The 226985-nt window shown below is 68.1% G+C and carries 184 protein-coding genes, 2 tRNA genes and 2 pseudogenes; 123 read left to right on the top strand and 65 right to left on the bottom strand.

The genetic code is table 11. From position 1 onward, the window contains the following. From M2421_RS10395 to M2421_RS10385, 3 genes are all read left to right on the top strand, one after another. Window positions 1-3039, top strand: a 3039-nt coding sequence (locus M2421_RS10395) for a YadA-like family protein (protein ID WP_259206504.1), incomplete at its 5' end; no start/stop codon positions are given. A 92-nt stretch (window positions 3040-3131) separates the two neighbouring features. Further along, on the top strand, window positions 3132-3578 hold the full coding sequence (locus M2421_RS10390; protein ID WP_259206502.1) for a hypothetical protein: 447 nt from the start codon (window positions 3132-3134) through the stop codon (window positions 3576-3578). Next, entirely contained in the window at window positions 3563-4396 is an 834-nt protein-coding gene (locus M2421_RS10385; RefSeq protein WP_259206501.1) for a toll/interleukin-1 receptor domain-containing protein, read from the top strand. The genes M2421_RS10390 and M2421_RS10385 overlap by 16 nt, the downstream gene beginning before the upstream one ends. Before the next feature lie 97 nt (window positions 4397-4493). Here M2421_RS10385 and M2421_RS10380 read toward each other — a convergent pair whose 3' ends face one another. Both M2421_RS10380 and M2421_RS10375 read right to left on the bottom strand, forming a co-directional pair. Continuing rightward, window positions 4494-5138 carry a hypothetical protein gene (locus M2421_RS10380; protein WP_259206500.1) on the bottom strand — a complete coding sequence of 215 codons (645 nt, stop codon included), beginning with the start codon at window positions 5136-5138 and terminating at the stop codon, window positions 4494-4496. 217 nt (window positions 5139-5355) lie between these two features. Further along, window positions 5356-7782, bottom strand: a complete 2427-nt coding sequence (locus tag M2421_RS10375) for a penicillin-binding protein 1A (protein WP_310439720.1) — start codon at window positions 7780-7782, stop codon at window positions 5356-5358. A gap of 223 nt (window positions 7783-8005) precedes the next feature. On the opposite strand from M2421_RS10375, the gene M2421_RS10370 reads away from it, so the two are divergent. The 13 genes from M2421_RS10370 to tkt all read left to right on the top strand — a co-directional run bounded on the left by M2421_RS10370 (window position 8006) and on the right by tkt (window position 23666). Continuing rightward, complete coding sequence (locus tag M2421_RS10370; RefSeq protein ID WP_345780465.1) at window positions 8006-9064, top strand: pilus assembly protein PilM; 1059 nt, start codon at window positions 8006-8008, stop codon at window positions 9062-9064. Continuing rightward, complete coding sequence (locus M2421_RS10365) at window positions 9064-9888, top strand: PilN domain-containing protein (protein ID WP_259206499.1); 825 nt, start codon at window positions 9064-9066, stop codon at window positions 9886-9888. Before M2421_RS10370 ends, M2421_RS10365 begins: the two co-directional genes overlap by 1 nt. Then, window positions 9885-10571, top strand: a complete 687-nt coding sequence (gene pilO, locus M2421_RS10360; RefSeq protein ID WP_259206498.1) for a type 4a pilus biogenesis protein PilO — start codon at window positions 9885-9887, stop codon at window positions 10569-10571. Before M2421_RS10365 ends, pilO begins: the two co-directional genes overlap by 4 nt. After that, window positions 10568-11101: a pilus assembly protein PilP gene (locus tag M2421_RS10355; RefSeq protein ID WP_259206497.1), complete on the top strand. Its 534-nt coding sequence runs from the start codon at window positions 10568-10570 to the stop codon at window positions 11099-11101. Before pilO ends, M2421_RS10355 begins: the two co-directional genes overlap by 4 nt. Before the next feature lie 20 nt (window positions 11102-11121). Continuing rightward, a complete protein-coding gene (locus tag M2421_RS10350; protein ID WP_259206496.1) occupies window positions 11122-13089 on the top strand; it encodes a type IV pilus secretin PilQ family protein in 1968 nt (655 codons plus the stop codon). Between the two features lie 157 nt (window positions 13090-13246). After that, window positions 13247-14263: a MoxR family ATPase gene (locus M2421_RS10345; protein WP_259206542.1), complete on the top strand. Its 1017-nt coding sequence runs from the start codon at window positions 13247-13249 to the stop codon at window positions 14261-14263. A gap of 17 nt (window positions 14264-14280) precedes the next feature. Further along, complete coding sequence (locus M2421_RS10340) at window positions 14281-15195, top strand: DUF58 domain-containing protein (RefSeq protein WP_259206493.1); 915 nt, start codon at window positions 14281-14283, stop codon at window positions 15193-15195. Further along, complete coding sequence (locus tag M2421_RS10335; protein ID WP_259206490.1) at window positions 15192-15653, top strand: DUF4381 domain-containing protein; 462 nt, start codon at window positions 15192-15194, stop codon at window positions 15651-15653. The genes M2421_RS10340 and M2421_RS10335 overlap by 4 nt, the downstream gene beginning before the upstream one ends. An 80-nt stretch (window positions 15654-15733) precedes the next feature. Beyond that, a complete protein-coding gene (locus M2421_RS10330; RefSeq protein ID WP_259206540.1) occupies window positions 15734-16681 on the top strand; it encodes a VWA domain-containing protein in 948 nt (315 codons plus the stop codon). After that, window positions 16678-18417, top strand: coding sequence for a VWA domain-containing protein (locus M2421_RS10325; protein WP_259206539.1), 1740 nt, complete (start codon window positions 16678-16680; stop codon window positions 18415-18417). The genes M2421_RS10330 and M2421_RS10325 overlap by 4 nt, the downstream gene beginning before the upstream one ends. Before the next feature lie 26 nt (window positions 18418-18443). Next, window positions 18444-20114: a BatD family protein gene (locus M2421_RS10320; RefSeq protein ID WP_259206536.1), complete on the top strand. Its 1671-nt coding sequence runs from the start codon at window positions 18444-18446 to the stop codon at window positions 20112-20114. Window positions 20115-20180: 66 nt separating this feature from the next. After that, window positions 20181-21503, top strand: coding sequence for a dicarboxylate/amino acid:cation symporter (locus M2421_RS10315; RefSeq protein WP_259206488.1), 1323 nt, complete (start codon window positions 20181-20183; stop codon window positions 21501-21503). A gap of 162 nt (window positions 21504-21665) precedes the next feature. Continuing rightward, window positions 21666-23666, top strand: coding sequence for a transketolase (gene tkt / locus M2421_RS10310; RefSeq protein WP_259206486.1), 2001 nt, complete (start codon window positions 21666-21668; stop codon window positions 23664-23666). A 596-nt stretch (window positions 23667-24262) separates the two neighbouring features. Here tkt and M2421_RS10305 read toward each other — a convergent pair. Together M2421_RS10305 and M2421_RS10300 are read right to left on the bottom strand one after the other, a co-directional pair. Further along, a complete protein-coding gene (locus M2421_RS10305; RefSeq protein ID WP_259206484.1) occupies window positions 24263-26221 on the bottom strand; it encodes an acetyl-CoA hydrolase/transferase C-terminal domain-containing protein in 1959 nt (652 codons plus the stop codon). Window positions 26222-26252: 31 nt separating this feature from the next. Next, window positions 26253-26810: a flavin reductase family protein gene (locus M2421_RS10300; RefSeq protein ID WP_259206483.1), complete on the bottom strand. Its 558-nt coding sequence runs from the start codon at window positions 26808-26810 to the stop codon at window positions 26253-26255. Between the two features lie 118 nt (window positions 26811-26928). Here M2421_RS10300 and M2421_RS10295 point away from each other — a divergent pair, with 118 nt between their 5' ends. Genes M2421_RS10295 through M2421_RS10285 form a run of 3 tightly spaced genes read left to right on the top strand, consistent with a single transcriptional unit; the run spans window position 26929 to window position 29085 of the window. After that, complete coding sequence (locus M2421_RS10295) at window positions 26929-27294, top strand: BlaI/MecI/CopY family transcriptional regulator (RefSeq protein ID WP_259206481.1); 366 nt, start codon at window positions 26929-26931, stop codon at window positions 27292-27294. Next, window positions 27287-28522 (top strand): TonB family protein, encoded by a 1236-nt coding sequence (locus M2421_RS10290; RefSeq protein ID WP_259206479.1) that lies wholly within the window; start codon window positions 27287-27289, stop codon window positions 28520-28522. The genes M2421_RS10295 and M2421_RS10290 overlap by 8 nt, the downstream gene beginning before the upstream one ends. Further along, window positions 28519-29085, top strand: coding sequence for a hypothetical protein (locus M2421_RS10285; RefSeq protein WP_259206476.1), 567 nt, complete (start codon window positions 28519-28521; stop codon window positions 29083-29085). The genes M2421_RS10290 and M2421_RS10285 overlap by 4 nt, the downstream gene beginning before the upstream one ends. A gap of 73 nt (window positions 29086-29158) precedes the next feature. On the opposite strand, the gene M2421_RS10280 is transcribed toward M2421_RS10285, so the two are convergent. Both M2421_RS10280 and M2421_RS10275 read right to left on the bottom strand, forming a co-directional pair. Beyond that, window positions 29159-29968 (bottom strand): MBL fold metallo-hydrolase, encoded by an 810-nt coding sequence (locus M2421_RS10280; protein WP_259206475.1) that lies wholly within the window; start codon window positions 29966-29968, stop codon window positions 29159-29161. 10 nt (window positions 29969-29978) lie between these two features. Beyond that, entirely contained in the window at window positions 29979-30803 is an 825-nt protein-coding gene (locus M2421_RS10275) for a S1/P1 nuclease (protein ID WP_259206472.1), read from the bottom strand. A 97-nt stretch (window positions 30804-30900) separates the two neighbouring features. Here M2421_RS10275 and M2421_RS10270 point away from each other — a divergent pair, with 97 nt between their 5' ends. After that, the gene (locus M2421_RS10270) at window positions 30901-31602 is read left to right on the top strand and encodes an aspartate/glutamate racemase family protein (RefSeq protein WP_259206534.1); all 702 of its coding nucleotides are present in this window, start codon (window positions 30901-30903) and stop codon (window positions 31600-31602) included. A 571-nt stretch (window positions 31603-32173) separates the two neighbouring features. On the opposite strand, the gene M2421_RS10265 is transcribed toward M2421_RS10270, so the two are convergent. After that, entirely contained in the window at window positions 32174-32803 is a 630-nt protein-coding gene (locus M2421_RS10265; RefSeq protein ID WP_259206471.1) for an OmpW family outer membrane protein, read from the bottom strand. 199 nt (window positions 32804-33002) lie between these two features. On the opposite strand from M2421_RS10265, the gene gap reads away from it, so the two are divergent. The 8 genes from gap (at window position 33003) to M2421_RS10225 (ending at window position 44642) form a co-directional block, all read left to right on the top strand. Next, entirely contained in the window at window positions 33003-34007 is a 1005-nt protein-coding gene (gap, locus tag M2421_RS10260) for a type I glyceraldehyde-3-phosphate dehydrogenase (protein ID WP_259206470.1), read from the top strand. A 187-nt stretch (window positions 34008-34194) separates the two neighbouring features. Further along, entirely contained in the window at window positions 34195-36861 is a 2667-nt protein-coding gene (locus M2421_RS10255) for a DUF2339 domain-containing protein (protein ID WP_259206469.1), read from the top strand. Window positions 36862-36866: 5 nt separating this feature from the next. Beyond that, window positions 36867-38225 (top strand): DUF3999 domain-containing protein, encoded by a 1359-nt coding sequence (locus tag M2421_RS10250; protein WP_259206532.1) that lies wholly within the window; start codon window positions 36867-36869, stop codon window positions 38223-38225. 232 nt (window positions 38226-38457) lie between these two features. After that, window positions 38458-39633, top strand: coding sequence for a phosphoglycerate kinase (locus M2421_RS10245; RefSeq protein ID WP_259206468.1), 1176 nt, complete (start codon window positions 38458-38460; stop codon window positions 39631-39633). Continuing rightward, window positions 39633-40301 (top strand): HAD hydrolase-like protein, encoded by a 669-nt coding sequence (locus M2421_RS10240; protein WP_259206467.1) that lies wholly within the window; start codon window positions 39633-39635, stop codon window positions 40299-40301. The genes M2421_RS10245 and M2421_RS10240 overlap by 1 nt, the downstream gene beginning before the upstream one ends. A 213-nt stretch (window positions 40302-40514) precedes the next feature. After that, window positions 40515-41981: a pyruvate kinase gene (gene pyk, locus M2421_RS10235; protein ID WP_259206466.1), complete on the top strand. Its 1467-nt coding sequence runs from the start codon at window positions 40515-40517 to the stop codon at window positions 41979-41981. Between the two features lie 166 nt (window positions 41982-42147). Then, window positions 42148-43152: a class I fructose-bisphosphate aldolase gene (locus M2421_RS10230; RefSeq protein ID WP_259206465.1), complete on the top strand. Its 1005-nt coding sequence runs from the start codon at window positions 42148-42150 to the stop codon at window positions 43150-43152. A gap of 221 nt (window positions 43153-43373) precedes the next feature. Then, on the top strand, window positions 43374-44642 hold the full coding sequence (locus tag M2421_RS10225; RefSeq protein ID WP_259206464.1) for a M1 family metallopeptidase: 1269 nt from the start codon (window positions 43374-43376) through the stop codon (window positions 44640-44642). Between the two features lie 111 nt (window positions 44643-44753). Here M2421_RS10225 and M2421_RS10220 read toward each other — a convergent pair whose 3' ends face one another. Continuing rightward, entirely contained in the window at window positions 44754-45353 is a 600-nt protein-coding gene (locus M2421_RS10220; RefSeq protein WP_259206463.1) for an O-acetyl-ADP-ribose deacetylase, read from the bottom strand. A gap of 245 nt (window positions 45354-45598) precedes the next feature. Next, a complete protein-coding gene (gene cysK / locus M2421_RS10215; RefSeq protein WP_259206461.1) occupies window positions 45599-46558 on the bottom strand; it encodes a cysteine synthase A in 960 nt (319 codons plus the stop codon). A gap of 249 nt (window positions 46559-46807) precedes the next feature. On the opposite strand from cysK, the gene M2421_RS10210 reads away from it, so the two are divergent. The 8 genes from M2421_RS10210 (at window position 46808) to M2421_RS10175 (ending at window position 58162) form a co-directional block, all read left to right on the top strand. Then, on the top strand, window positions 46808-47791 hold the full coding sequence (locus tag M2421_RS10210) for a LysR family transcriptional regulator (protein WP_259206460.1): 984 nt from the start codon (window positions 46808-46810) through the stop codon (window positions 47789-47791). Window positions 47792-47976: 185 nt separating this feature from the next. Then, on the top strand, window positions 47977-48489 hold the full coding sequence (locus tag M2421_RS10205; RefSeq protein ID WP_259206459.1) for a hypothetical protein: 513 nt from the start codon (window positions 47977-47979) through the stop codon (window positions 48487-48489). Between the two features lie 71 nt (window positions 48490-48560). After that, the gene (locus M2421_RS10200) at window positions 48561-50618 is read left to right on the top strand and encodes a TonB-dependent copper receptor (protein WP_259206458.1); all 2058 of its coding nucleotides are present in this window, start codon (window positions 48561-48563) and stop codon (window positions 50616-50618) included. Window positions 50619-50931: 313 nt separating this feature from the next. Continuing rightward, on the top strand, window positions 50932-52011 hold the full coding sequence (locus M2421_RS10195) for an efflux RND transporter periplasmic adaptor subunit (protein WP_259206457.1): 1080 nt from the start codon (window positions 50932-50934) through the stop codon (window positions 52009-52011). Then, window positions 52008-55133, top strand: a complete 3126-nt coding sequence (locus M2421_RS10190) for an efflux RND transporter permease subunit (protein ID WP_259206456.1) — start codon at window positions 52008-52010, stop codon at window positions 55131-55133. Before M2421_RS10195 ends, M2421_RS10190 begins: the two co-directional genes overlap by 4 nt. Next, window positions 55126-55668 carry a GNAT family protein gene (locus tag M2421_RS10185; RefSeq protein WP_259206455.1) on the top strand — a complete coding sequence of 181 codons (543 nt, stop codon included), beginning with the start codon at window positions 55126-55128 and terminating at the stop codon, window positions 55666-55668. The genes M2421_RS10190 and M2421_RS10185 overlap by 8 nt, the downstream gene beginning before the upstream one ends. A 144-nt stretch (window positions 55669-55812) precedes the next feature. Next, window positions 55813-57330, top strand: coding sequence for an alanine/glycine:cation symporter family protein (locus tag M2421_RS10180; RefSeq protein ID WP_259206454.1), 1518 nt, complete (start codon window positions 55813-55815; stop codon window positions 57328-57330). Between the two features lie 52 nt (window positions 57331-57382). Further along, complete coding sequence (locus M2421_RS10175) at window positions 57383-58162, top strand: TrmH family RNA methyltransferase (RefSeq protein WP_259206530.1); 780 nt, start codon at window positions 57383-57385, stop codon at window positions 58160-58162. Between the two features lie 577 nt (window positions 58163-58739). On the opposite strand, the gene M2421_RS10170 is transcribed toward M2421_RS10175, so the two are convergent. The 4 genes from M2421_RS10170 to M2421_RS10155 all read right to left on the bottom strand — a co-directional run bounded on the left by M2421_RS10170 (window position 58740) and on the right by M2421_RS10155 (window position 61968). Next, a complete protein-coding gene (locus tag M2421_RS10170) occupies window positions 58740-60161 on the bottom strand; it encodes a M28 family peptidase (protein WP_259206453.1) in 1422 nt (473 codons plus the stop codon). Between the two features lie 232 nt (window positions 60162-60393). Beyond that, entirely contained in the window at window positions 60394-60798 is a 405-nt protein-coding gene (mscL, locus tag M2421_RS10165) for a large-conductance mechanosensitive channel protein MscL (protein WP_259206452.1), read from the bottom strand. 55 nt (window positions 60799-60853) lie between these two features. Then, on the bottom strand, window positions 60854-61561 hold the full coding sequence (locus tag M2421_RS10160; protein WP_259206451.1) for a fumarylacetoacetate hydrolase family protein: 708 nt from the start codon (window positions 61559-61561) through the stop codon (window positions 60854-60856). Window positions 61562-61689: 128 nt separating this feature from the next. After that, window positions 61690-61968 (bottom strand): hypothetical protein, encoded by a 279-nt coding sequence (locus tag M2421_RS10155; RefSeq protein ID WP_259206450.1) that lies wholly within the window; start codon window positions 61966-61968, stop codon window positions 61690-61692. Window positions 61969-62150: 182 nt separating this feature from the next. Between M2421_RS10155 and M2421_RS10150 the strand changes: the two genes are divergently transcribed. Continuing rightward, complete coding sequence (locus M2421_RS10150; RefSeq protein WP_259206448.1) at window positions 62151-62492, top strand: Rieske 2Fe-2S domain-containing protein; 342 nt, start codon at window positions 62151-62153, stop codon at window positions 62490-62492. Between the two features lie 110 nt (window positions 62493-62602). Here the strand turns inward: M2421_RS10150 and M2421_RS10145 are convergent, their stop codons facing one another. The 4 genes from M2421_RS10145 to thiS are packed head-to-tail and all read right to left on the bottom strand — an operon-like array spanning window position 62603 to window position 66249. Next, entirely contained in the window at window positions 62603-64450 is a 1848-nt protein-coding gene (locus M2421_RS10145) for an SLC13 family permease (protein ID WP_259206446.1), read from the bottom strand. Between the two features lie 27 nt (window positions 64451-64477). Next, a complete protein-coding gene (gene trmB / locus M2421_RS10140) occupies window positions 64478-65212 on the bottom strand; it encodes a tRNA (guanosine(46)-N7)-methyltransferase TrmB (RefSeq protein WP_259206444.1) in 735 nt (244 codons plus the stop codon). Further along, window positions 65212-66006 carry a thiazole synthase gene (locus tag M2421_RS10135; protein ID WP_259206443.1) on the bottom strand — a complete coding sequence of 265 codons (795 nt, stop codon included), beginning with the start codon at window positions 66004-66006 and terminating at the stop codon, window positions 65212-65214. Before M2421_RS10135 ends, trmB begins: the two co-directional genes overlap by 1 nt. Window positions 66007-66048: 42 nt before the next feature. Further along, window positions 66049-66249: a sulfur carrier protein ThiS gene (thiS, locus tag M2421_RS10130; protein WP_259206441.1), complete on the bottom strand. Its 201-nt coding sequence runs from the start codon at window positions 66247-66249 to the stop codon at window positions 66049-66051. Between the two features lie 233 nt (window positions 66250-66482). Here thiS and M2421_RS10125 point away from each other — a divergent pair, with 233 nt between their 5' ends. From M2421_RS10125 to M2421_RS10110, 4 genes and pseudogenes are all read left to right on the top strand, one after another. Then, window positions 66483-68291 (top strand): autotransporter domain-containing protein, encoded by a 1809-nt coding sequence (locus M2421_RS10125; protein ID WP_259206529.1) that lies wholly within the window; start codon window positions 66483-66485, stop codon window positions 68289-68291. Between the two features lie 126 nt (window positions 68292-68417). Further along, window positions 68418-68491, top strand: a tRNA-Gly gene (locus tag M2421_RS10120). A 927-nt stretch (window positions 68492-69418) separates the two neighbouring features. Continuing rightward, window positions 69419-69631, top strand: a pseudogene (locus M2421_RS10115) (RHS repeat-associated core domain-containing protein); the annotation flags it as partial. 207 nt (window positions 69632-69838) lie between these two features. After that, a complete protein-coding gene (locus tag M2421_RS10110; protein ID WP_259206527.1) occupies window positions 69839-70171 on the top strand; it encodes a colicin immunity domain-containing protein in 333 nt (110 codons plus the stop codon). A gap of 606 nt (window positions 70172-70777) precedes the next feature. On the opposite strand, the gene M2421_RS10105 is transcribed toward M2421_RS10110, so the two are convergent. Both M2421_RS10105 and M2421_RS10100 read right to left on the bottom strand, forming a co-directional pair. Beyond that, a complete protein-coding gene (locus M2421_RS10105; RefSeq protein WP_259206440.1) occupies window positions 70778-71362 on the bottom strand; it encodes a hypothetical protein in 585 nt (194 codons plus the stop codon). 350 nt (window positions 71363-71712) lie between these two features. Next, window positions 71713-72450 (bottom strand): hypothetical protein, encoded by a 738-nt coding sequence (locus tag M2421_RS10100; RefSeq protein ID WP_259206439.1) that lies wholly within the window; start codon window positions 72448-72450, stop codon window positions 71713-71715. 290 nt (window positions 72451-72740) lie between these two features. Here M2421_RS10100 and rimK point away from each other — a divergent pair, with 290 nt between their 5' ends. From rimK to M2421_RS10080, 4 genes are all read left to right on the top strand, one after another. Further along, the gene (gene rimK / locus M2421_RS10095) at window positions 72741-73634 is read left to right on the top strand and encodes a 30S ribosomal protein S6--L-glutamate ligase (RefSeq protein WP_259206438.1); all 894 of its coding nucleotides are present in this window, start codon (window positions 72741-72743) and stop codon (window positions 73632-73634) included. A gap of 261 nt (window positions 73635-73895) precedes the next feature. Then, complete coding sequence (locus tag M2421_RS10090; protein WP_259206437.1) at window positions 73896-74366, top strand: hypothetical protein; 471 nt, start codon at window positions 73896-73898, stop codon at window positions 74364-74366. A gap of 144 nt (window positions 74367-74510) precedes the next feature. Further along, complete coding sequence (locus M2421_RS10085; RefSeq protein ID WP_017356179.1) at window positions 74511-75188, top strand: response regulator transcription factor; 678 nt, start codon at window positions 74511-74513, stop codon at window positions 75186-75188. Continuing rightward, window positions 75151-76515 (top strand): HAMP domain-containing sensor histidine kinase, encoded by a 1365-nt coding sequence (locus M2421_RS10080; RefSeq protein WP_259206435.1) that lies wholly within the window; start codon window positions 75151-75153, stop codon window positions 76513-76515. Before M2421_RS10085 ends, M2421_RS10080 begins: the two co-directional genes overlap by 38 nt. Before the next feature lie 71 nt (window positions 76516-76586). Here the strand turns inward: M2421_RS10080 and coaE are convergent, their stop codons facing one another. The 3 genes from coaE to M2421_RS10065 are packed head-to-tail and all read right to left on the bottom strand — an operon-like array spanning window position 76587 to window position 79345. Continuing rightward, window positions 76587-77207 (bottom strand): dephospho-CoA kinase, encoded by a 621-nt coding sequence (coaE, locus tag M2421_RS10075; protein WP_259206433.1) that lies wholly within the window; start codon window positions 77205-77207, stop codon window positions 76587-76589. 10 nt (window positions 77208-77217) lie between these two features. Further along, a complete protein-coding gene (locus M2421_RS10070) occupies window positions 77218-78081 on the bottom strand; it encodes an A24 family peptidase (protein WP_259206432.1) in 864 nt (287 codons plus the stop codon). Between the two features lie 7 nt (window positions 78082-78088). Continuing rightward, a complete protein-coding gene (locus tag M2421_RS10065; RefSeq protein ID WP_259206431.1) occupies window positions 78089-79345 on the bottom strand; it encodes a type II secretion system F family protein in 1257 nt (418 codons plus the stop codon). A 358-nt stretch (window positions 79346-79703) separates the two neighbouring features. On the opposite strand from M2421_RS10065, the gene M2421_RS10060 reads away from it, so the two are divergent. The 3 genes from M2421_RS10060 (at window position 79704) to M2421_RS10050 (ending at window position 82542) form a co-directional block, all read left to right on the top strand. Then, window positions 79704-80117, top strand: a complete 414-nt coding sequence (locus tag M2421_RS10060; protein ID WP_259206430.1) for a pilin — start codon at window positions 79704-79706, stop codon at window positions 80115-80117. Between the two features lie 91 nt (window positions 80118-80208). Next, window positions 80209-80613 (top strand): pilin, encoded by a 405-nt coding sequence (locus tag M2421_RS10055; protein WP_259206429.1) that lies wholly within the window; start codon window positions 80209-80211, stop codon window positions 80611-80613. Between the two features lie 27 nt (window positions 80614-80640). Continuing rightward, window positions 80641-82542, top strand: a complete 1902-nt coding sequence (locus M2421_RS10050; protein WP_259206428.1) for a hypothetical protein — start codon at window positions 80641-80643, stop codon at window positions 82540-82542. A 23-nt stretch (window positions 82543-82565) separates the two neighbouring features. Here M2421_RS10050 and M2421_RS10045 read toward each other — a convergent pair whose 3' ends face one another. Beyond that, window positions 82566-83678, bottom strand: coding sequence for a glycosyltransferase family 4 protein (locus tag M2421_RS10045; RefSeq protein WP_259206427.1), 1113 nt, complete (start codon window positions 83676-83678; stop codon window positions 82566-82568). A gap of 133 nt (window positions 83679-83811) precedes the next feature. Here M2421_RS10045 and M2421_RS10040 point away from each other — a divergent pair, with 133 nt between their 5' ends. Both M2421_RS10040 and M2421_RS10035 read left to right on the top strand, forming a co-directional pair. Continuing rightward, window positions 83812-84663 carry an FkbM family methyltransferase gene (locus tag M2421_RS10040; RefSeq protein ID WP_259206426.1) on the top strand — a complete coding sequence of 284 codons (852 nt, stop codon included), beginning with the start codon at window positions 83812-83814 and terminating at the stop codon, window positions 84661-84663. After that, a complete protein-coding gene (locus M2421_RS10035) occupies window positions 84660-85787 on the top strand; it encodes a glycosyltransferase (protein ID WP_259206424.1) in 1128 nt (375 codons plus the stop codon). The genes M2421_RS10040 and M2421_RS10035 overlap by 4 nt, the downstream gene beginning before the upstream one ends. Here the strand turns inward: M2421_RS10035 and M2421_RS10030 are convergent. Genes M2421_RS10030 through M2421_RS10020 form a run of 3 tightly spaced genes read right to left on the bottom strand, consistent with a single transcriptional unit; the run spans window position 85744 to window position 89137 of the window. After that, window positions 85744-87003: an oligosaccharide flippase family protein gene (locus M2421_RS10030; protein WP_259206422.1), complete on the bottom strand. Its 1260-nt coding sequence runs from the start codon at window positions 87001-87003 to the stop codon at window positions 85744-85746. The two genes, M2421_RS10035 and M2421_RS10030, sit on opposite strands and share 44 nt — an antisense overlap. Further along, a complete protein-coding gene (locus M2421_RS10025) occupies window positions 87000-88265 on the bottom strand; it encodes a glycosyltransferase family 4 protein (protein ID WP_259206421.1) in 1266 nt (421 codons plus the stop codon). The genes M2421_RS10030 and M2421_RS10025 overlap by 4 nt, the downstream gene beginning before the upstream one ends. Beyond that, window positions 88262-89137, bottom strand: a complete 876-nt coding sequence (locus M2421_RS10020; protein WP_259206420.1) for a glycosyltransferase family 2 protein — start codon at window positions 89135-89137, stop codon at window positions 88262-88264. The genes M2421_RS10025 and M2421_RS10020 overlap by 4 nt, the downstream gene beginning before the upstream one ends. Before the next feature lie 157 nt (window positions 89138-89294). On the opposite strand from M2421_RS10020, the gene pilB reads away from it, so the two are divergent. Then, window positions 89295-91022 carry a type IV-A pilus assembly ATPase PilB gene (gene pilB, locus M2421_RS10015; RefSeq protein WP_259206419.1) on the top strand — a complete coding sequence of 576 codons (1728 nt, stop codon included), beginning with the start codon at window positions 89295-89297 and terminating at the stop codon, window positions 91020-91022. Between the two features lie 104 nt (window positions 91023-91126). Here the strand turns inward: pilB and M2421_RS10010 are convergent, their stop codons facing one another. Continuing rightward, entirely contained in the window at window positions 91127-92509 is a 1383-nt protein-coding gene (locus M2421_RS10010) for a sigma-54 dependent transcriptional regulator (protein ID WP_259206418.1), read from the bottom strand. Window positions 92510-92582: 73 nt separating this feature from the next. Continuing rightward, complete coding sequence (locus M2421_RS10005; protein WP_259206526.1) at window positions 92583-94196, bottom strand: HAMP domain-containing sensor histidine kinase; 1614 nt, start codon at window positions 94194-94196, stop codon at window positions 92583-92585. Between the two features lie 352 nt (window positions 94197-94548). On the opposite strand from M2421_RS10005, the gene sucC reads away from it, so the two are divergent. From sucC to M2421_RS09985, 4 genes are all read left to right on the top strand, one after another. Further along, window positions 94549-95718, top strand: coding sequence for an ADP-forming succinate--CoA ligase subunit beta (gene sucC, locus M2421_RS10000; protein WP_259206417.1), 1170 nt, complete (start codon window positions 94549-94551; stop codon window positions 95716-95718). Between the two features lie 175 nt (window positions 95719-95893). Further along, on the top strand, window positions 95894-96769 hold the full coding sequence (sucD, locus tag M2421_RS09995) for a succinate--CoA ligase subunit alpha (RefSeq protein ID WP_128097080.1): 876 nt from the start codon (window positions 95894-95896) through the stop codon (window positions 96767-96769). Window positions 96770-96850: 81 nt separating this feature from the next. Beyond that, window positions 96851-98770, top strand: coding sequence for an acyltransferase family protein (locus M2421_RS09990; protein ID WP_259206415.1), 1920 nt, complete (start codon window positions 96851-96853; stop codon window positions 98768-98770). A 99-nt stretch (window positions 98771-98869) separates the two neighbouring features. Beyond that, entirely contained in the window at window positions 98870-100504 is a 1635-nt protein-coding gene (locus M2421_RS09985) for an NAD+ synthase (RefSeq protein ID WP_259206414.1), read from the top strand. 629 nt (window positions 100505-101133) lie between these two features. Here the strand turns inward: M2421_RS09985 and M2421_RS09980 are convergent. Then, window positions 101134-102018 carry an outer membrane protein assembly factor BamD gene (locus M2421_RS09980; RefSeq protein ID WP_259206413.1) on the bottom strand — a complete coding sequence of 295 codons (885 nt, stop codon included), beginning with the start codon at window positions 102016-102018 and terminating at the stop codon, window positions 101134-101136. Between the two features lie 116 nt (window positions 102019-102134). Here M2421_RS09980 and rluD point away from each other — a divergent pair, with 116 nt between their 5' ends. The 3 genes from rluD to M2421_RS09965 are packed head-to-tail and all read left to right on the top strand — an operon-like array spanning window position 102135 to window position 104333. Then, complete coding sequence (gene rluD / locus M2421_RS09975) at window positions 102135-103130, top strand: 23S rRNA pseudouridine(1911/1915/1917) synthase RluD (RefSeq protein WP_259206412.1); 996 nt, start codon at window positions 102135-102137, stop codon at window positions 103128-103130. Further along, window positions 103127-103909: a peptidoglycan editing factor PgeF gene (gene pgeF / locus M2421_RS09970; protein ID WP_259206411.1), complete on the top strand. Its 783-nt coding sequence runs from the start codon at window positions 103127-103129 to the stop codon at window positions 103907-103909. Before rluD ends, pgeF begins: the two co-directional genes overlap by 4 nt. A 4-nt stretch (window positions 103910-103913) precedes the next feature. After that, the gene (locus tag M2421_RS09965) at window positions 103914-104333 is read left to right on the top strand and encodes a thiol-disulfide oxidoreductase DCC family protein (RefSeq protein WP_259206408.1); all 420 of its coding nucleotides are present in this window, start codon (window positions 103914-103916) and stop codon (window positions 104331-104333) included. Window positions 104334-104458: 125 nt separating this feature from the next. Here the strand turns inward: M2421_RS09965 and otsA are convergent, their stop codons facing one another. The 4 genes from otsA to M2421_RS09945 form a co-directional block, all read right to left on the bottom strand. After that, entirely contained in the window at window positions 104459-105823 is a 1365-nt protein-coding gene (gene otsA, locus M2421_RS09960) for an alpha,alpha-trehalose-phosphate synthase (UDP-forming) (RefSeq protein ID WP_259206406.1), read from the bottom strand. Further along, the gene (locus M2421_RS09955) at window positions 105820-107601 is read right to left on the bottom strand and encodes a glycoside hydrolase family 15 protein (RefSeq protein ID WP_259206403.1); all 1782 of its coding nucleotides are present in this window, start codon (window positions 107599-107601) and stop codon (window positions 105820-105822) included. The genes otsA and M2421_RS09955 overlap by 4 nt, the downstream gene beginning before the upstream one ends. Before the next feature lie 68 nt (window positions 107602-107669). Beyond that, on the bottom strand, window positions 107670-108428 hold the full coding sequence (otsB, locus tag M2421_RS09950) for a trehalose-phosphatase (protein ID WP_259206401.1): 759 nt from the start codon (window positions 108426-108428) through the stop codon (window positions 107670-107672). A gap of 679 nt (window positions 108429-109107) precedes the next feature. Continuing rightward, complete coding sequence (locus tag M2421_RS09945) at window positions 109108-111558, bottom strand: TonB-dependent receptor (protein WP_259206400.1); 2451 nt, start codon at window positions 111556-111558, stop codon at window positions 109108-109110. Window positions 111559-111804: 246 nt separating this feature from the next. Between M2421_RS09945 and M2421_RS09940 the strand changes: the two genes are divergently transcribed. The 4 genes from M2421_RS09940 to M2421_RS09925 all read left to right on the top strand — a co-directional run bounded on the left by M2421_RS09940 (window position 111805) and on the right by M2421_RS09925 (window position 116819). Continuing rightward, window positions 111805-112287: a DUF3574 domain-containing protein gene (locus M2421_RS09940; protein ID WP_259206398.1), complete on the top strand. Its 483-nt coding sequence runs from the start codon at window positions 111805-111807 to the stop codon at window positions 112285-112287. Between the two features lie 35 nt (window positions 112288-112322). Continuing rightward, window positions 112323-113183, top strand: coding sequence for an SH3 domain-containing protein (locus tag M2421_RS09935; protein ID WP_259206396.1), 861 nt, complete (start codon window positions 112323-112325; stop codon window positions 113181-113183). 107 nt (window positions 113184-113290) lie between these two features. Continuing rightward, complete coding sequence (locus tag M2421_RS09930; RefSeq protein ID WP_259206393.1) at window positions 113291-115012, top strand: thiamine pyrophosphate-dependent enzyme; 1722 nt, start codon at window positions 113291-113293, stop codon at window positions 115010-115012. Window positions 115013-115229: 217 nt separating this feature from the next. Beyond that, a complete protein-coding gene (locus tag M2421_RS09925) occupies window positions 115230-116819 on the top strand; it encodes a hypothetical protein (protein ID WP_259206392.1) in 1590 nt (529 codons plus the stop codon). A 106-nt stretch (window positions 116820-116925) separates the two neighbouring features. Here M2421_RS09925 and M2421_RS09920 read toward each other — a convergent pair whose 3' ends face one another. Continuing rightward, complete coding sequence (locus tag M2421_RS09920; RefSeq protein ID WP_259206390.1) at window positions 116926-117636, bottom strand: glutathione S-transferase; 711 nt, start codon at window positions 117634-117636, stop codon at window positions 116926-116928. Between the two features lie 120 nt (window positions 117637-117756). On the opposite strand from M2421_RS09920, the gene M2421_RS09915 reads away from it, so the two are divergent. Then, window positions 117757-119097 (top strand): retropepsin-like aspartic protease, encoded by a 1341-nt coding sequence (locus M2421_RS09915; protein WP_259206388.1) that lies wholly within the window; start codon window positions 117757-117759, stop codon window positions 119095-119097. Here the strand turns inward: M2421_RS09915 and M2421_RS09910 are convergent. The 4 genes from M2421_RS09910 to M2421_RS09895 all read right to left on the bottom strand — a co-directional run bounded on the left by M2421_RS09910 (window position 119092) and on the right by M2421_RS09895 (window position 124565). Then, window positions 119092-120204, bottom strand: coding sequence for a cytochrome c peroxidase (locus M2421_RS09910; RefSeq protein ID WP_259206387.1), 1113 nt, complete (start codon window positions 120202-120204; stop codon window positions 119092-119094). The genes M2421_RS09915 and M2421_RS09910 overlap by 6 nt on opposite strands. A gap of 49 nt (window positions 120205-120253) precedes the next feature. Continuing rightward, on the bottom strand, window positions 120254-123022 hold the full coding sequence (locus tag M2421_RS09905; RefSeq protein WP_259206386.1) for a secretin and TonB N-terminal domain-containing protein: 2769 nt from the start codon (window positions 123020-123022) through the stop codon (window positions 120254-120256). Window positions 123023-123109: 87 nt separating this feature from the next. After that, the gene (locus M2421_RS09900; protein WP_259206385.1) at window positions 123110-124081 is read right to left on the bottom strand and encodes a FecR family protein; all 972 of its coding nucleotides are present in this window, start codon (window positions 124079-124081) and stop codon (window positions 123110-123112) included. After that, complete coding sequence (locus M2421_RS09895; RefSeq protein ID WP_259206384.1) at window positions 124071-124565, bottom strand: sigma-70 family RNA polymerase sigma factor; 495 nt, start codon at window positions 124563-124565, stop codon at window positions 124071-124073. The genes M2421_RS09900 and M2421_RS09895 overlap by 11 nt, the downstream gene beginning before the upstream one ends. Window positions 124566-124747: 182 nt before the next feature. Between M2421_RS09895 and clpB the strand changes: the two genes are divergently transcribed. Then, window positions 124748-127333: an ATP-dependent chaperone ClpB gene (gene clpB, locus M2421_RS09890; protein WP_259206383.1), complete on the top strand. Its 2586-nt coding sequence runs from the start codon at window positions 124748-124750 to the stop codon at window positions 127331-127333. 267 nt (window positions 127334-127600) lie between these two features. On the opposite strand, the gene M2421_RS09885 is transcribed toward clpB, so the two are convergent. Beyond that, the gene (locus tag M2421_RS09885; RefSeq protein WP_259206382.1) at window positions 127601-128251 is read right to left on the bottom strand and encodes a hypothetical protein; all 651 of its coding nucleotides are present in this window, start codon (window positions 128249-128251) and stop codon (window positions 127601-127603) included. Window positions 128252-128480: 229 nt separating this feature from the next. On the opposite strand from M2421_RS09885, the gene M2421_RS09880 reads away from it, so the two are divergent. Together M2421_RS09880 and M2421_RS09875 are read left to right on the top strand one after the other, a co-directional pair. Further along, the gene (locus M2421_RS09880) at window positions 128481-129053 is read left to right on the top strand and encodes a hypothetical protein (protein ID WP_259206381.1); all 573 of its coding nucleotides are present in this window, start codon (window positions 128481-128483) and stop codon (window positions 129051-129053) included. Window positions 129054-129176: 123 nt separating this feature from the next. Further along, window positions 129177-130490: an aminotransferase class I/II-fold pyridoxal phosphate-dependent enzyme gene (locus M2421_RS09875; RefSeq protein ID WP_259206380.1), complete on the top strand. Its 1314-nt coding sequence runs from the start codon at window positions 129177-129179 to the stop codon at window positions 130488-130490. Between the two features lie 104 nt (window positions 130491-130594). Here M2421_RS09875 and ybaL read toward each other — a convergent pair whose 3' ends face one another. Continuing rightward, window positions 130595-132295, bottom strand: a complete 1701-nt coding sequence (gene ybaL / locus M2421_RS09870; protein ID WP_259206378.1) for a YbaL family putative K(+) efflux transporter — start codon at window positions 132293-132295, stop codon at window positions 130595-130597. A gap of 218 nt (window positions 132296-132513) precedes the next feature. Next, entirely contained in the window at window positions 132514-134907 is a 2394-nt protein-coding gene (locus M2421_RS09865) for a TonB-dependent receptor (RefSeq protein WP_259206377.1), read from the bottom strand. Window positions 134908-135263: 356 nt separating this feature from the next. Between M2421_RS09865 and M2421_RS09860 the strand changes: the two genes are divergently transcribed. Further along, complete coding sequence (locus M2421_RS09860) at window positions 135264-137120, top strand: ABC-F family ATP-binding cassette domain-containing protein (RefSeq protein ID WP_259206376.1); 1857 nt, start codon at window positions 135264-135266, stop codon at window positions 137118-137120. 117 nt (window positions 137121-137237) lie between these two features. Here M2421_RS09860 and M2421_RS09855 read toward each other — a convergent pair whose 3' ends face one another. Beyond that, window positions 137238-138110: a LysR family transcriptional regulator gene (locus tag M2421_RS09855; protein ID WP_259206375.1), complete on the bottom strand. Its 873-nt coding sequence runs from the start codon at window positions 138108-138110 to the stop codon at window positions 137238-137240. Between the two features lie 206 nt (window positions 138111-138316). On the opposite strand from M2421_RS09855, the gene blaL2 reads away from it, so the two are divergent. Further along, the gene (gene blaL2 / locus M2421_RS09850; RefSeq protein ID WP_259206374.1) at window positions 138317-139219 is read left to right on the top strand and encodes a L2 family extended-spectrum class A beta-lactamase; all 903 of its coding nucleotides are present in this window, start codon (window positions 138317-138319) and stop codon (window positions 139217-139219) included. A gap of 39 nt (window positions 139220-139258) precedes the next feature. Here the strand turns inward: blaL2 and ggpS are convergent, their stop codons facing one another. Both ggpS and M2421_RS09840 read right to left on the bottom strand, forming a co-directional pair. Further along, on the bottom strand, window positions 139259-141544 hold the full coding sequence (gene ggpS, locus M2421_RS09845) for a glucosylglycerol-phosphate synthase (RefSeq protein WP_310439731.1): 2286 nt from the start codon (window positions 141542-141544) through the stop codon (window positions 139259-139261). Between the two features lie 23 nt (window positions 141545-141567). Beyond that, entirely contained in the window at window positions 141568-142833 is a 1266-nt protein-coding gene (locus M2421_RS09840) for an MFS transporter (RefSeq protein WP_259206371.1), read from the bottom strand. Between the two features lie 222 nt (window positions 142834-143055). Between M2421_RS09840 and M2421_RS09835 the strand changes: the two genes are divergently transcribed. Together M2421_RS09835 and M2421_RS09830 are read left to right on the top strand one after the other, a co-directional pair. After that, the gene (locus M2421_RS09835; protein WP_259206370.1) at window positions 143056-144627 is read left to right on the top strand and encodes a hypothetical protein; all 1572 of its coding nucleotides are present in this window, start codon (window positions 143056-143058) and stop codon (window positions 144625-144627) included. A 61-nt stretch (window positions 144628-144688) separates the two neighbouring features. Then, window positions 144689-145318: a hypothetical protein gene (locus M2421_RS09830; RefSeq protein ID WP_259206369.1), complete on the top strand. Its 630-nt coding sequence runs from the start codon at window positions 144689-144691 to the stop codon at window positions 145316-145318. 69 nt (window positions 145319-145387) lie between these two features. On the opposite strand, the gene M2421_RS09825 is transcribed toward M2421_RS09830, so the two are convergent. Next, window positions 145388-146347: a DUF3011 domain-containing protein gene (locus tag M2421_RS09825; protein ID WP_259206367.1), complete on the bottom strand. Its 960-nt coding sequence runs from the start codon at window positions 146345-146347 to the stop codon at window positions 145388-145390. Window positions 146348-146551: 204 nt separating this feature from the next. On the opposite strand from M2421_RS09825, the gene aspS reads away from it, so the two are divergent. The 24 genes and pseudogenes from aspS to M2421_RS09705 all read left to right on the top strand — a co-directional run bounded on the left by aspS (window position 146552) and on the right by M2421_RS09705 (window position 166426). Beyond that, entirely contained in the window at window positions 146552-148303 is a 1752-nt protein-coding gene (aspS, locus tag M2421_RS09820; protein ID WP_259206365.1) for an aspartate--tRNA ligase, read from the top strand. 30 nt (window positions 148304-148333) lie between these two features. Then, on the top strand, window positions 148334-148669 hold the full coding sequence (locus M2421_RS09815) for a DNA primase (protein ID WP_259206364.1): 336 nt from the start codon (window positions 148334-148336) through the stop codon (window positions 148667-148669). A 19-nt stretch (window positions 148670-148688) separates the two neighbouring features. Then, window positions 148689-149213: a GNAT family N-acetyltransferase gene (locus M2421_RS09810; protein WP_259206363.1), complete on the top strand. Its 525-nt coding sequence runs from the start codon at window positions 148689-148691 to the stop codon at window positions 149211-149213. A gap of 142 nt (window positions 149214-149355) precedes the next feature. After that, window positions 149356-149988: an alpha/beta hydrolase gene (locus tag M2421_RS09805; RefSeq protein WP_259206361.1), complete on the top strand. Its 633-nt coding sequence runs from the start codon at window positions 149356-149358 to the stop codon at window positions 149986-149988. 82 nt (window positions 149989-150070) lie between these two features. Beyond that, window positions 150071-150802, top strand: a complete 732-nt coding sequence (locus M2421_RS09800; protein ID WP_259206359.1) for a YebC/PmpR family DNA-binding transcriptional regulator — start codon at window positions 150071-150073, stop codon at window positions 150800-150802. Between the two features lie 129 nt (window positions 150803-150931). Next, complete coding sequence (gene ruvC, locus M2421_RS09795; RefSeq protein WP_259206357.1) at window positions 150932-151453, top strand: crossover junction endodeoxyribonuclease RuvC; 522 nt, start codon at window positions 150932-150934, stop codon at window positions 151451-151453. Between the two features lie 10 nt (window positions 151454-151463). Next, window positions 151464-152054: a Holliday junction branch migration protein RuvA gene (gene ruvA, locus M2421_RS09790; RefSeq protein WP_259206356.1), complete on the top strand. Its 591-nt coding sequence runs from the start codon at window positions 151464-151466 to the stop codon at window positions 152052-152054. Between the two features lie 118 nt (window positions 152055-152172). Then, window positions 152173-154023 (top strand): potassium transporter Kup, encoded by a 1851-nt coding sequence (locus M2421_RS09785; RefSeq protein ID WP_259206524.1) that lies wholly within the window; start codon window positions 152173-152175, stop codon window positions 154021-154023. 545 nt (window positions 154024-154568) lie between these two features. After that, complete coding sequence (ruvB, locus tag M2421_RS09780) at window positions 154569-155609, top strand: Holliday junction branch migration DNA helicase RuvB (protein ID WP_259206352.1); 1041 nt, start codon at window positions 154569-154571, stop codon at window positions 155607-155609. Next, complete coding sequence (gene ybgC / locus M2421_RS09775; protein ID WP_259206350.1) at window positions 155599-156030, top strand: tol-pal system-associated acyl-CoA thioesterase; 432 nt, start codon at window positions 155599-155601, stop codon at window positions 156028-156030. Before ruvB ends, ybgC begins: the two co-directional genes overlap by 11 nt. A gap of 10 nt (window positions 156031-156040) precedes the next feature. Further along, window positions 156041-156820, top strand: a complete 780-nt coding sequence (tolQ, locus tag M2421_RS09770) for a protein TolQ (RefSeq protein WP_259206347.1) — start codon at window positions 156041-156043, stop codon at window positions 156818-156820. A gap of 24 nt (window positions 156821-156844) precedes the next feature. Continuing rightward, the gene (gene tolR, locus M2421_RS09765; RefSeq protein ID WP_259206344.1) at window positions 156845-157273 is read left to right on the top strand and encodes a protein TolR; all 429 of its coding nucleotides are present in this window, start codon (window positions 156845-156847) and stop codon (window positions 157271-157273) included. Then, on the top strand, window positions 157263-158324 hold the full coding sequence (tolA, locus tag M2421_RS09760) for a cell envelope integrity protein TolA (RefSeq protein WP_259206342.1): 1062 nt from the start codon (window positions 157263-157265) through the stop codon (window positions 158322-158324). The genes tolR and tolA overlap by 11 nt, the downstream gene beginning before the upstream one ends. A gap of 45 nt (window positions 158325-158369) precedes the next feature. Further along, window positions 158370-158792 carry a hypothetical protein gene (locus tag M2421_RS09755; protein WP_259206340.1) on the top strand — a complete coding sequence of 141 codons (423 nt, stop codon included), beginning with the start codon at window positions 158370-158372 and terminating at the stop codon, window positions 158790-158792. Between the two features lie 120 nt (window positions 158793-158912). Beyond that, window positions 158913-160232 carry a Tol-Pal system beta propeller repeat protein TolB gene (gene tolB, locus M2421_RS09750; protein ID WP_259206339.1) on the top strand — a complete coding sequence of 440 codons (1320 nt, stop codon included), beginning with the start codon at window positions 158913-158915 and terminating at the stop codon, window positions 160230-160232. A gap of 65 nt (window positions 160233-160297) precedes the next feature. Then, a complete protein-coding gene (gene pal / locus M2421_RS09745) occupies window positions 160298-160816 on the top strand; it encodes a peptidoglycan-associated lipoprotein Pal (protein ID WP_259206338.1) in 519 nt (172 codons plus the stop codon). Window positions 160817-160819: 3 nt separating this feature from the next. After that, window positions 160820-161629 (top strand): tol-pal system protein YbgF, encoded by an 810-nt coding sequence (ybgF, locus tag M2421_RS09740; RefSeq protein ID WP_259206337.1) that lies wholly within the window; start codon window positions 160820-160822, stop codon window positions 161627-161629. 132 nt (window positions 161630-161761) lie between these two features. Then, window positions 161762-162460: a 7-carboxy-7-deazaguanine synthase QueE gene (gene queE, locus M2421_RS09735; protein ID WP_259206336.1), complete on the top strand. Its 699-nt coding sequence runs from the start codon at window positions 161762-161764 to the stop codon at window positions 162458-162460. 96 nt (window positions 162461-162556) lie between these two features. After that, window positions 162557-163222: a 7-cyano-7-deazaguanine synthase QueC gene (gene queC, locus M2421_RS09730; protein WP_259206335.1), complete on the top strand. Its 666-nt coding sequence runs from the start codon at window positions 162557-162559 to the stop codon at window positions 163220-163222. Window positions 163223-163297: 75 nt separating this feature from the next. Next, a tRNA-Lys gene (locus tag M2421_RS09725) sits at window positions 163298-163373 on the top strand. A 261-nt stretch (window positions 163374-163634) separates the two neighbouring features. Continuing rightward, window positions 163635-164240 (top strand): annotated as a pseudogene (locus tag M2421_RS09720) (Presumed portal vertex protein); the annotation flags it as partial. Window positions 164241-164574: 334 nt separating this feature from the next. Then, on the top strand, window positions 164575-165411 hold the full coding sequence (locus M2421_RS09715) for a hypothetical protein (protein WP_259206334.1): 837 nt from the start codon (window positions 164575-164577) through the stop codon (window positions 165409-165411). Between the two features lie 14 nt (window positions 165412-165425). After that, window positions 165426-165986, top strand: a complete 561-nt coding sequence (locus tag M2421_RS09710) for a hypothetical protein (RefSeq protein WP_259206333.1) — start codon at window positions 165426-165428, stop codon at window positions 165984-165986. Further along, window positions 165983-166426, top strand: coding sequence for a hypothetical protein (locus M2421_RS09705; RefSeq protein WP_259206331.1), 444 nt, complete (start codon window positions 165983-165985; stop codon window positions 166424-166426). Before M2421_RS09710 ends, M2421_RS09705 begins: the two co-directional genes overlap by 4 nt. 788 nt (window positions 166427-167214) lie before the next feature. On the opposite strand, the gene M2421_RS09700 is transcribed toward M2421_RS09705, so the two are convergent. Together M2421_RS09700 and M2421_RS09695 are read right to left on the bottom strand one after the other, a co-directional pair. Beyond that, a complete protein-coding gene (locus M2421_RS09700; protein WP_259206329.1) occupies window positions 167215-168042 on the bottom strand; it encodes a hypothetical protein in 828 nt (275 codons plus the stop codon). A gap of 282 nt (window positions 168043-168324) precedes the next feature. After that, window positions 168325-169197, bottom strand: coding sequence for a hypothetical protein (locus M2421_RS09695; protein WP_259206327.1), 873 nt, complete (start codon window positions 169195-169197; stop codon window positions 168325-168327). Between the two features lie 138 nt (window positions 169198-169335). Here M2421_RS09695 and M2421_RS09690 point away from each other — a divergent pair, with 138 nt between their 5' ends. Together M2421_RS09690 and M2421_RS09685 are read left to right on the top strand one after the other, a co-directional pair. Then, window positions 169336-169773, top strand: coding sequence for a hypothetical protein (locus M2421_RS09690; protein ID WP_259206326.1), 438 nt, complete (start codon window positions 169336-169338; stop codon window positions 169771-169773). A 94-nt stretch (window positions 169774-169867) separates the two neighbouring features. Further along, window positions 169868-170758, top strand: a complete 891-nt coding sequence (locus M2421_RS09685; protein ID WP_259206324.1) for an NAD(P)-dependent oxidoreductase — start codon at window positions 169868-169870, stop codon at window positions 170756-170758. Window positions 170759-170769: 11 nt separating this feature from the next. Here M2421_RS09685 and M2421_RS09680 read toward each other — a convergent pair whose 3' ends face one another. Both M2421_RS09680 and M2421_RS09675 read right to left on the bottom strand, forming a co-directional pair. Then, window positions 170770-172212, bottom strand: a complete 1443-nt coding sequence (locus M2421_RS09680) for a S41 family peptidase (RefSeq protein ID WP_259206322.1) — start codon at window positions 172210-172212, stop codon at window positions 170770-170772. A gap of 294 nt (window positions 172213-172506) precedes the next feature. Beyond that, entirely contained in the window at window positions 172507-172662 is a 156-nt protein-coding gene (locus M2421_RS09675; RefSeq protein WP_259206320.1) for a hypothetical protein, read from the bottom strand. A gap of 279 nt (window positions 172663-172941) precedes the next feature. Between M2421_RS09675 and M2421_RS09670 the strand changes: the two genes are divergently transcribed. Next, on the top strand, window positions 172942-173616 hold the full coding sequence (locus tag M2421_RS09670; RefSeq protein ID WP_259206317.1) for an MliC family protein: 675 nt from the start codon (window positions 172942-172944) through the stop codon (window positions 173614-173616). A gap of 28 nt (window positions 173617-173644) precedes the next feature. On the opposite strand, the gene M2421_RS09665 is transcribed toward M2421_RS09670, so the two are convergent. From M2421_RS09665 to M2421_RS09655, 3 genes are all read right to left on the bottom strand, one after another. Next, the gene (locus M2421_RS09665) at window positions 173645-174307 is read right to left on the bottom strand and encodes a DUF3011 domain-containing protein (RefSeq protein WP_259206316.1); all 663 of its coding nucleotides are present in this window, start codon (window positions 174305-174307) and stop codon (window positions 173645-173647) included. Window positions 174308-174769: 462 nt separating this feature from the next. Further along, the gene (locus M2421_RS09660) at window positions 174770-175171 is read right to left on the bottom strand and encodes a response regulator (RefSeq protein WP_259206314.1); all 402 of its coding nucleotides are present in this window, start codon (window positions 175169-175171) and stop codon (window positions 174770-174772) included. Window positions 175172-175256: 85 nt separating this feature from the next. Next, window positions 175257-176021: a CPBP family glutamic-type intramembrane protease gene (locus M2421_RS09655; protein ID WP_259206313.1), complete on the bottom strand. Its 765-nt coding sequence runs from the start codon at window positions 176019-176021 to the stop codon at window positions 175257-175259. A 161-nt stretch (window positions 176022-176182) separates the two neighbouring features. Between M2421_RS09655 and M2421_RS09650 the strand changes: the two genes are divergently transcribed. Further along, window positions 176183-176482, top strand: coding sequence for a zf-TFIIB domain-containing protein (locus M2421_RS09650; protein ID WP_259206312.1), 300 nt, complete (start codon window positions 176183-176185; stop codon window positions 176480-176482). Between the two features lie 21 nt (window positions 176483-176503). Here the strand turns inward: M2421_RS09650 and M2421_RS09645 are convergent, their stop codons facing one another. The 6 genes from M2421_RS09645 to M2421_RS09620 all read right to left on the bottom strand — a co-directional run bounded on the left by M2421_RS09645 (window position 176504) and on the right by M2421_RS09620 (window position 183895). Further along, on the bottom strand, window positions 176504-177016 hold the full coding sequence (locus M2421_RS09645; protein ID WP_259206311.1) for a GNAT family N-acetyltransferase: 513 nt from the start codon (window positions 177014-177016) through the stop codon (window positions 176504-176506). 268 nt (window positions 177017-177284) lie between these two features. Beyond that, window positions 177285-178409 carry a copper resistance protein B gene (locus tag M2421_RS09640; RefSeq protein WP_259206310.1) on the bottom strand — a complete coding sequence of 375 codons (1125 nt, stop codon included), beginning with the start codon at window positions 178407-178409 and terminating at the stop codon, window positions 177285-177287. Next, window positions 178406-180205: a copper resistance system multicopper oxidase gene (locus M2421_RS09635; protein WP_259206309.1), complete on the bottom strand. Its 1800-nt coding sequence runs from the start codon at window positions 180203-180205 to the stop codon at window positions 178406-178408. Before M2421_RS09635 ends, M2421_RS09640 begins: the two co-directional genes overlap by 4 nt. Window positions 180206-180301: 96 nt before the next feature. Continuing rightward, window positions 180302-180694, bottom strand: a complete 393-nt coding sequence (locus M2421_RS09630; RefSeq protein ID WP_259206308.1) for a CopL family metal-binding regulatory protein — start codon at window positions 180692-180694, stop codon at window positions 180302-180304. 95 nt (window positions 180695-180789) lie between these two features. After that, window positions 180790-182592 carry a DNA helicase RecQ gene (recQ, locus tag M2421_RS09625; protein WP_259206307.1) on the bottom strand — a complete coding sequence of 601 codons (1803 nt, stop codon included), beginning with the start codon at window positions 182590-182592 and terminating at the stop codon, window positions 180790-180792. A gap of 751 nt (window positions 182593-183343) precedes the next feature. Next, on the bottom strand, window positions 183344-183895 hold the full coding sequence (locus M2421_RS09620) for a Dps family protein (protein WP_259206306.1): 552 nt from the start codon (window positions 183893-183895) through the stop codon (window positions 183344-183346). 89 nt (window positions 183896-183984) lie between these two features. Between M2421_RS09620 and hrpA the strand changes: the two genes are divergently transcribed. After that, window positions 183985-188082: an ATP-dependent RNA helicase HrpA gene (hrpA, locus tag M2421_RS09615; RefSeq protein ID WP_259206305.1), complete on the top strand. Its 4098-nt coding sequence runs from the start codon at window positions 183985-183987 to the stop codon at window positions 188080-188082. A gap of 52 nt (window positions 188083-188134) precedes the next feature. Here the strand turns inward: hrpA and M2421_RS09610 are convergent, their stop codons facing one another. After that, on the bottom strand, window positions 188135-188659 hold the full coding sequence (locus M2421_RS09610; RefSeq protein ID WP_259206304.1) for a hypothetical protein: 525 nt from the start codon (window positions 188657-188659) through the stop codon (window positions 188135-188137). Between the two features lie 170 nt (window positions 188660-188829). Between M2421_RS09610 and M2421_RS09605 the strand changes: the two genes are divergently transcribed. Both M2421_RS09605 and M2421_RS09600 read left to right on the top strand, forming a co-directional pair. Beyond that, the gene (locus M2421_RS09605) at window positions 188830-191010 is read left to right on the top strand and encodes a bifunctional (p)ppGpp synthetase/guanosine-3',5'-bis(diphosphate) 3'-pyrophosphohydrolase (protein ID WP_259206302.1); all 2181 of its coding nucleotides are present in this window, start codon (window positions 188830-188832) and stop codon (window positions 191008-191010) included. Window positions 191011-191039: 29 nt separating this feature from the next. After that, a complete protein-coding gene (locus tag M2421_RS09600) occupies window positions 191040-192596 on the top strand; it encodes a hypothetical protein (RefSeq protein ID WP_259206301.1) in 1557 nt (518 codons plus the stop codon). 4 nt (window positions 192597-192600) lie between these two features. Here the strand turns inward: M2421_RS09600 and M2421_RS09595 are convergent, their stop codons facing one another. Beyond that, window positions 192601-194700 (bottom strand): glycosyltransferase, encoded by a 2100-nt coding sequence (locus M2421_RS09595; protein ID WP_259206299.1) that lies wholly within the window; start codon window positions 194698-194700, stop codon window positions 192601-192603. A gap of 104 nt (window positions 194701-194804) precedes the next feature. Between M2421_RS09595 and mrcB the strand changes: the two genes are divergently transcribed. The 4 genes from mrcB to tsaB are packed head-to-tail and all read left to right on the top strand — an operon-like array spanning window position 194805 to window position 200610. After that, a complete protein-coding gene (mrcB, locus tag M2421_RS09590) occupies window positions 194805-197243 on the top strand; it encodes a penicillin-binding protein 1B (RefSeq protein WP_259206297.1) in 2439 nt (812 codons plus the stop codon). 22 nt (window positions 197244-197265) lie between these two features. After that, window positions 197266-197796 (top strand): hypothetical protein, encoded by a 531-nt coding sequence (locus M2421_RS09585; RefSeq protein WP_259206295.1) that lies wholly within the window; start codon window positions 197266-197268, stop codon window positions 197794-197796. Between the two features lie 37 nt (window positions 197797-197833). Then, window positions 197834-199897 (top strand): ATP-dependent DNA helicase, encoded by a 2064-nt coding sequence (locus tag M2421_RS09580; protein ID WP_259206294.1) that lies wholly within the window; start codon window positions 197834-197836, stop codon window positions 199895-199897. 5 nt (window positions 199898-199902) lie between these two features. Then, window positions 199903-200610, top strand: coding sequence for a tRNA (adenosine(37)-N6)-threonylcarbamoyltransferase complex dimerization subunit type 1 TsaB (tsaB, locus tag M2421_RS09575; protein ID WP_259206292.1), 708 nt, complete (start codon window positions 199903-199905; stop codon window positions 200608-200610). Between the two features lie 144 nt (window positions 200611-200754). On the opposite strand, the gene M2421_RS09570 is transcribed toward tsaB, so the two are convergent. Continuing rightward, window positions 200755-201642, bottom strand: a complete 888-nt coding sequence (locus tag M2421_RS09570; protein ID WP_259206290.1) for an energy transducer TonB — start codon at window positions 201640-201642, stop codon at window positions 200755-200757. Continuing rightward, the gene (gene gshB / locus M2421_RS09565) at window positions 201639-202589 is read right to left on the bottom strand and encodes a glutathione synthase (RefSeq protein WP_259206289.1); all 951 of its coding nucleotides are present in this window, start codon (window positions 202587-202589) and stop codon (window positions 201639-201641) included. Before gshB ends, M2421_RS09570 begins: the two co-directional genes overlap by 4 nt. Before the next feature lie 250 nt (window positions 202590-202839). Here gshB and pilG point away from each other — a divergent pair, with 250 nt between their 5' ends. The 7 genes from pilG to M2421_RS09530 all read left to right on the top strand — a co-directional run bounded on the left by pilG (window position 202840) and on the right by M2421_RS09530 (window position 215148). Continuing rightward, window positions 202840-203241: a twitching motility response regulator PilG gene (pilG, locus tag M2421_RS09560; protein ID WP_017356958.1), complete on the top strand. Its 402-nt coding sequence runs from the start codon at window positions 202840-202842 to the stop codon at window positions 203239-203241. Window positions 203242-203259: 18 nt separating this feature from the next. Next, on the top strand, window positions 203260-203622 hold the full coding sequence (locus M2421_RS09555; RefSeq protein WP_259206287.1) for a response regulator: 363 nt from the start codon (window positions 203260-203262) through the stop codon (window positions 203620-203622). After that, complete coding sequence (locus tag M2421_RS09550) at window positions 203622-204152, top strand: chemotaxis protein CheW (RefSeq protein WP_259206286.1); 531 nt, start codon at window positions 203622-203624, stop codon at window positions 204150-204152. The genes M2421_RS09555 and M2421_RS09550 overlap by 1 nt, the downstream gene beginning before the upstream one ends. Before the next feature lie 43 nt (window positions 204153-204195). After that, window positions 204196-206232: a methyl-accepting chemotaxis protein gene (locus M2421_RS09545; RefSeq protein ID WP_259206284.1), complete on the top strand. Its 2037-nt coding sequence runs from the start codon at window positions 204196-204198 to the stop codon at window positions 206230-206232. A gap of 94 nt (window positions 206233-206326) precedes the next feature. After that, the gene (locus M2421_RS09540) at window positions 206327-213328 is read left to right on the top strand and encodes an Hpt domain-containing protein (RefSeq protein ID WP_259206282.1); all 7002 of its coding nucleotides are present in this window, start codon (window positions 206327-206329) and stop codon (window positions 213326-213328) included. Beyond that, window positions 213315-214640, top strand: a complete 1326-nt coding sequence (locus M2421_RS09535; protein ID WP_259206279.1) for a chemotaxis protein CheB — start codon at window positions 213315-213317, stop codon at window positions 214638-214640. The genes M2421_RS09540 and M2421_RS09535 overlap by 14 nt, the downstream gene beginning before the upstream one ends. A gap of 34 nt (window positions 214641-214674) precedes the next feature. Next, window positions 214675-215148 (top strand): chemotaxis protein CheW, encoded by a 474-nt coding sequence (locus M2421_RS09530; RefSeq protein ID WP_259206278.1) that lies wholly within the window; start codon window positions 214675-214677, stop codon window positions 215146-215148. 288 nt (window positions 215149-215436) lie between these two features. Here the strand turns inward: M2421_RS09530 and M2421_RS09525 are convergent, their stop codons facing one another. Together M2421_RS09525 and bioA are read right to left on the bottom strand one after the other, a co-directional pair. Continuing rightward, on the bottom strand, window positions 215437-216171 hold the full coding sequence (locus M2421_RS09525) for a 16S rRNA (uracil(1498)-N(3))-methyltransferase (protein ID WP_259206277.1): 735 nt from the start codon (window positions 216169-216171) through the stop codon (window positions 215437-215439). Continuing rightward, the gene (gene bioA, locus M2421_RS09520) at window positions 216162-217553 is read right to left on the bottom strand and encodes an adenosylmethionine--8-amino-7-oxononanoate transaminase (protein ID WP_259206276.1); all 1392 of its coding nucleotides are present in this window, start codon (window positions 217551-217553) and stop codon (window positions 216162-216164) included. Before bioA ends, M2421_RS09525 begins: the two co-directional genes overlap by 10 nt. A gap of 50 nt (window positions 217554-217603) precedes the next feature. Here bioA and nudE point away from each other — a divergent pair, with 50 nt between their 5' ends. From nudE to M2421_RS09465, 11 genes are all read left to right on the top strand, one after another. After that, window positions 217604-218152 (top strand): ADP compounds hydrolase NudE, encoded by a 549-nt coding sequence (gene nudE, locus M2421_RS09515; RefSeq protein WP_259206275.1) that lies wholly within the window; start codon window positions 217604-217606, stop codon window positions 218150-218152. Further along, window positions 218149-218952: a 3'(2'),5'-bisphosphate nucleotidase CysQ gene (gene cysQ, locus M2421_RS09510; protein ID WP_259206274.1), complete on the top strand. Its 804-nt coding sequence runs from the start codon at window positions 218149-218151 to the stop codon at window positions 218950-218952. Before nudE ends, cysQ begins: the two co-directional genes overlap by 4 nt. Before the next feature lie 20 nt (window positions 218953-218972). Beyond that, window positions 218973-219785: a nucleoside triphosphate pyrophosphohydrolase gene (gene mazG / locus M2421_RS09505; RefSeq protein ID WP_259206273.1), complete on the top strand. Its 813-nt coding sequence runs from the start codon at window positions 218973-218975 to the stop codon at window positions 219783-219785. Further along, window positions 219782-220105, top strand: coding sequence for a YnfA family protein (locus M2421_RS09500; protein WP_259206272.1), 324 nt, complete (start codon window positions 219782-219784; stop codon window positions 220103-220105). The genes mazG and M2421_RS09500 overlap by 4 nt, the downstream gene beginning before the upstream one ends. Before the next feature lie 109 nt (window positions 220106-220214). Then, the gene (locus tag M2421_RS09495; RefSeq protein WP_259206271.1) at window positions 220215-220517 is read left to right on the top strand and encodes a DUF962 domain-containing protein; all 303 of its coding nucleotides are present in this window, start codon (window positions 220215-220217) and stop codon (window positions 220515-220517) included. A gap of 50 nt (window positions 220518-220567) precedes the next feature. Continuing rightward, complete coding sequence (locus tag M2421_RS09490; RefSeq protein ID WP_259206269.1) at window positions 220568-221530, top strand: SPFH domain-containing protein; 963 nt, start codon at window positions 220568-220570, stop codon at window positions 221528-221530. Between the two features lies 1 nt (window position 221531). Then, window positions 221532-221963, top strand: coding sequence for an NfeD family protein (locus M2421_RS09485; RefSeq protein WP_259206267.1), 432 nt, complete (start codon window positions 221532-221534; stop codon window positions 221961-221963). Between the two features lie 75 nt (window positions 221964-222038). Next, complete coding sequence (gcvT, locus tag M2421_RS09480) at window positions 222039-223151, top strand: glycine cleavage system aminomethyltransferase GcvT (RefSeq protein WP_259206264.1); 1113 nt, start codon at window positions 222039-222041, stop codon at window positions 223149-223151. A gap of 89 nt (window positions 223152-223240) precedes the next feature. After that, on the top strand, window positions 223241-223636 hold the full coding sequence (gene gcvH / locus M2421_RS09475; protein ID WP_259206262.1) for a glycine cleavage system protein GcvH: 396 nt from the start codon (window positions 223241-223243) through the stop codon (window positions 223634-223636). Window positions 223637-223853: 217 nt separating this feature from the next. Next, a complete protein-coding gene (locus M2421_RS09470) occupies window positions 223854-224213 on the top strand; it encodes a hypothetical protein (RefSeq protein ID WP_259206259.1) in 360 nt (119 codons plus the stop codon). A gap of 383 nt (window positions 224214-224596) precedes the next feature. Next, complete coding sequence (locus M2421_RS09465; RefSeq protein WP_128097885.1) at window positions 224597-225148, top strand: histone; 552 nt, start codon at window positions 224597-224599, stop codon at window positions 225146-225148. Window positions 225149-225532: 384 nt separating this feature from the next. Here M2421_RS09465 and M2421_RS09460 read toward each other — a convergent pair whose 3' ends face one another. Next, window positions 225533-226906, bottom strand: a complete 1374-nt coding sequence (locus M2421_RS09460; RefSeq protein WP_259206255.1) for a serine hydrolase domain-containing protein — start codon at window positions 226904-226906, stop codon at window positions 225533-225535. Window positions 226907-226985 lie beyond the last annotated feature (79 nt).

Below are 226985 nucleotides of genomic sequence, written 5' to 3'. Positions count from 1 at the left end.
GAGAAGGCCGGCGCTGCACAGACGGCCGCGGCGGCGGCTACCACGGCGGCAGGCACTGCCCAGGCCGGTGCGGATCTGGCCAACAGCCTGGTCCGCCAGGTATCTGCGTCGGGCGATCTGCGGTTGGGCGCGCAGAACACAGGTCGCGTCGTTGATGTGCGCAATCAGGGCAGCTTGACCCGCACCTTGTCGGGCGTCAGCGACGCGGCGCTCGCTACGGATAGCAGCGAAGCGGTTACCGGCAGGCAGCTGTTTGCCACCAACGAGATCGCGCGGCAGCAACAGGTGGTGGTGGAAGACAACGCGCGCCACATCGCGGATAACCGCGGCGACATCGATAGCAACCAGACGGGCATTGGCGACAACCGGACGGCGATCGATGGCAATCGGGCGGCGATTGGAATCAATGGCACCAGCATCGACGCCAACCGTCTGAATATCGGTGTAAACCGCGACAGCATTGCGGCATTGCGTAGCGAGTTCGAGGACTTTGCGCCGGATCTGGATGGGGTGGTTACGTTCAATGAAGATCGAACGGAAGTGGGCCTGGAAGGGGCGCGGATTGGTGGGCTGGCGACGGGTGATATCAGTAGTGCCGACAGCAAGGAGGCGGTAAACGGCGGGCAGCTGTTCTTGACTAATTCCAGGCTCTCCTCGGTTGAACAGATGAATCAATTCTTAGCCATCGGAACTGATGGGGATAGTGAAGGTGCGCAGGCATCACTACTCGGAGTGGCCATTGGCGACAGTGCTCGCGCACTGGAGAATGGCGCACTGGCACTTGGCAGCTACTCCTCCGCGCTTGGTATTAGTTCCGTTGCGGTGGGACGCGGATCTTACGTTGATATCCGAGGCGAAGATGGCTTCGCGCTGGGTACGTTGACACGAGTTTCCGCTCACGGAGGCCTCGCCATCGGGGCTCGTAGTGTGGTGGACGCAGGGGCCGATCTAGGCGTGGCACTCGGCAATCAATCGACTGTGTACGAGAGCAGAGTGGTTTCGCTTGGTAATGACAACTTGAAGCGGCGAGTGACAAACATGAATCATGGAATCGGTGATCATGATGGCGCCACCATTGGTCAGCTTAAAGGCACCCTGGACGGCTTGGGCGGTGGTGCTGCCGTAGATAGCGCTGGAAAAATCACTCCGCCCGAGTATGTGCTGGCTGGCGCCGGTTACAACAACGTAGGCGACGCGCTTCTGGCACTCGACACTGCCATTGATACAAACCGGAATGACGTTGATGCGGTGGCTGGCCAGGTTGGTCGCCTATTTCAAGAGTCAGTCGTAAGTTCTGACTCCCCAGGCCATCTGTTGCTGGCTGGGTCCCATGGGATGGTGCTGGGAAATGTGGCTGATGGACGTATTGCCGCCGGCAGCCGCGACGCCGTCAACGGTAGCCAGCTACATGCAACCAATCAGAAGGTCGGCGAGAATCGCACCGAGATCTCCGATCTGCGCGCTGCGCTGGACGGGATGCAGCCTCATGCCGGACGCAACCTGATGGCGGCGGGCGAACCAGTAATCGACTTTGGCGGTGCCCGCCTTGCTGGTGTGGGAGCGGGCGATATCTCGTCGGCCGATAGCAAGGATGCGGTAAATGGCGGACAGCTTTACGCAACAAATTCTCGGTTAACAAAAATTGAAAATCGGAATCAGTATTTTGCTATCGGTCACAATGCTGACGGTGAGCTGGCAAGCGCCACAGAGTATGCGATAGCGATTGGTGGTAGCGCCGAGGCGTCAGCAAATGGCGCGCTTGCCATCGGCAGCTTCTCAATTGCCGCCGGTACAAGTTCCGTAGCTCTCGGACGTGGTTCATACGTTGCAGAGGAGGGTCTGGAGGGATTTGCACTTGGGACAGCAACGCGTGTATCTGCTGACTCTGGCCTTGCGATTGGTGCGAAAAGCGTTGTGGATAAGGGGGCCGAAGGTGGGGTAGCACTGGGGAACAGGTCGGTAGCCACTGAACGAAACACCGTCTCACTTGGTAACGACACGCTGACGCGCCGCATCGTCAACGTAGCCAACGGCACCGCCGACCACGACGCCGCCACCGTCGGCCAGCTCAAGCGCATCGCCACGGTCTTCGGCGGCAGCGTGGATGCCAACGGCACCCCGGTCAGTCCGTCGTTCAATGTGCAGGGTAGCCAATACCGCACCGTCGGAGACGCGCTGACCGCGCTGGATACCTCGGTGCAGGACAACGAAAAATCGCTGTCCTCGCTGGACCGAAATCTCAATCGCCTCTTCCAGGAAGACCCCGCCTCCCGCTCCGATGGTCCCGGCCGCCTGAATCTCGGCGGCACCCACGGCATGGTCCTGGGCAACGTCGCCAACGGCTTGATCGCCGCCGGCAGCCGCGATGCGGTGAACGGTGGCCAGCTGTACGAGGTGCAGAAGAACCTGCAGGGTCAGATCGACACGCTGGAAGGCCGCGACAATGCGCCGGTCGCGATGATGGGCCGGAAGGGCGCTCCGCTGGCGCTGTCCAGCGATGCCCCGACGACCACCGGCGACGCACCCACGACCACCAGCGAGGTGGCCCCACCGACGGCCCCGGCGGACACCCCGGTCGCCAAGGTCGATACGCCCGCGCCGGTGGTCAAGGCGGAGGGCGACACCGCCGTCGCCGTGGGCAGCGAGGGCAAGGAGCGCAGCGTCAAGCACGTGGCCAAGGGCACGGCGGACACCGATGCGGTCAACGTGCGCCAGCTCAACGATGTGCTGGAGCGTGCCAACGAGTACACCGATGTGGCGGTAGAGGGCTTGAACAAGCGGCTGGACGGCATGGACAAGCGCTTCAACCGCATGGCGGCGATGAGCAGCGCGCAGAGTGCGATGGCCATGAATACTGCCGGCCTGAACACCTACAACCGCCTCGGTGCGGGCGTGGGCCACTCCGATGGCGAATCGGCGCTGGCGGTGGGCTATCAGCGGGTGATGAACGAGCGCGGCTCGGCCACCTTCAGCCTCAACGGTGCGTTCACCAACAGCGGCGAGAAGACCGTTGGCGTCGGTGTGGGTATCGGCTGGTAATGCAGGGGAGGGCGGGGCCGCACTACGCGGCGGCCCTGCCCTTGTGTCGCTACACGGCGTGGCGGCGGCATGCCGCCACGCGGAGGGTTTTCATGCAGACCGTGTCCGATCAGATTGCGTTACGCCTGGGCTATCTCAACGTGCTGCAGGGTGTGATCACGCGCCTGGCCAATGGCGCCCTGGCGATCAAGGGCGGCAGCATCGCGGTGATGACGGCGGTGCTGGCCTGTTCGCTGGGCGAGAACGTGCAGTTCCACTGGGCGCTTTTCCTGGCACCGGGTGCGCTGTTCATGGGTTTCCACGCGTACTTCCTGCAGCAGGAGCGAGCGTTCATCGCGTTGTACAACCACGCCGCCGACCGCCCGCTGGCGGAGGTGGTGGGGCTGCGCATCGATGCGGCGCGGCTGCGGGCCGTGCGCGAACCGTTTTTCCAGGTGCTGCGCCGCCCTGCGGTGGTGGGCTTCCATGTTGTTCTGGTCACCTGTTGCGTGGCCATTTTCCTGCTCGCCAACGGAGCGAACCGATGTTGCTTGACCTGAAGATCAAAAACTTCGCCACGCCGCCGATGGCCGTGGATGCGGCGGCCGTTGCCGCGTTCGAACAGCGCACGCCGTCGCCGCTCGTGGCGTTGGGGTCCTACCTGAAGGGCAAGGACACCCTGCTCGATGCCGACACCGTGCAGAAACACCTGTTTCCCAGCGTGAAGGCCGATGTGTTCCTGTCGCACGCGTCCGGTGATCGCCAGCAGGTGATGCAGCTGGCGGTGGCACTGGAGCGGCTTGGACTTACGGTGTTCGTGGATTCGTGCGTCTGGGGCAACGTGTACGCGCTGCTCAACGACGTGGACGATCATTTCTCCCGCAAGAAGGACGAGCCGGGCAGCTATCACTACCGCAAGGTCACCCGCACCGCTGCCAACGTCTACATGATCCTCAGCGCGGCCTTGCAGCGGATGATCGACGGCTGCGAGTTGTTCCTGTACCTGGACAGCCCTGCCGTGCGGATCAAGGACTATGTGGACGGTGGCGACTACATCGGCTCGCCCTGGGTGTTTTCCGAGCTGATGTTCGCGCGCCACGTCGCGCGACGCGGGCGGCCACGACCGTCCTTGGAGGTCTACAACGAAGGGGCGGGCATCAAGGCCGCCGACAGCACCGAGCGGATGGCACGTTTTCTACCGCCGGCGTCGACGCATGCGCTGGAGTGGAAAGTGCTGGCGCGCGCCATGGAAGACATGGCGGGGTTGCCGGCCTCGGCGCGCTGGCGGGATGGCCCATGGTTCCTGGATCACCTGTATCGCAAGTTGTCGTTGAGCGCGCAGGAAAGGCAGTTGCTGGGGTGGTCGCCGGCATCGTGATCGATGGCGGCGTGCCGGCCAGCACTCGGTAGACTCGCCCGTTGGGGAGCCTAGTGCCTGCATCCGCGGACCGCGCCTTCGTGCACGGTGGACCGCCTCAATCGGCGAGATAGCCCTCGATTTCAGCTTCGGCCAGCAGCTCGCGCAGCTGCACGGCCGATGCCCGCCGCATCGGCTTCTCATCGATCGCCGACAGCGGTGGTTGGCGCAACGCGTCGTAGGGCAGTACGGCGATGTCGAAGGTCAGCTCTTCGGCGCTGAACACCCATACCGGCACATCCAGTACGCGCTCGCGGTCCATCCGCATGCGGCGCGTACGCGATTCGGCCGGGACGCCGTGTTCGTCGAAATAACGCTGCACCGCATCGGCGTCTTCGCTGTGCACCTGCAGCTGCACGGGGCTGTTGGCGTCGGCGGTGCCGTCCAGCACCGGGCCGCACAGCCGCGGCGCGAACCCGCGCAGGAACTCCATCGCGCGCAGGGCGGCTTCGCGGCGCTGGCGCAGCTGGCTGCCATGGTCGGCACCGGCGAAAAGACGCTGGTACTCGCGCAGCGCATCTTCGATCTCCGCATTGCGCGGCAGCGAGGCGTCGTCGTGGATGTCCAGCCGGGCGGCGGCCTTGAGTTTGGCCTGGTGGTAGTCGCGGATGCCGCCTTCGGCCATCAGCCGGGCCGCTTCGTGGGCGAGCCGGTGGCGACGCTCGCGGGTCTGGGTGGCTGCATGCTGACGGGCTCGATGCATGACCGGAATTCCTGGGCGACCTGCACGGCAATGTACACCGGCGATGTGACAACGGGGTAGAGCCACCCCATGGGGGGCTGCGCCTGCGATCAACAATTACGTGCAGCCACCCGTGGGGTGGCTCTACCTGGGCCATGATGCGGGCGGCGAACAAAAAGGCCGGGCATTGCCCGGCCTGTCTGCGTCCACGGTGCCGGGACATGCCCGGCACTGGCGATCAGAAGATATCGAACGCGGCGTCGTCGGCCTGCTGCACATGGGTGTCGAAGCTGAAGTCCTCGATCTTGTCCATGTCTTCCACCTTGACCCATTCGGTGGCGCCGTTGAGGGTGGCCTGGACCATGCCCGACGGCGGGTCGTTCTTGGCGACCGGGGTGTCCCTCAACGCCACGCGCATGTAGTCGATCCAGATCGGCAGCGCCGCCTTGCCGCCGTATTCGCGGTAGCCCAGCGAGCGGAAGTCGTCGCGGCCCACCCAGACGGTGGTGGCGTAGGGCCCGCCGAAGCCGGAGAACCAGGCATCGCGGTGGTCGTTGGTGGAGCCGGTCTTGCCGCCCACGTCCTCGCGGCCAAGCACCTTGGCCGCCGTACCGGTGCCGCGCTGGACCACGTCGCGCATCATCGACACCAGCTGGTAGGCGGTGCGGGCGTCGATCGCGCGCGGGGCCACCTTGGCATCCGGGTTGACCGGCTTGGGCGCCTCTACCGGCTGCTGCGGCTTGGCCGCCGCGGTCGCCGCCGGCGCCGGCGCCGCAGCCGCACCGAAGTTGAAGCCGTCCACGACCTGGCTGACCGGGGCACCGCCGCTGGAGCCGGCGCACTCGCGGCAGGCCATGGCCGGGTTTTCCTTGAACACCAGGTTGCCGTCGCGGTCGGTGACCTGGTCGATCACCCAGGTATCCACGCGCGAGCCGCCGTTGGCGAACACCGCATAGCCGCGGGCCACCGACAGCGGCGTCAGCGAGGCGGTGCCGAGAGACATCGACAGGTTGGGCGGCAGCTCGGCCTCGGCGAAGCCGAACTCGCTGATGTACTTGCGCGCGTAGTCCACGCCCATGCCATCGAGCAGGCGCACCGAGACCAGGTTGCGCGACTGCACCAGCGCTTCGCGCAGGCGCATCGGGCCACGGAAGCCGCCGCCATCGTTCTGCGGCGACCAGGTCTTGCCGCGACGGTCGCGGAACACCACCGGCGCGTCTAGCACGATCGAGGCCGGGTTGAAGCCCTTGTCGAACGCGGCCGCGTAGATGAAGGGCTTGAAGCTGGAGCCCGGCTGGCGGCGTGCCTGGGTGGCGCGGTTGAACTTGTTGCCGGAGAAGCTGAAGCCGCCGACCAGCGCCTTCAGCGCGCCGCTTTCGGCATCCAGCGAGACCAGCGCGGACTGGCCGCGCGGGATCTGGTCGATCAGCCACTCGCCTTCCTTCTCGCCGGCGCGCACGCGGACCAGGTCGCCGCGGGTCAGCAGCTTGGCCGGGGCCTTGTTGACCCAGCGGCTGGCCGCGACCGGCAGCACCAGTTCGCTGCGGTTGGCCAGCACGACCGTGGCGCTGCCGTCGGCAGCGGTGGAGGCCACGATCGCCGGCAGCAGCCCGGACTGGGACGGGATCCCGACCAGCTTGGCGGCCAGGGCCTTGGCGTCGGCGTCGGCGGGCACATCGAAATGCTGCTCCACCCCGTGCCAGCCATGGCGGTGGTCATACACGCGCAGGCCATCGCGCACGGCGATGTTGGCGGCCGTCTGCAGCTCGGCGTTGATCGTGGTGGTGACGTGGTAGCCCTTGTTGACCACGTCGCCGCCGAAGCGGGCGATCATTTCCTGGCGGACCAGCTCGGCCACGTACGGCGCGTCGACCTGCACCGGCGGCTCGTGCGCGCTGGCGTGCATCGGCACCGCCTTGGCCGCGTCCGCCTCGGCCTGGGAGATGAAGCCCAGGCTGGCCATGCGCTGCAGTACGTAGAAGTCGCGGCGCTCACGGGCGCGCTCGGGGTTGCTGATCGGGTTGCCCGAGGAGGGGAACTTGGGGATGCCGGCCAGCGAGGCCATCTCGTCCAGGTCCAGTTCGCCCAGCTTCTTGCCGTAGTAGAACTCGGCCGCAGCGGCCACGCCGTAGGCGCGGTTGCCGAAGAAACTCTTGTTCAGGTACAGCTCGAAGATCTCGTCCTTGCTCAGCTCGGACTCGATCTTGCGCGCCAGCAGGATCTCGGCCAGCTTGCGGGTGTAGCTGTACTCCGAGCTCAGGAAGAACTGCCGGGCGACCTGCTGGGTGATGGTGGACCCACCCGGCACGCGCTTGTCGTTGGTGGTGGCCAGCAGCCACACCGCGCGCCCGATGCCCTTGTAATCCACGCCCCCGTGCTCGTAGAAGCGGGCGTCCTCGGTGGCCAGGAAGGCCTGCTTGAGGCGCTCGGGGACCTCCTTCATGGTGATCGGGGTGCGCCGGGACTCGCCGAACACCGCCATCAGCTTGCCATCGCTGGCATAGACGTACATGGGCTCCTGCATCTCGATGTCGCGCAGGCTCTGCACGTCCGGAAGCTTGGAGGAAACAGCGTAATAGAGGCCACCTGCGACGGCGGCGCCGATCAGGCCCAGGACCAGGAAGGCGACCAGCAACCAGCGCAGCCAGCGGCGAAAGCGTGTCATCAGTGACAGATTCCGATTGCGAATTTCGTGGCCGCAGAGTATAGATTACGCAAGGGAACGGCTGGGGCCGTTCCTGGGGAGAGCAGGTCGATCATCGTTTGGGGACGTGTGAAACGTGTCGTAGTGCACGTTTTGCCGCGAACGGTTGCGCTTTGCTAAAAAAACGTTATTAATGCGCGGGCGCAGGTTCTGCGTCCAAGTGCCCGTCGGCAGGGGAGAAACCGTGGGGCTTATCCCAAAAAGCCAGTCGCCGCTTATTGGCGTCGACATCAGCTCGACTGCAGTAAAGCTTTTGCAGCTTTCCCGCAGTGGCAATCGTTTCCGCGTGGAACATTACGCTGTGGAACCACTACCGCCGAATGCGGTGGTGGAGAAGAACATCGTTGAGGTCGAGGCTGTCGGAGAGGCTATCCGGCGCGCCGTGAACCGTTCCGGTACCAAGGCCCGGCACGCCGCCGCGGCCGTGGCCGGTTCGGCGGTGATCACCAAATTGATCCCGATGCCGGCCGACCTGGACGAGAACGACATGGAAGCCCAGGTCGAGCTCGAAGCGGTCAACTACATCCCGTACCCGATCGAGGAAGTGAACCTCGACTTCGAAGTGCTGGGCGCCATTCCCAACAACCCGGAGATGGTCCAGGTGCTGTTGGCGGCGTCGCGGTCGGAGAACGTGGAGCTGCGCCAGTCGGCGCTGGAACTGGGCGGCCTGACCGCCAGGGTCATGGACGTGGAGGCCTTCGCGGTCGAAAACGCCTTTGCCCTGGTCGCCAGCGAGCTGCCGATCGCCAGCGACGGCGTGGTGGCCCTGGTGGACATCGGCGCCACCATGACCACCCTGAACGTCCTGCGCGGCGGGCGGAGCCTGTACAGCCGCGAACAGGTGTTCGGTGGCAAGCAGCTCACCGACGAGGTGATGCGCCGCTATGGCCTCACCTACGAGGAGGCTGGCCTGGCCAAGCGCCAGGGCGGGTTGCCGGAAAGCTACGAAATGGAAGTGCTGGAGCCGTTCAAGGAAGCCACGGTCCAGCAGATCAGCCGTCTGCTGCAGTTCTTCTACGCCGGCAGTGAATTCAACCGCGTGGACTACATCGTGCTGGCCGGCGGTTGCGCGGCGCTGGCCGGGCTGCCGGAGATGGTGGAAGAACAGCTGGGCGTGGCCACCGTGGTGGCCAATCCGCTGGCACAGATGACGCTGGGTCCGAAGGTGCAGGCGCATGCCCTGGCCCAGGACGCCCCGGCGCTGATGATTGCCACCGGTCTGGCCCTGAGGAGCTTTGACTGATGGCAAGAATCAATCTATTGCCTTGGCGCGCCGAGCGGCGCAAGCAACGCCAGCGCGACTTCTACGGCATGCTCGGCTTCGCCGCCATCGGCGGGGTCCTGCTGTCGTTGATGATCTGGTTCTACTACGACCGCCAGGTCAGCGGCCAGGCCGAGCGCAACAGCTTCCTCACCGCCGAGATCGCCAAGGTCAAGGACCAGAACAAGGAGATCGACCGGCTTGACCGCCAGAAGGATCGCCTGCTGGCGCGCAAGAAGGTGATCGAGGAGCTGCAGGCCAAGCGCTCGCAGATGGTCCACCTGTTCGACGCGCTGGTGCGCACGATCCCGGACGGGGTGGTGCTGACCGCGCTCAAGCAGGAAGGCGACATCCTCACCCTGGAAGGCCGCACCCAGTCCAACGCCCGGGTCAGCGCGTACATGCGCAACCTGGAAAGCTCGGGCTGGATGAGCAAGCCGGAACTGTCGGTGATCGAAGCCAAGAAGCCTGACCAGAAGGCAGGCACCGTGGGTCCTGTCACCGACATCAGCGCCTTGCCGTACATGTTCGTGGTCAAGGTGACGCTGCCGGCACAGAGCGCACCGGTCGATGGCGTGGCGCCTGATGGCAGCGTGATCGTTCCTGCGGAGACGGCCGACCCGGCCGCCAATCCCGCCGCAGCGCCGGTGGCGCCGTTGTCGCCGGGCACCGCGCCCGCTCCGGCCACCGCACCTGCGACCGATCCGGCCGCTCCGCCCGGCAAGCCCGGCGGCAGCCGTCTCGCTCCGACCGCCGCACCCGCACAACCGGCGGCGTCCAGTACGCCGCAGAAGGGGGCCGCATGAGCCAGAAGATCAACCTCAAAGAGCTGGACTTCAACAACATCGGCAATTGGCCGCAGAAGGCCAAGGTGGTGTTCTGCGTGCTGCTGTCGGCCCTGATCGTGCTGCTGGCCTGGTTCGCCCTGATCAGCGGCAAGCGTGAAGAGCTGGCCGGCCTGGAGCGTACCGAATCCGGCCTGCGCGCCGAGTTCGAGAAGGAGCAGGGGCGTGCGGTCAACCTGGAGCCGCTCAAGCAGCAGCTGAGCCAGATGGAGCAGGTGCTGCAGCAGATGCTTCGCCAGCTGCCCAGCAAGACCGAAATGCCGGACCTGATCATCGACATCTCCCAGACTGCGTTGTCCAGCGGCCTGGTCAATGAACTGTTCCAGCCCGGTGCCGAGCAGCCCAAGGAGTTCTACGCCGAGAAGCCGATCGCCCTGCGCATGGTGGGCAGCTACCACCAGTTCGGTGCGTTCGTCAGTGGCGTGGCCTCGCTGCCGCGCGTGGTCATCCTGACCATGCACGACATCAACCTGAAGCCCAAGGACCCCAAGACCGGCATCACCGCGCGCAGCGGTGCGCTGGAGCTGTCCGGCACGGTCAAGACCTACCGTTACCTGGACGAGCTGGAAATGGAAGCGCAGGAGAAGGCAGCCGCCGCCAAAGACGCCAAAGACAAGAAGTCCAAGTCCGGAGGCCGGAAATGAGCCTGGCGATGACCGCACGGATCTGTGGACTGCTGGCGCTGGCCTTGCTGGCCGGCTGCGCGCGCGGGGTGAGCAGTACCCCGGGCGATGCACCGAACCTGGCCAAGTGGGTGGAGGACGTGCGTGCACGTCCGGCGCCGCCGCTGGAGCCCCTGCCGGTGATGCAGCAGTTCGAAACGTTTGAATACTCCGCCCAGGGGATGCGCGATCCGTTCACGGATGCCTGGACCAATCCACAGGGCGGCTCGGGGCTGCGTCCCGATCCGAACCGTCGCAAGGAGCCGCTGGAAGTCTTCCCGCTGGATGCCTTGGACATGGTGGGTTCGATCGGCAACGGGGGCGGGCTGGTCGCGCTGGTGATGGCGCCGGACAAGGTCACCTATCGGGTGCGTCCAGGCGTGTACATGGGGCAGAGCGACGGCCGCGTGACCGGGGTCTTCGAAGACCGGATCGAACTGATTGAACTGGTGCCGGATGGCGCGGGCGGCTGGCTGGAACGGCCTGCATCGCTTGCGCTTGAAGATCAATGATTGATTATGGGGATAGCACGATGACCTTTTCCAATGCCATGCGGCAGCGTCCCAACCGGCGCCCGAAGCTGATCCACCTGTGCGCGCTGGGAGTCGCGCTCATGGTGGCCAATGGCACGCTGCTGGCGGCAACGCCAGTGGCAGCACCCACGCCGGCAGCGGCTGCGCCGGCGATCGCGCCGGCCTCGCTGGCGGTATCCAAGATCGACTTCAAGCGCGGTGAAGACGGCGCCGGCCGCCTGATCCTGAAGTTCGACGGCCAGGGCGCCAGCCCGGACCTGCGGACCCAGGGCAACAACGTCGTCATCGACGTCGGCAACGTGCGCCTGCCGGAGAACCTGCAGAAGTCGATCAACGTGACCGACTTCGCCACGCCGGTGCAGCGCATCGATCCCAAGCCCTATGGCGGCGGTACCCAGCTGGTGCTCAGCACCAACACCGCCTTCGAGTCGCTGGCCTACCAGTCCGGCAACGAGTACGTGGTGGAGATCAGCGCGCGCAAGGAGGCCCCGGCCACCGGTGCGATCAATGCCACCACCGTGAGCCAGGCAGCGGCAGCGGTCGGCCAGCGCGGTTACAGCGGCAAGCCGGTGACCTTCAACTTCCAGGACGTGCCGGTGCGCACCGTGCTGCAGTTGATCGCCGAGGAGTCGAACCTGAATGTCGTTGCCTCCGACAGCGTCGAAGGCAATGTCACCCTGCGCCTGGTCAATGTGCCGTGGGACCAGGCACTGGACATCGTGCTGCGGGCCAAGGGCCTGGACAAGCGTCGCGAAGGCGGCGTGGTGTGGGTTGCCCCGCAGCCGGAACTGGCCAAGTTCGAGCAGGACAAGGAAGACGCCCGCATCGCGATCGAAAACCGCGAAGACCTGGTGACCGATTACATCCAGATCAACTACCACAACGCAGTGCAGATCTTCAAAGCACTGACCGAGGCCAAGGGCATCGGCGGCGGCGGTGGTGGTGGCGGTGGTGGCGGCAGCAGCTCGCAGGAAGACAGTGGCTTCCTGTCCTCGCGCGGTCGCATCGTGGCCGACGAGCGTACCAATACGCTGATGATCAGCGACATCCCGAAGAAGCTGGCGCGCATGCGCGAGCTGATCAACGTCATCGACCGCCCGGTCGACCAGGTGTTGATCGAAAGCCGCATCGTCATCGCCACCGATACCTTCGCGCGCGAACTGGGTGCCAAGTTCGGCATCAGCGGCAGCCGCGACAACGTGTACTTCAGCGGCGACCTGGCGGCCAATGCGGCCACCCGCAGCTCGCAGGTCAATTCGCAGACCGAGTACAACAAGGCGGTCAACGAATGGCTGGCGGGCGGCGGCACGGGCCCGGCACCGGTCAGGACGCCGTCCACGATCACCCGTGGCTTGAACTGGAACCTGCCGGTGGCCGCGGCCAGCAACCCGGGCTCGCTGGCATTGTCGATCCTCAACGCCGGCTACCTGCTGGACGTGGAACTGTCGGCCATGCAGCAGGAGTCGCGTGGTGAAGTGATCTCCAACCCGCGTGTGGTCACCACCAACCAGCGCGAAGCCACGATCAAGCAGGGTAAGGAAATCGGCTACGTCACCATCAGTGGCGGCGGCGGTGTGGGCACGGTTGCCACCCCGAACGTGCAGTTCAAGGAAGTGCTGCTGGAGCTGAAGGTCACCCCGACCATCACCAACGACAACCGCGTGTTCCTGAACATGGCGGTCAAGAAGGATGAAGTCGAGAGCTACATCGTGCTGGAAGGCTACGGCCAGGTGCCGACCATCAACCGTCGCGAAGTGAACACCGCGGTGCTGGTGGAAGACGGCCAGACGGTGGTGATCGGTGGCGTGTACGAGTTCACCGACCGCAACAGCGTGAACAAGGTGCCGTTCCTGGGCGATGTGCCCTTCCTGGGCAACCTGTTCAAGAAGCGCAGCCGCAACAAGGACAAGGCCGAACTGCTGGTCTTCGTCACCCCGAAGGTGCTGCGCGTGGCCAAGACCAACTAAGGCCGCCGCACTGCCTGCAGCGAAAGGGCCGCCTCGTGCGGCCCTTTTCGCGTTCAGGCAATCTTGATCCCGCTCCGGGGCCAGCCCTGCCATCATGTCGGCGGAACCTTGCGCACCTCGCGTGGGTCACATGGACGCCATGAACCTGCCTCCCCCGATGCCCGACACCCAGACCGATACCCCCGCCGCCGCCGACGCGTCCCTTGGCCGCCTCCACGATGGCTTCCGCGCGCTGCGCGATGCGCTGTCCAGCGAGATCGTGGGCCAGGCCGCGCTGGTCGACCGCCTGCTGATCGCCCTGCTTGCCGATGGCCACCTGTTGGTGGAAGGCGCGCCGGGGCTGGCCAAGACCACGGCGATCCGCGCACTGGCTGCCCGCCTGGAAGCGGACTTCTCGCGCGTGCAGTTCACCCCGGACCTGCTGCCGGCCGACCTGACCGGCACCGAGATCTGGCGGCCGCAGGAAGGGCGCTTCGAGTTCGTGCCCGGTCCGATCTTCCACCCGATCCTGCTGGCCGACGAGATCAACCGCGCGCCGGCCAAGGTGCAGTCGGCGCTGCTCGAGGCGATGGGCGAGCGCCAGGTCACGGTGGGCCGCCACACGTATGCGCTGCCGGCGCTGTTCCTGGTGATGGCCACGCAGAACCCGATCGAACAGGAAGGCACCTTCCCGCTGCCCGAAGCGCAGTTGGACCGCTTCCTGATGCACGTGCGCATCGGTTATCCGGATTCGGACGCCGAGGCGGAGATCCTGCGGTTGGCGCGCGACCGCGCGCGCGACGCACTGGGCACGCCGCCGCCGATGCCGGCGCGGATGCCGTTGGAGGATGTCTTCGCCGCCCGCAAGGCGGTGCTGTCGCTGCACATGGCGCCGGCGCTGGAACGCTATCTGATCGAGATCGTACTGGCCTCGCGCGATGCCAGCCGCTACGACCCGGCGCTGGGCCGTCGCATCGCCTGGGGCGCCAGTCCGCGCGGCTCGATCGCGCTGGAGCGCTGCGCCCGCGCCCGCGCCTGGCTTGCCGGCCGCGACTTCGTCACCCCCGATGACGTCCGCAGCGTCGCCCCCGATGTGCTGCGCCACCGCGTGCTGCCCAGCTACGAGGCGACCGCCGAAGGCTGGGATGGCGACCGCCTGGTCGCGGAGCTGCTGGCACGCGTGCCGGCGCCCTGACCCCGATGGGCTCGAACGTGGACGACCCCGCAGGCGTCAGCCAGGGCGACGGCCTGCGCCCCAGCCTGGCCGAACTGGTCGCGCTGCGCCGCAATGCGCATCGCCTCGCACCGGCCCGGCGCGGGCGGCTCGGGCATGCCGGCAGCGCGCCGGCGCCGATGCGCGGCCGCGGCATGGAGTACGCCGAATCGCGTGAGTACGTGGCCGGCGACGATGCGCGGCATATCGACTGGCGCGTTACCGCGCGCACCGGGCGGGCGCATACCAAGCTGTTCCAGGCCGAGCGCGAGCGCTTGACCCTGCTGGTGGCCGACACCGATCCGGTGCTGTATTTCGGCACCCGCGTGCGCTTCAAGTCGGTGCAGGCGGCCCGCGTGGGTGCAATTGCGGCGTGGCTGGCGCAACGCCAGGGCGACCGGCTGGGCGCACTGCGCGGCAGTGCGGTGGAGGCCCCGCTGCCGCCCGCGGGCGGCACCCGCGGCGTGCTGCGCGTGCTCGATGCATTGACCCGCTGGTACGCGCAGCCTCCCGCGGAGGACGCCGGGCTGGACCGGGCGCTCGAACAGGCCTCACGCCTGCTGCGCCCCGGCGCACGCGTGGTGGTGCTGGCCGACCCGGGCCAGGCCGCGGCGATCAGCGTCTCGCGCTGGACCGCGCTGGCGATGCACCACGAAGTCCTGGTGATGCTGCTGGTGGACCCGCTGGAACTCGCCCCGCCGTCGGCGCCGCTGGCCTTCCTGTCGGAGGGCCGCCGCGTGCTGCTCGACCTGGACCGGGCCAGCGTGCGCGAGCACTGGCGCGAACGCTTCGTGACGCCGCTGGAGGCGTTGCAGAAACAGCTCGCATCGCGCCGCATCCAGGTGCATGTGGTGGCCACCGATGACGCCAGCGATTGCTGGCTGACCCCGATGCCCTCGGCGGTGGTGGCATGAGTACGCCCACGTCACTCCCGCTGCGCGACGTGCACCTGCCGGCGGCGCCGTCGTTGTGGCCGCCGGCCCCGGGCTGGTGGCTGCTGGCGGCCGCGCTGCTCGCCCTGTGCCTGCTGGCGGGCGGGTGGCGGCTGCATCGCCAGCGTCGCCAGCAGCGGTGGGAACGCAGTTTCGACGAGGCGGTGGCGCAGGCCGGCACGCCGGTGGAAACCGTCGCCACGATCGCCGCCCTGTTGCGCCGCGCCGCGCGCCTGCGCCAACCCGGCGCCGAGCTGCTGCAGGGGCAGGCGTGGCTGGAATTCCTCGATGCACCGGGCAGCCGCGCCTTCTCCGATGGCGACGGGCGCCTGCTGCTGGACGGCGGCTATCGCCCCCACGTCGATGCCGAGGCAGTGCGCCGGTTGCAGGTGCTGGCCCGCACGCGCTTCCTGGCGCTGGTCTCGGGGCGACGCCGATGATCGCGATGAGCGTGCCGCAGGACCTGGCCGGCGCGTTGCCCGGCTGGCTGTCATGGCTGGACGTGCTGGCCTGGCCATGGATGCTGGCGGCGTTGCCGCTGCCGGTGCTGATGCACTGGTGGCCGCAGCGCAATGCCACCGCCGCGGCGCTGCGCGTGCCGTATGCAGCGGCGCAGTTGCAGGCACTGGGCGCGGGCGCGGGCGGGCGCGCGTTCGGGGTCGGTCGGGTGCTGTTGTGGTTGGCGTGGGCATGCCTGTGCGTGGCCGCATCGCGGCCACAGCAACTCGGCGAGGCGGTCACTCCGCCGCAGCAGGGCCGGCAGATGATGCTGGCGGTGGACGTGTCCGGCAGCATGAGCGAGGCGGACATGCTGCTCGGCAACCGGGTCGTGGAGCGCCTGACGGCGGCCAAGGCCGTGTTGGCCGACTTCCTCGACCGCCGGGCCGGCGACCGCGTGGGCCTGCTGATCTTCGGCGAACGCGCCTACACGCTGACCCCGCTGACCAGCGACCTGGCCAGCGTGCGCCAGCAGTTGGGTGACAGCGTGGTCGGCCTTGCCGGGCGCGAGACCGCGATCGGCGATGCGATCGCGCTGGCGGTCAAGCGCCTGCGCGAGCAACCGCAGGGCCAGCGCGTGCTGATCCTGCTCACCGACGGGGTCAGCAACGCCGGCGTCCTCGAGCCGCTGCGCGCGGCCGAGCTGGCCAAGGCCGAAGGCGTGCGCGTGTACACGGTGGCCTTCGGCGGGGATGGGGGCTTCAGCCTGTTCGGGATGACCATCGCCCCCGGCGAGGATCCGGTGGATGAAGCGACCCTGCAGAAAATAGCCGCGCAGACCGGCGGGCGTTCCTTCCGCGCGCGCAACACCGATGAGCTGGCCGGCATCTATGCCGAACTGCAGCGCCTGGAGCCGGTGGTTTCGGCCGGGCCGGCGGTGCGGCCGCGGATCGAACGCTACGCCTGGCCATTGGCGCTCGCGCTGTTGCTGGCGTCACTGGCGTGGCTGCTGCCAAGGCGGTGGGCATGAACATCGACTGGACTGCGCTGCACCTGGTGCGCCCGCAGGCGCTGTGGGCCCTGTTGGCGCTGCCGCTGATCGCGGCGCTGTGGTACTGGCGCCGCCGCCGTGGCAGCGCTTGGCATGGCGCGGTCGATGCGCACCTGCTGCGCCACCTGCTGGTGGCCGGCGGGCAGCGCGCCTGGGGCGGACTGGTGCTGCTGATGCTCGGCTGGACGCTGGCGGTGTTGGCCCTGGCCGGGCCGAGCTGGCGCCAGGTGGCGCAGCCACTGTGGCAGTCGCCTTCGCCGCTGGTGGTAGCGCTGGACCTGTCCACGCGGATCACCGCCACCGACCTGCCACCCTCGCGCCTGCTGCAGGCGCGCGCCAAGCTGGCCACGCTGCTGCGCGAGCGCCAGGGCGGTGAGGTGGCGCTGCTGGCGTATGCCGACGATGCGTACACCGTGGCGCCGCTGACCGCGGACGCTGCCAACGTGGCGCTGTACCTGGACGCGCTTGGCCCGGACGTGATGCCGCGCGATGGCCAGCGCGCCGAGCGCGCGCTGGATGCCGCGGTCCTGCTGCTGCAGCAGTCCGGCGCACATGACGGCGACATCCTGCTGCTCACCGACCGCGCCGACGCTGCGGCCACCCCGGCGGCCGCGGCGGCACGCCGGCAGGGTATCCGCGTGTCGGTGCTTGGCCTGGGGACACCGGCCGGCGCGGCGTACCGCAGCGGCGATGGCCAGATTGCCCAGGCCAGGCTGGAGGAGGCGCCCCTGCAGGCGATCGCCAGCGCGGGCGGAGGGCGCTACGTGCGTATCGCAAGCGACGATGCCGACCTGAAGCAGCTCGGCGTGCTCACGCCGACGCTCAGCCAGGCCGATCGCCGCGACGGCGATGGGCTGGCCTGGCGCGATGAAGGATTCTGGCTGTTGCCGCCGCTGATGCTCCTCGCGCTGTGGGCGTTCCGTCGTCGCGGGCTGGCGATGGCGCTGGTGCTGTGCACCGCGCTGCCGCTGGCCGCGCCGGCGCCGGTGTACGCCGCCGAGGGCACCTGGTGGCAACGTGCGGACCAGGCCACCCAGGAGCGCCTTGGCGCCGGCGTGGATGCGTACCGGAAGGGCGACTTCAAGGCCGCCCAGCAGCAGTTCGACGGGATCGACACCGCGACCGGCTGGTACAACCTGGGCAACGCGCTGGCGCGCCAGGGCCAATACGACGCGGCTATCGCGGCCTACGACAAGGCCCTGCAGCGGTCGCCGGGGATGGCCGATGCCGTGGCCAACCGCACCGCGGTGGAGGCCGCGCGCAGGCGCAAGCCGCCGTCGCCGCCGCAGGGCAAGGACGGACAGCCCGCGAAGACCCCGCCGTCGTCGGGGCAGGGCGGACAACCCGGGCAGGATCAGGCACCGCCCAAGCAGCAGGGCAAGCAGGACCCGGGCGAGGCGCCGCCCACGCCAGGGCAGTCACCCGGCACCCCGCAGGAGGCCAAGGGCGAATCCGGGCAGCCGAACCCGGCCGCGCAGGCGCAGGCCGATGCCGCCCAGCGCCAGCGCATGCAGCAGGCGCTGCAGCGGCAGGACACGCCCGGCAAGGCCGGGCAGGACACGGCGGCCCAGCGCCAGGCCGCCGAGACCCCGCAACAGCGCGAACAGCGCCAGGCCGTCGAGGCGTGGATGCGGCGCGTGCCGGACGATCCGGGCAGTCTGTTGCGGGCCAAGTTCCAGTTGGAAAACGAACGCAGGAAACGGGAAGGACGATGAGCATCCACTCCATCACGCGGCGCTGGATGCAGGCCGGTTGCTGGCTGCTGCTGGTGCTGTGCGCCACGGCGCAGGCGCAGACACGGGCCTGGCTTGACCGGCAGGACATCAGCGACACCGATACGGTCACCCTCACTATCGAGAGCGATGCCGCCGGCGCGCCGGATTACGCGCCGCTGCGCGCCGATTTCGACCTGAGCGCCCAGACCAGCAGCCGCCAGGTGCAGTGGAGCAATGGCGGGGCCAGCACGCGCAATCTGTTTGCCGTGGTGCTGGCGCCGCGCCGCACGGGCACCCTGCAGATTCCGAGCCTGCAGGTCGGCTCCCAGCGCACCGCGCCGTTGCAGCTGCAGGTGGCTGCCGGGGCCGGGGCCGGGGCGTCGGCGGCGGTACCGGGCAATGCCGCGGTGTTCATGGAAACCGAGGTCGATGACGCCACGCCGTATGTGCAGCAGAGCGTGGGCGTGGTGGTGCGGCTGTTCTACGTGGCCCAACTGGTGTCCGGCGAACTGGTGCTGGATACCCCCGACGGCGCCTCCATGCAGCGCGTGGGCGAGGACCGCAGCCTGGTGCGCGAGGTCAATGGCCGCCGCTACAACCTGGTCGAGCGCCGCTTCCTGCTGATCCCCGAGCGCAGCGGGCCGTTGCAGGTGCCGGCGGCCCAGTTCAACGGACGTGCGGCCGGGGGGTTCTTCGATGACATGTTCGGTGGCGACGGGCGGCTGCGCGCGAGTGCGCCGGCGCGCACGTTGCAGGTGCAGCCGCAGCCGGCGAGTGCGCCGCAGCCGTGGCTGCCGCTGCACGACCTGCGCCTGCGCTACACCGCCGCGCCCGACAGCGGGCGGGCCGGCGAAGCGGCCACGGTGGTGGTGGAAGCCGTCGCCGTGGGTGCCACCCGTGCGCAGTTCCCGGAGCTGCCCTCGCTGGACGTGGGCCCGGATGCGCAGGTGTTTGCCGAGCCGGCCCAATACGATGAGACCTTCAACGGCGGCACCCCACAGCTCAAACTGACCCGACGCTATTCGATCGTGCCGCGCGGCCCCGGCACCCTGCGCGTACCTGGTCCGCGCATGGCGTGGTGGGACGTGCAGGCGGGCGAGGCACGTGTGACGGCCCTGCCGGACCTGACCCTGGCCGTGGCGGCGGGTGGCGCGGGCGGCTCGGCACCCGCGCCGCTCCCGGTGGATACGCGCTCGGCGCTTCCCGGGCAGGCGCCGGCGGCGTCCAATGCGCTGCCGTTGGCGGCGCTGCCGGCGCCCACCCGGCCCTGGGGCTGGATCGCGGCGGCCTGCTTCGCGTTGCTGTGGCTGCTCACGCTGGCGTGGGGCTGGCGCCGGAGGCGGCATGACGGCCGTCGCGCACCCGCGCCGGTCGGCGTGGCGGCCGCGCCGGTTGCGCCGGTGTCGCGGGCCGAACTGCGCCGGGCCATGGAAAGCCAGGGCCTGGACGAGATCATCGCGTTGTTGGCGGCGATGGGCCGGGTGCAGGGGCTGGAGGGCGTGATCGCGCGGCTGGCCGACCCCGTCCAGCGCGAGGCCCTGCTGGCCATGCAGCAGGCGCGCTGGTCCGGCCAGGGCGGCGATGTGGCCGCCGCCCGCCAGGCCCTGCGCCGGGCGTTCCATGACGGACCGCACTGGCAGCCGGCCACGGTGGCGGAAAACAATGGGCTGGCGCCTCTATATCCTTCAGGACCTTGATGCGCCGCCGGGCCTGCGGGACCGGCTTTGCTAAGCTGATTCACTTCTTTACAGGAAAGCCGCTACATGACTGAGGCCGCAACGACCCGGAAGAAACTGCCCTTGCACTGGAAAATGGGCATTGGCTTCGCGCTGGGCCTGGTGCTCGGCCTGATCGTGCATGCCGCCGGCCCGGGCGTCCCCGGCCTGACCGATGCCGCCAAGGGCGTGATGGCCTGGGTGACCACGCCGCTGTCGGGCCTGTTCCTCAACCTGATCTTCATGCTCATCGTGCCGCTGATCTTCTCGGCGTTGATCATGGGCGTGTCGGAGATGGGCGACATCCGCGCGCTCGGCCGGATCGGCTGGAAGACCCTGGCCTACACGGTGCTGCTGTCGGGCATCGCGGTGGGCATCGGCCTGGTGCTGGTCAACGTGCTCAAGCCCGGCGCTGGCATGGACCCGCAGGTGGCGGCGCAGATGCTGTCGGAGAACGCCGAGCGCAGCAAGGAAATCGTCGCCGGCATCCATGAAACGCCCAAGGGCATGGACATGCTGCTGTCGATCGTGCCCAGCAACGTGCTGCAGGCCGCATCGGACAACGGCGCGATCCTGTCGCTGATGTTCTTCGCGCTGATGTTCGGCATCGGCATGGTGCTGAGCCCGGAAGAAAAGGTCGCGCCGCTGCGCCGCGCCATCGAAGGCGTGTTCGAAGTCTCTATGACCCTGATCAATCTGGTCATCCGCCTGGCGCCGTATGCGGTGGCCTGCTTCATGTTCAACCTGGCCGCGCTGTTCGGCTTCGACCTGATCATCCGCCTGGGCGCATACGTGGGCGTGGTGGTGCTGGCGCTGGGCCTGCACATGGTGGTGACCTACGGCACGGCGGTGTGGCTGTCCGGGCGTTCGCCGCTGTCGTTCTTCCGCGATACCCAGGAAGCGACGGTGATGGCCTTCTCCACCGCCTCCAGCAATGCCACCCTGCCGACCGCGCTGCGCGTGGCCGACCAGATGGGGCTGCCGCAGAAGGTCTCGCGCTTCGTGCTGACCGTGGGCGCCACCGCCAACCAGAACGGCACCGCGTTGTTCGAGGGCGTGACGGTGATCTTCCTGGCGCAGTTCTTCGGCGTGGACCTGAGCATCGGCCAGCAGGTGATGGTGATGGCGGTCTGCATCCTCGGTGGCATCGGCACGGCCGGCGTGCCGTCCGGCTCGCTGCCGGTGGTGGCGATGATCTGCGCCATGGTCGGGGTGAACCCGCTGGGCATCGGCCTGATCCTGGGCGTGAACCACTTCCTGGACATGTGCCGTACCGCCCTCAACGTCACCGGTGACCTGGCCCTGACCACGCTGGTGGCCAAGGGCGAGACCGACGACAGCCCGGTCCCGGTGCAGGTCGGCCGCGACTGACTCCCCGCCGGGCACCGCCGCCGCGCCAGCCCCGATCAACGCCCCGCCCCGAGCGGGGCGTTTTTTGTTCAGGAAGCAGACGCACGGCCTGACCCCGCTGGACGTCTGTGGGACAATGACGCGCCCGCACGTTCGCGGCCGCCTCCCGATTCCGACAGAACCATGACGCAGCCTACCCGCCGCCAGTTGGCCAATGCCATCCGCTTCCTCGCCGCTGATGCGGTCGAAACCGCCAAGTCCGGGCATCCCGGCATGCCGATGGGCATGGCCGATATCGCCGAGGTCCTCTGGAACGACTATCTCCGTCACAACCCGAACAATCCGAAGTGGTTCAACCGCGACCGCTTCGTGTTGTCCAACGGCCACGGCTCGATGCTGCAGTACGCGCTGCTGCACCTGAGCGGTTACGACCTGCCGATCGAACAGCTCAAGCAGTTCCGCCAGCTGGGCAGCAAGACCGCCGGCCACCCGGAACACCATGAAACCCCCGGCGTGGAGACCACCACCGGTCCGCTCGGCCAGGGCCTGGCCAACGCCGTGGGCTTCGCGCTCGCCGAGAAGTTGCTGGCACAGCGCTACAACCGCCCCGAGCACGAGATCGTCGACCACCGCACCTGGGTGTTCCTGGGCGACGGCTGCCTGATGGAAGGCATCTCGCACGAAGCCGCCTCGCTGGCCGGCACCTGGGGCCTGGGCAAGCTGGTCTGCTTCTGGGATGACAACCACATCTCCATCGACGGCAACACCGAAGGCTGGTTCACCGACAACACCCCCGAGCGTTTCGAAGCCTATGGCTGGAACGTGGTGCGCGGCGTCGATGGCCACGATCCGGAGAGCATCAAGGCCGCCATCGACAGCGCCCTGGCCCAGTTCGACAAGCCGACCCTGATCTGCTGCCGCACCACCATCGGCTTCGGTTCGCCGGGCAAGGCCGGCAAGGAATCCAGCCACGGCGCGCCGCTGGGCAAGGACGAGCTGGAAGCCACCCGCAAGCAGCTGGGCTGGAACTACGGTCCGTTCGAGATTCCCGAAGAGATCTACGCCGGCTGGCGTGCCGGCGGTACCGGCACCCTGCGCCAGGCCGAATGGGAACTGCAGTTCGACAAGTACGCCGCGCAGTTCCCGGCCGAAGCCGAAGAGCTGACCCGTCGTTCGCATGGTGAGCTGCCGGCCGATTTCATCGCCAAGGCCGATGCCTACATCGCCAAGGTCCAGGAAGAAGGCCAGACCATCGCCTCGCGCAAGGCCTCGCAGCTGGCGATCGAAGCGTTCGCGCCGCTGCTGCCGGAGCTGGTGGGCGGCTCGGCCGACCTGGCCCACTCCAACCTGACCCTGTGGAAGGCCAGCAAGTCGGTCGCCACCGATGACCCGAACGCCAACTACGTGTATTACGGCGTGCGCGAATTCGGCATGACCGCCATTGCCAATGGCCTGGCCCTGCATGGCGGGTTCATTCCCTTCGATGCCACCTTCCTGGTGTTCAGCGACTACGCCCGCAACGGCGTGCGCATGAGCGCGCTGATCCCGGCGCACGCCATCCACGTCTATACCCACGACTCGATCGGCCTGGGCGAAGACGGCCCGACCCACCAGCCGGTGGAGCACCTGGCCTCGCTGCGCTACATCCCCAACAACGATGTGTGGCGCCCGTGCGATGCGGTCGAGTCGGCGGTCAGCTGGAAGTCGGCGATCACCCGCACCGACGGCCCGAGCTGCCTGGTGTTCAGCCGCCAGAACCTGCCGCACCAGCCGCGCAGCACCGAGCAGGTCGCGCAGATCGCGCGCGGTGGCTACGTGCTGGCCGACGCCGAAGGCGGCGTGCCCGACGTGATCCTGATCGGTACCGGTTCGGAAGTGGGCCTGGCCGTGGCCGCCAAGGCCGAGCTGGATGCTGCCGGGATCAAGACCCGCGTGGTGTCCATGCCGTCCACCGACGTGTTCGATCGCCAGGACGCGGCGTATCGCGAGTCGGTGCTGCCCAACGCGGTGCGCAAGCGCGTGGCGGTGGAAGCCGGCGTCACCGGTTTCTGGCGCCAGTACGTGGGCCTGGACGGTGCGGTGGTCGGTATCGACACCTTCGGTGCCTCGGCCCCGGCCGAAGCGTTGTACAAGCACTTCGGCATCACCACCGACCACGTGGTGGCCGCTGCCAAGGCGCTCTGATGCACTGAGTGCCGTTGCAGGGTTTGCAGCAGAAGGCCGGGGATTTCCCCGGCCTTCTGCGTTTCCGGGAGAGCAGCCGAGCATGGCTCGGCTCTACCACCCCGATCGATGCACGGCCCGGGGTAGAGCCGAGCCATGCTCGGCTGCGCCAGACGACGCGCCTTGTCACCCTCGGACGATGCGAGGATCGCCGGTAGAGCCGAGCCATGCTCGGCTGCGCCAGACGACGCGCCTTGTCACCCTGGGGACGATGCGTGGCTCGCCGGTAGAGCCGAGCCATGCTCGGCTGCTCCATACGACGCGCCTTGTCACCCTCGGACGATGCGAGGCTCGCCGGTAGAGCCGAGCCATGCTCGGCTGCTCCAGGCGATGCGCCTTGTCACCCTGGGGACGATGCGTGGATCGCCGGTAGAGCCGAGCCATGCTCGGCTGCTCCATACGACGCGCCTTGTCACCCTCGGACGATGCGTGGCTCGGCGGTAGAGCCGAGCCATGCTCGGCTGCTCCAGACGACGCGCCTTGTCACCCTGGGACGATGCGTGGCTCGCCGGTAGAGCCGAGCCATGCTCGGCTGCGCCAGACGACGCGCCCCGCGCTCAGGCGGCTGCCGTCCGCGCCAACGCCAACCGCACCAACCGCGCTTCGATCCGCTCGCCAAAACTCGTCGGTGCATCCAGTCCCATCCGCTGCAGGTACACCGCATCGCCATCGCCGGCCGGCTGGGTCAAGGCGGCCAGGACCGTGCGCAGCTTGCTGCCGCGCGTCTGCGTGTTCTGCTTCAACCAGCCCAAGGCCTTGACCAGGTGCTGTTCGACCTCGGTGAAGTCGCTGCCCAGCGGGTAGTCGGGCAACAGGCCCGAGTGGCGGAACGGGGCCAACGCGGCACTGACGGCCGCGGCACTGTTGCGCCGTTGCCAGTGCTCGGGCGCGGCGAAGGCGGCGTCCAGCTTCTTCGATGCCTTGGCCGTCTGCAGCAGCTCGGCCTGGAAGGCCGCATCGGTGATCCCGGCCATGCCGATCACGCAGTCCTCGTCGGTGAGGTTGCGCAGGTCGGCAATGCCGTACTCGTTGATGTAGATGTCGCGCAGGTGCCGCGGGATGGTGGTGTGGCCGTAATTCCAGCGCACGTTGGACTGCAGCCGGCCCTTGTCCTCGCGCACGGCGCGGAACATCAACGCGCTGCGTGCCTCCGGCAGCGCGTGCGCCATCGCCACGAAGTTGTACTGGCCGCCCACGCCGGACACCACGCGGCCGTCTTCCAGGGCGTCGGATACTGCCGCGCCCAATGCGGTGGCGATCATGCACGAGTTGAAGAAGCGGGCATGGCGGCGCTGCAGGCGTTCGAGCACTTCATCGCCGCCGTAGAGCTGGTTGATCTCGCTGATCCGGCGCATGCCGATGGCCCGGCGTTCGTCGTCGGGCAGGTCGCGCAGCCACTGGTAGAACTCCGGCGAGCCCAGGTAGAACGCACCATGCAGGTACTCGCCCTCGGCGGCGAGGGTGGCGTGGTCGATGGTCAGGGTGCTGCCGTTCTCGATGCGCTGCATCAGGGCCACGTCATCGTGCACCTTGCGCCGGATCACGCCGGTCTGGACGAGGCGGCGGAAACCTTCGTTGAGCATTTCGCTGCAGCCGTACAGGCCGATCTCGAACGGCTCCAGGCCACCGCATTCGCGCACGGTGGGGTGGCTGGACAGGGTCGGGTCGAGCGCGTGCAGCAGCTGCCGGTAGCGCGCGTTGTCGGTATGCCGCAGCACCAGCGCATGGCTGATCGCATCGGCGAGGGTGCCGATGCCGATCTGCAGCGTGCCACCGTCGCGGACCAGCGCGCTGGCGTACAGGCCGATGGCGTAGTCGGCGTCGCTCACCGGCTGCCGCGGCAGGCCGAACAGGTCGGGGTAGGGCGGTGGCGGGCTGATCACCAGGTCGAAGAAGCTCACATCCACCGTGGCCGAGCCGGCCAGGTACGGCAGCTGCGGGTCGATCTCGGCGATCATCAACGGGCGCGGCAGGCCGCGCGCGACCATCGCGTCCAGCGTGTCCTGGGTGATGTCGTTGTTGCACGACAGCGACAGCCGCCGGTCATCCGGGCGCACCGCCACCTTCTGCACGATCGCGTGCGGCGCGCGCTGGGCCACCGCATCGGCGGCGTGGGTGTAATTGAGGCTGGTGTAGCTGCGCTGTGCCTGCGAGGAAGTGAGCAGCGCGCCGGACTGCATGTAGAACTCCTCCACCTGCACGTGCGCGGGCAGGCGGTCGCGGGCAACGGCGTCGGCATAGGCCAGGCGCGGGAAATCCTCACCGAAGTGGCGCGCGGCGAACGGCGCCATGAAGCGCGCCTCCAGCCCGGTGCCGCTGGGCTTGGGCGGGTTCAACGACAGCGCGGTGTAGATCTGCAGCGGGCGCGACGGATCGTTCTCCACCCGCGCATACAGCGCGTTGAGCAACCGGTGCGGCTTGCCCAGCGCCAGCGGCGCGCCGATGCGCAACGGGCCCTCCACGCGCTGCAGCAGCCAGTCGGTCGCCGCGTCGAGGTCGGTGAGGTGTTCGGTCATCCAGCGCCATCCTGCAGGTATATGCGGGCCATTACAGCATCTCGGGCTTGAACAGACGGCGACGCGAGACCTCATCGCCGGACAGCATGAACTGGCCATCGCCCCGGTAGTGCACGGTGCGAGGCACCTTCGGCGTGCGCGCGACGTGCGCCTTGACCACCTCCCAGATGAACATGCCATGCCGCGAGACCTGGCTGCGGTCGGCCAGCCGGCACTCGAAACTGGCATGGCACTGGGCCAAGAGCGGTGCCGCCACCGCGCTGGCGGCGACGGTGTCCAGGCCGAAGTGCTCGAACTTGTCGATCGCCGCGCCGCTGCTGTTGCCGATGCCCACGACGGTGTCGAGCATGGCGGCCGTGGGAACATTGATGACGCATTCGCCACTGCGGCGGATCAGCTCGAAGCTGTGGTTGCCGCTGGAAATCATGGTCGCCAGCCGCGAGGGAGTGAATGCCAGCACCATGTGCCAGCCGAGCGTCATGACGTTGCGCTGGTCCTTCCAGGCCGAGGTGACCAGCACGATCGGGCCGGGTTCAAGGAAGTGGCGCACGTCCTCGACCGGGTAGTCGAATTTTCGGTAGCGTCTCATCGAGGGCTCCGTGGGGCGTCGCCCGATGCTGGCAGCGAGGGGATGAACCGGCTGTCGAAGGGGTTGACACGGGTTTCGATTACGTGCGTAATCGGTTCATCGATTACGGATGTAAATGATGAGCCAGATCAGCGAAGCAGAAGCCGTGGTGATGGATGTGCTCTGGGGCGAGCATCCGTTGGGCGCGGATGAGGTGGTGGCCGCGCTGGCCGGGCGTGGCTGGGCCGAACCCACCATCAAGACCTTGCTCAACCGGCTGCTGACCAAGGGCGCGATCAGTGCCAGCCGCGATGGGCGCCGCTACCTCTACTCGCCGGTACTGCAGCGCCAGGCCTGGGTGGCCGAGCAGAGCAGCGGCCTGCTGGACAAGCTGTTCGATGGCCGCGTGGCGCCGCTGGTCGCCCATTTCAGCCAGCGCGGGGAACTCAGTGCGCAGGACATCGCCGAGCTGAAGGCGCTCATCGAGGGACTGGACCATGACTGAGCTGCTCACCGGACTGATGCAGGCCAGCGTATGGCTGGCGATCGCGGTGCTGCTGCTGGCCGCGTCGCGCCCGTTGCTGCTGGCCCTGGGCGGGGCGGCGCTGGTCTATCGCAGCTGGTGGTGCGTGCCGGTGCTGCTGCTGACCTTGCACCTGCCGTTGCCGGTGGCGCCGTTGGCCGATGCGCTGCCGATGCTTGCCGCCGCCGCGGCCTGGAGCGCGCCGGTCGTGGCCCCGGCCGCGCCTGCCTGGCCGTGGCTGCTGCTGGTGGCGTGGGCACTCGGCGCGCTGGGCAACGGCGCCGTCGCCTGGCGCGCGCAACGCCGCTTCGAGCGCGCCCTGGGCACGCTGCGGCCGCGTGCCGACGGCAGTTGGCAGGCCAGCGCCGATCCCGGCTTGCCCGCCCTGGTCGGCCTGTGGGCACCGCGCATCGTGGTGGGCCCGAGGTTCGAGGCGGATTTCAGCGCGGCCGAACAGGCCCTGATCCTGCAGCACGAGCGCAGCCATCGCCGCCATGGTGACCCGTGGGCCAACCTCGCACTCCTCGTGTTGCGCTGCGTGTTCTGGTTCCACCCGCTGTTGCCCTGGGCCGCGCGTCGTTTCCTGCGCGACCAGGAGCTGGCCTGCGATGCACGCACCATCGATCCACACCCGGCCCAGCGCCGGCTTTACGCCAACGCGCTGCTGAAGGCGCAGTTGGTCCACCCGGTTGCGCCGATGGCCTGCCACTGGCGCAGCCAACCGATGTTGAAGGAGCGTATTGCCATGTTGAAGGAACACAAGCGGAAGGCACTGCCGTGGATGACCGGGCAGGTGCTGGTGGTGGGGATGAGCCTGGGTCTGGCGGCAGTGGCGTGGGCCAGCAAAGGCGGGATCGACACCGCGTCGATTGAAGCGGACCCGGCGGCGCTGGCCAACCAGGCCGGTACGGGCGCAGCCGTCGACGTGCCGGCCAAGACCCGCGACATGGCACCGCCCAGCTATCCCAGCGCTGCGTTCGAGCAGGGTCTGTCGGGCAAGGTGGTGCTGCGGGTGGAGGTCGATGCCGAGGGCAAGGCCGGCGAGGTGCGCGTGCTCAGTTCCACGCCGGCCGGCGTGTTCGACGCGGCCTCGATCGCCGCGGCGAAAAAATGGACCTTCGAGCCGGCGCGACGGGACGGCAAGGCGGTGACCTCGGCGCTGAAGATCCCGATGACCTTCCAGATGAACGAGACGGGTCCGGCGCCGTGAGGCAGGCGCTCCCCCTGCTGGCCGTTGCGTGCCTGCTGGTCGGCTGCGCAAGCCGACCGTCGGTCACCACGGTGGATACCCGCAGCGAAAACGTGGCGCTACAGCGGCTGCACGCCGATGGCGGCGACGGTGCAGGCCAGGTGCAGCCGTATCGGCTGCTGCCCAGCCAGGGCTACCGCATGCCGCAGTTGTACGCGGCGCAGGACCCGGTGGTCGGGGCACGCGACCCACGTCGCGAGCTGCCGCCCACCGTGGTGTGCCTGCAGGTGGTGGTCACGGCGGAAGGCAAGGTGGACCGCAGCGTGGCCCTGGCCGATCGCCCCGAATGCACCGCCGGCACCGCAGCGGAAAATGCGCCGTTGCTGCAGGCAGCGCAGGAGGCGGTGGCGCACTGGCTGTTTTCCCCGGCGGCGGTCTGTCACTACGCTGCCGGCGTCGTCCCCGACAACAAAGGGCATTGCGACGGCGCGCAGCGGATCGAGCCGGTGCCGGTGAGCCTGCTGTACGCCTTCACGTTTGAAATCGTGCACGGCCAGCACACGGTGCATAGCCAGGGGCGCTGAGCACCGTCGTGGCGGCCGGTGGCCGGCAACCGCATCAACCGATCATCGCGGGGTGGCCGGCCAGCGGCCGACACTAGGATCGGCCGGGGCCGCCCTGGATATTGGCTTTCACCGAGGGATGCATCAGTTTCGGCTCGGCCAGCGTTGCATCACGGGCCCGCCGCGTGGCGACGAAGTCGGCTTCGCTGACGCCCTCAGCCAGGTGGATGTTGCGCGCGCGCTGTGCACCGATGGTGGTTTCATTGGCGACCTCGCGACCACCCGGGCCGTAGTCGTGGCAGATGAACACGCGGGTGGCGTCGGGCAGGGCCAGCAGGCGCTGGATCGAGCGGTACAACTGTGCGGCATCGCCGCCCGGGAAGTCGCAGCGGGCGGTGCCGCCATCAGGCATGAACAGCGAGTCGCCGGTGAACAGCGCATCGCCGATGCGGTAGGCCACGCTGTCGCTGGTGTGACCAGGCACGGCGATCACCTCTGCATCCACCGCGCCGAGCGCGAAGCGTTCGCCATCGGCGAACAGGTGGTCGAACTGCGAGCCGTCGGTGGGCACGTCCAGCGCATAGCGGGGGGCGAACGTGCGCTGTACCTGCACGATGCCGTTGCCCATCGCCAGCGTGGCCGCCGGCCAGTGCTGCTTGAGCCATCGGCCGGCACTGACGTGGTCGGCGTGGGCGTGGGTTTCCAGCAGCCAGCGCACCTGCAGCCCGCCGTCACGGACATGCGCGAGAAGCGGTTGCAGGGGCCCGGCGCCGAGTGCGTCGGTGTCCGGGTCGTAGTCCAGCACGGGGTCGATCACCGCCGCCTGCAGGGTCGCCGGATCGTGCACCACGTAGCTGAAGGTATGGCTGTCGGGGTGGAAGAAACTGGCGACGTGCAGTGACATGGGGGGGGCCTCAGCGTTTGCCCAGCGTGGCGTTGAGCAGCACCGCCAGGCGTTCGCCGGCCAGGCGCAGCTCCTGTTCCGCGATCGGGCGATAGGTCGCGGTGTATTCCGGACCCAGCGTACGCCTGGTCGGGTAAACGCCAGGTGCAATGGCGATACGGCAGCTGGCTTCGGCCCACTCGACCGCGTCGGTGGCGATGCTGGAGCGCTTGCCCACCTTGGGCGCGGGCAGGGCCATCAGGCGCTTGAAATACTGGTCGTCGTCCAACTTCTGCTCGTTGAGCATGCCGCTGTCCCACAGCGAATGCAGGTTGGTGCCCCGGTTGTTGAACTGCACCTGGAAGTCGTTGCCGCCCTTGTCATGGCCGTACCCGGCGTGCATCGGCTGGTGGATGTCACCGGCGAAGTGGACGACGAACTTCAGCGCCTGGGCGCGTTCGGCATCGGACTTGCTGCGGTCGCCGAGGATGGCGGTCTGGGCCTTGAGCGCCTCGACCACGCAGTTGCCATCGGTGCAGTGCTTCTGCACCTGGTAGTGGCAGTCGTCCTCGCCGATGTTGACGTAGTGCCAGCCCGCCGAGCGCTTGCCCAGGCCCGGGTCCTTGGCGCGCAGCTGGTCGGCCCATGGGGCGATGGCATGCAGGGTGGGGTCCGGCTCGCCGGCCAGCAGGCGATCCACGTCGGCCTGGGCCTGTGGGGTGAGCCGGGTTTCGGCGATGCGGGCGACCAGCCGGTGGCCTTGCGCACCCCAGGCCAGGGCGTCGGTGGAGACGAAGGTGAGGGCCAGCGCGAGGGCAGTGGCGGGGAGCAGGGAGGCAATTTTCATCGCCCGCATTCTAGCGGGCTGCCCGCGGGCGCGGCTTGGCCGGATCTGGCCGGCGGCGTGCTGGCGGCGGTACGCTGGGCGCTGGATCGACGGCGGGAGCGGCGGGGTGCAGAAGGTCTTGGGGCTGATCGGCGGGATGAGCTGGGAGAGTTCGGCGCACTACTACCGGATGATCAACGAGCAGGTGCGCGATGCGCTGGGCGGCATGCATTCGGCGCGGTTGCTGCTGTGGTCGTTCGATTTCGCCGACATCGAGGCCATGCAGCGCGCCGGGGACTGGACGGCGGCGACGCAGGCGATGGTGGAGGTGGCACGGCGGCTGGAGGGCACGGGCGCGACGGCGGTGGTGATCTGCACCAACACGATGCACCGGATGGCCGAGGAGGTGCAGGCGGCGATCGACGTGCCGCTGCTGCACATCGCCGATCCGGTGGGTGAGGCGATCCGGGCGTTGGGGCTGACGCGGGTGGGCCTGCTCGGGACGGCTTTCACGATGGAGCAGGATTTCTACCGGGTGCGGTTGGCGCAGCGGTATGGGCTGGAGGTGCTCATACCGGAGGCGGACGACCGCGCACAGGTGCATCGGATCATCTACGAGGAACTGGTGCAGGGGCAGGTGCTGGATGCATCGCGCGAGGTGTACCGGGCGGTGATGCAGCGTCTGGTGGATAACGGCGCGCAGGCGGTGATCCTCGGCTGCACGGAGATCATGCTGCTGGTGGGCGATGACGATGCAACCGTGCCGTTGTTCGATACGGCGGCCCTGCATGCGCAGGCGGCGGCACAGCACCTGCTCTCCTACCCGTAGAGCCACCCCATGGGTGGCTGCTCGCAGCGCCGGATCGAACAAAGGTGCTCCACCCATCCGCGTGGCGCGCTGTGGACCCTTGCTGGCGCGCGGCGGTCGGTGGGTCGGGGGCTGGGGCCCTATGCCCTTTCCGGCGAATGTCCTCCGGCGTCGGCCTGCGGCCGCCCCCTCCTCCTTTATTTCGCCTCCAAGGGCATAGGGCCCCAGCCCCCGACCCACCGACGGCCATCAAAAAAGCCGGGCGCCTCACCTGCGCCGCAAGCCGAGCCCCGTAGCGGTCGGTAGGCTCCTGGGCAAAATAAAGGAGGAGGCCGCTTGGCGGCCGGGGGACATTTGCACCAGGAGCCTACCGGCCGCTACGGGGCCCTCATGCTCGCGACAACGCCGATCGGAGACGCCAGCCGATCACTCTGCACACCCGGCAACACGCGTAGCGCCTCAAGCCATCTGCCACGCCCTGTGGAGCAGGATGCAACTTCCCTTGCGAGAAGCGCAAAAAAAATCCCCGGCCGAAGCCGGGGAAAAACGCTTGCTGCGAGGGGTGTTGCGCTGTTGGGTTCCGATCCGCCGATCAGAACTTGAACACGTAGGACACGCCGTAAGCCAGCGGGTCGATGTTGACCGTACCGATCTTTTCGCCGTTGAGCTTGACCTTGCTGTCGATGTCCATCCAGCGCACATCGACGCGCAGCGCGCCCTTGTCGCTGATCGCGACGTCCAGGCCCGCATGCGCGGCCAGGCCCCAGGAGTCTTCCAGTTTCAGTTTGTTGCCGGCCAGCGCGCCGCCGGTCTTCTCGCTGAAGAACGTCGTGTAGTTGATACCCGCGCCAACGAACGGGGACACCTTGCCCTTGCTGTTGAAGTGGTACTGCAGCGAGATCACCGGCGGCAGGTGCTTGGTGCTGCCCACGTTGCCCAGGCCGGCGATGTTGATGTCGTGCTTGAACGGCAGCGCGGCCAGCAGCTCGATGCCCAGGTTGTCGGCGATGAAGTATTCACCGGTGATGGTCGGCTTGATGTCGTTGTCGACGTCCACCTTCAGGGTGCCACCGGCCAGCGAGCCGTTGTTGGACTTCGGGGCGACCTGGTGCACGCCGGCACCGATCGTCCAGTCGCCCTTGGACTGGGCCATGGCCGGCGCGGCGGCCAGGGCGAGCGCGGCGGCCAGGCTGGCCAGCAGGAGGGGGGAGGTATTGCGCATGAGGGTGTCTCGTTGCGGGTGGAATGGGGCCAGTTTTCCCTTGCCGGGCCGGGCGCGCCTTGATCCGGATCAATCCACGGACCGGGCCGTGTAACCGCTTCCGATTTATCGCCCGGGGGCCTGCCCCGGTTCGGCCCTGCTAGAATGGGTATCCCTTTCCATCGGCGCCGCACCGTCGCGGCTGCAGGAGCGTGTGAACATGGCAATCAAGGTTGGCATCAACGGTTTCGGTCGCATCGGTCGCAACGTGCTGCGTTCGGCCGTGCTGAATTTCGGCAATGACATCGAAATCGTCGCCATCAACGATCTGCTGGAGCCGGACTACCTGGCCTACATGCTGAAGTACGACTCCGTGCACGGCCGCTTCAAGGCCGACGTCGAGGTGTCCGGCAGCGACCTGCTGGTCAACGGCAAGAAGATCCGCCTGACCCAGGAGCGCGACCCGGCCAACCTGAAGTGGGACGAGGTCGGCGTGGACGTCGTCATCGAATCCACCGGCCTGTTCCTGACCAAGGACACCGCGCAGAAGCACATCGACGCGGGCGCCAAGAAGGTGATCCTGTCGGCGCCGTCCAAGGACGACACCCCCATGTTCGTGTTCGGCGTGAACGACAAGACCTACGCCGGCCAGGCCATCGTCTCCAACGCCTCGTGCACCACCAACTGCCTGGCCCCGCTGGCCAAGGTCATCAATGACAAGTGGGGCATCAAGCGCGGCCTGATGACCACCGTGCATGCGGCCACCGCCACCCAGAAGACCGTCGATGGCCCGTCCAACAAGGACTGGCGCGGTGGCCGTGGCATCCTGGAAAACATCATTCCGTCCTCCACCGGCGCAGCCAAGGCCGTCGGCGTGGTGATCCCGGAATTGAACAAGAAGCTCACCGGCATGAGCTTCCGCGTGCCGACCTCGGACGTGTCGGTGGTCGACCTCACCGTCGAGCTGGAAAAGGAAGCCACCTACGCCGAGATCTGCGCCGAAGTGAAGGCACAGAGCGAAGGCGCGCTGAAGGGCATCCTGGGCTACACCGAAGACAAGGTCGTGGCCACCGACTTCCGCGGCGAGACCCACACCTCGGTGTTCGATGCCGACGCCGGCATCGCCCTGGACAGCACCTTCGTCAAGCTGGTGTCCTGGTACGACAACGAGTGGGGCTACTCCAACAAGTGCCTGGAAATGGCCAAGGTTGTCGCCGCCAAGTAAGCGCGGCACGCCAGCGCTGAACACTGCGAACCCCGGTCCCGTGCCGGGGTTCGTCGTTTGTGGGCCCTGGCATGCCGGGCAGGGGGGGGGCACCCCGCAGCCGCCGCCGATCCATTAGCATGGCCGCGTGCCACCGGCATGGCGTCGGCAGGATGCCGCCGGGGCTCCCCTTTGAGGATGGCGTGGAATGGAAGCTCTGATTGTCCTGCTGGCGGTGGTGGTACTGCTGATCCCGGTGTTGCTGGTGGTGGCGTTGGTGATGATCGCCGGCCTGCGCCGGCGCGTGTCCGCGCTGGAAAGCCAGCAGTTCCCCGCCAGTGCGCGGCCATCGGCCGAGGTGCCGGTCAGCACGCCGCTGGGCTGGGCCGAGACTCCCTATCGCGCGCCGCCGCCTGCGGCCGCCGAACCGCCACCCGAACCGGCGGTGATGGCCGCACCATTGGCCGCGGCCCCGGAGCCGCCCCGTCGTCCGCCGCCGTTGCCGGCGTCCGCACCCATACCGGTGGCGGCCAGTGCCCCCGTCCCGCCCCCACCGCCACAGGGCCCGGGCATCGGCGAACGGATCATCGGTGCGATCAAACACTGGTTCACCGAGGGCAACGTGCCGGTCAAGATCGGCATGCTGGTGCTGCTGGCCGGCGTTGCCGCGCTGCTCAAGTACGCCAGCGACCAGGGCTGGTTGAACGCGCCCATCGAGCTGCGCCTGGCTGCGATCGCCGCGGGTGCGCTGGCGGGGCTGGTGTTCGGCTGGATCCAGCGCGATCGCCGGCGCCTGTTCGCGCTGGCCCTGCAGGGCGGGGCGATCGGCATCCTGCTGCTGACGATCTTCGCCGCGTTCAAGCGCTACGACCTGATCGAGGCGCTGCCCGCGTTTGCGATGAGCGTGCTGCTGATCGCCGGCATGGGCGTGCTGGCGGTGGTGCAGAACTCGCGCACGCTGGCGGTGCTGGGCATCCTGGCCGGCTTCATGGCGCCGATCTGGCTGTCCACCGGCAGTGGCAACCATGTCGCGCTGTTCTCCTATTACGCCGTGCTCAACGCCGCGATCCTGGCCATCGCCTGGTGGCGTCCGTGGCGGGTGCTCAACCTGCTCGGGTTTGCCTTCACCTTCGGCATCGGCACCGCCTGGGGCGTGCTGCAGTACAACGCCGACAAGTTCAGCAGTACCGAGCCGTTCCTGCTGCTGTTCTTCGCCTTCTACCTGCTGATTCCGATCCTGTACGCGCGGCGCCAGCCGGCGGAGAGGCGCGATCTCGTCGATGGCAGCCTGGTGTTCGGCACGCCCCTGATCGCGTTCTCGTTGCAGGCCGGCATGCTGCACGATGACCGCCTGCTGCTGGCACTGTGCGCGCTGGGGCTGGCCGCGTTGTATGCGGTGCTCGGCTGGGCGCTGATCCGCCGCGCGCGCTATGCCGCGCTCGGCCAGTCGCACGCGGTATTGGCGGTGGGCTTTGCCACGCTGGCGGTGCCGCTGGCGCTGTCGGCGCGTGCCACCGCCAGCGTGTTCGCGCTGGAAGGTGCCGGGCTGGTGTGGCTGGGCCTGCGCCAGAAGCGCTGGCTGCCGCAGATTGCCGGCGCACTGCTGCAGCTGGGCGCGGCCTTCGGGTTCGTGGTGGGCGCCGACTACTGGCACGCCGATGCCACCGCGATCGCCAACCCGACCTTCATGAGCGGGCTGCTGCTGGCACTGGCCGGCTTCGCCTCGGCCGCCTGCTACCGAAGGGCGCGCCAGGATTCGCCGGCCGTCGTCTACTACCTGTGGGGCCTGGTGTGGTGGCTGGGCGGTATCGCCCACGAGGTCGGTCGCTTCGTGGCACGCGACAGCCGTCCCGACGCGCTGCTGATCGCGGTCGCGGTCACCGCGTGGCTTGCCGCCGAGTGGCATCGCCGCGCGCCGGCCCGCGCGCTGGTGCTGACCACGCTGGCCATGCTGCTCAGCGCCTTCCCGCTGGTGCTGTGGCAGGGTGAGGCGCACCAGCAGCCCTTCGCCGGCTATGGCGCGCTGGCCTGGGCGGTGTTCGCCGTGCTCGGCGTGCGCAGCCTGTGGTGCCTGCGTGGCGGCCAGGACCGCACCGCGCTCGCGGCGCAGTTCACCTGGTGGCTGCTGTGGCCGACGGTGGTCTCGCTGGCCTGCATGTGGCTGGCCGACCGCTTCGCGCTGGCGCAGGGCTGGTCGGTGGCGCTGGCGCTGCTGCCCTGGCTGCTGGTCACCGCCACCGCGCTGCTGCGCTGGCCGTGGCTGGCGCTGCCGCTGGGTGCGCGCTTCGACCCACTGCGCACCGCGCTGGGCACCACGCTGTTCGCGGTGCTGGGCGTGAGCTGGCTGTGCCTGCTGGCCGCGCGTGGCGCCGCCGCCCCATTGCCGTGGGTGCCGCTGCTCAACCCGATGGAACTGGCGCAGCTGGCCGTGCTGGCGCTGGCCGCGCGCTGGCTATGGGTGGGGCCAGCGCCGTCGGGCGTGCGCAGCATGCGCGTGCCGTTGCTGGCGATCGCCGGCTTCATCCTGCTCACCAGCACCACCCTGCATACCGTGCACCACTGGGGCGCGGTGCCGTGGAACGACGCGCTGTGGTCCTCCACGCTGGCCCAGACCAGCCTGACCGTGGTCTGGAGCGTGCTGGGCGTGATCAGCTGGGTATGGGGCTCGCGCCGCGGCCAGCGCATCCTGTGGCTGGTCGGTGCGGTGTTGATGGGCGTGGTACTGGCCAAGCTGGTGCTGATCGACCGCCAGCACCTGGGCAACCTGCTGGGCATTTCCTCCTTCATCGCCTACGGCCTGCTGTGCACGGTCGTGGGTTACCTCGCGCCGGCGCCGCCGCGCGCACCGGAACCCTCCGTGGAGCCACATCCGTGAACCGAATGCGCATCCTGATCGCGGCGCTGTCGCTGGCCGTTCTTCCGTCCCTGGCACTGGCCGCCGACGCGCGGCAGGCGTATCGCCAACAGTGGCCATTGCAGTTGTCGCAGCCGCAGGCCGGTGCGTACCGGGTCCTGCTGGACGAGGCGGTGTACCGCAGTGCGGTGTCGCCCCAGCTGGCCGACGTGCAGGTGTTCAATGCCCAGGGCCAGGCACTGCCGACGACCCTGCTGGCGGCCGACCAGCCGCTGGCACGCGAGGCGCACTGGCAGACGCTGACGTGGTTCCCGTTGCCGGCGCTGGCGGGCGCGGCCGCCGATGACCTGCAGCTGCTGACCGAGCGCAATACCGATGGCAGCGTGCGCCGGGTGGAAGCGCGCCTGGGGCGCAGCGGCGCGGCCAGCACGCAGGCGGCCGGTTGGCTGGTCGATGCCAGTGCGTTGCAGGTGGGCGTGCAGGCGCTTCGGTTGGACTGGCAGACGCAGACGGCGTTGCAGGCGCGGGTGCGGGTGGAGGCCAGCGACGACCTGCGGCAGTGGCAGCGCATCACCGACGAGGTGCCACTGGTGGACCTGCAGCACGATGGGAAGCGCCTGCAGCAGCGGCGCATCGAGATCGGGCACCAGGCAAAGTACTTCCGGATCCTGCCGATGGGCGCCGACGCGCTGCCGGCATTGTCGGCGGTGCAGGCCGAGCTGGTGCCGGCGGCGCAGTCGATCGACTGGCGCTGGCAGTCGCTGACGGGCACGGCGGGCAAGCCGGGTGAGTTCGAGTACCGCCTGGAGGGTCGCTTTCCCATTGCCCAGGTGGACATCGCCACGGCCGACAACAGCGTGGTGCAGTGGACGTTGCTGAGTCGCGATGATGCCAACCAGCCGTGGCAGGTGCGCGCCGGTCCGTGGGTGGCCTATCAGGTGCAGGATGCGGCGCAGCGGCGTCAGTCGCAGACGCAGTCGTTGCCGGTGCCCAGTCGCGATCGTTACTGGAAGCTGGTGGCGGGGCAGGCGCAGCCGAGCGTGGCACCGACGTTGAAGCTGGGCTATCAGCCGGAAGCGCTGGTGTTCCTGAGCCAGGGCGCGGGGCCGTACAGCGTGGCAGCGGGCAGTGTGCGCGCGGCGCGCAGCGATGCGCCGGTGGGCACGGTGATCGCGCAGTTGCGTGAGCAGCAGGGGGCGCAGTGGCAGCCGGCACTGGCAACGTTGCAGGGGCCGGCGCAGGTGCTGGCCGGCGACGCGGCGGTGGCAGCGCAGCGCGACTGGAAGCGCTGGCTGCTGTGGGGGTTGCTGGTGCTGGGCGTACTGGTGGTGGGTGGTTTTGCGGTGAGCGTGCTGCGGCAGAAGCCGGGCGGTGCTGCGGGGTGACCGATCGGCCGGTTCCTGCGGCAAAGGCAGTGCAACGGCTTGGGAGCAACGGCTTGGTGTCGCACCGTCCGGCGCGCTCGGCATCCGGCTCCGGCCTCACTGCGGCTTCGGTATTGGCGTGCGCAATCCTGAAGAAAAAAGACCGGAAATTTGCGATGCGCCCGCGCAGCCGGGACAATGGGCGTCTGCGCCGTGCGCGGCGCCCTTTCCTTTTCCAGCCAAAGAGTTGCCCATGTCCATCGTTCGCATGACCGACCTCGATCTCTCCGGCAAGCGCGTGCTGATCCGCCAGGACCTCAACGTGCCGATCGAGAATGGCAGCATCACCTCCGAACAGCGCATCACTGCATCGCTGCCGACGCTGAAGCTGGCGCTGGAGAAGGGCGCGGCGGTGATGGTCATGTCGCACCTGGGGCGGCCGAAGGAAGGCGTGTGGAGCGACGCCGATTCGCTGGCGCCGGTGGCGCTGCGCCTGTCCAGCCTGCTCGGTGTGGACGTGCCGCTGGTGCGCGACTGGGTCGACGGTGTCGACGTCGCGCCGGGCTCGATCGTGCTGCTGGAAAACTGCCGCATGAATGTCGGCGAAGGCAAGGACGATGAAGCGCTGGCGAAGAAGTATGCCGCGCTGTGCGATGTGTTCGTGATGGATGCCTTCGGTACCGCGCACCGCGCGCAGGCCTCCACCCACGGCGTGATCCGCTTCGCCCCGGTCGCCGCTGGCGGCCCGCTGCTGATGGCCGAGCTGGATGCACTGGCCAAGGCCCTGCATGCCCCGGCAACGCCGCTGCTGGCGATCGTGGCCGGCAGCAAGGTCAGCACCAAGCTTGAGCTGCTCTCCAGCCTGGTCGGCAAGGTCGACCAGCTGATCGTCGGCGGCGGCATCGCCAACACCTTCATTGCGGCCGCCGGGCATCCGGTCGGCAAGTCGCTGTACGAGCCGGACCTGCTGGAGACGGCGAAGAAGATCGTCGCCGATGCCAAGGCGCGCGGCGCCGAGATCCCGCTGCCGACCGACGTGGTGGTGGCCAAGCAGTTCCTGCCCGATGCCGAGGCCACGGTGAAGGCGCTGGCCGATGTCGCCGAGGATGACCTGATCCTGGACATCGGCCCGGACACCGCCCGGCACTATGCCGGGTTGATCGCCAAGGCGGGCACCGTGGTCTGGAACGGCCCGGTCGGTGTGTTCGAGTTCGAGGCCTTCAGCCACGGCACCCAGGCGCTGGCGCAGGCGATTGCCGCCTCGCAGGCGTTCTCCATTGCCGGCGGCGGCGACACCCTGGCCGCGGTGGACAAGTACGACATCGCCGATCAGATCAGCTACATCTCCACCGGCGGCGGCGCCTTCCTGGAGTTCCTGGAAGGCAAGACCCTGCCGGCCGTGGCCGCGCTCGACGCACGGGGCGCCTGATGGGCACGCTGGGACGTTTCGCCGATCCCGGCCGGGACGTCCTGTTCTTCGACCTCGACGGCACGCTGATCGATTCGGCCGTCGGCATCACCCAGTGCGTGGCGCATGCGCTCACGCAGATGGGCCAGCCGGTGCCGCCGCAGGACGCGTTGCGGCGCTGGATCGGCCCGTCGCTGCGCACCAGCTTCGCGCCGCTGTTTGCCGATCCGGCCGATGTCGAGCAGGCGGTGACGTATTACCGCGAGCGTTTCGACGTGGTCGGCTGGCGTGAACACGCGGTCTACCCGCGCATCGGCGAGGTCGTGCAGGCGCTGCACGGCCGCGGCCACCGCATGGCCATCGTCACCGCCAAGAACGAGCCGCATGCGCGGCGCATCATCGACCACCTGCCGTTCGGCAGCTGCTTCGAGGACGTGATCGGGGCCACCCTCGACGGCAGCCGCAGCGAGAAGCCGCAGCTGGTGGCCGAGGCGCTGCAGCGGCTGTCGCTGGTCCCGCAGCAGTGCTGGATGATCGGCGACCGGCGCATGGATATCGCCGGTGCGCGTCATCACGCCATGCGCAATATCGGCGTGTTGTGGGGTTTTGGCGGGGCTGAAGAGCTGCGGGAAGCCGGTGCGCAGCATCTGGCCAACACGCCGGATGACCTGCTGACCGTGCTCGCCTGAGGCAGTCGGCGGCGTCCCGTACGCCGCCGCATGTCCTGCGCAAAGCCAATCGTGCCGGGGCTTGTCGCCATTCGCGCGTCAGCCGGTGTCCACGCGGCAGTCCGATGCTGTCTGCGGGACATCGGACAAACCCAGACACCGCAAGGCTGTAAACGTATTCATGGGACGTGAAGGGTGTGCTAATTTCGATCCTTTCCCGGGAGCCCATTTACCATGATTGAGCGTCAGCGCCGTACCAAGATCCTTGCCACCCTCGGACCGGCAACCGACCCGCCGGGCGTGCTGGAGGATCTCTTCCGCGCCGGCGTGAACGTGGTTCGCCTCAACTTCAGCCACGGTGATCCGTCCGGCCAGGCCAAGCGCGCGGCCGACGTGCGCGCCGCCGCCCAGCGGGTGGGCGTGGAAGTGGGCATCCTGGCCGACCTGCCGGGCCCGAAGATCCGTATCGAACGGTTTGCCGAAGGCAAGATCCACCTCAAGGCGGGCGATCGCTTCGACCTGGTGGCCTCGCCCAACGCACCGGCCGGTGACACCACCCAGGTGGGGGTGAGCTACCTCGGCCTGCCGCAGGACGTGGTGGCCGGTGACGTGCTGCTGCTCGACGACGGCCTGATGCAGCTGCAGGTGATCGAGGTGCAGGGCGAGCGCATCATCAACACCGTGCTCAACGATGGCGTGCTGTCCGACCGCAAGGGCCTGAACAAGCAGGGCGGTGGCCTGTCGCTGGGCGCGCTGACCGAGCGCGACAAGGAACTGATCGGCATCGTGGCCAAGATTGGCGTGGACTTCATCGCCGTCTCGTTCTGCCGCAATGCGCAGGACATGAACGATGCGCGCGCCATCGCCGAATCGCACGGCTGCTACGCCGCGCTGGTCTCCAAGATCGAGCGCACCGAAGCCATCGAGAACCTGGAAGAGATCGTCGACGCCAGCGATGTGGTGATGGTGGCCCGTGGCGACCTCGGCGTGGAAATCGGCGATGCCGAACTGCCGGGCCTGCAGAAGAAGATCATCAAGGCCTCGCTGGCCCAGAACAAGGTGGTGATCACCGCCACGCAGATGCTGCAGTCGATGGTCGAAAGCCCGATCCCGACCCGTGCCGAAGTGCTGGACGTGGCCAACTCGGTCATCGACGGCACCGATGCGGTGATGCTGTCGGCCGAAACCGCCGCCGGTGCCTATCCGGTCAAGGCGGTCGAAGCGATGGCCCGCATCTGCCTGGGTGCCGAACGCCAGTTCCAGACCGAGACCGACTTCGGCGCCTCGCCGCGCAACCTCGAACGTGCCGACCAGGCCATCGCCATGGCGACCATGTTCCTGTCCCAGCACGTGGGCGTGCGCGCGATCGTGGCGATGACCGAATCCGGCGGCACCGCGCGCTACCTGTCGCGCTTCCGTGCCTCGGCGCCGGTGTTCGCGGTGACCCGCCATGACGGCGCCCGCCGCCAGATGGCGCTGATGCGCGATGTGTTCCCGATCAACTTCGACAGCCGCGGTTTCACCCCGCGCGAAGCCGCCCGCGGCAGCATCCGCCTGTTGGTGGAAGCCAACCAGCTGCAGGCCGGCGACCGCGTGGTGTTCACCAGCGGTGAGCACATGGAAACCCACGGCGCCACCAACACGCTGCGCCTGCTGGAAGTGGGCGAAGACGGGCGCGCCAGCGGCCTGGGCGACCTGTAACGGAACGGCCGGGCGACGCCCGGCGGTGCAGCACGCGGCGGCGCGGCGGAAACGTCGCGCCGTCCTGCATTGGGAAACTGAAAGCGGTTCCAGACTCCGTGGACGGCCAGTTCACGGGAGGGGCGGTCTATAATCAGCCTTTTCCCGCACCCGCCACAGGAAATACATGAGCATCGAACAGCTGGCCGAAACCGCCCAGGCCATGGTCGCCCCGGGCAAGGGCATCATCGCGATCGACGAGTCCACCGGCACCATCGGCAAGCGCTTCGCCAGCGTCGGCCTGGAAAACACCGAAGAGAACCGTCGCGCCTACCGCGAAATGCTGCTGACCACGCCGAAGCTGAACGAGCATGTCTCCGGCGCGATCCTGTACGACGAAACCATCCGCCAGTCGACCAAGGATGGCGTGCCGTTCGCCAAGTACATGGCCGACAACGGCATCATCCCGGGCATCAAGGTCGACAAGGGCGCCCACGCGCTGGCCGGCTGCCCCGGTGAGCTGGTGACCGAAGGCCTGGACGGCCTGCGCGAGCGCCTGCAGGAGTACTACAAGCTGGGTGCGCGCTTTGCCAAGTGGCGTGCGGTGATCAACATCGGCGAGAGCATTCCGTCGGGCACCTGCATCGAGTCCAACGCGCATGCGCTGGCCCGCTACGCCGCGCTGTGCCAGGAATGCGGCCTGGTGCCGATGGTCGAGCCGGAAGTGATCATGGACGGCGACCACGACATCGAGACCTGCTACGAAGTCACCGAAGCGACGCTGCGTTCGCTGTTCGACGCGCTGTACCAGCAGAACGTGCTGCTGGAAGGCACCATCCTGAAGGCCTCGATGGTCATCTCGGGCAAGGGCTGCGAAGAGCAGGCCGACGTCGAGGAAGTGGCCGAGTCGACCGTGATGTGCCTCAAGAGCACCGTGCCGGCGATCCTGCCGGGCGTGGTGTTCCTGTCCGGTGGCCAGAGCGACGAGCAGTCCACCGCGCATCTGAATGCCATGAACCAGATGGGCAACCTGCCGTGGCCGCTGAGCTTCTCCTACGGCCGCGCCATGCAGCAGGCCGCGCTGAAGCTGTGGGCCAAGGACACCAAGGCCAACATCGCCAAGGCGCAGCAGACGGTCTACGACCGTGCCAAGGAAAATGGCCAGGCGGCACTGGGCAAGTGGAACGGCTGATACCGGCCTGACCGCGCACGAAGAAACGCCGGCCTCGCGCCGGCGTTTTTTTTTGGGCCGGCTGCGCGGTGCCTGATCGCCAACATTAAGCAGCCACGCACGGCGTGGCTCTACCCGTCGCGGTCTGGCACGATGCGATCCACATTGCCGGGATGGATGCCATGATCGTGCGACGCTGCGTTGGGCTGTTGGCGTTACCGCTATTGTTGGGTTGCTGCGTGGTGCACGCTGCGCCGCCACGCGGTTTCGACGTACTGCACTACAGCGTGGCGCTGGTGCCTGATATCGCGGCCAAGCGCGTGCAAGGGCAGCAGACCGTCCGGTTCAAGGCGGAGCAGGTGCTGTCCACGCTCACCCTCGACGCGGGCACACTCGAGGTCACGTCGGTGACGCAGGACGGTCGTGCCCTTGCCTTTGCGCAGGCCGGCCAGCAGCTGCACATCACCTTGGCCACGCCGCTGCAGCGCGGTGCGTCGGCCGAGCTGCAGATTCGCTACCACGGTGCCCCGGCATTCGGCCTGACGTTCGCCCCGGAGCGCGAGGAGGTCTACACGCTTTTCTCCACCAGCCAGTGGATGCCGTCGGTGGATGCGCCCGACGAGCGCGCCACGCTCGATCTCGCGGTGACCCTGCCGCCGGCGCTGCTGGCCGCCGGCACCGGGCGCGCGCTGCCCACCCGCACGCTGGCCGACGGACGCATCGAGCATCGCTGGCGGCTGGACACACCGATGCCCGGCTATGTGTACGGTTTCGCGGCAGGCCGCTACCAGCAGGCCACGCAGCAGCATGGCCCGGTGCAACTGCGCTACCTGTCGGTGGAGCGTTCGCCGGCGCAGCTGCGCACGGTATTCGCGCGCACCGGCGACATGCTCGATTTCTTCGCCGAGCGCGCGGGCCTGCCGTATCGCGGTGATTACCAGCAGGCCCTGGTGGCCAGCACCATCGGGCAGGAGATGGCCGGCCTGTCGCTGATGTCCGAAGCGTATGGCCAGGACGTGCTCGACGATGCCGACCAGATCGCGTTGATGGCGCACGAGGCCGCGCACCAATGGTGGGGCAACCGGGTCACCTGTGCCGGCTGGGAGCATTTCTGGCTCAATGAGGGCATGGCCAACTTCATGACCGCTGCCTACCTGCAGCAGGCGCAGGGCGAGGCCGCGTACCAGGCGCAGGTGGACGGCTGGCGCACGCGCCTGGACGCGCTGCGGGCCAACGGCGCGGACCACGCGCTGGTGTATGCCGATTGGGATGCACCGACGGCCGATGACCGCGCGGTGGTCTACCGAAAGGGCGCCTATGTGCTGCACCTGTTGCGCGGCGAGCTCGGCGATGCGGTGTTCTGGCGCGGGCTGCGCGCGTATACCGTGGCCAACGACGGGCGCTCGGTGGTCACCGCCGATTTCCAGCGGGCGATGGAGACGGCTGCAGGACATTCACTGCAGCCGTTCTTCGACGAATGGGTCTACACCGCTGGAACAGCGGCGCAGTAACGGAGTTGCAGCGCCGGTAAGCCCGGTGGGCGGCAGAGCGCGGCCAGGCGCGGATTCACACACGGGGACGCGGCCCCGGCATCGGCATCCAGTAACGGCCCGGCCGTTTCCTCAGTGCGCCGCCGCCGGCGGCAGCCCCAGATCCAGCGAGGGCAGCAACGGTGAGGGGGGCGGTTCGATCGGCTGGCCCTGTGCGGCCAGCGCCGACTGGTAGGCCTTGTACGTGGCCGCGTTGTAGGCCACCAGGATGATCCGGCGCGGTTCGCGGTGCGAACGCTGCCAGGCCACGGTCTCGGTGGCGGCGATCTGCGCGGCCTGGTGCAGCGGGTAGCCGAACACCCCGCAGCTGATCGCCGGGAAGGCAATGGAATGCAGGCCCAGCTTCTCGGCCAGTTGCAGCGATTTCCAGTAGCAGTTGGCCAGCAGCGCGGGCTCATCGCGCTGGCCGTCCTGCCAGACCGGGCCCACGGTATGGATGACGTGCCGGGCGGGCAGGTCATGGCCGGCAGTGGCGCGCACTTCGCCGGTAGGGCAGCGCACGCCCAGCCGGATCTGCGGCAGCGCCTCGCACTCGGCCAGCAGGCGCGGGCCGGCCGCACGATGGATCGCGCCGTCCACACCGCCCCCGCCGAGCAGGGATTCGTTGGCCGCATTGACGATCGCATCCACCGCCAGGGTCGTGATGTCGCCCTGCCACACTTCGATCTTCATGCGTACCACTCCTGACTGAAACCGGGTCCATGCAACGGGATGTCGCCTTGCTACTGCACCGTACCGGGCAGCAGGTAGACAGTGCGTCATCGTCGTCTCAGGCAGTGCGACCCGGCATGCACCGCCCTGCATTCACACCTTGCGGGGCCCCGGCTTCACCGTAGATGAAGCCGATGGCGACACCTGAATACGAAGACGCCCACCGGAGGGTGGGCGTCCGAGCGTGCCTGGTAACAACGCGGCGGTCATGGCAGACCGGCCAGCCAGTCGTCGTCGGAGCCTTCGTTGATGTCGGCGAACAGCGGGGTGGAGAAGTAGCGTTCGCCGGTGTCCGGCAACATCGCCAGGATGACGCTGCCTTTCTCGGCGCGGGCGGCGATGTCCAATGCGCTGGCCACCGTGGCACCGGCGGAGATACCGACGAAGATCCCTTCCTCGGCCGCCAGCCGCCGCGAGGTCTCGATCGCGCGGGCGTCGTCGATGCTCAGCAGCTCATCGTAGACGCCACGGTTGAGCACCTCCGGCACGAAGTCCGGGGTCCAGCCCTGGATCTTGTGCGGCTTCCATTCCTCGCCCTTGAGCAGGGCCGCGCCGGCCGGTTCGGTGGCGACGATCCGGGTCTCCGGCCGGGCCACCTTGAGTACCTCGCCGACGCCGGTCAGGGTGCCGCCGGTGCCCCAGCCGGTGACGAAGTAATCCAGCCGCTTGCCGGCGAAGTCGCGCAGGATCTCCGGCGCGGTGGTGTTGCGGTGGTAGGCCGGGTTGGCCGGGTTGGCGAACTGGCTGGCGAGGAACCAGCCATGCTCGTCGGCCAGTTCCTTCGCGCGGCGCACCATGCCCGAGCCGCGCTCGGCGGCCGGGGTCAGGATCACCTTGGCGCCGTAGGCGCGCATCAGCTTGCGGCGTTCGATGGAGAAGGTCTCCACCATCGTGGCCACGAACTTGTAGCCGCGGGCGGCGGCCACCATGGCCAGCGCCACCCCGGTGTTGCCCGAGGTGGCCTCCACGATGGTGTCGCCGGGCTTGAGCACGCCGCGCGCCTCGGCGTCGAGGATGATCGCCAGCGCCAGGCGGTCCTTGACCGAGCCGCCGGGGTTGAACGACTCGACCTTGGCGTAGAGGCTGACGTGGTCGGGGGCGATGCGGTTCAGGCGGACCACCGGGGTGTTGCCGATGGTGTCCAGGATCGAGTTGTAGAGGGCCATGGGATGCTCCGAAGAAGACCGTTCACCGCGGCCGGCGCGGCAGGGGGGAGGGCAGGCCGGCGGCGGCAGCGCCGCGCGGTCTCCGGGACGGCGGGCGCCGGCCCCGGGTGCTCCGGCAGACCTTAGCCCCGGCATATGCCCCCGGGAAATGAACTGATACCCTTCATAAACAACATTTGGTTATAAGCTGGTGACGGCAATTGCCCTACAGTCGGATTGCCCTTCCTTCGCCTGCCGTGCCGCACGCCCATGACGCTGACCCAACTCCGTTATCTGGTGGCCATCGCCGACGCCGAGCTCAACATCACGCTGGCGGCCTCGCGCGTGCATGCCACCCAGCCTGGCCTGTCCAAGCAGCTCAAGCAGCTGGAGGATGAGCTGGGTTTCCTGTTGTTCGTGCGCAAGGGGCGCAGCCTCGAAGCGGTGACGCCGGCCGGGGTGGAAGTGATCGGCCGTGCCCGCGCGGTGCTCTCCGAAGCCAACAACATCCGCACCTACGCGGCCAACCAGCGCCGCGAGAGCCAGGGCCAGTTGATCCTCACCACCACCCACACCCAGGCGCGCTTCGTGCTGCCGCCGGCCGTGGCGAAGATCAAGCAGGCCTATCCGCAGGTCAGCGTGCACCTGCAGCAGGCCGCCGAAAGCGATGCGCTGGACCTGCTCAGCCAGGGCGATGCGGATATCGCGATCATCTCCACGGCGGGCGCCGAACCGACCGCGGGCCTGGCCATTCCGCTGTACCGCTGGCGCCGGCTGGTGCTGGTCCCGCGTGGCCATGTACTGGATCGCCCGGGCCCGGCGCCGGACCTGCAGGCGCTGGCCACCCAGCCGCTGATCAGCTACGAATCCTCCACCCGCGGCAGCTCGTCGCTGCAGCGGGCCTTCGCCAGTGCCGGCCTGACCCCGGACATCGCGCTGACCGCGCTGGATGCCGACCTGATCAAGACCTACGTGCGGACCGGGCTGGGCGTCGGCCTGCTGGCGGAAATGGCGGTCAACGCCAGCGACGAGGACCTGCGTGCCTGGCCGGCGCCGGCCCCGATCGATGAATGCATCGCCTGGGCGGTGCTGCCGCGCGACCGCGTGCTGCGCGATTACGCGCTGGAACTGGTGCACGTGCTGGCCCCGCAGATCGACACGCGCGACCTGCGCCGGGTGATCGACGGCAACCAGGAGGCCAACTGGCCGCTGCCACCAACCTGGGAATCGCTGACGCAGACCATCACCGTCTGAGAAGCGACGGTGATGGCCGCGCATGCTTCCTCTCCCCCGCGCCGTTGGCGCGCCGCCCTTCAGCAGAAGGGGGCTTTTCTCCAAAGGGGGTGAGGGGTTCGGTGGGCGCTTCGAACGCGCCGCTGCGACGGTTGGTCGCAGGGCGCCGGGCTGCCCGGCCCAGGGGCGGGCGCTACCATGAGGGGGTGAACGTCCGCCGTCGCCCGTATGCCGTCCTGTTGCAGCTTGCCTTCGTGGCGACGCTGCTGATGGTGCTGGCGCCGCTGGTCAGCCGCTGGCAGCAGGCGCACGCCGACGCGCCGGTGATGCGCATGCCAACCGGGATGACCCACGCGATGCCGGTGCCGTTGGATGCCCACGCCGGGCACGTCATGGCGCATCAGGACATGCAGCATGACGGTACGCAGCACGACGGCGCGCAGCACCATCACATGCCGACGCAGCCGATGCCGGTGCACGCGATGCAGGGCGCTCACGAGCAAGCGGCACCGTCGCCGCCGATGAGCGAGCACGCCGGGCATGGCGACGCCTGCGAGTACTGCATGATGGCCTCGCGGCTGATACCGTGGCTGGCGGTGCTGATCCTGCTGTTGCCGGCGATGCCGGTCATCGCACCGCGCGTGCGGCGCGCGGTGCCCACGCCACGCAGCCTGCGCTGGCCCGCCCACGCCGCGCGCGGCCCGCCCGCGCGCTCCTGAAAACCACCGCCCTTCCTGCCCGTGTCGCCGTGATGGCGGCGCGCGCCTGCGTGCTTTTCTGGAGTTTCACCATGACTGTTGCTTCCCGCAGCGCGGGCGCACTGACGCGCCTGTCTGTTTCCCTGTCGCTGGCCCTGGCGGCGCTGCCGCTGCATGCCGCCAATGACGACGCCCGCACCCTCGATACGCTGGTCGTCACGGCCACGGCGCCGTCCTCGCCGCTGCACTGGGTCACTGATCCTCGCCTGCCGCGCCAGCCGGTGCCGGCCAGCGATGGTGCCGACTACCTCAAGACCGTGCCCGGCTTCGCGGCCATCCGCAATGGCGGCACCAACGGCGACCCGGTGCTGCGCGGCATGTTCGGCTCACGCCTGAACATCGTCAGCAACGAAGGCAACCTGATCGGCGCGTGTCCGTCGCGCATGGATAACCCGCTGTCCTACATCGCCCCGGAAACGTTCGACCGGCTGACCATCATCAAGGGGCCGCAGAGCGTGCGCTGGGGCGCAGGCGCGTCGGCCGGCACGGTGCGCTTCGAACGCGATACCCCGCGCTTCGATGCCCCGGGCATCGACCTCGACGCCAGTGCGCTGGTCGGCGCGCGCAACCGCAACGACCAGGTGCTGGACCTCACCGCCGGGGCCTCGCAAGGCTATGTGCGGGTCAACGGCAACCGCTCCGAAGCGGACGACTACAAGGACGGCAACGGCGAGGGGGTGCCGTCGAAGTGGCGCAAGTGGAACAGCGACGTCGCCGTCGGCTGGACCCCCGATGCCGACACCGTGCTGGAACTGTCGGCCGGCACCGGCGACGCGATCGCCCGCTATGCCGGCCGCGGCATGGATGGCGCCGCGTTCAAGCGCACCAGCTATGCGGCGCGGTTCGAGAAGGACAACCTGCCCGGCGCGTGGGACACGCTGCTGGCCAATGTCTATTACAACGACGCCGACCACCTGATGGACAACTACACGCTGCGCACGCCCAACCCGGACAGCAGCATGCCGATGCCGATGGCGGCCAATGTCGATCGACGCACGGCGGGCGGCCGCATCGCCTCGGAGTGGCGCTGGCAGGACGTCGCCGTCGTCGCCGGTATCGATGCGCAGGACAGCCGCCACCGCAGCCGCAGCGGCATGGGCCGCAACAGCTATCGCCAGCAGCCCTGGAGCACCGACGCGCGCTTCGCGAACCTCGGCGCCTTCACTGAAATCACCCTCGGCGAGGGCACCGCGCAGCGCTGGGTCGGCGGCCTGCGCATCGACCGCGCCGAGGTCACCGACGAGCGCGGTAGCGCCGGGATGATGGCCCTGCCCAATCCGACCGCGGGGCAGCAGCGCCGCGAGAACCTGGGCAGTGGTTTCCTGCGCATCGAGCGTGATCTCGCCCCGGCACTGACCTGGTATGCCGGCATCGGTCACAGCGAACGCATGCCCGACTACTGGGAGCTGTTTTCCCCGGATAGCGGGCCGATGGGCGCCGCCAACGCGTTCGCCGGCATCCAGCCGGAGAAAACCACCCAGCTCGACCTCGGCCTGCAGTACCGCAGCGACCGCGTCGACGCATGGGTATCGGCCTATGCCGGCCGTCTGCAGGACTACATCCTGTTCACCTACCTCGACGGCGGCATGATGGGCAGCATGACCCGGGCCGACAACGTGGATGCCCGCATCGCCGGTGCCGAAGCGGGTGCTCAGTTCCTGCTCGGCCGGCAGTGGACGCTCGGTGGCACGCTCGCCTATGCCTGGGGCGAGAACCGCAGTGACGGCCGGCCGCTGCCGCAGATGCCCCCGCTCGAAGCCCGGCTCAGCGCGAGCTGGGAAGGCACGCGCTGGCGCCTGGGGGCGCTCGCCCGCGCCGTCAGCCACCAGCATCGCGTCGCCGACAACCAAGGCAATGTCGTCGCCCGCGACCTCGGGCCCAGCGCCGGCTTCGCCACGCTGGCGCTCAACGCCGGCTACCGCATCAGCGACGCCCTGCAGCTCAGCGCCGGCGTCGACAATCTGTTCGACCGCGCCTACAGCGAGCACCTCAACCTGGCCGGCAGCGCCGATTTCGGCTTCCCGGCCGACCCGGTCCGGATCAATGAGCCGGGCAGGTCGATGTGGATGAAGGTGAACGTCCGGTATTGAGCAGCGGCGGGTGCCGGCTGTTGGGCGGTACCCGTGTGCCCGGTTTTGCGTGCAGCCGACCAACGGTCGGCTCTACGGGGTGCAGCCGACCAACGGTCGGCTCTACGGGTGCAGCCGACCAACGGTCGGCTCTACGACGGGGTCAATCGACATGCTCTGACACACGCCGACATATCCGTCGGGCCCCCCAGCACGAAAGGCATTGCCTCCGTCACCGGTCGTTGCGCGGCCGCCGGTAAACGCTTGGCACATATGCCCGGGCAGCGCCGGCCCGTACACTCGGCGGTCGTGGGATTTAACGGGATTTTTCCAAATGTTGGGACGCATCACAGCGCGCATCGCCGCTGGCCTCACCCTCGCCGTCCTGGCCGGGTGCAGCAGCAAGGACGACACCGCGCGCCGGCAGGCAGACGCCGTACCGGTCACCACCCAGGTGGTGCAGACCTCCGCATGGAACGACACCCTCCAGGCCCTGGGCACCGCCAAGGCCCGTGAATCGGTCACGATCACCGCCAAAGTCAGCGAGATCATCGAAACCGTCCATTTCGACAGCGGCCAGCAGGTCAACGCCGGTACGCCGCTGGTGACCCTGCGCGGCCAGGCCCAGGAAGCGGCCCTGCTGCAGGCCCAGGCCACCTTCGCCGAGGCCGACCAACTGTACAAGCGCCAGCGCGAGCTGGCCGCCCAGCAACTGGTGGCCAGCGCCACCCTGGACACCCAGCGCGCCATCCGCGATGCCGCCGAGGCGCGCGTGCGCGAAATGCAGTCGGACATCGGCGACCGCCGGGTGCGCGCGCCGTTCGCCGGCGTGCTGGGCATCCGCCAGGTCAGTGCCGGCTCGCTGGTCACCCCCAGCACCACCATCGCCACGCTCGACGACATCGAACGCATGCACGTCGACTTCCAGGTGCCCGAGGCCGAACTGGCCAGCCTTGGCAACGGCGACAAGGTCACCGCCACCAGCGTCGCCTACCCGGGCCGCAGCTTTGAAGGCGTGGTGGCCACCATCGACACCCGCGTCGACCCCGGCACCCGCGCGGTCACCGTCCGCGCCGACTTCATCAACGCCGACCACGCCCTGCGCCCGGGCATGCTGCTGGACATCCGCATGTTCCGCCCCGAACGCCAGGCGCTGGTCATTCCCGAGATCGCCGTGGTCCAGGTCGGTCGCGACTCGTTCGTCTACCGGGTCAAGGCCGACCACAGCGTCGAACGCATCGACGTCAGCAGCGGCGCCCGCCGTGCCGGCGTGGTCGAAATCCGCAGCGGCCTCAAGCCCGGCGACCGCATCGTCGTGGACGGCACCGGCAAGCTGCGCCCCGGCCTGAAGGTCGATGACCGTCCCGCCACCGCGCCGGTCGCGCCTGCCACGCCTGCGGACCGCGCCGGATGAAGCTCTCCGACGTTTCCATCCAGCGCCCGGTATTCGCCGTGGTGATGAGCCTGCTGCTCGTCGTGCTGGGCATCATGTCCTTTACCCGCCTGACCTTGCGCGAACTGCCCGCGATCGACCCGCCGATCGTCTCGGTTTCGGTCGACTACACCGGCGCGTCGGCAGCGGTCATCGAGAGCCGCATCACCCAGGTGCTGGAAGACGCGCTGGCCGGCATCGAGGGCATCGACACCATCAACGCGCGCAGCTCCAACGGGCGCGCGCAGGTCAGCATCGAGTTCACCTCCAACCGCGACATCGAAGCAGCGGCCAACGATGTCCGCGACGCGGTCAGCCGCGTCGCCGACCGCATGCCCGAAGAGGCGCGCCCACCGGAAATCGCCAAGGTCGAGAGCGACGCCGATCCGATCATCTGGTTCAACATGACCTCTTCCAGCATGGACACGCTGGAATTGAGCGACTATGCCGACCGCTACGTGGTCGACCGCTTCTCCAGCCTGGATGGCGTCGCCCAGGTCCGCATCGGCGGGCGCCAGCGCTATGCCATGCGCATCTGGCTCGACCGCGACCAGCTCGCCGCGCGTGGCCTCACCGTCGGCGATGTCGAAACCGCGCTGCGCAACGAGAACGTCGAACTGCCGGCCGGCCGGATCGAATCGACCGACCGCGATTTCACCCTGCGCGTGGAGCGCAACTACGTCAAACCCGAGGATTTCGCCACCATCCCGCTGGGCAAGGGCAGCGATGGCTACGTGGTCCGCATGGGCGACGTGGCGAAGATCGAGCTGGCCTCGTCCGAGCGCCGGGCCTACTACCGCAGCAACGGCGAGCCGGGCATCGGCCTGGGCATCGTCAAGACCTCCACCGCCAACTCGCTGGACGTGGCGCGCACTGCACGCGCCGAGGCCGAGCGGGTCGGGCAGACGCTGCCCGAGGGCACCCGCATCTTCGTGGCCTTCGACAACACCACCTTCATCGAAGCGGCCGTCGACCGGGTGTACGCCACCCTGGTGGAAGCCATGCTGCTGGTGCTGGCGGTGATCTGGCTGTTCCTCGGCAGCTTCCGCGCCGCGCTGATTCCCGCGGTAACGGTGCCGGTGTGCCTGGTCGCGGCGTTCATCGCGCTGTATGCCTTCGGTTTCTCGATCAACCTGCTTACCCTGCTGGCGCTGGTGCTGTGCATCGGCCTGGTGGTCGATGACGCCATCGTGGTGGTGGAGAACGTGCAACGCCGCATCGACCTGGGCGAACCCCCGCTGGTGGCCTCCAAGCGCGGTACCGCGCAGGTCGCCTTCGCGGTGATCGCCACCACCGCCGTGCTGGTCGCGGTGTTCTTGCCGGTCGGCTTCCTGGAAGGCAACACCGGGCGCCTGTTCCGCGAACTCGCCGTCGCCCTCGCGGCCGCCGTGGCGTTGTCGGCGTTCGTCTCGCTCACCCTGACCCCGATGATGGCCTCCAAGCTGCTCAAGCCGCATACCGGCCAGCCGCCCCGGGGCCTGCACGGGCTGATCAACCGTAACCTGGACCGCGTCTCGGCGGCCTACGGGCGCGTGCTCGACGCGCACGTCGGGCGCACCTGGCTCTACGTGGTGGTCATGCTGCTGTCGCTGCTGGCCAGCGCCCTGCTGCTCAGGATACTGCCCTCCGAGCTGGCCCCGGCCGAAGACCGCGGCTCGTTCCAGATCATGATCGATGGCCCGGAAGGTGCCGGCTACGATTACACCGTGGCCCAGGTGCAGGAAGTGGAAAAGGTGGTCGCCGGCTTCGTCGGCGAGGACAAGCCGATCGTGCGCGCCAACCCGCGCGTGCCCGGCGGCTTCGGTGCCAGTGAGGAAATGCATACCGGCCGCATCAGCGTGTTCCTGCAGCCGTGGCGCGAACGCCAGTCGGCCACGCCGGACGTGGCCGCCGAGCTGCAGAAGCACCTGGACGGCATGCGCGGCGTGCGCGTGCGCACCCAGGTCGGTGGCGGCCTGGTGCGCAGCCAGGGCCAGCCGTTCCAGATCGTGCTGGGGGGGCCGGAGTACGCCGAGATCGCGCAGTGGCGTGATCGCATGCTCCAGCGCATGGCCGACAACCCGGGCCTGGTCGGCCCGGACTCGGATTACAAGGAAACCCGGCCGCAGATGCGGGTCAACATCGATCGTCAACGTGCGGCGGACCTGGGCGTGTCGGTCACCGCGATCGGCAGCGCGCTGGAAACCATGATGGGCTCGCGCCGGGTCACCACCTTCGTCGACAACGGCGAGGAGTACGACGTGCTGGTCCAGGCCGGCCGAGACGGCCGCGCTTCGCCGGCCGACCTGGCCGCCATCCGGGTGCGTGCCAGCAGCGGCGAGCTGGTGCCGTTGTCGAACCTGGTCACCCTCAGCGAAGTGGCCGAAGCCGGCAACCTCAACCGCTTCAACCGGCTGCGCTCGATCACCATCACCGCTGGCCTGGCCCCGGGCTATCCGCTTGGCGAGGCGATCGCCTGGGCCCAGCAGACCGCGCGCGAGGAGCTTCCGCAGCACGCCCAGCTGGACTGGAAGGGCGAATCGCGGGAATACCAGAATGCCGGCAGCGCGGTGCTGCTCACCTTCGCCATGGCCCTGCTGGTGGTGTATCTGGTGCTGGCCGCGCAGTTCGAGAGCTTCATCCACCCGCTGGTGATCATGCTGACCGTGCCACTGGGCGTGCTCGGCGCACTGCTCGGGCTGTACGTCAGCGGCGGCAGCATCAACCTGTTCAGCCAGATCGGCATCGTCATGCTGGTCGGCCTGGCGGCCAAGAACGGCATCCTGATCGTGGAATTCGCCAACCAGTTGCGCGACGAAGGCCGCGACGTGCACAAGGCCATCGTCGAATCGGCGATGGTGCGGCTGCGCCCCATCCTGATGACCTCCATCGCCACGGTGGTCGGCGCGATCCCGCTGGTGGTGGCCGGTGGCCCGGGGTCGGCCAGCCGCGGCACCATCGGCATCGTGGTGATCTTCGGCGTTACCGTGTCCACGTTCCTGTCGCTGTTCGTGGTGCCGGCGTTCTATTCGCTGCTGGCCCCGTATACGCGCTCGCCCGAAGCGGTGGCGCGCGAGCTGGAAAGGCAGGAGGCGGAAACGCCGTCGGTGGGGGGGCATGCCTGAGCTGGCGGTGCCGCGTATCGTCGGTGAGGGCTTCGTGCTGCGCCCGTGGCGCGGCGACGACCTGGAGTCCCTGCTGCGGCACGCCAATGACGAGGCGGTCTCGCGCGGCCTGCGCGACCGCTTCCCGTACCCATACACCCGCGCTGCCGGCGAGGCGTTCCTGTCCGGCCGGGTGCTGGACCTGGATGGCCCGACCCTGGCCATCGAGATCGACGGCCATGCCTGCGGGGGCATCGGTGCCGGCCTGGGCAGCGACACACGCCGGCACAGCGCCGAGATCGGCTACTGGCTCGGGCGCGCGCTGTGGGGGCAGGGTGTCATGCGCCGGGTGGTGGCGGCCTATGTGCCGTGGCTGATGGATCGGTACGATCTGTACCGGCTGCAGGCCGAGGTGCTGGATACCAATGCGGCCTCGGCGCGGGTGCTGCTGGCCAGCGGTTTCGTCGAGGAGGGCACCGCGCGCGGTGCCGTGTTCAAGCGGGGCCGGTTCCACGACCTGCGCCGCTTCGCCCTGCTGCGGGCCCCCGCCGGCTGACGCCCGGCGACGCGTTCATCTTTCATCGCGCCGCACCGGCGTCGGGCGTGGCGCTACCCGTGGCGGCCGTGATCATGGAGAATCGACCCGGTCCCTTCCAGCCGACGGGACGTCCTTCATTTTTCCGCCGACTGGAGAGAGCGCGTGGAAGCAGCCGTACATTTCATCAACAGCATCATCTGGAGCAAGGCGCTGATCGCCGTGTGCCTGGGCGCTGGCCTGTTTTTCAGCGTCCGCACCCGGTTCATGCAGATCCGCGGCTTCTTCGAGATGTGTCGCCTGACCGTCCAGGGTGAGAAATCCGAGGCCGGCGTGTCCTCGTTCCAGGCCCTGGCCATGTCGATGGCCGGGCGCATGGGCATCGGCAACATCGCCGGCGTGGCCACCGCGATCGCCTTCGGCGGCCCGGGTGCGATCTTCTGGATGTGGGTGATGGGCTTCCTGGGCGCCTCTACCTCGTACGTGGAATGCACCCTGGCGCAGATCTACAAGACCAAGGATGCCGAAGGCCGCTACCGTGGCGGCCCGGCGTACTACATCGAAAAAGCGATGGGCATGAAGTGGTACGCCCTGGCCTTCGCCGTGGCCACGATCATCGCCGCCGGCTTCCTGATGCCGGGCGTACAGGCCAACGCGATCGCCGACAGCATCATCAACGCCTGCCGCGGCGGCGCACTGTGCGGCCCGCTGGATGGCCAGGTCATGGGCATGGACGCGGTGCAGGCGCTGAAGCTGGGCATCGGCATCGTGGTCGCGCTGCTGCTGGGCGTGGTCATCTTCGGCGGGGTCAAGCGCATCGCCAACTTCGCCGAAGTGGTGGTGCCGTTCATGGCCGCCGCGTTCATCCTGATGGCCATCGTCATCATGATCATCAACTACGACCGCGTGCCGGAGATGTTCGGCATCATCTTCGACAGCGCCTTCGGCACCCACGCCGCGTTCGGCGCGATGATGGGCCTGGCCGTGGAGTGGGGCATCAAGCGCGGCATCTATGCCAATGAAGCCGGGCAGGGCTCGGGCCCGCACGCCGCCGCCGCCTCGGAGGTCTCGCACCCGGCCAAGCAGGGCTACGTGCAGGCCTTCGCGATCTACTTCGACACCATGATGGTGTGCACCGCCACGGCCTTCCTGATCCTGGCCAGCGGCACCTACAACGTGTATTCGCCGGTGGAAGGCGCCGCGCCGCTGTTCCAGGGCCTGGCCGGCATCCCCGAAGGCGCCGGGTACGCGCAGGCCGGCGTGGAAGCCGTGCTGCCCGGTTGGGGCGCCTCGTTCGTGTCGCTGGCGATCTTCTTCTTCGCCTTCACCACGATCATGGCCTATTACTACATGGCCGAGACCAACCTCAGCTACATCAACCACAACCGCAAGCGGCCGCTGACCGTGCTGGTGCTGCGCCTGGGCATCATCGGCATGGTGGTGTTCGGTGCGTTCCACAACGCCACGCTGGCCTGGGCGCTGGGCGACATCGGCGTGGGCCTGATGGCGTGGCTGAACATCATCGCCATCCTGATCGTGCAGAAGCCGGCGATGCTGGCGCTGCGCGATTACGAACGACAGAAGAAGCTCGGCCTGGATCCGACCTTCGACCCCGATGCCCTGGGCATCAAGAATGCCGACTTCTGGCGTCAACGCAAGCTGGAGCTGTCCCGTAGTGAATGATCCCTGGAAAAATGCCCGCCGCCCGTCCTCGCGGCCGCCGCGGGCAACCCCGTTGCCCCCGCGCGAGGGCGGCACGCCGCCACCGCCGGGCCGCGGCAACGACGAGCTGCGCCTGTACGGCTGGAATGCCGTGCAGGCGCTGTTCGCCTCGCGCCCGCAGGCGCTGCGCAAGCTGTACCTGGTCGAGGCACTGATCCCGCGCATGCAGCCGGTGCTCAAGTGGTGCGTGGCCAACCGCGTCGGCTATCGCGTCGTGGAGGAGGGAGACCTCAACAAGCTCGCCGCCACCACCCATCACGAAGGGGTCGTGGCCGACGTGCTGCGTGCGCCGATGCTCGAGCTGGGCGAGTGGCTGCAGGCGCTGCCGGCCGGCAAGCCGGTGCTGGCGCTGTGGCTGGACGGGGTGGGCAACCCGCACAACTTCGGCGCGATCCTGCGTTCGGCCGCGCACTTCGGCGTGGCCGGGCTGCTGTTGCCGCCCGGTGCCACGTTGGCGTTGTCCGGCGCGGCCGCACGCGTGGCCGAGGGCGGTGCCGAGGCGGTGCCGCTGGTGCGGCTGCCGGCCGTGCCGCAGGCCATGTCGCAGTTGCGCGAGGCCGGCTTCGGGCTGGCCGCCACGCTGGTCGACGGTGGCAGTGACCTGTTCGCCAGCGAGGTGCCGGCACGCCTGGTGTATGTGATGGGTGCCGAAGGCGAGGGCATGGACCGCGAGCTGGCGCAGGCATGCGACCAGCAGGTGTCCATTCCCGGTACCGGTGCGGTGGAGAGTCTCAACGTGGCATCGGCGACCGCGGTGCTGCTGTCGCACTGGTACGCGCGTCAGTCGCGCTGATCCGGTGCTGTTTTTCGGGTAGCGCGCGTGCGCGCTCGCCCAACGCGGTGTGAACCACGTCACCGATAACTCGGTGACTACAAGGGATTCGGACTTTTCGCATGGTGAGCGGCTGTAGCGCTGCGTCACAGTGCAAGGCGGTGCTGTGTTGGGTTGGTGAGGAGAGACACCCACCCAGCGCGGCGCTGTTGTCCGGATCGCAGCAAGTCTGTGGCGCTCACCGCGTGGGGTGTGACGAGTCCCGGTGGCCCGGTCGCTTTTGCGGCCGGGCTTTTTTTATTCTTCCGCCATCCGCGGGCAAGCAGAAGCGCGCTCTGGATCTTTTTCCGCGCGGCGGTCGGTGGGGTTGGGCGCTGGGCCCCCATGCCCTTGGAGGCGAACGCGCTCGCGACAGACCCGAGCGGACAAACCCCCCGTTCCACTCACCCCAAGGACTGCCCGACCACGCGCTCATGGCCGTGAACCATCCGCCACAACGCGTTGGAACAACGCTCCCCGCGATTGCAGGAAGCGCCTTTTTCAGGACATCGCGATCAACACACGCAAGGCGACGACGCCACGCCGTCGCGCGCGGCGATCATTCGTTGGGCGGGGTGGTCGGCTTGGCTTCGCTGCCGAAGCTGCCGTCGGCTTCCGCAGCCAGGTAGGCGAACACCGTGTACGCGGCCACGTTCTGCGCCAGTGCGGCCGGGTCGATCTTGTCCAGGGTGTCGTCGGCGGTGTGGTGCAGGTTGAAGTAGTCGGTGCCGTCCTGCGCCAGCCACGCCCACGCGCCGCCCTTGGCAGCCAGCGGGCCCACGTCCGGCCCGGGGCCGCCCTTGTCGGGCGCGTACTCAATACCCAACGGCTTGAGCACGTCGGCGATCTGCCGGGTCGCCTCGCGCGAGTGTTCCGGGTTCGGCGAGCCGGTGTTGAAGGCATAGATGCGGCCGGCGCCGAAGTCGCTTTCGGCGGCGAGCTGGTGCAGCACCACGTCCTTGGCATGCGCTTCGGCGTAGGCCTTGCCGCCATACAGGCCCTGTTCCTCGTTGGCGAAGGCAACCACGCGGATGGTGCGCTTGGGCGCCTGCTTGAGCTGGCCGATCAGGTGGCCGGCGGCCATGGTGATGCCTACGCCTGCGCCATCATCGATCGCCCCGGTGCCCAGGTCCCACGAATCCAGGTGACCGCCGATCACCACCACTTCCTTGGGCAGGCTGCGCCCGGTGATCTCGCCGATTACGTTGTAGGAGGTGGCCTTGCCATCCCAGCCGCAATCCAGGCTCAGCTTCAGCGTGGTCCTGCCGCGTGCGACCAGGCGCGCCAACTGGTTGGCATCGGGCACCGACAGCGCGGCCGACGGCACCGGGGTCAGGCCATCGTCGAAACGGGTGATGCCGGTGTGGGGCACGCGGTGCGAGTCGGTACCGGCCGAGCGCATCACAAAGCCCACCGCGCCCTTGCGGATCGCTTCGGACGGGCCCTTGCTGCGCACCGCGCCGCCGTTGCCGTAGTCGCGGCCATCGCGGTAGGCGGTCATCTGGTAATCAACGAAGGCGATCTTGCCGGTCAGCGAGCCGGCGGGCGCCGCCTGCAACGCGGCGAGATCGGCGAAGCGCACCACCTCGGCCTCGACCGTGCCGCCCGGGCTGCCGCCCAGCGCGGTGATGGTCAGCGGCTGCGCATGCGTGCCGGTGACCTGCGCGTGCTCGCTGCGGCGCTCCCACTTGGGGAAGGTGACCGGCTCGGTCCATACCTTGTCAAAGCCCAGCGCCTTGAACTTGGCCACGGCCCAGGCCACCGCGCGCGCGTCGGCTTCACCGCCGGCGATGCGCGGGCCGATCTCGGTGGTCAGCGATTCGACCACCTTCCAGCCGGTGTCATCCTTGAGCGCCTGCTCGCGCAGTTCGGCCGCGGTGGCCAGCGACCTGGGCGGCAGGGTGGTGGTGCCGGTCGCCGCGAATGCAGGCGCAGCCAGCAGGGCGAGGGAGGATGCGATGGCAAGGACGCGGCGACGCATGGACAACTCCGGGAAACAGGGGCGGAAGCCTTGGAGCTTAGCAGCCTGTCCGGACCGCACATGGGCGGTAGGTCATGGTTGCGCGGACGCTGTTTTCCATACGCGAAAGCCCCGCCAGGGCGGGGCTTTCGACTGTGCCTCCGACACGCGCCGGAACGCGGGCCAAGGGCCGGCGCCAGACGATGCCGGGTGGCGGTAGCGCCGGCCAACGGCCGGCCCTGCCCGGATCGCCTCAGCGCTTGAGGTTGTCGCGGATCTCGCGCAACAGCAGCACTTCTTCGGCCGGTGCGGCGGGGGCGGCTTCCTTCTTGCGGGCCAGGCGGTTGATCACCTTGACCACCAGGAAGATGGCGAATGCCACGATCACGAACTGCACCAGCGTGTTGAGGAAGTCACCGTAGCCGATCACCACCGCCGGGATCTCCTTGCCGTCGGCGGCCAGCCGGGCTGGGGCCAGGGTCCAGGCCAGCTGCGAGAAGTCCACGCGTCCGATCAACCAGCCCAGCGGCGGCATGATGATCTTGTCCACCAGCGCGGTGACGATCTTGCCGAACGCCGCACCGATGACGACACCGACCGCCAGGTCGATGACGTTGCCACGCATGGCGAATTCCTTGAACTCGGTAATCATTCCCATCGGGATCTCCTGTGGCGGGTTTATCAAAAGACGGCGCAGGGTAGCGCAGCCGATGTCATCCAGCGATGACGCCGTGGCGCTCGGCCACGTTTTCCAGGCGCGCGCTGAAACGGTCGCCCGGCTTCAATGCCGCCACGCCCGCCGGGGTGCCCATGAACACCAGGTCGCCGGCCTTCAACGCCCACAGCTTGGACAGCTCGTGCAGGATCTCCGGCACGGTCCAGATCATCTGGTCCAGCAGCGACTGCTGGCGCACCTCGCCGTTGATTTCCAGCGACAGGTTGAGTGCGGCGAGGTCGCCCACTTCGCCGGCCGGGACCAGCTCGCTGACCGGTGCGGACTGGTCGAAGCCCTTGGCCGGGTCCCACGGATGGCCCTTGGCCTTGGCGGCGGCCTGCAGATCGCGCCGGGTCAGGTCCAGGCCGACGCCGTAACCGAACACCAGTGCCTCTGCCTGCTCCACCGGCAGCTCGCCGGCCGGCGCATCACGACCGATCGCCACCACCAGTTCCACCTCGTGGTGCAGGTCGGCGGTCGCCGAGGGGTAGGGGATCACATCGTCGTGCCCGACCACGATCGCATCGGCGGGCTTGCTGAAGAACATCGGACGGCCACGGTCGTCGGCAGCCGGCACCGCCGCGCCCATTTCGCGCGCATGGTCGGCAAAGTTGCGCCCGACGCAGTAGATGCGGCGCACCGGGAAGGTGCCGCCACCGGCCACGGGAATGCGCGGTTGTTCGGGCGTGGGGATTACATCGGTCATGCTCGCGTCCTGTCACGAAGGGTCACGGGCAGTCTAGAACGAGCGTGCGCGAGGTGCCACGCCAAACGTGGCGTCATGCGTTGCGCGACAGTATCCGGGCAGGGGCCGCGCAGCCGCGCGGCGCGACCTCAACGCGACAGCGGCAATGCCTGCTTGCGGACGACGCGGTATTCGGCGTCAACCACCTGCGGGTCGCTCTGGCGGCTGGCCTGCTTGCGCTGGGCCAGCAGCTTCCACGCCAGCCCGGCAATGATCATCGCCGCGCCCACGAACACCCCGACAAACACCAGTGCCGCCAGGATCGCCAGGCCCAGCAGGCCCACCGCAACGCGCACCAGCGGATGGCGCGGCTTGCGCGGCGCGAACAGGGTGCGCAACGTGTTGAACTGGAAGAAGCGGTTGTACATGGCGTTTCTTTGGCTGAAGTCAGCGAACCCCGAGTATCCGGGCTGCCCTCTGTCATTGAGTGAAAAACTCGTTAAACGCAGTTGGCGTTCATTTCAAATCAATGACTTGTGTTCATCGCCGAGCCAGCCACGTGACGGCGTGAGAGAATGCGCCTCCCTTGTCGCCACCGCCGAACCTGCCCGTGTCCGAGACTGCCGCCGCCCCCTTGATCGCCTTGCAGGCCATTGCCGACGAGGGCTTCGCCGAAGTCGATGCCTGCGTCGACGGCGACAGCGAATCGCTGGTGCTGTATCGCCAGGGCGACCAGGTGCGTGGCTGGCTGAACATCTGCCCGCACGCCGGGCGCCGCCTGGACTGGGCACCGGGCCAGTTCCTCAAGAGCCGCGAGGGCCATCTGGTCTGCGCCGCGCATGGGGCCTCGTTCTCGCTGGACGACGGCAACTGCGTGGCCGGCCCGTGCAAGGGGGACCGCCTGCGTGCGGTGCCGCTGCAGCTGCGCGACGGCCAGGTGTGGCTGGGCTGATGGCGTGCGACAAGCACGGCGCCGGGCACCGATCCGCGCATGGCGTGGCTCCAGCAGCGTGCAGCCACCACGGGCGATGACGTAGATCCACGCCATGCGTGGATGCCGCCTCAGAACATCAGGTTGATCATCAACACCACCACGATGGTGTAGATCAGCGACAGCGGCGCGCCCACCCGCCACAGTTCGCGCGGGGTGTAGTTGGCCGGGCCGGTGATCATCGAGATCACCGGGTTGGAGGCGGTCATCAGGTTGTTGGACGCCGACAACGCCACGATCAACGCGAATGCGGTCGGGTTGCCGCCGGCCGCCAGGGCCAGGTTGACCGCGATCGGCACCATCACGATGGTCGCCCCCACGTGGCTGATCACCAGCGAGAACATCGTGGTCAGCAGCGCCAGCGCGATTTCCAGCACCCACACCGGAATGCCGGTCGGCAGGCGATCGATGGTGTGGCCGGCGATCCAGGCCGCCGCGCCACTGCTGTCCATCGCCCAGCCCAGCGGGATCAGCCCGGCCATCATGAAGATGGTCTTCCAGTTGATCGAGGCGTAGGCCTCGTCCATGCGCAGCACCCCGGTGAGCAGCATGCCGGCCACGCCCGTCATCAGGGTCAGCGCCACCGGCAGCTTGGAGGTCAGTGCGATCAGGATGGTGATGGCGAAGATGCTCATCGCGATCTTGAACTTGTGCGGGCGCTGCTCGCCCTTGGGGTAGTCGGTGACCACCACGAAGTCGCGGCTCTTGGCCGCCTGCGCCAGGTCGGTCCAGATGCTGTGGAAGACCAGCATGTCACCGGCGCGCAGCGCCACGTTGCGCACGTCCTCGCGGATCACCTGCTTGTCGCGGTTGATCGCCAGCAGGCTGATGCCGCGCTGCTTGCGCAGGCGCAGTTCCGAGGCGGTCTTGCCGATCACGTCCGAGGTCGGCGGGATCACCGCTTCGGAAATGCCGGCGCGGCTGGGATTGAACAGGTCGCCCAGGTGCTTCAGCCGCGAGGACATGCGCAGAAACTGGTTCTGCGCGAAATCGCCCACCTGCTGGCGCGCGCCCATCACCCCGAGCACGCTGCCCACCCAGATGCGCATCTCCGCCGGCGGCGCAAGGCGGGTGTCGTTGCCGGTCTTCAGGGCCAGCAGCAGCGGTGCATCGTGCACGTTCTCGGCCTCGCCCAGGGTCATGCCGACCAGCGGGCTTTCGGCGGTGACCACCAGCTCGAACACGTCGCCTTCGATGCCGTAGGTCTTGGCGAAGTAGCTCTCGGTGCGCGCGGGGGTGACCCCGTCGTTGGCCAGGGTCTCCTCTTCGACCAGCTTGCGGTCGCCGAAGTAGCGGAAGTACAGCAGCGAGGCGATCAGCAGCGCCACGCCGATCGGCAGCGGCGCGAACATGCGCAGCGGCTCGATGGTGGCAAGGCCGGAGGGCAGGTTGTTGTTGGCCGAGGCCAGCAGATCGTTCAACAGGATCAGCGGCGAGTTGCCGACCATGGTCAGCGCGCCGCCCATCACGATCGCCGCGGCGATCGGCAGCAGCAGGCGCTGCAGGGTCAGCCCGGTACGCGCGGCCAGCCGCGAGGCGACCGGCAGGTACAGCGCCATCACCGAGGGATTCTGCATGAACGACGAGTTCAAGCCGGCGATCGCGGTGGTCATCATCAGCAGGCGGGTTTCCACGCCATGCCCGCGCCGCAGCAGCCAGGCCGCCAGCCGGTTCAGCGCGCCGGTGCGGTCCAGGCCCGCACCGAGGATGGTGGTGGCGATGATGCTCATCACCGCGTTACCGGAGAAGCCGCCGAAGATTTCCTCCGGTGCGATCAGACCGGTCACGCCCAGCACCACCAGCACCACCAGCGCCACCACATCGGCGCGGATGCGCTCGAACAGGAACATCGCCATCGTGAAGCCGACCAGCCCCAGGACGAGCTTCATGTCGGTGGTCAGCGTCAGCGCGGTATCCATGGGGTGGCGCGGTTCCTTGGGCCAGGATCAGGTGCGGTCGTACAGCAGGTCCCACACGCCATGGCCGAGCTTCTGGCCACGGGTCTCGAAGTGCGTCTGCGGACGCCATGCCGGGCGCTCGACCTGGCCGCGCGGGCCGGCGCGGTTGCTCAGCCCGGCGGTGGCATCGAGCACGTCCCACATCTGCTCGGCGTAGTCTTCCCAGTCGGTGGCACAGTGCAGGCGGCCACCGACGCGCAGCTTGCGCACCAGCAGGTCGGCAAAGCCGGGCTGGATCAGGCGGCGCTTGTTGTGGCGCTTCTTGTGCCACGGATCGGGGAAGTAGATGCGCACTTCATCCAGCGCGCCATCGGCGATCTCCTTTTCCAGCACCTCCACCGCATCGTGGTGGTACAGGCGCACGTGGTCGGCGTTGTCGTCGGCCAGGGCATTGAGCAGGCGGCCCACGCCCGGGGCGTGTACTTCCAGGCCGATGTAGTCGCGGCTCGGGTCCTGCTGCGCGGCGAAGCGCAACGCGGCGCCGTTGCCGAAGCCGATCTCCAGCACCTTGTGCGCATCGCGCCCGAAGGTGGCGTCCAGGTCGCGCGGCTCGCCGGTGAAGTCCAGGCCGAAGCGCGGCCAGCGGTCATCGAACGCGCGCTGCTGGGCCGGGGTGAAGCGACCCTGGCGCAGGACGAAGCTGCGCACCTCGCGGCGGCCTTCGGTAATGGTGAAGGGCTTGGCCGGGGCCTTGGCGCCGGCGCTGTCGAAAGGATTGGTCATCAGCCGATCAACCCGTCCACCGGCGAGGACGCACTCGCGTAGCGCTTGCGCGGAATGCGCCCGGCCAGGAATGCCTCGCGGCCCGCTTCCACGGCCTTGCGCATCGCGCTGGCCATCAGGATCGGGTTGCGGGCGCCGGCGATGGCGGTGTTCATCAGCACGCCGTCACAGCCCAGTTCCATCGCGATCGCCGCGTCGGAGGCGGTGCCCACGCCGGCGTCGACGATGATCGGCACCTTGGCGTCTTCGATGATCTGCAGCAGGTTGTACTTGTTCTGGATGCCCAGGCCCGAGCCGATCGGCGCGGCCAGCGGCATCACCGCGGCGCAGCCGATCTCTTCCAGGCGCTTGGCCAGGATCGGGTCGTCGGAGGTGTAGACCATCACCTCGAAGCCATCCTTCACCAATTGCTCGGCCGCCTTCAGGGTCTGCACCACGTCCGGGTACAGCGTCTTCTGGTCGCCCAGCACTTCCAGCTTGGTCAGGTTGTGCCCGTCCAGCAGTTCGCGCGCCAGGCGGCAGGTGCGCACCGCGTCGTCGGCGGTGTAGCAGCCGGCGGTATTGGGCAGGATCGTATAGCGATCCGGCGGCAGCACGTCGAGCAGGTTGGGCTCGCCCGGGTTCTGCCCGATGTTGGTGCGGCGGATCGCCACGGTCACGATCCGGGCCCCGGCGGCATCGGTGGCCAGGCGGGTTTCTTCCAGGTCCTTGAACTTGCCGGTGCCGGTCAGCAGCCGGGAACCGTAGGTCTTGCCGGCGATCACCAGCGAATCAATGGGGGCATTTGCATTCATGCGCGCAATTATCGCCTATCGCGCGGCGCGATGCTGCGTCGCTCAACCGCCACCGAGTGCGTGTACGATCTCGACCCGATCGCCATCCTGCAAGGCGTGCCCGGCATGCCGGCTGCGGGTGACGATCTCGCCATTGACCTCCACCGCGACGCGGCGTTCGAGCAGGTTCTCGACCTGCAACAGGTCCAGGACGGTGGCGGTTTGCGGAAGCTGGCGGGTCTCGCCGTTGAGCACGATGTTCATGACGCCATTGTCCCTCAATGGCGCTGGACTGCGTACCCTTGCAGCCCCCTCCCGGGGCCGCGGAGGCGGCCCCGCCGGGGGCTGGCCGGTCCCCGGGGCATTTCATGCGGCAACGCAGCGTGAATTGGCCCGGGTGCAGTGAAACCATTACACCGTGCGCCGGCGTACGTCGGTGGTTCTCCCACTTCAAGGAGCTTTACATGCTGATCAGCAAGCGTCCCCTGCGTTCCCTCTTGGCCGTGGCCATCGCCCTGGCGGCGGCGCCGGCCATGGCCCAGTCGCCGTACACCAAAACCGTGTTCATCGGCGACAGCCTGACCGACGCAGGGTACTTCCGTCCGCTGCTGCCGGCAGGCGTGCAGCCGGTCACCGGTCAGTTCACCACCAACCCGGGCTGGACCTACGCCCAGTACGTGGCCAACTACTACGGTACCAACGGGGCGGCGCACGGCAACGGGCAGGGCGGTGACAACTACGCCATCGGTGGCGCACGCGTCGGCGTGGATACCAGCCAGGTGCTGGCCGCAGGCGCCCCGGCGGTGCCGGTGTACTCGCTCAAGACCCAGACCGCGCAGTACCTGGCCGCCAACGGCGGCAAGGCAGACCCGAATGCGCTGTACACCGTGTTCGGCGGCGCCAATGACCTGTTCGCCATCCAGGCCGGCGCCCCGCTGGTCTCCACCCTGACCAACGCGGTCACCGACCAGGTCGGCATCGTCGCCACCCTGAAGGGTGCCGGCGCCGAATACATCGTGGTCCCGACCATCCCCGACGTCGGCCTGACCCCGGGCGCACGCGCCGGTGGCCCCGCCGCGATGGCGGCCGGCACCGCGCTGGCCAAGGCCTACAACGACGCCCTGTTCGGTGGCCTGAAGGCCGCCGGCCTGCAGGTGATCCCGGTGGACACCTTCCACGTGCTGCAGGAAATCGTCGCCAACCCGGGCCAGTACGGCTTCGTCAATGTCACCAACCCGGCCTGCACCACGGCCTCGTCGCTGACCTGCAACCCGACCAGCTACGCCACCCCGACCGCCGCCAGCACCTACGTGTTCGCCGACGGCGTGCATCCCACCAGCGCCACCCATGAGATGCTCGGCCAGTACACCCTGTCGATCCTGGAAGCCCCGCGCAACCAGCAGATCCTGACCCACTCGGCGCAGACCATCGGCCGCTCGCGCGCCGACCAGGTCAGCCTGCACCTGGGTGGCCGTCCGGACGACGGCATGTCCTGGTGGGGCAGCGTGCGTGGCGACATGCAGCGTTACTCGCACGGCGACCTGTACGACGGCATGGCCCCGGCCGGCCTGTTCGGCGTGGATTGGGCGCGTGACGGCCTGGTGCTCGGCGGCTTCGCCGGTTACGGCCGCATGGATGCCGACTTCGGCAACAACAAGGGCGACTTCACCCAGTCCGACACCTCGCTGGGCCTGTTCGCCGGCTGGTACGGCCAGCACGCCTGGGTCAACGGCCAGGTCAGCTACAGCTGGCTGGACTACGATGTCACCCGCAAGGTCCAGCTTGGGCCGGCTACCCGCACCCATGAAGGGTCGCCGGAAGGCAGCAACCTGACCGTGGCACTGAACGCCGGCTACGATTTCGGCGGCCAGTCGCACTTCGAAGGCGGCTTCCGCCACGGCCCGATCGCCGCGGTGATCTGGCAGAAGGTCAAGCTGGACGGCTACGCCGAAAGCAACCCCAGCGCCACCGCGCTGGGCTATGCCAACCAGGACGTCGACTCCACCGTCGGCCGCCTCGGCTGGCAGGCGCGCTTCGAAGGCAGCACCGTCACCCCGTACGTGCAGGTCACCTACGACCACGAGTTCGAAGACGGCCAGCAGGCCAGCGCGTGGCTGCAGTCGATGCCGGACGTGGGCATGTACAAGGTGCCGGGCCTGGAGTTCGACAAGGACTACGTGACCGCCGTGATGGGCGCACGCGTCAAGCTGGGCGGCCTGCAGAGCAACATCGGCATGAGCGCCACCACGCTGCAGAAGCGTGCGCGCGACGTGTCGCTGTTCGCCAGCTTCAGCGGCAGCTTCTGATCCACCCTTGCGCAGCGCCCCTTGCCGGGGCGCCGCGCAGGGCCGGCGAAAGCCGGACGCAGCGGGCGGCCCAGTGCCGCCCGTTGCCTTTTGACCACTCCGCCGCATAGACTTGTCCGGCACCACGCGGGTGTAGCTCAATGGTAGAGCTGTAGCTTCCCAAGCTACTGACGAGGGTTCGATTCCCTTCACCCGCTCCATGTCCCCCAGCGCTTTCGGGGATCAAGGCCGCTCCGCAATATCCAGGCCGCTCCGCAATTCCTCGTTTTGTATCGCAGATATCTAGGCCACAGAGTCAAGGTGTCGCTGCGCGATCTTGGCGTCCTCGTCGCTTGCAGCCTCGAACGTCCACTGAGTCTCGACGTGGGCGGGCTTCCCGTCGTGGATGCCTCCACAGGTCTCCACCATGTGAACCTGCTTAGTCCAGGCGCCGACGCAGCCCGAGCTATCCAACTCTGCGGCAAGCGCTAGCTGTTGCGCCTGATCTACGGCCGGAAGAAACCTTCCACTGAAGGTAAGGGCCAGCGTTGGGAATGCGTGTCGCATCATTTGGCGTGCCTTGATTGGGTTGTGGCCCAAACGATACCGGGCAAAAAACAGATGGTGGACTCGGAAGCGAGCGGGTGGACAAGGCGTATAGTCAGGCAGTACGCGAAAGGAGAGAGCGAAAATGCGACGCCTTCGGCTACTGATAGTTATTTTATTCGTATTGTTTCTGACGGGGTGCAGCGATGACTCGGAGAGCTCAACGTACCCCATTGGACAGACTGGACAAAATTGCATCGCGTACAAGGGATTTGACCGCACCCCCCCTGAGATAGTCATTGCCGAGTTAAGTAAGCGAGGGCTGGATAGTCATAGGTTGATTCGGAAGGCGGTCTGTTCCGGGGATACCAACTGGGAGCTGCTCCCAGAGGGGGCGTCCCTCAATCAGATGCCTCCGCCAGGGATGTACGTAAATGTTTGGCTGAAGGCAAATGGTTCCATCTTTGTTAGCACGGATGATCCGGATAGCGCCTCCCTCTTGAAAGATCGCCCGCCAATTCAGTGATGACGGAAAAGTAAGCGGGTTTTCGTTGCTATATCCCGACGTATAGCGCGATACCGGTTGATGTCTATTTTTGACGCCGAATGTCGATCCGGATGGCGATGGCGTGGCGTTCGAGCTGGCACTGCGTTTCCCGGGCCAGCAGGCGACGGACGCGAGTGGGCTGTTCCACACCTACCGGCGCGAGTACGACCCGGCGGTGGGTTGGTACTCGCAGAGTGATCCGATTGGATTAAGGGGGGGCATCAGCGCTTACGCTTATATTGATTCGAATCCAACCATTGCTACCGATCCGAAAAGACTGGCAAAGAAGAACGCGTGTGTCGCTGCCTCCATCGCTGGAGGTGCAGTTTGCGGCGGTGCGGCGGGCTACTACGGTGGAGGCGCGGTTGATTCAACGGTGGCCATTCAAGGAACATGCCGCGGCAAGGATGTCACGCATTTCGTTGATCCCGCGACTAAACCACGCGCTCGAGAGTGGGTCGCTCGGAGGTTCAAAATGATTCGGAAAAGTGATGAGTATCTCTCTCTAATTGACGCATTCGTTGGCGGAGAAATCGACGCCGACGAGTTCAGCGGAAGGTATCTGAAGAAGTTCAAGAATGAGGATGTAGCGCTTCCCGAAGGAGGCTTTATGGTCTTGGATAGGCTGTTCGGGGATGCGGATTCGTATACGAATGACGAAAAGCTGTTGGCGTCACTGCCTGCCTTCTACCTGAGCGCTGAGCAGCTCGAGGAGCAGGCGATGAATGCCGCAGCCGAGCTGCGCCTGGTAGAGGAACGGGTAGCAGCGTCCTCCCTTCCTCTTTCAAAAAAGGGCCCCACCCGCTGATTTCTTGAAGACAAACTAGAATCACTGGGGCACCAACTGAGGCACAATTTTGGATCACCCTCCCGCCGTGTAAGCTAGGAAAATCAATTGGTTGGCGCGGGGTAATTCGATTCCCTTCACCCGCTCCAGTCCAATCGCTTCTGCAGCTAAGTGCATGAACGCGAAGGGGCTGAGTCAATAACGCTGCCGTCAAGCGACCCTCCCGCAGGTATCGTTTGAGGTATCGCTCCATGCGAAAGTCGCTTCTTCCTGAGCGCCCATCAGGGCGCTACGCCCGCTTGCTTGTTCCGCTTGAGCTTCGATCGCACTTGTGGGGTGTCGCTTCATCTTCTGTGCGTTGGGTTTGCCCGCTGGTGATCGCGCACGACTGACGGCGACGTGCATGCGCGTGGCACACTCCGATACCTTCAGGGCGATGCGTGCAGGAAGACTCGTGGGCAAGAAGGAACTGGATGAAATCCTGCCTGCGTTTCCTGGGAAATTCTGCCTCGACGAAGACAGTGCGAGGAAGGCGTCGCCCATCGCCTTGCGCATGACCTGGGCAAGAAACGCGTATGCCTCAGTGCCGTCGCGCAGTCTGCGTCCGGGATGCCCTCCATCCGCGGATCAAGTCTCGCTCTGCGCAATTTCCATATTCACGACCGAGGCACAGGTGGGAGCATGGCGCACGTCCACTTTCATGGCCACATAGAGTGTCAACGAAGGACTGACACTCTTATAGAAGGTAATGCGTTGATCGTCGCCAAACGCTGGGACATGCATTCGAAAACCATCATCCACGAGGGGTGACTTGAGTAGCTGGAAGTCCAGACAAACTTCAGCGGGCGCGACGGTCAACTCGATAGCTTGGCCACCGCCATCTGGCGAGAACTTCCAGACCGCCCACGCGTATGTTCCGGCCCCGACATTTCCCGTTACCCCTCGACGGCGTCCCTCGCTGTCCGGCGGCAGAGCCGTACCCAGAATCTCTTCGACCCGTTGGGGCTCCGAGTCGGCATAGGAGCGAAGGGAAGCTGCGAGCCTGTGGACCTGCTCGATCAGGCTCTGCGGGGTCTGCTCCGCCCCGGGCTTCATGGGAGGATGCCCATCCCAGCTCACTGCGGGCCCCGTTTCTGCTGAAATGGCGGCATCTACGATCGCCGCTGCATTGTCCTGTTCGCGCTGAATGTCAGCGGCCATGGCATCCTGCATGGATTTTTCCTGGTTGGCTTTCGAAGGCTGCGCACACGCCACTACCCCCACTATCAGGGCCCCAGCTATCAGACCCATGGGAATGCAGCGCCCTTTGCAAGTAATATCCATTGCCTACTCACACGTAGGGAGGGGTCACTCTCAGTGTAGCCCCAGGCCAGATAGGGAAAAAACCTATGGTACCGTCGGTCCATTATCAGCACCGACTCACCTCCCCAAGCGGCTTGATCACCGCGACCAATCGGCTACACCTTCGTCGATGGCCGGCTCGCCGTGGCGGATGTCGCGCGTGTGGCTTCTGACCGCCCCGCAGCGTTGGCGCGCACCGGGTCGTTGGAGCTGCTCACGCCCTAGTCGCCAACGACCTCGAAGGCAAACGGATTGTCCGGGTCGGGAAAACGCAGCAGATAGCGCGCAATGCGCGTCCGGCCATCTGGCAGCAGGTAGTCCACCTGCAAGCCGCGCGGAATGTCTTCCATTCCGGACCCCAGGTAGGTATTGCTCGGGTAGCTGAAACGGTGGTGCGGCGCGGTCCGAATGGCGGCACACGTGCCAAACAGCGGGGGCAGAAGGTACAGCCGCTCCCCATGCAGCAACAGCACCTTGGTGTAACGATCGCCCTTGCCGCTGCTGACGTAGCGCATGTCCAGGCACACCGACGTGCCGTGCTGCCACGCCGTGACGTCCGCCAGGTTCTCCGGGCGGATGGATGCACCGGTGCGCCATGCCGGCGGGGCGAGGTCGACGGCGCTTCGCAGTGGCCAGCGCCGCGCACCCACAAACATCGTCTGGCCATCGAAAACAACGTCGGGTAGGCCGTCCGTGGGCTCCAGTGCCAGACTGCCTGGCACGGTCCACTGTGCGTCTGCATGGCGACGCATCGCCTGGATCGTCGAGGTGGCCCACAGGCAGTGCCGCGGCGATTCGGTGCAGGGCATGCCCAGTTCGGTTCCCGGGCCCAGGAACAGGTTGCCACCCAACGATCGGTAGAAATCGTCGTAGCCGGTGAACTGCACCGGCCCGGCACCGGTCGTGCCCGACAGGAGAACACTCAACAGGGCCACTGGAGCGAGCGTTGCGGGTTTCATTGGCATGCGTCTGCGGCGGTCGCCGGTCGGGCGTCGAGGGTATCGGTTCGAGGGGGCCAGCGGAACACCGTTACGCCCACACAGCGTGGGCAGCCGCCGAGGCACCGCACGGGCGTCTGTTGGAAAGTGAGGCTGTCTTGTCCCCAGGTCGATGAGGGGCCCCCTCAAGGGGGATCGCTCACGCTTTCGTTTCCATGAAACCTTGGCGGCGCCGAGCCTCGCCGATCCTCATCGCAGCGTACCCCGCGCAGGCTATGCTTCGCGTTTTCCGGCCCCGTGCGCCCATCGCGATGAAACTCGCCATCCTGTCCCGCAACAGCAAGCTGTACTCCACGCGCCGGCTGGTGGAAGCCGCGCGCGCGCGCGGCCACACCGTGCGCATCCTCGACCCGCTGCGCTGCTACATGCGCATCGCCGCCGACGGTTTCACCATGCACTACAAGGGGCGGCCGATCACCGGCGTGGATGCGGTCATCCCGCGCATCGGCGCGTCGGTGACCCGTTACGGCACCGCCGTGCTGCGCCAGTTCGAGATGATGGGCGCGCGCACGCCCAATCCGTCCGATGCCATCCTGCGGGCCCGCGACAAGCTGCGCGCGCACCAGATCCTGGCCTCCAAGGGCATCGACATGCCGGTGACCGTGTTCGGCGACAACCCCGACGACACCGTCGACCTGTTGTCCATGCTGGGCCCGCCGCCGCACGTGGTGAAGCTCAACGAAGGCACCCAGGGCAGGGGGGTGATCCTGACCGAGAAGGCCAGCGCCTCGCGCGGCATCGTGGAGGCGCTGCGCGGGCTGTATGCCAACTTCCTGATGCAGGAATTCATCGGCGAGGCGCAGGGCGCGGACCTGCGTTGCCTGGTGGTTGGCGACCAGGTGGTGGGGGCGATGCAGCGCCAGGCCCCGGACGGGGACTTCCGCTCCAACCTGCATGCCGGCGGCAGCGCCCGGGCGGCGAAGGCCAGTCGGGCCGAACAGCAGGTCGCGGTGCGGTCGGCCAAGGCGTTGGGGTTGGGCGTGGCGGGCGTGGACCTGATCCGCTCCAGCCGTGGCCCGCTGGTGCTGGAGGTCAACTCCACGCCGGGCCTGGAGGGGATCGAAGCGATCTGCCAGACCGACCTGGCCGGGCGCATCATCGACCACGTTGCCAATATGAAAAAGCCAGTAAATTCAAGGCCTTGAGATTTTTACGGAAAGCTTCGGCGGATTTAACGAGGCTTTAATCGCCCCCGGCGTAGGCTTCGACGAACCGCAGCTCTGCCCTCCTCAGCAGGATCGGTAATCGGGAACACACTTCAGGCCCAGGCGGTTTCCGTCTGGGCCTTTTTACAGGCCGGCGGCGCCGACCCGGCGCGCCTTTGGACCCCTGCCATCAGTCCCTTGTTCGGCGTTCGGTGGGCTCGTACAGTGGCGCTTCGTTCATGGAAGGATGGAGTTTTGGCGATGCGTCGATATACCGTTTTTCTGCTTGCCCTGTGTGTGGTTGGCTCCGCCGAAGCCAAGCGTGATGATGGGGTGGTCAAGATCACCGAGGGCGAGCCGGTATCGGCCCAGGTGGATCGGGTAAAGGCTGCGCTCAACAGCGAGTCCTACAGCGAGATCAGCCCGGAAGACAAGGGCCGGGTCCAGCAGGCGCTGGGCAGGATCGAGCAGAAGATGGAGGGGCACACCCTCTCCAGCGAGCTGAGTCCGGTTGACCGCACGGCCGTGTTCAATGACCAGGAACTGGTCAACACGGTGATGAGCAAGGCCAAGGAGGACAGCCGGCTGATCTGCCGCCGTGAGCGTGCCACCGGCAGCAACATGTCGCAGAGCGTGTGCACCACCGTGGCGCAGCGGCGCCGGGCCACAGAGAACGGCCGGTCCCTGCTCAATGAGCACCAGCAGTTCAACAATCTCAACCCCGGCAGGTGATTTGACGCTGTCATGGCACGGGCCGGTGTCTACTGTTAACAATGAAGCCTGTATCGTTCAGCAGGCAGCGCAAGGTAATGGCTCGCTGCGGTTTCGGCCGCAGCGACGCTGTCCGGGCCAATCCCTCATGAAACAGAGGTCACAGTGCGAATTCTTGTAATTGAAGACAACAGCGACATCGCCGCCAACCTGGGCGATTACCTCGAAGACCGCGGACACACGGTGGACTTCGCCGCCGACGGCGTGACCGGCCTGCACCTTGCCGTGGTGCACGAATTCGATGCGATCGTGCTGGACCTCAACCTGCCCGGCATGGACGGCATCGAAGTCTGCCGCAAGCTGCGCAACGAAGCGCGCAAGCAGACCCCGGTGTTGATGCTTACCGCGCGCGATTCGCTGGACAACAAGCTGGCCGGCTTCGATTCCGGTGCCGATGACTACCTGATCAAGCCGTTCGCGCTGCAGGAAGTGGAAGTACGCCTGAACGCGCTGTCGCGCCGGGGCAAGGGCGTGCAGACCCGCGTGCTGGAAACCGGCGATCTGGAATACAACCTGGACACGCTGGAAGTGCGCCGCCAGGGCAAGCTGCTGCAGCTCAACCCGACCGCGCTGAAGATCCTGCAGGCCCTGATGGAAGCCGCTCCTGCGGTGGTGACCCGCCAGGAGCTGGAAACCCGCGTGTGGGGCGAAGAACTGCCCGATTCGGATTCGCTGCGCGTGCACATCCACGGCCTGCGTGCGGTGGTGGACAAGCCGTTCGAAGTGCCGCTGATCCAGACCCGCCATGGCATCGGATACCGCATCGCCGCGCCGGAAGCCTGATCCGGTGACGGCCAAGGGGGAGCGTCGCCGCGCGCCATATCGGCGCCGGCTGCGCAGCCGCATCATCGTGTCATTTGCGCTGTTGGGCTTCTGCCTGACGGCGCTGTTTGCGTTTGCCACCAATTGGACCCGCGCGCGGGTGGAAAACCAACTGGTGGAAGATGTGATGAACCGCAATATCGACGAATACGCGATGCGGTTCCAGCTCGACCCCAGCCGCAGCCCGGATCTGCCGTTCCAGCAGATCCGCGCCTTCGCCTATTCCAAAGACAAATTCGACCGCGTGCGCGAAGAGCGCCCGGAATGGGCGGCCTACGCACCTGGCAATTACAGCGTCAGCGGGGTCGATGAGGAGAACAAGCCGTTCTCCTACAAGCTGGCAGTGCGCAAGACCCCGGAGGCCTGGTTCTTCCTGGCCTATGACATGACCGAAAGCGTGCGCGGGGAGGCCCAGCTCAATCGTGCGCTGTTGATCTCCGTACTTGTCTTCAGCCTGCTGTCCCTGGTGCTGGGCTGGTGGTCGGCGTCCAAAGTGATGAAGCCGGTCTCGGACCTGGCCGCGCGCCTGCGTGCCTACCGTGGTGGCACCAGCGAGCCGGAGCCGCTGGCCCCGCGTTTCCCGGATGACGAAGTGGGCCAGCTGGCCCAGGCCCTGGATGATTATTCTTCGCGGCTGACCGAAGTGGTGCAGCGCGATCGCGAGTTCAACGCCGACGTCAGCCATGAGTTGCGCACCCCGTTGGCGGTGATCCGCGGGGCAACCGAGCTGCTGCTGGCCCGGCCGGGCCTGGACGAGAAGGTGCTGCAACGCCTGCAGCGCATCCAGCGCGCCGAACAGCAGTGCACCGACCTGATCGGCTCGCTGTTGCTGCTGTCGCGCAACGAGCGCGGGCAGGGCAGCAGCAACGTGGCGCGGGTGGGCGAGCAACTGCTCGATGCGCACCGCGCCCAGCTCGGTGGCAAGCCGCTCGAGCTGGTGCTGGAGGGCGACCGCGACCTGGTCATCGATGCGCCGGAATCGGCCCTGTCGGTGGCGTTGGGCAACCTGATCGGCAACGCGGTGAAGTATTCGCAGGAAGGCTCAGTGCGCGTGCGCATCACCGGCAACCGGGTCGATGTCATTGACAGTGGCCCGGGCCTGAGTGCGGAAGATGCGGCCAAGCTGTTCCAGCGCGGCTATCGCGGCACCCACGCCGGGCATTCGCAGGGCGGCGGCATTGGCCTGTCGATCGTCAGCCGGCTGTGCGACCTGTACGGCTGGCAGGTGAGCGTGCGCCCGGGCGACCAGCGCGGCGTGGTGGCTACGCTGACGTTTGCGCCCGCATAGCGCCACGCCGCGCCACGCGCGGCTGCCGTTCGAGCCCATCCAGCTGCCGTGCAGCCACCGATGGGGTGGCGCTACGGTTTGGCGGCTGCTGCCAGGGCGCGATAGCGGCGGTCGAGTTGCTCGACCTTGGCCTGCAGGTGGTCCGGGTCGCCGTCGTTGACCACGACGTCATCGGCCAGCGCCAGGCGTGCCTCGCGGCTGGCCTGGGCGGCGATCATGCGGTCGGCCAGCGCGGCGCTGATCCCGTCGCGCCGCAGCAGGCGGGCGTGCTGGACCGCCACCGGGACATCCACCACCAGAATGCGGTCCAGCCAGGGGTACTGTTGGCGGCCGCCGGCTTCGGTGAGCAGTGGGATGGCGGCGATCGCGTACGGCCCGTCGGCCTGCTCGCAGGTCTCGCGCAGCAGCGTGCGGATGGCGGGGTGGGTGATGGCTTCCAGCGCCTGGCGCTCCCGTGCCGAGGCGAAGATGCGCTCGCGCAGGGCGGCCCGGTCAAGCTGGCCGTCGGCCAGCAGGATGCCCGGGCCGAAATGCGCCGCGATCCGGGCCAGGCCTTCGCTGCCGGGGGCGACCACCGCACGCGCTGCGACGTCAGCATCGGCGACGGTAATGCCCAGGGCGTCGAACCGCCGGCTCAGTTCGCTTTTGCCGGCGGCGATGCCGCCGGTCAACCCGATGAGGTAGCGCGCCATCGGCCGGCCCTCAACGCAGGCCGGCAAAGCCCATATAGGCGCTGATGATCTGCTCGCCCCACATGAAGACGATCCAGCCGGCAATCGCCAGATAGGGGCCGAACGGGATCGGCGTGGCGCGGTCGCGGCCGCGCGCATACAGCCAGACCGAGCCGATGATCGCGCCGACCACCGAGGACAGCAGGATGATCGGCAGGATGCCCTTGAGCCCGCACCAGGCGCCCAGCGCGGCCAGCAGCTTGAAGTCGCCGTGGCCCATGCCTTCCTTGCCGGTGATCTGCTTGAACAGCCACCACACCGACCATAGCGACAGGTAGCCGGCCAATGCGCCGAGCAGGGCCGGCTTGGCGGGCATGTACAGGTTGTCGCTGGCGGCGATCAGGCCCAGCCACATCAGCGGCAGGGTCAACTGGTCGGGCAGCAGTTGGGTGCGCAGGTCGATCCCGGACAGGGCGACCAGGAAGCAGCTCAGCACGATCGCGCCGAAGCCTTGCCAGCCGAAGCCGAACTGCCAGACGCTGGCCAGCACCAGCAGCGCGGTCAGCAGTTCCACCAGCGGGTACTGGATCGAGATCGGAGCGTGGCAATGGCGGCACTTGCCACGCTGGATCAGCCAGCTGAACAGCGGGATGTTCTCGTACCAGGCCAGCTTGTGCTTGCAGTGCGGGCAGTGCGAGGGCTCGACCACGATCCCCGGCGGCGGCGGCTCGTAGATGTCCGGCTCTTCCAGCACTTCGCGGGCGTCGCGCTTCCACTGCCAGTCCAGCCGCTTGGGCAGGCGCAGGATCACTACATTGAGGAAGCTGCCCAGGAGCAGTCCCAGGCCGGCCGCGGCGGGGTAGCCGAGACCGGGGTGCTGGTCGAGAAATGCCATGTGTGTATCAGACCACCGAAGCGAGTTTGAAGATGGGCAGGTACATGCCGATCACCATGCCGCCGACGATGGTACCAATAACCACCATCACGATCGGTTCCAGCAGGCTGCTCAGCGCGTCCACCGCGTTGTTCACTTCCTGCTCGTAGTACTCGGCCACCTTGAACAGCATGGCGTCCAGCGCGCCGGCCTCTTCGCCGATGCCGGTCATCTGGATGACCATGTGCGGGAACAGGTTGGTCTGCTTCATGGCCATATTGACCGGGTAGCCCACCGACACGTCGTCGCGCATGCGCAGCACGGCTTCCTCATACACCATGTTGCCGGTTGCGCCGGCCACGATGCTCAGGGCCTCCACCAGCGGGACACCCGCCTTGAAGGTCACCGCCGTGGTCCGGGCGAAGCGGGCGATGGCACTGTTGTGCATCAGCTGACCGATCACCGGTACCTTCAGGATCAGCCGGTCCAGCGTGTGCTGCATCGTCGGCGAGCGCTTGTAGGCGGCGAGGAAGCCGAACACGCTGCCGACCAGGACGATCAGGATCGGCAGCCACCAGGACACCATGAACCGGGACAGGTTCACGATCATCTGGGTGAAGGCAGGCAGCTCGGCGCCGAAGCCCTTGAACACGTCCTCGAACTGCGGCACCACCCAGACCAGCAGGATGCCGCTGACCAGCATGGCCACGGCCATGACCATGATCGGGTAGAACAGGGCCTTCTTGATCTTGCCCTTGAGCGCTTCGATGTTCTCTTTGTAGTTGGCCACCGTGTCCAGCACGGTTTCCAGCACACCGGCGCCTTCACCGGCCTTGACCAGGTTGCGGTACAGCTCGTCGAACTGGACCGGGTGCCGGCTGATCGCCTCATACAGCGAGGAGCCGCCCTCGATGTCGGTGCGGATGGTGTCCACCATCTTCTTCATGCGCGGGTTCTTGTGCCCGCTACCGATGATGTCCAGCGCGCCCACGATGGGCACGCCCGACTTCATCATGGTCGCCATCTGGCGGCTGAAGAAGGCGATGTCCTTGGCGCTGATCTTGGCCCCGGCCGCGCCGAACAGCGGCTTGGGCTTGGGCTTGACCACGGTGGGCGTGATGCCCATCCGTCGCAGCTCCGCGCGCAGCAGGTTCATGTTCTTGGCGGGCTGTTCGCCCTTCATCTTCACGCCCCGCTTGTCGGTCCCCTCCCAGACAAACGGCTGCAACTCCATGGTGCTGCGCGCCACGGGCTCTTTCTTGACTGCACTACGGCTGACAGACATACAGGCTCCCCAGCCACGCCATCCCCAGGCGGGCTATCTGCGCCGCATGTTAGCCGGTTCCGGGGCGCTGTGGCATCCCCAGTTCGGGACGAAGCGTGACCGGGATCCGGGACCCCCACGGTCACAAGGTGACGCAACACGTCACATTGCCGGATTGGTCGCAGATTTCCGTGAAGGGGGTTCCAATCCTGAAGATTGCTGCCATCATTGCGCCGGGGAATGCTGGGGAGCATTGCTGATCACGTTGGCACGCAACCTGCTTTGATCCACCCGCACGGGCGCCAGCCTCGCTCACCGGTCCGCCGGCCCAGGCTTCGACCCAGTGTTCATTTTTTTCCTACCTCTAGGGGATGTACTCATGAAGAAGCAGCAGGGCTTTACCCTGATCGAACTGATGATCGTTGTCGCGATCATCGCCATCCTGGCCGCCATCGCACTGCCGGCTTACCAGAACTACGTCGCCAAGTCGCAGGTCACTGCCGGTCTGGCCGACATCCGTGGCGGCGTGACCGCGTTCGAAGAAGGCATCCAGTCGGGCACCAAGACCGGCGCTGCGACCGTCGCCGACCTGGGCCTGGCCTCCAGCACCCCGCGTTGCGGCATTGAGCCGTCGGGCAACTGGGAAGCCACCTCGGGCCAGAAGATCACCTGCACCCTGAAGGGCAACCCGAAGGTTGCTGGCAAGACCATCGAGCTGGAGCGCAATGGCTCGGGCGCGTGGAACTGCACCGCCGCCACCGACCTGGAAGACTACAAGCCGGCTGGCTGCTAATTCCCAGCGCCAGGCGTATTTGAGGGAAGGGGGCGGTTTCGCCCCCTTTTCTTTTGAAGAGCAACCGAACAGCATCCTATGGGGGGACGCCATGCGTGGGGAGCGTGGTTTTACGTTGATCGAGTTGATGATCGTGGTCGCGATCATCGCGATCCTGGCAGCCATCGCGCTGCCGGCTTATCAGAATTACGTGGCCAAGTCGCAGTTGACGGCGGGCCTGGCCGAAGTGACCGGCGGCCGCACCATGTTCGAGTCGCAGGTGCTGGCCAACAACGTCACCACCTTCAATCTGGCCGACATCGGTCTGCCCAGCAGCACCGCGCGTTGCCGGCTGAGCATGTTGTCCACCGATGAGGGGTACATCCGGTGCACGCTGCGCGGCAGTCCGACCGTGGCCAACAAGACCATCGAGATCGCGCGCAGCCAGTCGGGCGAATGGCGCTGCAAGGCCGACGGGTCGCTGGATGCAAAGCTGCTGCCCGCTGGCTGCAGTTGATCGATCGGACGTCGAGGGAGAAAAGCGTTGTTGAAGGGTGAGCACGCGGTGCGTCGTTGGCAACAGTGGGCTGGGTTGTCGCTGATTGGCCTTTTGGTACTGGCCATTTACTGGCCGGGACTCAGCGGAGCGTTCATCTTCGACGACTACAGCACGATCGTGGAAAACTCCCGGTTGCACGTGGCTACGCTGCAGCCGTCCTTGATCTGGCACGCGGCGACCTCCTTCGATCCGGGTGGAACGTTCGGAGCGCGCCCACTGGCCATGGCGACGTTGGCGATGAACCACGCCGTGGGAGGGTTGAACCCCTGGGGTTACAAGCTCGTGGGGTTGCTCATCCACGCGTGCAACACCGCGCTGGTATGGGTGCTGATCAATACGCTGCTCGCCGCGCCGGCAGCCACCGTTGTGCTGAAGGATCGTACCCGGCACGGTGCGGCGTTTGCGGTGGCGTTGCTTTGGGCCATCCATCCCATCCAGGTGTCCAGCGTCCTGTACGTGGTGCAGCGCATGGAGACGCTGGCCGCGACTTTCATGCTCGCGGCAATGATCTGCTACCTGCGCGGGCGTTTGTGCCAGATTCGATCCGGTTCGGGTTGGCCGTGGCTGTTGGCGACGGTCCTGTTGACTCTGATCGGGTTGCTGTCAAAAGAGACCGCCGTACTCGTGCCGGTGTACGCGCTGGCACTGGAGCTGACGGTCCTTCGATTTGCCGCATCCAACCCCTCGGTAGCGAGGAGGTGGCGTGGCCTCTACAGCGTGGCGGTGATCGGCGGTCTTGTCGTCTTCGTCGCGGTGGTGGTGCCCCATTACTGGTCCGATCACTACCTCGCACGCAACTTCGGTACCTGGGAGCGACTGCTGACCCAGCTGCGGGTACTGCCGATGTACCTGCTGCAGATCGTCCTGCCGACGCCAGGCAATCTCACGTTCTATTACGACAACGTCGTGCCCTCGCGCGGCATGTTGCAGCCGGTGTCCACGTTGCTGGGCGGCTTGCTGCTGTTGGGCCTGCTGGCTACCGCGATATGCACCCGTCGGCGCGCACCGTTGGTGGCACTGGGCATCCTGTGGTTTTTCGTATCGCACCTGCTCACCAGCAATGTCATTGCGCTGGAGCTGGCCTTCGAGCACCGGAACTACCTTGCCCTGCTCGGCGTGCTGCTGGTGGCCTGCGACCTGGTCCTTCGCGCACCGGCGGCGGCGCGTCAGCGGGTCTTGCCGGCCGCTGTCCTGGCCATTCTGGTCGGGTCCGCTGGGTTGACCCTCATTCGATCGGCGACGTGGGGCGATCCCCTGCTGCTGGCGACCGAGCTGGTCGTGGAGAATCCGGGGTCGGCGCGCGCCAGTGCGGACCTGGGGGCCATGTATTTCGGGATGTCCGATGGCTATGCGAACTCGCCATTCATTGACATGGCCATCGGTGAGTTCGAACGTGGATCGCAACTTCCCGGCGCATCGATCATCAGTGACCAGGGCTTGATCCTGACGGCGGCACAGAGTGGGCGCGACGTGCCGTCGATCTGGTGGGATCGGCTGGTGTCCAAGGTCCAGACCGGAACGTTGAGCCCGGAGACCACGGGCGCTCTTTTCTCATTGCTGGAAAATCGCTACAAGGGCGTCGCGCTTGATGATCGGCGGCTGGCCGAGGCGTTCCGTGCACTGTTCAAGCGCACTACGCTTCCCCCTTACAGCTATGCCCAGGTGGGCGACTACGCGATGCTGCATGCGCACGACGAAGGGCTGGCCGATGAGATGTTCGTCCAGGCAATCGACAACAGTGTTGCCGATCCCGGGTACGCACGTAAGGTCATCGATGCCCTTAACCGCAAGGGATGGCACCGCCAGGCCGAGCTGGCGCACGCACGGGCGCGCGATCTGGGCCTGCTTGCCGAGCCTGTCGCAGCAGCGCCGGCAGGGGCAAAGTAAACCAAACGGCATTGCTGTCCGGGTTACCGGGGGCGCCGTTGGAGGCACATTGCCAGTAAATCTGCGGTATCGCCTGCCAGCGCCTGCCAGTCGCGTGCCGCTGTCGATGCCGCCTGCCCGTTCGCCGGTGCAGACAGTTGTTGCTGCAGCTTCTGCGCCAGATCGTGCGCGTCCCCGGGTCGATAGCGCTGCGATGGGGCGCCCAGGATCTCGTTGACATCGCCCACCCCGGCGGCAACGACGGGTACGCCACAGGCCAGGGCTTCGCTCAGTTTCAGCGGGAAGCAGTAGCGACCGAAGCTGGAGTCCCGGTTGCAGATGACCGCAACATCCAACGCGTTGACGAGCAGGGGAACTTCCCGCCAGTCCAGGATGCCCAGATCGATGATGCGCGGGTGCCTGTATCGGGAGGGCGTGCCATCGCGCGGTCCTGCGAAGGCCAGGTGGAGGGCAGGATCTGCCTCGGCGAGGAGTTGGAAAGCCTCGAACAGATCTTCGATGCCTCTGTCGGCCTGGATCGCACCGGCACAGCCGATGATCGTCGCGCCAGCAGGAAGTCCGAGCGCACGCCGGCAGTCGCTTCGATCGCGTGCATGGAACACCGCGCTGTTCACGCCGTTACCCACGATGGCGCAGGGTCCCGACGCGGGATAATGCTGTTGGACGTGGCGTGCGAGGGAGTGGCTGACAATGGTCAGTCCGCTCGCCGACCGACAGGCGTCCCGGTAGCGTCGTGAGATGCCCGGAAGGCGGCTCAGCCCGAAATGCTCGTAGTTGTCGTAGAGATCGATCACCACCGGTATGTGCAGGGTACGCCCGATCTCCACCGCCCAGATGGCATGAAGTGCGTCCGAGCTGGCCCAAAGAATATCGGGCTGGCAGTCCGCAATCACGCCAGCCACGGCGCGACGGGCGTGAAAGGGCCCCCACGGCATCGCGTTGGCCGATCGCCAGACCACCCCTGCCGGACTGACATGCCGTTCAAGGTGCGGCCGCGGACGATAGCTGGACGCGAGACCGTGCACGCGATGCCCGAGCCGGGCGAGGCCTTCAGGAATTTCATACAGGCGGCCATACTGATCGGACAGCAGGTCGCGCGCTGAGTATTGGCGTTTGCAGAGGACGAGTATATTCATCGATGCGTTCTGCGCCAGCGGAGCGGTTGGGGTTCTGGGGGTGCCGGGGCCCTGCTGGCCAACTACAGTGTGACACGATCTGGGGAGAGAGAATTTGCGGCCGTTGCTACGACTGAGGGGGCTCGCGAACGCGTTGTCCAGCCAGCGCTTTCATCTTTTCCAGGCCCTGATGCGACGCGTGTTCCGGCGTGCGCATGCCGTCATGCGGGTGGACGATTTCGACGGCAATCTCACCCTCGATCTGGACCTGGCCGAGCATATGCAGCGGCGCATCTTCTGGATGGGCTATTACAACCTGCGCCTGGTCGCCCTGTTGAATCGCCTGCTTGCGCCGGGGATGGTGGTGGTGGATGTCGGGGCGAACATCGGGGAGGTCAGCCTGGTGTGTGCCAACCGGGTCGGCGTCAGCGGGCGCGTCATCGCCTTCGAGCCGGTGAAGGCGATTGCCGACGAGCTGGAGCGCAATATCCAGGTCAACGCCCTGCAGGGCGTGGTCGATCTGCGCCGGCAAGGGTTGGCCGATGTAGCCGGCGAGTTCGATATCTACGACTCCTGCGGACAGCACGACGGGGATGAATCGAACCGGGGGCTGGGCAGCCTGCATGGCGACCCGGGGTCGCACCGGGTGCTGGGTCGGATCCAGGTGGAGACGCTGGATCGGCTGGCGGCCACGCTCGCGCTGCAGCGGCTGGATTTCATGAAGGTCGATGTCGAGGGCGGAGAACTGGCCTGCCTGGCGGGTGCCCTGCAGACCGTCGCGCGCTTCCTTCCGGTGATTGCGGTTGAAGTCCATGAGCGGTCGGCGCAGATGGCGGGGTACCGCGGGCGCGACATCCTCGATCTACTGGCTCCCCTGGGGTATCAGTTTCTTCGCCTCGAGGCACGGGGTCGTCTCGTCCCCATCAGCGCCGACGCGCTGGGTGAGTACCAGGACGTCATCTGCGTGGCCGACCCGGCGACGCGGGCAGCGTTGACCGGCGCATGATTGCACTGCTGCTCAGTCGGGTCGAGGCGGGCGGGCTCGAGCGCGTGCAGTTCAATCTCGCCCGCGCCCTTGCAGATCGCGGGCACGCGGTGCAGATCGTTGCCGGTCGCATGCTGGTTCCGGCCACCAGCGTGGACGAGGTGCACTGCATCGCGCCACGGGGCGCAGGGCAGTTCCTGTGGCGACTGCCTGGCTGGATCAGGCAAAACCGTCCTTCGGTCATAGTGACGACGTCCAACGACGTCGCTGTCTGGCTGCTGTTGCTGCGACGCTGGTTGGGCGCGGATACGGCGGTGGTTGTTACCCAGCATCTGGCCATCTCCGGGCCTCGCTTGGCATCGCGGGGGCTGCGTCGGTTGAAGCTGGCCGGCATACGTTGGGCAATGGCGCGCCTGCTGCCGTCGGCGGACGCGATCGTGGCCGTGTCGGCTGCCGTTGCGGCCGACATGCGCGCCGAGCTTGGCCTGGATGGCGTGCCGATCGAGGTGATCCACAACCCGATCGTCGGGGTTGCCGGCCGTGCGGCCGCCGATCTGCCTTGCCCGGAGGCATGGCCGTTCCCGCACGATGGTTTGCCGGTGCTGGTCTTCGTCGGACGACTGGCGCCGGAGAAGCGGTTGGACCTGCTGTTTGCGGCCTTCCTGCAGAGCAGGGCTGCACGGTCCGTCCGCCTGCTTGTACTGGGTACGGGCCCCATCGCCCGCGAGCTTGAGCAATGGCGCCGGCACGCGGGAGTGGAGCAGGACTGCGTGCTGCTGGGGCAGGTGCACGATGTGCTGCCGTGGATCGCCAACAGCGACGTCCTGGTGCTACCGTCCGACTACGAAGGCTTCGGCAACGTCTTGGTGGAGGCCATGCAGTGCGCGACGCAGATCGTGGCGACGGATTGCCCCAGCGGCCCGGCCGAGATACTCGATCACGGTCGATTCGGGCAATTGGTGCCAGTGGGCGACGCGCCTGCATTGGCGGTGGCACTCCAGCGCAGTCTGGACGGTTCCTTCCGGGTGGAGCGGAACGTGTTGCTTGCGCGTGCAGCGGAGTTCTCCATCGATCGTGCCGTGGATGCCTACACGCGAGTGTTCACCGCGGTGCAGTCACGCGCGGTGCCGCCTTCCCGGCGCTGAGCCACAACGTGGCCCACGCTGCCGAGGCCATGCCGATCTCCGCGCAGATCACCATCCAGATTGCTCCGGTCAAGCCGTAGCGCGGAATCAGCCATGCACTCAGGAGTGCCATCGCCAGCAGGCCCATGGCCTCGATCAGTGTCTTGCGCAGCTTGAAGCCGCGTCCCACCAGAACGTTGCACCCGATCTGGCGCAGGCTGTAGCCCAGCACGAACAATCCCATCCAGCGCAGGTCGGGCACGGCAGCGGCAAAGTCCGGTCCGAGCACGTGCGGCAGGAGAGCAGCTCCCCACCACAGCAGCGCTGCGACGATTCCGGTGTAGGCCGCCGCGGCGGCGGTCATGGCCAGCACCAGGCGTCGATGGCGTTCCGGATCCTGGTTTGCACGGAACAACCGTGGCATCGCCGACATCACCATCGCGTCCAGCGGCATGGCGGCGACCGCTGCGATCCGGTAGCAGGCGGCGTACAGGCCGGCCGTAGTGTCGCCACCGGCGCGCAGCACCAGCGATTTGTCGAAGGTCGTTACTGCGGTCGTCGAGGTCCAACTGGCCGCGTGGCCGGCACCATGCCGGAGGTCGCCAGGCTGCATCTGCCAGCGTTGCGGGCGTGGGGCGAGCAGGCGTTTCACCGCCAGCAGCGCGAAGGCGGCTCCGCCCAGCGATGCCAGCAGGTGCAGGAACAGGTAATGGTCGAGGCTATGCGCGATCGGCAGCACGCTGAACGCCACGATCGCGATCAGGCGCAGCAATGCACTCGCGGCCGGTAGCGCGGCGGCCCAGCCCATGCGTTCATGGGCTGCAAACGCGAAGGCGGCGTTGGTGACGTAGGGGAAGGCCAGGATTTCCGATGCAGCGATGAGGCTGATGCCAGTCAGGGAGATCGACGCGCTGCCCAGCACCGCAGGGAACAACAGCAACGCCAGCGGCAGCGATGTGAATGCACACAGCATCCAGGTCTGTTTCCAATACGGCGAAAACCGCGAAGCATCCGACGCGCTGTATTGATACATCAACATGCCGCTGCCGAGGCCGACCAATCCTGCCAATGCCGATGCGGTGCCGGCAATGCCGGAAAAGATGCCGTAGTCCTGAGCACCCAGCCCGCGGGCGGCCACCACGATCCACGCCGCCAGGCAGACCAGGCGGACCCCTTGCCACACCATCACCTGCAGCGATGTGCGGGCCAACGAGCCAATGGGCAGGCGCCACTTCATCGGGTGTCCGAGGTCTGCGGCCTGCGTTCGGCCACCATCAGCGCCTCCAGCCGGGCCGAGTACCCTGCAGCCACCGCGGCATGATCAAAGCGCCGCAGCAACGAGGGTCGCAACTGCTGCACCCAGGCGTGTGCCGCCGATGGGTCGTCGAGCAAGGCGTTGATCTGTGCCGCCAGCGAGTCGGCATCACCGGGCTCGGCCAGGTACGGCGGCCACGGGCCGTCCTGCAACTCGCGAATGGCGGGCAGCCGGGTGGTCACCACCGGGCAACCGCAACCGAGCGCCTCGACCATCACCAGCCCCAGGCCTTCCTGATCCCCCGAGCGCGCCTGCACGAAGGGGGTGATCAACATACTGCTGCGCCGATACAGATCGGGCAGCGCGTCCTGCGAGAGAGCGCCAAGGAAACGCACGTGCGCCTGCAGTCCGAGCCTCTCGACCTGTTGCTGGCACGCCACCAGCTCCGGGCCGAAGCCGGCAATGCTGAGCGTGGCGTGGGGATGGCGTTCAAGCACGCGCGGCAGCGCGTCCAGCAGGTGGGTCAGTCCCTTCTTTTCCACCAGGCGCCCGACAAAGAGCAACTGGTGGTCCGCGCGCTGCGTCCGCGCATCGGGCGTGAAGCGATGCTGCAGGTCGACCCCCATGGGGGCGACAGCCAGCGACGCCGGGTCTGCGCCGAGCGCCAGCATCGGCTCGCGCATGGCGTTGCTGACCACCGAGCTGGCCTGCATCCGGCGCATGGCCAGTCGTTTCAGCCCCATGGGCAGCCGACCACGCAGGGCGAACAGGTCGGCACCGTGGGACGTCACCAGGGTCGGCGGCGTGCGGGTGCCAACCGTCTGCAACAGCGCCACCATCAAGGCCTGGGGAAGGATCCAGTGCGCGTGGATCACATCCGGTCGCAGCGTGCGGAGCAGCTGGCGCAGGGACCACAGATGACCCAGCAGGAAGCCGGGCAACAACAGCGCGGTCCATGGACGATGGCGCAGGTTGCCGACGATGCCTCCGTCGTTGACCAGGCGCTCCCAGCGGGCCGGCGCATAGCGGTAGCGGATGACATCCACCCCGTCCATGCGCTCGCGCGGCAGTGCGCCACTGGCATGCGGGCATAGCACGGTGACCTCGAAACGGGCGGCCAGGTGCCGGCTCAACTCATGCACAAAGCCTGGTTCGGGGTCGCCGTGCCAGCGCGGATAGGTCGAGGCCAGCACCAGCAGGCGGGGGCGAGGCTTGGCTGCATCGGCGGCAACCGTCCCACTCACTCCGCGTCCCGCCCGTCCCGCGCTGCCAGATAGGTCAGCCCGGTGATCTGCTCGGAGATCAGCCCGATCAGGAAGATGATCACCGAGGCGCTGAACAGCAGGGTGCTCATGTTGGTGAAGCGGTGCATGGTGGCGAAGGTGTAGCCGTAATAGCCCAGGCCGAGCAGGAAGAAGCCCACCGCGATCGGCGCGAACAGCTTCAGCGGCGAGTACAGGGTGGCGATCTTGAAGATGATCAGCAGGAAGCGGATGCCGTCCTTGATCGGACGGATGTGGCTGCCGTTGCCCACGCGCCTGGCGACCGGGATCGGCACGTAGGCGACCGGGTAGGCGCTGCGGAAGAACGCCATGGTGCTGGTGGTGGGGTAGCTGAAGCCGTTCGGCAGCAGGTGCAGGAACTCGCGGAAGCGCCGGGCGCGGGCGGCGCGGAACCCGGAGGTGAGGTCCAGGATCCTGAACCCGGTCATGCGGCTGGCCAGCCAGTTGTAGAAGCGGTTGGCCAGGCCACGGTGGACGCTGGCCTGGCCGCTGCTGTCGCGGGCGCCCACGACCATGTCGTAGCCCTCGGCAAGCTTGCCCAGCAGGGTCTGGATGTGGGCCGGGTCGTGCTGGCCGTCGGCGTCCATGAACACCAGGATCTCGCCGCTGGCGGCGCGGGCGCCGCGCTTGATGGCAGCGCCGTTGCCCATCGAGTACGGGCTGGACAGGACCACGGCGCCATGGCGGCGGCCAATCTCGGCGGTGCTGTCGGTGGAGCCGTCGTCGACCACGATCAGCTCGGCGTGCGGATACAGTTGGCGCAATGCCGGCAAGGTGCGGAGCAGGCCTTCTGCTTCGTTCTTGGCGGGCAGGATGATGCTGATGCTTTTCACGTTGTTTCCCCGGTTTCCCCGCGCCAATGTTACCCCGGCACCCCCGTCGCCGGGGGCCGTCGAACGGGTCGGAACGCAGGATCGGAGCAGGCGCGGGACCCCGTCCCATCCCGCAATGCAGTAATCTTCCGCCTATGACATGGGGAGCCTGCATCCAATGAACGCCGTGGTTACTGCCAATCTCGTCGGGATCACCGGCATCGCCCGCCGCCTGGTCCAGGATGGCGCGCTGGACGAAGCCACCGCGCGCGATGCGATGGCCAAGGCCAGCGCGGCCAAGCAGCCGTTGCCGCAGTACTTCGCCGAGAAGAAGCTGGTCACCGCCGCGCAACTGGCCGCCGCCAACGCGCTGGAGTTCGGCATGCCGCTGCTGGACGTATCGGTGTTCGACAGCGCGCAGAATGCGATCAGCCTGGTCAGCGAGGAGCTGCTGCGCAAGCATCACGTCCTGCCGCTGTTCAGGCGTGGCGGCAAGCTGTTCGTGGGCACCAGCGATCCGACCCATTCGCTGGACGAGATCAAGTTCCACACCAACCTGGTGGTCGAGCCGATCCTGGTCGACGAGGAGCAGATCAAGCGCACCCTGGAGCAGTGGCAGTCCCGGCACGACACCCTGGGCGCGTCGCTGGGCGGCGACGACGAGGGCATGGGCGACCTGGATGTGTCCGGCGGCGATGAAGACGGCGCGTCCGGCGACACCGGCCACGATGCCAAGGGCGACGACACCCCGGTGGTGAAGTTCGTCAACAAGGTGCTGGTCGATGCGATCCGCAAGGGCGCCTCGGACATCCATTTCGAGCCGTACGAAGACGATTACCGGGTGCGTTTCCGCATCGACGGCCTGCTCAAGAACGTGGCCAAGGCCCCGGTCAAGCTCAACCAGCGCATCGCCGCGCGCCTGAAGGTGATGTCGCAGCTGGACATCGCCGAAAAGCGGGTGCCGCAGGATGGGCGCATCAAGCTCAACCTGTCCAAGACCAAGCAGATCGACTTCCGCGTCAGTACCTTGCCGACCCTGTTCGGCGAAAAGATCGTGCTGCGTATCCTGGACGGCAGCGCGGCCAAGCTGGGCATCGACAAGCTGGGTTACGAGACCGAGCAGCAGCGGCTGTTCCTGGACGCCATCCACAAGCCGTACGGCATGGTGCTGGTGACCGGGCCGACCGGTTCGGGCAAGACCGTGTCGCTGTATACCGCGCTGGGCATCCTCAACGATGAAACGCGCAACATCTCCACCGCCGAGGATCCGGTGGAAATCCGCCTGCCCGGCGTCAACCAGGTGCAGCAGAACGTCAAGCGCGGCATGACGTTCGCCGCGGCGTTGCGCTCTTTCCTGCGACAGGACCCGGACATCATCATGGTCGGCGAAATCCGCGACCTGGAGACGGCGGAAATCGCGATCAAGGCGGCCCAGACCGGCCACATGGTGCTGTCCACGCTGCATACCAACGATGCGCCGCAGACCATCGCGCGCCTGATGAACATGGGCATCGCCCCGTTCAACATCACCAGCTCGGTGACCCTGGTGATCGCCCAGCGCCTGGCGCGCCGGCTGTGCAGCAACTGCAAGCGTTCGATCGACCTGCCCGCCAACGCCCTGCTGGCCGAGGGCTTCACCCAGGCGCAGATCGACGCGGGCATCCGGCTGTATGAGCCGGTGGGCTGCGAGGAATGCACCGAGGGTTACAAGGGCCGTACCGGTATCTACCAGGTGATGCCGATGAGCGAGGAAATTTCGGTGATCGTGCTGGCGGGCGGCAATGCCATCCAGATCGCCGAAGCCGCGCAGCGGGCCGGCGTGCCCGACCTGCGCCAGTCGGCGCTGATCAAGGCCGCCGCCGGTACCACCAGCCTGGCCGAGATCAACCGCGTCACCAAGGATTGAGCGACGGCGCTGCTTGAACGGACAAGGCCCGCGGATGCGGGCCTTGTCGTTCTGGTTCCTGGTGCAGCCCTGCAGGGCGTGGCGCTGGCGGAAAGGGTGACCCCTCAATCCATCCCGAGCTTTTTCAGCTTGTAGCGCAGCGCCCGGAACGTAATCCCCAGCTGCGCTGCTGTCCGCGTCTTGTTCCAGCGGTTCTCCTCCAGGGCCTTCTGGATCGCGGTGCGCTCCATCTGCTCGATATAGGAGGGCAGGGCACCGTTGCCCGCCGGCAGGTCGACCACCGCTTCTTCCTGCACGGCGGCGGCACCGCCGTGGCGCGCGCTGCCCGGCTGCGGCAGGCGCAGGTCGCTGGCGCCGATGCTGTCCGCCTCGGCCAGGGCCAGGGCGCGCTCGAGGATGTTCTCCAGCTCGCGCACGTTGCCCGGGAAGTGGTACTGGGCCAGGGCATCCAGCGCCGAGGGCGCCAGCAGCGGGGTGGCGCGTTCGTGGGTGCGGGCCAGCCGCGCCAGGATCGATGCGGCCAGCTGCGGCAGGTCGCTGCGGCGTTCGCGCAGGGGTGGCACGCGCAGTTCGATCACATTGATGCGGTAGTAAAGGTCGTGGCGGAAACGGCCGTCCTCGACCAACTCGCCCAGGTCCTTGTGCGTGGCCGAGAGGATGCGGACGTCGACCGGCACCTCGGTGGCCGAGCCGACCGGACGGATCGATTTTTCCTGGATCGCCCGCAGCAGCTTCACCTGCATCTGCAGGGGCAGTTCGGCGACCTCGTCCAGGAACAGGGTGCCGCCGTGCGCGGCCTGGAACAGGCCGGGCTTGTCGGCGTGGGCGCCGCTGAAGCTGCCCTTCTTGTGCCCGAAGAACTCGCTTTCCATCAATTCGGACGGAATCGCACCGCAGTTGACCGGCACGAACGGGCCGGCGGTACGCGCGCTCTGCGCATGGATGGTGCGTGCGACCAGCTCCTTGCCAACGCCGGATTCCCCGAGGATGTAGACCGGGGCCTGGCTGCGCGAGACCTTGGCGATCGTGCTGCGCAGGCCATCCATCGCCGGCGAGTCCCCGAGCAGGCGCGCGGCCTGCTCGCTCGCCAAGGCGGGCGGGACCACCCGTTCGCTGTTGTTGAGCTCCAGGGCGTGCTTGACCAGCCCGCGCAGCACGGCGATGTCGACCGGCTTGCTGACGAAATCGAAGGCGCCGGCCTTCAGCGCCTCCACGGCCAGGTCCATGCTGCCGAAGGCGGTGATCATCGCCACCGGCGTGCGTGGGTAGTGCTGGGCGATCTCGGTGACCAGCTCGATGCCGTTGCCGTCGGGCAGTCGCATGTCGGTGATGCACAGGTCGTACGGGTTGCTGGCCAGCAGCTCGCGGGCTTCGGCGAGATTGGCTGCGGTGCTGATGCGCAGGCCCATGCGGCCCAGGGTCAGTACCAGCAGTTCGCGGATGTCACGTTCGTCGTCGACGACGAGGGCGCTGCGGTTTTCGTTCATATGGGGGAAAGATAGCCGAGGGCGGTTGAATCCGACAAATGTTTGACGGTGGGCGATGGGGGCGTGCCCCGGTTCATTGCGGCAGCATCGTATGCGGGCCGGACAGGACCAGCCGGAAGCAGGCGCCGCCGGCGGGCACCGACACGTACTCCAGGTTGGCCTGGTTGGCCCGGCACAGCTCGCGGGCGATATACAGGCCCAGCCCGGTGCCGTGCTCGGAGGTGGTGAAGAACGGGCGGAACAGCTGGCTGGCAACCGTCTCGGGGATGCCAGGCCCCCGGTCCATGACGTCGATGACCGCAGCGCGCTCCTGGCGCGCCACGCGCAGCCGCACCCGCGCCGGTTCCTGCCCGATCCGGCCGTACTTGAGTGCGTTGTGCACCAGCACGGTGAGGATCTGGTGGAGGTGGCGCGGGTCGATCAGGGCATGCACCGAGGTCTCGGTGATGATCGGCTCGACGCTGTCGGTTTCCAGGCTCAGGCCCTGCTTGTACTCCAGCACGAAGCGCCGCACGAAGGCCGCCAGGTCCAGGTTCTCCGGGTTGGCGCGCTCGCGCCGGGCCAGGCCGAGCACGCTTTCGACGATGCCGTTGGTGCGCTGGCACTGCTGGTGGATGATCTGCAGCAGGCGGCGGTCGGTATCGCCGATGCCGGTGGATTCCTCCAGCAACTGGGCGGCGTAGTTGATCGCCGCCAGCGGGTTGCGGATCTCGTGGGCCAGGCTGGCCGAAAAGCGTCCCATCGCCGACAGGGTCAACGATTCGGCGCGCCGCGAGACCACGCTGGAGTCGTCCAGGAACACCAGGGTCAGGTCGCTGCCGGCCAGCAGGCGGGCGAACCGGGGCTGCACTTCGGGCTGGTCGGGGGACAGCTGCAGCGGGGTTTCCTCGTTGGTCCAGCCATTGCGCCAGCGCTGCAGGCGCCGGCTCAGGTCCGGGGCGGCACTGCCCAGTTCCAGCTGCCCGCTGCCGCCGTTGCCCTCGCCATCGCCGATCAGGGTGGAGGCTGCCTCGTTGGCCAGGGTGATGCGGTTGGCACCATCGACCACCAGCACCCCGGTGCGCATGCGCCGGATGATCAGTTCGTTGATCTCGAACAGGTTGGCGACCTCGTCGCCGCGCTGGTTGGCCAGTTGCTGGTTGCGACGGGCGCGGTTGCCGACCTGGTAGCTGACGAAGGCCAGGGCCAGGTAGCTGGTGATGAACATGGCCAATTCGGCCAGGGTGCGGGTGGGGTCGCCGCCCTCGACCAGCTTCCACACGTATTCCCCGGCGGTGGCCGCGCTGGCAGTGAGGGCGATGCCCATGCCGAGCGTCAGCGGCAGCAGGGTGGCGGCAGCGGCGACGTTGAACAGCAGCGACATCGAGATGCCCGCGCTGGCGCCGGGCAGGGCATGCGCCAGCAGGGTGGCGGCGATGATGTCCACGGCCACGCCACCGACCACGATCGGGCGCAGCCAGCGTTCGTTGCGGCCCACGGCCAGGATCAGCAGCGACAGCACCAGATAGGCGCCGCTGACCCAGGCGGCCAGGCGTGGGTGGTCGGCGGCACCGACCAGTGCGCTCAGCGGGCTGAACAGCAGGGCGGCGATCACCGCGGCGATCAGTACCCGGTAGAGGGCGAAAAAGTACAGCTCCCGCCTCGGTATCGATTCGATGCGGTCGATCAATGAAGCACTGGGTGACACGCCGGAACTCCCCTTCTGGCTGCCCTGGTGGAGGCGGGCCATGCTCGGCTGCCTTCAACGGCCCGGGCCCGCTCCGTTGAAGGTCCAGTATAGGCAAGCCGCACTGCCGACGGGGCGGCCGGAAGGCCGGGCATCGCGCATTTGACCCGCCACCCGGCCAGTGGCCCACCCAGGCCGGTGCCGCAACTGCCTGAATGACCGCGAAAAACCGCCGGGTGCCGGGCGGGGCGTCGCACGTCTTTGCGCCTGCGCGCCGGCTCGTCCACAATAGTGGGCCCGCCGCGGTCCGTACCGGCGCCCCGTGAGGGAGCCCTGGAGATGCGTGCGGTCGTTCCTATTCCCACGGTGACGCATGAATTTCCACGAATACCAGTCAAAACAACTGCTTGCCGAGTACGGCATTCCCGTTCCGGCCGGCAAGGTCGCGGCGACCCCGGATGAAGCAGTTGCAGCGGCCAACTCCCTGGGCCAGGGCCCCTGGATGGTCAAGGCGCAGATCCACGCGGGCGGCCGCGGCAAGGCTGGCGGCGTCAAGTTCTGCAAGACCACCGACGATGTGAAGGCCGCTGCGGCCAAGATGCTCGGCACCAAGATGGCCACCTACCAGACCGCCGGCGTGGAACTGCCGGTCAACCTGGTGCTGGTGACCACCGCTGGCGAGATCGTCAAGGAACTGTACCTGTCGGTACTGGTCGACCGCGGCACCAAGACCATCACCTACATCGCCTCCTCGGAAGGCGGCGTGGAAATCGAGCAGGTCGCTGCTGAAACCCCGGAGTTGATCCACTCGCTCAACGTCGACTTCGTCGAAGGCGTGCAGGGTTACCACGGCCGTGATTTCGGCTTCAAGCTGGGCCTGACCGCCAAGCAGGCCGGCCAGTTCGCCAGCATCATGGTGAACCTGTACCGCCTGTTCAACGAAAAGGACCTGGCCCTGGTTGAAATCAACCCGCTGGCCATCCTGGACGACGGCAACCTGTACGCGCTGGACGGCAAGTTCGACAGCGACGACAACGCCGCGTTCCGTCAGAAGGCCCTGGTCGCCATGCGCGACAAGACCCAGGAAGACGAAACCGAAGTGACCGCTTCGGAGCTGGACATCAATTACGTCACCATGGACGGCAACATCGGCTGCATGGTCAACGGCGCCGGCCTGGCCATGGCCACCATGGACGTCATCAAGCTCAACGGCGGCGAGCCGGCGAACTTCCTGGACGTGGGCGGCGGTGCCAACAAGCAGCGCGTCATCGAAGCCTTCAAGCTGATCCTGTCCTCGGACAAGGTCGAAGGCATCTTCGTCAACATCTTCGGCGGCATCGTCCGCTGCGACATGATTGCCGAGGGCATCATCGCCGCGGTCAAGGAAGTGGGCGTCAAGGTTCCGGTCGTGGTGCGCCTGGAAGGCACCAACGTGGAAGAAGGCAAGCAGCTGCTGCGCGACAGCGGCATGGCCATCATCCCGGCCGACAACATCAACGACGGTGCCAAGAAGGTCGTCGAAGCTGTCAAGAACGCCGCCTAATTTTCCACGGCATCGGATCGCCGGCAGAAGCCTGACGTGCCCCCTCGAGTCAAGGGGGCTGGCACTCCGCAACGCGGCGTGACGGGGCTTCTGGTGGCGTGCGGTACGGACATCGACCTGGTCGATGGCTCCTCCTCCGACGCCGGCCTAAATAATTTACGAAGGACTTCAAGACATGTCCGTTTTGATCAACAAGAACACCAAGGTGATCGTGCAGGGCTTCACCGGCCAGCAGGGTACCTTCCACGCCACTCAGATGATCGAGTACGGCACCCAGGTTGTTGGCGGCGTGACCCCCGGCAAGGGCGGCACCACCCACATCGATCTGCCGGTCTTCAACACCGTTGCCGACGCCGTGTCGGCCACCGGTGCTGACGCGTCGGTCATCTACGTGCCGCCGCCGTACGCGGCCGATGCGATCCTGGAAGCCGCGGCTGCCGGTATCAAGGTCATCGTGTGCATCACCGAAGGCATCCCGGTGCTGGACATGCTGCGCGTCAAGAACGTGCTGACCCGTGCGCATCCGGACACCGTGCTGGTCGGTCCGAACTGCCCCGGCGTGATCACCCCGGGCGAGTGCAAGATCGGCATCATGCCGGGCCACATCCACATGCCGGGCAAGATCGGCATCGTGTCGCGTTCGGGCACGCTGACCTATGAAGCGGTCAAGCAGACCACCGAAGTCGGCCTGGGTCAGTCGACCTGCATCGGCATCGGCGGCGACCCGATCAACGGCCTGAACTTCGTCGACTGCCTGAAGCTGTTCAACGAAGATCCGCAGACCCTGGGCATCATCATGGTCGGCGAAATCGGCGGCGACGCTGAAGAAGCCGGTGCGGAGTACATCAAGAACCACGTGAAGAAGCCGGTCGTCGGTTTCATCGCGGGCGCCTCGGCGCCGGCCGGCAAGCGCATGGGCCACGCCGGTGCGATCGCATCGGGCGGCAAGGGCACTGCCGAAGGCAAGTTCGCGGCGATGGAAGCCGCTGGCGTTGTCACCGTCCGTTCGCCGGGCGACCTGGGCGCGGCCATCGCCAAGCTGGTCAAGTAATTCGACCTGCCCTGCGATAGCATCGAAGGCCCGCACGTGTGCGGGCCTTTTTTGTGGGAGAAGGCCATTGATGGGGATCAGGTGATCTTTCGACGCGATATCGAAGGACTGCGCGGGCTTGCGGTCCTGTTGGTCGTCCTGGCCCACGCGGGAGTGGCCCAGCTTCCGGGCGGCTTCGTCGGTGTAGATGTCTTCTTCGTCATTTCGGGCTACTTGATCACCGGCTTGCTGGCTGGGCAACTGAAGCAGGACGGCCGGATCGACCTGTGGGTCTTCTATGCGCGGCGCGTGCGCCGATTGCTGCCTGCGTTCGCGTTGATGGTCACGGTGTCCGGCCTGGCCGCGATATGGCTGCTGCCAGCGGCTGCGTGGGGCCTGCAGGCCGACAGCGGGCGATGGGCGGCGTTGTGGTCATCCAACATCTACTTTGCCTCGGCAGAATTCGATTACTTCTCGCCGGGTGCTTCGGCAAGCCTGTTCCTGCATACCTGGTCGCTGGGTGTCGAAGAACAGTTCTATCTGGTCTGGCCATGGCTGTTATGGGGCGCATGGCGTTGGCGGGGGAGGACGGGGCTCGCGATAGCGTGCTGGACAGTCGCCATCGGCGGCTACCTGCTCGGCATGGTGGCAACGCAGGTGGCCTCCTGGCAGGCCTATTACCAGACGCCCTTCAGGCTGTGGCAACTGGCCGCAGGCGGCGCGATGTGTTTGACGTTCGGCGCGATACGCCTGCGATCGGGGCCATCGCGTGCGGCACGCATGGTGGGCGTGCTGATGCTGCTGGTCGCAGCCGTTCTGTTCGCGCCGGATCGCATCGTGTACCCGGGTGCATGGGCCGCCGTCCCCGTCGTGGGCACCGCGCTCCTCCTGCTGCAGGGTGATCGTGGCACGTCGGTTACGTGGCTGGAGCATCCTTCAGTACGTTTTCTTGGCCGCATCTCCTACAGTTGGTACCTCTGGCATTGGCCGTTGCTGGTTCTTTCCGCATCCTGCTTTGGCAAGTCCGTGGAAGTGGGGTTGATATCGGCTCTGGTATCGCTCTGCGTCGCCTGGGCGACGTGGCACCTGGTGGAACGACCGGCGCTGGCACTTCCCATCGGGGATGGCCGGCGCTGGGTGCTCGCCGGGTTGGGCGGTGCAGTCGTGCTGGCATTCGCAGGCCTGGGGTGGTCGCACGCGGCAGCGGTGCAACAGCCTGCCGGAACGGCGGCGCCGCATCCGCTGCTTCGGACGATCGCCATGCCGGCGCTGTATCAACGACGTGACTGCGATGAATGGTTTCGCGCCGATCGGGTGGTTCCCTGTACGCTGGTGGACCCACCCGGCGAACATCGCCCCACGGTAATGCTGGTGGGCGACAGCGTTGCCGCCCAGTGGTCTCCAGCGTTGGAGGACATTGCCCGGCGCGGGCAGTGGCACCTGGTCGTCCTGACCAAGTCATCGTGCCCGATGGTGGACCACCCCTTCATCTATCAGAGGATCAATCGCCGCTTCGTCGAGTGCGAACGGTGGCGCGACGGTGTCATTGCCTATCTTCGCCAGCATCCGGCCGACCTGCTTATCCTCGGGTCTACCGCGGACTATCCATTTTCACCGCAGGAATGGGAGACCGGCACGCGCAGTCTGCTGACGCGACTGCATGGGATGGCTGGCAGAACCCTCATTCTCGCGCCCACGCCGTTGTTGCCGTTCGATGGCCCACGGTGCGCGACATCGCGGGTGGGGCAATGGACCGACGCTGAACGTCAGTCGCGATGCAGTGTCGACCTCGACTCGGTCAGGGATCGGGTGATCGTCCAACGTCTGCAGGTCGCCGCGCGGGGCGCACGCGGTGTGCGGGTCCTCGATCTCAGCGATGCGGTCTGCCCGGGAGGGCGGTGTCGGGCGGAGGACGGTGGAGCGCTGATTTATCGGGATGGCCAGCATCTGAATGCCACCTACGTCCGCAGGCTCGCGCCTGAACTGGCCTCGCAGCCTGAGTTCCAGGCGTTGGGGAGGTGAAGGCCGGGCGCGTTGGCGAGGTGCCAAGGCGGGTGACCCTCTGTCCTGATCAGACGGAACGCCTAGAATGGCGCCAGTATCCTCACAGGCTGGACGTTCATGGCTTCGATCCGCATCGCGATGGCGCAGTTTGATTTCCCGGTGGGCGCGGTGGCGCAGAACACCGACAACATCATCGCGATGATCGCCGAGGCGCGCGACGAGTACGGTGCCGAGCTGGTGGTGTTCCCGGAACTGGCGATCAGCGGTTACCCGCCGGAGGACCTGCTGCTGCGCCCCGGTTTCCTTTACGACTGCGAGCTGGCGCTCAAGCGCATCGCCGCCGCCACGACCGGCATCGCCGCCGTGGTCGGCTGGCCGCAGGCGGCCGGCGCGGTGGTGTACAACGCGGCCAGCGTGCTGCGCGATGGCAAGGTGGAACATACCTACCGCAAGCGCGAACTGCCCAACTATGCGGTGTTCGACGAGCGCCGGTACTTCGACGTGGACCCGGACGGCGGCAGCTGCGTGTTTGCGCTGAAGGGCGTGCCGGTGGGCGTGTTGATCTGCGAGGACCTGTGGTTCGCCGAGCCGCTGGCCGACACCGTGCGCGACGGTGCGCAGCTGGTTCTGGTGCCCAATGCCTCGCCCTACGAGCGCGGCAAGCACGCCCAGCGCGACGCCCTGTTGGCCGAGCGTACCCGCGAAAGCGGCGCGGCGATCGCCTACCTCAACGTGGTCGGTGGCCAGGACGCGCTGGTGTTCGACGGCGCCTCGGTGGTGGCAGACGGCGACGGCACCGTGCACCCGGCCGCGGCCGCCTTCACCGACCAATGGCTGGTGGTGGACTACGACGCCGAAACGCGCCGCTTCCTGCCGCGCGAGTGGATCGATGACGGCGATGAAAGCATGGATGCGCTGGCCTGGCGCGCGGTGACGCGCGGCATCCAGGACTACTGCCGCAAGAACGGCTTCAGGAAGGTCTGGTTGGGCCTGTCCGGCGGGATCGACTCGGCGCTGGTGCTGGCGATGGCGGTCGATGCGCTGGGCGCGGACAACGTGACGGCGGTGCGCCTGCCGTCGCGCTACACCGCCGACATGTCCAACGACCTGGCCGCCGAGCAGTGCCGCGCGCTGGGGGTGAAACTGGAGGCGGTGTCGATCGAACCGGTGTTCGAGGGCTTGATGGCCGCGCTCGGCCCGATGTTCGAGGGCCAGGCGGCCGATGTCACCGAAGAAAACCTGCAGTCGCGCAGCCGCGGGGTGATCCTGATGGCGCTGTCCAACAAGTTCGGCGGGCTGCTGCTGACCACCGGCAACAAGAGTGAATACGCGGTCGGCTACGCCACCATCTACGGCGACATGTGCGGTGGATACGCGCCGCTGAAGGACCTGTACAAGACCGAGGTGTTCGGCCTGTCCAAGTGGCGCAACACGGTAGGCGGCGCGCCGGTGATCCCGCCGGCGGTGATCAGCCGCCCGCCGTCGGCCGAGCTGCGCGCCAACCAGACCGACCAGGATTCGCTGCCGGCCTACGACGTGCTGGACGGCATCCTGTACCGCTACGTGGACCAGGAGCAGTCGCGCGAGGAGATCGTGGCCGCCGGGTATGCCCCCGAGGTGGTGGACCGGGTGCTGCGCCTGGTGCGCACCAGCGAGTGGAAGCGCCACCAGGCCGCGCCGGGACCGAAGGTGTCGCGGCGTGCGTTCGGGCGCGAGCGCCGCTATCCGATCAGCAACGGCTACAAGGGCTGAGTCGATGGCGGGCAGGCGCCCGCTATCCCCCCTGGCGGCCGTCGCAAGGCGTCCGCGGCCCAGAGCCGGTCAGCCGGCCGTAGATGCGCGGCTCGGCCTTGGATCAGGCCGCTAGTCAGGTAGCCCAGGGGGGGGCGTTCGCCGCGGCGCCGAGCGGCGCGACGGGAGCCGGGTCCCAGGCCACGCGGGGTGAGGTGGACCCGCGCCGGCGTGCCGGTGCCCACCGCGACGTGAAGGCCCGGCGCCGGGCCGCTGAGCGCGCTGGCGACGCTGGGGCGGCGAGGATGGCCGCGGCCGTGTCCTGCGAGTAGGCCTCCGAGACCAGTGTGGTGCGAGAAGGGCTGATGTGGCGGCCGACGAGGCGCCGGGGCAGCCCCGGCGCAGGCAGGCTGGCCACGACGCGGCAGGGGGCCGGAATACGCGAGGTCATGCAGGCTCTGCGGCGGGCCCGGACGGGCCCGCTGCGAGCGCTGAAGCCTGCGCGGCCAGCGGCCTGGCAAGGACGCCACCCCGTGCACGACTGGGCCGGTTTCGTGCGATGCCTGGCCTCCCGGGCCTGCTGATCGGCCACGAAAAAGGGCCCCTCGCGGGACCCTTGTTCGTGCAGGACGGCAGGCTCGACCGGGGTCTTACTTGCGTTCCAGCGTCGCGTTGCGCTGACCGGTACTGGCGGACTTCTCGCCGGCGAACGGGTTCAGCTTGCGGATCATCCAGGGGTACTTCGGCCAGTTGCCGGCCAGCCACGGGTGCTGCGGCTGGTTCAGCTCCAGCACGCGGCGGGCGTCGTCGGCCAGGGTCTTGTTGCCCAGGTGGGTGTAAGCCTCGCCCAGGGCGGCGACCGCGTCGTACTGGTAGGCGCTCTGCGGGTAGGTCTCCAGCAGGTAGTTGGCGCGGCCGGCGGCCGACACCCAGGCCTGGCGGCGCAGGTAGTACAGGGCATTGTCCAGCTCGTGCTGGGCGAACACGTCGCGCAGCTCGAGCATGCGCTTGCGGGCATCGGCGGCGTAACGGCTGTTCGGGTAGCGGTCCACGACGATGTTGAAGTCGGCGTAGGCCTGGCGCGGGGTGGACAGGTCGCGGCGGCTCGGGTCCAGCGACCACACCCGGCGCAGGAACACCGTGTTGCGGTTGCCGTTGGCCAGGCCACGCAGGTAGTACAGGTAGGCGATATTGCGGTGGGTCGGGTAGGTACGGATGAAGCGGTCCACGCTGGACACCGCGTCATCGTGCTTGCCGGCCTTGTACTGGGCGTAGGCGGTCTCGATCATCGCCTGCTCGGTGTACGGACCATACGGGTACTGGGCGATCAGGCGCCGGAAGCTGGCCTCGGCCCCGCTCCAGTTGCCGCCTTCCATCAGGCGGTGGCTCTTCTCGTAGATCTGTTCGACCGGCTGGCCTTCATCCGGATTATCGCCCTTGGTGCCGCGGTGGCAGCCAGTGGCGACGAGGGCCAGGACCAGCAGCAGGGCGGCGGTGCGGACGGGCGCGGACAGCAAAGAAGAGCGTCGGATCATGGGGTCAGGGCGGGACGCGGCTGGAATACGAAGGGTCGATGATAGCCTAGTGGCCTGTCCCGCGACTGAAACTGGTCGCCCGGACCCCAAATTTGTCTCCTTGCGGTGCTTTCCCCATGTCCGATAACGCTTCTGAATCCGAATCCCCCCGCCAGGCCGTGGTGCCCGATACCGCCGCTGGACGGCGTTTCGATGCCGTGCTGGCCGAGCTGTTCCCTGAATTTTCCCGATCCAAGCTGACCGAGTGGATCAAGTCCGGCGACGTCCTGCTGGACGGCGAGCAGGTCCGCGGGCGCGACCCGGTGCGCGGCGGCGAGGTGGCCAGCCTGCATGTCGTGCTCGACACCCAGACCCATGCCGAGCCGGAGGACATCCCGCTGGAGGTGCTGTACGAGGACGAGCACGTGTTCGTGATCAACAAGCCGGTCGGCCTGGTGGTCCATCCCGGCGCCGGCAACCCCACCGGCACCCTGGTCAACGCGCTGCTGTTCCGCGACCCGTCGCTGTCGGTGCTGCCGCGCGCGGGCATCGTGCACCGGCTGGACAAGGACACCAGCGGCGTCATGGTGATCGCGCGGACCATCCAGGCGCAGACCGCACTGGTGGAGCAGCTGTCCGCGCGCCAGGTGCACCGCCAGTACCTGGCCATCGTGGTGGGCGCGCTGGTCTCCGGCGGCACCGCCGATGCGGCGATCGACCGCCACCCGCGCGACCGCGTGCGCATGGCGGTGCGCGAAGACGGCAAGGATGCGATCACCCATTACCGCCTGCGCGAGCGCTTCCGCGCGCACACCGCGCTGGAGTGCCGCCTGGAAACCGGGCGTACCCACCAGATCCGCGTGCACATGGCGCACCTGCGCCATCCGATCATCGGCGACCAGCTGTACGGCGGCGCCCTGAAGCTGCCCAAGGGCGCCAGCGATGAACTGGTCGCCCAGTTGCGTGGTTTCAAGCGCCAGGCGCTGCACGCCGAAACGCTGGAGTTCGTGCACCCGATCACCGGTGAAACGATCACCAACAGCGCGCCGCCGCCGGCCGACATGCTGGCGCTGATGCAGGCACTGCGCGAGGACAGCAAGCGCTTCGCCGAACTGGAACGCGGTCGCCGTTGATGCACGCGTCGCTTCCCCTGCTGGTGGCCGATTGGCCTGCACCGCCCCGGGTGCGGGCCTGCACCACGCTGCGGCACGGCGCAGGTGGCTCGTTGCCGCCGTTCGACCAGTTCAACATGGGCAACCGTTACGCGGTGGATGGCGACGACCCGGTGCAGGTGCAGCGCAATCGCGACCTGTTGCAGGCCGGGCTGGCACTGCCATCGGCGCCCCATTGGCTGCGCCAGGTGCACGGCACCACGGTGCTGCGGTTCGATGCGCCCCCCAGCGCCCAGGGCGTGGACGTGGAGCCGACCGCCGATGCATCGGTGACCTCGGTGCCGGGCGTGGTGCTGGCCATCCTCACCGCCGATTGCCTGCCGGTGGTGTTCGCTGCCCGCGACGGCACTGAAGTCGCCGCGGCCCACGCCGGGTGGCGCGGCCTGGCCGACGGCATGCTGGAAGCGACCGTGGCGGCCATGCACACGCCGCCCGCGCAGGTGCAGGCGTGGTTGGGCCCGGCTGCCGGACCGGCCCACTACGAGGTGGGCGAGGACGTGTTCGCCGCGTTCGTTGATCGCGATGCGGGTGCGCAGGCAGCCTTTGTCGCCACCCGCGCCGGTCACTGGAAGGTTGATCTGTATGCGCTGGCGCGGCGACGACTGCACGGCGTCGGGATCGATCCTGCGCAGATCAGTGGCGGTCAGCTGTGCAGCATCGCCGAGCCGCAGCGTTTCTATTCGCACCGGCGCGACCGGCGTACCGGACGCATGGCGACGCTGGCGTGGATGGCGCCCTGAGCGCATGAACGGCGACGACGCGCGTGCCGAGGGTGCGGTGATCGTGTTCGACGGCGTGTGCGCGTTGTGCAGCCGCTGGGTTCGTTTCCTGCTGCGTTTCGACCATCGCGGGCGCTATCGCTTCGCGGCGATGCAGGGCACGCACGGACGTGCGCTGCTGGAGCAGCACGGTTTGGATCCGGAGGATCCGCTGTCGTTCCTGCTGCTCGAGCAGGGCAGGGCCTGGACCGATACCGATGCGATCATGCGGGTGGTGGGCGGGCTGGGCGGCGCGTGGCGGATGGTCATGGTGCTAAGGGTGCTGCCACGGGTGTGGCGCGATGGTGCCTACCGCGTGCTGGCGCGCAACCGCTACCGCTGGTTCGGGCGGCATGACAGTTGCTATCTGCCGACACCCGCGCAGGCGACCCGCTTCCTGGATTGACCCGGGGGCGCAGGCCAGGCCGGCACGTCGCCGGGATCCACGGAGTGTCGGCCTGCAGCGGGTCGCCGTCGAAGGTCGACCCTGGCCATCGCCCGGCAGGTGCGGCCGCCGGGCACTCGTCCGCGTCAGCCTTCCAGCGCCTGCAGGTACGTCTGCCGCCAATGGTTGATGTCGTGCGCGCGCAGATGCTCCATCATCGCCTGCCATCGCTCCACGCGTTTGCGCAGGGGCATGGTCGCAGCGGTGGCGATTGCGTCGGCCACGCCGTCCAGGTCATGCGGGTTGACCAGCAGCGCCTGCTTGAGCTCGTCGGCAGCGCCGGCCAGCAACGACAGCACCAGCACGCCCGGGTTCTCCGGGTCCTGCGAGGCCACGTATTCCTTGGCGACCAGGTTCATGCCATCGCGTAGCGGGGTGACCAGGCCCACCGCGGCGGCACGGTAAAAGCCGGTCAGGGTGGCATGGGTGAAGTTCTGGTTGACGTAGCGCAGCGGCGTCCAGTCCGGGGCGGCGTGGCCGCCATTGATGTGGCCGGCGATCTGTTCGAGCTGGCTGCGCAGTTGCCGGTATTCGGTGACATCGCCGCGCGAGACCGGGGCGATCTGCAGGTAGGTCAGGCTGCCGTGCTGGTCCGGGTGGCGCTCCAGGTAGCGCTCGAAGCCCATGAAGCGCTCGGGCAGGCCCTTGGAGTAGTCCAGCCGATCCACCCCGATCGCCAGTTGCCGGTCGCGCAGGCTGTTGCGCAGGTCGCGCACGGCCGGCTTGTTGGCGCCGGCCTTGGCCTGGCGGGCGATGTAGTCGGTGTCGATGCCGATCGGGAAGGCGGCCGCACGGAAGCGGCGCCCACCGGGGGCTTCCAGTTCGCCATCGGCCAGCACCCGGCCGCCGCCGAACAGGCGCACGTAGGACTGGAAGCGATCGGCGTCGCGCTGGGTCTGGAAGCCGACCAGGTCGTAGGCATACAGGCTGGAGAACAGGCGCAGGTGGTCGGGCATGGCCTGCAGCAGGTCGGCCGACGGCATCGGCACGTGCAGGAAGAAGCCGATCCGGCAGCCGATGCCACGCTCGCGCAGCAGCGACGCCAACGGGATCAGGTGGTAATCGTGGATCCAGACGATGTCGTCTTCGCGCAGCAGCGGCGCCAGCTTGTCGGCGAACAACGCATTGACCCGCCGATACGTCTCGCGGGTGGCGCGGTCGTAGTCGACCAGGTCGAGGCGGAAGTGCAGCAACGGCCACAGCGTGCGGTTGGCGAAGCCGTTGTAGTAGCCGTCGACGTCGCGCTTGTTGAGATCCATGGTGACATAGCGGATATCACCCTCGACCTGCTCATGCAGGGTGCCGCTGTTGTCGCGGACCGATTTGCCACTCCAGCCGAACCACACCCCGCCGCGTTCCTTCAGTGCGGCCAGCAGCCCCACCGCGAGCCCGCCCGCGCGTGATTCACCGGGCACGGCGACCCGGTTGGAGACCACCACCAGGCGGCTCATGACGCTTCCTGCCAGCTGCGCGACAGACGCATCGCCGCGGTGATCAGGCCAACATGCGAGTAGGTCTGCGGGAAGTTGCCCCAGGCTTCGCCACTATCGAAGGCCAGGTCTTCGGAGAGCAGGCCGAGATGGTTGCGGCGCTCCAGCAGCATCTCGAACATCTCGCGTGCCTCGTCCAGGCGGCCGATCGCCGCCAGCGCGTCGATGTACCAGAAGGTGCAGATGGTGAAGCTGGTTTCGGGCTCGCCGAAATCATCCGGGGCGACGTAACGGTACAGCGCGTTGCCATGCTTCAGGTCACGCCCGATCGCCTCGACGGTGGCCACGAAGCGCGCGTCGCCGGCCTCGATGAAGCCGATGTCCGCCAGCAGCAGCAGCGATGCATCCAGGCGGTGGCCGCCGAACGTATCGGTGAAGTGGCCGAGCTCCTCGCTCCATGCCTCGCGCAGGATCCGCGCGTGGATGGTGTCGGCGCGCGCGCGCCAGTAATCGGCGCGGTCATCCAGCTTGAGGCGGATGGCGATCTTGCACAGCCGGTCGCAGGCGGCCCAGCACATCGCGCTGGTGTAGGTGTGCACTTCGGTGCGGCCGCGGAACTCCCACAGACCGGCATCGGGCACGTCGTGCAGGGCGAAGGCCTGCTCACCGAGCGGCTCCAGCCGCGCGAAGGTATGCGCATCGCCCGGGTCCTGCAGGCGCTGGTCGAAGAACAGCTGGGTGGAGGCCAGCACCACGCTGCCGTAGACATCGTGCTGGCGCTGCACCCAGGCCAGGTTGCCGCGACGCACCGGGCCCATGCCGCGGTAGCCGTCCAGCGACGCCACTTCGGTCTCCTCCAGCTTCGCCTCGAAGCCGATCCCGTACAGTGGCTGCAGGCTGCCATCGGTGGTGGCCAGGTTGAAGATGTAGCCGAGGAACTGCTCCATGGTGCGGGTGGCGCCGAGGCGGTTGAGCGTGCGCACCACGAATGCCGCGTCGCGCAGCCAGCAGTAGCGGTAATCCCAGTTGCGGATGCTGCCCGGCGCCTCGGGAATGGAGGTGGTCATCGCGGCGATGATCGCGCCACTGTCTTCGTATTGGCACAGCTTGAGGGTGATCGCGCTGCGGATCACCGCGTCCTGCCACTCCAGCGGGATGGACAGGTAGCGGACCCATTCGCGCCAGTAGTCGCGGGTGCGCTGGAAGGACTCCTGCACATAGCCGCTGAGCGAGCGGTTCAGCGATTCGTCCACGCCCAGCACCAGGTTGACCGGGTGGCTCAGGACGAAGGGCAGGCCGTCGCGGACGAAGCGCAGCGGCACGTCGGTGGTCAGCCGCAGCACGTGGTCCGGGAGGATCCAGCGGATGTGGTTGCTCCCCCAGGTGGCCTCCGGCACGCGTGCGCCCCAGTCGGCCAGCGGGCGCGCGCGCACGATGATGCGCGGGTTGCCGGCCAGCGGACGCACCTGGCGGATCAGGCTGACGGGACGGTAGAAACGCTCGTTCTGGCGCCAGCGCGGGGCGAAATCGAGGATTTCCAGCGAACCACCGTGCTTGTCGTGCAGGACGGTGCGCAGGATGGCGGTGTTGGTGAGGTAGCTCTGTTCGCTGCCGACCAGGTCTTCCAGTTCGATCGCGAAGTCGCCGCCTTCGTTCTGGTTGGGGCCGAGCAGGGCGCAGAAGGTGGGGTCGCCGTCGAAGGTCGGCAGGCAGCTCCAGACCACGCGTGCGTGCTGGTCGATCAACGCGCCGAAGCTGCCGTTGCCGACCACGCCAAGATTCAGATCAGGTTCTTTCATGGGGAGCGGTGCATCTCGTTCGGGCCGCCCCGCGACAGGGCTGCAGCGGGGCGGCGGCGGTGGGGGAGTCAGTACGCGTTTTCCTGCAGCCAGGCGTGCACGCTGCGGATGTGCGGCAGGGCGAATACCGCGGCGCTGGGGCTGCGCGCGCCGACCAGAACGCTCCAGCCGTGCTGGGCGTTGGCGGCGTTGAAGCCGAATTCATCGGTGAGGTCGTCGCCGAGGAACACCGGCAGGCGCCCACGGAACGGGGGTTGCTGCATCAGCTGCTGCAGGGCGCGGCCCTTGTCGCTGCCCTCGGGCACGAACTCGACCACGTGGTCGCCCGGTTGCAGCCGGTAGCCGGTATGCCCGCGGATGTGGCGATCGGCGAAGGCACGCACCTCGGCGGCGGCATGCGGCGCGCCGCGCCAGTGCAGGGCCAGGCTGCGGCCCTTGTCTTCGACCAGCACGCCGGGATTGCCGTGCGCGAAACGCATGGCCTGCTGGTGTACGGCGTGCAGCCATTCGCTGGTATCGGTGCTGTTGGCCTGGCTGTCGACGTGGCCATCGGCGTGACGCAGTTCATGACCGTGGAGGCCGGCGGCCGGGAGGTGCAGGGGGGCGAAGAGTTCGTCGAGCTGGTTGAGCGGGCGGCCGCTGATGAGGGCGACGGCGCCTTCAAGGCGATCGCTGATGCGGCCGATGGCGTCGCGGACTTCGGGCAGCAGCGTGACCGCTTCGGGGTCGCGCTCAAATTCGATCAGGGTGCCATCCACGTCGAGGAACAACGCACAGGCATCGTCCAGCAGTGGCGGCGACGGACGCGGGGGGAGGTCGTTGGCCATGCGTGCAAACATGCCATTCACGGTGTGATTGTCAGGTCATGGGAGACCGGCCAACCGCCGCCCGTGCTTGACATGGCTTGAGCGCAGAGGAAGGCAGCCGACCATGGGTCGGCTCTGCCTTGCCTCATCACCCGTGGGTAGAGCCGCCCGTTGGTCGGCTGCACCGATGATCGGAACGCATACCGCGCGCGACCCGTAGAGCCGACCGTTGGTCGGCTGCACCACCGGTGCGCGATCCTGGGCGGGCCAATCGCTGCCCCTCCTTCAGATGGCTTGATCGCAGAGGAAGGCAGCCGACCATGGGTCGGCTCTACCTTGCCTCGTCACCCGCGGGTAGAGCCGACTGTTGGTCGGCTGCACCAATGATCGGAACGCATACCGCACGCGACCCGTAGAGCCGACCGTTGGTCGGCTGCACCAACGGTGCGCGATCCTGGGCCGGCCAATCGCCGGCCGTCCTTGACATGGCTTGAGCGCACAGGAAGGCAGCCGACCATGGGTCGGCTCTACCTCGCATCATCATGCTACCGGTAGAGCCGGGCCATGCCCGGCTACACAAATGATCGGAACGTATACCGCACGCGACCCGTAGAGCCGACCGTTGGTCGGCTGCACCAACGATCAGAACGTATACCGCACGCGACCGGTAGAGCCGACCGTTGGTCGGCTGCACCAACGATCAGAACGTATACCGCACGCGACCGTAATAGTACGCACCATTGCTCCCCACCGGCGACAGCACGTCATACGGCAGGTTGCCGTAGTAGTAGATGTCGTCGTTGGACAGGTCCGAGTAATTGTCGGTCAGGTTCTGCCCGCCCACGGCCACGCTCCACTGCGGGGTGATCTTGAACTCCACTTCCGCATCGAGCTGCCATTCGGCGCCATAGGTCTGGCGCGGGATGAAGCCATCGCCGAAGTTGAACACGCGGGTCACGCTGCCGTAACGGCTGAGCCGGCTGCTCAGCGACCAGCGGTCGTCACTCCAGCTGGCGGCCAGGGCGGCACGGGTGCGTGGGGTGGCGTCGGTGAGGGTGTTGGTCTCCTCCACGCCGAACAGCACGTAGTCCGGGTCCAGCGCCAGCAGGCTGGCCGGCGTGGCCAGCACGTTCTTCAGCGTGGTCTTGGTGTAGGCATAGGTGCCGGTCAGCACCAGTTCGCCATCGCCCAGTGACTGCCGCCAGTTGCTCACCAGTTCGGCGCCGCGGGTGCGGGTGTCGGCGGCGTTGACGAAGAAGCTCGCGCTCTGCAGGCCGGCCACGCCGAACTGCTGCTGCACGTAGTCGGTGAGTGCATCGCCGGTGATGCTTTCCGACAGCGCGATGCGGTCGTCGATGTCGATCTGGAAGAAGTCCAGCGACACATCGAAGTGGTCGCCGATGCGGCTGGTGAAGCCCAGGCTGGTGTTGAGCGACTTCTCCGGCTTCAGGTCCGACGCCCCCAGGCCACGGGCGATCGGGTTGTTGACCGACAGCACCCGGCCCTGCACCAGCTGGCCAGCGGCGTTGTAGCCGGTGGACGTGGACTCGTACCCGATCTGCGCCAGCGAGGGCGCGCGGAAGTTGTTGGAAATCGCCCCGCGCAGCGCGAACGCCGGGGTGAATTCATAGCGCAGGCCCAGCTTGCCGGTGAGCTCGCCGCCGTAGTCGTCGCTGTGTTCGTAACGCGCGGCCAGGTCGCTGGAGAAGTGCTCGCCGAACTGGCTGGACAGGCTGGCATAGGCGCTGGCCACGTCGCGCGACAGCGAGGTGGCGTCCTGCGGGGTCAGGCCACCGCCGGCCTGGGAGCCGGTCGGGCGGTCGGTGAACGGGCCGGCGGCGTAGCTGCTCGGGTCGCCCGGACGGGTCTGGTAGTGGTCGCGGCGTGCTTCCACGCCCAGCCCAAGGCTGTGGGTGATGGTGTCGCCCTGGTTGAACACGCGGCCCAGGTCGAGGTTGGCGACGGTCAGTTCGTTCTGGTAGTCGCCGGTCTTGAAGCGGGTCGGGCTGGTCGGGCCGAGCGAGGCGTTGAGCGAGTTGCGCAGGCGGTAGGTGAAGCTGTTGGTGCCGTAATCCAGGCTGGCGTCGTAGTTCCACTCGCCCCATTGGCCCTTCGCACCGGCCACGGCCTGCACGTCGCGGTTTTCGCCTTCGGAAATCGGGCGGTAACCGTTGGGGTAGACCTGCGCCCAGTTGGCGTCGCTGTCGGGGTAGCGGAAGTAGTTGGCGCCTTCGCTGTCGCGCTGGTTGAACGTACTGAAGAAATAGAACTTGGAGGTCTCACCGAACGGCAGTTCGCTGTTGATCCAGGCGTTGAGGTCACGGGTCTTGCCATCGCCCAGCACATAATTGCGCTTGCCCTGCAGCGCCAGGTTGGTATCGCTCTGGTCCCACGGCGGGATCTGGTCGAAGCCGGCGCGGTTGGTGCCTTCGTGGTTTTTCAATTCCAGGCCCACGCGCAGGAAACCGCCGTCGTCGCCCAGCCGGGTGCCGACCTTGGCGCTGGCGTAGCTGGTCTGGCCATCGGTGATGGTCCGGTCGATCGGCTTGAGGTCGGTGTGGTTGGCGCCGAAGCTGGCCTCGAACGCGCCGCCTTCCGGGGCGTCGTCGAGGATCACGTTGATCACCCCGGCCACCGCATCGGAGCCATACAGCGCGCCGGCGCCATCGCGCAGTACCTCGATGCGCTTGATCGCGCTGATCGGGATCGCGTTGAAGTCCACCGGCGTGGTGCCCTTGCCGATCTTGCTGTCGGTGTTGACCAACGCGCTGGTGTGGCGGCGCTTGCCGTTCACGAGCACCAGCACCTGGTCCGGCGACAGCCCGCGCAGCTGCGCGGCACGGATGTGGTCGGCCCCGCCGGAGTTGGACTGGCGCGGGAAGTTGAACGAGGGCAGCAGCGCCTGCAGCGCGCTGCCCAGCTCGCCGTTGACCACGCCGGCCTTGCGGATGTCCTCGGCGGTGAGCACGTCCACCGGCGAGGTGGATTCCAGCACCGTGCGGTCGACCGCGCGGGTGCCGGTGACGATCACGGTGTCCAGCGTGGTGGCCGAGCCGGGCGCGTCCTGCGCATGTACGTCCTGGGCGAGCAGGGGGGAGGAGAGGACGAGCGCGATGGCAAGGCCAAGGCGCGACGCGGACGGACGGGACATGCGGACTCCAGCGGGACGACGGGGGGGAGGGGGGGGAGGGGAGAGCGGGGAGGCGGCATTGCCGACCAACGGTCGGCACTACCAATCCATCCGGATGAAGCGATATATTATCTTGGCGTGATGGCGGATGTGATGCAAGTCCCATCGCCTATGGTCATCAGCAGATAACGGCTGGTGATCTATGCAGGAACCGGATGTCCTGCACCCTTCTTCCCCCTGTACGCCTGCATTTCCTGGAGTTTTTCAATGAAATCCTATGCTGTCCTGTTCGCCGTGGCCCTGGCCGCCACTGGCTGCGCCACCGCCGCGCCCACGGCCAAGCCGGCGCCGCCGGCCACCGCCACCGCCACCCTGCAGGGCGATGCCGCCCGCCCCGATGCCGCCGCAGGCTGGGTGCGCAGCGAGCTGTACTTTGGCGTGGGCGAGGAGAGCGGCGCGTCCGAGCGCAAGCAGACGGACGCCATCAGCGAGGCGCAGTGGCGCGATTTCCTCGACAAGCAAGTCACCCCGCGCTTCCCCGATGGCCTCACCGTGTTCGACGCCTACGGCCAGTGGCTGTTCCGCGGCGCGGCCGAGCCCAACCGCCTGCGCACCAAGGTGCTGGTAGTGCTGCACGAGAACACCCCGCAGCGCCGCGCCGACATCGAAGCCATCCGCCTGGCGTGGAAGCAGGCCACCGGCCACCAGTCCGTGCTGTGGGCGCAGCAGGCGGTTGAAGTATCGTTCTGATCCAGGGCGCCGCGGTGGCGCCACGCGGAGCGATGATGAAGCACAGGGATGGATGGGCGCTGGCACTGCTGCTGGGTCTTGCGCTGCCGGTCGCGCAGGCGCAGGCGGGCGATCCGGGGCGCCTGCGGTTCGAGCCCGCGCCGGGCGTGCAGGTGCAGGCCGAGGTACAGGAAGGCGGCGACATCGCCGTCGTGCTGCAACCTTCGGGCGCGCGCCAGCGGCTGCCGGGGGCGCCCGATGCCGACGGCAATGCCGACCTGACGGCCGAGGACGTGGATTTCGACGGACGCCCGGAGCTGGTCGCGCGGGCGAGCGTGGGCATGGTCAACGAGGCGGTGGCCGTCTACCGCTTCGACCCACGGCGGCAGGCGCTGGTGGCACTGGCGCCGGCCACGCATGACCACGCGCAGTGCGGCGGCCTGATGGGGTTGACCGTGGACGCGGACAACCGTCTGCTGAGCAGCAGCTGCCGCAGTGGCCCGATGTGGTACGTGGACCAGTACCGCTATGACGGCGCGCGCCTGTACCTGTACCGCGCCGAGCGCATGATGATGCTGGGCGACGCGCTGGAGGCCGTCGTGTTCGTCAAGCAGACCGCCGACAGCGGGCCGCTGGCTGTCTGGAGCACGTTCGATCCGGCCGGTCGCGTGCTGGAGACCGCGATCGCCGATGGGCTGGTGTCGCCGCGCGGCACCGCGCCGCTGCTGCCGGTCAGCGGCCAGGTGGTGCCCGCGCGCCTGCCGCTGTACACGCGCCCGGGCGACACGGCTACCCGGCGCTACCTGGTCAAGGACGATCGCGTCGAGCTGCTGGATGAGCAGGACGGGTGGGTGAAGCTGCGTTACGCCAACCCCACGCGGGGCGATGTCATCGGCTGGGTGGATGCGCGTCCCTGAGGGCGGTGCACGCATTTCCCGCGTGCTCATGGCCGCGCCGATTCGCACATGGAGATCACTTTCGCGGGTCTACCCTGATGCTTCCCCCAGGTCGTGGACGTTCCCCCATGAGCAAGCGCGTTGCCGAGATCGTGGTTGAAACCCTGCAGGCCGCCGGTGTCCGTCATTGTTACGGCATCGTCGGCGACACCCTCAACTACGTTACCGATGCCATCCACCACAGCGAGATCGAGTGGGTGCACATGCGGCACGAGGAAGTGGCCGCCTTCGCCGCCGGCGCCGAGTCGCTGATCAGTGGGCAGCTCACCGCCTGTGCCGGCTCGTGCGGGCCGGGCGGGCTGCACTTCATCAACGGCGTGTTCGAAACCAACCGCAACCGCGCGCCGATGGTGCTGATCGCCAGCCAAGTGGTCACCGCCGAGCTGGGCATGGAGTTCCCGCAGGAGGTGGATTTCAAGGCGGTGTATGCCAGTTGCAGCGTGTTCTGCGAGCAGGTGTACAGCGCGCAGCAGGCGCGTCGCGTGGTCGCGCTGGCCTGCCAGGCGGCGATCAGCCGGCGCGGCGTGGCGGTGGTGATCCTGCCGGCGGACATCAGCGAAGCCGAGGTCAAGCACGATGTGCCGTTTTCGGTGCACTACACCCAGCCGGTGCTGCGCCCCAGCGACGACGAACTGCAGCGCATCGCCGCGCTGATCGGCCAGGGCAAGCGCATCGGCATCTATGCCGGCGCCGGCTGCGAGCACGCCCATGACGCGCTGGTGGCGCTGGGCGAACGGCTCAAGGCACCGATCGCGCATACCTCGCGGGCCAAGGATTTCGTGGAGTACGACAACCCGTACAACATGGGCATGACCGGCATCTTCGGCATCGAGTCGGGCTACCACACACTGATGGCCTGCGACACGCTGCTGCTGCTCGGCGCCGACTTCGCCTGGGGCCAGTACTACCCGGACAAGGCCACGCTGATCCAGGTCGATCGCGATGGCAGCCACCTTGGCCGCCGCCACCCGGTCAACCTGGGCGTGGTCGGCGACATCGGCCCGACACTGGAGGCCTTGCTGCCGCTGCTGCCGCCGCGCGAGGACCACAGCTTCCTGGACGAGTGCATCAGCCACCGCGACAAGGCGCTGGCCACGCGGGCCAAGGAGGAGGAGCCGGGCGAGGGCGAGCTGATCCACCCGCAGCACCTGACCGCGCTGATCAACCGCTACGCCAGCGACGATGCCCTGTTCACCGCCGACGGCGGGTCGCCGATGGTGTGGATCCTGCGCCACATCCGCGCCAACGGGCGCCGCCGCACGCTGACCAGCCTGCTGCACGGCACGATGGCCAACGCGATGCCGCAGGCTCTCGGCCTGCAGAAGGCCTATCCCGGCCGACAGGTCATCTCGCTGTCCGGCGACGGCGGCATCGCGATGCTGCTCGGCGACCTGCTCACGGCGGTGCAGGAAAACCTGCCGATCAAGGTGGTGGTCTACAACAACAGCTCGCTCAACTTCGTCGAACTGGAGCAGAAGGTCGAAGGCCTGCTGGACAACTACACCGACTTGAAGAACCCCGATTTCGGCCGCCTGGCCGAGGTGATCGGCTTCTACGGGCGCACTGTGACCCGTTCCGAGGACCTGGAGCAGGCGGTAAGGGACTTCCTGGCCCATCCCGGCCCGGCACTCCTGGATGTGCACACCAGCCCGACCGAACTGGTGATGCCGCCGCAGGTGGAAGCCAAGCAGGTGGCCGGCACCGCGCTGTATGCGGCCAAGGCGTTGCTGAGCGGACGGGTAGGCGACGTGCGCGACCTGCTGGCGAACAACTTCCTCAACAAGCCCTGAGGCAACCGCCCGGCGAGTGCCGGCCACTGGCCGGCACGACGCAACGCGGCCCCCGGGGGGCGGGCCGCGCCGCAGCCGCGGGGGCAGGGGGGCAAGCCGGAAGGGCCCGCGGGGCGTAATGCAATGGCGCGTACCCCCGGCGTTCCATCCATGTGCCTGTTGTTGCCGGCGGCGAGGCCCTACCATCGGCTACCCCCTCCCCACGGCAGTACCGCGCATGTCCGCCCCCGCCCCGGTCCGTTCCGGACCCCCTCGCTGGTTCGTCGCCGGCGATTTCAACGGCTTCTTCGGTCTGGTGGTCGACAACCTGTCGATCCTGGGCTTCATCGCGATGGCGCTGGTCGGCATCTTCCAGTTCCCGCCCGACGTGGTATTCGGGCGCATGTTCCCCGGCACGGCGTTCGGCGTGCTGGTCGGCAACGTGCTGTACACCTGGATGGCGCGCCGCCTGGCCATCCGCACCGGGCGCGAGGATGTCACCGCGATGCCGCTGGGCCTGGATGCGCCGACCAGCATCGGCATGGCCCTGCTGGTCCTTGGCCCGGCCTTCCTCGCCTTCAAGGCGCAGGGACTGGCCCCGCACGATGCGGCCATCGCGACCTGGCAGTTGGGCATGGCCTCGCTGGTGATCATGGGCGTGCTGAAGGTGATCCTGTCCTTCTTCGGCGAAGCGGTGACCCGCGCGCTGCCGCGTGCGTCGCTGCTGGGCTCCATCGCCGGTATCGCGATCGTGCTGATGGGCTTCCTGCCGCTGCTGGAAACCCTGCGTTCGCCGATCGTCGGCTTCGTCACCCTGGGCCTGCTGCTGTACGTGCTGATCGCCAAGCGCACGCTGCCGATCCGCGCGCCCGGCGTGCTGGTCGCCTTCGTGTTCGGCACGCTCCTGTACTACGGCCTCGGCCTGGCCGGACTCGGCGCGCCAGGCTTCAAGGTGCCGGACTGGACGCCGCCGCAGGTGGTGCTGCCGTGGCCCACGCTGGGCTTCATCGACGGCCTGCCGACCGCGCTCACCTACCTGCCGCTGCTGCTGCCGTTCGGCCTGCTGATGGTGGTGGGTGGCATCAACGTGTCCGAGAGCGCGCGCGCCGCGGGCGACGACTACCGCACCCGCGACATCCTGTTGGTGGAAGCCGTGGCCACGCTGGTGGCCGGACTGTGCGGCGGCGTCGCGCAGACCACCCCGTACATCGGCCAGCCGGCCTACAAGCACATGGGCGCGCGCAGCGGCTATACGCTGCTGACCGGCCTGTTCGTGGGCATCGGCGGCATGCTCGGGGTGATTTCCGGGCTGGTGCAGTGGCTGCCGCTGGCGGTGTTGGCACCGATCATCGTGTACGTGGCCATCGACATCACCACCCAGGCATTCCAGGCCACCCCGCGCGAGCATGCCGGTGCGATGGTGCTGGGCTTCCTGCCCTCGGTGGCCTACCTGCTGGCGATCAAGGCACCGGGCTGGATCGCCCCGGCGCAGCTGGCGGCCATGACCAGCACGCTGGACGGCCATGGCCTGCCGGAGCTGGCGGTGATCTTCACCCTGGGCAATGGCTTCATCATCACCTCGATGCTGTGGATCGCGGCGGTGGTGGCGATGATCGATGGCCGCCTGCTGCGCGCGTCGGGGGTGCTGCTGGTGGCCGCGGCGCTGACCCTGTTCGGGCTGATCCACTCGGTGGACCCGCGCGGCGGCATCTACCTGCCGTGGCAGCTGGTGGGGTTGCCGAAGAGCATCATGTGGCAGTTCGCTGGCGCGTACGTGGCGCTGGCCGGGTTGCTTGCGCTGCTGTCGTTGCAGAAACAGGAGCGCTGAACACGGGCGCGGAAAGTGCCGGTCGCTGGCCGGCGCCATGTGGCCGCCGTACCGCCTGGTGGCCGGCCAACGGCCGGCACGATGGATCCGGGTCGATCGGCGTGGATCAGGTCTCGCCATCCAGCGCCGGGTAGTGCCGGAAGATACCGTTGGTGTTGAATGCCAGGCGGCGTTCGGAGGCGAGGTAGGCGGCGATGTTCGGTCGTCGCTCCACCCGGTCCTTGAGCGCGCGCAACAGCGGCAACGTGGGCCACAGCGCCTGCATGCGCCGCGGGAACATGTACTCCAGGCCGCCCAGCACCTGGAACAGCGACAGGTCCACGTAGGAATGTTCGCGCAGCGGATGCCGCTCGCCGTTGTCCTTGAGCACGCGCTCGAAATAGCCGAGGAACTTGGGCATGCGCTCACCGCGCATGCCCGCTGCACGGGCCTTGGCTTCGCGCTTCTGGTCCTCGTAATACTGCGACATGGAAATCGGGTGGTGGGTGTCGTGCACCTCGGCCACCAGGTCGGCGATGGTCAACTGCAACTGCAGCGCCTGCTGGCGGCGCGAGGCGGCGTCGGGAGCCAGGCCGAGGTCGGGACCCAGGTGGTCCAGGATCGCCGCGACCTGCGCGATCACTTGCCTGCCACTCTTTACGAACGGCGGCGCGAAGGGCTGCAGGCCGTCTTCCTTGCCGTCCAGGAACGGCTGCATCACCGCATCGCCATGCACCCGCGCCATGTCGGTGTAGGCGGCACCGGCATCCTCCAGCGCCAGCCGGATGAACTCGCCACGCCCCTGGATGCCGGTCCAGTAATAAAGCTCGTAATGCATCGCGGTGCTCCACAAGGACAGCCCACAGCTTCGGCGCGGGCGTGCAAAGCGCACGTGATCGTGTCGTGGTGGCCGTGATAGGGTCCGGTGCAGGCACACATCGACCACAGGAGTGACACGATGCGGTATTGGGTATGGGCGGCAGGTGCCTTGCTGGCGCCGTGTGTCGCGCACGCACAGGTCAGCGTGTTCAGCGATGGCTACGGCTACAGCCGTGCGGTGATGACCGCGGAGCTCGGCACGCTGCAGAAGATGAGCAAGGCCCCCGGTGCGGCCGGCAAGCTCGGTGGCGCGGGTTACTACCGCGTGCGCGGCGAGCTGGAGAATGCCAACCGGGCGGCCCGGGCCTGCCTCGAGGCGGTGGCCGCCAGTCCGCCGGAGACGGTCAAGGGCATGGCCTTCCTGTGCGAGGCCACGCTGGCCGGCAACGCGTTGATCGAGGGCGATATCGCGGGTTGGGCGCGGCACATGCAGCAGGTGCGCAGCGCGTACGCACAGACCATCAAACCGATGCTCAAGAGCGAGGCGGAGATCGCCGACATCGCCCGACCGCGGCTGGAGCGTTTCGTCGACTGGCCACGCAGCGCATGGCCGGTTGCACCGCGCGGCGCGGACGTGGACGTGCCGATCCAGCCCAGCAACGAGCTGGCCTCGCTCACCGCAACGGTCAAGGGCGGCGACGGCCAGGCGCAGTCGCTGACGTTCCTGCTCGATACCGGCGCGGCCCGTTCCCACCTCAGCCGCAGCGCGGCCAAGGCATTGGGGCTGGCGGTGACCGAGGACTTCGTGGTGGTGGACGATGCCCCGGGCAAGGTGCGGATGGCGGGCCTGGTGGCCCCGGCCGACCTGGTCCTCAACGGGGTGACGGTGCGGGAGGTATCGTTCAACAGCGAGGAAGGACGCGAGGTCAACCTGATCGGCCTGGACGTGTTGCGCGCGCTGGGCCGCGTGCGCATTTCCCGGCAGTCGCTGACCCTGCTGGCAGCGCAGACCCCGGTGGACTGCAAGCGGCGCATGGCGACCACGTCGTCGCTGTGGGGACCGTTCTTCCAGCAACGCTACCCGATCCGCAGCGGCGAGAAGAACCAGTTGATGCTGGTCGACACCGGGTTCAATGGCGCGTTCCAGATGCGTGGCGCGCCGCGCAGCGCGGTCCCGGCCGCCTCGATCCGGCGCAAGAACGTGATCACCACCGGCGGCGCCGAGGATATCGAGTACGCCGAGGCGAGCACCCCGGTGATGATCAACGACAAGGTGCTCAACATCCCGGTGGACGTGGCGTTCCAGGCGCCGGACCTGTTTGCCAGCTCGTGGCGGATTGGTTACGGGGTCACCGCGCGCTACGACCTGTACATGGACATGCAGAGCACCTACGGCTGTCTGATCGAGCGACCCGTCGAGCCGTCGCTGCTGCCTGCGCCGACGCCGCGGGCGGCCGCCGCCGGTCAGGCGCGGTCATAGCGTGCGCAGGAACGCCTCGATGGCCTGCAGCTCGTCGCGCTGCAGGCCCAATGGGCGCAGCAGCGGGTCCGGTTGCGGGAACGGTGGGGCACCGGCGGCAGGCATCACGGGCGCACGCGGCTTGCCGCCGCCGACGTTGTAGAACGCCAGCACGCCGTCCAGGCGCGGCAGCATCCCGTTGTGCATGTACGGGGCGGTGCCCGCCACGCCGCGCAGCGACGGGGTGCGGAAGCGGCCGCTGTCGGCAGCATCGCCGGTGACCTCGTAGCGGCCCAGGTCCTGGCGTGCGCGGCCGTGGAAATGCAGGCCCAGGTTGTGGAAGGCGTTGTCGGTAAGCGCCGGCCCGCCGTGGCAGTTCATGCAGCCGCCGCGGGTACGGAACAGGTGCAGGCCGCGCAGCTGCTGGTCATCCAGGGCGCGGGACTGGCCACCGAGGAAGCGGTCGAAGCGGTTGCGGACGGGCGTCAGGCTGCGCTCGAACGCGGCGATGGCCTGGGCCAGCTGCCGGCTGTCCACGCGCTCGTTGCCGAACACCGCGGCGAACTGCCGTCGATAGCTGGCGTCCTGGCGCAGCCGCGCGGCGGCCGCGTCGACGCTGAAGGCCATTTCCCTGGGATCGGCGATGGGCGCGCGTGCCTGGTCTTCCAGCGTCGTTGCGCGCCCGTCCCAGAACAGCGTCTGCGCATGGCCGGCCATCGCCACGCTGGGCGCGTTGCGACGCCCGGGCTGGCGGTCATGTCCGAACGACACGCGCCGGCCATCGGCGAACCCGAGGTCACGCTCGTGGCAACTGGCACAGGCGATCTGGCCGGAACGGGACAGGCGCGGCTCGTTGAACAGGCGTTCGCCGAGGGCGACCTTGCCCGGCGTGGTGGGGTTGTCCCGGGGCTGGGGTGGCGGCGGCAGCGGGGCCAGTTCCTGCCAGTCCACGCCGGGGTCGACGTGGGGGGCAGGCCATTGCGTGCTGGGACGCGCGTACAACCGGCGCAGGCAGTCGGCACCCGGTTCGACCGCGCCCGCCTGGCAGTCCAATGGAACGGCCGGCTTGGCGTCGCGGCGCGCATCGACCGGCAGGCTGCCACCCAGCGCCAGGCACAGGGCAAGCACCGCGGGCGGCCAACGCCGATGGGATGGCCGCCGCCGGCGATTCGCGCAGTCAGAAACGATAGCCAAGCTCCAGCCAGAACTGGCGGCCGGTTTCGTACAGCACCGTGCGGGTGGCACTGCTCGACTCGCCATAGGCGTTGGCCTTGTCGAGCAGGTTCGTCACGTCAACGTTGGCAAAAATGCGGCCGGCGCTGGAGGGCAACGGCTGCTCCCAGGCCAACCGCAGGTCCCACGTCAGCGCGGGCGAATAGGACTGCTGTTCCCACACGCGCGCGGCCTCGCCGTCGAACAGGACGTTCCTGCCGGTATCGCGGATGGCCCGGTAGCCGGCGCGGTAACGCAGCAGGTTGCTCACCGTGAGGTTCCAGCGGTCGATCCGGGTGATCGTGCTCAGGCGCGCGGTCCAGGGGCGGTTGTAGTTGTCCGGCGGCAGATCCCGGTAACGAATGAAGTCGCCGTCGTAGCGGATCCAGGGATTCTGGTAGAACAGATCGGACTGGTCATCGTATTCGGGAAGGGTGCTGCGCTGATCGGTCCAGTCCAGCGCGAGCAGCGCCGTCGAGCGCGTGCCGCCCCAAGCCAGATTGCGCAGCGGCTGCACGGTGAGCGAGTAGATGTTGGTCTCGGCACGGCCGCCATTGGTCCAGGTGTCGTAGCTGGTGGCCAGCGTCGGGTCGTCGACCTGCTGGTCCAGCGTCCGGCCCTGCACCTTGATCACCTGGTCGCGGTACCTGCGGTTGACCGCCTTGAGGTTGACGCGCAGACCTGCCCAGTCCTGGCGCAGGGCCAGCATCAACTCGTCCGCGTATCCGACCCGGTCCAGATCGAAATGGGTGTCGTTGCTGGCCTGGGTGCCCACGGTCCAGTCGCTGTCGAGGCTGGTGCGACGCTCGCTGTTGTAGCGCAGGCGGTTGACGCCGTCGCGCAACCGCCAGGTGGCGATGTCGCGATCGTAGTAGCGGTTGGCGCCCGCCGTGAGCAGGGTGCCGTCGCGGACCTCCCAGCTGGCGGCCAGTCGTGGGGCAACGGTCGTTCGACCGATGTAGGTATCGCGCTCGATGCGCAGGCCGGGGCGCACCGAGACCGGGCCAAAACGCATGTCGTCTTCGACATACATGCCGTAGGTTTCGGTGTCGAAGCCGATCTCACCGGTGGTGTAGCGGGTGCGCCGGGTCAGGTACTGGCCGGGCCAGCCGCTGGTGGTGGTGCCCATCGCGCAGGTCAGGGCATCGGTGACGCCGGCGCGGTTGGTACAGGTGCTGGTGCGCGCCGGCGTGGTGTAGGTGCTGCTCTCGGTCAGCCGCGCGTAGCGGAAGTCATCGCGTTCCAGCAACACGCCGGCACCGAGGCGATGCTCCCCGCCGAATGCCTGGAGGGCATCGGTCTTGAGGTCGAGCTTGTACTGGAGTCGCTTCTGGCGCTGTTCGATATCACCGAATTCACCTTCGAGGGTAAGCGCGGTGGTTCCCCAGTCCTTGCTGGTCGAGCGCGACCAGGTCATGTAGTCGTCCTGCTCGGCATCGCGCGATTGTTCGGTGTCCGACCAGCCCAGTTGCTGTGTCACGGTGCCCCAGTCCGTGGTCCATGCCGCGCGCAACGACGCCAGGGTGCCGCCTGTCTCGATCCGGATGCCGGCATGGCGGATGTTGGAGCGGAAGAACTGGTTCTCCGTTGGCGTGTGGGTCAGCGTGGCATCCACGGTCAGCCGTTCGTTGACGTCCCATACGCCTTTCAGCAGCGATTGGGTGGTTTCGCGCCGCTGCATCGCCTTCTCGCGACCGTAGTCGTCCACGAGGTGGGACGAGTAGAAGTACGTCGGGATGGTGGAGCGCTTGCGGGTGAAATTGGCGAGCAGGCCGACACGCTCGCTCGGGTGGCCTTCCAGCGTGATGCGGGTGATGGCCTTGTCGAACTCGGGCTGGCCGTCGCCCCACGACGAGGCGTTGGCATAGTTCTCCGCGTCCGCTTCGGCGATGTGGTAACGCGTCCATGCCGACCGCGTGATCTGATGCGAGATGCTGCCCGACAACGCGTCGCTGGGGCGTCGCAGCCTGGCGTCGACCACGCCCCCGGAGAAGCCGCCATAGGCGGCCGGGACGTTGCTGTCCAGCACCGTCAGCGTGTCGAGCAGGTCGGTATCGAGGGCCAGCGCCTGGCTGCCACCGGGCGCGGCGAACAGGCGGTAGGGCGACCCTTCCTGGCCCGGATCGATGTCGTTGTTGAAGCTCATGCCATCCACCAGGAAGCTGTTCTGGTAGAACTGCGCTCCGTTGATGCTGATCTCGGCCGGGCTGATGTCGCCCGGCGTATAGCTGCTCAGCTGGGCGTTGTCGAACTGCACGGCGGGGTTGATGCGCAGCATGCTGCCGATGTCGCCGTTGCCCGCGACCTGCGCCTGCAGGTAATCCGCTTCCAGGGCCAGGCCCTCGCTGTAGCGGAACGCCGGCTGGGTGAGTGCGCCGACCTTGAGCGCCGGCATCCGTCCGCGCGGCGCTGGCACTGCGGCGGCAGGCTCCAGGGCGTAGCTGCCATCACGCCGCCGTACCGCCTGCAGGCCGGTGCCATCGAGAAGGCGGGCGAAGCCTTCCTCCAGCGTCGTCCCCGGGGCCAGCGCGGGCGCCTGCCGCCCGGCGGTCAGTCCCGGGTCGAACGCGAGCGCCACGCCGTGCTGGCCGGCCCACCCGGACAGGGCGCGGCCCAGCGGCACCGCGGCGTGGGCCTGGCCAGGCGGCGTGGCCTGGGCATGGACGAAGATCGGGGTGGCCATCAGGGCCAAGGACAGGGCGCTGCGGGCAATCAGGGCAGGACGGGAGGTCATGGAGGGCGATGGAATGAGAAGGAGTCCCCTACTTGCCCCGCGAACACGGAAAAAATGTCACCCGGCGCAGAAACCAGCCGCGAACCCTCAACCCGGTGCGACCACGACCCACCACCCGCCGGCGCTGCGGTGTATCCGCACGGGGTAGGTGGCTTCGAGCAGGGCGAGGCTGCGCTCGCTGTCGTCCAGCGGGTAGGCGCCGGAAACCGGCATCGCCGCAATCCGGGGATCGCAGCGCAGGACGCCCCGGCGGTATCGGGACAGCGCGGCGAGCACCTCGCCCAGCGGCCGGGCATCGACCTCGAGCATGCCTCTGGTCCAGGCGGCGACGCTGGCATCCAGCGCCTCGCTGGCGTGGCGGCCCGCGGTGTCGAACCAGGCTTGCTGCCCGGATGCCAGCCGCCACGCAGGACGGGTACCTGCGTGGATTTCAAGCACGCCATCGAACAGGGCAAGGCGGGTGCGATGTGGCGACAGGCGAACGTTGAAGCGCGTGCCGAGTGCACGTACCCGACCGTGTACGGTAACCACCTCGAACGGACGCGCGGGCGCATGACGATCCACGGCGGTGTCCACCTGCAGCTGGCCGCGCTCGAGCCGGACCCGACGGTGGAGCGGATCGACCTCCACGCGCACCTCGGTATCGGTGTCCAGCCATAGCGCGCTTCCGTCGGGCAGGATCACGCGACGCCGCTCGCCGATCGCGGTCCGTTCGGCCTGCCCGGGCGAGGGCCGCGCAACCATCTGCCACCCGAGCCAGGCGCCCGGCACCAGCGTCATCCACAGGCCAATGCGCTTGATCGCTGCGCGACGCTGCCGATCCTGCGGCCGGCCCAGCACCGGCAATGCCCAGTCACCGGGTACCTGCGCCACCAGCGCCTGCAGGTGCCGCGCGCGCTGCCAGGCACGTGCATGGTCGGGGTGTTGCGCACACCAGCGTTCGCAGGCGGCGCGCGTGCCCGGGCTGTCATCGTCATGCAGGCGCAGCAGCCAGTCGGCGGCCTGTTCGAGCGCCTCGCGCGGGAGGGGCTCGCCGCTGCCCAGGTGTTCAGCCGGCATGGGCAAGACAGCCGACCAACGCCCGCTTCATGTGCCGCTTCACCGTGCTCAGCGACAGGTGCAGCCGCTGTGCGATGGCCTCGTAGCGCAGTCCCTCGAACTGGGCCAGCAGGAAGACCTGGCGCGCCGCCACGGGCAGGCCATCGAGCATCGCATCGATCTGCTGCAGCGCTTCACGCACCAGCGCCTGGTCTTCCAGCGACGGCACCACCCCCTCCGGCAGGGCGGCCAGTTGGTCCAGGTAGGCGCGCTCCAGCGATTGCCGGCGGAACCAGTTGGCGGCCAGTCCGCGTGCCACGGTGGTGAGGAACGCGCGGGGTTCGCGCAGGGCGGCCAGGTCGCGGTCCTGGAGCAGGCGGATGAAGGTGTCCTGGGTGAGATCGGCGGCGGTCTCGCGGCAGCCCACGCGCCCGCTCAGCCAGCCATGCAACCAACTGCGGTGGTCCCGGTAAAGGGTGACCAGGTGCTCGCGCTGTGCCTGCATGGGAGTGCCTTGGGAGCGCGGACGGCGCCGCACCCGTATTGATGTGAATGAGAATGATTCGCAAGTATGGCAATACCGACGCTGTATTGCCAGTGCCGATTTGTCTTGAATCACTGCGCGACAACCGCATATCCGTTACATCTGCCAGCCACGCTGGCCATGACACGAAAGAGGAACTCCCCATGCGGATGGACAAACTCACCTCGCGTTTCCAGCAGGCGCTGGCCGACGCGCAGTCGCTGGCCGTGGGCCGCGACCACAACATCATCGAGCCGGTACACGTGTTCACCGCCTTGCTGGACCAGCAGGGCGGCAGCACGCGCCCGCTGCTGTCCCAGGCCGGCGTCAACGTGCCGGTGCTGCGCGAACGCCTCAACGAGGCGCTCGATGCGCTGCCGAAGGTCTCCGGGCAGGAAGGCAACCTGTCCATCGGCAACGACCTCAACCGCCTGCTCAACAACACCGACAAGCTGGCCCAGCAGCACGGCGATGCCTTCATCGCCAGCGAGTGGTTCGTGCTGGCCGCATTGGACGACAGCGGCACGCTGGGCATGGCGCTGCGCGCCGCCGGTGCCGACAAGACCCGCATCGACGCGGCGATCGACAAGATCCGCGGCGGTGAAAGCGTGCAGTCGGAAAACGCCGAAGAACAGCGCCAGGCGCTGGAGAAGTACACCATCGACCTGACCGCGCGCGCCGAGAGCGGCAAGCTGGACCCGGTGATCGGCCGCGACGAAGAGATCCGCCGCACCATCCAGGTGCTGCAGCGCCGGACCAAGAACAACCCGGTGCTGATCGGCGAACCCGGCGTGGGCAAGACCGCGATCGTGGAAGGCCTGGCCCAGCGCATCATCAACGACGAAGTGCCCGAAGGCCTGCGCGGCAAGCGCGTGCTGTCGCTGGACATGGGCGCGCTGATCGCCGGCGCCAAGTTCCGCGGCGAATTCGAAGAGCGCCTCAAGGCCGTGCTCAACGACCTGGCCAAGAGCGAAGGGCAGGTGATCCTGTTCATCGACGAGCTGCACACCATGGTCGGCGCGGGCAAGGCCGATGGCGCGATGGATGCCGGCAACATGCTCAAGCCGGCGCTGGCCCGTGGCGAACTGCACTGCGTGGGTGCGACCACCCTGGACGAGTACCGCAAGTACATCGAGAAGGATGCCGCGCTGGAGCGCCGCTTCCAGAAGGTGCTGGTGGGCGAGCCCAGCGTGGAGGACACCATTGCGATCCTGCGCGGGCTCAAGGAAAAGTACGCCGTGCACCATGGCGTGGAAATCACCGACCCGGCGATCGTCGCGGCCGCCACGCTATCGCATCGTTACATCGCCGACCGCCAGCTGCCGGACAAGGCCATCGACCTGATGGACGAAGCCGCCTCGCGCATCCGCATGGAAATCGACTCCAAGCCGGAAGAGCTTGATCGCTTGGAGCGTCGCGTGATCCAGCTGAAGATCCAGCGCGAGATGCTCAGGAAGGAAAAGGACGAGGCCTCGCGGCAGCGCCTGGCCGACCTGGAGAGCGATATCGATGCGCTGGAGCGCGAGTTCTCCGACCTCAACGAAATCTGGAAGTCGGAGAAGGCCACGCTGCAGGGCGCCACCCGGATCAAGGAGCAGATCGAGCAGGCCAGGCTGGAGCTGGAATCGGCCCAGCGCCGGCAGGATTTTGGCCGCATGAGCGAGATCCAGTACGGGCAGTTGCCGCAGCTGGAGAAGCAGTTGGCCGCGGCGCAGCAAGTGGAGACCACCGAATTCAAGCTGGTCCAGGACCGGGTCACCGCCGAGGAGATCGCCGAAGTGGTTTCGCGCTGGACCGGTATCCCGGTCAACCGCATGCTGGAAGGCGAGCGCGACAAGCTGCTGCGCATGGAAGACATGTTGCATGACCGCGTGGTGGGCCAGGAAGAGGCGATCAAGGTGGTGTCCGATGCCGTGCGTCGTTCGCGCGCCGGGCTCTCCGATCCGGATCGTCCCAGCGGCTCGTTCCTGTTCCTGGGCCCCACCGGCGTGGGCAAGACCGAGCTGTGCAAGGCGCTGGCCGAGTTCCTGTTCGACAGCACCGACGCGATGATCCGCATCGACATGAGCGAGTTCATGGAGAAGCACAGCGTGGCCCGCCTGATCGGTGCGCCCCCGGGCTACGTGGGCTACGAAGAGGGCGGCTACCTCACCGAGGCGGTGCGCCGTCGCCCGTATTCGCTGATCCTGCTGGATGAGGTGGAGAAGGCGCACCCGGACGTGTTCAACATCCTGCTGCAGGTGCTCGACGATGGCCGCCTCACCGACGGTCAGGGCCGCACCGTGGACTTCCGCAACACCGTCATCGTGATGACGTCCAACCTGGGCTCGCACCAGATCCAGGACATGAGCGGCGATGACAGCCCGGAGGCCTACACGCAGATGAAGGCCGCGGTGATGGGCGTGGTCCAGGCGCACTTCCGCCCGGAGTTCATCAACCGCCTGGACGACATCGTGGTGTTCCACCCGCTGGACAAGGTGCAGATCAAGCAGATCGCCCGCATCCAGATGCAGGGCCTGGAGAAGCGGCTGGCCGAGCGCAACCTGCGCATCGAGGTGAGCGATGCGGCGTTCCAGCTGCTGGGCAACGTCGGCTTCGATCCGGTCTACGGCGCGCGCCCGCTCAAGCGTGCGATCCAGTCGCAGCTGGAAAACCCGCTGGCGCAGAAGATCCTGTCCGGCGAGTTCCTCAGCGGCGACGTGATCCAGGTCGATGCGGCCGAGGGCAAGCTGGTGTTCGTGAAGGGCTGAGCCCGGCGCCCGTGAACAAGCCCCTGCCTACGGGCGGGGGCGTACTTCGCGGTACGGGCCCTCGGTGCCGAATCCGCGCCCGCGCGACCATGAATGTCTTTGTTGCGGCGCTCTGATCTCTCGCTCCCTTTTCTCCGCAGCAGGTGTCTCTGCGTGCGATGGCTTTCTACGTGATGCCATCCACTTTGACGGGAGCGTTTTTCCCATCGTGACCCATGGTCGGTGAGGTATGTGCGACGTCGGATAGTTTGACGTGGGTCCTTGGATTCATTTCAGGCGTGCTTTGCTGGCTGCAGCCATGTGAATGCTGAAGGCTTCTTGCTTGAGCGCTTGTGCAAGCGAATCGAGCTCGTCTTCGCTGATGCTGTTCGCCAGGTAGGGCCGTCCATTGTCCTGTGCATGGACATGCCTTGGCAGGTAGCGTGTCACCACGCCTTGCTCCAGCGCTTCACTTGTGGAGCTCGCGCGGAAGTAGACGCGCTCATTGACATCGGGTAACTCGAAATCGGCCCAGGCCAGCGCCAGCTCCCAGCGGCAGGGGCCGCGCCCGTAGTAATCCTTCTCGGACATCTGATCGAGAAACAGGACGAAAGAATACTTGCCATCACCGAGGTCCCTGACCGGCAAGGTGACCGCGTAAGTTGCTGGCGCCTGCTGCACACCTTGAAGGTTGGTGACCTCTGGCAGACAGTTCTGGTTGGCCACGTGGTAAGAGGCGCGTGCTTGATGTGCCTCCAGGCCGTTGGGCCCGTTTTCCACGTTGATGAGGATTTCAACCGCATCCTTGGGGTGCGGATCAAGCGCATAGGGTGGATACGTTGGCTCAGAGCAGCCTGCTAGCAGAAGAGCGGCCAACACGACTGCGCCCGTGCTCAGGCGGCGCCGCACTCTTTGAACCACTGGGGCAGTTGCGTTCATTGCCACTCCGGGACGGGGCTGTGCCCACCCTGTTCGATGTCAGGCTTGTCGAGAGAATTGTGCGCGATTCCAAGCCGGCAGAAGGGTAGGGATTCTCTGAAATTGCGCCCTGCGAGACGCGGTTTCCCCTGCATCCCCCCTTGCCGCGCTACGCTTCCTTCGCCCCACTGGCCCGTGGTTTCCAGGCCGCTGAGGATCAGCACGGATATACACTCCACAAGGATTGCCCATGTCTCGCACGTTGCCCCTCGCCGGCTGCCTTGCCACTCTCTTGTCGATGCTGGCAACGGCCCACGCACAGGAGGCCGCCACCGCAGCAAGTTCCGAAGTGTTGTTGCGCCCCACCACCGCGGACTATGTGCAGGGCTATGAGGCGACCCAGCCCGGCTCCGGCAACCGGATCCTCGAGTTCGTTCCCAAGGGGGAGGACGTGCAGCACTGGACGGAATTGCTCACCGTGCAGCAGTTCCGCGACTCGGCGCACGTGCCGCCGCGCGAATTCCTGGACATCATCGGCAAGGGCTGGATGCAGGCCTGCCCGGAGGCCAGCGTGACCTTGATCCTTGAGGACGTGGAGAACGGCTATCCGATTGCGGTGGCGCAGATGATCTGCCCCAACAACGCGCAGACAGGCAAGCCGGAGTACACCTGGCTCAAGGGCATCCAGGGCCGGGCCAGTCTGTACGTGGTGCAGAAGGCCTTCCGTTTCGTCCCGGATCGCGAGCAGATGACCACCTGGGTGCGTTACCTCGGCCAGGTGAAGGTCTGCAATGAGAAGGACGCGCAGCACCCCTGTCCCTGATGCAGGGGTGCCGGCCGGAGCGTAGATCACCGCCGCTTACAAGCCCATGCGTAATCGGCATGAGCCGACGCGTGCGGCGGTGCTGTGCTGCGCTATCGTCCGCATTCAACCGGAGGAGGCGTGATGGCAGAGCACGGTAGTCAAGGGCAGGCCCCAGCACCGCAGTGGAAGGCGGAAACCATCGCCGTCCACGGCGGCTACACCCCGGACCCCACCACCCGCGCGGTGGCGGTGCCGATCTACCAGACCGTGGCCTATGCCTTCGACGATACCCAGCACGGTGCGGACCTGTTCGATCTGAAGGTGCCGGGCAATATCTACACGCGCATCATGAACCCCACCACCGACGTGCTGGAGCAGCGCATCGCCGCGCTCGAAGGCGGTATCGGCGCACTCGCGCTGGCCTCGGGGCAGGCCGCCATCACCTACGCGATCCAGACCATCGCCGAAGCCGGTGACAACATCGTCTCCTCCAGCGCGCTGTATGGCGGCACCTACAACCTGTTCGCGCATACCCTGCCGCAGTTCGGCATCCAGACCCGCTTCGCCGCCTACGACGACCCGGACGCCTTCGCCGCGCTGATCGACGAACGCACCAAGGCGGTGTTCGTCGAGTCGATCGGCAATCCGCGCGGCAACATCACCGATATCGAAGCGGTGGCCAGGATCGCCCATGCGCATGGGGTGCCGGTGATCGTCGACAACACCGTGGCCACCCCGTACCTGCAGCGCTCGTTCGACTTCGGTGCCGACATCGTGGTGCATTCGCTGACCAAGTACCTGGGCGGCCATGGCACCAGCCTGGGCGGGGCGATCGTCGACGCCGGACGCTTTCCGTGGGCCGAGCACAAGCAGCGCTTCCCGCGCTTGAACGAGCCCGACGTGAGTTACCACGGCGTGGTCTACACCGAGGCGCTTGGTCCGGCGGCGTACATCGGGCGCGCACGTGTGGTGCCGCTGCGCAACACCGGTGCGGCGATCTCGCCCTTCAATGCCTTCCTGATCCTGCAAGGCATCGAGACGCTGGCGCTGCGCATGGACCGGATCAACGCCAACACGCTGGCGGTGGCCGCGTTCCTGCGCGACCACGCCAAGGTCGACTGGGTGAACTACGCGGCGCTGCCCGATCACCCTGAGCATGCCTTGGTGCAGAAGTACCTGCGCGGCCACGGCTCCGGCGTGCTCACCTTCGGTCTGCCCGGCGGGCGTGCGGCCGGCGCTCGCTTCCTGGATGCACTGCAGTTGTTCACCCGGCTGGTGAACCTGGGCGATGCCAAGTCGCTGGCCACGCATCCGGCCTCCACGACGCACCGGCAACTGGATGCGGCCGAGCTGCAGAGGGCCGGCGTGAGTGAAGACACCGTTCGCCTGTCCATCGGCATCGAACACATCGACGACCTGCTGGCCGATCTGGCCCAGGCGCTGTCCAAGGCGTAGAGGCGGGACCCACGGCGGTCGGTGCGGGCCGACCGCCGTGGGGTTTTTGCGCAGGATCGGTCACGCGTGGAGCCCGAATGCGACGCGACGGGCCGCCCGCGGCGTTACACCACCGGGATGCTGTGCTTGCCCAGAGTGCGGTACGGCGGGGTGGCCATCACCATCTCGGCCAGCGAATACGCCAGTTCGCGTTCTGCCATCACCGTGCCGTCGGCGCCGTGCTCGAGCAGATGCTTCACTTCGGCATCGCTGTGCGCGCGGGCCAGCAGGGTCAGCCCCGGGTTGAGCGCGCGTAGCTTGGCCAGGGTTTCGCCCGCTTCCAGCGGCTGCGGGATGGCCAGCACCGCGATCTTGGCGCGCTCGGGATGGGCCTCGGCCAGCACCTTGTCCGAGGCGGCACTGCCGCGGATACCGGGCAGGCCGGCCGCGTGCGCCTCGGCCACGTGTTCCTTGTTGTCGTCGATCACCAGCACCGGTACCCCGCGGTCGCGCAGTACCTGGGCCAGCGCACTGCCGACACGGCCGTAGCCGATCACGATGGCGTGGTCGTGCAGGTCCAGCGATGGCCCGGGCGGCAGTTCGATCTCGACGGCGGTCGGGGTGGTTTCCTGGTGCTTGGCCAGCCAACGGTCGAGCAGCCCGAACACCAGCGGGTTGAGCATGATCGAGATCAGCGCACCGGCCAGCACCAGCGCCTGGCCGGTGGGCGGCAGGATCTTCAGGGTCACGCCGAGGCCGGCGATGATGAAGGCGAATTCGCCGATCTGCGCCAGGCTGGCCGAAATGGTCAGCGCGGTGCCGGTGGGGTGCCCGAACGCGCGCACGATCACGAACGCGGCGGCGGACTTGCCGAACATGATGATCGCCGCGGTCGCCAATACCTGCCACGGGTGCTCGATGAGGATCGCCGGATTGAACAGCATGCCCACCGAGACGAAGAACAGCACCGCGAACGCATCGCGCAGCGGCAGCGAATCATTGGCCGCCTTGTGGCTCAGCTCCGATTCGTTGAGCAGCATGCCGGCGAAGAATGCACCGAGCGCGAACGACACCCCGAACAGCATCGCCGAGCCGAAGGCCACGCCCAGCGCGATCGCCAGCACGGCCAGGGTGAACAGCTCGCGCGAGCCGGTACCGGCGATGCGCTCGAGGATCCACGGGATCACCCGGCGCCCGACCACCAGCATTACCGCCACGAACAGGCCCAGCTGCACGAAGGTCCAGCCGATGCTGGCCAGCACGCTGCCGACGGTATGGGTTTCATTGGCCGCATCCGGGCCGAACACGCCGGCCAGGACCGGCATCATCACCAGGGCCAGGACGCAGGCCAGGTCTTCCACGATCAGCCAGCCGATCGCGATCTTGCCGCGCGTGGTTTCCAGCAGGCGCCGTTCTTCCATCGCGCGCAGCAGCACCACGGTACTGGCGGTGGCCAGCGAGAAACCGAACACCACGCCGTAGATCACCGGCCAGCCCATCAACGCGGCCAAGCCCCAGCCGAGCAGGGTGGCGACCAGGATCTGGCCGATCGCACCCGGGATGGCGATCGCCTTGACCTCCATCAGGTCCTTCAGCGAGAAATGCAGGCCGACGCCGAACATCAGCAGCATTACCCCGATCTCGGCCAGCTGGTTGGCCAGCGCCTGGTCGGCCACGAAGCCAGGGGTGAACGGCCCTACGCAGATGCCCGCAACCAGATAGCCGACCAGGGGAGACAAACGCAGCTTGTTGGCCAGCGCGCCCAGGATGAAGGCGAGCCCAAGGCCAACGGCGACGATGTTGATCAGGTCGGTGTCATGGTGCATCGGGGCTCGCAGAAATAGGGGATGTCCCGATTTTCACCGATGCGGCCGATCCGGGCAAACACTGCGTGCGGCGATGCTGGTATGTCCCCATGGTCAGGTGATGTGCTGTCCCGGACAAAGGACGGGCGGAGCGATGAATGCGCAGATCCCCGTATTTGCACAGCCCAAACGCACATGCCCCGGCGTACCGGGGCATGGCGGTCATCAGGCAGAGGTGTTTACCACTTGTAGGTCACGCGGCCATACACGTACGCGCCATTGAACCCGTACGGCGAGTAGTTGCTGTACGGCAACATGCCCCAGGTGGAGTTCTGCAGGTCCACGGTGCGGTCGGGGTACTCGTCCAGCAGGTTGTCCGCGCCCAGGGTCAGTGCCCAGTTCTCGCTCGGCTTGTAGCTGACCGACGCGTCCAGCACCCACGAGGCGTCGTAGGTCTGGTCACGCAGTGCGGTGGCCGAGTTGCGCACGGTGAAGCTGCCGTAGCGGGTGGCGGCCAGGTTCAGGTCCCAATGGTCGCTGCGCCAGGTGCCGCTGAGGATGGTCTTGTCGCGCGGGTAGCTGTCCTCGATGCGGCCGATCTCATCGCGACCGATCAGCGACTGGGTGATGCCCAGCGTGCCGAACACCGGCGGCGAGGCGATGAACTTCTTCACCTCGGTTTCGTTGTAGCTGTAGGCCGCGGTCAGTTCCAAGGTGCTGGCGCTGAAGGGAATGCTGTAGCTGGACACCGCATCCACGCCACGGGTGCGGGTATCCACGCCGTTGGTGAAGTAGGAGAACGCGGTGACGCCCGGCAGGCCCAGCCCGCTGAGCAGCGAGTTGGCCGCCGCATTGGTGGTGATGTTGGTGGACAGCACGATGCGGTCGTCGATGTCGATCTGGTACGCATCCACCGTCAGGTATAGGCGTTCGACCGGCTGCAGCACCAGGCCCAGGCTGTAGGACGTGGAACTTTCGGCCTTGAGCGGGCTGGCCCCCAGTGCCTGCGCGGCCTGGCTGGTGGTGGGGAAGGTGCCGCGTTCGACGAAGGCGCCGTTGACGATCGTGCTGGTTACCGCCTGGTAGCTCTGCTGGGCCAGCGACGGCGCGCGGAAGCCGGAGGACGCGGTGGCGCGCAGGGCGACCTTGTCGGTGAACGCGTAGCGCGCCGACAGCTTGCCGGAGAACTTGTCGCCGAAGTCCGAATAGTCTTCGTAGCGACCGGTCAGGCCGGCCGAGAACTTGTCGGTGAGGTCTGCCTCCAGCCCGGCATACACCGCGTAGTTGTGGCGATCGTTGGACACCGCGTTGAGCGGGGTGAATCCACCGAAGCCCTGCGCGCCGCTGCCGAAGTACGAATTGGCTTCACCGGCGGACTGCTCCCACTTCTCGCGGCGGTACTCACCGCCGAAGGACAGCGTGACCGGGTAGGCCAGGCCCCAGTCCAGCGATTTGGTCAGATCGGCGTTGACGATGTCCTGGGTGTACTTCAGCGCACCGTCGTAGAACGAGCGCGGACTGGTCAGGCCGAGGCTGTAGTTGATGCTGTTGCGGGTGTGGAAGTCGATCGTGTTCTCGCCGTGGTTGGCGCTCACGTCCCAGGTCCAGCCGTTGTCGGTGTCGCCCTTGACCCCGGCCACCAGCGAGCGGTCCTTGGAGTACTGGTTGATCTGCGGCACGAAGCCGTCCGGATAGGTCTGCGCCAGCAGCGCGCCCTGGCCACTGTTGGTGCGCGAGCGGTAGAACGCGAACGAGGTGATGTCGCGGTTGCTGGCCATCGCCGTGGCATAGGCCGAGACATGGTCGTTGAACTGGAAGCTGGCGTTGACCGACGCGGCGGTGGCGTCCACCTGCGGGTCGCCCACGACGAAGGTCTTCTGGCCGATATCGGGGAAGTTGCCGGTGTTGGGCGTGGTGCCCAGGTACGGACCGGCGCGGTTGCTTTCATCCTGCTGCAGGATCTGCCCGGCCACGTGCACGCTGCCGCGACCGTCGGCGAAACCGATCCCGGCATCGCCGGAGATCTGGTACTTGTTGCCGTCGCCGGCCGAGTACTGGCCCGCATCCACGGCCAGGCTGCCGCCGGAGGCGGAGCCCTTGAGCACGATGTTGACCACGCCGGCGATGGCGTCCGAGCCGTACTGGGCCGAGGCGCCGTCGCGCAGCACTTCCACGCGCTCGATGGCCGCGATCGGGATCGCATTGATGTCCACTGCCGACGAGCCGCGGCCGATGCTGCCGTTGACGTTGATCTGCGCCGAGGTATGCCGGCGCTTGCCGTTGACCAGCACCAGCACCTGGTCCGGGGAGAGGCCGCGCAACTGGGCCGGGCGGATGCCGCTGGTGCCGTCGGTCAGCGCCGGGCGCGGGAAGTTCAGCGAGGGCAGGGCACGCGCCAGTGCGGTGGCCAGCTCGGTGGTGCCGGTGGACTGCAGGGCTTCGGGGGTGATGATGTCGATCGGGGACTGCGACTCGGCCACGGTGCGGTCGGCCACCCGGGTGCCGGTGACGATGATGGTGTCCAGCGTATTGGCCGCGGTGCGCGCGGGCGCGTCCTGGGCCAGGGCGGCGAAGCTGGACGCGCCGAGGACGACAGCGACGGCGGCGGCGAGCGTACTGGTCTTGCGGTTCATCAGGGTGGGGCTCCGGTAGGAATGGCGCGGCACCGGAACGACATCGCGACGGGGTGGGGCGGGGTCGGCGAAGGCGGGTGTTGCGGTGCGCAATAAACGAATTAACGGGATATTCATCGCTTGTCAAATGCCTGCCATAATCCAAAAAACGTTGCAGCAGCAACCATTTACGTGAATATGCAGGTCAGTTGGCGGGTTCAACGGGAGGGTCCCGGGGAAGCGCGGGCAGGGTCGTGGGAGAGAGAACGAGACCTGCCGCGCATCCCGGGGCGCGTCAAGTATTCGTTAACGTTAGAATTACGTCGCAGGAAGGGTGCTTACCAGCACATTCCATTCCGTTATATGGACCCCCCAAGATGATTTCCCTTCGTAACTTCGCCTTGCGCCGTGGCGAGCGGCTGCTGTTGTCCAATGTCGACCTGACCCTGCACGCGGGGTACCGCGTCGGCGTGGTCGGCCGCAACGGGGCCGGCAAGTCCAGCCTGTTCGCCGCCGTGAAGGGTGAGCTGGAGGCGGACAAGGGTGATGTCGACCTGCCCGGCAAGGTCCGCATCGCCAGCGTCGCCCAGGAAACCCCGTCGCTGCCCGATCCGGCACTGCAGTTCGTGCTGGAGGGCGACACCGAGGTGGCCGCCGTCATGCGCATGGAGGCCGATGCGGCTGCGCGCGAAGACTGGGAGGCGGTCGCCACTGCACACCAGAAGATGGCCGAGATCGGCGCCTATGACGCCGAAGCGCGGGCGGGCAAGCTGCTGCACGGCCTGGGCTTCCCGGCCGAGACGCACTCGCGGGCCGTGTCCTCGTTCTCCGGCGGCTGGCGCGTGCGCCTGAACCTGGCGCGCGCGCTGATGATGCCCAGCGACCTGCTGCTGCTCGACGAACCGACCAACCACCTCGATCTGGACGCGGTGTTCTGGCTGGAACAGTGGCTGCTCAAGTACCCGGGCACCCTGTTGCTGATCTCGCATGACCGCGAGTTCCTCGACAACGTGGCCACCCACACGCTGCACCTGCATGGCGGTGGCGCCAAGCTGTACCCCGGCGGCTATACCGACTTCGAGCGCCAGCGCGCCGAGCAGCTGCGCCAGCAGCAGATCGCGCACGACAAGGAACAGGCCGAGCGCGCCCACCTGCAGAGCTTCATCGACCGCTTCAAGGCGCAGGCCAGCAAGGCCGCCCAGGCGCAGAGCCGCATGAAGCGCCTGGCCAAGCTGGCCGGCACCGAGGCGGTGCGCGCCGAGCGCGAGTTCCGCATCGAGTTCTCGCCGCCGGCCAAGCTGCCGTTCTCGCTGATCCGCCTCAACCACGTCGACGCCGGTTACGGCGCCGATTCGGTGATCCTGCACAACGTGGGCTTCGGCCTGGAAGCCGGCCAGCGCATCGGCCTGCTGGGCCCGAACGGCGCGGGCAAGACCACGCTGGTGAAGACGCTTGTCGGTGAGCTGGCCCCGCTGAGTGGCGAGCGCGCCGCGCACCCGGACCTGCGCATCGGCTACTTCGCCCAGCACACGGTGGAGTCGCTGCACGAAGGCCAGTCGCCGATGGAGCACTTCCGCGACCTGGACCGGGATGCACCGAACCAGACCTTCCGCGATTTCCTCGGCAAGTGGAATTTCGCCGGGGACCGTGCGTTCGAACCGGTGGATGGCTTCTCCGGCGGCGAGCGTGCGCGCCTGGCCCTGTCGCTGATCGCCTACCAGCAGCCCAACGTACTGCTGCTCGACGAACCGACCAACCACCTTGACCTGGAAATGCGCGAAGCGCTGGCCGAAGCGCTGGCCGACTTCGAGGGCGCGATCGTGATGGTCTCGCATGACCGCCACCTGATCGGCCTGGTCTGCGACACCTTCTGGCGCGTGGCCGATGGCGTGGTCGAGCCGTTCGACGGCGACCTGGACGCGTATGCGGCGTGGCTGCGCTCGCGGCCCGCCGCACAGGGCACCAAGCAGAAGATGGCCGCCGCCGCGCCGGAACCGGCGCCGCCGACGCCGCCGCTGCCGGCCCGGAAGCCGGCCAACCCGCACAAGCTGGCCGCTGCCGAAGCCAAGGTGGGCGAACTGGAAGCCCTGTTGGCCGACCTGGACCGCCAGCTGGCCGACCCCGCCAATTACGCCGATGCGACCCGCATGGCCGTGCTTGGCCGTGACCGCGAAGCGACCGCCACCCTGCTCGGCAAGGCCGAGCAGGCGTGGATGGAATTGCTGGACGCCTGATCGCGGTGGGTGATGCGGCACGTGGGTACGTGCCGCATCCTGCGTAGATCCACGCCATGCGTGGATGCGCCGGGCGGCGGCGTTGCGCCGGCCACGCATGGCGTGGCCCTACGCGGTTCAGCGCGTGGGATCCTGTGTTTCCAACCATGCCCGGAACCGACGCGCGGCGTCGCTCTCGGCGCGTGAGCGCAAGCGCGTCAGCCAGTACCGCCCCAGCTCGAGCGTCGGCGTGAACGGCTGCACCAGCCGCCCCTGCGCCAGGTCCTGCTCGAACATCTTCAGCGGCAGCAGGGCCACGCCGGCCCCGGACGCCGCCGCGCTGGCCAGGGTCAACGAGGAATCGAACACCGGCCCGCGCGCCTCCAGTTCGGCCACCCCCGCGACCTGCAGCCAACGCGGCCACTCGTCGCTGCGATAGGACCGCAGCAGCGTCACGTTGGCCAGGTCACGCGGATGCCGCAGCGTGCGCGCGACCGCGGGTGCGCACAGCGGCGCGAACGGTGCGTCCAGCACGGGCGTGCAGACCTGGCCCTGCCAGTCGCCATCGCCGAAGCGGATGGCCATGTCCAGGCCCTCGCCGGCCAGGTCGATGCGGTTGTTGTGGGTCTGCACGCGCAGCTCGATGTCCGGGTGCAGGGCGGCAAAGCCCGCCAGGCGTGGCAGCAGCCAACCGGTGGCAAACGTGCCGACCACGCCCACCCCGAGGACCTCGCGGAAGTGCCCGCCGACGAACCGGTCCAGGCTCACGGCGATGCGGTCGAACGCCTCGTTGAGCACCGGGTACAGTCGCGCGCCTTCGTCGGTGAGCGCCACCCCGCGTGGCAGCCGGTTGAACAGCGACACCCCGAGGCGGTCCTCCAGCGCCCGGATCTGGTGGCTCAGCGCCGCCTGGCTGACGCACAGCTCGAGCGCGGCTCGGGTGAAGTTCTGGTGGCGCGCGGCCGCCTCGAAGGCACGCAGTGCGTTGAGTGGCAGCTGGGGGCGGATCATGGGCGAGCCGTGAGAAGGGATGATGGATGATCGCATTGATTCGGCGACCTGCACCCGCCCGGGGGCGATAGGGTCACGCTCTCGATCCAGCGCCGCCGCGTCCACTGCGGCGAGACATTATCCTGGCTAATGGCTCTCCCTGAAAATGCTCGCTGGTTCGTCGCGGCCACGGCGTGAATACTTCCGCCTCCCCTTGGAGATCCCACATGCTCGCTCGACGACAGTTCCTGCATTGGACCGGGGCCGCCGCTGCCTCGGCGCTGGCCGCTTCCGCGCTCGCCAAGGTGCCGCCCGTCGCACCCGCGCCGGCGGCGGCCGCCAAGGACTTCGCGGCGCTGGAGGCCGCCAGCGGCGGTCGCCTCGGCGTGACCCTGCTGGATACCGGCAGCGGGCAGCGCATCGGCCACCGCCAGGACGAGCGCTTCCCGATGTGCAGCACCTTCAAGTTCGCGTTGTGCGCGACCGTCCTGCACCAGGCGGATGCCGGTGCGCTGGCGCTGGATCGGCGGGTGCCGGTGCGCCAGCAGGACATGCTCTCGCATGCACCGGTCACCACCCGGCATATCGGCAAGGACCTGAGCGTGCGCGACCTGTGCCGGGCCACGATGGTCACCAGCGACAATCCGGCGGCCAACCTGCTGCTCGGCGTGGTCGGTGGGCCACCGGCGGTGACCCGCTTCCTGCGGGACACCGGCGACGCGGTGACCCGCAACGATCGGCTGGAGCCGGACATGAATCGCTTTGCGCCGGGCGATCCGCGCGACACCACCAGCCCGGCGGCGATGGCCGCCAGCCTGCACCGCCTGGTACTGGGGCCGGTGCTGGCGCCGGCCTCCCGCCAGCAACTGGCCGATTGGCTGATCGACAACGAAACCGGTGACGCGCGCCTGCGCGCCGGCCTGTCCAAGGCGTGGCGGGTGGGCGACAAGACCGGGAGCAATGGCGAAGACACCACCAACGACATCGCGATCCTGTGGCCCGTGGCCGGCGGCGCACCGTGGGTGCTGACCAGCTACCTGCAGGGCGCCACCGTGGACGATGCCGGCCGCAACGACGTGCTGCGCCAGGTGGCCGTGCTCGCCGAGCAACGCATCCGCGCAGGGGGCTGATCCCCGCCGCAGGCCGGCGTCAGCCACGCCCGGGCCGGGTTACGCCTCGGCGTGGCTGGTGCGCACCGCCTCCAGGAAATCGCGGCCCCAGCGGTCCACGTCGTAATACTCCACGCTGCCGAACAGCTGGCGCATGCGACCGGTGGCTTCCTCGTCGGGCATCGACAGTGCCTGCAGCAGCCCGGCGGTGAGGTCGGCCGGATCGTGCGGATTGGTCAGCACCGCGCCCTTGAGTTCGGCCGCCGCGCCGGCAAATTCGCTCAGCACCAGCACGCCGCTGCTGCCTTCGATGCCATGGGTGGCGACGAATTCCTTGGCCACCAGGTTGAGCCCATCGCGCAGCGGGGTGATCCACATCACCTGCGCGGCCGCGTAATGCGCCACCACCTGCTCGAACGGCAATGCCTGGGCGAAGAACCGCACCGGGGTCCAGTCCAGGCGTGAAAAACGGCCGTTGATGCGGCCCACCGCCTGTTCGATCTGGTTCTGCAGCGTGCGATACACGGTCATTTCGCGGGCCGCCGGCACGCATACCATCAGCAGGGTGACCTTGCCCTGGCGCTCGGGGTGCTGTTCGAGCAGGCGCTCGAAGGCTTCCAGCTTGGCCAGCGTGCCCTTGGTGTAATCCAGCCGCTCCACCGACAGCACCAGCTTGCGCGCGCCGATCTCACGTCGCAGTTTGAAGATGTCGTTGCGCACATCGCTGCGGGCCAGCACGCTATGGATGCGGCGCAGGTCGGTGCCGACCGGGTGCGCGCCCAGCGCGATCTCGCGGTCGCCCACGCGCAGGCGCGTGGTCATGGTGTCCAGGCCCACCGCGCAGCCGTAGGTGAGGAAGCGCGGCGCGCAGCTTTCCCAGGCCAGTCGCTCCGTCGGTACCGCACCGCGCACCACGTCCACGAAGTTCTCCACCTGGCGCGGGATGTGGAACCCGATGTAGTCGCACGACAACAGGCTGCCGATGATCTCGCGCCGCCACGGCACCACGTTGAACACGTCGGCCGAGGGGAAGTAGGTGTGGTGGAAGAAGGCGATTTTCAGGTCCGGGCGCAGCTCGCGCAGCGTCGCCGGCACCATCCACAGGTTGTAGTCGTGGATCCATACGGTGGCGCCGTGCGCGGCTTCGGCGGCGGTGGCCTCGGCGAACTTGCGGTTGACCTTGAGGAACACCTGCCAGTCGTCTTCGCGGAAGCGCGCACGTTCCCAGAACACATGCAGCATCGGCCAGAACGCTTCCTTGGAGAAGCGCTTGTAGAAGATGTCCACCTCCTGCTTGCTCAGCGGCACGCGTGCGGCGGTCAGGGTCGGGTAGCGCTCGGCGTCCACGGCCATGTGGGTCTGGAACGGGCCGCGCTTGGGCTCGTCGATCCCCCACGCAACCCACGAGCCTTTCTGACCGCCTTCGAAAAAGCTCAGCAGCGAGGGAATGATGCCGTTCGGCGAGCGCGGCGGGCGTTGCACCAGCACGCCGTCTTCCATGACTTCATCGAACGGCATGCGGTGGTAGACCATCACCAGGTCGGCACCGTCGGCACGCGCCTGCACCGGTGGGTACAGGAAGGCATCGTCGGCGGCCAGCAGGCCGAAGTGTTCGATCGCTTCGAGAATGCCGCCGCAGCCGGGCGCCTGCGCGTGGAAGGTGTGCGTGAGGTCGGCGGTCGCCGCGGTCAGTGCCGGTTCCGAATCGCCCACGCATACGCCGCGGAAACCGGAGGTGTACATCGACAGGTCGTTGAGGGTGTCGCCGGCCACCAGGATGCGGTCGCGCGGCAGTTCCAGCAGGCGCGCAAGCGCGGCCAGGGTGCGGCCCTTGTCGGTGTCCGGCGGCAGGATGTCCAGGTAGCGGTCGGCCGAGTACAGCACATCGCAGCCCAGCGCCTGTGCGGCCGCCTGGATCTGCGAGCGCAGGGGCGCCAGCGTCTGTGGATCGCAGAAATACGAGCAGCGGCGTTCCTGCGGCACATCCTGGCGCTGCAGCGCGGTGAACGGCCGCATCGCCGCCGCGACGGCCTGTTCGCCGGGCCAGTGCGCGTCGATCATCGATTGCAGGGGCTGCAGCGGCTGCAGGGTGCGGCCGTCGACCACCGTGGCGCCGACATCGCAGACCACGTAGTCCGGGCGCGGAATGGCCGGGTCGGAGAGCAGGGGCATGACCGCTTCCAGGCCGCGGCCGGTGATGAAGATCAGCGCGATACCGGGGTGCTGGTCGACCAGCCGGTACAGGCGATGGCGCGCGGCGGCATCGCCGGCGAGAAAGGTGCCATCCAGGTCGGTGGCGAGGATGAGGTGCGGTGCCGGCCGGGCCGGCGGTGTACGGGTGGGAATCGCAGGGGTCGGTGTCGATACAGTCAATGCACTTCCTTATCGGAACGGAGGGGAGAGGGGGTGTCCGGCGGTGGGCCGGCATCGGTTTCGGGCATCATTTCCAGCGCCGAGGGCGTGGTGCGCAGCATCAGCCGGAAGCCGACCGGGTGCGTGCGCAGGCGCTGGAAGCGCAGCAGGCGGGCGGTGGTGAACGCGGCCAGCGCCACCAGCACCAGCGCGAAATACAGCGGCAGCGCGGCCGGCCCGAAGCGCTGCATCGCCGCGCCGGCCAGCGCCGGGCCAAGCGCGGCGCCCACGCCGTGCACCAGCAGCAGGCTGGAGCAACCCGACAGCAGGTGCGCGCGCGGCAGGTAGTCGAGCATGTGCGCCACCGCGAACGGATACAGCGCGAAGGCGAGCCCGCCATACAGGAAGAACAACCCGAACAGCAGGTGGGTCTGCACCTGGATCATCGGCAGCGAGGCGACCACGGCGATGCCGGCGGCGGCAAGGCTGAGCGCCACCAGCCCGCTACGGCGGTCGTGGCCGTTGCTGATGTGGCCCAGCGGCCATTGCAGCAACGCGCCGCCGAGGATCGCGGTGAGCATGAACAGGGCCGCGCCGTTGCGGTCCAGGCCCACCGCGCCTGCATACACCGGCAGCAGCCCCCAGAACGCCCCCATCGCCAGCCCGGACAGGCCCGCCGCGACGGTGGCCACCGGCGCCATCGCATACAACCGGCGCAGCGCCAGGCGGGTGACCACCGGCACCTCCGGTTGCCGCAGCCGGGTCGCGGTCACCGGCAACACCGCCGCGCAGATCAGGATCGCGGTCAGCATGAACATGGCCATCGCGCTGGCGTCGCCCAGCATCAACAGCACCTGGCCCAGCGCCAACGCCGACAGGTTGACCACCATGTACAGCGAGAACGCACGGCTGCGCCGGGCCGGCTCCGGTTCGGCGTTGAGCCAGCTCTCGATGACGGTGTACAACCCGACCAGCGCGATGCCGGTGGCAACGCGCAGCACGCCCCAACCGAGCGGATTGATCCACAGCGGATGCAGCAGCACCGCGATCGCGGCAAGGGCGGCGAAGAAGGCGAAGGCGCGGATATGCCCGATCCGGCCGATCAGCGAGGGCGCAAAGAAGGTACCGACGAAAAACCCGGCGAAGTAGCCGGACATCACCAGCCCCAGCGTCCCAGCGCCGAACCCGGCCTGGCCGCCGCGTACCGCCAGAAGGGTGCCCAGAAGCCCGCTGCCCGTGAGGAGCAACGCGACGCCGCAGAGCAGGGCGGTCAGCCGCCACATGCGGGCAGCCTCGGTGGAAATGGAAAAGCGAACACCTGATCCACCCTACCACAGCCCACTTGAAGGCTGCGCCAGCGCGGGGCGACGCACGCGTCGCGTGCGGGTTGCGCTGCCGGGATGAACGCTGGAAACTCCGCGGGCCCCGCGCGGCCGTTGCCTGCGTGCCGGCCCTTGTCATTTTCATCTCCCGGCCTGCCGGGTGGTTCAACAGGAGTAGCAGGTGTGATCCAGGACATCGATTCGAAGCGCAGCCACGTGCCGGGCAAGATCCTGCTGTACTTCGCCGCGGTCATGCTGGTGGCGCTGCTCGTCTACGGCTGGTCGATGCCGCCGGTGGACGCGTCCGGTTTCCGCCAGACCCAGACGGCGCTGTCCATCGATTGGATCGCGCGTGGCTTCCCGGTGTTGAGCTACATCACCCCGGTGATCGGCGCGCCATGGTCGATTCCCTTCGAGTTCCCGGTGTACCAGTGGCTGGCCGCGATCCTGGCCAACGCCACTGGCATGGGGATCGACAACAGCGCGCGGCTGGTGTCGGCGGTGTTCCACGTTGGCTGCGTGGTCATGGTGTACCGCGTCGTGCTGGCGATCCGCGCCGATCGCGCGTTGGCGCTGTGCATCGCCGGCGCCTTCGCCGCCTCGCCGTATGCGCTTTTCTGGGGTCGATCGGTGATGATCGAGTCCACCGCGGTGTTCTTCGGCCTGGTCTTCGTCTGGGCGCTGGCGCGGCTGCGCGAAGCGCCGCTGGAGTATCCGCGCATGCTCGGGCTGGGCCTGGTCGCGGTGCTGTCGGCGGTGCTGTCGGCGCTGGTCAAGGTCACCACGTTCTTCGGGTTTGCCGCGTTCGTTGCCCTGGCCTTCGCCTGGCTGGCGCTGCGCGAGCACGGCTGGCGCCCGCAGTGGCTGGCCCGGCAATGGCCGCTGCTGGCCTGGGGCGCGTTGTCGGCGCTGGCGGTAGTGGCGGTGATGACCCAGTGGCTCACGCATGCCGACGCGCTCAAGGCGCAATCACCGTTGGGCCATGAGATCACCTCCAGCGCGCTGTCGGCCTGGAATTACGGCACGCTGCAGCAGAAGCTGGACCCGGCCACCTGGTGGGGAACGGTGTTCAAGAAGCGCTTCTCCGGCGCGGTCGGCTCGAACTGGGTGTTCCTGGTGTTCCTGGTCGTCGGCCTGTGCGCGCGCCCGATCCGGGCGGCGGTGCTGGTGCTGCTGGTGGCCTACCTGGCGCCGGTGGCGGTGTTCACCAACCTGCACATCGCCCATCCGTACTACCAGGCCGCCACCATCGTGTTCGCCACCTCCATCGTCGGCCTGGTGGTGTGGTGGAGCATCCAGCGCGCCCAGGCCAGCGGCAAGACGACGCGGCCGATCTGGCTGGTCGGCTTCCTGTGCCTGCTGTCGTTGGGCACCCTGGGGGGCAGCTACTTCAAGCGCATGAAGGAGGCCCGCGAGCCGGGCCAGGTGGCGCAGATCGCCGCCATGGTCAAGGCGGCAACGCCCGAGGACAGCGTCATCGTCGGCTTCGGCCAGGACTGGTCCTCCGAGCTGCCGTACCTGGCCGGCCGGCGTGCGGTGATGGTGCCCGACTGGGCCCCGACCACCGCGCTGGCCTCGATGGCCGCGTCGGATGCGGCGCTGGGGGGTCTCCCGCTCGGCGCGCTGGTGGAGTGCCCCAACGCCATCGGCAGCGATCCGGCGCGCAGTGCGCACCTGCAGCAGATCATCGCCAGGTACAGCGCTGGCGTCAGCGTGCAGACCGTGGGTCAGTGCCAGGTCTGGCTGCACCGCTGAGCGCATGCGCTGGCCGGCGCCGTGGTTTGCGCCGGCCGTCCTGCGCCGTTAGGGTGGGGGCATGAATGTTTCCGTCGTCGCTCCCGCTGTTCTCCTGCTGGCGCTGGCCGCCTGTTCCCGCCACCCCGATGCGGTGCCGCACGACATCGCCAATGCGCCGGCCGATGCCTTCCTGGCCGCGGTCGCCGCGCATTGCGGCAAGGCCTACGAAGGCCGGGTGATCGCCAACGAACCGCGCACCGATGCGCCCGATCCCTTCGACGGCAAGCGCCTGGTCATGCACGTGCGGGGCTGCGAGGACACCGCGCATGAGCTGCGCATCCCGTTCCACGTGGGCGACGACCACTCGCGCACCTGGGTGATCAGCCGCACCGAGCACGGCCTGCGCCTGAAGCACGACCATCGGCATGCCGACGGCAGCCCGGACGCCGTAACGATGTACGGCGGCGACAGCGCACCACCCGGCACCGCGCAGCGCCAGTCCTTCCCGGTCGATGCCGACTCGGTGGCGATGTTCCGCAAGGCCGACATGCTGCCGTCGGTACACAACACCTGGGCGATGGAGATCGAGCCGGACCAGCGCTTCGTCTACGAGCTGACCCGGCCCGGCGGGCGGCGTTTCCAGGTCGAGTTCGACCTGCGCAAACCCGTCGCGCTGCCCCCGCCACCGTGGGGCAGCACCGCACGCTAGTGCCGGCCGCTGGCCGGCTCCTGGCATGGCTGCCGGTTGGCTGCTGCCCAACCGGCCCGTTTCAACCGCTCAACGCACCCCGAATCGCGCACGGCAGCCGTTGCTGACCCACAGACTGCCATTGGTGTAGCCCCAGCTGCGGCCTTCCACGCAGGCACTGCCGGACAACTGCTGGAGCAGCACCGGGCGGCCCTGGCGGGCTTCCCAGGCACAGGTCTGCTGGCGGTTGCTGTTGCTGCTGCAGGTCACGCTGTAGTTGCTGTTGCCGCCGCCATTACCGCCACCATTGCCGCCACCCCAGCCACCGCGGGCCTCGGCGAACTCGCCGCGGCACCCGCGATTGACCCAGATCGCGCCATTGCGCACGCCCCAGGTCTGGCCCTCCACGCAGGCCGAGCCGGACACCTGCCGCACCAGCGTCGCACTGCGCCAGCCGGTGTTGCAGGTGCGTTCGCGGTTGTCCTGGCTTTCGCAGCGGATGGTGCCGCCGGTGCTGCCACCGTTGCCGCCGCCCCAGTTGCCGCCGTTGCCACGGCCTTCGACGAAGTCGGCCCGACAGCCGCCGCTCACCCACACCGTGCCGTTGCGCGAGCCCCAGGTGCGGCCCTCCTGGCAGGCGGTGCCGGAGATCTGCCGCGACAGCCGGGCGCTGCGCCAGCCGGTGTTGCAGACGCGCTCGCGGTTGTTCTGGCTTTCGCAGCGCACCGTGCCGTTGTTGCCGCCACTGCCGCCGCCGTTCCAGCCACCGCCACCGCCACCGGTCAGCGAGGTGGCGATGTCCTGCTTGATCCGCGAGAAGCCCCAGCCGGAATTGACCTGGGCCAGGTAGAAGCGCAGCTGGTCGTCGGGGATGCGCCGGCCGTTGGACTGGTCGGCGTACTCCTGGGTGATCACCCGCGAACGGTCGCTGGAGGACAACTGCGCCAGGTTCTCGGGCGCGTAGGCGCGGGTGCTCATCTGGGCCTGTACGGCCGGGGCGCTGCAGCCCAGTGCGAGGGCCAGGCAGGCAATCGTGAGGCGACGGTTCATGGCGACATCCCCTTGCGGTCGTTGGTGCGCGGACTATAGGAAGGGGGCGGGTTCACGGGGCGTGATGCCCGCCAGCCCCCGGCCCGGCCCCAGGCGGGGCAGGGGGCGGCGCCGGCCGATTTGCCCCGGCGCAGGCTACGCCGCAGAATAAAGGGCTGTCCGGCGCAACCTGGTGCCGGCATTCTCCTGCGGAGCTTTACCCCCATGCGTACCCACTTCTGTGGCCTGGTCGACGAGACCCTGATTGGCCAAACCGTTACCCTCGCCGGCTGGACCGACGTTGCCCGCAACCAGGGCGGCGTGTGCTTCATCGATCTGCGCGATCATGAAGGCATCGTGCAGGTGACGGTGGAAGTCGATAACGCCGCCGTGTTCGCCGTGGCCGCCAGCCTGGGCTACGAGGACGTGCTGCAGGTGGAAGGCGTGGTGCGCGCGCGCCATGCGGTCAACGACAAGATCCGCACCGGCAAGGTGGAAGTGATCGCCACGGCCATCACCGTCCTCAACAAGGCCGAGCCGCTGCCGTTCCACGCCCACGAGAACCCGGGCGAGGAAACCCGCCTGAAGTACCGTTACCTGGACCTGCGCCGCCCGGAAATGCAGCGCATGCAGCGCACCCGCATCAAGCTGGTGCAGGCCCTGCGCCGCCACCTGGACGCCACCGGCTTCCAGGACATCGAAACCCCGATCCTGACCAAGGCCACCCCGGAAGGCGCGCGCGACTTCCTGGTCCCCGCGCGCATGCACCCGGGCGAGTTCTACGCCCTGCCGCAGAGCCCGCAGCTGTTCAAGCAGATCCTGATGGTGGCCGGCTTCGACCGCTACTACCAGATCGCGCGCTGCTTCCGCGACGAGGCCCTGCGCGCCGACCGCCAGCTGGAATTCACGCAGCTGGACATGGAGTTCGCCTTCGTCCGCGAGCAGGATGTGCAGGACTTCGTGGAAGGCATGATCCGCGCCATCTTCAAGGAAGTGGTCGACGTGGAGCTGGCCGCCAGCTTCCCGCGCATGACCTGGGCCGAGGCGATGCGTCGCTACGGGTCGGACAAGCCGGACCTGCGCATCGCGCTGGAACTGGTGGACGTGGCCGAGCTGGTCAAGACCAGCGAGTTCCCGGTGTTCACCGCCGCCGCCAATGATGCCGACGGCCGTGTCGCCGCGCTGCGCATCCCGGGCGGGGCCACGCTGAGCCGCAAGCAGATCGACGAGTACGCCGCGCATGCCGCCAAGTACGGCGCCAAGGGCCTGGCGTACATCAAGATCGCCGACAACGGCGAAGTCAGCTCGCCGATCGCCAAGTTCTTCAGCGAAAACGCCTTCGCCGCGCTGGTCGCCCACGTCGGGGCCGGCAACGGCGACATCGTGTTCTTCGGCGCCGGTGGCTACAACAAGGTGTCCGACTTCATGGGCGCGCTGCGCCTGAAGGCCGGCAAGGACTTCAACCTGGTCGCCGACGGCTGGGCACCGCTGTGGGTCACCGACTTCCCGATGTTCGAGTACGACGACGAAGCCCAGCGCTACGTCGCCCTGCATCACCCCTTCACCGCCCCGGCGGTGGACGACATCGCCGACCTGCGCGCCAATGCGAAGACCGCCGTGTCGCGCGGCTATGACATGGTGCTCAACGGCAACGAGATCGGCGGTGGTTCGATCCGTATCCACCGCTCGGACATGCAGAGCGCGGTGTTCGAACTGCTGGGCATCGGCGCCGAAGAGGCCGAGGGCAAGTTCGGCTTCCTGTTGGATGCCCTGCGTTTCGGCGCGCCGCCGCACGGTGGCATCGCCTTCGGCATCGACCGCATCGCCGCGCTGATGGCCGGCACCGAGTCGATCCGCGACGTCATCCCGTTCCCCAAGACCACCGGTGCGCAGTGCCTGATGACCGGCGCCCCGTCGCCGATCCCGGACGAGCAGCTGGCCGAAGTGCACGTCCAGGTTCGCCCGCGCAAGAACTGATCCACACCTACCGACCCGGAGAGCCAGGCAATGAGCGAGTTCGCGTTTTCGCTGGAGTGGGAAAAGCTGGGCAATGAAGGCGCCGACGCCAACCTGATCACCGAACGCGCCCGCGTGTTCGGTGGCTGGCTGGTGCGCGTGGGCACCAACCCGGCCGCCATGGCCTTGACCTTCGTGCAGGACGGCGAAGGCCGTTGGGATGGCGAGGACTTCGGCGTGGAAGATTACGAAGAAGACGAGGAAGACGACCTCGACGAGGACGAAGAGGACGAGGACGAAGAAGAAGGCGACGAGGACGAGTACGAGGACGAGGAAGAAGAGGAGGGCGACGAGGAAGACGACGCCCCCCACGGAGCGCAGGCCTGAGGCCTGCCCGGACCTGACCGTGTACGCCATCCGCCGCGCCACCGTCGACGATGCACCGACCCTGTCGGTGCTCGCTACGCGGACCTTCGTGGAGACCTTCGGGCATCTCTATCCTGCGCAGGACCTGCAGGATTTCCTGGACGAGGCCTATGCGGTCGACCGCCAGCACACCATCCTGGCCCACCCGGACTATGCGGTGTGGCTGCTGGAGCGGGACGGGGTGGCCGTGGGCCATGCCGCGGCCGGCCCCTGCGGCCTGCCGCACCCGGACGTGCAGCCCGGCGATCGCGAACTCAAGCGCCTGTACCTGATCAAGGACGAGCAGAGCTGTGGCTGGGGCAGCCGGTTGCTGGAAACCGCGCTGGACTGGCTCGAACGCGACGGCCCCCGCACGCTGTGGCTGGGCGTGTGGTCGGAGAACTTCGGCGCGCAGCGGTTCTACGCGCGCTATGGGTTCAGCAAGGTGGGTACCTATGAATTCCCGGTCGGCAGCGTCCGCGACCTGGAGTTCATCCTGCGCCGCCCGCCCGGCCCGGCGCGCTGACCCCCGGCGTTCAACACCACAACCGAATGGACCGCAACGGCTTCACTTGCCGTTGGCCGGTCCATTCGTCTAATGGGGGCATCGCGCCGAATCGACGCATCATGCTCCCTGCCTTGCACGTCCCCCATTCCAGGCCCGCCCCATGACTCCCCCCGTTTTACTGCTGCACGGCATCTGGAACGCCCGCGCGTGGGTCGGCCCGCTGGCCTGGCGCCTGCGCGCCCGCGGCTTCAGCGTCGATACCTTCGGCTACTCCAGCGTCTTCGGCGGGCCCGACGTGGCCGTGCCGCAACTGCTGGAGCGCCTCAAGGGCTCCGGCCCGGTCTCGCTGGTCGGGCACAGCCTGGGCGGGCTGGTGGCGCTGGAAGCGTTGCGGCAGCAGCCGGACCTGCCGGTCTCGCGGGTGGTCTGCCTCGGCTCGCCCCTGCGCGGCAGTGGCACCGCCCGCTCGCTGGCCGAACACGGCTGGTCGCTGGCGCTGGGCCGCAGCAGCGACCTGCTGCTGGATGGCCTGCCGGCCTGGGAGGGCCGGGCCAAGGTGGGCCTGATCGCCGGCTCCGTGCCGCACGGGCTGGGCAGCCTGCTGGGCGCGATCGGCACCGCCTCCGACGGCACCGTGGCCCTGGACGAGACCCAGCTGCCGGGCCTGGCCGACCATTGCGTGGTCGCCGCCAGCCACAGCGGCCTGGTGTTCTCCCCGGACGCAGCGCGCCAGACCGCCGCCTTCCTGCGCGATGGCCAGTTCCGCCACGACCGGGCCGCCCACGCCGCCTGAGCCCGGGGCCGGGCTAACACGGTACAGGCGGGGGATCAGGTAGAATCCGCGCCCTGTTCCTCACGCAAGCACGGAAACACCCATGGGTAGAGGCCCCTCGATCGAGAACCGCAAAAACGCGTCTGACGCGAAGCGCGGCAAGATTTTCACCAAGATCATCCGCGAGATCGGCGTTGCCGCGCGCGGCGGTGGAGGCGACCCCAACAACAACCCGCGGCTGCGGGTTGCCATGGACAAGGGCCTGGCCTCGAACATGTCCAAGGACGTGATCGAACGCGCCATCAAGAAGGCCACCGGCGAGCTGGAAGGCGTGGAATACGAGGAGATCCGCTACGAGGGCTATGCCCCCGGTGGCGTGGCCGTGATCGTGGACTGCCTGACCGACAACCGCGTGCGCACCGTGGCCGATGTCCGCCACGCGTTCAGCAAGTGCGGCGGCAACATGGGCACCGAAGGCTCGGTGTCCTTCATGTTCAAGCGCGTGGGCGTGCTGCATTTCGCCTCGGGCGCCAATGAAGAAGCCATCACCGAAGCGGCCATCGAGGCCGGCGCCGACGACATCGTGGTCTATCCGGAGGATGGCGCGATCGACGTGCTCACCGCCGCCGACAGCTACCACGCGGTCAAGGATGCGATGGACGCGGCCAAGCTGACCCCGGACCACGCCGAACTGACCTTCCGTGCCGACAACGACATCAAGGTCGAGGGCGACACCGCCCTGCAGGTCAAGAAGCTGCTGGACATGCTCGAAGACCTGGACGACGTGCAGGACGTGTTTTCCAACGCCGATCTCGGCGCGGACGCCTACGCCTGAACGGACGCCCCACCGGTCGCTTTGCGCGACCGGTGAGCGGACAATGCGGACCATGATGACTCCAGCCGTTTCCTGCCATCGCCGCCGCAGCCGTTCGTCCCGGGCCATGCCCGGCCGCGTGCGTGCCGCATGACCCGCATCCTCGGCATCGACCCCGGTTCGCAGCGCACCGGGGTGGGCATCATTGATGTCGACGCCACCGGCAAGGTGGTGCACGTGCACCACCTGCCGCTGGTCCTGCTGGGCGCCGACGATTTTCCCCAGCGCATGAAGCTGCTGGTGCTGGGCCTGAACGCCCTGGTCGAGGAATACCGGCCGGACGAGGTGGCGATCGAGCGGGTGTTCATGGCCCGCAACCCCGATTCGGCGCTCAAGCTGGGCCAAGCGCGCGGCGCGGCGATCTCCGCCGTGGTCATGCGCGACCTGCCGGTGAGCGAGTACGCCGCCACCGAGATCAAGCTGGCCGTGGTCGGTCGCGGCGGGGCGGAAAAGCAACAGGTCCAACACATGGTCGGGCTTATGCTCAACCTCAAAACCAAGCTGCAGGCCGACGCCGCCGATGCGTTGGCCGTGGCCATCACCCACGCCCACGTACGGGCCACGGCGCAGCGCCTGGGCGTCAACGCCCGCATGGCCTGGAGCCGCAAATGAGGAACACTGCATGATTGGTCGTCTGCGCGGGATCGTGGCCTACAAGGCGCCGCCGTGGCTGCTGGTCGACGTCAATGGCGTCGGTTACGAGCTGGAGGCGCCGATGAGTACCTTCTACGACCTGCCCGAGCTGGGCCGCGAGGTCACGCTGTTCACCCATTACGCGCAGAAGGAAGACAGCGTCTCGCTGTACGGCTTCCTGCGCGAGGGCGAACGGCGGCTGTTCCGCGACGTGCAGAAGGTCAGCGGGATCGGCGCCAAGATCGCGCTGGCGGTGCTGTCCGGGGTGAGCGTGGACGAGTTCGCGCGCATGCTGCAGGCCGGTGACATCACTGCGCTGACCCGCATCCCCGGCATCGGCAAGAAGACCGCCGAGCGCATGGTGCTGGAGCTGCGCGACCGCGCGGCCAATTTCGGTGGCGGCGGGGCGCCGATCGCCGGGGCCGCGCCGGCCACCGACCCGGTGTCCGAGGCGACCGTGGCGCTGCAGCAGCTGGGCTACAAGCCGGCCGAGGCCGCGCGCATGGCGCGCGATGCCAACGCCGAGGGCGACGATGTCGCCACCGTCATCCGCAAGGCCCTGCAGGCCGCGCTGCGCTGAGCCGCGCGCCGCCTCTTCCCTGATCCCGACCGCGCCCGCCCGGAGCCCCATGTCCCCCTCTCCCACCCAGCACGACAGCGGCCACGCCGCGCACGGCCACGCGCCGGCGGCCGGCGGCATGGCGCTGATGATCGGCGCCATCGGCGTGGTCTTCGGCGACATCGGCACCAGCCCGCTGTACACGCTCAAGGAAGCGTTCTCGCCGCACTACGGCCTCAACAGCGACCACGACACAGTGCTGGGCGTGCTGTCGCTGGCGTTCTGGGCGTTGAACATCGTGGTCACGCTCAAGTACGTCACTATCATCATGCGGGCCGACAACGAGGGCGAGGGCGGCATCATGGCCCTGATGGCGCTGACCCAGCGCACCCTGCGCAACGGCTCGCGCTCGGCCTACGTGGTCGGCATCCTGGGCATCTTCGGCGCCTCGCTGTTCTTCGGCGACGGGGTGATCACCCCGGCCATCTCGGTGCTGGGCGCGGTGGAAGGCCTGGAGGTGGCCGCGCCCGGGCTGCATGCGTTCATCGTGCCGATCACCGTGGTGGTGCTGCTGGCGGTGTTCGCCGTGCAGCGCTTTGGTACCGAGAAGATCGGCAAGCTGTTCGGCCCGATCACCTCGATCTGGTTCATTTCGCTGGCCGCCATCGGCATCTGGAACATCGTCGATGCGCCCGAAGTGCTCAAGGCGTTCAACCCGATGTGGGCGCTGCGCTTCTTCATGGAGCACGGCTGGCACGGCATCTTCATCCTCGGCGCGGTGGTGCTGGCGGTGACCGGTGGCGAGGCGCTGTATGCGGACATGGGCCACTTCGGGGCCAAGCCGATCCGCCACGCCTGGTACTTCTTCGTGCTGCCGTGCCTGGTGCTGAACTACCTGGGGCAGGGCGCGCTGGTGCTCAACAACCCGGAGGCGGTCAAGAACCCGTTCTTCGAGGCGGTACCGGACTGGGCGCTGTACCCGATGATCATCCTGGCCACCATGGCCGCGGTGATCGCCTCGCAGTCGGTGATCACCGGGGCGTTCTCGGTGTCGCGCCAGGCCATGCAGCTGGGCTACATCCCGCGCATGCGCATCACCCACACCTCGCACGACACCATCGGCCAGATCTACATCCCCGGCATCAACTGGGGCATCGCGGTGATGGTGATCGGGCTGGTGCTGGCCTTCCGCAGCTCGTCCAACCTGGCGGTGGCCTACGGCATCTCGGTGTCGGCGACCATGCTCATCGACACCCTGCTGCTGGCGCTGGTGGCGCGCGCGCTGTGGCCGACCTCGCGGTACTGGATCATCCCGCTGTGCGTGATCTTCTTCGCCATCGACCTGGGCTTCGTGATCGCCAACGGCGCCAAGCTGCTGCAGGGGGCATGGTTCCCGGTGGTGCTGGGCATCGTGCTGTTCACCATGATGCGCACCTGGCGGCGTGGCCGCGAGCTGCTGCGCGATGAGATCCGCAAGGACGGCATCCGCATCGATACCTTCCTGCCCGGGCTGATGCTGGCCCCGCCGGTACGCGTGCCGGGCACCGCGGTGTTCCTCACCGCCGACCCCACCGTGGCCCCGCACGCGCTGATGCACAACCTCAAGCACAACAAGGTGCTGCACGAGCGCAACGTGTTCCTGCACGTGGTGACCCTGCCGGTGCCGTATGCGCCGGAGGGCCAGCGCCTGAAGATCGAGTCGGTGGGCGATGAGTTCTACCGCATCTACGTGCGCTTCGGCTTCATGGAGACCCCGGACGTGCCGCTGGCCCTGATGCGCTCGTGCGACCACGGCGGCATCTACTTCGATCCGATGGACACCACCTTCTTCGCCAGCCGCGAGACCATCGTGGCCACCGCCAACCGCGGCATGCCGATCTGGCGCGACAAGCTGTTCGCGCTGATGCACCGGAACGCGGCCCCGGCGACCGGCTTCTTCCGGATTCCCGGCAACCGGCTCGTCGAGCTGGGGGCGCAGGTGGAGATTTAATCTCCACCTGCGCTACGCCCCACGCTTTGCTACGCAAAACGTGGGCCCCGGGCGCATTCCACCTGATCCCCGCGCCTTCGGCGCGCCCCCTTGAAACGCAGTCGCCGTTGGCGCCGGCGTCCCGCGCATTCCACCTGATCCCCACGCCTTCGGCGCGCCCCCTTGAAACGCAGTCGCCGTTGGCGCCGACGTTCCGCGCATTCCACCTGATCCCCGCGCCTTCGGCGCGCCCCCTTGAACACCAAGGGGGCTCTCCTCCAGGCGCTTGGCGCGAGCTGTGACGAAGAGCCTTTGGGTTGCCTGCCTGGCGGCGCGCGGCGTGGTGGCGAAGGCGGGGTGGGTCCGCTTGCAGGGGCGTGGAGCGCCATGGATGGCGCGACCGAGGCTACAAGGACGTACGTGCGCCGTCCCCCGCAACCGGGCCCATCCCGCTGTCCCTCAGTACAGCGGCTGTTGCCTTGGCTCTTGCCGGGCAGAGCCCGGCGCTACGCGCGGTGCCGGACGCAGCCCGGCCGAACCTCCCTCTTTTGCCGCATAATTGCCGAATGACAGACGACCGCATCATCGGTGCCGGTGCCACCCGCGAAGACGAGGGCACCGACGCCAGCATCCGCCCCAAGCGCATGGCCGATTACCTGGGCCAGGCGCCGGTGCGCGAGCAGCTGTCGATCTACATCGAGGCGACCAAGGCCCGCGGCGACGCGCTCGACCACGTGCTGATCTTCGGGCCGCCGGGGCTGGGCAAGACCACGCTGAGCCATGTGATCGCCAACGAGCTGGGCGTGGCCCTGCGGGTCACCTCGGGGCCGGTGATCGAAAAGGCCGGCGACCTGGCCGCCCTGCTGACCAACCTGCAGCCGCACGACGTGCTGTTCATCGACGAGATCCACCGCCTCTCGCCCGTGGTCGAGGAAGTGCTGTACCCGGCGATGGAAGACTTCCAGATCGACATCATGATCGGCGAGGGCCCCGCGGCCCGCTCGATCAAGATCGATCTGCCGCCGTTCACCCTGATCGGGGCCACTACCCGTGCCGGCCTGCTCACCGCGCCATTGCGCGACCGTTTCGGCATCGTGCACCGGCTCGAGTTCTACACCCCGGACGAGCTGACCAAGATCGTGCGGCGCTCGGCGGCCATCCTCAACATCGACTGCACCGCCGACGGCGCCGCCGAGATCGCGCGGCGCTCGCGAGGTACCCCGCGCATCGCCAACCGGCTGCTGCGCCGGGTCCGCGACTATGCCCAGGTCAAGGCCGCCGGCCACATCGACCAGGACGTGGCGCAGGCGGCCATGCAGATGCTCAAGGTCGACCCGGAAGGCTTCGACGAACTGGACCGGCGCATGCTGCGGACCATGGTCGACTACTTCGATGGTGGCCCGGTCGGCATCGAATCACTGGCCGCGGCGCTGTCCGAGGAACGCGGCACCCTGGAAGACGTGGTCGAACCCTACCTGATCCAGCAGGGCTTCCTGATCCGTACCGCGCGTGGCCGCATGTGCACGCACAAGGCCTACCGGCACATGGGGTTGAAGCCCAAGAACCCGCCTGCGGACCTGTTTGCCGAGGCGATCGATGGCAATTGATCCCCGGTTCAGTTGGCCGACACGCATATATTGGGAAGATACCGACGCTGGCGGGGTGGTCTACCACGCCCGCTACGTGGCCTTCATGGAACGCGCTCGGACCGAATGGATGCGGGCGCTGGGCTTCGGCCAGGAGCGCACGCGCACCGAGCATGGCCTGGTGTTCGCGGTCCGCGCGATGACCATGGACTTCCTCAAGCCGGCGCGCCTGGACGATGCGCTGGAGGTGACCGCCACGCTGGTGCAGTGCAAACGCGCCAGCATGGTGTTCGACCAGCGCGTGTGTCGCGGCGATGAAACGCTGCTGACCGCCCAGGTCAGGATTGCGGCATTGGATGCCTCCACCTTCAAACCACGCGGCATGGACGATGCACTCCTGGCCGCGTTGAAACCCTACGAACTTCAAGTATCCGCACAGTGAGGAACAACGGATGATCGCAATGCTCCTGGCCCTGCAGGCCACGGTGACCGAGGCGCTGCCGCAGGAAGTGACCAGTGCTGCGGCGCAGACGGTCGCGCAGGCCGCGCACGGCGGTGGCATCAACTACCTGGACCTGATGGTCAAGGCCAGCATCCCGGTGAAAATCATCGTGCTGCTGCTGCTGGCCGGCTCGTTCATCAGCTGGGTGATCATCTTCCGCAAGGCGCGCGTGTTCAACGCCGCCAACCGCGAGGCCGACGAGTTCGAAAGCCGCTTCTGGTCCGGTGCGGACCTGGGCAAGCTGTACAGCTCGGCCACCGACCGCAACCGCAAGGTGGGCGGCCTGGAGGCGATCTTCGAAGCCGGCTTCCGCGAGTTCACCCGCCTGCGCGACAAGCGCCGGCTGGACGGCCGCGCCCAGCTCGAAGGCGCCCAGCGCGCCATGCGCACCACCTACACCCGCGAAGTGGACCAGCTCGAGCGCAGCCTGGAGCTGCTGGCCAACATCGGCTCGACCGCCCCGTACGTGGGCCTGGTCGGCACCGTGTTCGGCATCATGGTGACCATGCACGACATGATCAACAGCGGTGAGCAGGCCGGTATCGCCTCGGTGGCCCCGGGCATTTCCGAAGCGTTGTTCGCCACCGCCATCGGCCTGTTCGTGGCGATCCCGGCGGTGTGGGCCTACAACCGCTTCACCACCCGCGTGGAGCGCATGTCGGTCCGCTTTGAAACCTTCGCAGAAGAGTTCAGCTCGATCCTGCAGCGCCAGAGCGCCGGCGACGAGTAAGCGCCCCGCACCAAGGACCCTGCCATGACTGCTGCCATCGGCCGCCGCAAGCGCCGCAAGCTCAAATCCGAAATCAACGTGGTGCCCTACATCGACGTGATGCTGGTGCTGCTGATCATCTTCATGGTCACCGCGCCGCTGCTCACCCTGAGCTTCGATGTGGACCTGCCCAACTCCCAGGCCAAGGCCCTGGAAAGCAAGCAGGACCCGGTGATCGTCTCGGTCCGCCTGGACGGCCAGCTCAGCCTGAAACTGCCCGACGCCAAGGAACCGGCCCCGATGGAGGCCGGCCAGCTGCAGGCGCAGCTGGGCGCACTCGCCGCGCAGGACAAGAACCTGCGCGTGATCGTGGCCGCCGACAAGGCCGTGGCCTATGAAAAAGTGATCGCGGCCATGGACGTGATCAAGCGCGCCAACGTGGAAAAGGTGGGCCTGGCGACCGATGCACGCTGAAGCCCTGCCACCGCAGCGCCCGTCCGAGGAGAAGTGGGGTCTGCCGATCGCGCTGGCGCTTGGCGTGCACCTGCTGCTGGCGCTGGTGTTCATTGCCGCCTGGCTGTGGTCGCCGCAGCGCACCACCGAGGCCGCCGCCGGCGATCCGGCGATCGAAGCCAGCATGCAGTTGTCCGCCTCCGAGGCGGCTGCCGCGCGCCAGGCGCTGCGTGCCTCGGAAAAGCTGCCGGACCTGCCCGAGCCCGTGCCGCCGCCCGAGCCGATCCCCGAAGACACCGTGCCGCCGCCGCAGCCGATCGAGGAGCCGCGTCCGCAGGATGCACCCACGCCGCAGCAGCAACAGGCGCAGGAGCGCGTGGCCCAGCCCGACACCGTCGACCAGGACGCGGTCAACGCCCTGGCGATCTCGGCTGAAAAGGCCAAGCAGGAGCAGGAGGCCAAGCGCCGCCAGGAACAGATCGACCTGACCGAGCGCAAGCGCCAGGAGCAGGCCGAGCAGAAGCTGCGCCTGGCCAAGCAGCAGGAAGAGGCCGATCAGAAGAAGAAGCTGGCCGAGCAGGAGCAGAAGGCAAACGACGCCAAGGCCGACGCCGAACGCGACAAGAAGCTGGCCGAGATCCGCCGCAAGCGCGCCCAGGCCGAAAACGAAGCCAAGCTGGCCGAGCAGAAGCTGCGCCAGGTGACCGCTGCGCGCGCGGCGACCGGCACGGCCGCCACCACCGGCGCCACCGGCGTGGCCAAGCCGGCCTCCGGCGCCGGCGGTACCAGTGATGATCTGTCGGCCAAGTACGCCGCGGCCATCCAGCAGAAGGTGAAGGGGCAGTGGACCCGTCCCGATTCGGTCCCGCTGGGCCAGCGCTGCCAGGTCTCGATCACCCAGATCCCGGGCGGGCAGGTCATCCAGGCCAAGGTCGTGGGCAACTGCGCGTTCGACGAGGCCGGCAAGCGCTCGATCGAGGCGGCGGTGCTCAACGCCCAGCCGCTGCCGTACCGCGGCTTCGAGTCGGTTTTCCAGCGCACGATCAACTTCAACTTCACCGCGCAGGATTGATCCCGCGCGGTCCGTGACCGTCCTGCGACCATCGAGGCCTTCCCGATGAAAACAACTTCCCTGCTTGTCACCCTGGTGGCGCTGGCAATGCCGTTGCTTTCCCGGGCAGGCACCGTGCCTGCGGGCGCAGATGCCGCCGCCGCCGGCCGCCCCGCGGCCAGCCGCCTCGTGGCTCCGCCCGACGACGAGGCGCTGCGCGCCCGGTACGCCGCTGCGATCCGCGACGCGATCATCGCGCAGTGGTCGATCGGCGCGTCGGTGCCCTCCGGTGCGCGCTGCCGGCTGGCGATCAGGCAGTTGCCGGGTGGGGCGGTGGGCTCGGTCCAGGCCGATCCTGACTGTGAGTTCGACGCGGCCGGGCGGGCCGGGCTCGAGCGTGCCGTCATGCGCGCCCAGCCGTTGCCCTACCGGGGCTTCGAGCGGGTGTTCGAGCGCAGCCTGGACCTCCAGTTCACCGCCCCGCGTTAACGGATGGTGAGTTTCGGGGGCGCGGTGACTCTGCTTTCACGCACCTTTGGTTCATGATTGCGAAACGGTTCACTGCCGCCCTGTTATCCCTCGTTGCTGTTTCCCCCTATTGAGCGATCCATGAAGAAGATGCCTCGCTGGCTTGCCGTATTCGCGGCCCTGTTGTTGCCCTTTGCTGCCGTGGCGCAGCAGAAGGGGCTGGATATCGACATCATCGGCGGCAACGCCTCCGCTACCCCGATCACCGTCGTGCCCATGCCGTACCAGGGCTCGGCCGGTGCGCCGCAGACCGATGTGGCCGCCGTGGTCCGGGCCGATCTGGAGCGCTCAGGCCAGTTCCGCACCCTTCCCGAAGCGCAGATCGTCGAAAAGCCCACCCGTGGCAGCGAGATCCAGTTCGCCACCTGGCGCGCGCTGAAGCAGAATTACATCGTGGTCGGCCGCGTCATGGACGCCGGCGCCGGCGCCTACCGGGTCGAGTACGAGCTATACGACGTGCCCAAGGGCGAGCGCCTACTGGGCCTGGCGATGACCGCCCGTGGCAATGCCATGCGCGATGTCGCCCACCAGATGGCCGACGCCATCTACGAGAAGATCACCGGGGTGCGTGGCGCCTTCTGGACCCGTATTGCCTATGTCACCGCCAGCGGCAAGGGCGATGCCATGCGCTATGCGCTGATGGTGGCCGATTCGGACGGCTTCAACCCGCAGACCATCGTCCGCTCGGCCGAGCCGCTGCTGTCCCCGTCGTGGAGCCCGGACGGCAACCGTCTGGCCTACGTCAGCTTCGAGCGGGGCAATTCGGCGATCTACATCCAGAACATCTCCACCGGCGCCCGGGAACTGGTCACCAGCTTCCGCGGCATCAACAGCGCCCCGTCGTTCTCCCCGGACGGCCGTCGCCTGGCCCTGTCGCTGTCGCGCAGCGGCAACCCGGAAATCTACGTGATGGACCTGGGCAGCAAGCAGCTGACCCAGCTGACCAACCACTTCGCCATCGACACCGAGCCGACCTGGAGTGCAGACGGTTCCAGCGTCTATTTCACCTCCGACCGTGGCGGCCGCCCGCAGATCTACCAGGTGCCCTCCAGCGGTGGCAGCGCCTCACGCGTGACCTTCCAGGGCAACTACAACGCCACCCCGAGCCTGTCCTTCGACGGCAAGAAGCTCGTGGTGGCCCAGGGCAGCGGCAATACCTACAAGATCGCGATGATGGACAGCAGCCTGGGTTCGGCGCGCTGGAGCACGCTGTCGCCGGGGTCGCTGGATGAATCGCCGAGCTTTGCGCCCAACGCAAGCATGGTGTTGTACGCCGCCCGCGAGGGTGGTCGTGGCGTGTTGTATGCCGTTTCGGCCGATGCGCGCGTGCGCCAGCGGCTGGTGCTGGCGGACGGTGATGTTCGTGAGCCTTCTTGGTCGCCATACCGTACAAAGCGCTAACAGAGTGTTAAGATTTCCACCGTATTCATCCCACATCCGGCTTTAGGAGCCTCAAAGGTATCGCCATGAACAAGACCACCCGAGTTCTGCTTGTCTCCCTGCTGTCCGTGGCCGCCCTGGCCGGTTGCTCCAAGAAGGTGAAGGAACAGCCGGCAGCCGCGGTTGATACCGGCTCCTCGTCCACCAGCCCGACCGGCCCGTCGACCTCCGGCCTGTACGGCCCGGGCGACCTGGATACCGATTCCTGCCTGCGCCAGCGCGTGGTGTACTTCGACCTGGACAAGGAAGAAGTGAAGCCGGAATTCCAGGCCATCATGGCTTGCCACGCCAAGTACCTGCGTGACCGTCCGTCCTCGCGCATCACCCTGCAGGGCCACACCGACGAGCGCGGTTCGCGCGCGTACAACCAGGCCCTGGGCGAGCGTCGTGGCAATGGCGTCAACTCCGCCCTGCAGGCCAACGGTGGCTCGGCGTCGCAGCTGACCGTCGTGTCCTACGGCGAAGAGCGTCCGGTCTGCACCGAGTCGGGCGAGTCCTGCTGGTCGCAGAACCGTCGCGTCGAGATCGTGTACACGGCTCAGTAATAGATGCGCTTTCGATTTCTATCGATGATCGTTGCGGCAGCCCTCGTGGCTGCCGCTCCGGCCAATGCGCAGCGGCAGAGCCTGGCCGACCGCGTCGGTTCGCTTGAGCAGCAGGTGCAGAACAACCAGTCCAACATGGACATGCTCAACCAGCTCAACCAGCTCCGCACCCAGGTGCAGGCGCTGCAGTCGCAGGTCGAGCAGTTGCAGCATGACAACGAACAGCTCAAGCAGTCTGCCAAGGACCAGTACCTGGACCTGGACAGCCGCCTGAACCGTCTCGAAGGCGGCGCCCCCGTGCTCCCCGCCGCACCCGCCGCCGCCGCGCCCAAGCCGGCAGCAGCAGCCCCCACTCCGGCAACGGCCGCTTCCGAGCGGCCGCCATCCGTGCATGGCGATGCTGGCAGCCTGGCCGCCAGTGGCGATGAGCGTACCGCGTACAACGTGGCGTTCAATTCGCTCAAGGCCGGCAACTACGACGACTCGGCCCAGCTCTTCCTGAGCTTCCTCGAGTTGTACCCCAACGGCGTCTACACCCCCAATGCCCTGTATTGGCTGGGTGAGAGTTATTACGCCACCCGCAATTTCCCGCTGGCTGAGGCGCAGTTCCGCGACCTCATCTCGCGCTACCCGACCCATGACAAGGCGTCCGGTGGCCTGCTCAAGATCGGCCTGTCGCAGTATGGCGAAGGCAAGGTCGACCAGGCCCAGGCGACGCTGGAACAGGTCGTGTCCACCTATCCGGGCTCGGACGCCGCGCGTACCGCGCAGGACCGCCTGCAGTCGATCCGGCTGGGCCAGCAGATCCGCTGAACGGCGCCGGGTCGCTCCACGCGGCCGTGCCGGTATAATCACCGGTTGCATCCCCCGATATCGGGGCTCCCGTAGAGCCGAGCCATGCTCGGCTATAGCCGTTTCCGCAGCCGTCCCCCAAGAATCACCGCCATGACCGTTTCCTTGTCCGCCGCCGCCGCGCTCCCCAGCGAGATCGTGCAGTCGCCGTTGCCGCGCCTGAAGATCACCGAGATCTTCACCTCGCTGCAGGGCGAAGCCGATACCGCCGGCTGGCCGACCGTGTTCGTGCGCCTGACCGGCTGCCCGCTGCGCTGCAGCTACTGCGACACCGCCTATGCCTTCCATGGCGGCACCTGGTGGGACATCGACGCGATCGTGGCCGAGGTGCTGGCCCAGGGCGTCCACCACGTCTGCGTAACCGGTGGCGAACCGCTGGCGCAGAAGCGCTGCCTGGTGCTGCTGGAAAAGCTGTGCGACGCCGGCCTGGACGTGTCGCTGGAGACCTCCGGTGCGCTGGACGTCAGCGCGGTCGATCCGCGCGTGTCGCGCGTGGTCGACCTCAAGACCCCCGGCTCCGGGGAGATGGCCCGCAACCTGCTGGACAACCTGCCGCTGCTGACCCGCCGCGACCAGATCAAGTTCGTGCTGTGCAGCCGCGAGGACTACGACTGGGCACGCGGCATGGTGGCCGAGCACCGGCTCAACGAGCGCTCGATGGTGTTGTTCTCGCCGAGCAAGGGCCAGGTCAGCCCGCGCGAGCTGGCCGACTGGATCGTCGCCGACCGCCTGCCGGTGCGTTTCCAGATGCAGCTGCACAAAATCCTCTGGGACGACGAACCCGGCCGTTGATCCCGGCGAGCGAGCGGTCGCGCGCTACGCCTTTTTTTGAAGTCATCCCGGCGCGGGACAGCGTGCTGGCTCCCGCAACCCACCGGAAACACCCCCATGAAGAAAGCAGTCGTCCTCCTGTCCGGCGGCATGGACTCCGCCGCCGTCATCGCCATCGCCCAGGAACAGGGCTTTGCGGTGCATGCCCTAAGCGTGCGCTATGGCCAGCGCCACACCTCTGAACTCGATGCCGCCGCCGCGGTCGCCAAGGCGCTGGGCGTGGTTGCGCACAAGACCGTCAACGTGGACCTTCGCAGCATCGGCGGTTCGGCGCTGACCGACGACATCGATGTGCCCGACGCGGGCGGCGAGGGCATCCCGGTCACCTACGTGCCGGCACGCAACACGATCATGCTCTCGGTCGCGCTCGGCTGGGCCGAAGTGCTGGGCGCCAACGACATCTTCTGCGGCGTCAACGCAGTCGACTATTCCGGGTATCCGGATTGCCGGCCCGAATTCATCGCCGCCTTCGAGGCGCTGGCCAACCTGGCCACCAAGGCGGGCGTGGAAGGGGCGGGGATCAAGGTCCACGCACCGCTGCAGTTCCTGAGCAAGGCCGACATCGTGCGTGAAGGCGTCCGCCTGGGCGTGGACTTCGGCCTGACCGTGTCCTGCTACAGCGCCGACGACAGTGGCGCGGCCTGCGGCCACTGCGACGCCTGCCGCCTGCGCGCGCAGGGCTTCACCGAGGCCGGCGTGCCCGACCCGACCCGCTACGCCTGATCGCCGCACGGGTGCGCCTGGGCGCCAAGATAGGTTAGAATGCGCACCCCCGGCAGCGATGGCGGGGCAAGCAATGGGCCGTTAGCTCAGTCGGTAGAGCAGAAGACTTTTAATCTTTTGGTCGATGGTTCGAATCCATCACGGCCCACCAATTGCATCAACAACTTAGGCGCCCGCAGGGCGCCTTTTTTGTGTCTCCGGAAAAATTGCCGGAAAATTCAGCGCTTGGGGGGCGGTTTCACGAGCAACACATCTTGATCGTAAAACTGCCGCATCGGTTCAGATTCGTGGCCACCCGATATATTGTTTTTGCTGTCGGCAAGGCCGTGATGTTTTAGCACGTGTAGGGCAAACCTCTTCGACTCAACTAGCGTCGGAACTCTGTGATCGGGGCGCCGCTGGAACACTTGTGCCGCTGGCGCAGTACGTCCGCCGAGGGGTGGTCCCTGGAGAGTTCTTACAAATCCGCGGCTACCGCGAGGAACACGCGTTCAAGCCGGGCAGCCTCTTCCAGCTTCGCGACGCCGACGTGGACCAAGAGATCTACGGCATGCCCGAATGGCTGTCGGCAGTGCAGTCGGCGCTGCTCAACGAGTCGGCGACCCTGTTCCGCCGCCGCTACTACGACAACGGGTCCCACGCCGGCTTCATCCTGTACCTGTCCGACGCGAACGTGAACGACGGCGACGTGGACGCAATACGGCAGGCGGTGAAGGACTCCAAGGGCATGGGCAACTTCCGCAACCTGTTCCTGCATTCGCCGGGTGGCCAGAAGGATGGCATCAAGCTGATTCCCATCAGCGAGGTGGCGGCAAAAGATGAATTCAGTGGCATCAAGAACGTCACCCTCGACGACATTCTGACCGCGCTGCGGGTCCAGCCGCAGCTTCTTGGCATCGTCGCGCAGAGCTCTGGCGGCTTTGGTGATATCGGCAAGGCGGCACAGGTTTGGGCCGCCATGGAGCTGGCCCCGCTGCAGGCGCGCATGACCGCTATCAATGAATGGCTCGGCACGGACGCGGCTATTTCGCCGCGCGGCTCGCGTCGTGAGATGTGTTCAGTTCGATCGTTCGTGCCTGCGCATCGCAGTGCGTCCCTTGTCGCACGCACCAACGGTGCGCCCCGTCGCGGTTCGCCGCAATGGAGGATTAATCCGACGGCCCGCCTAGGAAAACTCCGACACGGGTGAGAACGTCCCGGGCTATGCTCGCCGGAGCCACTGTCGAACGCCCACGCCCTTCATGCACGGGGCCTCGCTTCGAACGAATGACCGCCGACGCGGTCCGGCCGCCGGTTCAGCACAGCGACCCCAGTCCACGGTACGGACGAACACCTCGCAAGGAGAAAGTGATATGCAACGAACTTTGGTTTTCCTGGCGCTGTTGAGCGGCGCCGCCGTCTCGCTCCCGGCCGCCGTCTCGGCCGCGCCGGCTAACGAACTTGCGCAAGCGCAGTCGCACCAGCAAAAACGCATACAAGCCCTGTCCCGGCGCGATCGCCAAGGCGCGTACGAGGCCTTGGTCGCGACGGGCGACGCGCGACCGCCGGCGCCATTGCGCGACGCCACCGGCCACGTCATCGGCTTGAGCGTCGAGCAGCGGCAGGCCGCGACGCGCGAGGCCGCGATCGATCTGGCGGCGCTGGGCTTCACGGCCGCCGATGTATCGGCCTATCGCAAACGCGATGTGGACCTGTTCGAGCTCGTGCGCAAATTTTTCTCGGGCACGGCCTCGCCCGGCGAGCAAATGGCGATGGCCGACACGGTCGTGATCGCCACCGCCGGGCGGGCCGTGCAAGGGCGAACCCGTTTGGACGGTTTCCTGTCGGCGATTCCGCTGACCGTCGTCGACTCGTTGAAGGGTTCGCGCGCGCCGGGAGACACGGTGTACCTCGCGCGCAAATCCGGGCTCATGCCGGACGGCCTGCTGATGGAGGTGTCGTCCGAAGTCGCTCTCGTTCCCGGCAAGCGTTACCTGCTCGCGCTGTCGAAGAATCTGTACGAGCAGTGGACGGCCGAGGCGCGCAAGCAACCGGAGGCGGCGTTCAGCGCGCTGCCGTTTCTGATCTATGAAGTGTCCGACGGCGGCGCCCTGCTCGCCGGCCCGCAACCGGCGCGTTCGGGCGCGAACCCGAAGGACATCAAGACGGCCGAGCGGCAGCTCCGCGCGTTTTCCCTGGACCAGCACTGAGGCAGGAGGCCTTCATGAACATCGAATTTTTGCGCGCCGCCCTGGCGAGCGGGCTGTTCGCGTGCGCGGGTTTCGCCCACGCCGCGCCGGCCGCGGTTAATCAGCAATGGGAGGTGACGTCCGTCCGGGTCGGATTCCACAGTTCCGTGTCGAGCTGTATTTTTTCGGCCATCGGCGCGACCAATGCCTGGAACGCCGTGGGCGCCGACCTGTACCTGCCCACCGACAGTCTGGCGACCCATCCGCGGGTCAGCGAACAGACTCAGGCCTTCAACTACGCGAACATCACCGTCGAAGACGCCGACAACGTCACCCCCGGCGCAGGAATGGAAACACGCACAACGGTCAATCCGAACACGGGGACCATCTCAACGCCGACATCTACGTCGACCGCAAGCGCATGGATCAGACGCCCGGCGTCACCCAGCTCATCTGCACGACGGCGCCCACCATTCCAGCGGATCGGTTCGACGGAGAGTCCGCGCTCCTGCACGAATTCGGGCATGCAGTGGGATTCGACCACGGCGACGATTCCAACTGCCCGATGTACCCGACCATGCCGGCGGGCCAGGTGAAACGCGTGCTGTGCGAGGCCGAGATGGAGGAGTACCTGTGGGCCTACGGGCTGTCCTTCAAAATCCTGAGCCTCGCCAGCGTCAGCGGGCCGCAAGGGGTGAACATCCCCGCCTCGGTTCACTATCAAGGCAATCCCGCCTTTCCGGTGAAGCGGCAGACGAAGATCGTCCAGTGCGCGTCCGGGTGGACCTGCAGCGATTACAACGGCACCTACACCAGCGCGACGCCCTCGCCGCTGACCTTCAATTTCCGCTGCACGAACACCTCGCCGCTGCCGACCGCGATGTTCCGCTGGCGGACCACGTTGACCGATGCCAATGGCGTCGTCACCAACGCCGTCGAGCACACCAGCACGTGCACGCGGCCGGCGGGTACGGTTGCTAACGCGAGCCGGGCCGGGGACGGCAACAGCGCGAACCGAATCGTCATCACACCGTGAGCCGTCGGACGGGAGCGCGTGGAGCGCGCTCCCGTCCGACGGCGACCGACGAGTCGCCTTCCGCGGCTCGCATGCGGCGAGCCGCGGATTCGTGAAAAGTCAAGCAAGTGGGCGTCGTTGGAAGCCCTCCTTCCTAGTTTAGGTGAGGATTGACGCGCCGGAGTAGGGGGATTCCTACGGACTCTCCTGCTTGCTCCGATTTGCGATCTCCATCTAGAAATAGCGTTAGCAGTGGCTTGTTGGCTCCATAGTCACTGAGACTGCAGCGCCTGGAATGGCCAGCTCGGATTGGCACAAGGATCTCGTGTGGCATGCTGTCGCTGCAGCAGATTCGATCAGGCCCACGCCGCAGTCAAGATGTGTGCAGTCAGGTATCAGACCGGCCCGCATGCGGTCAGGATCACTGCGTATCGGGAGGCGGCGCGCGCGGACGGGCTGGCCAAGTCGCGTCTGCCACCGCCGTTCGGATGGGATTGCTGGCCGCCGAAGGCTGCAGCAGCTCCCTGTCGATCGACAGGAGTGTTGGCGGGGAAGGACGGGCAGCTCGCCGGAAAAATGGCATCCGCAGCCGCGCTACAACGCGGGTTCCACGGGGTTGCATCGGAAAAAATGCGACGCATATGTCATTGATTTTCAGGCGTGAATGTGGAGCCTTTTAATCTTTTGGTCGATGGTTCGAATCCATCACGGCCCACCAATTGCGGTATCAAAAAAGCGCCCATGTGGCGCTTTTTTCGTAGGCGCAGGCAGTAGCTCACCAGCCGACCGGGCGGTGCGGGTCGCGTCCGCTAGTTCGCGGCCTGTTCCCTGGCAAGCCGCTCGCGCGAGCGCGCGTCGCCGAGTGCCGCGCCGCGCTCCAGCAGCAACAGGGCCGCGGTGCGGTCGCCGCCGTGGCCGCGTTCCAGCCGCATCAACGCGGCGTTGTAGGCGGCAATCGCGCTGCCTTTGGCGGCGGCGTCCTCGAAGCCGGCCAGGGCCTTGTCCGGGCAGAGGAAGAACACATCGACGCCGGCGGCGGCGCGCATGAGCAGGTCGGGGTCGTCGGCCGGAATACGCGCCTGCACGAAGGCCGGCCAGCCGGCGGCAAGGGCGACCAGCACGTCGGCGCCCCGCGGCAGGAAGTACGGCCCATCGCCCTCGCGGAGGGTGAACGCCTGACGCGTCGTGCGGCGGGTGCCGTCCTGGGCCAGCCAGAGGAAGCCGTCCTCGCCGCTCACCGGGACGCCGCCGAGCGCCGTGGAGACGCGGCTGGCGAGCGATGGCGTGCCCGGGGCGGGCGATACGCCGGTCCATGAGCCGAGCAGCTCGACGCGTTGCACCTTGCCGACCAGCTGCGGCCTGGCCGCGGCGGCAACGTCCTCGACCGACAGGATGCGCATCTGCGCGTCGTACATGCGCCATGGGCTGGCCTGCAGGGCGATCGTGAGCACCGTATCGCGGTCGGGCACCGCCTGGGTGTACGCATACACGGTGCTGCCGGCGGGCACGCAGCCGGTGGGGTCCTGCGCCGGGGAACAGCTCGGCACGGTGACCGTGCCCGACAGCGGCAAGTGGTGGGTGGTGCAGGCCAGCGCGGCGGGGCTGAGCAGGCAGAGCGCGAGCAGCAGGGGCTTCATCGGCTACGTTCCGTGTAGAGAGTGTCCAGCCGTCATTAAACTCCGCTTTTGGTGCCCGCGCCCGTCGCGGGTCTCCCGCGTCGACCAAACGGACGTTGGTTTGCTGCGCATGATCAGCCCCGGTTGCACGGGCATGCATCGAATCGGAAGCCGGTCAGGCGTCGTAGCGCGGCGGCAACGTTTTCGCCGCGGAGATGCCCCCGGAGGGGCTGCGCAACCTCGCGCCGGAAGGCCAGCACAGCCACGGCGCACGCTATCGGCCGCCAGTGTGGCCGGCCCGCGTCACATCTGGCACAGCGCGTTGCAGGGCGCGGCGTGGAAGATGGCCGCGGCCTTGCGCAGGTGCGCCTGCTGCGCCACCTCGGCTGCCGCCGCGCTGGCGTCCAGGCGCTCGGCGATGGCCTGGCGCTGCGGCACGCTCAGCATGCGTGCGGTGGCGTCGGCGGTATCGGCCAGTGCCGTCGCCAATGCCTGCTTCAGGTCGGGGCCGTAGCCGGGGACATCGATCATGCGTAGCACCCCCAGGTACCCGCGCTGGACGCCGGCCCGCATCGGGGCCGGGTCGATGCGCTCGCTCTCCGCGAGGTCCTGTTTCGCCCGGGCGTCGACAACCTGCTCCAACAGTCGCGGCATGATCGCAGAGCAGCGCATCACGAACGGCAGCGTCACGGTGAGCTGCGGCTGGAAGCGCAGCCGGTTGCGTTCCATCTCCTCTTCCACGCGGACCGCAAAAGCCTCATGCAGTTGCCCGGGGGCGGGGGCCGTCGGTACCCCAAGCTGGAACAGCTGGTTGTTGGCGTCCTGGGCGCGTCGGCATATGCCCATCAAGCGGTCGAGGTCTTCCGGCCGATACGTGACCTGCTCCAGCAGGCCGCGCCGGTCGGCGATGCGTGCCAGCAGGTCCATCGCGTCCTGGCGGGCCAGCCGCGCCACGGCACCCGCATCCCCGGCCTCCAGCACCAGCAGCCGGAACTGCAGCAGCGCGCGTTCCTGGGCCACGCCGGCATCGTCGAGTGCGTCCGCGGCCGCCGGGCCGGCGAGCAGGGCCAGCGCGCCGGATACGACCCAGCCGGCGATGCGACGGCGCCAGCGCTGCGCGCCTGGTCGAGCAACCGGGAGGGCGCGCGGCGCGGTCCCGGGCAAGCGTGCTTGCATGGTCGAGAGGTTCCTGGAGGAAAGCGAGTCGGGAGCGTAGGCGAGCTGCTCCCGCCGGGCAATGTGCGGCTTGGTCGATCGCCCGCGACGATGGTGCTAGTCTGCTGCCTCAACCAAACGGACGTTGGTTCACAGACCATGATCAGAATCGGCCGCACGCATACGCGACTGGAATCCGAGGACGGCGAGACGCTCTGCCGGTTTGGCAACGTTCTTGTCCTGGACACGCGCAGGGAGGGCGTGTCCATCGCGGCGGTCGGGAACAGTGATGACTGGGAACCCGATCAACTGCCGCTGCCTGCCCATCTGGTCCAGATCGACCTGGTGGCCGCCGCGCTGGAAAAGCATGAGCACGCGGCGAAGCTGTGGGAAGGATTCGTCCGGTTTTTCATCACGGCCGGCAGGTTCAAGCGCCCAGTGCCGTTTCGCACGCGGCTCAAGCACCTGTTCGTCAACCCGGTCATCGAGGTCCGTGTCGCCATTGGCGACGTGAACGCCCGGGCGGCGGTGTGTACTGCCATCGAGAATGCCGGCTCCAGGCATGTGCTCCGGGTAACCGGCACCGACGGCGACTGACCGCGGGGCGCGGCGTGGCGTACTCCCTGGCGGCCGACTATGGCTACAATCGAGCCATCCCGGTAGCTCCCGGGCGCTGACCAAGTCCCACACAGTGAAGATTCTGCTGACAGGAAGTTCAGGCCGGGTCGGGCGCGCGATCTTCGGCGCGCTGGCCGCACGGCACGAGGTGGTGGGGGTCGACCGCAACCCCTTCAACACCACCCGGCACGTGGCCGACATCACCGACGCGCGGGCACTGCGCAGCGCGCTGGTCGGGGTGGACGCGGTGATCCACTCGGCGGCGCTGCATGCGCCGCACGTCGGGCTGGTCCCGGACAGCGAATTCCAACGCGTCAATGTCGAAGGCACGCGCTCGCTGGCGATGTTGGCGCGCGAGGCCGGGGTGTCGCGCTTCGTCTTCACCAGCACCACCGCGTTGTATGGCCATGCCATCGTGCCGGGGCGCTGCACCTGGATCGACGAACGCACGACGCCGCTGCCGCGCACGGTGTACCACCGTTCCAAGCTGGCGGCCGAGCAGTGGTTGCAGGAGGCGGCCAGCCCGGGGTTCCAGGTGCGGGTGATCCGCATGTCGCGCTGCTTCCCGGAGACGGCCGAGCGCCTGCTGCTGTACCGCCTGCACCGCGGCATCGACGTGCGCGACGTGGCCGACGCGCATGCGGCGGCGCTGCACAACACCGGCCCGATGTTCCAGCGCTATATCGTCAGCGGCGCCACGCCGTTTGGCCCGGAAGACTGCGAACGGCTGGTGACTGAGCCGCGCGTGGTGCTGGCGCGACGCTGCCCGCAGTGGCTGGCCGAGTACGATCGCCGCGGCTGGGCGCTGCCGGTGATCGACCGCATCCACGATGCCACCGCGGCCAGCATCGGCCTGGGCTGGCGAAGCCAGCGTGGCCCGGAAGCGGTGTTGGCGCAGTTGGCCGAGCATTCCATCGAAGTGCTGCCGCATCCGATGCGCGACGCGCCCTGCACGGTTGACTGACACGCCGCGTGTCAGTGCCGGGCCAGGTCCACGCTTACCGCATCCAGCACCCGCTGCGCGCGGGCGCGGGCCGATTCATCGGTGCGCGTGTCGATGGGCAGGTCCGGTGAGATGCCGGCCACTTCGTCGCTGCCATCGGCGCGCAGCCGCACGCAGTTCGGGATGCGTATGCGCAGCTTCGAGTGCGGCAAGGTGCGGGCTGGTGGTGGACTCATGAAGCCGCAGCCGTAGCCGCCGGTCGTGCTCCCGACCACGCGTGCGATGTGGTTGTCCTGCAGCCGTGCGGCGAACATTTCCGCCGAGGAGACGGTCTTCGCATCGGTGAGCACATACACCGGCCCTTGCCAGGCTGCCCAGTGCCGGCGCAGGTCCTGGGCCCAGTCCAGCCGGTGGGCAATCAGGAAATCATTGATGCGGTCCACCGCCGGGGTGGCAAGGGGACCGCCCGAGCTGCCGGCGGCGACCAGGCGCCGGCAGGGCAGGGCCTGCCAGTCGCGCGATGACTGCCACACCCACGTCATGTCGCAGGGCGGCGCCTGCGTGGCGCGCAGGGACGCGGCGAAGCGGTCGCGCTGCTGGACCAGCAGCGGACGCGCGCCTGCGTCGGGATGATGGCGGCGCAGGGCATCGTCGATGCGCTCGTACTGCTCCTGCAGGTAGTCGCGCCCGGCCGCGGACTGGCTGACCCAAAGCGGCGCCGACTGCACCGGCGAGCCGCTGAACAGGCGCGTGAGCGTGTCGCCGCTGTCGTCGCCGCCCGGGTTGGTGCCCACATCCACCAGCACCGCATCCACGCCCTGCTGCTGGAAGCGCCGCAGCGTCGCGGCGATCTCGGCCACCCACGCGTCACTCAACGTGGCCCGCATGTCGTTCACTGCGTCGGCATGCCGCAGTTGCCCCCAGAGGCGGTGGCACAGGCCGGGGTAACGCAGCGCATCGAATTCATGCAGGCGCAGCAGGCCGAGGCGGTGGCCATCCGGCAGCGCGACGACCCCACTGCGCAATGCCGGGTCGGCGCCGCCGGCCGTAGGGTGGTAGCCGGGCAGGGTCTGTAGCGGCACGCTGTAGTCGTGCCGACCTTCGTCCAGTACGCCCAGCGCCGCGCAGCCTGTGGAGGCCTCCAGCGTGCGCGGGTCCACTGCGGCGGGGGCCGATGCGGGCGCCTCGGTTGCCTGCCGATCCAGCAGTTTCAGGTGGCCATCGTGAAACCCGGCCAGGAACGCGCGCAGTGCCTGTTCCGCCTGCGCATCGCTGCCGGCCGTGGTGATGGCCTGCTGTGCATCGCGCTCGAGGGCGGGCAGGTCAACGCCGCTCTGCCCGGACGCCATCCAGGCCAGGTGTGCATAGTCGTTCTGCAGGGTCTGCTTCAGTACCGCCAGATCGCCGCGCCAGGCGTCGCGATCAATCGCGGGGGCGGCGTGGCTGGCAAACGCCATCGACAGCGCCACGGCCATCACCGCTCCTGGCCTCGAGAAGTGTCCTGCCGACATCGCCGCGCTCCCTGCCAAGGCGCTGCATGCGCCTGCGAACCTCCGATCCTAGCCAACGCGACCCGGTGGCGAAAGGGCCACGCATGGCAGGTCCTGGAGGCAACGGTGCATTACGCAGCACCCCTGGCTGCGACAGCGGTATCCACTGCACGCTGTTCGCCCGTGGGCACTGTTCAACGGCTTCCACCACAGAGTGCCGGGAAGAAACACCGACAGCATGAGGCTGCGCGTAGCGCAGCCCCACTCTCTACGCAGCAGTTACTTCTGCTGCTGGTTCTTGCTGGCGTCCTTGGTGTCCTGTTCCTGCTTCTGCTGCCTGGCCAGCGTGTCCTTGCGCTCCTGCTCCTTCTGCTGGTCGGTCTGGGCCGCGGCATTCTTCTGGACGTTGTTTTCGTTGTTCTGCATGTTGGACATTGCATACTCCACTACGACGTTATGTCGTGATATCGATGCTGCGCCCATCGCTGTTACGCAGCGGTCGCATGCGGATGAGGGTGGGGTCAGGGTGGTGCGCAGGCCGTCCTGCCATTCATGTTCACGCTGGATCGCGTCGTCCCGCTCCGCCTGTCCGCCGCAGGCGCGACGGCGCCGTCGCGCACGCACGCCACCGTTGAACTGGCTTGGCCTGCACACGGTGCGGGCACGATTCGGCGCACAATAGCGGGTCTTTCGTCGATCGCTGTTGGAGGTGCCATGAACCGTTTCGTCCTGCTGGGGGTGGGGGCGCTTGCGCTCGCGGCCTGTTCCAAACCTGCGCCGTCCGATACCGACACGCCCGCACCCGCGCCAGGCACCGCCACGACGACGCCTGTGCCGACCTCCGCGCCCCCCGCCACGGCGGCCGAGCCGACCCTGCAGCCGCCGTCATTCGATTGCGCCAAGGCGCAGTCCGAATCAGAAAAACTGGTCTGTGGTGACGCCCGCCTGGCCGCGCTGGACCGGCAGCTGGCCGCTCTTTACAAGCGCGTGCAGACCAGCCCGGATGAGCTGGATATCGCTGCCGAACAGCGCGGCTGGGTGAAAGGGCGAGATGCCTGCTGGCAGGCCGTGGACCGTCACCGCTGCCTGGTCGAGTCCTACCAGACCCGGATCGTCGAACTGAACATCGGCAGTGGCGGCGTGCCCGCACCGACGCCGGTGAGGTACCAGTGCGATGACGCCAGCAAGCCGGTCAGCGTGGTGTTCTACAACGAACTGGACCCGCAGGCGGCCGTGGTCAGCTGGGGCAAGGACCAGGCGATCGTGTTCCCGGCCCAGGCCGCCAGCGGCAGCCGTTATACCCGCGAGGGCGTGGAGTTCTGGGAGCACCAGGGCGAGGCCACGCTGGACTTCTACGGCACCACGATGAGCTGCAAGGCTGCCGGCTGAGCAGGCCCGGCGGACGTCGCGTGCGTGCTCAGCGTACGCGACGGTAGCGCACCTCGTTCTGGCGGTCGCCGACTTCGGTGGTGACGAAGCCGTCGCGGCTCTGGTTGATGTCGAACACGTTGCCGCCCACATTGAGCTGGCCGCCGTTGACCCAGCCGCTCAGGTTCTGCCCGCGCGCCTGTGCGCTCATGCGGCCGTCGCTGTCGATGCGCATGCGGATGTCGGCCCCGTAGATGGGGTTGTAGCCCTCGAACTCGCCGACCATCCAACCGGGCACGTAGGACGTGTGCCGCGGGCCCTGGTAGTTGTCGTCGGTGTAGCGGTCATCCTGCTTGCTCGCGTTGTGGGCCAGCGCGCCGAGGATGGCCGCGCCGATAAGGACGCCGGCGGCGACCTTGGCATCATGGTTGTCGTCGTGGTCGTCGTCGCGGGAACCGCCACCGTGCACCCGGAAGGAGGCGCGGCAGCCATCATCGACCCAGACCTCGCGGCGATCGTAGTCCCAGCTGCGGCCCTGGCGGCAGTCGGCGCCGGAGAGTTTGCGGTCCAGGCTGACGTAGCCGTCGCGCGGCAGCGGGCAGGACTGGTAGCGGTTGTCGCGGCTTTCGCAGGTGACGAAATCGTCGGCACGGGCGTCCGACAACGACGCGGCCAGCAGCAGGGGGGCGGTAAGCAGAAGGCGGGTCTGCATGGTGCGGTTCCGGCAGGAGAGGGCACAGGGGAACGATGCCATCCATGGATGAAAACCGGATGAAGGCGTAGGCTTTCCCCGCGGCACAACGCTGCGGTGGCCACAGGGGGCCGGGATGCGCGGTCACGGACGACGAGGCGGGATGGCCTGGCTGCTGCTGGCGACGTGCCTGATGGCGAGCGTGGTTGCGGACGCGGGCAACACGCCATGCTCCGGTCGCAAGGGTGGGGTCTCGCACTGCGCCGCAGGCCGGTTCGTCTGCAACGATGGCTCGGTCAGTGCGTCGAAAAAGGTCTGCAGCGCCCCAGGCAATAGCGCGCGGGTCGCCCCGCCTGCCGCGACTGCGGCGGGCAGCTGTCCGTGCAGCGCGGGCGCGCTGTGCACGGGCCCACGGGGTGGCCGCTACTGCCTGACGCCGTCAGGCAACAAGCGCTACACGCCCCGCAACTGAGCGCACGCGCCTCACGCGGCCTGGTCGGTTTCCATGGCACCGAAGCAGGCGCGGATGGCGTCCAGCAGCTCGCTCATCGAGTATGGCTTGGGCAGGAAATGGATGCCCGGGCGCAGCTGTGCGGTGACGTCGGCCGGGTCCAGACCGGAGGTGACCAGCACCGGCAGGCTGGGCTGGAAGGCCTTGATGCGCTCGGCAGCCTCGATCCCGCTCAGGCCGCCCAGGCAGACATCGGTGAACACCAGGTCGAACCGCTCGCCGGCCAGCAGCAGCCCCAGCGCGGCTTCGGCCGAACTCACCGCAGCCACATCGCAGGCCTGGCTTTCCAGCGCCATCCGGCTCAATTCACGGGTGTCTTCGGTGTCTTCAATCAACAGCACGCGCGGTGCAACGTGGCGCTTGGACAACAACATGACGCGGTGTTCCTTGGGGCTGGGGCGGAAAGGGCGCGCAATTATGCGGGGGCCCGTGGTGAGGAGGTCGTGCACGCGGCGCCGGCTACCGCGCCGCGTCCGGTGATGGCCGCAGCCAGCAGGCCAGGGTGAGCACGGCCATTGCCGCAGCGGCGAGGCGCAGCGCAGTGACCTTCCCGTCCAGGGCCATTGCCTCATCGAGGATGAACAGGTTCCAGGCCAGGTTGAGCGACACATGCAGGGCCAGGCCGCTCCACAGCGTGAGCCGGTCGAGGTGGTTCAACCAGGCGAACGCCAGGCCCCCGACGGCGATCAGGACCAGGATCTGCACGGCGCTGGCGCCCCCGTCGATGCCGCCCGCCCCGAGCCAATGCACGGCGCCGAACATCGCGGCCTGGGGCAGGGCGGCCAGCCACGCGGGCCAGTGCAGTACGCGGACCAGGAAAACAAAGCCGAGGCCGCGATACAGGATTTCTTCGGCGAGGGGGAACAGCACGGCAAGCAGCAGCAATGCCAACGGCTCGGGCGCCGTATTCAACCGGCCAAGCGCGGCCAGGCCGACCCAGCAGGGCAGGGTGGACAGCAGCACCAGCAAGGGACCGCGCGCGCCGTGCCAGCGCAGGCCGAGGCTGTCCGCCAGCGCCAGGTCACGTGGCTTCAGCAGCCAGGCCAGCAGCACCGCGGTCAGCACCGCCAGCAGGTTGTCGAGCAGGCTGCCGCCGAACGGGATCGGCAGGCGCGGGATGGGCACGCCGACCGCGGCGCTGAGGTCGCGCAGGTTCAGGCCGATTGCCACGCCCAGCAGGGCCAGTAGCGATGCCCACCAACGGGTCTGTCCTGGGAAGGGCATGACGGCATTCCTTGCGGGGAGCAGGCAGTCTGCCGCGTGGACGCCCAGCGAGCGCGCGCCGGAAGTCCCCGTGCCGATGGTCATGGGCGCGGCACGTGTTGCGTTGCAGTCATCCGCGCGCAGGTACAGTCGGGGTTGGAACAGGATGAGGATGCGCGACGATGCAATGCCCCGTATGCAAGACCCAGGCGCTGGTGATGTCCGAGCGCCAAGGCATCGAGATCGATTACTGCCCGCAGTGCCGTGGCGTGTGGCTGGACCGCGGCGAGCTGGACAAGATCATCGAGCGTTCGGCCGGTGCCGCTGCACCCGCGCCGGTGCGCGCCGCGCCGCCACCGCCGCCGACGGCCGTGCAGCACCGTGACACGCGCCACCTGGGCCAGCAGCAGCCCTATGGCGACCAGCACGGCTACCGCAAGAAGAAGAAAGAGAGCTTCCTGTCGGACCTGTTCGACTTCTGAGCCCCGCGCCGGTCCTGCCGATCAGGGCCGGCGCAGGATGAACTCCAGGTCGCGGCTGTCGCCGACCACGAAATCGTAGGTGCCGACCTGGACGCAGCCGTAGCGCGCATAGAAGCGTTGCGCCCCGATGTTTTCCGACCACACGCCCACCCACAGGGTGCGGCGTACCGGCTGGTCGAGCCACGCCAGGAACGCCGCCATCAGCCGCGCGCCGTGGCCGCCGCCCTGGTGGCTGGCCAGGACGTACAGGCGTTTGAGTTCGATGTCGCCCTCGCGGGCATCGGCGTGCGGCAGGCCGTTGGCCCCCGCCGCCAGGTAGCCGACCGCACGGCCGGCATCCTCCAGCAACCACACCGCGCTGCGCGGGTCGTCCAGCTCCGCGCGTTGCGGGGCGACGCTGTAGTGATCCTCGAGGAACGCCTGCAGGTCCTGCGGCGGGTAGGAGTCGCCGAAGGTTTCGGTGTAGGTGGTGATGGCGATCGCCGACAGGGTCTGCGCATCGGCCGGGGTGGCGCGTCGGATCTGCAGGGGCATGGCGGAAGTGAGCGGGCGGGCGGGGACGGGGCGCAAAGGGTACGCGATCGACCCTTGATCGCACGAAAACGGCGCGGCCGATGGCGGAAGTTTCCCGCCGGGGCATCACATCAGTACCCGGGTCGCCAACGAGCAAGGCCCCGGGTGTCGGACAGGTCGCAACCGCGCCAGGCGCGGCGGCCTGTGACGCCCCGCCTGGGCCCGTCGGATCCGGCATGCACGACCCCTGTTATCCCGGGCGCCCGCCGCGCCCGGGATCTTTTTTGCCTCAGAACCAGACGCGCACGCCGGCCACCCAGCGGGTGTCGCGGGCGCGTTCGCCCGCGGCCTGGTGGTACTCGGCGGTGTCGCCGAACAGGCGTTCGTGGCTGATGCCGATGTACGGGGCGAAGCGACGGTTGACCTCGTAGCGCAGGCGCAGCCCGGCCTCGACCTTGTTCAAGCCGCTGCCATTGCCGTAGCGCGGATCGTCCTTGGCCGTGAACGTGGCTTCCACCAGCGGCTGCAGGATCAGGCGGTTGGTCAGCAGCAGCTCGTACTCCATTTCCACGGTGGCGGCGACCTGGCCGCCTTCGCCGACGTAGGCGGTCGCCGAGGTCTCGAACTTGTACGGGGCCAGGCCCTGGACGCCGAATGCCGCCCAGGTCCGCGAATCGCCGCGGCCCAGGTCCTGTTTGACGCCCACCAGCACATCCCACCACGGCGATACGCTGCGGCCGTACAGCACTTCCACGTCGGCCGCCTCGGTCCGCCCGCCGCTGCGTTCGCCTTCGCTGCGCAGCCAGACCCGGTGGATGTTGCCGCCGATCCAGCCGCTGGCCTCCCAGGCCTGCCCGTTGCCGTGCTGGCCATCCCAGTGTTCCAGGCGGTTGACCAGCAGCAGGCTGTGGAGGTCGGGGGCGTGCTCCATCGCGCCGTGATCGATCGGCGGGAAGGCGGCGATGCGGTCGGCATCGGTCACCGCCGGGATCGGTTCGCGCGGATCATTGCGGGCAGGCGGCTTGGTCGGGCCGTGGCCCATGGCGGCGTGGTCCATCGTCGAATGGTCGGGGGCACCGTGGTCCGTCCGGGCATGATCCGTCGGGCTGTGATCCACGCTGCCGTGATCGATCTTCGCGTGATCCATCTGGCCGTGATCCATGGCGCTGCGATCCATCTTCGCGTGATCCATCTGGCTGTGATCCATGGCGCCGTGATCCATCTTCGAGTGATCCATTTCGCCGTGATCCATTTCGCCGTGGTCCACCGTCTCTGCAGCGACCGTGGGCGCATCGGCGCTGCGCGGCGGGGTCATCGCATGGCCGGCGTGCGACTGCGCCCACGCCGGGGCGGAGATCGCCAGCAGCAACGCGCTGCTCAGGATCGACATCGCGAACATCGGAGAACGGCTCATTCGTCGATCCTCACTTCGCGCATCATCCCCGCTTCCATGTGGTACAGCAGGTGGCAGTGGTACGCCCAGCGGCCGAGTGCATCGGCGCGCACGCGGTAGCTGCGGCGCGTGCCCGGGGGCATGTCGATGGTGTGCTTGCGAAGCTGGAAGTCACCGTCGGCGTTTTCCAGGTCGCTCCACACGCCGTGCAGGTGGATGGGGTGCTGCATCATGGTGTCGTTGACCAGCACGATGCGCATGCGCTCGCCGTAGTTCAGCCGCAGCGGTTCGGCGCTGGCGAAGGGGATGCCGTCGAAGGACCAGCTGAACTTTTCCATGTGGCCGGTCAGGTGCAGCTCGACCTCGCGGCCGGGTTCGCGGCCATCGGGATCGTCGAACAGGCTGTGCATCGCGGCATAGGTGAGTACGTGGCGGCCGTTGTCGCGCAGGCCGATGCCGGGATCATCGAGCTTGGGTTCGGTCGCCATGCTCTGCATGTCCACCAGCGGGTTGCCCTGTTCACTGGGCGGATGCCGTGGCGCCCTGGCCGTGCCGCCGTGGGCCGCGTGGCCCATGTGCGCGCCGCAACCGCCTTCCATGCCCTTCATCTGGTGCCCCATGCCGGGCATGTCGTGGCCCATCGTGCCCATGTCATGACCCATGTCGCCCATGGTCAGCAGCGGACGCGGGTCACGTGCGGGAATCGGCGCCTGCAGGCCATGGCGCACGGCCAGGGTGCCGGCGGCGTAGCCGGTGCGGCCCATGTCCTGGCAGAAGAGGGTGAACGCATCCTGGCCGCTGGGTTCGACGATCACATCGAAGGTCTCGGCCGGGGCGATGCGGAATTCATCGATGCTGACCGGATGGATGTACTGGCCGTCGGCGGCGACCACGGTCATCTTCAGGCCGGGGATGCGCACGTCGAAGTAGGTCATCGAGCCGCCGTTGATGAAGCGCAGCAGCACCTTCTCGCCGCTGCGGAACAGCCCGGTCCAGTTGCCGGCCGGGGCGGTGCCGTTGAGCAGGTAGGTGTAGGTGTGGGCGTTGATGTCGGAGATGTCGGTCGGGGTCATCCGCATCCGGCCCCACATGCCGCGATCGGCGGTGGCGGCCGCCCAACCGTCCTTGCGTACGTCACGCAGGAAGTCGGGCAGGGTGCGCTTGTAGTAGTTGTCGAACTCGGCCAGCTTCTTCATGCGCCGGAACAGCGCGCCGGGGTCAAGGTCGGTCCAGTCCGACAGCAGGATCACGTGTTCGCGGTCGAAGCGGTACGGGGCCGGCTGCAGCGGGTCGATGATCAACGCGCCGTACAGGCCGGCCTGTTCCTGGAACATCGAGTGGCTGTGGTACCAGTAGGTGCCGGACTGCTTGAGGGTGAAGCGGTACTGGTAGGCCTCGCCGGGCGCGATGCCGTTGAAGCTCAGCCCGGGTACGCCGTCCATGTTGGCCGGCAGCAGGATGCCGTGCCAATGGATCGAGGTGGGGTGGCCCTGCAGGGTATTGGCCACGCGCACGCTGACGGTGTCGCCCTCGCGCCAGCGCAGGATCGGCGCCGGCAGGCTGCCGTTGACGGTGATTGCCGGGCGGGTGCGGCCGGTGAAATTGGCCAGCGATTCACCGATGCTGAGCTGGACATCCGCGGCGGTGAGCACCTGCGGGGCGCTGGCGACGGTGGGGCCGGCGGCGGCAAAGGCGCGCGCGGGCAGGCCGCTGGCGACCAGGCCGGCGAACACGCCACCGGCGGCGGCGCCCTGCACGAACAGGCGGCGCGACGGCATGGGCGGGCTGCCCGTGCCGGGTTGGGTTGGGAAGGACATTGCAACTCCGGATCGAATCGGACGGGCACGTGGGGTGCCGCGGAGCCGTGTGCGCAGGCACACGGGATCACATCGCTGGGCGCTCGCGGCGCGCGGTCAGCCGATCGGAGGGCGGGTGATGCGGTCCAGCGGCGGCGCCGGCAGTGCTGGGCGCGGCAGGCTCACCGGCGCCAGCGACAGCGGCGGCGGGCTGGGCAGCCAGGCGATGGACGGGGGCAGGCTGGATTGCTGCGCGCAGCTGCGCAGGCAGTCCTTGATCGCGCAGTGGTCGCCGTCGTGCGGCGGCTGGGCGCCGGCATCGATGTGGCTGTGGTGGCCAGGCTGCATCGGCGTTGCGGCCGGTGCGTCGTGGCAGGGCGGGGCCGCCGTTGCGGCAGCGGGCGGGGTGGCCATCGCCAATGCCATGGGCGCGGCCATAGCGGCGTTCAGCCCGTTGAGCAACAGGCTGAGCATCAACACCACGCGCAGGAGCAGGCCACCGGCAGACATGGGGCTTACCCTAGCGCCAAACCGGGCGGTGCGCACCTGCGGCTGAACGCGGTGTTCAACCCTGGACCCGGCTCCGTCAGGGCGCACGCGGGCCATCAGCCCTGCTCGCGGACGATTTCGACCAGGCGCTCACCGTAGCGGGACAGCTTGGTGCCGCCGATGCCGCCGACCCGGCCGAGCGCGTCGACGCTGGTGGGGCGCTGTTCGGCGATGTTGCGCAGGGTGCTGTCGTGGAAGATGACGAAGGCCGGGACATTCTGTTCCTTGGCCAGTTCGGCGCGCAGGCTGCGCAGCGCGTTGAACAGGGCCAGGTCCTCGGGCAGCACGGACAGGCCGGTGCGCTGGCCGCTGCGGTCGCGCTCGCGGGTCTTGGGGCTTTCGCGCCGCATCATGACCTTGCGCTGGCCCTTGAGGACCTCGCGGCTGCCGTCGGTGAGGCGCAGGCCGCCGTAGGCTTCGCTGTCCACTTCGAGCAGGCTGGCGGCCACCAGCTGGCGGAACACGCTGCGCCAGGTGCGGGCGTCGAGGTCCTTGCCGATGCCGTAGGTGCTCAGTTCGCTGTGCCCGAACTGGCGGATCTTGTCGTTCTCGCCGCCGCGCAGGATGTCGATGAGGTGGCCGACGCCGAAGCGCTGGCCACTGCGGTAGACGCAGCTGAGGGCCTTCTGCGCGGCGACGCTGGCATCCCATGCATCGGGTGGGGTGAGGCAGTTGTCGCAGTTGCCGCAGGGCTGGGGGTAGGTTTCACCGAACCCGGCCAGCAGGACCTGGCGGCGGCACTGCATGGATTCGCAGTAGCCGAGCAGGTGGTCGAGTTTGTTGCGCTCCAGGCTCTTGCGTTCTTCGCCGGCCTCGGACTGCTCGATCATCTGCTTGAGCAGGACGACATCGCCCAGGCCGTAGCAGAGCCAGGCGTCGGCCGGTTCGCCGTCGCGTCCGGCGCGGCCGGTTTCCTGGTAATAGCCTTCCATGGACTTGGGCAGGTCGGTGTGGGCGACGAAGCGCACGTCGGGTTTGTCGATGCCCATGCCGAAGGCGATGGTGGCGCACATGACGATGCCGTCCTCGCGCAGGAAGCGGCGCTGGTTGGCGGCGCGCACGTCGGCGGGGAGGCCGGCATGGTAGGGCAGGGCGTTCATGCCCTCCTTGCACAGGAACTCGGCGGTTTCTTCGACTTTGCGCCGCGACATGCAGTAGACGATGCCGGCCTGTTCGCGGTGGACCTTGAGGAAGTCGAGCAGCTGGCGCTTGGCGTTGTCCTTCTGGACGACGGTGTAGCGGATGTTGGGGCGGTCGAAGGAGCTGACGAAATGCTGGGCACCGGTGAGGTCGAGCCGCTCGGCGATTTCGCGCTGGGTGGGCGGGTCGGCGGTGGCGGTGAGGGCGATGCGCGGGACGTCGGGCCAGCGTTCGTGGAGGACGGTGAGCTGGCGGTACTCGGGGCGGAAGTCGTGGCCCCACTGGGAGACGCAGTGGGCTTCGTCGATGGCGAACAGGGCGATGCGGCTGCGCGAGAGCAGGGACAGGAAGCGGCCGGTGAGCAGGCGTTCGGGGGCGACATACAGCATGTCGAGCTCGCCGGCGAGGAGTTCGCGTTCGACCCGGGCGGCGGTCTCGCCATCGAGGGTGGAATTGAGGAATTCGGCACGGACGCCGAGCTGGCGCAGGGCTTCTACCTGGTCCTGCATGAGGGCGATGAGCGGGGAGATGACGATGCCGGTGCCGTCGCGGAGGAGGGACGGCACCTGGTAGCACAGCGACTTGCCGCCGCCGGTGGGCATCAATACGAGCGCGTCATTGCCGGCAGCGACATGTTCGACGATCGCTTGCTGCGGACCGCGAAAATCGTCGTAACCAAAGATGCGGCTGAGCAGGTCGTGCGCGGGGCGGGAAGACATCGGGCTAGTTTACCCCGGCGGGCGGGTTGGCCGTGTCCTCCAACAGAGGATCAGTGGGTAGGGGCTTGCCTTCGGGCCTCACGAGCCGCAGCGCAAGCCAGAGCCAAAGCCAAAGCCAGAGCCAAAGCCCATGGTTTCTGTGCTGATGGTTGGCGCGGGGTGGGTGGGTTGGCGGGACACGCCGTAAATCCATCCCTGGAGGCTCGTGGGCGCCATCCATGGCGCCCAACGGTCCCGCCAACCCACCCACCCCACGCCCCGACAGTTGGCTGGTGCGTATGGGAGGGTGGGGCAACGGCGAATGCGAGCCGGCGTTGGTGCTGGATCCAGAGCAACGGGGCAAAAGCAAAGAGCAAAAGCAAAGAGTAAAAGGGGGAGAGGGGCCAAGAGCAAAGGGCCAAGAGCAAAAGGCAAAAGGCAAAGGGCAGGAGGTGGACCCAGATCCACAGCCAACGGCGAAGACAAAGGGCAAAGTGCGGAGCCACTGCCGAATCCGGGTCCAGGATTTTGGCTTCCATCTATGGAAAGAGGGCCCATAACGCAGAACAGGCGCCACCGGGCGCCTGTTCTGCATGCTTTTCTCTCTTCCCAACCGCCGGATGCACATCCATCTGGGCGAGGGTCCGACCCCCTTGCCGGGACCGTCGGGCGCCATGGATGGCGCCCGCGAGCCCCCAAGGATGGGTTTACGGCGTGTCCCGGCAAGGGGGTCGGACCCTCGCCGCGCGCAGATGCCAGAAGCGCAAACGCTTTACTGCAACAAAGAACGCAGCATCCAGGCGTACTTTTCGTGCGTCTGCAGGCGCTGGGTCATCAGATCTTCGGTCGGGGCGTCGTCGGCGTCGTCGGCCACGTCCAGCACCTTGCGGGCGGTGCGGCACACGGCCTCGTTGGCCGCGACCAACTGGCGTACCATCTCACGCCAGTCCGCGCTGTCGGTCAGGCCCGGCTCCTCGGCGATCGAGGTCAGGGCCGCGAACTCGCGGTAGGAGCCCGGGGCATTGAAGCCCAATGCGCGGATGCGTTCAGCGACGTCGTCCAGGGCTGCCCACTGCTCGGTGTACTGGGTCTCGAACATGGTGTGCAACGAGTTGAACATCGACCCGGTGACATTCCAATGGAAGTTGTGCGTCTTCAGGTAGAGCGTGAACGCGTCCGCCTGGAAGGATGCCAGCCCATCGGCAATCTTCTTGCGATCGCCTTCCTTGATCCCGATATCGATGTTCGGGGCCGACGGGGCGGCCGATGCCAGCTTCTGCTTACCGGTCTGGGTCTTCTGGGCCGGTGTCTTGGTCTTCGCCATGGGGATGATCCTCCTTGTGGATTGGATGGCCTTCACAATAGATCAGACTACGCTTTCAGTAGTGATCAAAGTTCTAAACGATTCGATTGATGAGCACTATCGACAAACAAAATCTTCCACGCCTGCGCGAACAGCGCGCCGCGATTGACGGGGCCATGAGCCGCGACCGCGGCCGCTTGCTCGGGATGCTCTCGCGCTGGCAGTCCAAGCCCGCCGATGCAGGCGTGGCCGCCGCGTTCGAGCAGGCCTTGCAGGCGTCGGTGCAGCGGCGCGAGACGCGCGCGCGGCACCTGCCGGCGATCAGTCTGGACGATAGCCTGCCCATTGCGCGTGAAGCTGAACGCATCACGGCCTTGATCCGCGATCACCAGGTCGTGGTGATCGCCGGTGAAACCGGCTCGGGCAAGACCACCCAGCTGCCCAAACTGTGCCTGGCCGCCGGCCGCGGCGTGGCCGGGATGATCGGCTGCACCCAGCCGCGACGGATTGCCGCGCGTGCGGTGGCTACCCGCGTGGCGCAGGAGCTGAACACCGAGCTGGGCACGGTGGTCGGCTACCAGGTGCGCTTCACCGACCGGGTGGGGGATGACACCCGCATCAAGTTCATGACCGACGGCATCCTGCTGGCGGAAATCAGCAGCGACCGCTGGCTGTCGCAGTACGACACGATCATCGTCGACGAAGCGCACGAGCGCAGCCTCAACATCGACTTCCTGCTGGGCTATCTCAAGCAACTGCTGCACAAGCGCCCCGACCTGAAGCTGATCGTCACCTCGGCCACCATCGATACCTCGCGTTTCGCCGAGCATTTCAACGATGCCCCGGTGATCAGCGTCGAGGGCCGCACCTTCCCGGTCGAGGTGCGCTATCGACCGCTGGAAGGCGAGGGCGGTGGCGATGAGGACGGTGGGCGCGACGGCGAACGCACCGTCAACGACGCCATCGTGGCGGCAGTGGATGAGATCACCCGCATCGATCCGCGCGGCGACATCCTGATGTTCTTCCCCGGCGAGCGCGAGATCCGCGACGCGCACCAGGCGCTGGAACGGCGCAAGTACCGCGAGACCGAGGTGCTGCCGCTGTACGCGCGGCTGTCGGTCAAGGACCAGGACGAGGTCTTCAACCCGGGCGGCAAGCGCCGCATCGTGCTGGCCACCAACGTGGCAGAAACCTCGTTGACCGTGCCGCGCATCCGCTACGTGGTCGATCCGGGCCTGGCCCGGGTCAAGCGCTACAGCCCGCGCCAGAAACTGGACCGCCTGCATATCGAGGCGGTGTCCCAGGCCAGCGCGAACCAGCGCAAGGGACGCTGCGGGCGTGTCTCCGAAGGCATCTGCTACCGGCTGTACTCGGAAGCCGATTTCCTCTCGCGCGCCGAGTTCACCGATCCGGAAATCCGTCGCTCCAGCCTGTCCGGGGTGATCCTGCGCATGCTGCAGCTGGGCCTGGGCCGGATCGAGGACTTCCCGTTCCTGGAAGCGCCCGACGAGCGTGCCATCGCCGATGGCTGGCAGCAGCTGGGCGAACTGGGCGCGGTGGATGCCGAGCGCCGGCTGACCCCGGTCGGGCGCCAGATGGCGCGCCTGCCGGTGGACGTCAAGCTGGCCCGCATGCTGGTGGCCGCCCAAGCGCAGGGCTGCCTGCGGCCGATGCTGGTGATCGCCTCGTTCCTGGGCATCCAGGACCCGCGCGAGCGTCCGCCGGAAGCGCGCGGCGCAGCGGATGCCGCCCACGCGCTGTTCGCCGACGGGCGCTCGGAGTTCGTCGGCGTGCTGCGCTTGTGGGACGGCTATCGCCAGGCCCACGAAGAGCTGACCCAGTCCAAGTTGCGCGGGTGGTGCGAACGGCACTTCCTGGGGTTCCTGCGCATGCGCGAGTGGCGCGAGCTGCATCGCCAGCTGCGCGTGCTGTGCGAGGAACTGGGCTGGACCGAGGAGCCGGCGGCGACGTCGTTGGCGCCGCTGCTGGCCGGGTCGTCCGCGCCGGCGCCGGCGCGCGACGACGACGCCCGCATCAAGGCGACCCGCGGTCAGCAGCATCGCGCCGCGCGCCTGGCCCGCGAGGGCAAGACCGAACCGGTGGCGGCCCCGGCCGCCGCGCCGGTGGCCGATGCGCGCGAGGCCGGGGGCGGGTTCACCGAGAAGGTGCGCGCGGCCGCCTATCAGACCCTGCATCGCGCGCTGATCGCCGGCCTGCCGACGCAGATCGGCCACCGCAGCGACAAGGGCGATTTCCTGGCCCCGCGCCAGCGCCGCTTCCTGCCGTTCCCCGGTTCGGTGCTGGCCAAGCGGCCGCCGCCGTGGCTGCTGACGGCCACGCTGCTGGACACCCAGAAAATCTGGGGCCTGACCAACGCCGCGATCGAGCCGGACTGGGTGATCGCCGAGCTGCCGCACCTGCTGCTGCGCAAGCATTTCGATCCGCACTGGTCGCGTGCCCAGGGGCAGGTGCTGGCCTCCGAGCAGATCAGCCTGTTCGGGCTGGTGCTGGCCCCGAAGAAGCCGGTGCACTACGGCCGCATCGCGCCGGGCGAGGCGCATGACATTTTCGTGCGCCAGGGCCTGGTGACCGGTGAGATCAATACCCGCGCCAGCGTCATCGCCGACAACCTCAAGGTGCTCGAACAGGCTCGGGAAGAGGAGGCCAAGCTGCGCCGCGCCGGCATCGTGGCCGACGAGGCCTGGCAGGCACGCTGGTACCTGGACCGGGTGCCGGCGGAGATCCATTCGGCCACCGCGCTGGACACCTGGTGGAAGGGGCTGGCCCCGGACAAGCGCCGCGGGTTGGCCTGGACCCTGGCCGACCTGTTGCCCGGCGAGGGCAGCGATGCCGAGCGCTATCCCAAGTACCTGCCGCTGGGGGATGCGCGGTTGGCGCTGCATTACCGCTTCGAGCCCGGCAGCGAGGACGACGGGGTCAGCCTGGATGTGCCGTTGCATCTGCTCAACGCGCTGGATGCGGCGCGCCTGTCGTGGTTGGCGCCCGGCTTCGTGGCCGACAAGGCGTCGGCGCTGATCCGCGGCCTGCCCAAGGCGATGCGCCGCAACTACGTGCCCGCGCCGGACTTCGGCCGCGCGTTCGCCGAGGCCTTCCCCGATCCCAGCGCTGACGACATCCGCGGCGAGCTGGCGCGGTTCCTGTCGCGTGCCACCGGCGCACAGGTGGCCGCCACCGATTTCGACGATGCCGCGCTGGAAGCGCACCTGCGCATGAACCTGCGCCTGTTCGATGCGGGCGGAAAGCTGCTGGCCAGTTCGCGTGACCTGGACGCGCTGCGCGCGCGCTTCGGCGACAAGGCCGGCGAAGCCTTCGCCGCGCGTGCCGGGCGGGCATTGGCGGTAGAGGGCCTGCGCGACTTCCCGGCCACGCCGATTCCGCTGCAGGTGCCTGGCGAAGCCGGCGTGCCGGCGTACCCGGCACTGGTGGACGAGGGCGACACCGCCGCGCTGCGCATCTTCGCCGACCGCAACGAAGCAGCCGAACAGCATCCGCGTGGCGTGCGCCGGTTGCTGGAGATCGCCCTGGCCGACAAGGCCAAGCAGGCGCGCAAGCAACTGCCGGTGCCGCCCAAGACCGGGCTGCTGTACGCCGCGATCGAGTCGCAGGAGCGGCTGCGCGGCGACCTGGTCGATGCGGCGATGAACGCCGTGTTGGCCGAAGGCCTGGCGGAGATCCGCGATCCGGCGGCCTACGCGCAGCGTCGCGACGCGGCCGCCAAGGGTCTGTTCGCCGAGGCGATGGCCCGGCTCACGCTGGCCGAGAACATCCTGGCCCACGTGGCGGAATTGAAGCCGCTGCTGGAATCGCCGCTGATGGGGTGGGCGCGCGGCAACCTGGATGACCTGGAGCAGCAGCTGGCCGCGCTGGTGCATCCCGGGTTCCTGCGTGAGACACCCGCCGATGCACTGGCCCAGTACCCGCGCTACCTGCGCGCGATGATCCTGCGCAGCGAGCGGGCCAAGCGCGATCCACCGCGCGACCAGGCGCGCATGCTGGAGCTGCGGCCGTTCATCGATGCATTGGCCGAGGCCGACGTGCGCGGCTTGCGCCAGCGTCCGCAGTGGCAGGCCCTGCGTTGGGACCTGGAGGAACTGCGGGTGTCGCTGTTCGCGCAGGAACTGGGGGCCAGGAGCGGCATCTCGGCCAAGAAACTGGCCCAGCGCATGGCCGCGTTGCGCCAGGCCTGAGTGCGCTGGCTGCGCCCCGTGCCCGATGGGCGGGGGGCGCAGCGGCGTGCGCTTACTTGGTGCGGCGCACCTTGGCGCGCGTGTTGACGCCTTCCACGCGCATGTACCAGACGCCGGCCACGCCGGGGGTGATCGAGACGGCAGGGTCGGTCTTGCGCACGGCCGAGAGCGTGGTGCCGTCGGTCTGTTCCCATTCCTGGGCGTTGGCCAGCACGTAGGTGCGGCCCTTGCCGAAGCCACGGAATTCGCCCGGCAGGGTGCTGGTGATCGGCTCGTTGCTGCCGAAGTCGAAGAAGCCGCGGTTCTTGACGATCACTTCCTGGCGGCCTTCTTCGCGGGCTTCCTCGCGCGCCTGCTGGCGCGCGTCGGCGGTCACCGCCGCCACTTTGCCCTGCAGCCAGCCGTTGAGCGCCGCCAGTTGGGCCGGGCTGAGCGTGTCCAGGCCGGCGGCCTTGAACTCGGCCGGCGACATCTGCTGCTGCAGATCCCCCTCGACCACGCGCTGGGCCAGGGCCGGACTGGCCAGGCTGAGCAGGACGGCCGCACTGGCCAACAAACGTAGACGGGAAAAGCGCATGGCAGGTCTCCGGAGGTTTGCCGCAGTGTAGGGCCAGAGGCGGGCGTTGAGGGGAACGCAGCCGGGGCGTGCGTGCGCGATTGGCGACGTGGCGCGCGCAGCAGGCATGAGCTGATGCGTGCCGGTGCGATGGTTTTGATTGTCCGGACGCGGTCGCGGCGCTAGTGTAGATGCCTCTGTCTTGCCTGCATGATGCTGTGAACCGCGCTTCTGTCCCCGGCCTGGATGCCTTGTTGAACCGACCCTCGGCCGCGTCGCTGCCGCCCGCGCTGCGCGAGGCGCTGCTGCTGCGCTGGCAGCTGCCCGAGGCCGATCCGCAGATGCGCAGCAGTTGGTCGGTGCTGGCAGACACGCTGGATGCGCTGGCCCTGTTGTCGGCCGACGAAAGCGCGCTGCTGGCGGCGGTGCTGTTCGACCTGCCGTGGCTGCGCGCGGGGCTGGACGGGTTGCCGCTCGGCGCGTTGAAACCGGCCGTGGCCGGGTTGCTGGAAGGCCAGGATGCCGCCGACCAGGTCTGGGCGCTGCATGCCGGCCGCGATGCCGGGCGCAACAGCGAAGGCCTGCGCCGGCTGCTGCTGTCGATCATCCAGGACCTGCGGGTGGTGCCGGTGCTGCTGGCGCGCCAGTTGGCGCGCATGCGCGGCGCCGACCGCCTGCCCGAGGAAGAACGCCGCGCGCTGGCCCAGCTCACCCGCGACATCCATGCCCCGCTGGCCAACCGGTTGGGCATCTGGCAGTTGAAGTGGGAGCTGGAAGACCTGGCCTTCCGCCACCTGGAACCGGAGACCTACCGGCGCATCGCGCGCGAGGTGGATGAAACCCGGCTGGCGCGCGAGCGCTTCGTGGAGACAGTCAAGAAGGCGCTCTCGCGCGAACTGCTCGCGCAGGGCATCAGCGCCGAGGTCAGCGGCCGCCCGAAGCACATCTACAGCATCTGGCGGAAGATGCAGAAGAAGAAGCTGGCCTTCGAGCAGCTCTACGACATCCGCGCGGTGCGGGTGATGGTGCAGGACGTGGCCGCCTGCTACGCCGCACTCGGGGTGGTGCATTCGCTGTGGGCACCGGTGCCCAGCGAGTTCGACGATTACATCGCCCGGCCCAAGGCCAATGACTACCGCTCGCTGCACACCGCGGTGATCGGCCCGGAAGGGCGCACCATCGAAGTGCAGATCCGCAGCCATGACATGCACGCCCAGGCCGAGCTCGGCGTGGCCGCGCACTGGCGCTACAAGGAAGGCAGCAAGGGCGCGGAAAAGGCCTTCGACCGCAAGATCACCTGGATGCGCCAGTTGCTGGAGCATTCCCAGGACGGCGCGGCTGGCGAACTGGCCGGCGCACTGGATGCCGAACTGACCGAAGACCGCGTCTACGCGCTCAGTCCCAAGGACGAGGTGATGGACCTGCCGCAGGGGGCCACGCCGCTGGATTTCGCCTACCACGTGCACACGATGGTCGGGCATCGCTGCCGCGGCGCGAAGGTCAACGGGCGCATCGTGCCGTTGACCTACCGGCTGCGCAGCGGCGACCGCGTGGAGATCCTGACCGGCAAGGAGGCCGACCCCCGCCGCGACTGGCTGCTGGCCTCCAACGGCTTCTTGGCCAGCAACCGCTCGCGCGAGAAGGTGCGCGGCTGGTTCCACAAGCTCGACCGCGCGCGCAACGTGCAGGCCGGGCGCGACCTGCTCGACCGCGAACTGAAGCGGCTGGGCCTGCAGCATGCCGACCTGGGCATCGCGGCGAAGAAGTTCCATGCCGACAGCGTCGATGACCTGTACATCCAGGTGGCGCTCGGCGACACCGGGCCCAACCAGGTCAGCCGCGCGCTGCTCGAAGCCGAACGCGCGGCGACCCAGCCGGCGGCGCCTGCGTTGCCGCGGCCGACCGCGCGCCGCGACAGCCTGGGCACGTCCAAGTTCACCGTGCAGGGCGTGGGCAATCTGCTGGTGCAACTGGCGCGATGCTGCCAGCCGGTGGCCGGCGAACCGATCGTCGGCTACCTCACCCGGACCCGCGGGGTCACCGTGCATCGCACCGACTGCGCTGCGCTGGCGCGGCTGCAGGCGACCAGCCCGCAGCGGATCCTGCCGGTGGAGTGGGGCCAGGCCGGCGGTGGCTACGAAGTGGACGTCGTGGTCGATGCGGTGGACCGACGCTGGCTGCTCAAGGACATCACCAACCTGATCGCGCAGGAAGATGCCTACGTGCTGGATATCCACAGCGACAACGTGCGCAACAGTGGCCGCGCGCACCTGCGACTGCGCCTGAAGGTCAGCGACTACGGCCAGCTTTCCACGCTGCTGGGCAAGCTCGATGCCTTGCCCGGGGTGAGCGAAGCGCGACGTCTAGGCTGACATCACGTGACGCACGGTAGGCTCAAGGAATGAGTCGCCCCCCAGACCACGAGGATGCCGCGCACGCCGCGTTGCGCCGGGTGCGCCGCGAGGGCCGCTGGTGGTGGCTGCAGGCGCGGCATGCCCGGCATGTGTGGCGTTGGGTGCTGCCGATGGCGGTGCTGCTGTTCCTGGCGCTGGTCCTGCTGCGTGCGCCGCTGGCCAACTGGTTCTGGAACGAACCGCAGATCGAACAGCTGCTCGACCAGGGCGACCGTGCGCTGGCCGCCGGTCGGCTGAGCGTGGCCGACGGCAGCGGCGCGCGCGAGTCCTACCAGGCCGCGTTGGCGCTTGACGGCGACCGCAGCGAGGCGCGCACCGGCCTGGCACGCACCGCGCAGGCGGCCCTGCAACAGGCGCGCGATGCGCTGGCCGCCGGCGACCTGGACGCGGCCCGCGCGCGACTGGCGCTGGCGCGCGACCTGCAGGTGCCGCAGCGCGAGGCCGAACAGGTGGCCCAGCAGCTGCGCCAGCGAGGCAACGCCCACGCCGGTGTGGCGGTACTGCTGGGACGGGCCGAAGCGGCGTTGCAGGCGCAGCGCCTGGATGCTGGACCGGACAGCGCACTGCCGTTGTTCCAGCAGGTGCTGGCGGTGGCGCCCAACCAACTGCGTGCGCTGGAAGGGCGCGAGGATGCCTTGTCCGATCTGCTGCAGCAGGCGCGTGTTGCCTGCCAGGCAGGCGAGCTGGCGGGCGCGGCGGCGTTGCTGGACAGCGCGCGTCGCTACGACCCGGGGCACGTGGACCTGCCCGCCACCCAGGAAGCGCTCAACAACGCGTTGGAAAAACGCCTGCAGCAGGCCAACCAGGCGCTGCGCAGGCAGCGCTGGGAGAGTGCCGCCGCCGATTTCCAGGCGGTGCTGGCGGCGGTGCCCGACGATGCGGTCGCGCGCCAGGGGCTGCAGCGGGTGATTGACGCGCAGTTGGCCAATGCCGTACGCCTGGCAGGCGATTTCCGTTTCGCGCCGGCCGAACAGGCGCTGGCCACGGCGCAGGGCCTGGGCGCCTCCGAGCGCGCGCTGGCCACGGCGCGGCAGGCCGTGGTCCAGTCGCGCCAGGCCGAGCAGGCACTGCAGGCGCCCGGTGCGCCGCGCGCGCAGCGCGAGCGGCGCCTGCGCGGGTTGCTGACCCGCATCGTCGAGGCCGAGGCGCGCGGCCAGTTCCTGTCGCCGCCCGGCCGCAGCGCCTACGATGCGCTGCGCGAAGCACAGGCGTTGGCCGCCTACGATCCGCGCGTGCGCGCCGCCGCCCAGCGCCTCCTGCCGGCGAGCCGCCGCTGTTTCGAAGACCGGCTGCGTGAAAACCGGGTCCAGGCGGCCGGCGCCTGCCTGGATGCCTGGCAGACCCTGGCTCCGGGTGACATGACCTTGCCGGCGGCGCGCCGGCGCCTGGCCCAGCGTTGGCTGGCGATCGGCAGTGAGCGGCTGGGCGCGGGCGACCTGGCGTTCGCCCAGCAGGCCCTGCAGCAGGCGCGGCACTGGCAACCGGACCTGGCCGAACTGGGCGATTTCGAGCAGCGCCTGCGCAACGCAGGCGGCCCGGGCTGAGGCCTCAGCCCAGGAACACCCGCTGTACGGTGTCGCGCGCGGCATCCAGCGAGAAGTGGTCGGCCACGTTGCGCCGCCCCGCGCTGGACAGCTGTTGCCAGAGCACCGGGTCCTGGTACAGGCGCACCACGGCGGCGGCGAATGCTTCCGCGTCGTCGGCCACCAGCACGTCCTGGCCGTCCTGCAGGTGCATGCCTTCCACGGCGCAGGTGGTGGCGACCACCGGCTGCCCGTGGGCCATGCTCAGGTTGACCTTGCCCTTGACCCCGGCGCCGAAGCGCAGCGGGGCCACCGCGATGCGGACCTGGTCCATGTAGGGCGTCACCACCGGTACGAACCCGTGGATCTCCACCCCCGGCTGGGTGGCGGCCAACGCGCGCAGCGCATCGGGCACGTCCGCGCCGATGCAGTGGAAGCGGACCTCGGGCAACTGCGCGCGGATACGTGCGAACACCTCGCCGATGAACCACTGCATGGCGTCCACGTTCGGCGGGTGGCGGAAGCCGCCGACGAACACCAGGTCGTGGCGGTGGGCCCAGTCTTCGCCGCCCGCGGCCACTTCATGCAGGTTGGAGATGAGTTCGACGGTCACCCCGGGGGCGTCGATCCGCAGCTGCTCGCGCTCGGCCGCGCTGACCAGCACGGTCACATCGGTGGCGGCCATCACCGCCAGCTCGCGCGCGCGGGTGCGTTCGGCATCGCGCAGCAGCCCGGCGTTGCCGGCCAGTTCGGCGCCGCGTCGTTCGCGCAGGTAGTGCAGGTCGACCGTGTCGAACACCGTGCGCGCCTGCGGGGCGTAGCTGCGCAGTAGCGGCAGGCATTCACTGGCCACGTGGTGGCGCACCATCATCACCACCGCAAAGCGCGGGCCATGCTCGCGCAGCCACGGGCCGATGCCCTGCAGGAACGGCGCATGCCAGACCTCCACGCCCAGCTGCTGCAGCGCCTCGGTGGCCGCGCCGGCGTGTTCGCGCCGGGTCGGCACGAACACCACGTGGGCATCGCCGTAAACCAGCATGCGGATCAGGTTGTACTGGCGCAGCGAGCCGGAATCGCGGTCCGGCTGTGGCACCGCCTCGTCCAGGATCAGCACCTGGCGCTGGTGGCGGTGCAGCAGGGCGGGCGAGGGCACGCTGCCCACGGGCGGCTGCGCACGCAGCGCCTGCGCCCATTTGTCGGCGAACACGCCCTGGTTGCGGACCTGGTAGGCCTTGACCCCGCTGCCGGTATCGGTGCCGTTGCTGGTGCCTTCGTCGTGCACCACGCGGCTGGCCGGTTGCACCAGCACGCGATAGCCGGCGGCGCGCACCGCGAAGGCCAGGTCGGTGTCTTCGTAGTAGGCCGGGCGGTAGCGGGTGTCGAAGCCGCCCAGCGTGTCCCACAGCGCGCGCGGGATCATCAGCGCCGCACCGGAGCAGTAGTCGGCATCGCGCAGGGCGCTGTAGCGCGGGTCTTCGGCCGATTCGAAGCGGCCGTAGCTCCAGCCGCTGCCATCCTGGAAGACCACGCCGCCGGCTTCCTGCAGGCGCCCGTCCGGATACAGCAGCTGGGCGCCGACCAGGCCGGCGCGGGGCACGGCGGTGAAGGTGGCCAGCAGCGCATCCAGCCAGCCGGGCTGGGGCACGGTGTCGTTGTTGAGCAGCACGACGTAACGGCCCAGCGAGCGCGCGACGCCGTCATTGCAGGCCTCGATGAAGCCGCCGTTGCGCTCGCGCACGACATAGCGCAGCCCCTGGACCTGGGGCATCCACGTGGCGGTCTGGTCGCTGCTGCCGTCGTCCACCACCAGGATTTCGCAGGGCACCTGCGGCGGGTGCGCGGCCAGCGCCCGCAGGCAGGCCAGGGTGTGCGCGGCCTGGTTGTAGACCGGGATGACGATGCTCACCACCGGCGCGGCACTGGCCGGCAGCGTGAACGGGGCGAAGGGCTCGGCGGCAGGCAGGTACAGCGGCGCGCGGCGCGGCGGCGGCAGGGTCTGGGTATGCACGCGGATGCGCTGCCAGGTGGCGCGCCAGCCGCGGGTACGCAGGCTGGCCAGGCTACGGTGGAACAGACCGACCATTCGGTTCAGGAAGTAGCGTGCATCGGCCAAGGACATCGACATCCCGTTGCAACTCCAGCTTAAGCGGGGGAACCCGTGAGAACGCGCCGCTTGCGGTGGCTGCGTTAGACTCGCCGGAATTCATAATCTCCCATTCTCGCATCCCCGTGCCCCGACGCTACGATTCCGACGACATCGACGAGTTCGAAGACGACACCGAAAGCCGTGGCCCGCTGTGGCGGCGACGGTTGATTACCTGGGGCATGGCGGCAGTCGCGCTGGCCCTGGGTTTCCTGATCCCCTATACGGTCTACCTGAACAAACAGGTCACCCAGCGCTTCGGCGAGCTGCGCTGGCAGATCCCCACCCGGGTGTACGCGCGACCGCTGGCGCTGGCACCGGGGGTGGCGATGGACGCGGCCACGTTGAAGACCGAGCTGGCCGCCGCCGCCTATCGCGATGACGCCATCGGCAAGTCGGCCGGCACCTTCAGCCAGGACGGTGGCCGCTTCGTCATTTCCAGCCGCGGCTACAACGACGTCGATGGCCGGATCGCCCCGCGTCGGGTCGAACTGAGCCTGTCCGGTGGCCAGATCGCCTCGCTGCGCGATGCCGACAGCCGCAAGGCGCTCAAGGCCACGCGCCTGGATCCGGCGCGCATCGCCACGCTGTACGGCCAGAAGCAGGAAGAACGGCGGCTGGTGCGCATCGAGGAGACCCCCGAGCTGCTGGTCACCGGCCTGCAGGCGGTGGAGGACAAGGACTTCAACCGCCACCACGGCATCGACCTGAGCGGCATCGCCCGCGCGATCTGGGTGACCGTGCGTTCCGGCGGCCAGAGCCGCCAGGGCGCCTCCACGCTCACCCAGCAGCTGGCCCGCAGCGGCCTGCTCGGCATCGGCAAGGAACAGACGGTCACCCGCAAGTTCAACGAGGTGCTGTACGCGCTGATCATGGAGGCGCGCTACGACAAGCGCACCATCCTGGAGGCGTACCTCAACCAGGTGTACCTGGGCCAGCGTGGCAGCCAGGCCATCCACGGCATGTCCTCCGGCGCCGAGTTCTGGTTCGGGCGCGATCTGTCCTCGCTCAATACCGAGCACGTGGCGCTGCTGATCGGCCTGGTCAAGGGCCCGTCCTACTACGACCCGCGGCGCAATCCCGAGCGCGCGCTGGACCGTCGCAACTTCGTGCTGGGCAAGCTGCACGAGAGCCAGCTGATCGACGACGCCGAGTACCAGCGCGCGCTGAAGGCGCCGCTGGGCGTGCCCAAGACGCCGGGCCTGATCGCGGCCAATCGCTTCCCGGCCTACGTGGACCTGGTGCGTCGCCAGCTCGGCCATGACTACCCCGAATCGGTGCTGCAGGGCGCCGGCCTGAGCGTGATGACCGGCATGGCACCGTCGGCGCAGGCCTATGCCGAAGGCGCGGTCACCAAGACGATCAAGTCGCTGGAGAGCAAGAAGCGCCCCGAGCTGCAGGCCGGGATGGTGCTCACCGACGTGCACAACGGCGACGTGCTCGCCGTGGTCGGCAGCCGCGACGTGGCCGAGCCGGGCTTCAACCGCGCCATCGAGGCCCAGCGCCCGGTCGGCTCGCTGCTCAAGCCGTTCGTGTACCTGCTGGCGCTGGCCCAGCCGGATCGCTACTCGCTGGCCACCTGGGTGGACGATTCGCCGGTGACGGTGCAGCTGGGGCGCGGCCGCAACTGGTCGCCCGGCAACGCCGACAACCGCAGCCATGGCACGGTGCGGTTGATCGATGCGCTGGCCCATTCCTACAACCAGGCCACGGTCCGGGTGGGCATGCAGGTGGGCCCGGAGCGGGTGACCCAGCTCATCCACGTGCTGGCCGGGATCAAAGCCGACCCCAACCCGGCGGTGATCCTCGGCTCGACCGACCAGAGCCCGTATGCGATGGCCCAGCTGTACCAGTTCCTGGCCTCCGGCGGCGAGATCCAGCCGCTGCATGCGGTGCGCGGCGTGCTCGATCCGCAGGGCAAGCTCATGAAGCGCTACGACAAGAGCCCGGCGCCGGCGCAGGAAGGCGACTCGATCGCCGCCAACCTGATCAGCATCGGCCTGCAGCAGGTGGTGGCCAGCGGCACCGCGCAGCGCCTGAACGCCGACGGCCTCGGCCGCCTGCAGCCGGCCGGCAAGACCGGTACCACCAACGATGGGCGTGACAGCTGGTATGCCGGCTACACCGGCGACCACCTGGCGGTGATCTGGATGGGCAACGACCAGAATGAGCAGGCCGGGCTGTATGGCGCCACCGGTTCGATGCGGGTCTGGTCGAGCATCTTCCAGCGCCTGCCGAGCGCGCCGCTGAAGGTCAACAACAAGGGCCTGGACTGGCAGTACGTGGAGGCCAGCGGCACCGCCTCCACCGACGAGGCGTGTCCTGGCGCGCGCCGCTTCCCGTTCGTGGTCGGTTACGCGCCGGCCTTCGCCGCCTGCGCACCGCCGGCCGCCCTGCCCGAAGGCGAGGGCGGCGAAGCTGGCAGCGAAGGTGGCGGCTGGCGCAGCTGGTTCGGCCTGGACAAGAAGCCCGAGCCGGCCGCCGAGCCGGCCCCGGCGGCTGCATCGACTCCCCCCGCGCGATGATTCCGGAACGAGGCCGGCCCGCATGACCACCCGAACCCTGATCCGTTCCACCGCCGTGCTCGCCCTGAGCCTGTCCCTCGCGGCCTGTGTCACCCCGGCCGCGCCGGTGAAGGCGCCGGTGGACACCACCACGCCGGCCCAGCGCATGGCCGCGGTGGAGGCCGTGGCCGCCGGCTCGGATGCCAAGGAACTGGCCGTACAGCCACTGCGCGACGCCGAGATCGAAGACCTGCGCATGACCGCACAGGCCAAGCGCCAGGCCAACGACCTGGCCGGTGCCGCCGAGGCGCTGAACCAGGCGCTGCTGGTGTCCGACGGCGATCCGTCGATCCTGCAGGAGCGCGCCGAGATCGCGCTGCTGCAGGGCGACTGGGCGCGCGCTGAAACGCTGGCGCGCAAGGCCGTGGAGCTGGGCTCCAGGACCGGCCCGCTGTGCCGCCGCCACTGGGCCACCATCGAGCAGTCGCGACTGGCCCGCGGCGAAAAGGAAAACGCGGTGTCCGCGCACGCGCAGCTGGAAGGCTGCACGGTGCCGGGGATCAAGCGGTATTGACCTCATGCCGGCCGTTGGCCGGCATTGACCCCCATCCATGTCCCGCCTTGCCCATGCCAGCCGCGACGCCCTCAGCGAGGGCGGTACGCTCGCCAGCCAGCTGGATGCCTTCGTCGCACGACCGGCCCAGCTGCGCCTGACCGCGGCCATCGCCGAGGCCTTCGACCAGCGCGACGTGCTGCTCGCCGAGGCCGGCACCGGCACCGGCAAGACCTACGCCTACCTGGTGCCGGCATTGTTGTCGGGATTGAAGACGATCATCTCCACCGGCACCCGCGCGCTGCAGGACCAGCTCTACCATCGCGACCTGCCACGCGTGCGTGCCGCGCTCGGGGTCGGCCACAGCAGCGCGCTGCTGAAGGGCCGGTCCAACTACCTGTGCCGCTATCGGCTGCAGCAGGCGCGGGGCGAGCCGCGCTTCAGTTCGCCCGAACAGGTGGCGCAGTTCCAGCGCATCCTGGCCTGGTCCGGGCGCAGCCGTTTCGGCGACATGGCCGAGCTGGAGGCGCTGCCCGAGGACTCGCCGCTGTACCCGATGGTGACCTCCACGGTCGACAACTGCCTGGGTACCGAGTGCCCGTTCTGGAACGACTGCTTCGTGGTGCAGGCGCGGCAGCGCGCGCAGGCCGCCGATGTGGTGGTGGTCAACCACCACCTGCTGCTGGCCGACCTGGCGCTCAAGCAGGAGGGCTTCGGCGAAATCCTGCCGGGCGCGCAGGCGTTCGTGATCGACGAGGCGCACCAGTTGCCCGAGCTGGCCGCCAACTTCTTCGGCGAAGGCTTCGGCATGCGCCCGTGGCAGGAACTGGCCCGCGACTGCCTGGCCGAAAGCCGCAGCGTGGCCGGCGCGCAGGCGGCCCTGCAGGGCCCGGCGGCGACGCTGGAGCAGGTCCTGCGCGACCTGCGCACCGGCATGGACGGGCTGCCCCCGCGCGGTACCCAGTGGCGCGCGCTGGCGGTGCCGCAGGTGCGCGATGGCTTCGATGCGGCGATGAGCGCGCTGGTGACCCTGCGCGATGCGCTCAACGGCGTGCGCGAGGCCTCGCCGGGGCTGGATGCCTGCCATGCGCGCGCGATGGAAGCGGTGTCGCGGTTGTCGCGCTGGCTCGGCGATGACGCGCCCCTGCTGGATTTCGACAGCGACCCCGAGCAGGCGCCGCCGGCGGCGGACGTGCTGTGGTACGAGCTCACCCCGCGCGGCTTCCGCTGCCAGCGCACGCCGATGGACGTGTCCGGGCCATTGCGCGAACACCGCCAGCGCTCGATGGCGGCCTGGGTGTTCACCTCGGCCACGCTGACCGTGGACGGCGGCTTTGCACATATTTCCCAGCGGCTGGGCCTGGACGATCCGGTCACGCTGCTGCAGCCCAGCCCGTTCGACTGGGCCACCCAGGCCTTGTGCTACCTGCCCACCGACCTGCCTGACCCGGCCGCGCGCGGATTCGGCACCGCGTTGATCCGCGCGCTGACGCCGGTGCTGGAGGCCTCGCAGGGCCGCGCGTTCCTGCTGTTCGCCTCGCACCGCGCGCTGCGCGAGGCCGCCGAGGCGCTGCGCGATGCGCCCTGGCCGCTGTTCGTGCAGGGCGAGGCCCCGCGCGGGACGCTGCTGCAGCGCTTCCGTGAGTCCGGCAACGGCGTGCTGTTGGGGTCGGCCAGTTTCCGCGAAGGCGTGGACGTGGTCGGCGATGCGCTCAGCGTGGTGGTCATCGACAAGCTGCCGTTCGCCGCGCCGGACGACCCGGTATTCGAGGCCCGGCTGGACGCTATTCGCCGCGACGGCGGCAATCCGTTCCGCGATGAACAACTGCCGCAGGCGGTGATCGCGCTCAAGCAGGGCGTGGGGCGGTTGATCCGCAGCGAGACCGACCGCGGCGTGCTGGTGCTGTGCGACCCGCGCCTGCTCAGCCGAAGCTACGGCCGGATCTTCCTGGACTCGCTGCCACCGTTCCGGCGCACCCGTGCGCTGGACGATGTCCGCGGCTTCTTTGCGCCACAATGGCCGCCTGCCGATGAACCGCCGGCGCCGGTTGCCGCGGCGGCGCCGGCTGCCGTGCCCGTGCTTTCTGCCGCCCCCGATGACTTCCCCACTTCCCTGTTCTGACCGCCATGAAACTGCTCGCCTTTGAAACCGCCACCGAAGCCTGTTCCGTCGCCCTGCACGTGGATGGGCAGGTGCTGGAGCGGTTCGAGATCGCCCCGCGCCGGCATGCCGAGTTGAGCCTGCCGTGGGCCGAGGCGCTGCTGGCCGAGGCCGGCGTGGCGCGTTCGCAGTTGGATGCGGTCGCGCTCAGTCGTGGCCCCGGCGCGTTCACCGGTGTACGCCTGGCGATCGCGATCGCCCAGGGCATCGCGCTGGCCCTGGACCGCCCGCTGGTGGCGGTCTCCACGCTGCAGGTGCTGGCGTTGCGCGCCCCGGCCGACGCCGACCACGTGCTGAGCAGCATCGATGCGCGCATGGGCGAGGTGTACGTGGCCCGCCAGGTCCGCGTGGACGGGCAGTGGCGGTTGCAGGGCGAGGAAACCGTGTGTGCACCGGAGGCGGTGACGTTGCCTGATGGCACGCGCTGGTTCGGCGTGGGGACCGGCTTCGGCGCGGCCGACGGGCTGCTGGCCGATCGCCTGGCCGCTCAGCTCGACGGGGTGGACGCACAGGCATTGCCGCATGCGTCGGATGTGCTGGCGTTGGCGGTGCCGGCGTTCGCGCGAGGCGAGGGCATGGCCCCGGAGCGGGTGGAGCCGGCGTACCTGCGCGACAACGTCGCCTTGACCCTGGTCGAGCAGCAGGCGGCGCGGGCGGCGAAGCAGCAGTCCTAGGAAAGCCACAGCCACGCATGGCGTCGCTGCACGGGGCATGGCGCCGCGAGCGGTAGAGCCACGCCATGCGTGGCTGCACGGGCGATGCGTCGCCAGCGGTAGCGCCACGCTCTGCGTGGCTGCGCCGTCCGGCGGTGCTGCTGGTCAGCGGTCGTCGCGCAGCGTGCCGCCGGGCAGGAACGCCCAGGTCCGGGTGACCTGCAGGATGTCCACGCCGTCGTCGGTCTTGGGCAAGGGCGGGAACGGCTGGGCCAGGCGCACCACGCGCAGCGCGGCCTCATCCAGCAGCGGCGTGCCGCTGCTGCGCAGGATACGCGCGCTTTCCACGCTGCCGTCGCGGCGCACGCCGACGGTGATCACCACCTGACCACCCAGGCGGCGCTGGCGCGCCTCGTCGGGATAGTTGAGGTTGCCCACGCGCTCGGCGCGATCCACCCAGGCGCGCAGGTAGTTGGCATAGGCGTACTCGCGGGTACTGGCCGAGACGAACTTGCGGTTGGGCCGCTTGGCGTACTGCGCCGAGCGCAGGTGGACCTCGGCGGCAAGCCGGGCCATCTCCGCGTCGCGCTGCTCGCGCGCATTCAATGGCGCCTCCGGCAGCGGGTGTTCCGGCAGCGGCTGCGGCTGCGCAGTGGCCACCTGCTCGGTGCTGTTGCGGCTGGCCACCACCCGCGCCTGCGGCGGGGGCGGGCTGGCCGCGTCCTGGCGCTGCTGCGGCACCGGCGACAGCCCGGCCTGCGGCTGCGGCACGATCCCGGCCTGGTTGTCGCGCGGGCGCTGCGCCTTGTCGTGGTCGCCGCCGCCCTGCTGGTTGGCCTGGGCCAGGAAATCGGCCTGCCGGGGCGTCAGCGGGGTCTGGGTCTGGCTGAAGATCACGTCCAGGGTCGGCACCAGCGCGGCCTTGTCGCTGACCGCGAAGCCCACCCCCAGGATCAACAGCGCATGCACCAGCAGCGACAGCGCCAGGGTCGCGCCCAGGCGCTGCGACTCGCGCGCCCGCAGCGGCAGCAGCGGCTCGACCGTCGCATTCATCGCGGCAGGCCGGCCTCGATCGCGTCGAACAGGGTGCCGGCGATGTTCAGCCCGAACTGCGCATCCAGCTCACGCACGCAGGTGGGGCTGGTGACGTTGACCTCGGTCAGGTAGTCGCCGATCACGTCCAGGCCGACGAAGCGCATGCCGCGGCGCTTCATCTCCGGCCCGACCTGGGCGGCGATCCAGCGGTCGCGCTCGCTCAGCGGGCGGCCTTCGCCGCGGCCACCGGCGGCCAGGTTGCCGCGGAATTCGTCCCCCTGCGGGATCCGCGCCAGGCAGTAGTCCACCGGTTCGCCATCCACCAGCAGGATGCGCTTGTCGCCGGCGGTGATGTCCGGGATGAACTTCTGCGCCAGGGCCAGCGTGCGCTCGCCGTCGGTCAGGGTTTCCAGGATCACGTTGAGGTTGGGGTCACCGGTGCCGCTGCGGAAGATCGAACGCCCGCCCATGCCGTCCAGCGGCTTGAGCACGGCCTGGCCGTGTTCGAGCACGAAGGCCTTCAGGTCGGCGTTGCGGCGGCTGACCAGGGTCGGCGGACAGCACTGCGGGAACAGCAGGGCGGCCAGCTTCTCGTTGAAATCGCGCAGCCCCTGGGGGTCGTTGACCACCAGGGCACCGGCTTGCTGGGCCACGCTGAGGACGTGGGTGTCGTAGATGAATTCGGCATCCACCGGCGGGTCCTTGCGCATCAGCACGACCTGGCCGGGGCCGAACACGGTCTGGCTGAATTCGCCCAGGGTGAACCAGTCGGCCTTGTCCTCGCGGACCTGCAGCGGCGCCGTACGGGCCACCGCCTGGCCGTCGCGCAGGGCCAGCCCGCCGGGGCTGACGTAGTGAAGGGCGTGGCCGCGGCGCTGGGCTTCCAGCAGCATGGCGAAGGTGGTGTCCTTGGCAATCTTGATGTGGGCGATGGGGTCCATCACCACGATGACGTTCAACGGCATGGTCGCAACCTGGCAGGCAGGGCGATGATGGTAGCCGCAACCGCGCCCGCCTGCCTGCCCCGGACCGGCGCAACGCAGTGTCCGGCGACCGCCCCGGTTTGCGCAAAACCGGCCGTTGGCGCCGCCGCCGCCCCGGCTGCGGCTTGGCTGAAGTGATGGCGCTTGAAGCCTGCGCCGGAAGTGCGATATAGATACGCTTTCGCAGCGGCGCCGGACCAAAGCAGAAGCGTCGCGCGCTCGGGGAAAGGTAATGACTGAAAACATGGCTGCGGGTGGGGAACTCGCAGGGCTCAGGGTCATGGTCATCGATGATTCGAAGACCATTCGCAGGACCGCGGAAACACTGCTCAAGCGCGAAGGCTGCGAGGTGGTGACCGCGACCGATGGTTTCGAGGCGTTGGCCAAGATTGCCGACCAACAGCCCCAGATCATCTTCGTGGACATCATGATGCCGCGTCTGGACGGGTATCAGACCTGCGCGCTGATCAAGGGAAACCAGCTGTTCAAGTCGACCCCGGTGATCATGCTGTCCTCCAAGGACGGCCTGTTCGACAAGGCGCGCGGGCGCATCGTGGGCTCGGAGCAGTACCTGACCAAGCCTTTCACGCGTGAAGAACTGCTGGGTGCCATCCGCACATACGTAAACGCCTGACCAGGGGGGAAAGGCACAATGGCTCGAATCGTTCTGATCGAGGATTCACCGACCGACCGTGCGGTGTTCACGCAGTGGTTGACCAAGGCCGGGCATGAGGTTCTCGAAGCGGACAACGCCGAGGACGGGCTGGTGCTTGTCCGCGAGCAGTCGCCGCAGCTGGTCCTGATGGACGTCGTGCTTCCGGGCATGAGCGGTTTCCAGGCCACCCGCGCGATGGCCCGGGATGCGGCGATCAAGCACATCCCGGTGGTCATCGTCAGCACCAAGGCGATGGAGACCGACAAGGCGTGGGGGCTGCGCCAGGGGGCCGCCGACTACATCGTCAAACCGCCGCGCGAGGAGGAACTGATCGCGCGGATCAACGAGCTGGTGGTCTGATGCGTTCTCCTTTCGACATCCTCGAAGCCTACGAACGGCGCAGCCTGGCCCATGCGGTGCAGCTGCCCGAGCGGCAGTTCGCGCAGGACCTGTGGCGTGGCGTCGGCTACCGCGTGGGCAAGCGTCGGCTGGTCTCGGATTTCCGCGAGGTGGTGGAAATCGTGCCGATGCCGCCGATCACCCCGGTCCCCGGCGCCCAGCCGTGGCTGCTGGGCGTGGGCAACCTGCGCGGCAACCTGTTCCCGGTGGTCGACCTGAAGTACTTCCTGGAAGGCGAGCGCACGGTGCAGCAGGAAGGCCAGCGCGTGCTGATCATGCGCCAGGCCGGCGGCGACGTCGCCCTGACCATCGATGAACTGTTCGGCCAGCGCAGCTTCGAGCTGGAGCAGGACATCGTCGCCGGCGACATCGCCAGCGGCCGCTACGCCCATTTCATCGACCGCGCCTTCCACGGCGACGGCCACGACTGGGGCGTGTTCTCGTTGTCGCTGTTGTCGCGTACTCCCGAATTCAGGCAGGCCGCAGCCTGAGCGCTGTGGTCTGTCTCACCGCATTGAAGATCGAGGTTGAACGATGAGTACTGCTTCGGAATCCGCCAAGGCCGGCAAGCTCGGGTCGGTGGGAACCAATTTCTGGCTGGGCCTGCTGGCCCTGTCGATGATCGTGTTCGGCGTCAATACCGGCGTGGCCACCTGGCAGGGCAGTCGCCTGGCCGGCGCCAGTACCGGCGCGGCCGACCTGCAGGTGCTGTCACAGCAGCTGGCCAACCAGGGCCGTGAGGCGGTCTCGGGCAACGCCCAGGCGTTCACCGCGTTCAAGGACACCAAGACCCGCATCGAGAGCACGGTGAGCAGCCTGCAGGGCCGCTACGGCGCCGAAGCCAACGTGTCCGGGCCGCTCAACCAGCTCAGCCAGACCTGGGAGCCGCTCGGCAAGAGCGCGGCCCAGCTGGTGGCCAGCGAGCCGGCGGTGCTGGCCCTGGCCGGCAACGCCAACAACTTCGTCAACGGCGTGCCGGCACTGCAGGCACAGCTCAATGAAGTGGTGCGCGCGATGTCGGCCGGCGGTGCGCCGGCCTCGCAGGTGTACAACGCGCTGCAGCAGGTCGTGGTGGTGGGCTCGATGGCCCGCCGCGTGACCGAAATGCGCGCCGGTGGCGGCAGTGCCGCTGCCGCGGGCGACGCGCTGGCACGCGACTCGGTGGTGTTCACCCAGGTGCTGGACGCGCTGCGCAACGGCAACGAGGAGCTGGGCATCGCCCCGGTCCGCAACGCCGGTGCCCTGGCCGCGCTGGAGCAGTCCCAGAAGCAGTGGGACACCATGAAAAAGGACGCCGACGCCATCCTGGCCAGTTCGCGCCAGCTGTTCTCCGCGCAGTCCTCGGCGGCGGCGCTGACCGGTGGCTCGACCAAGATGCTGGACGACAGCAAGAAGCTGTTCGAAGCCTTCTCCTCGTTCGGTTCGGTGCGCGACACCCGCCTGTTCCCGAACTTCTGGCTGGGCGTGATCTCCGGCGCGCTGTCGCTGATCGCCATCATCGGCTTCGTCAGCAGCACCGTGCGCAGCCGCTCGCGCGAGCAGGACCTGCGCTACCAGACCCAGGTGGAGTTCAACAGCCGCAACCAGCAGGCCATCATGCGGCTGCTGGACGAAATCAGCTCGCTGGGTGAAGGCGACCTGACGGTCAAGGCCTCGGTGACCGAGGACATGACCGGCGCCATCGCCGACGCCATCAACTACGCCGTGGACGAACTGCGCCACCTGGTCACCACGATCAACGACACCTCGGCCAAGGTCGCGCTGTCCACCCAGGAAACCCAGGCCACGGCCATGCAGCTGGCCGAAGCGGCCGGCCACCAGGCCAACCAGATCACCTCGGCGTCGGACCGCATCGGCGAAATCGCGTCGAGCATCGAGCAGGTGTCGCGCAACTCGGCCGAGTCGGCCGACGTGGCACAGCGCTCGGTGGTGATCGCGGCCGAGGGCGCCGGCGTGGTCCGCGAGACCATCCAGGGCATGGACCAGATCCGCGACCAGATCCAGGAAACCTCCAAGCGCATCAAGCGCCTGGGCGAGTCCTCGCAGGAAATCGGCTCGATCGTGGAACTGATCAACGACATTTCCGAGCAGACCAACATCCTGGCGTTGAACGCCGCGGTGCAGGCGGCCTCGGCCGGTGAGGCCGGTCGCGGTTTCGCCGTGGTGGCCGACGAAGTGCAGCGCCTGGCAGAACGTACCTCCGGCGCCACCCGACGCATCGAAGGCCTGGTCCAGGCCATTCAGGCCGATACCAACGAGGCGGTCAGCTCGATGGAGCAGACCACCGCCGAGGTGGTGTCCGGTGCGCGCCTGGCCGAGGACGCCGGTACCGCACTGACCGAAATCGAGCGCGTGTCCAACGCGCTCAACAACCTCATCAAGAACATCTCGATCGCCGCCCAGCAGCAGTCGTCGGCCGCGTCGGACATCACCCGCACCATGGGCGTGATCCGTCAGATTACCGGCCAGACCTCGCAGGGCGCGGGACAGACCGCCGAGTCGATCGGTCATTTGGCACAGCTGGCGGCCGACCTGCGCCGCTCGGTTGCCGACTTCAAGCTGCCGGCGTGAGCCGCGGGCAGGGCGGAGAGGGAAGGAATCAGCAGATGATGCATCGCCAGACGCAACAGCACGACACGCGCGCCCACCTGCCGGGAGTTTCGGCATGAGCACGCTGCGCGATGCCATGAGCCACGCTGCCCTGGGCTGGGTCAAGCCGGAGCTGGACGAGACCCTGCGCCAGGTGCGCAACGAGGTCGAGTACTACGTGGAAGACCCTGCCGACGGCAGCCGCATGCGCTTCTGCGCCGGGTACCTGCACCAGGTGCAGGGCACCTTGCGCATGGTGGAGCTGTACGCCCCGGCGATGGTGGCCGAGGAGATGGAGCAGCTGGCCAATGCGATCGGCGCCGGCCAGGTGCCCGACCGCGACGAAGCCTGCGCCACCCTGATGCGCGGCAGCGTGTTGCTGCCCGACTATCTGGAGCGCCTGCAGAACGGTCATCGCGACATCCCGATCGTGCTGCTGCCGCTGCTCAACGACATCCGCTCGGCACGCGCCGCACCGGGGATCAATGAAAGCGTGCTGTTCGCCTTCGCCCCGGACAGCGTCAGCGCCACCGAGGCCGAGCTCGACCATGCACGCGGCAGCCTGAGCGGGCGCAACCGCGAGCTGCTCGACACGGTCGGCAATGCGGTCAAGGAAGAACTGCTGCGGATCAAGGACGCGCTGGACCTGCACCTGCGCACCGGCGGCGAGCCGGTGCAGCTGCAGACCCAGGTCAATGAACTGGGCGCGGTCGCCGACACCCTGGGCATGATGGGCCTGGGCGTGGCCCGTGGCGTGGTCGTGCAGCAGCGCGATGCGCTGCGTGGCGTGGTCGACGGCCAGCAGCAGATCGATGAAGGCCTGCTGCTGGATATCGCCGGCGCGCTGCTCTACGTGGACGCCTCGCTGGACGACCAGGTCGCCCACCTGGGCGCCGGCGGCAGTGGCGAGGACGACCCGAGCGCGGTCGAGAACCGGCGCACGGTGGAAGTACTGGCGCATGAAGCGATCGCCAACTTCGCCGCGGCGCGCGAGCATTTCGTCGCGTTCATCGAAACCAACTGGAACCACCAGCAGCTGCAGGAAGTGCCGCGCCTGCTCGGCGAGGTCGCCGGCGCGCTGCGCATGCTCGACCTGGCCACCCCGGCCGACTACCTGCAGGGCGTGCGCCAGTACATCGCGGTGGAACTGATCGGGCGCCAGCGCGTGCCCAGCGGTCGCCAGCTCGATACGCTGGCCGATGCCATGGCCAGCCTGGAGTACTACCTCGAAGCCCTGCGCGAACGCCGCCCGGGCCGCGAGGAAATCCTCGACATCACCCGCACCAGCCTGGAGACGTTGCGCTACTGGCCGCTGCCCGACGCGCATGCCGCTGCCGCCGATGCCAGCGCCGAAGCGCTGCCGGTCGCGCCGGAAGCGATCGAGCTGGCCCCGTGGGAAGCGCCGTCGGCCGACCTGGTCGACATCGCGGTCACGCCGGCCGCACCGGCCCCGGGCAGCGTGCCGCCCTCGTTGCCGGACATCACCTTCGACCCGCTGCCGGCAGCCGCCGACGCCTCCTCGCTGGTGTTCGCCGCCTCCACCGCGAGCGCGCCGGAAAGCGCCCAGTGGACGCTGTCGCAAGCCGCCGACCGCGACGAAGGCGCAGGCGCCTTTGGCCATTTCGATCCGGTGATCGCCGAAGACAGCAGTGCAACCCGCTGGGACGCGCTGCCGCCGATGCATGCGGCGCTTGACGCATTGGATGCGGTCCACGCCGATACGGGCGCCCCGGCCGATACCGCTGCCGAGCCGCTGACCGAACCGACCGTCGCAGCGGCCGCATTCGCCGGCGGCTTCGACCCGGTGGCCGCCGAGCACGATGCGCTGGAGATCAGCGACGAGCTGATCGAATTCACCTTCGATGCGCCGCTGCACAATGCCGGCGACGTGCTCTCGCTGCAGGTGGATGACGCCCCGACGGTGCGGGTGATGGACGCTTCGGGCGATGCCATGCCGGCGCTGGATGTGCAGCGCCTGCCGTCGTTCCTGCAGGCCAGCGAGGCCCGCGAGACCCAGGCCAGCGAGAGCCAGGCCAGCGAGAGCCAGGCCAGCGAGACCCAGGCCGACCGTGGCGACGTGCTGGCGACCCAGCCCGACGACGCGGCGGCATCGATCGGGATCGAGCATGCCGACGCGTGGACGGTCGAACCGACCGAACCCGCTGATGCGATCGAGATCGAGCATCTCGAGGCCGTCAAGGCCATCGCGGACGAACCGACCGACGCCACCGAGAGCGTCGACGCCTTCGACGCCATCGAGGCAGCCGAGGCAACCGAACAGACCGACACGACCGACACGACCGCACAGGCTGCGGCGCCGATCATCACCCACAGCAGCACCGGGGTGCATGCGGCGGTGATCGGCAAGATCGAACTGGACGACGAGTCGGCCCGCTTCCTCGCCGAGCTCGATGCGGCCGCCGCGCAGTTCAGCACCGAGTCGTCGGTGTCGCCCGCAGCCGAGCCGGTAGCGGCCGAGGCCGCCACGCAGGACGTGGCCGGCAGCATCGAGGCGGGCTTCGAGGACGATGGCGAGAACATCGACCAGGACATCCGCGAGGTCTTCATCGAAGAGTTCGACGAAGAACTGGTCAACCTCGGCAACCTGTTGCCGGTCTGGCGCGCCGCGCCGGACAACATGGACCGGCTGCGTCCGATCCGCCGCGTGTTCCACACCCTCAAGGGCAGTGGCCGGCTGGTCGGCGCACGCACGCTGGGCGAGTTCAGCTGGAAGATCGAAGGCATGCTCAACCGCGTGCTCGACGGCACGCGTCCGGCCTCGCCGGCGGTGGTGGCCATGGTCACCCAGGCCTACGAGGTGCTGCCGCAACTCAACGCGGCACTGCGCGGCGAAGGCCGCGTCAGCGCCGATCTGCAGGCCATGCAGGCCATCGCCGACCGCATCGCGGCGGGCGAGGAAACCTTCCATGTGCCGCTGCAGCGCGCGACCCCCGTCGTCGCCGCACCGGTGGATACGGTCGAGACCGTGGTCGAGGCGCCGGTCGTCGACGCGCCCGTCGTCGAGGAAGCCAGCGGCACCCCGGCCAACATCGACGAGGTGCTGCGCGAGATCCTGGAAGCCGAGGTGGACGCCCACCAGGCGACGCTGCAGGCATGGCTGCGTGATGCCAGCGTGGCGCCACTGCCGGTGACCGACGCGCTGCTGCGCGCCGTGCACACCATGAATGGCGCGTTCGCGATGACCGACGTGCCGGAGATCACCGCCGTCACCGGTGGCGCCGAGAGCTTCATCAAGCGCTCGCTGGCCGCCGATGCCACCCCCGACGCCGATGGCGTGCAGGCGCTGTCGGCGACCGCCGCGGCGATCAGCGCCACCATGGACGCGCTGCAGGCCGAATCGCCGCGCATTCCGGTCCAGGCCGCGCTCGCCGCGCGCCTGCATGCACTGGCCGACACCTTGCCCGAGGCGCGCTGGCCGGCGCTGGTGGCCGATGATGACCTGGCGCTGGACGAGGACGACGCGGACACCCTGGCAGGCGAGGACGCGCACGCAGACGGGCAGGGCAGCGATGCGCTGCTGGACGGCAGCGCCGATGCCGGGCTGCAGCAGGCAGACATCGAGGCCGATGACCTGTCGGTGATCGAACTGGCGACCGTCGAGGCCGAGGATTCCCTCGCGCTCGACGTGCGCGACGCCGCGGACACCCTGGCAGGCGAGGAAGCGCACGCAGACGGGCAGGGCAGCGATGCGCTGCTCGACGGCAGTGCCGATGCAGGGCTGCAGCAGGCAGAAATCGAGGCCGATGACCTGTCGGTGATCGAACTGGCGGCCGTCGAGGCCGAGGATTCCATCGCGCTCGACGCGCGTGACGCCGACGCAGCGGTGGTGGGCGAATTGACCGGCAGCGATGACCTGTCGGCCTATTTCGATGCCGACCTGCCGGCCAACGCACTGCCGTCCGTGCCGTTCGAGAGCGAAGCGCCGGCCGAGCCGGCCCGCTTCGAGGCGATCGAACTGGCCTCGATGGACGTCGAGGCCATCCACCTTGAGCCGGCCCATGACGACTCCGGCGCGACGCCGGCGGACGCAGCGGCGGGCCTGGAAAGCATCGAGCTGACCGACGCCGAGGACCTGTCGCGCTTCTTCGACGCGGCGGCCACGCCGCGTGCCGACGCCCCGGTCGCCGCCGAGGCGGACGCTGGCGCACCGGTGATCGAGGCGGAGACCCCGCCAACCGCGCGCACGCCGGAGGCGACGCTGTCCGAGGCGCAAGCCGACCTGGACACGCCGGCGTTGGACACCTCCCCGCTCGTCGCCGAGCCGTCCTTCGCGGACGTCGAGCTCGACACCGACAGCGAGGCCGACACGCTGGACGACGCGCTGCCGCCGCCGCCGGCGTTCGGCGACGTGGTCGACGAGCAGCAGGCGCTGGATGACGGCCTGACCGTGGTCGACGCCCTTCAGACCGACGATGCCGGCGACAACGTGCTGGGCCTGGACGCCGGTGACGCCGCGCAGGACCACCGCAGCGAAGCCGACGCCTTCGTCGAGGACGCGGGCGACACCGACCTGGACGCCGCGGTGCCGGCGCCGTTCTTCGAGCTGGAAGACGCACCGCTGGCCACCGCCGCCGAAGGCGCGGCGCTGGCCTCGCTGCCGGCCGCCAACGACCGGGCCGACGCGCTGGCCGTGGCCGCCGCGGATGCCGCCGACCACCAGGCCGACGCCGACACCGATGAGGCCGAGGCCGACGACGACGGCGCCGACGCGCTGGACTTCAGCGTGCTCGACCAGGAACTGGTCGACATCTTCGTGGAGGAAGGCAAGGACCTGCTCGACCATTGCGATGGCCTGATCAGCGAACTGCGTGCGGCCCCCAACGACCGCGAGGTCATTGCCGGGCTGCAGCGTGACCTGCACACCCTCAAGGGTGGCGCCCGCATGGCCGGGATCAACCCGATCGGCGACCTGGGCCACGGCATCGAATCGTTGCTCGAAGCGGTCGCGGCCAACCGCACCGACATCGACCGCAGCGACGTGCATCTGCTGGAGCGCGGCTTCGACCGCCTGCACCAGATGCTCACCCGCACCGGCCAGCACCGCAGCGTGGCCATGCCCGAGGACCTGATCGCTGCATTCGACCGGCGCACCCTGGGCCGGGTCGAGCCGGTCGTGGTTGTCGATGACAGCGAGGGCGCCGTCGATACCGCCCCGGTGGTGGTCGACCGTGCCGTCGCCGCCGCACCGCTGTCGGCCCCGGTTCCGCTGGAAAGCAGCACCGACGAGGACAGCCTGGCCCGTCCGCAGCAGGAACAGGTGCGCGTGCGCGCCGACCTGCTCGACCGCCTGGTCAACCATGCCGGTGAAGTGGCGATCTACCGCTCGCGGCTGGAACAGCAGCTCGGTGCCTTCCGCGGCGCCATGGGCGAACTGGACCGTACCAATGCGCGTCTGCGCGACCAGCTGCGCCGCCTGGATCTGGAAACCGAGGCGCAGATCGTCGCCCGCTACCAGCGCGAACAGGACCAGGCCGACCACAAGTTCGACCCGCTCGAGCTGGATCGCTTCTCCACCCTGCAGCAGCTCAGCCGCGCCCTGAACGAATCGGCGGCCGACTTGAGCGGCCTGCAGGGCGTGCTGGATGACCTGTCGCGCCAGTACGACGTACTGCTGCAACAGCAGTCGCGGGTCAGCTCGGAACTGCAGGACGGCCTGATGCGCGCGCGCATGGTGCCGTTCGACGGCCTGGTGCCGCGCCTGCGCCGCGTGGTCCGCCAGGCCGGCCAGGACACCGGCAAGCAGGTCCACGTCATCCTCGAAGGCACCCACGGCGAACTGGACCGCAACGTGCTCGACCGCATGGTCGCGCCGCTGGAGCACATGCTGCGCAACTCGGTCGCGCACGGCCTGGAGACCCCGGAACAGCGCCGCGCCGCTGGCAAGCCGGAAGAAGGCGAGATCGCCATCCGCCTGCGCCGCGAAGGCTCGGAAATCGTGCTGGAAGTGGCCGACGACGGCGCCGGGCTGGACCGCGAGGCGATCCGTCGCCGTGCCGAACAGCGTGGCCTGGTGCAGGCCGATGCGGTGCTCGGCGACGCCGAACTGGACGCGATGATCTTCTCGCCCGGGTTCAGCACCGCCGACCAGGTCAGCCAGCTGGCGGGCCGCGGCGTGGGCATGGACGTGGTCCACAACGAAGTGCGCCAGCTCGGCGGTTCGGTCGACATCCACTCGGTACGCGGCCAGGGCGTCACCTTCACCCTGCGCCTGCCGCAGACGCTGGCGGTCACCCAGGCGGTGTTCGTGCAGATCGGCGAGACCACCTTCGCCGTGCCGGTGGCCTCGGTCAGCGGTATCGGCCGGATCTCGCGCGAACGCTTCGAGACCGCCAACGGCGGGTACCACTACGGCGGCGAAGAGTTCGCGTTGCACGATCTGGGCACGCTCATCGGCCAGGCCCAGGCCCGCGCCGAAGGCCAGGCCCAGGTGCCGCTGCTGCTGGTTCGCGCCGGCGACCTGCGCGTGGCCGTGGCCATCGACCAGGTGCTCGGCAACCGCGAAATCGTGGTCAAGCCGGTCGGCCTGCAGATCGCCTCGGTGCCGGGTATCTACGGTGCGACCATCACCGGTGATGGCCGGGTCGTGGTCATCCTCGACGTGGCCCCGCTGGTGCGCCGCTTCATCGCCAACCCGCACAAGCCGATCGCCGAGACCACCCAGGTCAGCGACCGCGAGGCGCCGGTGGTGATGGTGGTCGACGACTCGCTGACCATGCGCAAGGTCACCGGCCGCATCCTGGAGCGCCACAACTTCGAAGTGACCGTCGCCCGCGACGGCATCGAAGCGCTGGAGCGCCTGGAAGAACGCGTGCCCGACCTGATGCTGCTGGACATCGAAATGCCGCGCATGGATGGCTATGAACTGGCCACCGCGATGCGCGCCGATCCGCGCTACAAGGACGTGCCGATCGTGATGATTACCTCGCGCAGTGGCGACAAGCACCGTCAGCGCGCCTTCGAAATCGGTGTCCAGCGTTACCTGGGCAAGCCTTACCAGGAACTGGACCTGATGCGAAACGTGTACGACCTGCTGGGGATCGCCCGTGTCCGCGACTGACCTGCCTTCGCTGTTGTCCGTCGCGCTGCTGGCGCGGGTCGGTCCGGCCCGTGAACGCCTGCGCGAGGCGCTCGGTCAGGCCGGCGCCACCCTGGTGCTGGAGGAGGATCCCAACGCGCTGGACCTGCAGGTGCTGCGCGATGCGGCGCCGGGTGCGGTGCTGATCGCGCTGGAGCCGGCGATCGAGGATGCGCTGGAGCGGCTGGACCCGGTGCTGGGTTCGCCGTCGCTGACCCTGATCTTCGACGAGGCCGAACTGGCCGCCCGTCGCGAAGGCTGGGAGGCGCAGCGCTGGGCGCGCCACCTGGTGGCCAAGCTGCACGGCCACCTGGACGTGCTGCCGCCGGGGTCGGAACAGGAGGGCCTGCTGCAACCCGAACCGGGCCTGCCGACCACGCCGGCGCAGTTGCATGCCGACGCGCCGCTGGAATTCCATGTCCGCGAGGCGTTCGACGCCGCGGGCGAGGTGCCTGCCGACGGCCTGTACCAGGCGCCGGGGACGCTGACCGAACCGATGTCGCTGGAAGAAGCGCTGGCGGCGTTGCAGCCGGCGCCCAGCGCGCCGGCCGAGCCGCCCCCGGCGCCGGCCGCCGCGCCGCCGACGGCACCGCCGCCGGTACCGCTGGGCGACCACAGCAGCTGGTCGCTGGTCGACGATGACGCCGCCGCCCCGGCGCCGGCAATCCCCGTCGCAGGTCGCGAGCCGCCGCCGGCGCCGACCGATTTCGACACGGCACGGCTGTCGCTGGTCGAGCTGGACGCCGAGCGCCCCGCCGACGGTGCCGCTGCGGGTGCGGTGCTGGTACTGGCCGGTATCGGCGGTCCCGATGCGCTGCGCCGCCTGCTGGCGGCCCTGCCCGACGGGCTGGCCACGCCGGTGCTGGTGCACATGCGCCTGGATGGCGGCCGCTACGGCAACCTGGTCAAGCAGATGGCGCGCGTGTCTGCGCTGCCGGTCCTGCTGGCCGAGGCCGAGCTGCCGGTGCAGGCCGGCAATGCCTACATCCTGCCGGACGACGTCGGCCTGGCCGTGCGCAACCAGGGCCTGTACTTCACGGCCGATGCGCAGGGTGTCCAGGTGGGCGCGCTGCCGGCCGCGCACAGCGCGGTGGTGCTGCTCAGTGGTGCCGATGCCAGCCTGGTCGATGCGGTGCTGGGGCTTGCCGCCGACGGTGCGTGGGTGGCCGGGCAGGTCGGTGAAGGCTGCTATGACCCCACCGCCGCCAATGCCGTGGTCGCCGCCGGAATGGACGCGGGCGAGCCGCCGCAACTGGCCCAGAGCATCGTCGAACGTTGGGGCGTGAGCGAGTAATCGCGCGCGCCGTACCACTTCCAGGAATCACGCCATGAGCTACGCCAGCAACGACGAAATCCGCGGGGTATTGATCCAGGCCGGGCACGAGCGCGTGCTGCTGCCCAATGCCACCGTGGCTGAAATGATGTCCAAGGTCGCCGTGCAGACCGTTCCCGACGCGCCGGGCTGGCTGGTCGGGCAGATCGCCTGGCACGGTTGGGACGTGCCGCTGCTGTCCTTCGCGCGGCTGTCCGGGCTTGGCGACGAGCCGGTCACCAGCAACAACAAGGTAGTGGTGCTCAAGGCGCTGGGGGGCAATGCCAAGCGCCCGTACTTCGCGCTGCTCACCCAGACCTTCCCGCAGCTGATCTCGGTGCCGCGCGACGGCCTGCTGGCCGACGCCTCGGAAGAAACCCTGCCGCAGGGCGTGCACATGCGCGTACTGCTCGGCGAACAGAGCGCGCTGCTGCCCGACCTGGATGCACTGGAAGCGGCATTGGACGAGGCCTACCCGGTCGCGGGGTGAGTCTTCGCGTTCGCGAAGGTTCCCCCACGATCTGCGTTGCAGATCGTGGGCCCCCCGTCACATGCCTCCAGATTCCGGCGCCTGACGGCGCGCCCCCTGACTCAAGGGGTTGTTCCACCCGATGCTTATCGGTGTGCTGGCGCACTTCGGCGCCCGTGCCTACTGCTGCAAGTCGGCACCGCATGTGGCGCGGCGCCCGTATCGATCAACGATCCATACCCACCGAACGCACACGATTCGGCCCTCCAGTAGCGCCACGCCATGCGTGGCTGCCGCTGCCGTTGCGGCTTACCCCAGGTCGCCCAGTCGCGCCTGCACGGCGGCGATCGCGGCCAACCCGGCGGTTTCGGTACGCAGGATGCGCGGCCCCAGTTGCAGGCCCTGGAAACCGGCCTCGGCCAATGCCTGGCGGTCGCGTGGCGACCAGCCACCCTCCGGACCAATGGCGATCACCACGCCACCCGGTGCCGGCGGCAGGGTCGACAGGCGATGCTCGCCGAGCGGGTCCAGGGTCAGTTTGAGGGCGGCCGCCGGCACCTGCCGTGCGGCCTCCAGCAGCGATTGCGGCGCCGCCACGTGGGGCACCCGCGCGCGCCCGGATTGACCACACGCCGACACCACCACGCTGGTCCAGTGCGCCAGCCGCTTTTCGGCGCGCGCCGCATCGAGCTTCACTTCGGTGCGTTCGGCGTTGACCGGCACGATCGCGGCCACGCCCAGTTCGGTGGCCTTCTGCAGGATCAGGTCCATTTTCTCGCCGCGCGCGATGCCCTGCAGCAGCGTGATGTGCAGCGACGATTCGTTGTCCAGCGCGCTCGCCGCCTCGATCCGGACCTGCGCGTCGCGCTTGCCCACCACCACCAGGGTGGCGTGGTAATCGTGCCCATCGCCGTTGAACAGCACGCAGCCGTCGCCCTCGCGCAGACGCAGCACCCGCACCAGATGGTTGGCCGCTTCCTCGGGCAGCGGCAGGGTCTGGCCGACGGCCAGCGGGTGGTCGACATGGCACCGGGTCACGCGCATGCAACGGCCTCCTCGATGGCGGCCAGGGTGGTCTGGGCCAGCAGGTCCAGGTGGTCGTCTTCCACGCAGTACGGCGGCATCCAGTACAGCACGTTGCCCAGCGGCCGCAGCACCACCCCACGCTTGAGCGCGGCCGTATAGGCGTGCAGCCCCACCCGCGCCGCGGCGGGGAAGGGGGTGCGCTTGTCGCCGTTGCGGGTCAGTTCGAACGCCACCACCATGCCGGCCTGGCGTACGTCGGCCACGTGCGGATGGTCGTTGAACGGCGCCGCCAGCGTGCGCATCACCTCGGCGGTGCTGCGGTTGCGCGCGATCACGTCGTCGCCGGCGAAGATGTCCAGCGTCGCCAGCGCGGCCGCGCAGGCCAGCGGGTTGCCGGTGTAGCTGTGCGAATGCAGGAAGGCGCGCTCGCGCGAGTCATCCAGGAACGCGTCGTACAACGCCTGGGTGGCCAGCACCGCCGACAGCGGCAGGAAGCCGCCGGTCAGGCCCTTGGACAGGCACAGCAGGTCGGGCATCACGCCGGCCTGCTCGCAGGCGAACATCGTGCCGGTGCGGCCGAAGCCGGTGGCGATCTCGTCGGCGATCAGGAAGGCGCCGTTGGCGTCGCACAGTTCGCGGGCGCGCTGCAGGTAGACCGGGTCGTGCATGCGCATGCCGCCGGCGCACTGCAGGCGCGGTTCCAGGATCACCGCGCAGATCTCCCCGGGGTGCTGGTCGAACAGCGTGGCCAAGGCGTCCGCGGCCTGGTGGGCACGCTGCGCCGCGCTCTGCCCGGGTTCGGCCAGGTAGGCGTCCGGCGAGGGCGCGAACAAGGCCTCGGTCAACAGCGGCGCATATACGCGGCGATACAGGGGGATGTCGCCCACCGACAGCGCGCCCAGGGTTTCGCCGTGGTAGCCATTCTCCAGCGCCACGAAGCGGGTACGGTGGGCTTCGCCGCGGTTGCGGAAGTAGTGGAAGGCCATCTTCAGGGCCACTTCGACCCCGGCCGAGCCATTGTCGGCGTAGAACACCTTGGCCAGCGGGTCGCGCCCGGCCTGGCGCGGGGCGATCGCCAGCAGGCGTTCGGCCAGCAGCACCGCCGGTTCATGGCTGAACCCGGCCAGCATCACCTGCTCCAGCTGGGTGGCCTGCCGGGCGATGGCCGCGCCGATCCGCGGCTGCGCATGGCCGAACAGGTTGGTCCACCAGCTGCTCACTGCATCCAGGTAGCGTTTGCCGTCATGATCGAACAGCCACGGGCCTTCACCCCGCGCAATCGGGATCAGTGGCAGGGTCTGGGGGTGCTCCCGCATCTGCGTGCACGGGTGCCACAGCACGGCCAGGTCGCGATCGCGCCACTGGTCGGCCAGCGTCAGGGGGGCTGGGTCTGCTAGCATTTCGGGCTCATGAAGACGTTTTCACCAGTCCCCATTCTAGAGATGCTCGCATGAGCCGTCGCCTGCCCATCATCCACAAGGTCACGGACGAGCAGAGCGGGCCGTTCCAGCGCCAGCATCTGGACCTGGAATTCTCCAACGGCGAACGCCGCCGCTTCGAGCGCCTGGTCAGCCATGGCCATGGCGCGGTGGTGGTGGTGCCGATGCTGGACGAGGACACCGTGCTGCTGGTGCGCGAGTACGCCGCCGGCGTGCACCGCTACGAACTGGGCCTGGTCAAGGGCCGCATCGACGCCGGCGAAACCCCCGTGCAGGCCGCCAACCGCGAACTGAAGGAAGAGGCCGGCTACGGCGCCCGCCGCCTGGACGTGCTGCGCGCGATGACCCTGGCCCCGACCTACATGAGCCACCAGTCATGGCTGGTCGTGGCGCGCGACCTGTACCCCGAGCGCCTGCCCGGCGACGAACCGGAGGAACTGGACGTAGTGCCGTGGAAGCTGGCCGAGCTGGACCAGCTGATGCTGCGCGAGGACTTCTCCGAAGGGCGTTCACTGGCGGCGCTGTTCATCGCCCGGCAGTGGCTGGGCGGCAGGGAATGATCAAGCTCACCACCGACCTGCGTGAAACCGTCATCGCCATCGCCCAGGACGCGGCCGCCGCGATCATGGCGGTCTACGCCACGCCGTTCGAGGTGGACATCAAGGCCGACCACAGCCCGCTGACCGCCGCCGACCTCGCCGCCAATCGGGTGATCGAGCGCGGCCTGCAGCAGCTCACCCCGGACCTGCCGATCCTGTCCGAGGAATCGGCACAGGTGCCGTGGGACGTTCGCCAGCACTGGGGCGCCTACTGGCTGGTGGATCCGCTCGATGGCACCCGCGAATTCGTCAAGCGCAACGACGAATTCAGCGTCAACATCGCGCTGATCTACCAAGGCGCGCCGGCCTTCGGCGTGGTCCTGGCGCCGGTCAGCGGCATCGCCTGGCACGCCATGCGTGGCGAGCTGGCCTACCGCCGCCAGGGCATGCACGATTCGGTGCTGCGCACCCGCACCCCGGCCACCGCGCCGCTGAAGGTCGCGGCCAGCCGCTCGCACCGCAGCGTGCAGACCCAGGCGATGCTCGACCGCATGGGCGAGATCGAGCTGGTCGCGCAGGGCTCGTCGCTGAAGTTCTGCCGGATCGCCGATGGCACCCTGGACGTGTATCCCCGGCTCGGTCCCACCTCCGAATGGGACACCGCGGCTGGCCAGTGCGTGCTGCACGCGGCCGGCGGCGCGGTGTTGTCGGCAGCCACCGGCAAGCCGTTCCGCTACAACCGCCGGCAGACGCTGTTGAACGGCGATTTCATCGCCCTCGGCGACACCCGCCTGCCCTGGCGCGACTGGTTGCCCGACTGATGCCTGCCCAGGAGCCCCCGATGTCCGCGACTGCCGAACTGGAACGCCTGCTGGCCATCATGGCGCGGCTGCGCGACCCGCAGCAGGGCTGCCCCTGGGACCTGCAGCAGGACTTCGCCAGCATCGCCCCGTACACCATCGAAGAGGCCTACGAGGTCGCCGACGCGATCGACCGCGGCGATCTGGATGACCTGCAGGACGAACTGGGCGACCTGCTGCTGCAGGTGGTGTTCCATGCGCAGATGGCCAGCGAGCGGCAGGCGTTTGCCTTCGCCGACGTGGCCCGCTCGATCAGCGACAAGATGCAGCGGCGGCACCCGCACGTGTTCGCCGAGGCAACGGTCGACGGTGCCGAAGCGGTCAACGCCAACTGGGACGCGATCAAGCGCGCCGAACGCGCGGCCAAGGGGCACACCGATACCTCCGCGCTGGCCGGCATCGCGCGCGGGCTGCCCGAGTGGCAGCGTGCGGTGAAGCTGCAGGCGCGTGCGGCGCGGGTCGGCTTCGACTGGCCGGGCCCGGCGCCGGTGATGGACAAGGTGCGCGAGGAGCTGGACGAAGTGGCAGCGGAATTCGCGCGCGGGCCGGTGGCGGACAACCACGCACGGCTGCAGGAAGAGCTGGGCGACCTGTTGTTCGTCTGCGCCAACCTGGCCCGCCACGCCAAGGTCGACGTCGGCGCCGCGCTGCGCCAGGCCAACCACAAATTCGAGCGTCGCTTCCGCGCGATGGAAGCGCAGGCCGATGCCGCGGGGCAGTCGATGGCCGCACTGGACCTGGACGCGCAGGAACAGCTCTGGCAACAGGCCAAGGCCGACGAAGCCAAGCCGTGAATACGCTGCTCCTGTTCATCCTCACCGCCGTGGCTGAAATCGTCGGCTGCTACCTGCCGTGGCTGTGGCTGCGCAGGGACGGCAGCGCGTGGCTGCTGCTGCCGGCGGCCGCCAGCCTGGCGTTGTTCGCCTGGTTGCTGACCCTGCATCCGGCGGCCAGCGGCCGCGTGTACGCCGCCTATGGCGGGGTCTATATCGGCACCGCATTGATGTGGCTGTGGTTGGTGGACGGGATCCGCCCCAGCCGCTGGGACCTGCTCGGCGTCGGCCTGTGCCTGGCCGGGATGATGGTGATCATGTTCGCTCCGCGCCCCGCCTGAGCAGGGCAGCGTCGCCCAGCGCCTCGGGCGGCCTGCGGAGCCGGCAAACGGCCGGCACTGCCGGGTGTCCCGCGCTATGCTGGGTGCATCCGGTTCCGCAGGGCGCGCCATGTCCCGCTTCGCCACCTTTCGCCAGTTCTACCCCTTCTATCTGGACGAGCACCGCAATGCCGTCTCGCGACGGCTGCACTTTGTCGGTAGCTGCGGGGTCCTGCTGCTGGTCGCCTTCGCGCTCGTGCGCGGACAACCTCGTTGGCTGCTGGCGGCACTGGTCTGCGGCTATGGCTTTGCCTGGGTCGGCCACGTCTTTTTCGAGAAGAACCGGCCGGCCACCTTCAGGCACCCGTTCTATTCTTTCGCCGGCGACTGGATGATGTTCTGGGACATCCTCCGTGGCCGGATCCGGCTGTAACGGCAGCAACGCCACACCCGGGCGCGGCCCGGCATCAAGGGAGTGATTCGATGTTTCCAACCGTGCTGTTTTCGCTGGTACTGGCCTTCGTGGCCGTGGTCATCCTGTTCAAGGCGGTGCGCATGGTGCCGCAGGGGTATGAGTGGACGGTGGAGCGCTTCGGGCGCTACACCCACACGATGTCGCCCGGCCTGCATTTCCTGATCCCCATCGTGTACGGGGTGGGGCGCAAGGTGAACATGATGGAACAGGTGCTGGACGTGCCCGGCCAGGAGGTGATCACCAAGGACAACGCCGCGGTGCGCGTGGACGGGGTGGTGTTCTTCCAGGTGCTGGATGCGGCCAAGGCCGCCTACGAGGTGTCCGTGCTGGAGGTGGCGATGATCGCCCTGGTGCAGACCAACATCCGCACCGTGATCGGTTCGATGGACCTGGATGAATCGCTCAGCCAGCGCGAGGTGATCAACGCCAAGCTGTTGAACGTGGTCGACCACGCCACCAACCCGTGGGGCGTGAAGGTCAACCGGATCGAAATCCGCGACATCCAGCCGCCACGCGACCTGCTCGATGCCATGGCGCGGCAGATGAAGGCCGAGCGCGAGAAGCGCGCGCAGATCCTGGAGGCGGAGGGCTCGCGGCAATCGGAGATCCTGCGCGCCGAAGGCGAGAAGCAGGCCACCGTGCTCGAAGCCGAGGGCCGCAAGGAGGCTGCCTTCCGCGATGCCGAGGCGCGCGAGCGCTCGGCCGAAGCCGAAGCCAACGCAACCCGGATGGTGTCCGAAGCCATCGCCCAGGGCGACGTGCAGGCGATCAATTACTTCATCGCGCAGAAGTACGTGGAGGCGTTCAAGGAACTGGCGACCTCGCCGAACCAGAAGCTGGTGCTGATGCCGATGGAGGCCAGCGGGGTGATCGGCTCCATCGCCGGCGTCGCCGAGCTGGCGCGCGAGGCGTTTGCCAAGCAGGAAGACAAGCGCACCCCGCGCGCCGTTCCGCCGCGGGTGGGAGGCTGAGATGCGCTGGGAAGTCGTCGGCTGGGGCGCACTGGCGCTGGTCCTGTTCGCCGCCGAGGCGCTGGCCCCGGGCGCCTTCATGTTGTGGATCGGGATCGGTGCGGCGGCGGTGTTCGTGCTGGTGGCGGTGGTCGCCGATGTTCCGTTGCTGTGGCAGGTGGTTGCCTTCGTGCTGCTCAGCGTGGTGTCCATCCAGTGCTATCGGCGCTGGGGACGCGGGCGCGACCGGCAGAGCGATGCGCCGTTGCTGAACCGGCGTGCCGAACAGCTGATCGGGCGCGTGGTGGAACTGGACCAGGCCATCGTCGCCGGGAAGGGCCGGGCCAAGGTCGATGATGCGTTCTGGCAGGTGGAGGGGCCGGACCTGCCGGCCGGCAGCGCGGTGCGCGTGGTGGCGGTGCAGGGCATGGCGTTGAAGGTGCAGCAGGTCTGACGCAACGCCGCAGGCGTTGTGAAGACGGTTCTGGGATAATGGCTGTCTTGCCTTCATTCCCCCGGAAAAACGGTCATGACCCAGAAGACGCTTCTCAACGACACCCACCGCGCGCTCGGCGCCAAGATGGTCGATTTCGGTGGCTGGGACATGCCCATCCATTACGGTTCGCAGCTGGACGAGCACCACCTGGTGCGCAGCGACGCGGGCATGTTCGACGTCAGCCACATGACCGTGGTCGACCTGCGCGGCGCGCAGGTCAAGCCGTTCCTGCGCACGCTGCTGGCCAACTCGGTGGACAAGCTCAAGGCCACCGGCAAGGCACTGTACTCGTGCATGCTCAATCCGCGCGGCGGGGTCATCGACGACCTGATCGTGTACTACCTGGCCGACGATTTCTTCCGCATGGTGGTCAACGCCTCCACCCGCGAGAAGGACCTGGCCTGGATCCGTGAGCAGGCCGCCGCCTTCGACGTGCAGGTCACCGAGCGCGAGGACCTGGCCATCATCGCGGTGCAGGGCCCGACCGCGCGCGCCAAGGTGATCGGCCTGGTGGGCGAGGGCGACCGCGCGGCGCTGGAAAAGCTCGGCCGTTTCGCCGCGCTCGAGGCGACCGCCGCCAGCGGCACCCCGCTGTTCGTGGCGCGCACCGGGTACACCGGCGAAGACGGTTTCGAGATCCTGCTGCCGCAGGCCGACGTGGTCGCGTTCTGGACGGCGCTGGCCGCCGCCGGCGTGCGCCCGGCGGGCCTGGGCGCGCGCGACACGCTGCGCCTGGAAGCCGGCATGAACCTGTATGGCCAGGACATGGACGAAGCGATCACCCCGTACGAGGCGGCGCTGGCCTGGACGGTGGCGCTGGACGAAGACCGCCCCTTCATCGGCCGCGACGTGCTGGAAGCGCAGAAGGCGGCCGGCGACGCACGCCAGATGATCGGCCTGGTGATGGACGAGAAGGGCGTGCTGCGCCACGGCCAGGCGGTACTCACCGCCAGTGGCCAGGGCGAGATCCTGTCCGGCACGTTCTCCCCCACGCTGGGCAAGGGCATCGCCTTCGCGCGTGTGCCGGCCGGTGAACTGGGCCAGGTGCACGTGGACATCCGCGGCAAGCAGGTACCCGTGCGCGTGGTGAAGTTCCCGTTCGTGCGCGACGGCCAGGCCCAGCCGGGCGTGCTCGTCGAGGCCTGATTTTTTCATGGCGCCGGCCTGTCAGTGGTCGGCGCCGCTGGTTACACTACCCCCGTTTCTTGACCCCTGATATTCCTCGGAGCAGTCCCATGAGCGAGATCCCCGGCGACCTCAAATTCCTCAAGTCCCATGAGTGGGCACGTGTCGAAGGCAATGGCCGCGTCACCGTCGGTATTTCCGACCACGCCCAGGGCCTGCTTGGCGACCTGGTGTACGTCGAACTGCCGGCGGTGGGCGACGAAGTGAAGGCCGGCCAGCAGGCCGCCGTGGTCGAGTCGGTCAAGGCCGCCTCGGACGTGTACAGCCCGGTCACCGGCACCGTGGTCGAGGTCAATTCGGCGCTGTCGGACAAGCCGGAAACCATCAACGAAGACGCGTACGGCGAAGGCTGGATCTACGTGGTCGAGTTCTCCGCGAACGACGAGTTGAACGACCTGCTGGGCCCGGACGAGTACGCCGAACTGCTGGAAGACGACGAGCACTGATCGTCGCCAGCTCGAAGGAACGGCCGCCTGGTGCGGCCGTTTTTTTTTGCCCGCGCGCCGGCCGCGGCGGTCGACAACGGGCGGTGCTTCCGCGCCTGGATCGGGCGCGCACGTTTCTGCTGTTATGCGTACGTGATGAAAAACCACCGCGATGCGCGCCGCTGGCGATCGGTCGGCGTGCTCATGCGCAACCGTTCGGTCGGCGTCCGCGGTGGTCATGAGCATGCCGTCGGGTGTCGCCGCGCGCGCATCGGACGCCAGCGCGATGGTCGCGCGCGGTGCGCGCGGCGTCTTCGGCAGGGGCGAACCGAACGGTCGCAACGGTCAGAAAGTTTGCGCATTTGCGCAAATCGGGTGTCAAAAAGCGATCGAAGATGTGAAAAGTTTTCGGGTCCGTTTGGGTGCCGTGTGGGTAGGCATTCGGGCGTTGGCCAACGCGCGTGCGGGGGCGATGGCGCGCATGCGCCGCGTGCGTGCCGAAAATACGAAAGTGCTTCTTTTAAGCGGTTTTCTTTTCGCGCGAGCTGCGCACTGCGTGCCGGTGCGGTGCGTGCGTGGTGTCGCGGCGCGCCGCTGACGGCGTTTGCAGCGGGGTTGGGGACGCCGTCGCGGAGACGCTCCATGTGAAAATTTTTCGCCTGGGTTGTTGACAGTGAAAAAAACCGTGATTAGGTTTCGCCACAGCAGACCTTGCTGCGAACAGAGTGAGCAGAATCGACATCCAGTCGCGAAGCACAACCTGGACATCCACCTCGCGTCAGAAGACGGTGGAGATGGCGTCGCTTCCCCCGGCGAACTCCAAGGCCCCTTCCCATTCGATACCTGCCCGGCCACCTGCGGTGGGTATCCCCGTATCCGTCACGACGCGCTTGACGCGACGGCGGTCCCCGCGATGTCCCACTGCGGGTTTGCTTTACCTGGGCGTTTCAACTCCATAGATCACTGACGAGGAGCCATCCCATGGCAACCAAGAAAGCTGCGAAGAAAAAGCCGGCCGCCAAAAAGGCCGTCAAGAAGGTAGCCAAGAAAGCCGCTGCCAAGAAGGCCGTCAAGAAGGTAGCCAAGAAGGCGGCTGCCAAGAAGACGGTGAAGAAGGCAGCCAAGAAGGCGACCGCCCGCAAGGCAGTGAAGAAGACGGCAAAGAAGGCAGTCCGCAAGGTCGCCAAGAAGGCCGCCGCCAAGAAGACCGCGAAGAAGGCAGTAAAGAAGACGGCGAAGAAGGCGGTCCGCAAGGTCGCCAAGAAGGCCGCCGCCAAGAAGACCGCGAAGAAGGCCGTCCGCAAGGTTGCCAAGAAGGCTACGGCCAAGAAGGCTGCCAAGAAGACCGCCAAGAAAGCCGTCCGCAAGGTAGCCAAGAAGGCCACCGCGAAGAAGGCCACCGCACGCAAGGCGCCGGCCAAGAAGGCGGCCGCCAAGAAGGCGGTGAAGAAAGTCGCAAAGCGCAAGCCGGCCGTTCGCAAGAAGAAGGCCGCTCCGGTCGCCCTGCCGGCAACCCCGGCACCGCTGATCTAAGTCGTTCCCGATAGCCGTACCTGAAACCCCCTTCCCTGGCAGCCCAGCGGGGAGGGGGTTTTTTTATGCCTGCACAGTCTCCCGGTAGCGCACGCGAAGGGTAGAGCCGAGCCACGCTCGGCTGCCGTTGCGTTGCGTTGCGTTGCGTTGCGTTGCGTTGCGTTGCGTTGCCGTTGCCGTCGCCGTCGCCGTCGCCGTCGCCGCTGCCGCTGCCTTTGCCCTTGCAGTGCTTGCCCCGCGCTTCGGGCAGTGCCGGCCGTCAGCCGGCTCCCGGCAATGCCTGCCGCTCCCCGACGCTGCATACGCCCCATGTCGGGCGGATCGGTTGGACCAAAAAAGAAGGCGGCCATGCGGCCGCCTCCTTGATTCACGCCAGGCCCGCGATCAACGCGGCGAGGCTACCGCGCGGTTGGACGACACGCCCTTGCGCTTGGTCGCCGGTGCGCCGTCTTCGGCCATCAGGCTGTCGCTGCCGAAGTCGGTGTCCACGTCCAGCCAGCGCTGGGTCGGCAGGCCCATGGCCTGGTCCAGGATGGTCGGCAGCAGGCCGCTGGGCAGGCTGCTTTCGCCGTTCCACATGATGGCGATGCCGAGATCGCGCTCGGGCACCAGCGCGACCAGGCCGCGATAGCCCTGCACGGCACCGGCGTGGAAGACCACTTCATGCCCGGCGTAGTCGAAGTTGCGCCAGCCCAGTGCATAGCCGGCCGAGTGCAGGCGCTCGCGGCGCCAGCCCGAACGCATTTCGCCCGGGGTGTTGATCAGGGTCGAATGCAGCGTGGCCAGCAGCGGGGCGGGCAGCACGTCGGGGCGGTGGCCGGTATGCGCCAGCAGCCATTGCGCCATGTCGCTGGCACTGGCGTTGACGCCAGCGGCGGGGGCGAGGCGGTAGTAGGTGGGCTTGGGATTGAGCGACACCCACCCATTGCGGCTGCGCACGTGCGGGCGGGCCCAGCGCGAACTGGCCTGGATGCCGGCCAGGCCGAGGCTGGCATCGTCCATGCCCAGCGGCTTGAACAGGCGGCGCTCGACCGACTGCTCGTAGAAGCTGCCGGAGGCGGCGTAGACGACGTCGCCGATCAGGCTGAAGGCCACGTTCTGGTACGCATAGCAATCGCCCGGCAGGCACTTGAGCGAGGTCGAGGCCAGCTTGTGGGTGAGGGTGTAGTACTCGGCGTTGGCTTCCACGTCGCGGTCGTAGGCGTTGTAGGGCAGGCCAACGCGGTGGCTGAGCAGGTCGGCCACGGTCAGGCGCTCGGTTGCCTCCGGCGTGCTCAGCTGGAAGCCTGGCACGTAGTCGGTGACCTTGCTGTCCCAGCGCAGCGTGCCATCGTTGACCAGCAGGCCGGCCATGGTGCCGGCGAAAGCCTTGGACAGCGACGCCAGGCGGAACACCGTGTGCGCATCGACCATCTGCGGGTTGTTGACGTCGGTCACGCCGTAACCGCGCGCGCTGAGGACGCGGCCGCCCTGGACGATCGCCACCGCCATGCCCGGCACGCGCTCACCGTAGGTGAGCTGCTGGGCCATCGATTCGATCGCCGCGACGTTGAAGCCCTGCGCCGGCGGCAGCACCTGCGGGTTGGCCGCCGTGGCGCGATACGCGGCCGGTTGGGTGTGCGGGATCGCCGCGGCGTTCTCGATGTTGACGGGGAACGCGGGGGTCTGGGCAGTGGAAGACATTGCGATGGGCATCAACATGCCCAGCAACCCGGTTGCCGCCGAACGGATCGGTCGGCGCCTGCTGTTCTGATTCATCGTTTGGGGCCCGTGCGCAACTGCTGTAGGGGATTCTAGCGCCGGTTTTCCCGATTGCACAAACCAAGCGAAGATGAAT

The sequence above is a fragment of the Stenotrophomonas sp. BIGb0135 genome (assembly GCF_024810105.1).
GTDB lineage: Bacteria > Pseudomonadota > Gammaproteobacteria > Xanthomonadales > Xanthomonadaceae > Stenotrophomonas > Stenotrophomonas maltophilia_AB.
Note: the sequence above shows the minus strand (reverse complement) of the source record. Positions and strands in the feature narration are given on the sequence as shown.

Bases quoted from the DNA above. Each gene is read 5' to 3' on its own strand.
- M2421_RS10230 (WP_259206465.1), top strand. From the start codon at position 42,148: ATGAGCATCGAACAGCTGGCCGAAACCGCCCAGGCCATGGTCGCCCCG.
- M2421_RS10250 (WP_259206532.1), top strand. From the start codon at position 36,867: ATGCGCATCCTGATCGCGGCGCTGTCGCTGGCCGTTCTTCCGTCCCTG.
- M2421_RS10295 (WP_259206481.1), top strand. From the start codon at position 26,929: ATGAGCCAGATCAGCGAAGCAGAAGCCGTGGTGATGGATGTGCTCTGG.
- M2421_RS10300 (WP_259206483.1), bottom strand. From the start codon at position 26,810: ATGAGACGCTACCGAAAATTCGACTACCCGGTCGAGGACGTGCGCCAC.
- tkt (WP_259206486.1), top strand. From the start codon at position 21,666: ATGACGCAGCCTACCCGCCGCCAGTTGGCCAATGCCATCCGCTTCCTC.
- M2421_RS09645 (WP_259206311.1), bottom strand. From the start codon at position 177,016: ATGCCCCTGCAGATCCGACGCGCCACCCCGGCCGATGCGCAGACCCTG.
- trmB (WP_259206444.1), bottom strand. From the start codon at position 65,212: ATGACCAATCCTTTCGACAGCGCCGGCGCCAAGGCCCCGGCCAAGCCC.
- M2421_RS09555 (WP_259206287.1), top strand. From the start codon at position 203,260: ATGGCTCGAATCGTTCTGATCGAGGATTCACCGACCGACCGTGCGGTG.
- M2421_RS09785 (WP_259206524.1), top strand. From the start codon at position 152,173: ATGGCGCTGATGATCGGCGCCATCGGCGTGGTCTTCGGCGACATCGGC.
- clpB (WP_259206383.1), top strand. From the start codon at position 124,748: ATGCGGATGGACAAACTCACCTCGCGTTTCCAGCAGGCGCTGGCCGAC.
- queE (WP_259206336.1), top strand. From the start codon at position 161,762: ATGACCGTTTCCTTGTCCGCCGCCGCCGCGCTCCCCAGCGAGATCGTG.
- M2421_RS10135 (WP_259206443.1), bottom strand. From the start codon at position 66,006: ATGAATGCAAATGCCCCCATTGATTCGCTGGTGATCGCCGGCAAGACC.
- M2421_RS09915 (WP_259206388.1), top strand. From the start codon at position 117,757: ATGCGGTATTGGGTATGGGCGGCAGGTGCCTTGCTGGCGCCGTGTGTC.
- M2421_RS10065 (WP_259206431.1), bottom strand. From the start codon at position 79,345: ATGTCTGTCAGCCGTAGTGCAGTCAAGAAAGAGCCCGTGGCGCGCAGC.
- pilO (WP_259206498.1), top strand. From the start codon at position 9,885: ATGAGCCAGAAGATCAACCTCAAAGAGCTGGACTTCAACAACATCGGC.
- M2421_RS09525 (WP_259206277.1), bottom strand. From the start codon at position 216,171: ATGCGCGTGACCCGGTGCCATGTCGACCACCCGCTGGCCGTCGGCCAG.
- M2421_RS09460 (WP_259206255.1), bottom strand. From the start codon at position 226,906: ATGAATCAGAACAGCAGGCGCCGACCGATCCGTTCGGCGGCAACCGGG.
- M2421_RS09855 (WP_259206375.1), bottom strand. From the start codon at position 138,110: ATGATCCGCCCCCAGCTGCCACTCAACGCACTGCGTGCCTTCGAGGCG.
- M2421_RS09600 (WP_259206301.1), top strand. From the start codon at position 191,040: ATGAGTCGCCCCCCAGACCACGAGGATGCCGCGCACGCCGCGTTGCGC.
- M2421_RS09830 (WP_259206369.1), top strand. From the start codon at position 144,689: ATGAATGTTTCCGTCGTCGCTCCCGCTGTTCTCCTGCTGGCGCTGGCC.
- M2421_RS09815 (WP_259206364.1), top strand. From the start codon at position 148,334: ATGAGCGAGTTCGCGTTTTCGCTGGAGTGGGAAAAGCTGGGCAATGAA.
- M2421_RS09985 (WP_259206414.1), top strand. From the start codon at position 98,870: ATGGCTTCGATCCGCATCGCGATGGCGCAGTTTGATTTCCCGGTGGGC.
- M2421_RS09620 (WP_259206306.1), bottom strand. From the start codon at position 183,895: ATGGCGAAGACCAAGACACCGGCCCAGAAGACCCAGACCGGTAAGCAG.
- M2421_RS09610 (WP_259206304.1), bottom strand. From the start codon at position 188,659: ATGCGCTTTTCCCGTCTACGTTTGTTGGCCAGTGCGGCCGTCCTGCTC.
- queC (WP_259206335.1), top strand. From the start codon at position 162,557: ATGAAGAAAGCAGTCGTCCTCCTGTCCGGCGGCATGGACTCCGCCGCC.
- M2421_RS09580 (WP_259206294.1), top strand. From the start codon at position 197,834: ATGTCCCGCCTTGCCCATGCCAGCCGCGACGCCCTCAGCGAGGGCGGT.
- M2421_RS10320 (WP_259206536.1), top strand. From the start codon at position 18,444: ATGCAGGCCGGTTGCTGGCTGCTGCTGGTGCTGTGCGCCACGGCGCAG.
- M2421_RS10350 (WP_259206496.1), top strand. From the start codon at position 11,122: ATGACCTTTTCCAATGCCATGCGGCAGCGTCCCAACCGGCGCCCGAAG.
- M2421_RS10305 (WP_259206484.1), bottom strand. From the start codon at position 26,221: ATGACCGAACACCTCACCGACCTCGACGCGGCGACCGACTGGCTGCTG.
- pal (WP_259206338.1), top strand. From the start codon at position 160,298: ATGAACAAGACCACCCGAGTTCTGCTTGTCTCCCTGCTGTCCGTGGCC.
- M2421_RS09530 (WP_259206278.1), top strand. From the start codon at position 214,675: ATGAGCTACGCCAGCAACGACGAAATCCGCGGGGTATTGATCCAGGCC.
- M2421_RS10210 (WP_259206460.1), top strand. From the start codon at position 46,808: ATGACGCTGACCCAACTCCGTTATCTGGTGGCCATCGCCGACGCCGAG.
- ybgF (WP_259206337.1), top strand. From the start codon at position 160,820: ATGCGCTTTCGATTTCTATCGATGATCGTTGCGGCAGCCCTCGTGGCT.
- M2421_RS09920 (WP_259206390.1), bottom strand. From the start codon at position 117,636: ATGCATTACGAGCTTTATTACTGGACCGGCATCCAGGGGCGTGGCGAG.
- M2421_RS09690 (WP_259206326.1), top strand. From the start codon at position 169,336: ATGATCAGAATCGGCCGCACGCATACGCGACTGGAATCCGAGGACGGC.
- M2421_RS10195 (WP_259206457.1), top strand. From the start codon at position 50,932: ATGTTGGGACGCATCACAGCGCGCATCGCCGCTGGCCTCACCCTCGCC.
- M2421_RS09585 (WP_259206295.1), top strand. From the start codon at position 197,266: ATGACCACCCGAACCCTGATCCGTTCCACCGCCGTGCTCGCCCTGAGC.
- mscL (WP_259206452.1), bottom strand. From the start codon at position 60,798: ATGGGAATGATTACCGAGTTCAAGGAATTCGCCATGCGTGGCAACGTC.
- M2421_RS10070 (WP_259206432.1), bottom strand. From the start codon at position 78,081: ATGGCATTTCTCGACCAGCACCCCGGTCTCGGCTACCCCGCCGCGGCC.
- M2421_RS09840 (WP_259206371.1), bottom strand. From the start codon at position 142,833: ATGTGGCGGCTGACCGCCCTGCTCTGCGGCGTCGCGTTGCTCCTCACG.
- M2421_RS10275 (WP_259206472.1), bottom strand. From the start codon at position 30,803: ATGCGGGCGATGAAAATTGCCTCCCTGCTCCCCGCCACTGCCCTCGCG.
- M2421_RS10080 (WP_259206435.1), top strand. From the start codon at position 75,151: ATGGCATCGGATACCGCATCGCCGCGCCGGAAGCCTGATCCGGTGACG.
- M2421_RS09980 (WP_259206413.1), bottom strand. From the start codon at position 102,018: ATGATCCGACGCTCTTCTTTGCTGTCCGCGCCCGTCCGCACCGCCGCC.
- M2421_RS09955 (WP_259206403.1), bottom strand. From the start codon at position 107,601: ATGAAAGAACCTGATCTGAATCTTGGCGTGGTCGGCAACGGCAGCTTC.
- recQ (WP_259206307.1), bottom strand. From the start codon at position 182,592: ATGTCTTCCCGCCCCGCGCACGACCTGCTCAGCCGCATCTTTGGTTAC.
- M2421_RS10200 (WP_259206458.1), top strand. From the start codon at position 48,561: ATGACTGTTGCTTCCCGCAGCGCGGGCGCACTGACGCGCCTGTCTGTT.
- M2421_RS09825 (WP_259206367.1), bottom strand. From the start codon at position 146,347: ATGAACCGTCGCCTCACGATTGCCTGCCTGGCCCTCGCACTGGGCTGC.
- ruvA (WP_259206356.1), top strand. From the start codon at position 151,464: ATGATTGGTCGTCTGCGCGGGATCGTGGCCTACAAGGCGCCGCCGTGG.
- M2421_RS10145 (WP_259206446.1), bottom strand. From the start codon at position 64,450: ATGGATACCGCGCTGACGCTGACCACCGACATGAAGCTCGTCCTGGGG.
- M2421_RS09965 (WP_259206408.1), top strand. From the start codon at position 103,914: ATGAACGGCGACGACGCGCGTGCCGAGGGTGCGGTGATCGTGTTCGAC.
- pilG (WP_017356958.1), top strand. From the start codon at position 202,840: ATGACTGAAAACATGGCTGCGGGTGGGGAACTCGCAGGGCTCAGGGTC.
- M2421_RS09680 (WP_259206322.1), bottom strand. From the start codon at position 172,212: ATGGCCGTGGCGCTGTCGATGGCGTTTGCCAGCCACGCCGCCCCCGCG.
- otsB (WP_259206401.1), bottom strand. From the start codon at position 108,428: ATGGCCAACGACCTCCCCCCGCGTCCGTCGCCGCCACTGCTGGACGAT.
- tolR (WP_259206344.1), top strand. From the start codon at position 156,845: ATGACTGCTGCCATCGGCCGCCGCAAGCGCCGCAAGCTCAAATCCGAA.
- tsaB (WP_259206292.1), top strand. From the start codon at position 199,903: ATGAAACTGCTCGCCTTTGAAACCGCCACCGAAGCCTGTTCCGTCGCC.
- M2421_RS10280 (WP_259206475.1), bottom strand. From the start codon at position 29,968: ATGTCACTGCACGTCGCCAGTTTCTTCCACCCCGACAGCCATACCTTC.
- pilB (WP_259206419.1), top strand. From the start codon at position 89,295: ATGAACGCCGTGGTTACTGCCAATCTCGTCGGGATCACCGGCATCGCC.
- M2421_RS10245 (WP_259206468.1), top strand. From the start codon at position 38,458: ATGTCCATCGTTCGCATGACCGACCTCGATCTCTCCGGCAAGCGCGTG.
- M2421_RS10060 (WP_259206430.1), top strand. From the start codon at position 79,704: ATGAAGAAGCAGCAGGGCTTTACCCTGATCGAACTGATGATCGTTGTC.
- otsA (WP_259206406.1), bottom strand. From the start codon at position 105,823: ATGAGCCGCCTGGTGGTGGTCTCCAACCGGGTCGCCGTGCCCGGTGAA.
- M2421_RS09670 (WP_259206317.1), top strand. From the start codon at position 172,942: ATGAACCGTTTCGTCCTGCTGGGGGTGGGGGCGCTTGCGCTCGCGGCC.
- M2421_RS09905 (WP_259206386.1), bottom strand. From the start codon at position 123,022: ATGACCTCCCGTCCTGCCCTGATTGCCCGCAGCGCCCTGTCCTTGGCC.
- M2421_RS10110 (WP_259206527.1), top strand. From the start codon at position 69,839: ATGATTCGGAAAAGTGATGAGTATCTCTCTCTAATTGACGCATTCGTT.
- M2421_RS10375 (WP_310439720.1), bottom strand. From the start codon at position 7,782: ATGACACGCTTTCGCCGCTGGCTGCGCTGGTTGCTGGTCGCCTTCCTG.
- M2421_RS09900 (WP_259206385.1), bottom strand. From the start codon at position 124,081: ATGCCGGCTGAACACCTGGGCAGCGGCGAGCCCCTCCCGCGCGAGGCG.
- M2421_RS10240 (WP_259206467.1), top strand. From the start codon at position 39,633: ATGGGCACGCTGGGACGTTTCGCCGATCCCGGCCGGGACGTCCTGTTC.
- M2421_RS09895 (WP_259206384.1), bottom strand. From the start codon at position 124,565: ATGCAGGCACAGCGCGAGCACCTGGTCACCCTTTACCGGGACCACCGC.
- mazG (WP_259206273.1), top strand. From the start codon at position 218,973: ATGTCCGCGACTGCCGAACTGGAACGCCTGCTGGCCATCATGGCGCGG.
- nudE (WP_259206275.1), top strand. From the start codon at position 217,604: ATGAGCCGTCGCCTGCCCATCATCCACAAGGTCACGGACGAGCAGAGC.
- M2421_RS09660 (WP_259206314.1), bottom strand. From the start codon at position 175,171: ATGTTGTTGTCCAAGCGCCACGTTGCACCGCGCGTGCTGTTGATTGAA.
- M2421_RS10220 (WP_259206463.1), bottom strand. From the start codon at position 45,353: ATGAAGATCGAAGTGTGGCAGGGCGACATCACGACCCTGGCGGTGGAT.
- M2421_RS09485 (WP_259206267.1), top strand. From the start codon at position 221,532: ATGCGCTGGGAAGTCGTCGGCTGGGGCGCACTGGCGCTGGTCCTGTTC.
- M2421_RS09710 (WP_259206333.1), top strand. From the start codon at position 165,426: ATGAACATCGAATTTTTGCGCGCCGCCCTGGCGAGCGGGCTGTTCGCG.
- rluD (WP_259206412.1), top strand. From the start codon at position 102,135: ATGTCCGATAACGCTTCTGAATCCGAATCCCCCCGCCAGGCCGTGGTG.
- M2421_RS10390 (WP_259206502.1), top strand. From the start codon at position 3,132: ATGCAGACCGTGTCCGATCAGATTGCGTTACGCCTGGGCTATCTCAAC.
- M2421_RS10355 (WP_259206497.1), top strand. From the start codon at position 10,568: ATGAGCCTGGCGATGACCGCACGGATCTGTGGACTGCTGGCGCTGGCC.
- M2421_RS09545 (WP_259206284.1), top strand. From the start codon at position 204,196: ATGAGTACTGCTTCGGAATCCGCCAAGGCCGGCAAGCTCGGGTCGGTG.
- M2421_RS09570 (WP_259206290.1), bottom strand. From the start codon at position 201,642: ATGAATGCGACGGTCGAGCCGCTGCTGCCGCTGCGGGCGCGCGAGTCG.
- ruvB (WP_259206352.1), top strand. From the start codon at position 154,569: ATGACAGACGACCGCATCATCGGTGCCGGTGCCACCCGCGAAGACGAG.
- M2421_RS09940 (WP_259206398.1), top strand. From the start codon at position 111,805: ATGAAATCCTATGCTGTCCTGTTCGCCGTGGCCCTGGCCGCCACTGGC.
- M2421_RS09880 (WP_259206381.1), top strand. From the start codon at position 128,481: ATGTCTCGCACGTTGCCCCTCGCCGGCTGCCTTGCCACTCTCTTGTCG.
- M2421_RS09655 (WP_259206313.1), bottom strand. From the start codon at position 176,021: ATGCCCTTCCCAGGACAGACCCGTTGGTGGGCATCGCTACTGGCCCTG.
- M2421_RS09630 (WP_259206308.1), bottom strand. From the start codon at position 180,694: ATGTCTGCCGGTGGCCTGCTCCTGCGCGTGGTGTTGATGCTCAGCCTG.
- M2421_RS10185 (WP_259206455.1), top strand. From the start codon at position 55,126: ATGCCTGAGCTGGCGGTGCCGCGTATCGTCGGTGAGGGCTTCGTGCTG.
- M2421_RS10055 (WP_259206429.1), top strand. From the start codon at position 80,209: ATGCGTGGGGAGCGTGGTTTTACGTTGATCGAGTTGATGATCGTGGTC.
- M2421_RS09860 (WP_259206376.1), top strand. From the start codon at position 135,264: ATGATTTCCCTTCGTAACTTCGCCTTGCGCCGTGGCGAGCGGCTGCTG.
- M2421_RS10190 (WP_259206456.1), top strand. From the start codon at position 52,008: ATGAAGCTCTCCGACGTTTCCATCCAGCGCCCGGTATTCGCCGTGGTG.
- sucC (WP_259206417.1), top strand. From the start codon at position 94,549: ATGAATTTCCACGAATACCAGTCAAAACAACTGCTTGCCGAGTACGGC.
- M2421_RS09755 (WP_259206340.1), top strand. From the start codon at position 158,370: ATGAAAACAACTTCCCTGCTTGTCACCCTGGTGGCGCTGGCAATGCCG.
- M2421_RS09700 (WP_259206329.1), bottom strand. From the start codon at position 168,042: ATGAAGCCCCTGCTGCTCGCGCTCTGCCTGCTCAGCCCCGCCGCGCTG.
- M2421_RS10365 (WP_259206499.1), top strand. From the start codon at position 9,064: ATGGCAAGAATCAATCTATTGCCTTGGCGCGCCGAGCGGCGCAAGCAA.
- M2421_RS10265 (WP_259206471.1), bottom strand. From the start codon at position 32,803: ATGCGCAATACCTCCCCCCTCCTGCTGGCCAGCCTGGCCGCCGCGCTC.
- M2421_RS10335 (WP_259206490.1), top strand. From the start codon at position 15,192: ATGAGTACGCCCACGTCACTCCCGCTGCGCGACGTGCACCTGCCGGCG.
- M2421_RS09885 (WP_259206382.1), bottom strand. From the start codon at position 128,251: ATGAACGCAACTGCCCCAGTGGTTCAAAGAGTGCGGCGCCGCCTGAGC.
- hrpA (WP_259206305.1), top strand. From the start codon at position 183,985: ATGAGCACTATCGACAAACAAAATCTTCCACGCCTGCGCGAACAGCGC.
- ybgC (WP_259206350.1), top strand. From the start codon at position 155,599: ATGGCAATTGATCCCCGGTTCAGTTGGCCGACACGCATATATTGGGAA.
- M2421_RS09715 (WP_259206334.1), top strand. From the start codon at position 164,575: ATGCAACGAACTTTGGTTTTCCTGGCGCTGTTGAGCGGCGCCGCCGTC.
- pyk (WP_259206466.1), top strand. From the start codon at position 40,515: ATGATTGAGCGTCAGCGCCGTACCAAGATCCTTGCCACCCTCGGACCG.
- gshB (WP_259206289.1), bottom strand. From the start codon at position 202,589: ATGCCGTTGAACGTCATCGTGGTGATGGACCCCATCGCCCACATCAAG.
- M2421_RS10325 (WP_259206539.1), top strand. From the start codon at position 16,678: ATGAACATCGACTGGACTGCGCTGCACCTGGTGCGCCCGCAGGCGCTG.
- M2421_RS10035 (WP_259206424.1), top strand. From the start codon at position 84,660: ATGATTGCACTGCTGCTCAGTCGGGTCGAGGCGGGCGGGCTCGAGCGC.
- M2421_RS09945 (WP_259206400.1), bottom strand. From the start codon at position 111,558: ATGTCCCGTCCGTCCGCGTCGCGCCTTGGCCTTGCCATCGCGCTCGTC.
- M2421_RS09650 (WP_259206312.1), top strand. From the start codon at position 176,183: ATGCAATGCCCCGTATGCAAGACCCAGGCGCTGGTGATGTCCGAGCGC.
- M2421_RS10330 (WP_259206540.1), top strand. From the start codon at position 15,734: ATGCTGGCGGCGTTGCCGCTGCCGGTGCTGATGCACTGGTGGCCGCAG.
- thiS (WP_259206441.1), bottom strand. From the start codon at position 66,249: ATGAACATCGTGCTCAACGGCGAGACCCGCCAGCTTCCGCAAACCGCC.
- M2421_RS10045 (WP_259206427.1), bottom strand. From the start codon at position 83,678: ATGAATATACTCGTCCTCTGCAAACGCCAATACTCAGCGCGCGACCTG.
- gap (WP_259206470.1), top strand. From the start codon at position 33,003: ATGGCAATCAAGGTTGGCATCAACGGTTTCGGTCGCATCGGTCGCAAC.
- M2421_RS09635 (WP_259206309.1), bottom strand. From the start codon at position 180,205: ATGTCCTTCCCAACCCAACCCGGCACGGGCAGCCCGCCCATGCCGTCG.
- blaL2 (WP_259206374.1), top strand. From the start codon at position 138,317: ATGCTCGCTCGACGACAGTTCCTGCATTGGACCGGGGCCGCCGCTGCC.
- M2421_RS09595 (WP_259206299.1), bottom strand. From the start codon at position 194,700: ATGTCGATGTCCTTGGCCGATGCACGCTACTTCCTGAACCGAATGGTC.
- M2421_RS09865 (WP_259206377.1), bottom strand. From the start codon at position 134,907: ATGAACCGCAAGACCAGTACGCTCGCCGCCGCCGTCGCTGTCGTCCTC.
- M2421_RS10105 (WP_259206440.1), bottom strand. From the start codon at position 71,362: ATGCAGGATGCCATGGCCGCTGACATTCAGCGCGAACAGGACAATGCA.
- bioA (WP_259206276.1), bottom strand. From the start codon at position 217,553: ATGCTAGCAGACCCAGCCCCCCTGACGCTGGCCGACCAGTGGCGCGAT.
- M2421_RS09550 (WP_259206286.1), top strand. From the start codon at position 203,622: ATGCGTTCTCCTTTCGACATCCTCGAAGCCTACGAACGGCGCAGCCTG.
- M2421_RS10385 (WP_259206501.1), top strand. From the start codon at position 3,563: ATGTTGCTTGACCTGAAGATCAAAAACTTCGCCACGCCGCCGATGGCC.
- M2421_RS10160 (WP_259206451.1), bottom strand. From the start codon at position 61,561: ATGACCGATGTAATCCCCACGCCCGAACAACCGCGCATTCCCGTGGCC.
- coaE (WP_259206433.1), bottom strand. From the start codon at position 77,207: ATGGCGCGCTACCTCATCGGGTTGACCGGCGGCATCGCCGCCGGCAAA.
- M2421_RS10345 (WP_259206542.1), top strand. From the start codon at position 13,247: ATGCCCGACACCCAGACCGATACCCCCGCCGCCGCCGACGCGTCCCTT.
- M2421_RS09875 (WP_259206380.1), top strand. From the start codon at position 129,177: ATGGCAGAGCACGGTAGTCAAGGGCAGGCCCCAGCACCGCAGTGGAAG.
- tolA (WP_259206342.1), top strand. From the start codon at position 157,263: ATGCACGCTGAAGCCCTGCCACCGCAGCGCCCGTCCGAGGAGAAGTGG.
- M2421_RS09800 (WP_259206359.1), top strand. From the start codon at position 150,071: ATGGGTAGAGGCCCCTCGATCGAGAACCGCAAAAACGCGTCTGACGCG.
- M2421_RS10315 (WP_259206488.1), top strand. From the start codon at position 20,181: ATGACTGAGGCCGCAACGACCCGGAAGAAACTGCCCTTGCACTGGAAA.
- M2421_RS09930 (WP_259206393.1), top strand. From the start codon at position 113,291: ATGAGCAAGCGCGTTGCCGAGATCGTGGTTGAAACCCTGCAGGCCGCC.
- gcvH (WP_259206262.1), top strand. From the start codon at position 223,241: ATGAGCGAGATCCCCGGCGACCTCAAATTCCTCAAGTCCCATGAGTGG.
- M2421_RS10155 (WP_259206450.1), bottom strand. From the start codon at position 61,968: ATGTACAACCGCTTCTTCCAGTTCAACACGTTGCGCACCCTGTTCGCG.
- M2421_RS09675 (WP_259206320.1), bottom strand. From the start codon at position 172,662: ATGTCCAACATGCAGAACAACGAAAACAACGTCCAGAAGAATGCCGCG.
- M2421_RS10030 (WP_259206422.1), bottom strand. From the start codon at position 87,003: ATGAAGTGGCGCCTGCCCATTGGCTCGTTGGCCCGCACATCGCTGCAG.
- tolB (WP_259206339.1), top strand. From the start codon at position 158,913: ATGAAGAAGATGCCTCGCTGGCTTGCCGTATTCGCGGCCCTGTTGTTG.
- M2421_RS10255 (WP_259206469.1), top strand. From the start codon at position 34,195: ATGGAAGCTCTGATTGTCCTGCTGGCGGTGGTGGTACTGCTGATCCCG.
- M2421_RS10100 (WP_259206439.1), bottom strand. From the start codon at position 72,450: ATGAAACCCGCAACGCTCGCTCCAGTGGCCCTGTTGAGTGTTCTCCTG.
- M2421_RS09925 (WP_259206392.1), top strand. From the start codon at position 115,230: ATGTCCGCCCCCGCCCCGGTCCGTTCCGGACCCCCTCGCTGGTTCGTC.
- M2421_RS09540 (WP_259206282.1), top strand. From the start codon at position 206,327: ATGAGCACGCTGCGCGATGCCATGAGCCACGCTGCCCTGGGCTGGGTC.
- M2421_RS09470 (WP_259206259.1), top strand. From the start codon at position 223,854: ATGAGCATGCCGTCGGGTGTCGCCGCGCGCGCATCGGACGCCAGCGCG.
- M2421_RS09490 (WP_259206269.1), top strand. From the start codon at position 220,568: ATGTTTCCAACCGTGCTGTTTTCGCTGGTACTGGCCTTCGTGGCCGTG.
- M2421_RS09665 (WP_259206316.1), bottom strand. From the start codon at position 174,307: ATGCAGACCCGCCTTCTGCTTACCGCCCCCCTGCTGCTGGCCGCGTCG.
- M2421_RS09805 (WP_259206361.1), top strand. From the start codon at position 149,356: ATGACTCCCCCCGTTTTACTGCTGCACGGCATCTGGAACGCCCGCGCG.
- M2421_RS09495 (WP_259206271.1), top strand. From the start codon at position 220,215: ATGTCCCGCTTCGCCACCTTTCGCCAGTTCTACCCCTTCTATCTGGAC.
- M2421_RS09935 (WP_259206396.1), top strand. From the start codon at position 112,323: ATGAAGCACAGGGATGGATGGGCGCTGGCACTGCTGCTGGGTCTTGCG.
- M2421_RS10170 (WP_259206453.1), bottom strand. From the start codon at position 60,161: ATGCGTCGCCGCGTCCTTGCCATCGCATCCTCCCTCGCCCTGCTGGCT.
- M2421_RS09640 (WP_259206310.1), bottom strand. From the start codon at position 178,409: ATGAGCCGTTCTCCGATGTTCGCGATGTCGATCCTGAGCAGCGCGTTG.
- ybaL (WP_259206378.1), bottom strand. From the start codon at position 132,295: ATGCACCATGACACCGACCTGATCAACATCGTCGCCGTTGGCCTTGGG.
- M2421_RS09695 (WP_259206327.1), bottom strand. From the start codon at position 169,197: ATGCAAGCACGCTTGCCCGGGACCGCGCCGCGCGCCCTCCCGGTTGCT.
- tolQ (WP_259206347.1), top strand. From the start codon at position 156,041: ATGATCGCAATGCTCCTGGCCCTGCAGGCCACGGTGACCGAGGCGCTG.
- sucD (WP_128097080.1), top strand. From the start codon at position 95,894: ATGTCCGTTTTGATCAACAAGAACACCAAGGTGATCGTGCAGGGCTTC.
- cysQ (WP_259206274.1), top strand. From the start codon at position 218,149: ATGATCAAGCTCACCACCGACCTGCGTGAAACCGTCATCGCCATCGCC.
- cysK (WP_259206461.1), bottom strand. From the start codon at position 46,558: ATGGCCCTCTACAACTCGATCCTGGACACCATCGGCAACACCCCGGTG.
- M2421_RS10010 (WP_259206418.1), bottom strand. From the start codon at position 92,509: ATGAACGAAAACCGCAGCGCCCTCGTCGTCGACGACGAACGTGACATC.
- gcvT (WP_259206264.1), top strand. From the start codon at position 222,039: ATGACCCAGAAGACGCTTCTCAACGACACCCACCGCGCGCTCGGCGCC.
- ruvC (WP_259206357.1), top strand. From the start codon at position 150,932: ATGACCCGCATCCTCGGCATCGACCCCGGTTCGCAGCGCACCGGGGTG.
- M2421_RS10090 (WP_259206437.1), top strand. From the start codon at position 73,896: ATGCGTCGATATACCGTTTTTCTGCTTGCCCTGTGTGTGGTTGGCTCC.
- M2421_RS10290 (WP_259206479.1), top strand. From the start codon at position 27,287: ATGACTGAGCTGCTCACCGGACTGATGCAGGCCAGCGTATGGCTGGCG.
- M2421_RS09605 (WP_259206302.1), top strand. From the start codon at position 188,830: ATGCCTCTGTCTTGCCTGCATGATGCTGTGAACCGCGCTTCTGTCCCC.
- M2421_RS10380 (WP_259206500.1), bottom strand. From the start codon at position 5,138: ATGCATCGAGCCCGTCAGCATGCAGCCACCCAGACCCGCGAGCGTCGC.
- rimK (WP_259206438.1), top strand. From the start codon at position 72,741: ATGAAACTCGCCATCCTGTCCCGCAACAGCAAGCTGTACTCCACGCGC.
- aspS (WP_259206365.1), top strand. From the start codon at position 146,552: ATGCGTACCCACTTCTGTGGCCTGGTCGACGAGACCCTGATTGGCCAA.
- M2421_RS09465 (WP_128097885.1), top strand. From the start codon at position 224,597: ATGGCAACCAAGAAAGCTGCGAAGAAAAAGCCGGCCGCCAAAAAGGCC.